This is a genomic window from Shewanella sp. SM71 (assembly GCF_025653905.1).
In the GTDB taxonomy this organism is placed as follows: domain Bacteria; phylum Pseudomonadota; class Gammaproteobacteria; order Enterobacterales; family Shewanellaceae; genus Shewanella; species Shewanella oncorhynchi.
Window position 1 is genome coordinate 1 of sequence record NZ_JAKKRW010000009.1, and the last position, 194,973, is coordinate 194,973.

General features: G+C 45.1%; 164 protein-coding genes and 3 tRNA genes. 99 read left to right on the top strand and 68 right to left on the bottom strand.

What is annotated here, in order from left to right:
* Positions 1 to 499: 499 nt before the first annotated feature.
* A complete protein-coding gene (locus L5L97_RS10475) occupies positions 500 to 892 on the top strand; it encodes a DUF6678 family protein (protein ID WP_263181820.1) in 393 nt (130 codons plus the stop codon).
* 197 nt (positions 893 to 1,089) lie between these two features.
* Here the strand turns inward: L5L97_RS10475 and atcC are convergent, their stop codons facing one another.
* The 6 genes from atcC to ppk1 form a co-directional block, all read right to left on the bottom strand.
* Entirely contained in the window at positions 1,090 to 1,986 is an 897-nt protein-coding gene (gene atcC / locus L5L97_RS10480) for a cold adaptation protein AtcC (RefSeq protein ID WP_263181821.1), read from the bottom strand.
* An 11-nt stretch (positions 1,987 to 1,997) separates the two neighbouring features.
* Positions 1,998 to 2,756 (bottom strand): cold adaptation protein AtcB, encoded by a 759-nt coding sequence (gene atcB / locus L5L97_RS10485; RefSeq protein WP_006086363.1) that lies wholly within the window; start codon positions 2,754 to 2,756, stop codon positions 1,998 to 2,000.
* Entirely contained in the window at positions 2,756 to 3,283 is a 528-nt protein-coding gene (gene atcA / locus L5L97_RS10490) for a cold adaptation protein AtcA (RefSeq protein WP_115015148.1), read from the bottom strand. Before atcA ends, atcB begins: the two co-directional genes overlap by 1 nt.
* Positions 3,284 to 3,306: 23 nt before the next feature.
* A complete protein-coding gene (locus L5L97_RS10495; protein ID WP_006081330.1) occupies positions 3,307 to 3,591 on the bottom strand; it encodes a J domain-containing protein in 285 nt (94 codons plus the stop codon).
* Between the two features lie 402 nt (positions 3,592 to 3,993).
* Positions 3,994 to 5,538: an exopolyphosphatase gene (gene ppx, locus L5L97_RS10500; RefSeq protein ID WP_028760274.1), complete on the bottom strand. Its 1,545-nt coding sequence runs from the start codon at positions 5,536 to 5,538 to the stop codon at positions 3,994 to 3,996.
* A 42-nt stretch (positions 5,539 to 5,580) separates the two neighbouring features.
* Positions 5,581 to 7,752 carry a polyphosphate kinase 1 gene (gene ppk1 / locus L5L97_RS10505; protein WP_028760273.1) on the bottom strand — a complete coding sequence of 724 codons (2,172 nt, stop codon included), beginning with the start codon at positions 7,750 to 7,752 and terminating at the stop codon, positions 5,581 to 5,583.
* 376 nt (positions 7,753 to 8,128) lie between these two features.
* Between ppk1 and yegD the strand changes: the two genes are divergently transcribed.
* The gene (gene yegD / locus L5L97_RS10510; RefSeq protein ID WP_263181822.1) at positions 8,129 to 9,595 is read left to right on the top strand and encodes a molecular chaperone; all 1,467 of its coding nucleotides are present in this window, start codon (positions 8,129 to 8,131) and stop codon (positions 9,593 to 9,595) included.
* A gap of 45 nt (positions 9,596 to 9,640) precedes the next feature.
* Positions 9,641 to 10,129 (top strand): CreA family protein, encoded by a 489-nt coding sequence (locus L5L97_RS10515; protein ID WP_198572713.1) that lies wholly within the window; start codon positions 9,641 to 9,643, stop codon positions 10,127 to 10,129.
* Between the two features lie 138 nt (positions 10,130 to 10,267).
* Here L5L97_RS10515 and L5L97_RS10520 read toward each other — a convergent pair whose 3' ends face one another.
* The 3 genes from L5L97_RS10520 to pdsR all read right to left on the bottom strand — a co-directional run bounded on the left by L5L97_RS10520 (position 10,268) and on the right by pdsR (position 14,642).
* Positions 10,268 to 11,467 (bottom strand): cystathionine beta-lyase, encoded by a 1,200-nt coding sequence (locus L5L97_RS10520; protein WP_263181823.1) that lies wholly within the window; start codon positions 11,465 to 11,467, stop codon positions 10,268 to 10,270.
* Between the two features lie 229 nt (positions 11,468 to 11,696).
* On the bottom strand, positions 11,697 to 13,856 hold the full coding sequence (pdsS, locus tag L5L97_RS10525) for a proteobacterial dedicated sortase system histidine kinase (protein WP_263181824.1): 2,160 nt from the start codon (positions 13,854 to 13,856) through the stop codon (positions 11,697 to 11,699).
* 93 nt (positions 13,857 to 13,949) lie between these two features.
* Positions 13,950 to 14,642: a proteobacterial dedicated sortase system response regulator gene (pdsR, locus tag L5L97_RS10530; RefSeq protein WP_263181825.1), complete on the bottom strand. Its 693-nt coding sequence runs from the start codon at positions 14,640 to 14,642 to the stop codon at positions 13,950 to 13,952.
* A 258-nt stretch (positions 14,643 to 14,900) separates the two neighbouring features.
* Here pdsR and pdsO point away from each other — a divergent pair, with 258 nt between their 5' ends.
* The 3 genes from pdsO (at position 14,901) to L5L97_RS10545 (ending at position 18,843) form a co-directional block, all read left to right on the top strand.
* The gene (gene pdsO, locus L5L97_RS10535) at positions 14,901 to 15,731 is read left to right on the top strand and encodes a sortase-associated OmpA-like protein PdsO (protein ID WP_263181826.1); all 831 of its coding nucleotides are present in this window, start codon (positions 14,901 to 14,903) and stop codon (positions 15,729 to 15,731) included.
* Positions 15,732 to 15,818: 87 nt separating this feature from the next.
* Positions 15,819 to 18,125 carry a marine proteobacterial sortase target protein gene (locus L5L97_RS10540; protein ID WP_263181827.1) on the top strand — a complete coding sequence of 769 codons (2,307 nt, stop codon included), beginning with the start codon at positions 15,819 to 15,821 and terminating at the stop codon, positions 18,123 to 18,125.
* A 10-nt stretch (positions 18,126 to 18,135) separates the two neighbouring features.
* On the top strand, positions 18,136 to 18,843 hold the full coding sequence (locus L5L97_RS10545) for a class GN sortase (RefSeq protein ID WP_263181828.1): 708 nt from the start codon (positions 18,136 to 18,138) through the stop codon (positions 18,841 to 18,843).
* A 105-nt stretch (positions 18,844 to 18,948) separates the two neighbouring features.
* Here the strand turns inward: L5L97_RS10545 and L5L97_RS10550 are convergent, their stop codons facing one another.
* On the bottom strand, positions 18,949 to 19,974 hold the full coding sequence (locus L5L97_RS10550) for a GGDEF domain-containing protein (protein WP_028760265.1): 1,026 nt from the start codon (positions 19,972 to 19,974) through the stop codon (positions 18,949 to 18,951).
* 210 nt (positions 19,975 to 20,184) lie between these two features.
* Between L5L97_RS10550 and L5L97_RS10555 the strand changes: the two genes are divergently transcribed.
* Complete coding sequence (locus tag L5L97_RS10555) at positions 20,185 to 21,807, top strand: M28 family metallopeptidase (protein ID WP_263181829.1); 1,623 nt, start codon at positions 20,185 to 20,187, stop codon at positions 21,805 to 21,807.
* Between the two features lie 139 nt (positions 21,808 to 21,946).
* On the opposite strand, the gene L5L97_RS10560 is transcribed toward L5L97_RS10555, so the two are convergent.
* From L5L97_RS10560 to L5L97_RS10570, 3 genes are all read right to left on the bottom strand, one after another.
* Positions 21,947 to 22,810, bottom strand: coding sequence for a hypothetical protein (locus L5L97_RS10560; protein WP_028760263.1), 864 nt, complete (start codon positions 22,808 to 22,810; stop codon positions 21,947 to 21,949).
* A 379-nt stretch (positions 22,811 to 23,189) separates the two neighbouring features.
* Positions 23,190 to 24,197: a RimK family alpha-L-glutamate ligase gene (locus L5L97_RS10565; RefSeq protein ID WP_263181830.1), complete on the bottom strand. Its 1,008-nt coding sequence runs from the start codon at positions 24,195 to 24,197 to the stop codon at positions 23,190 to 23,192.
* Positions 24,198 to 24,217: 20 nt separating this feature from the next.
* Positions 24,218 to 24,667, bottom strand: a complete 450-nt coding sequence (locus L5L97_RS10570; protein ID WP_028760261.1) for a DUF413 domain-containing protein — start codon at positions 24,665 to 24,667, stop codon at positions 24,218 to 24,220.
* 108 nt (positions 24,668 to 24,775) lie between these two features.
* Here L5L97_RS10570 and hdfR point away from each other — a divergent pair, with 108 nt between their 5' ends.
* Positions 24,776 to 25,645 carry an HTH-type transcriptional regulator HdfR gene (hdfR, locus tag L5L97_RS10575; RefSeq protein ID WP_028760260.1) on the top strand — a complete coding sequence of 290 codons (870 nt, stop codon included), beginning with the start codon at positions 24,776 to 24,778 and terminating at the stop codon, positions 25,643 to 25,645.
* 10 nt (positions 25,646 to 25,655) lie between these two features.
* On the opposite strand, the gene L5L97_RS10580 is transcribed toward hdfR, so the two are convergent.
* A complete protein-coding gene (locus L5L97_RS10580) occupies positions 25,656 to 26,027 on the bottom strand; it encodes a diacylglycerol kinase (RefSeq protein ID WP_028760259.1) in 372 nt (123 codons plus the stop codon).
* Positions 26,028 to 26,307: 280 nt separating this feature from the next.
* Between L5L97_RS10580 and L5L97_RS10585 the strand changes: the two genes are divergently transcribed.
* The gene (locus tag L5L97_RS10585) at positions 26,308 to 27,219 is read left to right on the top strand and encodes a DNA ligase (protein WP_263181831.1); all 912 of its coding nucleotides are present in this window, start codon (positions 26,308 to 26,310) and stop codon (positions 27,217 to 27,219) included.
* A gap of 70 nt (positions 27,220 to 27,289) precedes the next feature.
* Here the strand turns inward: L5L97_RS10585 and L5L97_RS10590 are convergent, their stop codons facing one another.
* Positions 27,290 to 28,360, bottom strand: a complete 1,071-nt coding sequence (locus L5L97_RS10590; RefSeq protein WP_263181832.1) for a type I restriction endonuclease — start codon at positions 28,358 to 28,360, stop codon at positions 27,290 to 27,292.
* A 431-nt stretch (positions 28,361 to 28,791) separates the two neighbouring features.
* Here L5L97_RS10590 and L5L97_RS10595 point away from each other — a divergent pair, with 431 nt between their 5' ends.
* The 7 genes from L5L97_RS10595 (at position 28,792) to L5L97_RS10625 (ending at position 35,961) form a co-directional block, all read left to right on the top strand.
* On the top strand, positions 28,792 to 29,274 hold the full coding sequence (locus L5L97_RS10595; protein WP_263181833.1) for a low molecular weight protein-tyrosine-phosphatase: 483 nt from the start codon (positions 28,792 to 28,794) through the stop codon (positions 29,272 to 29,274).
* Positions 29,275 to 29,343: 69 nt separating this feature from the next.
* The gene (locus L5L97_RS10600) at positions 29,344 to 29,640 is read left to right on the top strand and encodes a hypothetical protein (RefSeq protein ID WP_041420546.1); all 297 of its coding nucleotides are present in this window, start codon (positions 29,344 to 29,346) and stop codon (positions 29,638 to 29,640) included.
* 297 nt (positions 29,641 to 29,937) lie between these two features.
* Entirely contained in the window at positions 29,938 to 30,405 is a 468-nt protein-coding gene (locus tag L5L97_RS10605) for a GNAT family N-acetyltransferase (protein WP_263181834.1), read from the top strand.
* A 992-nt stretch (positions 30,406 to 31,397) separates the two neighbouring features.
* Complete coding sequence (locus tag L5L97_RS10610; protein WP_263181835.1) at positions 31,398 to 32,714, top strand: hypothetical protein; 1,317 nt, start codon at positions 31,398 to 31,400, stop codon at positions 32,712 to 32,714.
* A 19-nt stretch (positions 32,715 to 32,733) separates the two neighbouring features.
* Positions 32,734 to 33,264, top strand: a complete 531-nt coding sequence (locus L5L97_RS10615; protein WP_263181836.1) for a hypothetical protein — start codon at positions 32,734 to 32,736, stop codon at positions 33,262 to 33,264.
* Complete coding sequence (locus L5L97_RS10620) at positions 33,261 to 35,249, top strand: GMC family oxidoreductase (RefSeq protein WP_263181837.1); 1,989 nt, start codon at positions 33,261 to 33,263, stop codon at positions 35,247 to 35,249. Before L5L97_RS10615 ends, L5L97_RS10620 begins: the two co-directional genes overlap by 4 nt.
* Before the next feature lie 334 nt (positions 35,250 to 35,583).
* Positions 35,584 to 35,961 (top strand): SH3 domain-containing protein, encoded by a 378-nt coding sequence (locus L5L97_RS10625; RefSeq protein ID WP_263181838.1) that lies wholly within the window; start codon positions 35,584 to 35,586, stop codon positions 35,959 to 35,961.
* A 303-nt stretch (positions 35,962 to 36,264) separates the two neighbouring features.
* On the opposite strand, the gene ylqF is transcribed toward L5L97_RS10625, so the two are convergent.
* Positions 36,265 to 37,206 carry a ribosome biogenesis GTPase YlqF gene (ylqF, locus tag L5L97_RS10630; RefSeq protein ID WP_011919190.1) on the bottom strand — a complete coding sequence of 314 codons (942 nt, stop codon included), beginning with the start codon at positions 37,204 to 37,206 and terminating at the stop codon, positions 36,265 to 36,267.
* 150 nt (positions 37,207 to 37,356) lie between these two features.
* Positions 37,357 to 38,196, bottom strand: coding sequence for an isopenicillin N synthase family dioxygenase (locus L5L97_RS10635; protein WP_263181839.1), 840 nt, complete (start codon positions 38,194 to 38,196; stop codon positions 37,357 to 37,359).
* Positions 38,197 to 38,521: 325 nt separating this feature from the next.
* Between L5L97_RS10635 and L5L97_RS10640 the strand changes: the two genes are divergently transcribed.
* On the top strand, positions 38,522 to 39,427 hold the full coding sequence (locus L5L97_RS10640) for a bifunctional methionine sulfoxide reductase B/A protein (RefSeq protein WP_263181840.1): 906 nt from the start codon (positions 38,522 to 38,524) through the stop codon (positions 39,425 to 39,427).
* A 148-nt stretch (positions 39,428 to 39,575) separates the two neighbouring features.
* On the opposite strand, the gene hemB is transcribed toward L5L97_RS10640, so the two are convergent.
* Entirely contained in the window at positions 39,576 to 40,559 is a 984-nt protein-coding gene (gene hemB, locus L5L97_RS10645) for a porphobilinogen synthase (RefSeq protein ID WP_028760201.1), read from the bottom strand.
* Positions 40,560 to 40,910: 351 nt separating this feature from the next.
* Here hemB and tsaB point away from each other — a divergent pair, with 351 nt between their 5' ends.
* From tsaB to rnd, 7 genes are all read left to right on the top strand, one after another.
* Positions 40,911 to 41,624 (top strand): tRNA (adenosine(37)-N6)-threonylcarbamoyltransferase complex dimerization subunit type 1 TsaB, encoded by a 714-nt coding sequence (tsaB, locus tag L5L97_RS10650; protein ID WP_263181841.1) that lies wholly within the window; start codon positions 40,911 to 40,913, stop codon positions 41,622 to 41,624.
* Between the two features lie 106 nt (positions 41,625 to 41,730).
* Complete coding sequence (locus tag L5L97_RS10655) at positions 41,731 to 42,045, top strand: hypothetical protein (RefSeq protein WP_263181842.1); 315 nt, start codon at positions 41,731 to 41,733, stop codon at positions 42,043 to 42,045.
* Positions 42,038 to 42,766, top strand: coding sequence for a M50 family metallopeptidase (locus tag L5L97_RS10660; protein ID WP_028760198.1), 729 nt, complete (start codon positions 42,038 to 42,040; stop codon positions 42,764 to 42,766). Before L5L97_RS10655 ends, L5L97_RS10660 begins: the two co-directional genes overlap by 8 nt.
* Positions 42,767 to 42,976: 210 nt before the next feature.
* Positions 42,977 to 43,789: a class I SAM-dependent methyltransferase gene (locus tag L5L97_RS10665; protein WP_263178598.1), complete on the top strand. Its 813-nt coding sequence runs from the start codon at positions 42,977 to 42,979 to the stop codon at positions 43,787 to 43,789.
* Positions 43,790 to 43,810: 21 nt separating this feature from the next.
* Positions 43,811 to 44,674: an alpha/beta fold hydrolase gene (locus tag L5L97_RS10670; RefSeq protein ID WP_212599828.1), complete on the top strand. Its 864-nt coding sequence runs from the start codon at positions 43,811 to 43,813 to the stop codon at positions 44,672 to 44,674.
* Between the two features lie 204 nt (positions 44,675 to 44,878).
* Positions 44,879 to 46,552 carry a long-chain-fatty-acid--CoA ligase FadD gene (gene fadD, locus L5L97_RS10675; RefSeq protein ID WP_263178597.1) on the top strand — a complete coding sequence of 558 codons (1,674 nt, stop codon included), beginning with the start codon at positions 44,879 to 44,881 and terminating at the stop codon, positions 46,550 to 46,552.
* A gap of 70 nt (positions 46,553 to 46,622) precedes the next feature.
* Positions 46,623 to 47,732: a ribonuclease D gene (gene rnd / locus L5L97_RS10680; RefSeq protein WP_263138285.1), complete on the top strand. Its 1,110-nt coding sequence runs from the start codon at positions 46,623 to 46,625 to the stop codon at positions 47,730 to 47,732.
* 92 nt (positions 47,733 to 47,824) lie between these two features.
* Here the strand turns inward: rnd and minE are convergent, their stop codons facing one another.
* Genes minE through minC form a run of 3 tightly spaced genes read right to left on the bottom strand, consistent with a single transcriptional unit; the run spans position 47,825 to position 49,587 of the window.
* Complete coding sequence (gene minE, locus L5L97_RS10685) at positions 47,825 to 48,082, bottom strand: cell division topological specificity factor MinE (RefSeq protein ID WP_028760193.1); 258 nt, start codon at positions 48,080 to 48,082, stop codon at positions 47,825 to 47,827.
* Positions 48,083 to 48,084: 2 nt separating this feature from the next.
* On the bottom strand, positions 48,085 to 48,894 hold the full coding sequence (gene minD, locus L5L97_RS10690) for a septum site-determining protein MinD (RefSeq protein WP_006086391.1): 810 nt from the start codon (positions 48,892 to 48,894) through the stop codon (positions 48,085 to 48,087).
* A gap of 27 nt (positions 48,895 to 48,921) precedes the next feature.
* Positions 48,922 to 49,587, bottom strand: coding sequence for a septum site-determining protein MinC (gene minC, locus L5L97_RS10695; RefSeq protein ID WP_263181843.1), 666 nt, complete (start codon positions 49,585 to 49,587; stop codon positions 48,922 to 48,924).
* A gap of 122 nt (positions 49,588 to 49,709) precedes the next feature.
* Between minC and L5L97_RS10700 the strand changes: the two genes are divergently transcribed.
* Both L5L97_RS10700 and L5L97_RS10705 read left to right on the top strand, forming a co-directional pair.
* Positions 49,710 to 49,988 carry a YcgL domain-containing protein gene (locus tag L5L97_RS10700; RefSeq protein ID WP_028760191.1) on the top strand — a complete coding sequence of 93 codons (279 nt, stop codon included), beginning with the start codon at positions 49,710 to 49,712 and terminating at the stop codon, positions 49,986 to 49,988.
* Between the two features lie 143 nt (positions 49,989 to 50,131).
* Positions 50,132 to 50,572 carry a YcgN family cysteine cluster protein gene (locus tag L5L97_RS10705; protein WP_131525467.1) on the top strand — a complete coding sequence of 147 codons (441 nt, stop codon included), beginning with the start codon at positions 50,132 to 50,134 and terminating at the stop codon, positions 50,570 to 50,572.
* A gap of 174 nt (positions 50,573 to 50,746) precedes the next feature.
* Here L5L97_RS10705 and L5L97_RS10710 read toward each other — a convergent pair whose 3' ends face one another.
* Positions 50,747 to 52,267 (bottom strand): methyl-accepting chemotaxis protein, encoded by a 1,521-nt coding sequence (locus tag L5L97_RS10710; RefSeq protein WP_219252690.1) that lies wholly within the window; start codon positions 52,265 to 52,267, stop codon positions 50,747 to 50,749.
* Positions 52,268 to 52,736: 469 nt separating this feature from the next.
* Here L5L97_RS10710 and pheS point away from each other — a divergent pair, with 469 nt between their 5' ends.
* From pheS to lpxM, 4 genes are all read left to right on the top strand, one after another.
* Complete coding sequence (gene pheS, locus L5L97_RS10715; RefSeq protein WP_006081368.1) at positions 52,737 to 53,720, top strand: phenylalanine--tRNA ligase subunit alpha; 984 nt, start codon at positions 52,737 to 52,739, stop codon at positions 53,718 to 53,720.
* Between the two features lie 15 nt (positions 53,721 to 53,735).
* Complete coding sequence (pheT, locus tag L5L97_RS10720; RefSeq protein ID WP_263178594.1) at positions 53,736 to 56,123, top strand: phenylalanine--tRNA ligase subunit beta; 2,388 nt, start codon at positions 53,736 to 53,738, stop codon at positions 56,121 to 56,123.
* Positions 56,124 to 56,126: 3 nt separating this feature from the next.
* On the top strand, positions 56,127 to 56,423 hold the full coding sequence (gene ihfA, locus L5L97_RS10725; RefSeq protein ID WP_006081370.1) for an integration host factor subunit alpha: 297 nt from the start codon (positions 56,127 to 56,129) through the stop codon (positions 56,421 to 56,423).
* A gap of 104 nt (positions 56,424 to 56,527) precedes the next feature.
* On the top strand, positions 56,528 to 57,466 hold the full coding sequence (gene lpxM / locus L5L97_RS10730; protein ID WP_263181844.1) for a lauroyl-Kdo(2)-lipid IV(A) myristoyltransferase: 939 nt from the start codon (positions 56,528 to 56,530) through the stop codon (positions 57,464 to 57,466).
* Positions 57,467 to 57,619: 153 nt separating this feature from the next.
* On the opposite strand, the gene hypA is transcribed toward lpxM, so the two are convergent.
* From hypA to hyaA, 11 genes are all read right to left on the bottom strand, one after another.
* Entirely contained in the window at positions 57,620 to 57,973 is a 354-nt protein-coding gene (hypA, locus tag L5L97_RS10735; RefSeq protein WP_028760186.1) for a hydrogenase maturation nickel metallochaperone HypA, read from the bottom strand.
* Positions 57,973 to 58,989 carry a hydrogenase expression/formation protein HypE gene (gene hypE / locus L5L97_RS10740; protein ID WP_113939524.1) on the bottom strand — a complete coding sequence of 339 codons (1,017 nt, stop codon included), beginning with the start codon at positions 58,987 to 58,989 and terminating at the stop codon, positions 57,973 to 57,975. The genes hypA and hypE overlap by 1 nt, the downstream gene beginning before the upstream one ends.
* Positions 58,982 to 60,121 (bottom strand): hydrogenase formation protein HypD, encoded by a 1,140-nt coding sequence (gene hypD, locus L5L97_RS10745; protein ID WP_263181845.1) that lies wholly within the window; start codon positions 60,119 to 60,121, stop codon positions 58,982 to 58,984. The genes hypE and hypD overlap by 8 nt, the downstream gene beginning before the upstream one ends.
* A 62-nt stretch (positions 60,122 to 60,183) precedes the next feature.
* On the bottom strand, positions 60,184 to 60,429 hold the full coding sequence (locus tag L5L97_RS10750) for a HypC/HybG/HupF family hydrogenase formation chaperone (protein WP_113939526.1): 246 nt from the start codon (positions 60,427 to 60,429) through the stop codon (positions 60,184 to 60,186).
* Positions 60,429 to 61,226, bottom strand: coding sequence for a hydrogenase nickel incorporation protein HypB (hypB, locus tag L5L97_RS10755; protein ID WP_113939527.1), 798 nt, complete (start codon positions 61,224 to 61,226; stop codon positions 60,429 to 60,431). The genes L5L97_RS10750 and hypB overlap by 1 nt, the downstream gene beginning before the upstream one ends.
* Positions 61,227 to 61,413: 187 nt before the next feature.
* Entirely contained in the window at positions 61,414 to 63,933 is a 2,520-nt protein-coding gene (gene hypF, locus L5L97_RS10760) for a carbamoyltransferase HypF (RefSeq protein WP_411568957.1), read from the bottom strand.
* Entirely contained in the window at positions 63,926 to 65,842 is a 1,917-nt protein-coding gene (locus tag L5L97_RS10765; RefSeq protein WP_263138292.1) for a NiFe hydrogenase, read from the bottom strand. The genes hypF and L5L97_RS10765 overlap by 8 nt, the downstream gene beginning before the upstream one ends.
* Before the next feature lie 3 nt (positions 65,843 to 65,845).
* The gene (locus L5L97_RS10770; protein WP_028760179.1) at positions 65,846 to 66,403 is read right to left on the bottom strand and encodes a HyaD/HybD family hydrogenase maturation endopeptidase; all 558 of its coding nucleotides are present in this window, start codon (positions 66,401 to 66,403) and stop codon (positions 65,846 to 65,848) included.
* A gap of 7 nt (positions 66,404 to 66,410) precedes the next feature.
* Positions 66,411 to 67,085, bottom strand: a complete 675-nt coding sequence (cybH, locus tag L5L97_RS10775; protein ID WP_028760178.1) for a Ni/Fe-hydrogenase, b-type cytochrome subunit — start codon at positions 67,083 to 67,085, stop codon at positions 66,411 to 66,413.
* A 19-nt stretch (positions 67,086 to 67,104) separates the two neighbouring features.
* On the bottom strand, positions 67,105 to 68,808 hold the full coding sequence (gene hyaB / locus L5L97_RS10780) for a nickel-dependent hydrogenase large subunit (RefSeq protein WP_028760177.1): 1,704 nt from the start codon (positions 68,806 to 68,808) through the stop codon (positions 67,105 to 67,107).
* Positions 68,809 to 68,811: 3 nt separating this feature from the next.
* Positions 68,812 to 69,948, bottom strand: a complete 1,137-nt coding sequence (gene hyaA / locus L5L97_RS10785) for a nickel-dependent hydrogenase small subunit (RefSeq protein ID WP_028760176.1) — start codon at positions 69,946 to 69,948, stop codon at positions 68,812 to 68,814.
* 384 nt (positions 69,949 to 70,332) lie between these two features.
* On the opposite strand from hyaA, the gene L5L97_RS10790 reads away from it, so the two are divergent.
* The 10 genes from L5L97_RS10790 to L5L97_RS10835 all read left to right on the top strand — a co-directional run bounded on the left by L5L97_RS10790 (position 70,333) and on the right by L5L97_RS10835 (position 82,539).
* Entirely contained in the window at positions 70,333 to 70,800 is a 468-nt protein-coding gene (locus L5L97_RS10790; protein ID WP_028760175.1) for a TlpA disulfide reductase family protein, read from the top strand.
* A gap of 3 nt (positions 70,801 to 70,803) precedes the next feature.
* Positions 70,804 to 71,022, top strand: coding sequence for a DUF4266 domain-containing protein (locus tag L5L97_RS10795; protein ID WP_028760174.1), 219 nt, complete (start codon positions 70,804 to 70,806; stop codon positions 71,020 to 71,022).
* A 164-nt stretch (positions 71,023 to 71,186) separates the two neighbouring features.
* Positions 71,187 to 72,506 (top strand): DUF3570 domain-containing protein, encoded by a 1,320-nt coding sequence (locus tag L5L97_RS10800; RefSeq protein WP_263138296.1) that lies wholly within the window; start codon positions 71,187 to 71,189, stop codon positions 72,504 to 72,506.
* A 130-nt stretch (positions 72,507 to 72,636) separates the two neighbouring features.
* Positions 72,637 to 73,545, top strand: coding sequence for an FAD:protein FMN transferase (locus tag L5L97_RS10805; RefSeq protein WP_263181847.1), 909 nt, complete (start codon positions 72,637 to 72,639; stop codon positions 73,543 to 73,545).
* Between the two features lie 20 nt (positions 73,546 to 73,565).
* Positions 73,566 to 74,225, top strand: a complete 660-nt coding sequence (locus tag L5L97_RS10810) for a response regulator transcription factor (RefSeq protein ID WP_028760171.1) — start codon at positions 73,566 to 73,568, stop codon at positions 74,223 to 74,225.
* Positions 74,226 to 74,309: 84 nt separating this feature from the next.
* Complete coding sequence (locus L5L97_RS10815; protein WP_173245233.1) at positions 74,310 to 75,707, top strand: ATP-binding protein; 1,398 nt, start codon at positions 74,310 to 74,312, stop codon at positions 75,705 to 75,707.
* A 490-nt stretch (positions 75,708 to 76,197) separates the two neighbouring features.
* Entirely contained in the window at positions 76,198 to 77,826 is a 1,629-nt protein-coding gene (locus L5L97_RS10820) for a glucan biosynthesis protein G (protein ID WP_049821716.1), read from the top strand.
* Positions 77,827 to 77,849: 23 nt separating this feature from the next.
* Entirely contained in the window at positions 77,850 to 80,033 is a 2,184-nt protein-coding gene (gene mdoH, locus L5L97_RS10825) for a glucans biosynthesis glucosyltransferase MdoH (protein ID WP_105252289.1), read from the top strand.
* A gap of 324 nt (positions 80,034 to 80,357) precedes the next feature.
* Positions 80,358 to 81,836 carry a murein L,D-transpeptidase gene (locus L5L97_RS10830; RefSeq protein ID WP_372832795.1) on the top strand — a complete coding sequence of 493 codons (1,479 nt, stop codon included), beginning with the start codon at positions 80,358 to 80,360 and terminating at the stop codon, positions 81,834 to 81,836.
* A gap of 154 nt (positions 81,837 to 81,990) precedes the next feature.
* A complete protein-coding gene (locus tag L5L97_RS10835) occupies positions 81,991 to 82,539 on the top strand; it encodes a DUF882 domain-containing protein (RefSeq protein ID WP_028760165.1) in 549 nt (182 codons plus the stop codon).
* Here L5L97_RS10835 and L5L97_RS10840 read toward each other — a convergent pair.
* Positions 82,490 to 82,921, bottom strand: coding sequence for a hypothetical protein (locus L5L97_RS10840; RefSeq protein ID WP_106650352.1), 432 nt, complete (start codon positions 82,919 to 82,921; stop codon positions 82,490 to 82,492). The genes L5L97_RS10835 and L5L97_RS10840 overlap by 50 nt on opposite strands.
* Before the next feature lie 303 nt (positions 82,922 to 83,224).
* On the opposite strand from L5L97_RS10840, the gene rplY reads away from it, so the two are divergent.
* Positions 83,225 to 83,512, top strand: a complete 288-nt coding sequence (rplY, locus tag L5L97_RS10845; RefSeq protein WP_028760163.1) for a 50S ribosomal protein L25 — start codon at positions 83,225 to 83,227, stop codon at positions 83,510 to 83,512.
* Between the two features lie 203 nt (positions 83,513 to 83,715).
* On the opposite strand, the gene L5L97_RS10850 is transcribed toward rplY, so the two are convergent.
* Both L5L97_RS10850 and L5L97_RS10855 read right to left on the bottom strand, forming a co-directional pair.
* On the bottom strand, positions 83,716 to 87,696 hold the full coding sequence (locus L5L97_RS10850; RefSeq protein WP_263181848.1) for a translocation/assembly module TamB domain-containing protein: 3,981 nt from the start codon (positions 87,694 to 87,696) through the stop codon (positions 83,716 to 83,718).
* Entirely contained in the window at positions 87,693 to 89,543 is a 1,851-nt protein-coding gene (locus L5L97_RS10855; protein ID WP_219252679.1) for an autotransporter assembly complex protein TamA, read from the bottom strand. Before L5L97_RS10855 ends, L5L97_RS10850 begins: the two co-directional genes overlap by 4 nt.
* A 120-nt stretch (positions 89,544 to 89,663) precedes the next feature.
* Here L5L97_RS10855 and L5L97_RS10860 point away from each other — a divergent pair, with 120 nt between their 5' ends.
* The 15 genes from L5L97_RS10860 (at position 89,664) to hrpA (ending at position 110,029) form a co-directional block, all read left to right on the top strand.
* Positions 89,664 to 90,695 carry an isoaspartyl peptidase/L-asparaginase family protein gene (locus L5L97_RS10860; protein WP_263181849.1) on the top strand — a complete coding sequence of 344 codons (1,032 nt, stop codon included), beginning with the start codon at positions 89,664 to 89,666 and terminating at the stop codon, positions 90,693 to 90,695.
* A gap of 387 nt (positions 90,696 to 91,082) precedes the next feature.
* The gene (locus L5L97_RS10865) at positions 91,083 to 92,087 is read left to right on the top strand and encodes an isopenicillin N synthase family dioxygenase (protein WP_113939536.1); all 1,005 of its coding nucleotides are present in this window, start codon (positions 91,083 to 91,085) and stop codon (positions 92,085 to 92,087) included.
* Between the two features lie 18 nt (positions 92,088 to 92,105).
* The gene (locus tag L5L97_RS10870) at positions 92,106 to 93,266 is read left to right on the top strand and encodes a trans-sulfuration enzyme family protein (protein ID WP_263181850.1); all 1,161 of its coding nucleotides are present in this window, start codon (positions 92,106 to 92,108) and stop codon (positions 93,264 to 93,266) included.
* A 287-nt stretch (positions 93,267 to 93,553) separates the two neighbouring features.
* Positions 93,554 to 93,913, top strand: coding sequence for a DUF4118 domain-containing protein (locus L5L97_RS22955; RefSeq protein ID WP_372838595.1), 360 nt, complete (start codon positions 93,554 to 93,556; stop codon positions 93,911 to 93,913).
* Between the two features lie 12 nt (positions 93,914 to 93,925).
* Entirely contained in the window at positions 93,926 to 95,407 is a 1,482-nt protein-coding gene (locus L5L97_RS10875) for a TrkH family potassium uptake protein (RefSeq protein ID WP_049821715.1), read from the top strand.
* A 52-nt stretch (positions 95,408 to 95,459) separates the two neighbouring features.
* The gene (locus tag L5L97_RS10880) at positions 95,460 to 96,458 is read left to right on the top strand and encodes an FAD:protein FMN transferase (protein ID WP_263181851.1); all 999 of its coding nucleotides are present in this window, start codon (positions 95,460 to 95,462) and stop codon (positions 96,456 to 96,458) included.
* 225 nt (positions 96,459 to 96,683) lie between these two features.
* Positions 96,684 to 96,764 (top strand): potassium-transporting ATPase subunit F, encoded by an 81-nt coding sequence (locus L5L97_RS22960; RefSeq protein WP_105252297.1) that lies wholly within the window; start codon positions 96,684 to 96,686, stop codon positions 96,762 to 96,764.
* An 8-nt stretch (positions 96,765 to 96,772) separates the two neighbouring features.
* On the top strand, positions 96,773 to 98,497 hold the full coding sequence (gene kdpA, locus L5L97_RS10885; RefSeq protein ID WP_131525162.1) for a potassium-transporting ATPase subunit KdpA: 1,725 nt from the start codon (positions 96,773 to 96,775) through the stop codon (positions 98,495 to 98,497).
* Between the two features lie 2 nt (positions 98,498 to 98,499).
* The gene (gene kdpB, locus L5L97_RS10890; RefSeq protein ID WP_131525163.1) at positions 98,500 to 100,518 is read left to right on the top strand and encodes a potassium-transporting ATPase subunit KdpB; all 2,019 of its coding nucleotides are present in this window, start codon (positions 98,500 to 98,502) and stop codon (positions 100,516 to 100,518) included.
* Positions 100,519 to 100,527: 9 nt separating this feature from the next.
* Positions 100,528 to 101,127 carry a potassium-transporting ATPase subunit KdpC gene (gene kdpC / locus L5L97_RS10895; RefSeq protein WP_263181852.1) on the top strand — a complete coding sequence of 200 codons (600 nt, stop codon included), beginning with the start codon at positions 100,528 to 100,530 and terminating at the stop codon, positions 101,125 to 101,127.
* Between the two features lie 34 nt (positions 101,128 to 101,161).
* Positions 101,162 to 101,914: a TorF family putative porin gene (locus L5L97_RS10900; RefSeq protein WP_263181853.1), complete on the top strand. Its 753-nt coding sequence runs from the start codon at positions 101,162 to 101,164 to the stop codon at positions 101,912 to 101,914.
* A gap of 2 nt (positions 101,915 to 101,916) precedes the next feature.
* Positions 101,917 to 104,577: a sensor histidine kinase gene (locus tag L5L97_RS10905; RefSeq protein WP_113939544.1), complete on the top strand. Its 2,661-nt coding sequence runs from the start codon at positions 101,917 to 101,919 to the stop codon at positions 104,575 to 104,577.
* Positions 104,578 to 104,626: 49 nt separating this feature from the next.
* Positions 104,627 to 105,310, top strand: coding sequence for a response regulator (locus L5L97_RS10910; protein ID WP_028760150.1), 684 nt, complete (start codon positions 104,627 to 104,629; stop codon positions 105,308 to 105,310).
* A 301-nt stretch (positions 105,311 to 105,611) separates the two neighbouring features.
* Entirely contained in the window at positions 105,612 to 106,028 is a 417-nt protein-coding gene (locus L5L97_RS10915) for a CBS domain-containing protein (RefSeq protein WP_028760149.1), read from the top strand.
* Positions 106,029 to 106,150: 122 nt separating this feature from the next.
* Entirely contained in the window at positions 106,151 to 110,029 is a 3,879-nt protein-coding gene (hrpA, locus tag L5L97_RS10920) for an ATP-dependent RNA helicase HrpA (protein WP_372832869.1), read from the top strand.
* A 71-nt stretch (positions 110,030 to 110,100) separates the two neighbouring features.
* Here the strand turns inward: hrpA and nrdD are convergent, their stop codons facing one another.
* From nrdD to L5L97_RS10965, 9 genes are all read right to left on the bottom strand, one after another.
* Positions 110,101 to 111,894 carry an anaerobic ribonucleoside-triphosphate reductase gene (nrdD, locus tag L5L97_RS10925; protein WP_263181855.1) on the bottom strand — a complete coding sequence of 598 codons (1,794 nt, stop codon included), beginning with the start codon at positions 111,892 to 111,894 and terminating at the stop codon, positions 110,101 to 110,103.
* Entirely contained in the window at positions 111,881 to 112,360 is a 480-nt protein-coding gene (gene nrdG / locus L5L97_RS10930; protein ID WP_263181856.1) for an anaerobic ribonucleoside-triphosphate reductase activating protein, read from the bottom strand. Before nrdG ends, nrdD begins: the two co-directional genes overlap by 14 nt.
* Before the next feature lie 247 nt (positions 112,361 to 112,607).
* The gene (locus tag L5L97_RS10935) at positions 112,608 to 112,994 is read right to left on the bottom strand and encodes a putative zinc-binding protein (protein WP_076500146.1); all 387 of its coding nucleotides are present in this window, start codon (positions 112,992 to 112,994) and stop codon (positions 112,608 to 112,610) included.
* 77 nt (positions 112,995 to 113,071) lie between these two features.
* Positions 113,072 to 115,735, bottom strand: coding sequence for a nitrate/nitrite transporter (locus tag L5L97_RS10940; protein ID WP_263181857.1), 2,664 nt, complete (start codon positions 115,733 to 115,735; stop codon positions 113,072 to 113,074).
* Between the two features lie 59 nt (positions 115,736 to 115,794).
* On the bottom strand, positions 115,795 to 116,559 hold the full coding sequence (locus L5L97_RS10945) for a peptidylprolyl isomerase (protein ID WP_076500142.1): 765 nt from the start codon (positions 116,557 to 116,559) through the stop codon (positions 115,795 to 115,797).
* 73 nt (positions 116,560 to 116,632) lie between these two features.
* The gene (gene narI / locus L5L97_RS10950) at positions 116,633 to 117,322 is read right to left on the bottom strand and encodes a respiratory nitrate reductase subunit gamma (protein ID WP_076500140.1); all 690 of its coding nucleotides are present in this window, start codon (positions 117,320 to 117,322) and stop codon (positions 116,633 to 116,635) included.
* Between the two features lie 11 nt (positions 117,323 to 117,333).
* Positions 117,334 to 118,056 carry a nitrate reductase molybdenum cofactor assembly chaperone gene (gene narJ, locus L5L97_RS10955; RefSeq protein WP_076500138.1) on the bottom strand — a complete coding sequence of 241 codons (723 nt, stop codon included), beginning with the start codon at positions 118,054 to 118,056 and terminating at the stop codon, positions 117,334 to 117,336.
* A 2-nt stretch (positions 118,057 to 118,058) separates the two neighbouring features.
* Entirely contained in the window at positions 118,059 to 119,594 is a 1,536-nt protein-coding gene (gene narH, locus L5L97_RS10960) for a nitrate reductase subunit beta (protein WP_076500136.1), read from the bottom strand.
* A gap of 21 nt (positions 119,595 to 119,615) precedes the next feature.
* Positions 119,616 to 123,329 (bottom strand): nitrate reductase subunit alpha, encoded by a 3,714-nt coding sequence (locus L5L97_RS10965; RefSeq protein ID WP_263181858.1) that lies wholly within the window; start codon positions 123,327 to 123,329, stop codon positions 119,616 to 119,618.
* A gap of 550 nt (positions 123,330 to 123,879) precedes the next feature.
* Here L5L97_RS10965 and L5L97_RS10970 point away from each other — a divergent pair.
* The 6 genes from L5L97_RS10970 (at position 123,880) to L5L97_RS10995 (ending at position 128,494) form a co-directional block, all read left to right on the top strand.
* Positions 123,880 to 124,038: a periplasmic nitrate reductase, NapE protein gene (locus tag L5L97_RS10970; RefSeq protein WP_076500132.1), complete on the top strand. Its 159-nt coding sequence runs from the start codon at positions 123,880 to 123,882 to the stop codon at positions 124,036 to 124,038.
* A 36-nt stretch (positions 124,039 to 124,074) separates the two neighbouring features.
* Positions 124,075 to 124,332, top strand: a complete 258-nt coding sequence (locus tag L5L97_RS10975; RefSeq protein WP_076500130.1) for a chaperone NapD — start codon at positions 124,075 to 124,077, stop codon at positions 124,330 to 124,332.
* A gap of 2 nt (positions 124,333 to 124,334) precedes the next feature.
* A complete protein-coding gene (gene napA / locus L5L97_RS10980; RefSeq protein ID WP_107884049.1) occupies positions 124,335 to 126,824 on the top strand; it encodes a nitrate reductase catalytic subunit NapA in 2,490 nt (829 codons plus the stop codon).
* Between the two features lie 10 nt (positions 126,825 to 126,834).
* Positions 126,835 to 127,320, top strand: coding sequence for a nitrate reductase cytochrome c-type subunit (locus L5L97_RS10985; protein WP_263181859.1), 486 nt, complete (start codon positions 126,835 to 126,837; stop codon positions 127,318 to 127,320).
* A gap of 8 nt (positions 127,321 to 127,328) precedes the next feature.
* On the top strand, positions 127,329 to 127,916 hold the full coding sequence (locus L5L97_RS10990) for a cytochrome c3 family protein (protein WP_028760143.1): 588 nt from the start codon (positions 127,329 to 127,331) through the stop codon (positions 127,914 to 127,916).
* A gap of 206 nt (positions 127,917 to 128,122) precedes the next feature.
* Positions 128,123 to 128,494: a DUF1801 domain-containing protein gene (locus tag L5L97_RS10995; RefSeq protein WP_263181860.1), complete on the top strand. Its 372-nt coding sequence runs from the start codon at positions 128,123 to 128,125 to the stop codon at positions 128,492 to 128,494.
* Positions 128,495 to 128,619: 125 nt separating this feature from the next.
* Here L5L97_RS10995 and asnS read toward each other — a convergent pair whose 3' ends face one another.
* Positions 128,620 to 130,020, bottom strand: coding sequence for an asparagine--tRNA ligase (gene asnS / locus L5L97_RS11000; RefSeq protein ID WP_105252305.1), 1,401 nt, complete (start codon positions 130,018 to 130,020; stop codon positions 128,620 to 128,622).
* A 150-nt stretch (positions 130,021 to 130,170) separates the two neighbouring features.
* Between asnS and L5L97_RS11005 the strand changes: the two genes are divergently transcribed.
* Positions 130,171 to 130,506 (top strand): hypothetical protein, encoded by a 336-nt coding sequence (locus tag L5L97_RS11005; protein ID WP_113939548.1) that lies wholly within the window; start codon positions 130,171 to 130,173, stop codon positions 130,504 to 130,506.
* A 99-nt stretch (positions 130,507 to 130,605) separates the two neighbouring features.
* Here the strand turns inward: L5L97_RS11005 and L5L97_RS11010 are convergent, their stop codons facing one another.
* Positions 130,606 to 131,193: a CoA pyrophosphatase gene (locus L5L97_RS11010; protein ID WP_263181861.1), complete on the bottom strand. Its 588-nt coding sequence runs from the start codon at positions 131,191 to 131,193 to the stop codon at positions 130,606 to 130,608.
* 31 nt (positions 131,194 to 131,224) lie between these two features.
* Positions 131,225 to 132,637 carry an aminodeoxychorismate synthase component I gene (gene pabB / locus L5L97_RS11015; RefSeq protein ID WP_263181862.1) on the bottom strand — a complete coding sequence of 471 codons (1,413 nt, stop codon included), beginning with the start codon at positions 132,635 to 132,637 and terminating at the stop codon, positions 131,225 to 131,227.
* A 119-nt stretch (positions 132,638 to 132,756) separates the two neighbouring features.
* Here pabB and L5L97_RS11020 point away from each other — a divergent pair, with 119 nt between their 5' ends.
* From L5L97_RS11020 to L5L97_RS11035, 4 genes are all read left to right on the top strand, one after another.
* Complete coding sequence (locus L5L97_RS11020) at positions 132,757 to 134,301, top strand: fumarate hydratase (protein WP_168824126.1); 1,545 nt, start codon at positions 132,757 to 132,759, stop codon at positions 134,299 to 134,301.
* 290 nt (positions 134,302 to 134,591) lie between these two features.
* The gene (locus L5L97_RS11025; RefSeq protein WP_263181863.1) at positions 134,592 to 136,643 is read left to right on the top strand and encodes an alpha/beta hydrolase family protein; all 2,052 of its coding nucleotides are present in this window, start codon (positions 134,592 to 134,594) and stop codon (positions 136,641 to 136,643) included.
* A 249-nt stretch (positions 136,644 to 136,892) separates the two neighbouring features.
* Complete coding sequence (locus tag L5L97_RS11030; protein ID WP_131525170.1) at positions 136,893 to 137,351, top strand: GNAT family N-acetyltransferase; 459 nt, start codon at positions 136,893 to 136,895, stop codon at positions 137,349 to 137,351.
* A gap of 146 nt (positions 137,352 to 137,497) precedes the next feature.
* Positions 137,498 to 138,433, top strand: coding sequence for a M14 family metallocarboxypeptidase (locus L5L97_RS11035; protein WP_263181864.1), 936 nt, complete (start codon positions 137,498 to 137,500; stop codon positions 138,431 to 138,433).
* A gap of 221 nt (positions 138,434 to 138,654) precedes the next feature.
* Here L5L97_RS11035 and adhE read toward each other — a convergent pair whose 3' ends face one another.
* On the bottom strand, positions 138,655 to 141,258 hold the full coding sequence (adhE, locus tag L5L97_RS11040; protein WP_263181865.1) for a bifunctional acetaldehyde-CoA/alcohol dehydrogenase: 2,604 nt from the start codon (positions 141,256 to 141,258) through the stop codon (positions 138,655 to 138,657).
* Positions 141,259 to 141,576: 318 nt separating this feature from the next.
* On the opposite strand from adhE, the gene L5L97_RS11045 reads away from it, so the two are divergent.
* From L5L97_RS11045 to L5L97_RS11070, 6 genes are all read left to right on the top strand, one after another.
* Positions 141,577 to 142,209: a YchE family NAAT transporter gene (locus tag L5L97_RS11045; RefSeq protein ID WP_006081420.1), complete on the top strand. Its 633-nt coding sequence runs from the start codon at positions 141,577 to 141,579 to the stop codon at positions 142,207 to 142,209.
* Between the two features lie 278 nt (positions 142,210 to 142,487).
* Positions 142,488 to 144,482, top strand: coding sequence for a methyl-accepting chemotaxis protein (locus tag L5L97_RS11050; protein WP_263181866.1), 1,995 nt, complete (start codon positions 142,488 to 142,490; stop codon positions 144,480 to 144,482).
* A 213-nt stretch (positions 144,483 to 144,695) separates the two neighbouring features.
* Positions 144,696 to 144,783, top strand: a tRNA-Ser gene (locus L5L97_RS11055).
* 131 nt (positions 144,784 to 144,914) lie between these two features.
* The gene (locus L5L97_RS11060) at positions 144,915 to 146,708 is read left to right on the top strand and encodes a DUF6538 domain-containing protein (RefSeq protein ID WP_263181867.1); all 1,794 of its coding nucleotides are present in this window, start codon (positions 144,915 to 144,917) and stop codon (positions 146,706 to 146,708) included.
* A 125-nt stretch (positions 146,709 to 146,833) separates the two neighbouring features.
* The gene (locus L5L97_RS11065) at positions 146,834 to 147,004 is read left to right on the top strand and encodes an acetyltransferase (RefSeq protein ID WP_259482689.1); all 171 of its coding nucleotides are present in this window, start codon (positions 146,834 to 146,836) and stop codon (positions 147,002 to 147,004) included.
* Positions 147,004 to 147,393 carry a type II toxin-antitoxin system death-on-curing family toxin gene (locus L5L97_RS11070; RefSeq protein WP_220777600.1) on the top strand — a complete coding sequence of 130 codons (390 nt, stop codon included), beginning with the start codon at positions 147,004 to 147,006 and terminating at the stop codon, positions 147,391 to 147,393. Before L5L97_RS11065 ends, L5L97_RS11070 begins: the two co-directional genes overlap by 1 nt.
* A gap of 129 nt (positions 147,394 to 147,522) precedes the next feature.
* Here L5L97_RS11070 and L5L97_RS11075 read toward each other — a convergent pair whose 3' ends face one another.
* Together L5L97_RS11075 and L5L97_RS11080 are read right to left on the bottom strand one after the other, a co-directional pair.
* Positions 147,523 to 150,240: a phage/plasmid primase, P4 family gene (locus tag L5L97_RS11075; RefSeq protein WP_263181868.1), complete on the bottom strand. Its 2,718-nt coding sequence runs from the start codon at positions 150,238 to 150,240 to the stop codon at positions 147,523 to 147,525.
* A 141-nt stretch (positions 150,241 to 150,381) separates the two neighbouring features.
* On the bottom strand, positions 150,382 to 150,708 hold the full coding sequence (locus L5L97_RS11080; protein ID WP_150102351.1) for an ArsR family transcriptional regulator: 327 nt from the start codon (positions 150,706 to 150,708) through the stop codon (positions 150,382 to 150,384).
* Between the two features lie 755 nt (positions 150,709 to 151,463).
* Here L5L97_RS11080 and L5L97_RS11085 point away from each other — a divergent pair.
* The 6 genes from L5L97_RS11085 (at position 151,464) to L5L97_RS11110 (ending at position 159,720) form a co-directional block, all read left to right on the top strand.
* Entirely contained in the window at positions 151,464 to 153,452 is a 1,989-nt protein-coding gene (locus tag L5L97_RS11085; protein ID WP_263181869.1) for a class I SAM-dependent DNA methyltransferase, read from the top strand.
* A gap of 136 nt (positions 153,453 to 153,588) precedes the next feature.
* Entirely contained in the window at positions 153,589 to 154,899 is a 1,311-nt protein-coding gene (locus L5L97_RS11090) for a restriction endonuclease subunit S (RefSeq protein ID WP_263181870.1), read from the top strand.
* Entirely contained in the window at positions 154,874 to 155,440 is a 567-nt protein-coding gene (locus tag L5L97_RS11095) for a hypothetical protein (RefSeq protein WP_263181871.1), read from the top strand. The genes L5L97_RS11090 and L5L97_RS11095 overlap by 26 nt, the downstream gene beginning before the upstream one ends.
* Positions 155,441 to 155,477: 37 nt before the next feature.
* Positions 155,478 to 155,927 carry a HepT-like ribonuclease domain-containing protein gene (locus tag L5L97_RS11100; protein WP_263181872.1) on the top strand — a complete coding sequence of 150 codons (450 nt, stop codon included), beginning with the start codon at positions 155,478 to 155,480 and terminating at the stop codon, positions 155,925 to 155,927.
* Positions 155,924 to 159,088 (top strand): type I restriction endonuclease subunit R, encoded by a 3,165-nt coding sequence (locus tag L5L97_RS11105; protein WP_263181873.1) that lies wholly within the window; start codon positions 155,924 to 155,926, stop codon positions 159,086 to 159,088. The genes L5L97_RS11100 and L5L97_RS11105 overlap by 4 nt, the downstream gene beginning before the upstream one ends.
* Positions 159,089 to 159,135: 47 nt before the next feature.
* Positions 159,136 to 159,720 carry a hypothetical protein gene (locus L5L97_RS11110; RefSeq protein WP_263181874.1) on the top strand — a complete coding sequence of 195 codons (585 nt, stop codon included), beginning with the start codon at positions 159,136 to 159,138 and terminating at the stop codon, positions 159,718 to 159,720.
* Positions 159,721 to 159,788: 68 nt separating this feature from the next.
* Here the strand turns inward: L5L97_RS11110 and L5L97_RS11115 are convergent, their stop codons facing one another.
* On the bottom strand, positions 159,789 to 160,199 hold the full coding sequence (locus tag L5L97_RS11115; RefSeq protein ID WP_263181875.1) for a hypothetical protein: 411 nt from the start codon (positions 160,197 to 160,199) through the stop codon (positions 159,789 to 159,791).
* Between the two features lie 161 nt (positions 160,200 to 160,360).
* On the opposite strand from L5L97_RS11115, the gene radC reads away from it, so the two are divergent.
* The 8 genes from radC (at position 160,361) to L5L97_RS11155 (ending at position 165,331) form a co-directional block, all read left to right on the top strand.
* Positions 160,361 to 160,843, top strand: a complete 483-nt coding sequence (gene radC, locus L5L97_RS11120) for a RadC family protein (protein ID WP_198573313.1) — start codon at positions 160,361 to 160,363, stop codon at positions 160,841 to 160,843.
* Complete coding sequence (locus tag L5L97_RS11125) at positions 160,840 to 161,295, top strand: DUF2787 domain-containing protein (RefSeq protein WP_105252319.1); 456 nt, start codon at positions 160,840 to 160,842, stop codon at positions 161,293 to 161,295. The genes radC and L5L97_RS11125 overlap by 4 nt, the downstream gene beginning before the upstream one ends.
* 50 nt (positions 161,296 to 161,345) lie before the next feature.
* Positions 161,346 to 161,534: a hypothetical protein gene (locus L5L97_RS11130; RefSeq protein WP_105252320.1), complete on the top strand. Its 189-nt coding sequence runs from the start codon at positions 161,346 to 161,348 to the stop codon at positions 161,532 to 161,534.
* A 137-nt stretch (positions 161,535 to 161,671) separates the two neighbouring features.
* Positions 161,672 to 162,226 carry a recombinase family protein gene (locus L5L97_RS11135; RefSeq protein WP_105252321.1) on the top strand — a complete coding sequence of 185 codons (555 nt, stop codon included), beginning with the start codon at positions 161,672 to 161,674 and terminating at the stop codon, positions 162,224 to 162,226.
* A gap of 2 nt (positions 162,227 to 162,228) precedes the next feature.
* Complete coding sequence (locus L5L97_RS11140; protein ID WP_263181876.1) at positions 162,229 to 162,792, top strand: hypothetical protein; 564 nt, start codon at positions 162,229 to 162,231, stop codon at positions 162,790 to 162,792.
* Between the two features lie 47 nt (positions 162,793 to 162,839).
* On the top strand, positions 162,840 to 163,280 hold the full coding sequence (locus tag L5L97_RS11145) for a hypothetical protein (RefSeq protein WP_263181877.1): 441 nt from the start codon (positions 162,840 to 162,842) through the stop codon (positions 163,278 to 163,280).
* 164 nt (positions 163,281 to 163,444) lie between these two features.
* Positions 163,445 to 165,136: a KAP family NTPase gene (locus L5L97_RS11150; protein WP_263181878.1), complete on the top strand. Its 1,692-nt coding sequence runs from the start codon at positions 163,445 to 163,447 to the stop codon at positions 165,134 to 165,136.
* A 73-nt stretch (positions 165,137 to 165,209) separates the two neighbouring features.
* Positions 165,210 to 165,331, top strand: a tRNA-OTHER gene (locus L5L97_RS11155).
* Between the two features lie 146 nt (positions 165,332 to 165,477).
* Here the strand turns inward: L5L97_RS11155 and L5L97_RS11160 are convergent.
* The 3 genes from L5L97_RS11160 to L5L97_RS11170 all read right to left on the bottom strand — a co-directional run bounded on the left by L5L97_RS11160 (position 165,478) and on the right by L5L97_RS11170 (position 169,005).
* Positions 165,478 to 166,368 (bottom strand): DMT family transporter, encoded by an 891-nt coding sequence (locus L5L97_RS11160; RefSeq protein ID WP_242068414.1) that lies wholly within the window; start codon positions 166,366 to 166,368, stop codon positions 165,478 to 165,480.
* 671 nt (positions 166,369 to 167,039) lie between these two features.
* Positions 167,040 to 167,540 carry a peptidylprolyl isomerase gene (locus tag L5L97_RS11165; protein WP_105252328.1) on the bottom strand — a complete coding sequence of 167 codons (501 nt, stop codon included), beginning with the start codon at positions 167,538 to 167,540 and terminating at the stop codon, positions 167,040 to 167,042.
* A gap of 61 nt (positions 167,541 to 167,601) precedes the next feature.
* Positions 167,602 to 169,005, bottom strand: a complete 1,404-nt coding sequence (locus L5L97_RS11170) for a DEAD/DEAH box helicase (RefSeq protein WP_263181879.1) — start codon at positions 169,003 to 169,005, stop codon at positions 167,602 to 167,604.
* Between the two features lie 310 nt (positions 169,006 to 169,315).
* Here L5L97_RS11170 and L5L97_RS11175 point away from each other — a divergent pair, with 310 nt between their 5' ends.
* Positions 169,316 to 171,088 (top strand): DUF885 domain-containing protein, encoded by a 1,773-nt coding sequence (locus L5L97_RS11175; protein ID WP_263181880.1) that lies wholly within the window; start codon positions 169,316 to 169,318, stop codon positions 171,086 to 171,088.
* A 251-nt stretch (positions 171,089 to 171,339) separates the two neighbouring features.
* Here L5L97_RS11175 and L5L97_RS11180 read toward each other — a convergent pair whose 3' ends face one another.
* The gene (locus L5L97_RS11180) at positions 171,340 to 171,660 is read right to left on the bottom strand and encodes a hypothetical protein (protein WP_028760093.1); all 321 of its coding nucleotides are present in this window, start codon (positions 171,658 to 171,660) and stop codon (positions 171,340 to 171,342) included.
* A gap of 220 nt (positions 171,661 to 171,880) precedes the next feature.
* Here L5L97_RS11180 and L5L97_RS11185 point away from each other — a divergent pair, with 220 nt between their 5' ends.
* The 3 genes from L5L97_RS11185 to L5L97_RS11195 are packed head-to-tail and all read left to right on the top strand — an operon-like array spanning position 171,881 to position 174,880.
* On the top strand, positions 171,881 to 172,375 hold the full coding sequence (locus tag L5L97_RS11185) for a putative 4-hydroxy-4-methyl-2-oxoglutarate aldolase (protein ID WP_263181881.1): 495 nt from the start codon (positions 171,881 to 171,883) through the stop codon (positions 172,373 to 172,375).
* 58 nt (positions 172,376 to 172,433) lie between these two features.
* On the top strand, positions 172,434 to 174,260 hold the full coding sequence (locus L5L97_RS11190; protein ID WP_263181882.1) for an AsmA family protein: 1,827 nt from the start codon (positions 172,434 to 172,436) through the stop codon (positions 174,258 to 174,260).
* Complete coding sequence (locus L5L97_RS11195) at positions 174,260 to 174,880, top strand: BsuPI-related putative proteinase inhibitor (protein WP_113939588.1); 621 nt, start codon at positions 174,260 to 174,262, stop codon at positions 174,878 to 174,880. Before L5L97_RS11190 ends, L5L97_RS11195 begins: the two co-directional genes overlap by 1 nt.
* A gap of 140 nt (positions 174,881 to 175,020) precedes the next feature.
* On the opposite strand, the gene L5L97_RS11200 is transcribed toward L5L97_RS11195, so the two are convergent.
* Together L5L97_RS11200 and gloB are read right to left on the bottom strand one after the other, a co-directional pair.
* Positions 175,021 to 176,568 carry a LysM peptidoglycan-binding domain-containing protein gene (locus L5L97_RS11200; RefSeq protein WP_263181883.1) on the bottom strand — a complete coding sequence of 516 codons (1,548 nt, stop codon included), beginning with the start codon at positions 176,566 to 176,568 and terminating at the stop codon, positions 175,021 to 175,023.
* 232 nt (positions 176,569 to 176,800) lie between these two features.
* Complete coding sequence (gloB, locus tag L5L97_RS11205) at positions 176,801 to 177,592, bottom strand: hydroxyacylglutathione hydrolase (RefSeq protein WP_263181884.1); 792 nt, start codon at positions 177,590 to 177,592, stop codon at positions 176,801 to 176,803.
* 153 nt (positions 177,593 to 177,745) lie between these two features.
* Between gloB and L5L97_RS11210 the strand changes: the two genes are divergently transcribed.
* On the top strand, positions 177,746 to 178,483 hold the full coding sequence (locus tag L5L97_RS11210) for a class I SAM-dependent methyltransferase (RefSeq protein WP_105252336.1): 738 nt from the start codon (positions 177,746 to 177,748) through the stop codon (positions 178,481 to 178,483).
* 33 nt (positions 178,484 to 178,516) lie between these two features.
* Positions 178,517 to 179,425, top strand: coding sequence for a LysR substrate-binding domain-containing protein (locus tag L5L97_RS11215; protein ID WP_105252337.1), 909 nt, complete (start codon positions 178,517 to 178,519; stop codon positions 179,423 to 179,425).
* A 147-nt stretch (positions 179,426 to 179,572) separates the two neighbouring features.
* On the opposite strand, the gene rnhA is transcribed toward L5L97_RS11215, so the two are convergent.
* Positions 179,573 to 180,043, bottom strand: coding sequence for a ribonuclease HI (gene rnhA / locus L5L97_RS11220; protein ID WP_006081489.1), 471 nt, complete (start codon positions 180,041 to 180,043; stop codon positions 179,573 to 179,575).
* 70 nt (positions 180,044 to 180,113) lie between these two features.
* On the opposite strand from rnhA, the gene dnaQ reads away from it, so the two are divergent.
* The 3 genes from dnaQ to L5L97_RS11235 all read left to right on the top strand — a co-directional run bounded on the left by dnaQ (position 180,114) and on the right by L5L97_RS11235 (position 182,694).
* Positions 180,114 to 180,842, top strand: coding sequence for a DNA polymerase III subunit epsilon (dnaQ, locus tag L5L97_RS11225; RefSeq protein WP_263181885.1), 729 nt, complete (start codon positions 180,114 to 180,116; stop codon positions 180,840 to 180,842).
* 10 nt (positions 180,843 to 180,852) lie between these two features.
* Entirely contained in the window at positions 180,853 to 182,226 is a 1,374-nt protein-coding gene (locus L5L97_RS11230; protein WP_263181886.1) for a TIGR03503 family protein, read from the top strand.
* Between the two features lie 391 nt (positions 182,227 to 182,617).
* Positions 182,618 to 182,694, top strand: a tRNA-Asp gene (locus L5L97_RS11235).
* A gap of 144 nt (positions 182,695 to 182,838) precedes the next feature.
* Here L5L97_RS11235 and L5L97_RS11240 read toward each other — a convergent pair.
* The 7 genes from L5L97_RS11240 to L5L97_RS11270 form a co-directional block, all read right to left on the bottom strand.
* On the bottom strand, positions 182,839 to 183,705 hold the full coding sequence (locus L5L97_RS11240) for an OmpA family protein (RefSeq protein WP_263181887.1): 867 nt from the start codon (positions 183,703 to 183,705) through the stop codon (positions 182,839 to 182,841).
* Positions 183,705 to 184,127 (bottom strand): DUF4398 domain-containing protein, encoded by a 423-nt coding sequence (locus tag L5L97_RS11245; RefSeq protein WP_219254834.1) that lies wholly within the window; start codon positions 184,125 to 184,127, stop codon positions 183,705 to 183,707. Before L5L97_RS11245 ends, L5L97_RS11240 begins: the two co-directional genes overlap by 1 nt.
* 346 nt (positions 184,128 to 184,473) lie before the next feature.
* Positions 184,474 to 184,650, bottom strand: a complete 177-nt coding sequence (locus L5L97_RS11250; RefSeq protein ID WP_263181888.1) for a hypothetical protein — start codon at positions 184,648 to 184,650, stop codon at positions 184,474 to 184,476.
* Between the two features lie 376 nt (positions 184,651 to 185,026).
* Positions 185,027 to 185,794: a Crp/Fnr family transcriptional regulator gene (locus L5L97_RS11255; protein WP_263181889.1), complete on the bottom strand. Its 768-nt coding sequence runs from the start codon at positions 185,792 to 185,794 to the stop codon at positions 185,027 to 185,029.
* Positions 185,795 to 185,916: 122 nt separating this feature from the next.
* Entirely contained in the window at positions 185,917 to 186,615 is a 699-nt protein-coding gene (locus L5L97_RS11260; protein WP_263181890.1) for a Crp/Fnr family transcriptional regulator, read from the bottom strand.
* Between the two features lie 104 nt (positions 186,616 to 186,719).
* A complete protein-coding gene (locus tag L5L97_RS11265) occupies positions 186,720 to 187,061 on the bottom strand; it encodes a BON domain-containing protein (RefSeq protein WP_028760077.1) in 342 nt (113 codons plus the stop codon).
* A 37-nt stretch (positions 187,062 to 187,098) separates the two neighbouring features.
* Positions 187,099 to 187,260: a DUF3309 family protein gene (locus L5L97_RS11270; protein WP_081729035.1), complete on the bottom strand. Its 162-nt coding sequence runs from the start codon at positions 187,258 to 187,260 to the stop codon at positions 187,099 to 187,101.
* Positions 187,261 to 187,545: 285 nt separating this feature from the next.
* On the opposite strand from L5L97_RS11270, the gene L5L97_RS11275 reads away from it, so the two are divergent.
* The gene (locus tag L5L97_RS11275; RefSeq protein WP_028760076.1) at positions 187,546 to 187,965 is read left to right on the top strand and encodes a PRC-barrel domain-containing protein; all 420 of its coding nucleotides are present in this window, start codon (positions 187,546 to 187,548) and stop codon (positions 187,963 to 187,965) included.
* A 508-nt stretch (positions 187,966 to 188,473) separates the two neighbouring features.
* Positions 188,474 to 190,453 (top strand): cation:proton antiporter, encoded by a 1,980-nt coding sequence (locus L5L97_RS11280; protein WP_263181891.1) that lies wholly within the window; start codon positions 188,474 to 188,476, stop codon positions 190,451 to 190,453.
* A gap of 112 nt (positions 190,454 to 190,565) precedes the next feature.
* On the opposite strand, the gene fadE is transcribed toward L5L97_RS11280, so the two are convergent.
* Positions 190,566 to 193,013: an acyl-CoA dehydrogenase FadE gene (fadE, locus tag L5L97_RS11285; RefSeq protein ID WP_263181892.1), complete on the bottom strand. Its 2,448-nt coding sequence runs from the start codon at positions 193,011 to 193,013 to the stop codon at positions 190,566 to 190,568.
* A gap of 244 nt (positions 193,014 to 193,257) precedes the next feature.
* On the opposite strand from fadE, the gene L5L97_RS11290 reads away from it, so the two are divergent.
* Positions 193,258 to 194,037, top strand: a complete 780-nt coding sequence (locus L5L97_RS11290; RefSeq protein WP_113939616.1) for a class II glutamine amidotransferase — start codon at positions 193,258 to 193,260, stop codon at positions 194,035 to 194,037.
* Positions 194,038 to 194,279: 242 nt separating this feature from the next.
* On the opposite strand, the gene L5L97_RS11295 is transcribed toward L5L97_RS11290, so the two are convergent.
* Positions 194,280 to 194,973 (bottom strand): IS5-like element ISSod6 family transposase (locus L5L97_RS11295; RefSeq protein WP_263187167.1); only part of this gene is annotated, 694 nt, incomplete at its 5' end.

Genomic DNA, 194,973 nt, shown 5'->3' on the forward strand with positions numbered 1-194,973 from the left:
ACTTGCTGCGAGTCGACGAGCGAATGCCATGGCAAGCCTGTGCGAGTGGATACCCGTAAACGCTAAACTTCTAACAACTGAAATTACTGCTCCCCAAACATTTCTGTCCAAAAGCGTGCGGCGTATCGCTTTAAATATACAAGTTATGCTAGTGCGCAAAAAGGCGTGCCATGGTGACTCGCGTGACGACTATCCGCCCTACGGAAGGGCATTCTAGGATGGACTGGAACAACATCCATGCTTAACTGCCAGTTCGCCCTCCATGGCTCTCGTTCATAAACTTAGAATCCCTAGGCTTCTATTCACCCTGTCGACGAGCAAATACGATGGCAAGCTTATATGAGTAGGTCAAACCAATAAGCGCTCCACGGTTTAAAATGGATGGCCTAATTTATTGCCCATCATTTTATCTGTCATTTTAATTAGTTTTTATTGGCAATATATATCTATTAAAGCTATATCATTTAGTTTTTCACTTAGTCGCTTGAGACACTAAAAAATGAATTCTGAAGTTTTGAAGTATGTAAACGAGCATCAGCTTTCGTCTGTAATGAATAAAACAAAGTGGTGCGAGCTTGAAAAGGCTTTGAATGAGTCTGAAGACTTTATTCCCTATGTGCGATACAAATTGATTTATGATGAAAACCCTAATGCAGGTTTTACTGCCGTGTGGTGGCACGAGTTACTTGAAATAGCAGAAACCATTGAGTGGTTAGAAGTTGATCCATTCAAAAGAGAATGGCTAGGCAGATTAGTGGCGGATCGAGTGACGGACTTTTCTGATGTTGTAAGCGCACAATTAGCCCAATATTCAATTCCTTATTCGATAGAAAATGGCATGTTTCGAATTTGGGGTTATCTGAGGAGGGATGAATCTCCAGAATTTATCTAACTGAAGAGTTTTATCTCTGTAAGTTACTTATTTTAAAGCTAAAACCACTCAAAACTGAGACGTCAATACTGATTGTTGGGATTGAGCATAGAGACAAAAGACATTAAAAAAGTGCTTTATTTTTCAATAAAGCACTCATTTTAAAGCGACTCAAGCACTCGTTAACCTACTGAGCACAGTACTGATTAAAGGACCGATCAAAGTACTATGTAGAGTGGCCAGCCGAGGAGGCCGACGAGACCTTCTTTATGTTCGAATCTTTCTAAGCGCTCGGGTGAAGCGTCGCTGAGTAAGAGTTCGCGATAGCTTTTCGCAAAGTGCAGGGTACGCAGTAGGGCGGGGACAAAGTTTTTACCGAGATCTTTACTGATGGTTTCAGCGAGTTCTGCGGGTAATTCTGCTAACGCTTTCTGAGTTTCCAATTCAATATGCTCACGGGTAAACCACTCCTCTTTTAAGGTGATTTTGCCGATACGCTTTTTCAAATCTTGTCTGACTTTGGCGCCATCAAACAACAATCGATACAGTACCGCTTCGGCTAATACACTCTCTAGATTGAGAAAATCTAGCGGATCATAGCTCGATTGCGCGTAAAACTGTGCCAATAAGGCCGCAATTGACTGTTGGCGTTGGTGTTCAAGCAGGGCATCTTGATAGGCTTCATAGCCTAACCACTCTTCCGCATCTGGCGGGCTAGACACTTGTTCTAGCAAGAACTTGTCGACATCGCCGTACAGTGACTTGCCGTTGACGAGTTTATGCTTGCTGACAGTGCTGAGCATGCTCCAGCCTTTTTGGAAGCATTTGACTACGCCATCGGCGGTGATCAACAGGCGTATCGCCTGCTGCAGGTTTTGGTTTGATAATTCCATCAAACCAAGGCTGACCACACCAATGACATCGTGCGCTGCTTGTTCGAGCAGGTGCATTTTGTACTTGTTGTAAAACTTATCGGCCAGTTTGAGGCTCATCAAAATGGCTTTGGATTTGATTTGTGACAGCTGTTCACCGCTCAGCGTTTCGTCTGCTTGGCCTTGGATCAATACCTTGCTCAGGTAGGGTCCTTGATCTACATCACGCAGTACCAGTTGCATCAAATAATTCCTTAATCCAAAAAGCTAAACATATCATCGACTTCAGCGTATTCATCCGTCACTTGGTTTTTCTCTTTGGCTTGAATAACCAGCTCGTTGACAAACTTGCTGATGATCATTTCCCAACCTGAGCTTTCGTTTCGTAGCAGACTCTTAATGGCTTTTTCAACATCGGGCGCGAGCTCGTGGATCAAGGCCATTAGGCTGCGTGGGTCGTCTATGCTAAGGCTGTGTGCATCTTCACTGGCGACGCGGCTGTCGTAGCCGATGGTTTCAGTGTCTTCTTCATCATCGTAGAGATCTGTGTAGCCGTCTTCATCTTCATGTTTTTCGCCTAACATCATTTCGATGAAAGGGATCGACAGGTAGAAGAGGCCCGCAGGATCTTCGGCGATACATTCTAAAATCGCAGTTTGCTTTTCTTCGCTATCTTGAATGCGAATTAAATAGGTCAAAAAATCAAAGGTATGCTGAATAAGTTCTTCGGCATTGTTTTTGATTTTTTCTTCCCAGTACAAAGGTTGCTGACAGACGATGTCGCGAATTTGTTCCGGGGTCATGAGTTCAGACATGATCGAAGGGCAAGAGATATCATGGTGACTGTTGATTTGGGTCAGCGTGACGATATCCATGTGTTCGATGACTTCGACTAATTGCTCGTCGCTCATGGTATTTGCAATGATTTCAAAGCGTTTGCTCGCTTGTTTTGGCTCTACGTCCGCCAACTCTTTAATTTCGGCGACGGTAATCTCAATGAGACTAGTGTTCATTAGCGGTCCTCATCATCGTAGTGATCGTAGTAGCCATCTTCCTCTTCGCCTTCATCATCATCGTCGTTATCTGAGGTGCCAACATAATCGTTGTCATCATCTTCATCGTCGTGATGTTTTGCTGCTGGCGTTGCTTTACCTTGAGTTTCAAGTAAATACAGCACGGCGCAGCTTTCAATCAGTAAGGTTTCCGAGTAACCACGCACGGCTAACACTAAAGGTAAATCAGCATTGTTAAAGCCAATCGTGACTTTAAACTCATCCCACTCGGGTTGAGTTGCCGTGTTTATCCAATGTGCCCACTTGAGTTTGGCTTCGGCGGGAAACTTAATTCGACCGTAAAGCGCGACAGGCAGGTACTCAGGCACAGTATCGAGCATCTTAGGATCGGCTTCTAACACCTTTTTGATTTGGCTAGTAAATTGCTCTAGCGCTTTAGGTGTATCGGGATCGTCGTAGGACTCGATATTGTCGTAGGCATTATTTTTTAGCTCATTAATGCGTGAGATATTCAGTTTTTTGACCATTTGGCACTTACTCTAGAAAACGCTCAAGGATAAAATTGATCCCACAGCTCGCGCATGGCACTAGCGGGATCGGTCACTATGACGTTATTGAAATCTTTGATAAACGCATTTCGTCGCTTAGGATCGGACAACACATCATAAGCATTTTTAACGCGTTCAAGTTGTACGGCGGCTTGCTGCTTTTCCTCTTCCGAGGCGCCTAACAACTTGTCGGGATGATATTTGTTTGACAGCCGTCGATAGGCTTTTTTAATGTCGTCTTCTTTGGCACTGGGTTTTATACCAAGCACACTAAAGTGGTTAATCATACTTGTACCTGCAGGCGATGGGGCTGATATCGCGAGATAAAAAGGGTTTGACTCTGATTATCTTTAAATTCGTGGAATTATGATTAGTCAGCCGTGGATGATAGCAGAAATTCCCACTCAGCGGCAAACGCGCGAGCAGGAATTTGTGCTTTAGTGAAGGGTTAAAAATCCTTTAAACTTTAATCTGTTGTGGCGCATAGATTAAGTCTACCGCTATGCTGTTGAAATCCGGTTACCTAGCCAGATTGACAGCTAACTTAACCTTGTTTTAGGCGAGATAATGGCCCTCGATTAAGGGCAATATTTTAGCGCCGAACAGTGCCGAATCCTCGCTAAACGCATTCACACAGAGCTAACCCACACTCGCCTCGGCCACGTTAGGCTGAGCTAACGCCGTAACCGCTAAGTCAGACTAGACACTAAACGCAGGTTCATTCCAAGGGTGAGCATTTGTTTTTGTTCTCGCTGTAAATCTTTCATAAACAAGCTGATTTTCCGCTTATGGCTCGGTAGTACTAGCATGAGTCCATCGGGGATCACTTTAATATGATCTAAGGTCAGCGTCTTAGCGATACGGCCAAGATTGAGCAAGACAGCGAGCCTAAGCAAGCAGAGCAGGCGATTGAGTGTGAGCTTATGGTTGGGATCGAGCTCAGCCAGCATTAATTCGTTAGGCTTTTTTCTGTGATTGGTGATAAGCCGCGCTAAATCCAGCTGTAATGCTTCGCTAAACCCAGGTAAGTCACTGTTACTGATAATGTAACCGCCGTGTTTGTGCAGGGATTTTGAATTAATGTGTAATCCGATCTCATGTAAAGTCGCGCTATAGGCGAGCAAGCGCGCATGGGGCCTTAATTGCCATTCGTCGGCGACCTGTTCAAACAAGGCCATGGCAGTGTCGCGTACCTTAGCGGCGTGGGCCATATCGATATGATAAAGCTGGGCAATACTGTCGACGGTGCGGTGGCGAATATCCTGATATTGACCAATCTTTGCCAGTTCATAGAGTACGCCTTCACGCAGTGCGCCTGGGCTAAACTCAAGTTTTTGAATCGGTAAGCGCCTAAAAAAGCTGATTAAAATGGCAAGTCCGGCGGGCACTAAGGGAATGCGTTTATCATCGACGTTGGCAAATTGGATTTGGCTAATATGGCCACATTTGATCAACTTGATTTTGAGCTGTTTGAGTCGTGGTAGCGTGATGGTTTCATCGCCGTGCTCTTCTTGAATTGCTTCGCAGATGGCTTTCACTGTGCCTGAGCTACCCAAGGTGAGTTCCCAGCCGCCCGCGAAATATTCCTTTGAGAGCGACGCGAACTGCTTATCGGCCGCACTTTGGGCATCGCGAAATGAGGCCGGGGTGATGAGCCCATCAATAAAGAAACGCTCATTAAAACTCACACAACCGCAGCGCAGGCTAGATAACTGAGTTGGGGTATTTTTCTGGCCGATCACCACTTCGGTAGAACCGCCACCGATGTCGATGACTAAATTACTTTTTCCTAGCACTTGGCTTTGGGCAATACCGTTATAAATCAAACGCGCTTCTTCATGGCCCGAAATGACCTCCACCGGATAGGGCATGATGGCGAGCGCAGCCTCGATAAACTGATCGCGGTTTTTGGCAATTCTCAGAGTGTGGGTGGCCACTAATCGCACTTGCGCTTGGTCGAGATTGGAAAATCTTTGGTTAAAATCCCGCAAACAATTGAGGCCACGTTCTATGGCGTCATTGTCGAGAATATTTTGCGCATTGAGCCCAGTGGCGAGCTGAACCTGTTGTTTTTCTTTATGTAAAATCTGCAAACTGCCATCTTGCTCGCGGGCAATGACCAGATGAAAACTGTTCGACCCCATATCGATGGCGACAAAGTGGCGCGATTTAGAGTTTGCGAGTACATTGCTGGGCGTAGCGTGTGACTGTGTGTGCGAATATGTGGTTACCAATCGGATTATCCTTAGGCAATCAAAGCGATATAAAGCCAGTGATTAGCTGGCTTTGGCCCGTAACTCAGGTGTTATGTCAGGCTGAGTTTTCACTTCTCGCTCAGCGTCACCCTCATGGGTGGACATACGTAAGGCATTAAATTCTTGCAGTTGGCGCTTCTCATAATTAATCAGATATTGATAAATGGCAATTTGAGAACGCACTTTTCGTTTGTTACCGCGATTCCGATAAGGATTACTTTGTTCCTTGTTAATGACACGTGCTTTAGTGTTGTCATTGAACTGTAAGGATAAAATATCCATTATCATCTGTTTTAGGCGCAGATCATAAATCGGCACACTCACTTCAACGCGATTATCTATGTTGCGGCTCATCCAGTCGGCGGAGCAGATAAAGAGTTTGTTCTCTCCACCCGCGTGGAACAGCATCACCCGTGAGTGTTCGAGGAATCGGTCGACGATACTATAGACTTCGATGTTGTCGCTGATCCCCGGAATTTGCGGGATAAGCGAACACATGCCGCGAATAAGTAACTTGATTTTGACCCCAGCGGCTGAAGCCTCATAGAGTTTTTGGACCAAGGATTCATCGAGTAAGTTATTTAATTTTAAGGTAATCGCCGCCTTCATATGGCTCTGGGCATTAACGATTTCATTATCAATTAAATGGCTCAGTTTTTGTCTGGCATCGTAGGGCGACACAATTAAATGCTGGAAATTATCGCGGCGATACGGATGTTCAATCAAGTCAAATACTTGCTCTACTTCACGGGCAATTTCTTGATTAGCGGTGAATAGCGACAAGTCGGTGTAGACCCGCGCCGTGCCTTCGTTAAAGTTGCCTGAGCCGACGTGACAATAGAGTTTGATTTCCCCTTGTTCCTCACGGCCAATTAAACACAACTTGGAATGCACTTTTAAGCTGGTGATACCGTGGTGAACTTTGACGCCCGCTTCGGCCAAGATGCGGGTCCATTCGATGTTGGATTGCTCATCGAATCTGGCCCTGAGTTCAATTACGGCGGTGACTTGTTTGCCGTTTTTCACTGCATCGATAAGTGATTGCATCACATGGGATTTTTTCGCCACTCGATATAAATTAATTCGAATAAAGCGCACCGCCGGATCGTAGGCCGCTTGGCGCACCATTTCGGTAAAGTGGGAAAACTTATGGTACGGATAATTGAGCATTATATCGCCCATCCGAATCGCATCGAAACTGTTGGCACTGCGGCCAAAACCTGCACTATTGAGCGCCGGTAGTTTTTCGTTTTCGAGGTAGTCGCGGCTCGGGTTGGGAAAGGCGATAAAGTCTTTAAAGCTGTGGTAACGCCCGCCTGGGATCAAACATTCAGTCGAGCTGATGTTCAGGTTTTCTTTGAGCATCACCAACATGTGTTCAGGCATTTCTTTGTCATACACTAAGCGCACAGGCTCGGCGGTAAGACGTTTTTTCAATCCCTTGGTCATTTTCTCAAGCTGGGTTTGTTCAAGCTCGTCAGTGATATCAAAATCGGCATCGCGGGTTAACTTCATCGAATACACTTCGATAGCATCGTACTCGAAGAAGGGACCAAAGAGTTCATCTACGCAGTGGCGAATAATGTTATCTAATAAAATCAGATATTTTTTCGCTTTACTCTTTTCGGCTGGGAGTTCGATAAACCGCGGCACATTTTTAGTCGGTACTTCGACTAAGGCGTATTGGCGGCGAGCTTTAGTGAACAAACACACACACAAATAGGTGGCATCGTCGTTGATTTGCTTGATCAGATCGCGATTATTATTGACCATAAGCGGCGCGATATGGCGTTTGAAATGATCTCTAAAATGCTTTTTCAGCCAGTCGCTGTGGAACTCGCTTAATTGTTTCTCATTGATTAACAAAATATTACGACGTACAAGTTCGCGCATTAAATCCGTGTATATGCCATCGAACCTTTCTTGCAATGCCATCACTTTCGATTGGATCTTGGCCATTAAATGGCGGCTATTACTGCGACCTTCCTGCAGGGATGACAGCAAAATGGAGCGTCTGACCGCAGCCACACGCACCCTAAAAAACTCATCCATGTTATTGGAAAATATCCCTAAAAAGCGCACTCGCTCCACTAAGGGAACATTGTGATCGCAGGCTTCTTGCAATACCCGCTCATTAAAAGACAACCAAGAGAGTTCTTTATCAATCGAAAGTTTATCGGTATTCGGGGACACTGCACAGCTCCTTTAAGCAAGCGTCATGGCGCAATATACAATAGCATTCATCCGCCGTTGTGCAATCAGATTTACTGCCGACAAGTGAAGGAATTTCAATGATAAATATTGCGTACACGCCAAAATCAGTCTGGGATTTATCTGGGATAAAGATACGAGGGAAATATGTCAACTTGATGACGAGTGTGACAGAAATATGACCTTATGATGATCATCTTGGATTGAGCTTAAACTCAGTTCGCGTCACTGCGATTTAAGCCTTGAGAAACTGTGCAAGCGCGGTTTCCTTGAGAATAAATCCGTCAGTGTTAACTCCTTGGGCATTATCGCAAACTATGTTATCTTGCTCGGCTTTTTTATCGCGGGAGTAAAAGGTATGTTTGTTGGATTTGATTATGGTAGTGCTAACTGCGCCGTAGGGATCATGCTGGATGATGGTGTGCAGTTATTGGCGTTATCAGAGCAATCAGCTTATTTGCCTTCGACCTTATACGCGATGGACAGGGAACTGATCGCCGAGGCGGTTTATCGTGGTCTTCCCACTGAATTGAAAGCCGATTACGCCAAAAAGCGCGCCGCGCAATTGAGTCGTGCCCGTATGGTGCGTCATGAGTTAGATCTCGATGCCGATGTTCAGGCTGTATTTGTTGGCGAGCAGGCGGTAAGCGCGTATTTAGAGATGCCGGAGGAGGGATTCTATGTCCGTTCGCCAAAATCCTTTTTAGGCGCGACAGGACTTAGACCCGAACAAGTGGCCCTGTTTGAAGATATTGTTACCTTGATGATGCAGCACATTAAAGTGCGCGCCGAATCTGTGTTAGTTGAAAAGGACCTTATTAAACAGGGTAGCACTGCGATGATCACCCATGCGATTATTGGTCGTCCGGTGAACTTTCAAGGCATAGGCGGAGAAGAGAGTAACCGTCAGGCCGAAGCCATTTTGACCTTAGCGGCAAAACGCGCGGGTTTCATCGACGTTGATTTTCTGTTCGAGCCGTTAGCGGCGGGGATGGATTATGAAGCGACCTTGACCGACAACAAAACGGTATTGGTCGTCGACGTCGGCGGCGGTACAACGGACTGCTCTGTGGTCAAAATGGGACCCGCCCATAAACAAAAAGCGGATCGCAGTGAAGATTTCCTCGGTCACAGCGGCCAGCGGATCGGCGGTAACGATCTCGATATCGCCCTTGCAATGAATGCCTTTATGCCGCACTTTGGTTTAGGTTCCTTGATGATTAATGGCAAACCTATGCCCAGTAAAACATTTTGGAATGCGGTCGCAGTGAATGATATTAGCGCCCAGCGAGAATTCAGTACCTTAAGTAGCCGTAAATTGATTGATGAATTGGTTAAAGAAGCCGAGCAGCCACAGTTACTTAAGCGATTGTTAAAGGTGCAACAGCAGCAGTTAAGCTATCAACTGGTTCGCCAAGCCGAGCGTGCGAAAATTGCGCTATCAGATACCGATAATACAGATGTTAATCTGGATTTTATCGAAGCGGCGCTGCACGCGGGTGTGAGTCGTGAATTGTTTGAAAATGCCATTGAGCCGTCACTGACGAAAGTGGAAGCCCTGATGCACCAAGCGCTCACGCAAGCTGCAAAAACTTTGGCTGCAACAAATGTCGCGGTAAACCGCTCAGCAACAGAGGATTTATCCGCTGAAGCAGAGTGCAAACCCGATGTGATTTACGTGACGGGGGGTACGGCACGAAGCCCTGCGATTTATGCGAAAATCGCTGGTATTTATCCCGATATTCCGGTCGTGGTCGGCGATCACTTTGGTTCTGTGACAGCAGGATTAACCCGCTGGGCACAAAAGCTATTCGCTACGCATTAATATATAAGCGCTAACATATAGGCACTAATGTAAAAGGATGTATGAATGAAAACTCTGTTGAAGTGTGTGTTTGCGGCCTCTGTAGGTTTATTGCTTGCGGGTTGTGGTGACGATGTGGGTAAGGTGAGCTTAGGGCTTTTTACCACTAAAGATGTGATTATTGATGCTAAAAACGATCCTAAAATACCTGGGGTGACTTGCCATATCAGTCGTATCGAAGCCAATTTAGACTTTGCCGATCCGTCCGATATGGGGATCAGTTGCCGTCAAACTGGGCCAATTACTGCGGCCGATCTGGCGAAGATAGACATGGGAAAACACGGCGAAGTGATTTTCACCGAATCCCTGAGTATTTTATTTAAGTCATTAAAAGTGCGCCGAATTTATGATGCGCAAAATCAGACTCTGTTGTATTTGTCCTATTCGACGAAAGAGACCAATGGTAGCCATAAACATGCGCTCTCAACAGTGCCGCTTTATGGCTCTGCGGCTTGGGTCGATCCTGCATTAAGTATTGGAACGAAAGCGAATTAATCACCGTAGAGTTTATGGTTTAGCGGTTTATTTGCGATAAGCATAATGATATTGCAATAAACATTCGTATTTGTGTCAGTATCGATAAGAGAAGGGGCAGAATATTTATTCCGCCCCTTTTTTATATTCAGCTAGCACTTACTTAGCTTTGGCCGCCAATACTGCGTTAAAGCGTTCAAACCCAGCACTGAGATCGGCGATTAAATCAGCGGGATCTTCTAAACCAATATGTAAACGGATCAAAGGTTTGCTCGCATCCCATTGCGTCGCTGATCGGATTTTTTCAATACCGAAAATGCCGAGGATTAAGCTCTCGTAGCCGCCCCAAGAAAAGCCCATCTTAAAGTGACTCATATTTTCAACCAGTGCGGTGACCGCATCGCCATCGCCCTGTTTTAAGATAAAGGAGAACAAGCCGTTGGAGGCATTAAAGTCGCGTTTAAAGAATTCGTGCCCGGGGCATGTATCGAACGCGGGGTGACGTAGATGATCGACTTCTGGCCGGGTTTTCAACCAGTTGGCCACTTGCAGTGCATTTTTTTCATGTTGCGCCATACGCACGCCTAAGGTACGTAGGCCGCGGGCAGCAAGGTACACATCGTCTGGTGATGTGGTTTGTCCCATCAAATAACTGTGTTCACGTAATTGTGGCCAGTATTTTTCGTTGGCCGTGGCCGTGCCTATCATCACATCCGAGTGACCGACGATATATTTGGTCGCCGCTTGAATTGAGATATCTACACCCATTTCAAAGGGTTTGCTATTGATGGGCGAGGCCCAAGTATTGTCCAGCATAGTGATCAGCCCATGTTCGTGGGCGATGCGGCACAAGGTCGGTACATCTTGCACTTCCATGGTGATGGAGCCCGGAGACTCTAAAAACAGTACCTTAGTATTGGGGCGAATAAGGTCGCGAATGCCTGCGCCAATCAGCGGATCGTAGTAAGTGGTTTCGATACCAAAACCGCCGAGAATATGGGTGCACAGATCCCGCGTTGGCTCATACACGCTATCAACCATTAACAGGTGATCGCCCGTTTTTAAAAATGACAGTAGCGCCGCACTGATCGCCGCAGCGCCAGAAGGATACAGCGCCGTACCGACGCCGCCTTCTAGTTCGGCAATCGCGGCCTGAAAGGCAAAATGGGTTGGGGTGCCACGGCGGCCATAAAACATCTCGCCATTGGTTTTATTTTTCGCGGCGTGGCGCATTTCATCCATGGTTTCGAAGACGATAGTCGAAGCGCGAAAGACGGGCGGATTGATCACGCCTTTGGTCCATTTTTTGTCTCGACCTAAGCTGACGATTTGAGTGGCTTGATGATGTTTATCTGTCATTGGATCATTACCTTGGCATTTAGGTTGAACGAAGAGGTTGAACAATTTAGGAGAATAATTGGCGTTTCTAATCGATTGTTATGGCGGTCATCTTAGCATCTGCCCGCATAAATGACAGGAGGCGCGTGATGAGTTTGGCTCATGTTATTGGCCTCCTGTATTTTAGCTATTGAGATTATGACGCAGGGCTTAAAAGCTGTAACACGCTCAACTTAAAGCCAGTATGTTCTTAATTTAAAGGTAAGGTAACAAGGATATCCACACCATTATGCTCGCTGCGATTGCGGGCGAGGATTTGTCCTTGGTGAAACTCGGCGACCAATCGTGCGATATACAAACCTAATCCAAGATGGGGTTTGTCTTGGACTTGATTTATCCGTACCGACACCATGGAATCAAAAATCTGCTCTGACATATCAACGGGTAATTCTGGTCCTAAGTTACTGATAAGCAATGTCGCTTGCTTACCCACTTGGGTGAGCGTGACTTCGATAGCACTGTCTTTATCACAAAACTCAATGGCGTTGGCGATAAGTTTGTCCATCAACTGGGCGATATATTCCGGCACTCCTTGCATCATCAGTGGTTGCTCGGGCACTTTTACGCTAAAGCCTTGTTCTGGATAGGTCATTTGATAACCTTGCATACAGCCACTGACCACTTGGGAGAGTGGGAACTTAGTGATATCGGCCTGCGTTAAACTCTGCTCTAGGCGTGTTGCCTCGCTCATGTTGTTTAAAATCATACTTAAGCGGCTGACACCTTCTTGGGCGCGGTCGACATATTTTTGCGTGTCTTTATCTAAGGTCTGCAGGTTTAAATGCTCAAGGGATGAACGCACCACAGCCACGGGCGTACGTAACTCATGGGACAGGCGCGACGACATGTTTTCTAGATAGTGAGTGTACTGACCCAGTCGCCCCACAATGCTAGAGAAGCTACGGGACAGATCGCCAATTTCATCCCGAGCTTTCGACGGTTTGAGGTGATTACGCACACGGCCTTGGCTGTCGATGGCATTTTCGGCTTCATCGCGCAATTTACGAATGCGGTTAGAAATACTCGAGGCGAAGAAGAACAGCGCCAAGGTGCCCATACTCATTATGGTCAAAATCACGTTAAAGAGTTTTTCCAGCGCTCGGTTGCGTAGGGTTCGAATTCCGTGGGTGGTTTCTTCGGCGACGACGGCACCCATCACATTGTTATCAATCCAAATGGGGCTCGCGGCGGCGAGTACCACAGCTTTGTTGTCTGGGGTTAACCGCCAAGTCGAACTTTGCTGACCCGCGAGGGCTTTTTGGATATGACTGCCGTCAAGCTCAGTGGAATCTTGTAAGGAATCAATAAAGTCTTTGGGCGGTTTAGTGAGAATTTTATAGTACAGCGGATGCAGATAATCACGCTTGAAGGTATCCCACAGCGCGGTGCTCTTTTCATCTTCTAAGGTGCGGGTCCATACACTGTCATTCGCGCGAATGTCGCCGGATTTTGCCAGTACGCGACCGTGTTTATCGACCACCCAAATACGTGAGCTATAGTGGCTCATGCCTTTGATAATACTTTCAATTTCCGGTGATGGTACCAGCACTGTGCCGAGATTGTCGACCGTATCTAAGGCCGAGGTGCCGACAACTGCAGCCACATCACGGTATTTGCTGTCGTTGACATCGGCAATGGCAAATCCGAGTTTGCTGCCGACCATGTCTAAGGGAATACGCAGCTCGACATTGTAGCCCACATCTGTCGTCGCCCATTGTCCTTGGATGCGCACCTCAGGTGTGACGGGTACAGTTTGCTTAGGATTAGCGGGTAATTCGAAGGCGCTGATCCAGCCGGGTTGAGTCGTGGCAACGATATAGCGTTTGAATTTATTGTCGGGCGCGAGTGTTGCAATCGAGAGATGATCGTTTCTATCGACACTTAGGGCATTTTTACCCCGCAGTACCACTGTTGGATCAATGACTTGAAAAAAAGCATACAGATAACCATCGTATTGTCCGACCATGTGGGTAAAGCTTAAGGTCAGAGGGGCGTTCGGATCGGCACGCATAATTTGGTGCGCCTCACCGTATTGGATAAATCTGTGCTGATATTCCTGCCATTCGTTGAGTTTGCCGTCGAGTAGAATCGCCCCCGCCAGTGGATAGGCGTATAGATCGCGGCTTTTTTCCACTTGCTTTAAAAAACTCGCTTGCCCATCGAACAATTTTGGCCGCTCGTGCAGCGCTGTGGCCAGTGCTTGAGTGGTGCCTTCTAAGGTGCGTTCTTGGCCGTGGCGAAGATACTTTTCCATTTCCCACACATATTGATACCCCAGCCAAGGTAGGCAGAGCAAGAACAGGCTAAGGCCGATGACTTTAGTGCGTAGACCAAAGGGGAAACGTGTCATAAGTTAGGGATCAGCATTAATGGGTTTAAAAGTTCATTTATCCAAGGTTATCTGGTTCAACGCCGCGCGCTTAAAGGTTGGTTAAGCCATAGATCAGGCTAAGCTGTCCCAGCGATAACCCATACCATAGACAGTATCAATACAATCAAACTCTGGCGCGGTAGCGATAAACTTTTTTCGAATGCGTTTCACATGGGAGGTGATCGTGCTGTCATCGACAAAGATTTTAGCCTCTTGCATTAATTCATGGCGACTGCGTACATGGCCTGGATGTTTGGCTAACGCATGCACCATCCAAAATTCGGTCACAGTAAGTTCGATTGGTAACTGGTTCCAATAGACTTGCATGCGGTTGGCATCAATGGTCAGTGGGCCACGTTCGAGCAGGTTTTCCTGCGCCGTTTGGCCGGCCGCAAGTTCAGAGCGTCGAAATAATGCGGCTAAGCGTGCGGTTAAATGCGGAAAACTCACTTCTTTACTCAAGTAATCATCGGCGCCTAAACGCAGACCACACACAGTATCAAAGTCACTGTCACGGGCGGTTAAAAAGATGATCGGCAGCGTGCTCGACATGGCGCGCAATGACTGACATAGCATAAAGCCGCCGTCAATTTCATTACCTAAGCCGATGTCGATAATGGCTAAATCCGGTAAACGGGTATTAAAGGCTAGCATGGCCGATGGTCTGTCGGCGTAGGTTTGCACGCTGTAACCGTGTTGTTGCAGCACGTCCTTGTAATTCTCGCGAATGGCCGCTTCATCTTCCACTATGGCGATACGCTTCATAGAGCCGTATTCCTATTGACTTGGGGGAGTAAGTTTTCGTGACTATACAGGATTTTACCCGAGAAAAAAGGCCACAAATGCAATTGCCATTTTGTTGCCACAATTGATAGTTGTATTGCCATTTTCCATCCCTGCTCATGCCATTCCACTTGTGTTTAATAGTCCCATTCAGTTTTGTACCCGTTTGACCTGATGTGGTGTTGAGTGGATTGCTTCAGGTACGAGTCCAAGCTCAGCTAATAATCAAAAAGGAATGAGATGATGAAAAAGACACTAATTAATCTATTGGTTTTGAGTTTATTAAGCGCACCTATAGCCAGTGTGTCCGCGCGGGTTTCACTGCAAAACCAAGTGATAGGACAAGACCTCACCCTAGAAAATGATGTCTATGCTAGCGGTATAGCGATGGATGACGAATACGCAAGCGAGGACGAACAACCGGAAGCCCTCATTGGCCTCGGTGGTGGAGCCTTAGTGGGGGCGTTAGTCGGTGGTCCAGTGGGGGCTATTATTGGTGCGTTCACTGGCACCTTAATTGGCAAATCAGTCAGCGATACAGACACTCTGCACGTTCAGCAAAGACAGATCCATTTGCAAGAGTCCCAGTTATCCGAGTGGAGTGTAAAACAGCAAGCCGCCGAAAAACGAGCGAGCGAATATACCAAGGCGCAGCAAGAGCTTGATGAGTTGCTGTCAGCGCAACGTCAATTGCTCAGTGAACTTGCTTTGGGGCTTAGCGTACAGTTTCGTACCGGTTCCTCTGAGGTTGAATCGCATTTTTTACCTCAATTAGATGATGTGGCTGAGGTGATGAATTTGTCACCAGAACTCAATCTTGAGCTGAAGGGCTATGCAGACCGCCGTGGTGATGAGAGTTACAACCAAGCCCTTTCTGAGCAGCGTCTACTGGAGGTGCGTGGCTACCTGATTAAGCAAGGCGTCACTGCCGAGCGTATGACCACTCAAGCCTTTGGCGCTTTAGCGCCTTTGCAAGCCGACCAAGACAGAGAATCGGATGTGTTCGACCGCCGCGTGACATTAACACTACAGCCTCATTTGGCCTTGACGGCGAGGCATGCTGCTGACTAGCGGTCAATTTAAGCAGTCCATTTTACGTCGTTCATATTAACGACAACTAACATCAGTTCATATTTGTTAATAGAGGAAGCCTTTGTGATGATCACAGGGAAAAGGGTAAAAGAAGTGAGTGAAGCGGTAGCGGTATTGCTGATCAGTGCCGCCGTGTGTTGGGGTTTGCCCTTTGTGGCATTAGCTTCGCCGAATAGTACCGGCACATTGTCTGCGCCACAGAATATGGCTTCGGCAATGGTCGGGCAAAATAGTGCTGAGTCACACATCATTAATTACGATGATATTACGCAGGGGCTGTTGCTTTATCGCCAGCCGAGCGGTGCTTGGGTGCCATCTTTGCCGCTCGATACACAAGTGTCGATGCAAGTCTCTGGCTTAAGTAATCGCGTGAGCTTGAAACAGGTTTTTCGCAACAACACTGAATTTGTGTTGAATGGGCAATATTTGTTCCCGCTGCCCAATGAGGCTGCGGTGGATTCGTTGCGATTACATATAGGCCAGAGAGTGATCGAAGGGCAAATTCATCCTAAGGCCGATGCCAAGCAGATTTTTGAGCAAGCGAAAGCTGAAGGCAAACGTGCCAGCTTAGTGAGCCAAGAGCGGCCTAATATGTTCACGACCGAAGTCGCAAACCTAGCACCTCAAGAGGAGCTGATTGTAGAAATCAGCTATCAGGAGACCATTAAATATGAAGATGGTTTGTTTAGTTTACGTTTTCCGCTGGTGGTCGCGCCCCGTTATATTCCGGGATTAACATCGGATTCAAGTGCTAGCGACTCACATGATCCTATGGCACTGGTTCGCCAATCAAGCCGAGTGACAAGTTCGCAGGTGTTTGATGCTGACCGGATTGTGGCACCAGTGCGGGACGGCGCCAGTGGATGCGATCCTGTGCTGAAGGCAGACATTCAAGTTTTACTCTCAAAGGGGGTTGATAAAGCGTCCATTGAGAGTCCTTACCATGACATCAAACTCAAGCAAGACAACAGCGGCGCGGTCGATGTATCGCTGGCGCAACGTGTGCCCGCTAATCGGGATTTTGTGCTGCAATGGCGAGTACAGCAGGGCACTAGCCCAATGGCTTGGGTGTTTAATCAGCAAGGTAAAACCCATAAGCTCGATGGCGAAAATCTGTCTCAGGATACACTTGAGACAAGTAAAACCAGCGGCGTAAATGATGATAATTACAGTCTCGTCATGGTGTTGCCTCCTAAGGTTGAAAATAGTACTCAGCCGAGTTTGCCCCGTGAATTAATTTTAGTGATTGATACTTCGGGCTCTATGGCGGGGGATTCTATCGTTCAAGCTAAAAATGCACTGTTATACGCGTTAAAAGGACTGAAGCCGGAGGACAGTTTTAACATTATCGAATTTAACTCCAGTTTGTCTCAGTTCTCAGCAGTGCCATTACCGGCGACCTCGTCGAATTTGTCACGGGCCCGTCAATTTGTGAGCCGTTTACAGGCCGATGGTGGCACTGAAATGGCGTTAGCACTGGACGCTGCCTTGCCAAAATCCTTGGGCAGTGTATCGCTTGATGCAACGCAGCCTTTGCGCCAAGTGATCTTTATGACCGACGGCTCTGTGGGCAATGAACAAGCGTTATTTGATTTGATCCGCTATCAAATTGGCGAGAGTCGCCTATTTACTGTCGGCATAGGTTCGGCGCCTAATTCTCACTTTATGCAAAGGGCGGCTGAACTCGGTCGTGGCACTTTTACCTATATTGGCAAAGTGGATGAAGTCGATGAGAAGATCAGCGCCTTACTGAGCAAAATTCAATATCCGGTGTTAACCGATATTCAAGTGCGTTTTGATGATGGCAGTGTGCCCGATTACTGGCCATCACCGATTGCTGATCTGTACCGCGGTGAGCCAGTGCTCGTGAGTTTAAAGCGCAGCGCCCGTGAGCCACAGGAGTTAGTGATTTCAGGACGCCAAGGGCATCAAAACTGGCAACAGTCGCTCTCGCTGCAGGACAACTCCGCAGGATTGATGACCCATCAAGGTGCAGGTTTAGACTTACTGTGGGCGCGTAAACAGATTGGTGCATTGGAGTTGAGTAAAAATGGCGCGAATGATGACAAGGTCAAACAGCAAGTGACGGCCTTATCAATGAATTATCACTTAGTCAGCGCCTATACCAGCTTAGTGGCGGTGGACTTAACCCCAATTGATTCAACTGCAATGAGCCGTGATGCCGTGGTTCGTCAGCACTTGCCCTTAGGTTGGCAACCTTTTGGAGCCTTGCCGCAAACCGCGACGTCAAGCCGTTTGGATATGTTATTAGGTGCGCTGACCTTGCTACTCGCCTTGATTCTTACTGGATCGATTGTTCGACAAAGACGGGAAGAGAAGGCGGCCTTGGTGGCACTTACCAGTGAACGATGAGTTAAGCGCGATGAGCAAAAGCAGAACACAGCGATTCTTAGTGGTGGGATTATTTTTAATTGGCGCAACATTGTTAGGAAAGGGACTCTATATGCAAGCTAAAGCACACTTTGCCCAGTATTTGATTGAACAGGCGTGGACTAAAACCTTGGCTGATGGCCAATCCCATAAGCCTTGGTCATGGGCGGATACCTATCCCGTGGCAAAGCTGTCTATTCATCGTGAGCAAGTGGCGGCGAACAACAATATTGAAGCAGAGCTTAATGACAGTTTATACGTTCTTGCGGGGGCTTCTGGGCGAAATTTGGCCTTTGGTCCGAGTCTGGTGTTGTCCAGTGCGCCAGCGGGGCAAAAAGGCAATACTGTGATTGCTGGCCACAGGGATACGCATTTTGCGATACTCAATGGCATGGCGGTGGGGCGTCGATTATCGTTACAAACGCTTAAAGGCAATCACATTATTTATGAAGTGGTGGCGACTCAGGTAGTACATGAAACAGAAACTCAATTTATGGCGCCATCCGATGATAATCGCTTAACGTTAATTACGTGTTATCCCTTCGATTCACTTCAAGGTAGTGCTGAACTGCGGTTTGTGGTTCAGGCGATTCCCGTCGAAAATGAGTCGATGGAAACACACGGTACGAATGTATCCGTTTCAATAGGGAGTGGCGTGCAAGGGAATATTGGAACTGTTTCTCGCCGTTTCAAACATTAATCTGAAATCTCATTTAAATCCTTCATGTAGCTTTCAAAAAAATGCTCTTTTGTTAATCATCTTAGCCTGAAGCTGAATTATCGGCTTCAGGCTAAGTTATAACCATCAGTTACTGATAGGCAGCACACGATTTCGTCCTAAGCGTTTGGCTTCATAAAGTAATTTGTCTGCCGCTTCAATCAATTGCATACCCGTTTGTTTTTCTTGCCATTGGGCGACGCCAAAGGAAGCACTGATATTATTAATGCGTTCGTCTTTGCGTCTGTCTTTTAAACTGAGTTTTTCGAGTCCACGGCGCATAGCTTCGGCCAGTTGCCTTGCGATACGTAGCTGACTTTTAGGGACAATAATCGCAAATTCTTCACCGCCAAACCGATACAGTTTCGTGCCATCGCGGCAGGATTCCTGTAGTCGTTTCGCCACGGCGCGTAACACTTGGTCGCCGAGCTGGTGGCCATAGGTGTCGTTAAACACTTTAAAATGGTCGATATCGGCCAAGATCACACAAGTGCCTAAGGGGGCTTGGGCTATCATTCCTGCAAAATCAGTGTCAAAGGCGCGGCGATTAAAGCAGCCCGTCAGTGCATCGTAGAGAACGTCTTTTTCTGTTTGTTCAAGTTTTTTCTTTAGTGCGTCTATTTCGGTTTGAGCCTTCTGCAGCTGACCGGTAAAGAACTCTGTGCTCGAGCGAATATTGTCCGACTCTTTCACTAAGCTGCGGACCAGATCGAGTACTTGTTCGACGCTAAAGCCTTCGTCTTCGATGCGGTTGAGCTTTTCAAAATTACTTTCGATACGCGACTGGAAGTCATTGGCATCTAGATTGGTATCTTTGAGTGATTGGGAAAGCTCAGTCACCATAGCATCCAGATTTTGGCGCATTTCTCTGACATCGAGTTCAACTGGGTCGGCAACATATTGGCGATACAAGATTTCGCTACTAACTGGAGGGCAAGTGTTGTATTGGGCAATAACAGTATCGAGTTGTTGATTTAATTCGGGATTTTGTTCACCAACATAAGTGTACCAAAGCGCATAGTTGACGGGTGTGGTCGGAATTTTATGTTTGAGCATCAGAGGCACTGCTTTTTTGAGGTTCAGTGCAGCAGCTTGTAATAACTCTAGCGACATATTGTTACCTTACTCAATGAAAATACACGGATATTTTAAAATTTTCGCTATTTTTTATTCTGTTGCAGTCAGATTTAGGTCAACGACAAGAATATCGGTCAGATGGAGACATGATTACCGTTTACTCTTGGATGCAGCGACTCCGTTTGCGCTAAGACTTCCATCATAAATTAAAGATGATATGGTAAAGTCTATCCTTAAAACCAAATAATGATAATAACTTGGGAGAAAGTTGTGAAAAATTTAATCATAACCACAAGTCTGTTGGCCACTATCTCATTACCTGTCTTTGCTGAAACGGCATTTGTGAAAAGTCTCGATCTCGTGCAATACCGAACCGATGTGAAAACCTTAGCGAGTGATGCTTTTGGGGGACGCGCGCCCTTGTCTGAAGGTGAGACCTTAACTTTAGACTATTTAGTGACAGCATTTAAAGATATGGGTCTCAAACCCGGATTTGGCGATAGCTATTTACAGGCGGTTCCTTTGGCGCAAATTAGTGCCGATCAAAACATGCAGCTTGATATCGGCGGGCTGAAGTTTGCTAATGGTAGTGAGTTTACTGCGAGAACCCAAAGAATCGCCGACACCGTGAGCCTGAATAAAAGCGATGTGGTATTTGTTGGCTATGGTATCAATGCACCCGAATATGGCTGGAATGATTATCAAGGGTTAGATGTAAAAGGCAAAACGGTCATCGTACTCGTGAATGACCCCGGCTTTGCGACCCAAGATCCAACAATATTTAAAGGCAATGCTATGACCTATTATGGTCGCTGGACTTATAAATATGAGGAAGCGGCGCGTCAAGGCGCTGAGGCCGTGTTTATTGTTCACGAAACAGCGCCTGCCGCCTATGGCTGGGGTGTGGTGCAAAACTCCAACACAGGGACTAAGTTTACTCTGGTCGATGCCAATAATAACCAAGGTCAAGTGGGCGTGATGGGCTGGGTTCAGCACGAAACCGCACAAAAAATCTTTGCCAAAGCGGGATTGGATTTTGATACCTTAAAACAGCAAGCAGCCAAGCCAAACTTTAAGGCTATCCCACTTAAGCTGAGCGCGCAGCTCACGTTAAACAATAAAATTGAACGCGCCGAGTCCCATAACGTCGCGGCTTTACTGCCCGGTAAAACGCGCCCCGAGGAAGTGGTGATGATGCATGCCCATTGGGATCACCTTGGCACTGTGATTGAAGACGGTAAGTCAGAGATTTTAAACGGTGCGGTCGATAATGCCAGCGGTGTGGCGGGGGTTTTAGCGTTAGCGCGTTACTTCAAACAGCAAGCTAGCACGGCGCCACTGGATCGCTCGGTGCTCTTCAGTGCCTTTACTGCAGAAGAAACGGGTCTGATTGGTGCACAGCATTTTGCTCAGCATCCCAGTGTGCCAACCAAAAATATCGTCGCCTTTTTAAATATCGATGGCATGAATGTAAATAAAGGCGTGGATTACATTTTGCGCTATGGGGAAGGGGTATCTGAGTTGGAGCAATACTTAGATAAAGCCGCCAAAGCCCAAGACCGTTCGGTAAAAGCGGATCCAAGACCACAGAATGGATTGATGTTTAGATCAGACCATTTTGCGCTGGCCCAGCAAGGTGTACCAGGATTGTTATTTATGAGTCTTGGGGATACAGATCCTGACTATATTGCGCATAAATATCACCAAGGAGCCGATGATTATGATCCAAATTGGACGTTGGAGGGGGTGAGTCAAGACTTAGACTTGATCGCCAGTATGATAACCACCTTAGCGAATGGTTCAGATTGGCCCCATTGGCTTGAATCATCAGACTTTAAAGCCAAACGTGAGCAGGATGGTCGTAAATAGGGTTAATGGGTTGAATCATGAGGGCGTCCAGTAGGCGCCCTTATTTTTTAGCACTAATTTGGGCTAGGGTTCGGGCAACTGTTTGAGCGAGAAGGGGTGTTTAATACAATATGGGAAGAGATTTTTTATAGCATTAAAATTAAAAGGAATAGCTGATAGAAAGCATAGGACCAATAAAATTGTAATAGATGTTGTAATCGGCGATTTGAGTATCTTTATTCGGCGAATTTTGGGCGATATCAACGTCAACTTTATAGTAGTTATAGGCCACGCTCATTCGCCAGTTTGGGGTGATTTGTGCATTAACCCCCACTTTAATATCAACCAGTTCGCCTTTGACATCATTGAGTTTGATATAGAAATACTGTGCATGGCTGGTGATTTGCCAACCGGGAACAAATTCATACTGACCATATATGCCAATGTCGGGCAGTGGCGCAGTGACATTTTCGTCAACAATGCGCGGAATTGCTTGGCTACCGCAGACATTATTGAGTAATTCCGATGAAGCGCAAACACCAATCACCCCTTCAAAACCTGTCTTGATAAACATAGTATGTAAACCAAGTGATAAACCGACATCATAGTTACTGCCTTGAAATACATCATAGCCATAGCCGAAGCGCAGTACATCAATGTTTAAGGTTGAATTTAGATTACCGCCTGCTTTGATATCGTAAATGGTGTCGTTAATCTCGAGCTGGAAGGGTTTGGTTAAGGCTTGGGTTTCGGCGTTACGATGAAGCTGTTTCCAGTCTAGGTAGATATTGTGCCGTTCGTTAAAGTGATAATTTAACTCGATAAAGGGTAAAAATTCGTTTTCTGCAAGTTGTAGATCGGACTCATAATCTAAGGTGAAATTATTACCCGAAATAGGGTTAGTGACTTCCATATTGGTGTCTGATTGCGAATAAAAGCCGCCCAACTGAATAGTAAAATCATCGGCTTGCACTTGAGTGCTGAGCAGTGACGCTATGATTAGGGGTAATAGGCGTATCGACATGTTAAGGAGTGACTCCTGCATTATTCTTATTATGTTTAGCGATAAGGTCAGAATTTAGTGCCATAAAAAAGCAACATTTGGAGTTTAACAGCAAATTTTTTAATGTGAACAAAATGTTTTAAAAAATGCAAAAAATTGTGATTAAAAACAAAGGTAGGGCTGATTCTCGTGAGGTTGAATGAAATTTGAGCGAGCGATCACATCAATTGTGGATTGAAAGACTCAGGGCAAGTGTTTCCTTCCTGAACGGCTTTAGGATTGTTGTGTTGTTGATGGGGCGAGATACAAATGGATATAGACACAAACATGGTGGAGAATCATCGATATTGAGAATATCTAGCGGTACGATCCCGCTAGATATTGATATGTCCTAGTGCTTCTATTTCGTCTCGATAGAGGACACAGACGATAGAAGTGACGGAGTAGAAGTCTCAGCCTCTACGCTATCAGCTACGATTTTTGGGCTACTTGGTTCATCTTTATTAAACATGCCTAAACGGATACGAATAAAATGCAAAATTTGCGCGGCAATATCCACATTCAAACAGGACTCTAAGCCCTCAAACCCAGGAGATGAGTTAGCCTCACAAATTTTGTAATGGCCGTTATCAAACAATAAATCGATACCTGCAACATCAAGATCGAGAATATTGGCTGTTTGGGTGGCAAGCCATTCAATTTCAGGAGTGATCTGAAATGGACGCGCTGAACCACCGGCACTGACATTGGCTTTGAAGCTGTCTTCTTGACCACGCCTTTCATAGCAACCCGCCACACGACCACCAATAGTGAATACGCGTAGATCGCGCCCATGACTGTTAGCGATAAACTCTTGCAGAATGATGTTAGCGTTTTTATTGGTCGCTTCAATCAACTGCATTAAATCGTCAAATTCACGCGCCTTATGGGATAAAAACACACCACTGCCCTGTGAGCCTGAAAGTGTTTTAATCACCACAGGAAAGCCGAGATGGCGTTCTACAAGGGCGATATCGACTGGGAATTTAACCAACATGGTTTTAGGCGTAGGCAGATTTTTCTCGGCCAACAATTGTTGGGAGAATAACTTGTCTTTAACGATTTCAATGGCTTTAGATGGATTGAGGCAATATACCCCTAATCTTTCTAAGTGACGAATAATGGCTAAAGCAAAGTAGGTCGTGCCTGAGCCCATTCGCGGAATGATAAAATCGGGCAGCTCGACGGCTTGCCCATTCAATAAAATACTCTTGTTATCTTCTCTGGTGACAGTCAGATCAAATTCATCAGGTGCGTAAACTTCCAACTCTATGTTATCGGCTTTTGCTGCCGCCAGTAGACGCTCAATTTCATACCATTCAGGTTTTAGCTGAGTCGCGGTTTCTTTATATAAAATCCAACCACGCATTTAGTAGCAAACCTTAATCTTCATTCTTTATCCTCGGGTTCAGGTTCATCCTGAACATCATCTTCAATATCAAATACAGCCTCAGCCTCTATTTCTATCTCGGGCTTGGTTGCAGGCAAATGCACTGTACCAACCACGGCATAAAAGGGTTTCCCCATGGCGAGCCTGCGATACTTTACCCAGATCTGCTCTAACAAGCTACTGGGGGCGATATTTCCTTTGGCGACTTCCACAAATTGGGCTTCATCAGAGGTGCAAGGCAGCGTTTTCCCTTCCGCTAAATTCTTCATCGCATGACCATGCAATTCAAGGAGTTCAGCTTCTTTATTGGTAAAATCGCCGCTTCGTTTAAAGCCTTTGGGGAAATTAGCGTCGTCGTAGAAACGTTTTTGAGAGACAAAACTGGCAGCAACTGAGCCGTTAAACGTCTCAGAACCCTTGTTAGCGTTAAAAAAAGACTGTTCAGACATGGCAGATACCCTCTAGTTTTTGATATACAAAGATTTGCAACTGGAGTATTGGCTAGTATTATTGATTTATAAATCAAAAAAATTTGCCTATGTTGGTCAAGAATTTTTATGGATACCGATTTACTAAAAACCTTTCTCGAAGTCTCCCGTACTCGCCATTTTGGTAAAGCGGCTGAGAATCTTTATCTCACCCGAAGCGCTGTGAGCTTTAGGGTGAAACAGCTTGAGAGCATTTTGGGTGTCGCCTTATTTGAACGGCAACGTAATAATATTCAGCCCACGCCAGCAGGCGAACGTATGCTTGGTCATGCCGAAGCGGTGTTAACAGCATGGGAGCGGGCTAAGCAAGATGTTTCCCTCAGCCAGTTACAGACAACGCAGCTTGCCATTGGTGCAGGGCCGAATATTTGGGACGCTTATTTGCAAGGTTATTTACAGGGATTGCATGTCGGTTTACCTGGCGTGGCGTTGCGCACCGAAGTGCTACCCGCGAATGCAATGACGCGTCAGCTAATGGACCGCACCTTAGATATTGCGATTTCATTCGATCCGCCAAAGCTTGATCAATTTGAGATAGTACAACTGGGGCAAATTAATTTGTTGTTGGTGTCGAGCTTAAAAGGTCAAACGGTAAAAGCGGTTGTGCCGGGGCAATATGTAAAAGTCGATTGGGGTACGGCGTTCAATATTGTTCACGCGCAGGAATATGCCTCGCTGCCAGTGCCAACGCTGCACACGAGTTCAGCACGTATTGCGTTAGATTTCATCTTGAATAATGGCGGCTGCGCATTTTTACCTGAGCATCTAGTGCAACATGCATTGCGCGGCGGCGAATTGCATCTTGTCAGCGGCGCGAATGCCATTTCACGAAATGTGTATCTTGCGTATTGGGCTGAGAATGACCGCTTAGCCCAGATCAAACAAGCCATCGACTTTTTAAGGGACGATGGCTCAATGATTGCTCATGCGACGGTTTAGAAACTAAGAATTAAAGCACTAGCGGCGTTAATACAACCAGCCAAGTTAATCCACAAAGCGCAAGACTCATAAAGACGGCAGCCGAGGCAATGTCCTTGGCTTGGCCACTTAACGGGTGTATTTCACTGCCGACACGGTCAACCACAGCTTCAATTGCCGAGTTTAATAGCTCAACAATCAACACGATAAACAACGTGAAAATCAGCATAAGGCGTTCAATAGTGCTGATATCAACCCATAAGGCTACGGGTAACATGACTATCGTCAAGATTAATTCCTGTCTGAAGGCGGCTTCGTGGATCCAAGCGGCCTTTAGGCCCTTCATCGAAAATCCCGTCGCTCTGAATATGCGCTTAATACCGTGATTATTGGCTGGTTTCATAGTGTTTCCAATTGACGTTAGCGACAAAGCGCTGAGGTTCTGCTCATTCAAAACAGGGGGGAATAAACCCTACTGTTGTCTTTGTTAACATTTGACTGAGTCATAAATTTGGCCGCAGTATAGCCTGAGATGAAAAGTGCATAAACAATTAACTGAGCAAATTTGATCATCAACATTCGTTGTTAACTTAGGGAGTTAGTGACTTTTGCGGTTATTTTAGTGCAACTTTAGCCGTGCGGCCTAAGCTTGATGAAGGATATATTGCAGCGTGGGCAAGGGAATGACTCATACTAACACGTTACGAAATTTAACATTTAATCAGTTCATCCGTTTTAGTATTTTTAAGCTCAGCTTGCTTTTACTTTGCGGTTTAACTCTTTCGGTTAACGCACAAACCTCACCACCTGCCATACAACTTGCTACCGAGTTTGATGCGACTCGAACTTCACAAGATATTAATGTTCAAAATTTTTTGATTAGTGAGAAACTCGACGGGGTTCGAGGTTACTGGAATGGCAAGGAATTATTTACTCGGCAGGGGAATACCATCGCCACACCCATTTGGTTTACTGCGAATTTTCCGAATTATCCCCTCGATGGTGAATTATGGCTTGGGCGAGGTCAGTTTGAAGCAATGTCCAGTCTTGTTCGACAAACCTCAGCTAAGGATGATGATTGGCGCAAAGTGCGATTTATGGTGTTCGATGTCCCCAAGGCGGGTGGCGACTTTCAGCATCGCTATCAATTTGCGCTGACTGAACTGAGTGGCAAATCGAATTATCTTGAAGTCATAGTGCAGTTCCAAGTAGAAAGCCTTGAAGCCCTGTATCAAAAACTCGATGCCTTAGTTGCAAAAGGCGCCGAAGGCTTGATGCTGCATCGCAGTTCTGCGACTTATATTAGTGGCCGCAATCCTCATCTGATGAAGTTAAAACCTTATTATGATGCTGAAGCTACTGTTATCGCTTATATCCCTGGTAAAGGTCAATTTGCAGGGCAGATGGGCGCATTAAAAGTGCAAACCCCAGACGGCCGAATTTTTAGTATTGGCACAGGTTTTAGTCTCGCAGAGCGCCAACATCCCCCCGCTGTGGGCACTATTATCACCTATAAATACCTTGGGCTTACCGTTAACGGTTTACCGCGGTTTGCCAGTTTTTTACGGGTAAGAACCGATGTTGAAACTGAGTAGCCGTTCCTAGTAAATCAAATTGCGCATAAGTCTTTACGCTGAGTAATGCGCAATTGATATTTTGATAGTATTATTCGTAATAGGCGACTGTCGATAATAGTTGTTCACTGAAATTAAAAATATCATCTACAGAGTTAATAGGATGACGAGTTTCATTTTTATTTTCATCCACTAATCCTAGATACTTTTTTTTAGCATTGAAGTGTAAGCGGCATAAGGGTTTTCGGTTATTATCATCCAATAGTATGCCAAAGTAACTTTGGGTATCCCTTGCGATGATTCGATTAACTTCTATTTTTTGCCTCAATATAGCTTTTATCACATTGAAACCGTCAATTTCTTCTTCAGTAGTAACTACTTTAATTTTTTCATCATTGGATGGGATTGGGGTATCGATTAAATTTTTGTTTTCATCAGTTGGTTTATCATTGCCAATAGCGGATTTTAAACGTTCATTAATGCTGTCGTTGAGAAATTGTCTTAGTGCTTTATGAGTAATTTCAGCAAATTGATGTTTTACTTTAGGTGTAAGAACCCCATCATAAGCCCTTGAGGCAAAAAAGCGAATAAACTCTTCTTCAGGTTCTTTAAATTGCTCACTAATAATACGTTTTATCTGACTCAAGTATTTTAGTTCTCCTGCCGCGCTGACTATTGAGTTAACGTCGAACGAGTTTTTAGTCAGCTTTTTAACTTCAGGAATTAAGTGTTCATCAATATTTTCAAGATCTAAGATTAGAAATGGTTTTTCATCCATTTTGTTAGGAGCATCAAGATCGGTATAAAATTGATATTCAGTACCGTTTGTAAGAATAGCTAAGCGTGCATTTGTGACAGAAAAATAACGAAATAGTTGTGACGCATGCTTTATGGACAGCTTTTCATTGTACTTTTTGCATTCAATAAGGATTTGCACTTCACCTTCCTTAATTAATGCGTAGTCAACTTTCTCACCTTTTTTACCTATAGTATCTGCCGTAAATTCTGGGACAACTTCGCTAGGATTAAAAACATCATATCCTAGAACTGTATGCAAAAATGGCATGACTAAGGCATTCTTAGTCGCTTCCTCAGTTTGAAGGCTATTAGCAATTTGAGGGATACGTTTTGATAGAACATCGATTCGTTCAATAAAATCCATTTTACTTTTCCTCTTCTTGTACTTTGTGGTGTATTTTTTATTTGAGCGAGTATGCGGTGAACAGTCAGTTTTATTTTAAACCGTACTCTGACATATAAACCTAGTCGATAAAAAATCCTTAGCAAGGAGGCTAATTTGTTTCTGTGCTGTTTATCGTATATTTTACGGGTTAGGTTAAATTTTGAGCGTGCTTGGTATGTATATGGCTCAAGGGGAATATTTTAGCTGAGGTGACCCCCTTAACTTTCGGATCGTAGCGCGCATTTTATTTTTGATAATGGTTTGGCGTAAGAATATTTTGTATTTCTAGGTTTAACATGTTGTATTTATAGGTAAATAATTAATGTTTTAAGCTGCTTATCATATTAAGTTTACATCTAGGTTTAAGCACATTAGATAACTTATTGATAATACTAAGCTATGAGGTATTCATGTTAAAAGATCAAAGTGTACGGCGAATATTGATGGTTTGTATGGGTAATATTTGTCGCTCACCGACGGCAGAGGCGGTTTGTCGTTTTAAGATTGCTGAGCGCAGGCTTAATATTGAGGTGGATTCGGCGGGTACTATTGGTTATCACCAAGGGGATAAGCCCGATAGCCGCGCTATTGAGGCTGGTAAAAAGCGGGGTTTTAGTTTCGAGGGCATGCGGGCGCGGCAGGTAGTGAATGCTGATTTTGAGCATTTTGATTTAATTCTAGCTGCGGATAATGCCAATTTGGCGGATCTGCTTAGCCGTTGTCCGGTTGAGTATCAACACAAGTTACAGTTAATGTTGTCCTATGCTGATACGCAAATAACGGAAGTACCAGATCCTTACTATGGCGGCGCACAGGGTTTTGAACTAGTGCTCGATCTCCTCGAGCAGAGTATGGAAGCTTTATTAGATCAATTGACCGAAAAGTTCCGTTGAGATGCGTATTTCCATTTACGGTTTGGGTTTTATGATAAGTTCGGGTAAATCCCCTTATGCGAGATGACGATGAAAGTAATGGATTCTGAAAACCGAGTATGGTTCCTTTTGGAGCATGAAGGTCGCTTGTACTTGAATGCAAATTGCAACATGAGTGCATTTGGCTATAGCTATATGATCCAGCTCAATGGTCAGGAACTGCAAAATTATGAAGGTGGTGGCCGCGAGTATCTAAATAATCTTGCTCACGATATTCACTATTCTGTTCCAATCGCAAAAGACACATCGTCAATTTACAGAGGTCGTGAAGTCTCAAAACAGCTAGCTGGTTTAGCAACAGAAGCGATTAAAGCGTGGCGTGCTTAAAATCGGTTAACTCTAAAATGCCCCAAAGCTTGTTTCAAAGTTTAAAATGCAAGTGGGCGAATAAAGTTGTGGCTATAAAAAAGCTAATGTGATGAGGTTACTTTCAACCTAGAAGTCATGCCCGTCCGAACTTTCAATAAAGCTACAGCAAAGTAAACATCATCATAAAGTCATTAATAGATATCAGTATAGTTTGACTACAAACATCAATGGTTGTGGGCTGCTTGCCTTGTCAGGTTTAGTTGGTAAGATGTTGTTCATAAAGAAAATCAAATCGTTGTACATTTAAGGACATATATGGAAATTTCATTACTTGCCGATAATCCCTCTGCGATAGACACGGTAGCTAGATGGTATTTCAATGAATGGTGCCAAGACAATGGTAGTTATACCGAGGAGGAAGTCGTTGAAAAAGTATCTGCATCAATAAATCGAGATACTGCGCCTATTCTGATCGTCGGAAAAGTAAGTGGTGTTCTTGCTGGTTCAGCAGAGCTAAAAATTCGAGAAATGGACATATACCCAGAATTTGAGTTTTGGCTTGGTGGTGTTTACGTCACTCCGCAGGCCAGAGGGCAGGGTGTCGCCTCAAAACTTGTGAAAGAGATAATATCGCTAGCACATAAAATAGGCGTGAAAAAATTATATCTTCAAACAGAAGATTTAACCGGAGGTTTGTACCTACATCATGGATTTAAGCCTATAGAACAGGTGAATTATAAAGGCATAAATGTATTGGTTATGGGCACAAACATCGGTGAATAACAAGTGTGTGAAGGTACATTGTGGCTCAATTGTGGGAAGCAAGTGGAACGATATGATCATATTTCACAGGGCTACCTAAGTAGGTCAAAGCATCCCCAAATGGCATCATTTTTAATCTTAGAGTTTTCGTCAGTACAAGAAAATAGATTTCCTGTTTCAACAGTAAGAACAAGTTGTGTTCTGTTTCAGTCAAAGTGTTTATAAAGTCATTAGCAAGGCCATATAATCAGATGCTGAGTGACTCTTTACAGAATCTAATGATGAAAATGAGTCGAAATCTTCCAAACTTTGACAGTTATTGTTGAATCAATGGCTACCAAATAAGAATTAGGCCACGCGTAGTTGCGACCGATTTTACGATCGCTTAGTTAGTTCCTGTCCACGCTTGGTCCTCGCAGACTTCAGATCAATGTTGAACTCTTGATATCACATTATGCTTTTTACCGCTGTTATCGTCGTGTCGTGCGGCGGGCTTTTTTGCAAAAAAAATAAACCTCCTGCCTCACGCTTGACAATAAGTGAAACGTAAACAATCTTTTAACATGGAATATTTTCAGAAGGTTACTTTTCTTTCTGCAGCATAGAATTGTTTTCATTACGGGAACACAGGAGTGTTTAACCCTTCCACTGAGATAACTAGGTTTCATTTGAGGTGATCCTCAATGGATTATCTAGGCTCAAGGTATCGTGATAAAACGCAATCATGAAAAGGAATTTCAATGAAAGACGTTAATATTTATCCGTATCAATCATTCTGTTCAGACCTGCTCAGTGAGCCAGAGACTACGATCAAAACAGCAAACTTCAATTTTAATATCGAAACCCATTTATTGGGATTTGGTTGAGGTCAAGTTTTGTTCGCTATTTGTATTGTGACATCACGCCTGCAGTGGCGAGTGTTGTGAAAGCCCTGATTTTAAGTCGTTAAAGAAAGTGGAGTTGTAAACGTTTTAAGCATTGAATAAGTCCCAATAACAAGGAGAGTTAATTTCATGTCTATCAAATCTTTTAGCTACAGTACGCTTTTTTTGTGTATGAGTGCTGCTGTACATGCAGAAGCACCAGTAGAGACAAAAACAGCTATAACGCTACCCACGTTAAGCCCTGTTATGCCACTGGAAATCACAGCAAACCCCCCGTTCTCACTCGAAAGCCTGCAACATGATTTTGATGATTTTTCTTGGCAATCGTTTATTGCACTTAACTGGCCAGCAAATGCCGATGGCACACCTAATACCACGTCCACCATTGGGCAAAAAACTAACCAGCCAGTCGTGTGGCTGCATTGGAAGGAAAGCCGGGAGATTTTTTTACCCGATGGCGTAAAACCACCTGGGTGGGATCAGTCCAATAATGTGCCGGATGTTTGCAAAAGTATTGATCCCAAGTCCATTCCTGAAGGGACTATTTATTTAACGCAAGTAGGGAAGACCCCGAATGTGTTGGATGAAAGTGGTGAGCCTTTTACAACGGGTCCATTGATTGATCAAAACGGGCTTTATACCCGTTATGAAATATTAACCAATGAAACCATGTTCAATTTTATTTTGGACAATAACCTCTACAGTAAAAAAGGCCAGAAACAGTTTAATGCCGATGTCGATTTTACCGCGAGCGACAGTAAAACCGGGCAGGTAGGTTCTATCATGCTTAAGGCCTCATGGATAAAAATGGGCGGCAAGTTTGATGCGACGAATTACTATACGACTTATGCGCTAGTTTATAACAATCCCGAAGAGCAACACGGGGTCAAGCCAGCTTGTGCGCTTGAGCAAGTCGGTCTAGTGGGGTTTCACATTGCTCACAAAACCACGGGTGAACCACAATGGATTTGGTCTACCTTTGAGCATGTCGCTAACGCGCCAACCCAAGGTGAGTCAGCATCATTGTCGGCATATAATTTTTACGATGCTAAATGTACTGACTGCAAAGTGAATGAACCCCCAGCACGCCCGTGGGATCCGGCAAACCCGCACACTAAACCAACTCAAGTTGAACGCGTTATTCCTATCACTGCCGATGCTAAAGCCTTAAATGCCAGTTATCACGCTGCACTCGACGCTGTCGTGCCGGGATCGGTATGGAAGAACTACGAATTGATCAGCACGCAATGGCCTACCGATGCCAAAAATCCCACCGATCCAACGGGCGTGCCTGCTCCCTCATTTTTAGCGAACACCACGCTCGAAACTTATATCCAAGGTTCGGTAAAGCAAACATCAAGCAGCTGTATGGCTTGTCACAATAATGCGGCAACCACTAACGGTAATTTTGCAGATTTCACTTACTTGCTGCAACGCGCGCAATAATTTACGAAAGGAACTCATCATGACTGATATTACAGGCGCGACTGCCGACACTATGAATAACTTTATTGGTTTGAGCGCGGTATTCACCGGCTTTGCGACCAGTATTATTGCCCCGACGTTGGATCCCGTGGATATTAAATCCGAATACTTAGCCGTGTTTACGCAAAAAATAACCGAAGAATCGAAGGACCCAACTTTAGTTACAACTATTCTGCAAAAATTTGCGGCGTTAAAAGCGCAGCAATTATCAGATCAACAAATTGGCATGCAAATGCTGGCGCCAGATAACGGGGCTAATTTTGTGTTGGCCTGTCGTAAATTAATTTTTATGTGGTACTCAGGTGCATGGCCAACCATTATTCCCGCGACGGATACAGAGCCGGAAACCACGGTTAGCGATATGATTTCGGCTAAAAGTTATACCACAGGTTTAGTCTGGCAAGTTATGCAGGCGCATCCGATGGGGGATTCAAATTATCGCTATGGCTATTGGGCGAAACCACCCGCTGCACTGTCGGCATATACGGGTCATCAAGGAGGTGCTGTATGAGCACTCAAACCAATTACGATGTCATTATAGTGGGATCAGGTATTGCCGGCTCTATCATGGCTTATCAACTGGGGATGGCGGGGAAAAAAGTATTAATCCTCGAAGCAGGGCAGGAAGTGCCGGTTGACCGCAGTGGTTACATGGAAACCTTTTTTAAAGCCAATGCTAAAACACCTGAGTCACCTTATCCTCCAACCACGCAAAATCCAGCGGCATCGACGGCGGATAATCCACTCGGATTGCCTGATCCCGCGAAGGAGAATGTGCCGCGTTATACCGTGTTGCAAATTGGCGCATGGCGCAATCCAAAGCAATGTTATTTCGATTACACGCCGCAGCCTGAACATTTGAAACCTGACAGCCCTGAAGCAAAGTTTGCTTTTGCTAGTTCCTATGAGCGTATTGGCGGCGGCACAACTTGGCATTGGCTAGGAACCAGTTTGCATTTATTGCCCAATGATTTTGAGTTGCAAACCCAGTATAAGCAGGGCGTGGATTGGCCCGGTGGAAAACAATTTTACCAAGCGCTGGTTCCTTACTATGAACAGGCGACCAATGAGATTGGCGTCGCCGGTGACAAAGAGGCGATGGATCAGCTCTATCGCGGATTTAATGTTTCACCGGATGGCGTTTATGGCGCGAATTACGATTATCCCATGCCTGGCATTGTTTCATCTTTAGTCGATCTACAATATGAACAAGCTGTGAGCGATATGGTGTACGACAATATTCAATTGTCAGTCACGCCAACCCCTCAGGGGCGCAATTCATTACCGGGTGAACGCCGTCAATGTGCGGGGAATACAAATTGTATTCCTATTTGCCCTATCCAAGCCAAATACGATGCCACTGTGACGCTCGGGCGAGCATTGCAAACCGGCAATGTAGATGTGTTTTATCGTCACGTTGCGACAAATGTTCAAGTGGATGAAAATACAAAGGATGTTGTTGGTATTGATTATGTGACCTATCAAACTCACGGGGGGATAGCGACGGGCGGCGGTACCGTTACGGGTAAAAAATATGTGATTGCAGCTCACGCGATTGAGACGCCTAAATTATTGCTCATGTCTAAACGTAATAAAGCCTGTCCGAACGGCGTCGCCAACCATAGCGATCAAGTGGGGCGTAATTTGATGGATCACATTATGTATTTGGCCTGGGGTCTGGCGAAAGATCCTGTCTATGGTTTTCGGGGGCCTTTATCTACTGCGGGTATAGAAAGTTTACGTGATGGCGCCTTTCGTAAAGACCGTGCCGCCTATCGTATTGAAATCGGCAATGAAGGTTGGCAGTGGGCAGCAAATGATCCATTCACGACCTTAGCTGATTTTGTATTTGGGCAAAATAATTCGCAATTAAATGGGGATTCTGTCAATCAGCAGGGGATTCCATTACGGTTTGATCCCGCCATGTCTGCGAATAGCGCCTTATTTGGTGCCTCACTGGTGAATACCTTGAATGGTATTTACACACGGCAAATTCGTATGGGCTATTTAATTGAACAATTACCTGATCCGGAAAACCGTGTCGAGTTGTCGGAGACGCTGAAAGATAACTTAGGTTTGCCGCGCCCCAAATTAACCTATCGTGTACGCGAGGATTATGTGCGCAATGCGTTCGTGTCGGCTAAAGATATTTCGACCAAACTCTTTGACGCCCTTGATGCTCGGGAATATACCAAGGCTCCGCCTGCGCCGGTATTTTATGGTGATAAGAGTCAAGTAACGTCGAATAATTTTGAATATCAGGGCCATAATTTTACGTTTTACGGTGCTGGACACATTGTGGGGACGTATCGAATGGGGGACTGCAGAGATAGGTCGGTGGTGAATCCTCGTCAGCAATCTTGGGACCATAGCAATCTGTTTTTAGTCGGTAGCGGAGTGTTTCCAACAGTTGCAACGGGTAATCCAACCCTCACTTTGGCAGCGTTGGCATTCCAGGCTGCAGATCATGTTTTGGAAGACCTTAAAATAAGTTAAAAAAGTTGTAATTATTCATTAGCTTGCTGTTAATTTCCATTGAAAACCGCGTGCAAATTGGCGCGGTTTTTGGCTAACTGAATATACCTTCATATTACGCTAACTGGTATTTTCCTACTCATAATGCAGTTTATTGTCATCGTATTTAAAATCAAAATATTACAGTTTTTTTATGCTGATAATTAGTTTGAAAACTGTGCATGCGTGTGTTGTCGGATAGTATGTCTGATAGAAAACTGATAAGTTTCACTCAAACCGAGCGTTAATTGGGCGTGCTTTAATAAGCGAACAAAGTTAATTTTTACGAATATTTATCAAAAGGTTAGCTGAATACATGACTACTAAGAAATATATCGTTGTCAATCCACATGAAAGTGAGTTTCCTAACCCCATTACGTTCAAAAAAGGTGATCCTCTTATCGTTGGAGAAAAATATGCAGGTCCTGAAGGCTGGGATCTCTGGTTCCTTTGCACTACGCCAGGGCAAGATGCTGGTTGGGTTCCTGGTCAAGTGATTCAGCGCCTAAAAAATGCCAACGGGCTGGCGCTTGAGGACTATACGGCAAGAGAACTTAATGTGCATGAAGGGGAACAACTCATTGGCACACGAATGTTGAATGGCTGGGTATGGTGTATAAAAACTGTCAGCGAAGAATCAGGGTGGGTACCATTAGAAAACTTGAAAGAAGTGGTAGATCTATCCCGCGACTAAAGCACCTTTGCCGTGCAGTCAAACCCAAGATGGTTCCTTGGTGTATTGTGCTAAGAGGATGATGAATGGCGGATATTAAGAGCTTATATCAGGCACGCAGAAGTCATTGGCGTAAAGTGTTTTTTAACGCGAAAGTTTCGTTTCTGATAATAAAAAAACCAGTATATTCAATATACTGGCTTTAACTTTAAACATTGATGAATGAGCGCCATAAGCTGGAATATAAAAGTCATTAGCGTCTTGTCTTTAATGTCTTTAACAAACTCTGCGCCTTAATATTCCAAATGCAGAGTGTCGGGCTGACTAGTCGTTATGACGTTTGCCTGAACGTTTAAGTCTCTCTGCTGCCAGTTTGGCTTCTTTCTCGGCTTCTTTTTCGGCCATGATACGGGCGACTTCAATCTTTTCAAGCTCTGCCATCGCAGGCGTTTCTAGCGAGAGTAAGCCTATTTTCCCCGAGCGATATTCATGCAGTAATAACTCTGATGCCTTGTGCATATCGATGCGACCACCGGGACGCAGCGCACCACGTTTGCGGCCGATTTCCTCGAGAAGTGCAACATCATCCTTTGGTAATTCACTTAAGTTATAGCGCTCACAAATCTCTTTTGGATAAGCGGTTAAGAAATACTTGGCGGCGAACAGGGCCACATCTTCATATTCCATCGCCGTATCTTTAATCGCGCCAGTGACGGCAAGGCGATAGCTGCTCGCTTCGTTATCCACTTTGGGCCATAAAATACCTGGGGTATCCGACAGCACGATACCGTTACGTAAATTGATCCGTTGCTGGGTTTTGGTTACCGCAGGTTCGTTACCGGTTTTGGCGATAACACGGCCAGCTAAGGTATTGATGATGGTAGATTTCCCAACGTTGGGTATTCCCATGATCATAGTGCGAATGTCTTTTTCGGTTTTATCACGACTTGGCACTAGTTTACGGCAGAGATCAGGGATTTTTTTCACCATTGCCGCTTGCAGTGTCGTGATCGCCGTGGCTTTGACGCCTTGCTCACGCTCTAAGTATTCAATCCATTGTGCGGTGATCTCTGGATCGGCCAGATCAGATTTATTGAGCAGTTTGATACAAGGTTTGTCGCCTCGAAGCTGAGCCACCATGGGGTTTTCGCTACTGTAGGGAATACGCGCGTCCAGCACTTCGATAACAAGATCGACCTGAGGCATTGCCTCTTCAATCTCCTTGCGTGCCTTGTGCATATGCCCCGGATACCACTGAATTGCCATGATAACGCCTTGTCCTAAATAACTTAAAGAACGGCTATTCTACCTTGAAGGTGGCGAATGTCATAAAAAAAGCGCCCTAAGGCGCTTTAATCGCTTAATCCTTGACTGTCTCTTGCGATTGTCACTGAGATTAATAGGCTGAATTAAGGTTTAGATCACCCCAAGTTCGCGCAATCTTTCCATCAGATAACTGTCGGCGGTATAGCGATCCGATAGCACTACAGTAGGGTTTGGATGTAAAAATAACGGCAAAGAGATCCGTGACTTGGTTTTATCCGTACCTTCAGGATTGATGACGCGGTGTGACGTCGATGGGAAATAGCCGCCAGAGGCTTCCTGTAACATGTCACCGATATTGATGATAATGTTGCCAAAATCGCTTGGGACATCTAACCAAGTGCCATCTTTGGCTTTCACTTGCAATCCAGGCTCATTGGCTGCAGGTAACACTGTGATCAGGTTGATATCTTCATGTGCCGCGGCGCGAATGGCGCCCATTTCTTCACTGCCCGTCATCGGCGGGTAATGCAGAATGCGCAGCAAGGTTTTTTGGCTGTTGGCGATCATTTCTGGCAATGGCATCGAAAACTTGGCTTTTACGTCTTCTGGTGAGTATGTTTCGATCCACTCTAATAGTTCTGCAGCCAGTGCGTTGGCTTTATCGTAATAGGCGAGAATATTGGCACGCAGTGAATCGGGAATACGGCCCCAAGGGTACACGTGGTAGTACTCTTTAATGTCTTTGACTGTGTTGCCTTTGGCGGTTTCAGAAATCGATGCAGGGAAGAAACCGTCGTGGGTTTCTTTTTTAAACATATAGTCGTTTTTGGCTTCTGAATTAAAAAAGGCTTGCCACTCGGTGTAGATGTCTTCAACTAAGCGCTTATCAATCGGATGATTAGATAAAACACCAAAGCCAGTTTCCCGAAGTGATTCAACGAATTGCTGGGCACTGTCTTCAGCGCGGTAATCAATGGTTTCTAATTTCATTTTGGTTTCTACTTGTTATATTTAGTTGTAATTTGACCCGCTGCAAGTGTAGCCGTGCGCTGATGTGGGTGCAAATACTCAGCGACTGTGATCTGGATCAACTGCCGTATTTTCCGTCATTTATGCAGTCGCTTATATGAGCACTTAATATGAGCACTTATATTAGTACTTACTTGAGTGGTAAGATTTTAGTCACCAGCCGCATTTTGAAGCCGAGTGCAAGAAATCTTGCTTGGAGTGGGTCTTATGTTGGCTTCCTTATAAATCAGCTTCTTAATCAAAGAATATCGAAATACACAACGACGTGAGTCGAAAGGGCATTAATATGAATAAACTGACCGATTTTGAACGCTATGTTATCGAAGAGAAAGGCACTGAACGCCCCTTTAGTGGTGAGTATTATGAACACGATGCTAAGGGTTTGTATTTATGCAAAAAATGCCATGCCCCCTTGTATCGCTCTGAGCATAAATTTAATGCCCATTGTGGCTGGCCAGCCTTCGATGATGAAATTGCCGGCGCTGTAACCCGCCACATAGACGCCGACGGCCGCAGAACTGAAATTGTTTGTAGCCAGTGCGGCGGTCACTTGGGGCATGTCTTTGAAGGTGAAATGTTAACACCTAACAATATCCGTCACTGTGTTAACTCAGTTTCTATGGTTTTCAAAGGGATGGATGATGCTGTTGAACCAGCACCGAATCACTTTGCGACTTTTGGTGCAGGGTGTTTTTGGTGCGTCGAAGCGATTTTTAAAAGCCTAAAGGGCGTGGTGAATGTCACTTCAGGTTATGTCGGCGGCGAAGCCCATGATGCCGATTATAAATCTGTTTGCTCGGGCCAAACCGGCCATGCTGAGGTTGTGCATATCGAGTTCAACCCAGAGGAAATTGATTTTACGACGCTATTACAGGTCTTTTTTGAGAGCCATGATCCGACCACGCTTAATCGCCAAGGTAATGATAAGGGGCCACAATATCGCTCCGTGGTGTTTACCCATAATGCTGAGCAGATAGAGCAAACTACCGCTATGCTTGCTCAGTTAGCAGTAGCCAAGGTTTTTGATGCGCCGATAGTGACCCAAGTTTCAGCGTTTGATACTTTTTATCCCGCTGAAAATTATCACAACGACTACTTCGCTTTACACGGTGAGCAGCCCTATTGTCAGATGGTCGTGCGTCCTAAAGTGGAAAAAGTGAAAGCCTTGTTTGCAAGATTGCAGAAGGCTTAAGTGAATAGGGTGTTAAATACAAAGACGCCACCGATAAAGGTGGCGTTTTTTATGGGGTTTCTAAAGTGCAAAACCTAGTTGTTCTCTTAACAAGCCGCTTAGCTATCGGTTTAACGATTAGCGTAACTTTTGATTAGCTACCGACGCACTATCGGCTTTCAGTTAACCATTGGGCGTATTGTTTGGTGTAATAGCTGACAATCAAATCTGCACCCGCCCGCTTTAAGCCGATAAACGTTTCAGTCACCACAGCACGCTCATCCAACGCGCCCGCAAGGGCGGCAAATTTAATGCCCGCATATTCACCGCCGACTTGATAGGCGGCGAGTGGCAAGTGGGTTTCTTGTCTTAAACGGCTGAGCACATCTAAGTAGGGGGTGCCGGGTTTAACCATCAGGATATCGGCGCCTTCGGCTTCATCTAATGAGGCTTCTAACAGGGCTTGACGACCATTAGCATAATCCAGTTGATATCCCTTGCGATTTCCACTGAGTTCACAATCGACCGCGGCTCTAAAAGGACCGTAGAAGGAAGAGGCGAATTTTGCCGAGTGGGCCAGAATCGCCACATGTTCAAAACCTGCGGCATCGAGCCCTTGGCGAATGGCTTTCACTTGACCGTCCATCATGGCCGATGGTGCTAACATATCAGCGCCCGCTTTGGCGGCTGTTATCGATTGCTTAACTAAATTTTCGACTGTGAGATCGTTGCAGACTTCATTATTGTGCACCACGCCGCAATGGCCGTGATCTGTGTATTCACAAAAACAAATGTCGGGGATCACCATCATCTCAGGCACGGTAGCTTTAATGGTGCGCACCATACGGGCGAGTAAACCATTGTCGTCCCATGTATCGCTGCCCTTATCATCTTTAGTGTGGGAAATCCCAAAGGGCATCACATAGCGGATCCCGAGGGCGTAAAGCTCGCGAACTTCATCCGCCAGTGCGCTCTCAGGTAAGCGGCTGATGCCTGGTAGCGTGGAGATGGGCACGGCATGGGTGATATGCTCTTCAATGAACAGGGGATGGATAAGATCGCTCAGCGAAATATGGGTTTCGCGCAGCAGATCGCGCATTGCTTCTGAATTACGTAAGCGTCTTAAGCGACGCAATGGAGGCGTGTTTAACATGAAATGTCCTTATCTAAGGCGGGTTAAAGCAATCGTACAATACTAAGGGAATGGCAAGGGATAAATTCGCCCCTTACTTTTCTGCTCTGACAATCAAAGTTGAAAAAGTTTCCCCAAGCGAGCGATATTCATTAATGAGTTTATTGATCATTGACTTAGATCACATAAATTCATCTCGTCCAGATTTGCGACTGAATATCATGCGAGCGCTATTTTAGCTGAGTTGCTTGCTTAGCCCTTTGTTTTCGGGCATTTGATGTTATTATTTGCGCCAGTTTTCTCATGGCATATTCGCGCAATACAGATTATGTAAATTTGATGCGAAATCTTGCCCGCTAATCCGGTTTTGAAATGACAATAACACATGAACACTCTGCTTGTATTCTTGCCTTAGACACTTGTACCGAATCCTGCTCAGCTGCGCTGCAATATCAAGGTCAGATTTATGCTGAACTTGCCGATGCGCCGCGTGAACACAGTCAACGTCTGCTGCCTATGGTCGATTCAGTGCTCAAGCAAGCGGGCATTCGCTTAGATAAAGTGACTGCGATTGCTTACGGACGAGGCCCTGGCAGTTTTACGGGGATCCGTATCTGCACTAGCATGACGCAAGGTCTGGCACTGGGATTAGATTTGCCTGTGATTGGTATTTCAACCTTAGCGGCAATGGCACAAATGGCGATTAGCCAGCATCAAGCCGAGCAAGTTTTGTGCGCCATTGATGCGCGCATGGGCGAAGTGTATTGGGGCCAGTTTGTGGCCGTTGATGGTATTGCAACGCTTGTCGGTAAAGAAGTGGTCAGTTCACCTGCGGACGTACAACTTCAGCTCGATACTCAAGCGCCAATTGTGGGCTGCGGCACAGGTTTTGATGCTTATCCCGATTTGCTGGCACTCGGCAAGGGGATTTTAGCTCTCGAGGCTGTGAAATATCCCGATGCAAAGGCTATGCTGATATTGGCTGAAGCAGGCATAAAAGCTGGACTGATAACCTCGGTCGATGAGCTTGAACCTGTGTACTTACGTGATACAGTGACATGGAAAAAGTTACCCGGCCGTGAATAAGCTGTTCTTTGCCTGAGTATCTGCGATAGAATCTCAGGCGACTGATACTAAGCATTCTTTACGATGAATGGCTTAACGATGGATAGTGCAAACTTAAGGCTTCTTGATGCAAGTTAATGTGAATCAAATGAGTTTGACGAATGCTGTAGCGAGTAATAGACCCGCTATCGCTCAGGGGCTGACTGCGCCTGAATCGTCACGCCCAGTGATTGAGCAAGACGCTGTCGAAGCCCTTAGTTTAGAAATTCAGCCTAAAAGTAAAAACGCAGCGGGAAATTTACAGTCAAGGCTTGGTGCACACCTCGAGTATGAGCAAGATACTCGCGGCCATCAGGGAGCGATTGCCCAATATTTACAAACCCAACATGCCGCCAAACGCGATGAAATTCAGCAAATGGTGGGTGTGGACTTGTATGCTTGAGCATCAAAAAACGTCTTCCCGTTCAACCTCGCGATTTTCCTCTTCTAAACTGACAGGCTTAGCCACAAGTGGTGTGCCAAGCCGTGGTTTGTTTATTATCGAGCTAGTTTTAGCTTTATTGATAACTAGAATTCCCTATTTGAGCGTGCCGTTTAAATGGCTTGAAAGCTATTTTCATGAACTGTCCCATGGCATTGCAACGATTTTAAGCTCGGGCGTGGTCAGCCATATTCAGTTGTTTCCGAATGGAGCAGGATTTTGTTTTAGCCAAGGCGGCTCGCCGATGTTTATTGGCTTTGCTGGGTATTTTGGTGCAGCCTGTTGGGGATATTTAATCTATTTATTAGCGACTTGGCCAAAGGGGATCCGCGTGAGTTTTGCCTTGCTAGGTGCCTTAGTGGTGCTAAGCGGCTTGCTTTGGGGCAGGGATATTCTCACGTTAGCGATTTTAGCTGTGCTGACTATTATTTTGTTGTTACCGCTTAAACTCAGTCAAAACAAAATGTTGACTCAGTTTTTGCGTATTATTGGCTTGATGATCATGCTTAATGCGCTTGCGAGTCCGACAGTGTTGCTCGGGCTTGATGGTCAAGGTGATGCAGTGATGTTGGCTGAGCGTTCTTGGATCCCCGCGTGGATTTGGGTGGGATTATGGTTATTAACCAGTGCCTGCGCTTTGTATTTTGCGTGGCGCCGCGTAGATAATGCCGCAAGTCGTTAGTTCTCAAGCTTGTTTAATGCCTCAGTCGTCTAGTGTTTTCCCCATCGTTTTTCTGCTTTGAACTTTGTTGATTTAGGTAAAGGTGATTTTGCTCATCACTTTGAGCTATAAACACTTATGTCGCTTAAAGCTTAGTTTTCCTACTTCTATTCCTTGGATTTTTGGCCATTGGCTGCTAGGTTAAGCCTTCGGTATCCATGGAGAATTACAATGAAAAAAGTCACCTTAGTTGCCAGTCTGCTGCTTGCTGGTTTATGTTCGAGTGTTACCTATGCCGATGAAAGCTTAGATAAAGTCTTAAAAAGCGATTTTCGTCAGGCTAAAAATGCCAGCCGTGACGTTTATCGTCATCCCGCTGAAACCTTAACTTTTTTTGGCATTACCCCAAAACAGACTGTGATTGAACTCTGGCCGGGTAATGGCTGGTACAGTGAAATATTAGGGCCTTATCTTGCTAAAGAGGGCCAATATATCGCAGCCAGTTTCGAAACGGCTCCTGCGACAGATACTCCCGGAAATCGTTATCGCGCGAACGCGGGTACTAAGTATGCTGCGTGGATGACGGCCAATAAAGACGTCATGGGCAATGCTAAGATTGTTACCTTCGATCCTCCACATAAGATGGATTTAGGTGCTGACGGTAGTGCTGATCTGGTATTAACCTTCCGAAATCTACATAACTGGGCATCGACAGAACAGTTGGAAAACGTGTTTGCCGCGTCTTCTAAAGTGTTGAAGGACGGCGGTATCTTTGGCGTGGTAGAGCATAGAGCCAACGAAGGAATGAACTTCAGCACTGGCTATATGGATCAAGCAGCTATGGTTGCTTTAGCCAAAAAAGCCGGTTTTACCTTAGTTGAAAGTGCAGAAATCAATGCGAACCCCAAAGATACGAAAGATTACGCCAAAGGTGTTTGGACGCTACCGCCCTCTTTTGCCTTGGGTGATACCGATAAAGAAAAATACCAAGCGATCGGTGAAAGTGACCGTATGACACTTAAATTTGTCAAAAAATCATCTTAATTACCTGACATCAGAGGCATTATGTGGCAATCTTTCGCCCCCAAAAATCAAATCGAATTTGTATTACCTCATATTAAGGTCGCGGGCCGATTATGGGGGGCGAAGGATAAACCTTTATTACTTGCCTTACATGGTTGGTTAGATAACGCCAACAGTTTTGAACCCTTAGCAGCGCATTTACTTGATTATCAAGTGCTTGCCATTGATTGGCCAGGACACGGCTTTTCTGCACATAGGCCGGGACACTATCCGCTGCATTGGATTGATTATTTGTATGATTTAGACGCGTTGTTAACGGCATTACCGCAAAAGCCAGCGGCAATGATTGGGCATTCGCTTGGCGGTATAATCGCCTCAGCTTACACGGCGACATTTCCCGAAAAGGTTAACAAGCTGGTATTGATTGAAGCGTTAAGCCCCTTGTCTGAGTTGCCAACGCAAGCTAAGGCGCGATTGAAAAAAAGCTTCTATCAGCATGAGAAGTATTTAACTCAGAAGCATGGGCAGGCAAAGATTTACGACAGTATAGATACTGCGGTGCGGGCGAGGGCACATTTAACAGGACTTGCCGAACCTTGGTGTCGTTTGTTGCTCGATCGTAATATGCAGCCCGAAGGTGATGGCATAGGTTGGCGTAGTGATCCTCGATTAAGATTAGATTCACCCCAACGATTAACCTTCGCCCAAGTTGATGCCTTGATGCAGGACATCAATGTCGAAACCTTATTAATTTGTGGCAAACAGGGATTTAGCCAGTTGCAGAGCGCGATACCTAAGGCCAGAACGTGGTTCAAGCATTTGTCTGAGCACATAATTGAGGGCGATCATCATGTGCATATGGACAATGCCGAAGGCGTTGCACGTTTGATCCGCAAATTCGTTTAATAGGTTGCTTATATGGGTATAAAAAAGACGCTAGGTTTTTTGTTTTTTTTATGTGATGATGATCAAAATTAAAACGCTCGTATGATTTATGACGAGTAAATCAATAACTATAAAATGTAAGCCGGTATTTTAACTCGGTATTTATCGAGTCTTGACGCTTGTATGGATATTGTTTCCGCAGTTGTGGGGATTTAGGAGAGAGTAGTGGATCAGCCTTGGATTAATCATTTGCCAGAAGATGTGCCTGCTGAAATTAATGTGGAACAATACTCATCGCTTGTCGACATGTTCGAGACAGCGGTGTCTAAGTATGAAGATCAACCTGCATTTATCAACATGGGTGCCACGCTAACCTACCGTAAATTGGAAGAACGCAGCCGAGCATTCGCTGCGTATTTACAAAATGAATTAAAGCTTGAAAAGGGCGACCGTGTCGCTTTGATGATGCCAAACCTGTTGCAGTATCCCATTGCATTGTTTGGTGTTTTGCGTGCAGGTATGGTGGTTGTTAACGTTAACCCACTTTATACACCGCGCGAGCTTAAACATCAGTTGATTGACTCTGGCGCCAAAGCCATTGTGGTGGTGTCAAACTTCGCCCGCACTTTAGAAGAAGTGGTCGAGCAAACTCCTGTTGAAAGCGTGATTATCACCAGTTTAGGTGATCAATTAAGTGCACCAAAACGTACCTTAGTGAACTTTGTGGTGAAGTACATCAAGAAGTTAGTGCCAAAATACAATTTACCCCATGCCTTATCAATGCGCGATACCTTATCAACGGGTCGTCGCATGCAATACATCAAACCAGAAGTCACTAACGATGATTTAGCGTTTTTACAATACACAGGAGGCACCACTGGGGTCTCTAAAGGCGCTATGTTGACCCATGGCAATATTGTCGCAAACGTGTTGCAGGCCGATGGTGCATATTCTCCCGCTTTAAACGATGGCAGTGAGTTTGTCGTAACGGCCTTGCCGCTGTATCACATCTTCGCCTTGACCGTGAATTGCCTGCTGTTTTTGCACAAAGGTAGTCAGAATTTACTCATCACCAATCCTCGCGATATCCCAGGATTTGTGGCTGAGTTGAAAAAGTATCCTTTTACCGCATTAACTGGGGTGAATACCTTATTTAACGCTTTAGTGAACAGTGATGATTTTTCCCAGTTGGATTTCTCACGCTTAAAACTCTCTATCGGTGGCGGCATGGCGGTACAAAAAGCCGTGGCGGATAAATGGCAAACCATTACTAAAACCCGTTTACTTGAAGGTTATGGTCTGACGGAAGCCTCACCCTTATTAACCTGTTGTCCATATAACTTAGACGGTTATAACGGTTCAATTGGTTTTCCTGCCCCTTCGACACTGATCCAAATCCGTAATGATGACGGCAAGGTATTAGCCCAAGGCGAAACCGGCGAGCTTTTTGGTAAAGGTCCTCAGGTGATGAAAGGCTATTGGCAACGTCCTGAAGAAACCGCCAAAGTGATCGACACTGACGGCTGGTTAGCCACGGGCGATATTGGTTACATGGATGAGAAAGGTTTCTTCTATATTGTCGACCGTAAGAAAGACATGATCTTAGTATCAGGCTTTAACGTATTCCCTAACGAAGTCGAAGAAGTGGTTGCACTTCATCCAAAAGTGATTGAAGTGGCTGCCGTTGGTGTGCCAAACGACGCCAGTGGTGAGTTAGTGAAGGTATTTGTGGTGGCAAAAGATAAATCTTTAACCGCTGAAGACATCATTAAGCACTGCCGTATTCATTTAACGGGATATAAAGTGCCGAAGCTGGTAGAATTTAGGGACGAGTTACCTAAAACCAACGTGGGTAAAATCTTGCGACGAGAGCTTAGAGACGAAGCTAAGCGCGCGTAAGATTGAAGCCGGCATTTGCCGGCTTTTGTTTTTATGGACTGTGATTGACCCACAGGATCTGGAGAAGAATTTGTCAGCGTTTCAATATGTGAGTGATGAAGCAAGCCTTAATGCCCTCGTTGCCCAATATAAACAGAGTAAGATACTCGTGTTAGATACCGAGTTTGTTCGTACTCGTACTTATTATGCCAAGTTAGGTTTGATCCAAGCCTATGATGGTAAAACCTTAGCTTTGATTGATCCGGTCGCTTTACCTGATTTAACCCAATTTTGGGCGCTGTTATCGGACCCGAATATCGTTAAGCTAGTGCATTCCTGCAGTGAAGACTTAGAAGTTTTTGCCCACTATGGCAAATGTCAGCCTACGCCTTTGTTTGATAGCCAAATTGCCGCCTCTTTGTGTGGTATGGGCCACGGTGTGGGTTATGCCAAGTTAGTTGAAACTTGCCTTGGTGAAGTAATCGATAAAGGTGAATCGCGTACCGATTGGATCCGTCGTCCTTTAACGGAAGCCCAGTTAAGCTACGCCGCCAATGACGTCCTGTATTTGTATCAGCTCTATCCTCAACTGGAAGCGAAACTCAGCGCCCAAGGGCGTTTAGCTTGGTTATACGAGGAAGGGGAAAGGATGACTCAGGGCAGGCTTGCCGATCCTGATCTTGATACAGCCTATTTGAAAGTGAAAAATGCTTTTCAACTCACTGAAATTCAATTGGCTTACCTTAAAGTGCTCGCCAAATGGCGCCTTGAAAAAGCCTTAGTCCGTGATTTAGCCTTAGGTTTTGTGATCAAAGATCATGGTCTTATTGCATTAGCGAAGAAGCAACCTAAAACTTCGGCTGACTTGTTTAAGCTCAATGACTTGACCGAACAGGAAAAACGCATCCACGGCAAAGATTTATTACGTGTGCTACAAACTGCGGATTTAGTTAATTTACCCGAGTTAGTGGATGTATTGGCATTAAAATCAGGCTACAAATCGGCCTTTAAAGCGATTAAAAGCTGTTTGGTCGAATTATGCGAAAAGCATGATGTGCCGCAGGAAATGCTCGGTTCTAAACGTCATATCCATGAGTTTTTGCAATGGCGTTGGGATAAGCAACAAGGGGATTTACCAGCAGTGTTATGCGGTTGGCGAGGGGAATTGGCAACTGAGGCTTTAGCAAAGCTTGAGGTCTAGTGCTTAATATTTCGTACTTGAATCCATTGCTGAAAAACATCCACATCAAAATGTCATCTTCAATTGAAGATGACATTTTTTGTGTCATCGACTTATCTGTCAGGCAAAGTGACGTTAAGCTCGAGTACCGACAGGTTGGCGTCGTTTTGATCTAACTGCACAGAAACTTGATCATCAGAAATCGGCACATATTTGCGAATAACGGCAATGATCTCTTGTTTCATCTGTGGGAAATAATCGGGAGTGTCCCTTTGTCCACGTTGATGAGCCACGATGATCTGTAGGCGCTCTTTTGCCATTACCGCAGTGCTAGGCTTTTTCTTGCTTTTGAAATAGTCGAGTAAAGACATAATTAGCTACCAAATATCCGTTGTAAGAAACCTTTCTTTTCTTCCGTAATAAAGCGTACTGGTACATCTTCACCCAGTAAGCGTGCGACTGTATCACTGTAGGCTAAACCTGCATCACTTTCTTGGTCGATAATCACTGGTACGCCTGAGTTAGAGGCTTTCAGTACAGATTGTGACTCAGGAATAACGCCGAGTAACTCAATGGCCAGAATTTCTTGAACATCATCAACACTCAACATTTCGCCCGATTTTACACGGCTCGGTGAATAGCGAGTCAGCAGTAAGTATTCTTTGATTGGCTCAAGGTTTAGCTCGGCGCGGCGTGATTTGCTCTGCAGCATACCTAAAATACGGTCTGAGTCGCGTACTGAACTGACTTCTGGGTTAGTGGTCACAATGGCGATATCGGCAAAATACAGTGCCATCATAGCGCCTTGCTCAATCCCCGCAGGTGAATCACACAGAATAAACTCAAAGTCTTTGGCTAAATCGTCTAGAACACGGCCAACGCCTTCTTTGGTCAGCGCATCTTTATCACGGGTCTGTGAAGCGGGTAAAACGAATAACTTGTCGCAGCGTTTATCTTTGATCAGCGCTTGATTTAAATTGGCTTCACCATTGATCACATTAACGAAGTCATAAACAACACGACGCTCGCAACCCATGATCAAGTCTAAGTTTCGTAAACCTATATCGAAATCAATAACGACTGTCTTGTGTCCTTGCATGGCAAGACCGGTCGCAATTGCAGCACTCGATGTGGTTTTACCTACGCCGCCTTTACCTGAAGTGACAACAATAATTTGTGCCATGTTTCTCTCTATCCTTTGTTCTGCCATTTAGAGGGGCAATGATTCAACCATAAGCGACTCACCGTTTAGGCGAATGCAGCCGCTTTTATCTGAGCTATGTTGTTGTAGATTTTCAGCGAGCCAATATTGCCCTGCTATTGAAACGAGTTCGGCCTCCAGAGAGTGGGCAATAATAACGGCGCTGGAATCGCCCGCGGCGCCTGCCATGGCTTTCCCTCGTAATGCGCCATAGATATGAATGCTACCATCTGCGATGACTTCTGCGCCATTGCCTACCGCACCAAATATGATTAAATCACCATTTTTTGCGTAGACTTGTTGGCCTGAACGAATATTTTGCTTCACTATCTTAGTTTGGCGCGGGGCTGGCGGCGGGGTACTACTCTGTTTTCCCGCTTTGACTATGGCAAGGCCTAAGTCTTTTGCTTGTTTACTGAGTACGGTTGTCGCGCCCGTTATGCCAACAATCACTAATTGACGTGAGATCAGCAGATCCTTTAACGCACTTAAATTCAAGCTGTCGTGCTGAATGGCACTCAGATTGACGACTAAAGGAGCACCCAGAAAAAACTGAGGAGCCTGTGCCAATTTATGGTCTAATTCAGTCATGACAGCTTGTAAATCGCTGCTATTAATATGAAGCACTGAAAGAGTAAAAGAAGCGCCTTTTAACTCTAAGCTAGGTTTTGACATCCCGGCACTATTCTCCAGAAATCATCAGTCGGTTCGCTGATTTTACAATTAAATTACTAGGCGACCATGTTATAGTGTGCCCCATTGACTGGCAAGTTTGAACTATTGGATATTTGATTCTTATGCTATGTGCCGTTTATAAAAGTAGCCGAAAGGCTGATACTTATTTATTTGTGAAGAAAAGAGATTGTTTTGACGATGTTCCAGTGCCTTTGATGGAAATGTTTGGCGTGCCAAAGTTGGTGATGGTGTTTCCTATCGCTAAACGCGACGCGTTAGGAATGGCAGATATACATAAAGTCAGAGCAGCAATGGCAGAAAATGGCTTTTATTTACAAATTCCACCACCTCAGGTGAATTTATTGGCTGAGCATAAGCTGAGCCTTGGGATCAAAGATTAACCAGGTAGCATCAAGACGCTGCTAATGAGCTCAGGCGCGTCAAACCACACTCGTTAATCTCAGTGGCATTGCGTATCTGACGACAAATTAGTGTAAAATAGCCCGCATTGAGCGGGTTTTTTATTAAGAAGATATAGTTAATCATGGCATTTTGGCAGAGTAAAACATTAGCGCAGATGAGCACAACCGAGTGGGAATCCCTGTGTGACGGTTGTGGTAAATGTTGTTTAAACAAGTTGATAGATGATGAAACCGAAGACTTGTATTACACCAATGCAGCTTGCCTTTTGCTCGATCATCAAACGGCAGGCTGTCAGCATTACAGTGACCGTTTCACCCATGTCCCCCAATGTACAGTGATCACGATTGATAATATCCATGAGTTAACTTGGTTGCCCGACAGTTGTGCCTATCGCCGCCTAGCGGCAGGGCGTGAGCTACCGAGCTGGCATCCGCTGCTCACAGGCTCCAAAGAAGCGATGCATTTAGCGGGTATGTCGATCCAAGGCAAGGTGGTGGATGAAAGACGCGTGAAGGATATTGAAGATCATATCGTGCTATGGCCACTTAAAGACGTGGATTAACAGACGTGAATTCATTTTGCCGTAGCGTTATCGATTGAAAATTAACTTATTAATTGAAACGACACTTGTTGATTGGAAAGTGACCGTCAGAATGAAAACAACAAGGGAGCGATTATCGCTCCCTTGTGCATTTTGGGTGTTAAGTGAATATAAATTCCATCAAATAATGCTCGACTAGATTTTTAATCCCACCATCAACTGATCAAGTTGACCAGCTGTTGCTTGCAGCTCATCACAACCTGAAACCGACTGGTTGGCCGATTGCTCCACATCGTGGGACTGGTTACGAATTTCCATTAAGTTAGTTGCAATCTCGTTGGCCACTGCCGATTGCTCTTCGGCCGAGGTTGCAATTAGCACACTCATTTCAAACACTTTGTTGCTGTGGTGGGCGATAAACTCTAAGTCTTTACCCGTTTGCAGTACGTGTTGTTTACCTTCATTAGCTTGATTCACAGTACGTGACATCACTTGTGTCAGATTGCGAGTACCCGATTGAAGTGATTCGATCATGGTTTTGATTTCAACCGTTGCGGCCTGAGTTCTCCCCGCTAAAGTACGTACTTCATCGGCCACCACGGCAAAGCCACGACCTTGTTCACCGGCGCGCGCCGCTTCAATCGCTGCGTTGAGGGCGAGTAGGTTGGTTTGCTGGGAAATCGCATTAATAGTTGACACCACTTCATCAATTTTACTGGCGTTGTCATTGAGTACACCCACCGCATTTGAGGCCGCGGAGATTTCATCCGATAACACATCGATGGCCTTAACTGTGGTTTCAATATCTTTCCCGCCCGCGCTAACCTGTTGATTGGCTTCTTGGGTTTCGGCTGAGGATTGTTCGGCATTGCGGGCAACTTCTTTCACTGCGGCGGTCATTTCTTCCATTGCCGTCGCTAAGGAGTCCAGATGTTGTCTCTGGTTTACCGCCAAGGATTGACCTTGCTGCGCAGTGCTACGAAACGATGATACAACTTCGCGTATTTTAGCGGTCGATTCTGCGATTTGCTTGACTAAGGTATGTTGACGTTCTACTAAGGTATCTATGCTGATGGCTAAGATACTGAACTCGTCTTTTACTTCGAAGAAGTTTAAACGCCCCGTTAAATCACCCGATGCGGCCCGTTTTAATGCCATCACTGTCGTATAAAGTGCGCCGCCTACGAAGGTTGAAATGTAATAGCTGAACAAAAATAGCACAAACAAGAGTGCCGCCATTAGGCCATAAACCAGCAGGTTATCGTTGGCGAGCAAGGCATCAATTTCTTTGCTGTCTAGGGGAATAATCGTGATCAGGTTTTGATCGTTAACGCGACTCACAGCTCTAGGTTGCTTACCGCTATCATCGATACCACCGCCACTGCGAGCGATGGATTGCGCTTTACTGTCGGCTTCATTTACCGAAACAATGCTGACATTACCTTCAATTTCGCGACTAAGTTGATTAAGGATAGTTTGGCGTTCTGGCTCTGGTAGTTTGTTATATAAGCTGCCAGTGACTTGGTTGATTTGTTGTGAAGCATTTTGCAGACTATTGAGTTGTCCTTGAATTAAGGTTTGCTGGGATTGGTTATCTAGGAAAAGCGCCAGTCCAACAATCATCAACATAGGAACGATAGAGAGAATAGCGAATTTAGTTTTTAAGGTCATATGGATAAGGTATTGATCTATCCAGCGAAATTTTACTTCTTTCATGAGTGCCTCGATAAAATGGGCCATAAACCGAATTTATATCGGTCAGTTTGCCATAGACTTTATAGTTTTCTGTTTTGTAATGATTTGTATGGTTAATGTAGTCTAATTGCAGTCGTTATAGTGTTGTTTGCTGCAATTTTGGCAAGGTACAGGTGTGAGCTTACAGTTTAGTTACAAATGCTGCTAGTGGCTGAAAGCGGAAGTTGTTTACGTCAGAATTGAGGTTTGGGTTTCCCCTTGAGCAAAACTCAGGCTCTGAACTGGGGTAACACATGAATTTGCATGATAAAAACCCCCAATAAGCCCTAGTAATATGCCGCTCGCTCGCGTAAAATTTCTATCCTTTTATTTCGTTATAGCTAGCAAAGCGTCTGGCATTAACGCCCGATAACCTGAGCACCCAAATAGCCTGAAAGTTTGGCGCCCATAGCACTTGTTTATCAAGCGCGACTATGCAGTGGAAGAGAAAATGCAGCAGTTAACTGAGATCGTAGAACAAGCCTTAGTCATTATTGACCAGGCCAGTGATCTAAAAGCACTGGATGATATCCGTGTCGATTACCTTGGTAAGAAGGGTAAGATCACCGACATGATGAAAATGATGGGTAGCTTAAGCCCTGAAGAAAAGCCAGCCTTTGGCCAAGCGGTCAATGATGCTAAACAGGCTATTCAACAAAAATTAACTGAGCGCATCGATGGTCTGAAGAGTTCGGAATTGGAAGCCAAATTAATCGCTGAAAAGATTGATGTGACTTTGCCAGGCCGCACCCAAGAGATCGGTGGCTTACATCCTGTGACTCGAACCATTGAGCGTATCGAAACCTTTTTCGGGGAATTAGGGTTCTCGGTAAAGCAGGGGCCTGAAATTGAAGATGATTTCCACAATTTCGATGCACTGAATATCTCTGAGCACCACCCAGCGCGTGCTGATCATGATACCTTTTATTTCAATCCTAAACTGATGCTGCGTACCCAAACTTCGGGCGTGCAAATCCGTACTATGGAAACTGAAAAGCCACCATTACGGATTATTTCTCCGGGCCGTGTGTATCGTAACGACTACGACCAAACTCACACACCTATGTTCCACCAAGTGGAAGGGTTGTTGGTTGATGAGCATGTGAACTTTGCCGAATTGAAAGGCATTTTGCATGACTTCCTGCGTAACTTCTTCGAAGAAGATCTGCAAGTGCGTTTCCGTCCATCTTACTTCCCATTCACTGAACCTTCAGCGGAAGTGGACGTGATGGGCAAAAATGGTAAATGGCTAGAAGTGCTTGGCTGCGGTATGGTACATCCGAATGTGCTGCGCAGCGTTGGCATAGATCCAGAAAAATACTCTGGTTTTGCTTTTGGTATGGGTGTCGAGCGCTTAACTATGTTGCGTTACGGCGTAAACGATTTACGTGCGTTTTTTGAAAACGACCTACGTTTCCTGAAGCAATTTAAATAACGGAGCTGTAATAGCATGAAATTTAGCGAATCTTGGCTTCGTGAATGGGTAAACCCTTCAGTCAGCCGTGAAGCATTATCCCACCAGATCACTATGGCCGGTCTCGAAGTCGATGACGTTGAAGCCGTAGCTGCCGATTTTAGCGGTGTCGTGATTGGTGAAGTGGTTGAGTGTGGTCAGCATCCCGATGCCGATAAACTGCGCGTGACCAAAATCAACGTTGGTGGTAGCGAACTTATCGATATCGTCTGCGGTGCACCAAACTGCCGTCAGGGTCTTAAAGTGGCCGTGGCTATGGTTGGCGCCGTATTACCTGGCGATTTCAAAATCAAGAAAGCCAAGCTGCGTGGCATGCCATCAGAAGGTATGTTGTGTTCATACAGCGAGCTTGGCATCAACGTCGAAAGTGATGGCATCATCGAATTGCCATTGGACGCGCCGCTTGGCACTGATATCCGTGATTATCTGCAACTTAATGATGCCGTTATCGATGTGGATTTAACGGCTAACCGTGCCGATTGCTTAGGTATGGCAGGTCTTGCCCGTGAAGTGGGCGTGTTAAACCGCCAAACAGTGGTTGAGCCACAGTGGCAAGCCGTCACGCCAACGACAGATGCACAGGTCACGATTAACGTTAACGCGCCTGCAGCGTGTCCACGTTACTTAGGCCGTGTGGTTAAAAACGTTAATGTGAAAGCGCCTACGCCATTATGGATGCAGGAAAAACTGCGCCGTAGCGGTATTCGCTCTATCGATCCTATCGTAGACATCACTAACTTTGTGTTGATTGAATTCGGTCAACCTATGCACGCTTTCGATCTGGCCAAATTAACAGGCGATATCCAAGTGCGTTTAGGCACTGGCGAAGAGAAAATCACTCTGCTTGATGGCAGCGAAGTCACAATTCCATGCGATACCTTAGTGATCGCCGATGATGTGCGTCCATTAGCCCTTGCAGGCGTGTTTGGCGGCGAATATTCAGGCGTGAGCGACACGACCCAAGACATACTGCTTGAATGTGCGTTCTTCGCGCCGCTTGCCATTATGGGTAAGTCACGTCGTTTAGGTTTGCACACAGACTCATCACACCGCTTTGAGCGTGGCGTTGACCCTGAGATGCAGCACAAGGTTATCGACCGTGCTACGCGTTTAGTACTGGATATCTGTGGCGGTGAAGCTGGCCCTGTAGTTGAGGCTAAATCAGAGGCTGATTTACCCAAACCTGCACAAATCGTTTTACGTCGTAGCAAGTTAGATCGAATTTTAGGTCACCATGTACCTGATAGCGATGTCGTTGAAATCCTACAACGTTTAGGTTTTAGCGTCGTTGTTGGCCAAGATAGTTGGCAGGTCACTACCGCGACTTATCGTTTTGATATGGCGATTGAAGAAGATTTGATCGAAGAAGTGGCCCGTATTTACGGTTATAACAATATCCCGAATACGGCGCCTGTTGCTGCGCTGCGTATGTCAGATCATAAAGAATCTGACTTAAGCCTAAAACGCGTGCGTGCCTTATTGGTCGCTCGTGGTTTCCAAGAAGCGGTAACCTACAGCTTTGTCGATCCAAAACTGCAAAATCTGGTTCATCCTGGTTTAGACGCTATGGTGTTACCAAACCCAATTTCCAGTGAAATGTCGGCTATGCGCCTGTCAATGTTCACTGGTTTATTGGCCGCCGTTGGCTACAACCAAAGTCGTCAACAGAGTCGCGTGAGACTTTTTGAAACTGGCCTGCGCTTTGTTCCTGATATCAATGCAGAATCCGGTGTAAGACAGCAAGCAATGCTCGCTTGTGTCATTACTGGGCTCCAAAATGATGAACATTGGGCTATGGAATCGAAAACTGTTGATTTTTTCGACCTTAAAGGTGATTTAGAAGCAATTATCGGCTTGACAGTTTCCGCATCAGAATTTAGCTTTAGAGGAGCGACGCATTCTGCTCTCCATCCGGGGCAATGTGCTGAAATATTGAGAAATGATCGAGTGATCGGTCATATAGGTGCAATCCATCCTAGTTTGGAGAAGCCTTTTGGACTCAATGGTAAAACCATCGTTTTTGAGTTGGAATTGGATGCTTTATTGCATACCAGTTTGCCGCTAGCCCAAGCTGTATCTAAGTTTCCAGCTAATCGTCGTGACATCGCAGTCGTAGTAGATGAGAGTGTATCTGCAGGTGATGTAATGAAATTGATAAGAAAAGTTGGCGAAAATCAGTTGGTTGGCATAAACTTGTTCGATGTATACTTAGGTAAAGGTGTTGAACCTGGCAAGAAGAGCCTGGCGATAGCACTTACATTACAAGACACTACTCGTACGCTTGAGGAAAAAGAGATTGCTGAGACCGTTGGTTCAGTCGTTTCTGCCCTTAAGTCCGAGTTCAACGCATCGTTGAGGGATTAAAGTATGGCACTTACCAAAGCCGAAATGGCAGAACATCTTTTTGAAACACTCGGAATGAACAAACGTGTCGCCAAAGAGATGGTTGAGTCGTTCTTTGAAGAGATTCGGGGCGCACTTGAAAGTGGTGAGCAGGTCAAGTTATCTGGCTTTGGCAACTTTGACCTTAGGGACAAGAATCAAAGACCGGGAAGGAACCCAAAAACAGGCGAAGATATCCCAATTTCTGCTCGTCGTGTCGTGACTTTCCGTCCCGGCCAAAAGCTGAAAACTCGTGTAGAAGCAGCAAACACGGGTAAGTAATTTCGTTTGTTTGATGGGAAAGCCACTCCTTAGAGAGTGGCTTTCCTGTTTATTTTTTCGTGCAATATCTCCATTGTTTTTATCCACTGTCTGAGGTGAATTCTTTGTCAAGACAGCCCAAACATTTTGACCGTCGTTTTAAACTCGCCTTATTACACCCTAGATACTGGGCCACTTGGTTAGTGATTGGTCTATTAGTGATTTTCGGACTCATGCCCGCATGGCTGCGTGATCCTATTGCAAGATTATTGGCAAAAATAGTGATGCCAATTGCCAAAAAGCCCATTAGCGTTGCCAGAGCCAACTTAAGGGCGTGCTTTCCAGAACAATCCACCGCCGAGATTGAAGTGTTAATCCGTGAGAACGTGCAAAACTTCGTTTTGGTGTTGTTAGCACAGGGCGAATTGCTGGTGCGCTCAAAAGCGCATTTGCGTCGTCGAGTGAATTTAATCGGCTTTGAGCATGTGACTAAAGCGCAGGCTGCTGGGCAACCGATCATTTTTATCATGCCCCATGTGTGGCCAATCGATTATGCTGGTTTACGCCTTAACCTTGAGTTGCCTATGGTGACTATGGCCAAAGCCCATAAAAACGGGTTATTCAATTGGTTTAGTAATCGTGTACGCAGCAGTTGTGGTGGCCATGTGTATATGCGCGAGGCGGGCATTCGGGCGTTATTGGCTGAGCTTAAGCGCGGTAACAGTTTCTTTTATCTTCCCGATGAAGACTTAGGTCCTGAACAAAGCGTGTTTGCGCCTTTTTTAGGCACAGTGAAGGCAACGCTACCTGTTGTTGGGCGTTTAGCGCAGGCGGGTAATGCCCAAGTGCTGCCAGTAAAGATTGGCTACAACCAAGCGACACGCCAATTTGATCTCACTGTGATGACGGCCGTTGCGTCCGAAGACATGGTCGGCAAAGAAAACGAAGCGTTGGCACTGAACAAAGTGGTCGAGCAAGTTATCTTAGCTTACCCAGAGCAGTATATGTGGTTCCTGCGGTTGCTCAAGACGCGCCCAGAGGGTGAAGTTTCTATCTACAACTGATGTAGCGTGACTGAAATAGTGTGGTTTAAAATGGCTTTGAGCGCTGATTGCTCGAAGCCATTTTTGTGTTGAAGAGCGTTCTTTATTGAGCATTCTTTATTTATAGAGCGTTTTATCAATAGCGCTGTCGTTAGCCATGCGTATCGTGGATGATTAATCCTCGTTCTGTTCCATCTCAAGTTGCATCAGTAACATATCTTCGCCATCGAGTACGCGAGTACGAAAGCTTTGACACGCAGGGCAGACGACCGTGCGCTCACTCAGTACGGATTCAGTCTGGCAGTCTTGGCAAAGTATCACTAGCGGCTGAATTTGCATATTGAGTAGGGCTTCTTTGCAAATCCCATCGAGCTTAAAGGTATCGAAGGCCGTTTGTAGCAGGCTAGGTTCAACCCCGCTCATGACGCCTAGTTTGATATCCACTCGGGTGATTTTATCGGCATGATTGGCCAGCGCGTGCTGTTCGCATTGCTCAATCAGGGCACTCACAATCGAATATTCGTGCATCAGCAAATCCTTGGCAGCAGTTCACCTTGGGGAAGATCGAGATAACGCTTAGTATTCCAAGGCGTTCTTAGTACGACTTTCCCCACTAAATCTTCACTCACAGTGCCGATTATCGCTGCATGCTCACAGCGCCCAAAGCGTTGCATGATCTCGAGCGCACCTAAGGCGATGTCGTTGGGAACGGCGAGAATGAAAGTGCCTTCGTTGGCAAGATCCATGGCTTCGAAACCATAGAGCTCGCACAGACCTTTGACTTCATCGCTAACGGGAATACTGGCTTCATTCACTGTGATGCCAACATTGGAGGCAATGGCCCATTCGTTAAGTACAGCCGATAAGCCACCGCGAGTCGCATCGCGCATCGCATGAATGGGAATATTGGCGGCGATCAATTGCTCGACTATCGGCCAGAGCGTCGCGCAGTCACTTTGCAATGCTGATTCGAGCGTGAGTCCTTCACGTGCCATTAAAATCGCTGCACCGTGGCAACCAATATCACGGGAGACAATAATGGCATCGCCCACGGTGACATTCGCCGCGGAAATATTGGGACGCAAGATGCGACCAATGCCTGAGGTATTAATAAATAAACCATCGGCGCACCCCTTGGGTACGACTTTAGTGTCGCCGCAGACTATCCGTGCACCACTGTGTTTTAATTCTTTCGCCATACTGCGGACAATCGTCGTTAAATCCTTGATAGAAAAGCCTTCTTCGATGATCACACTACAACTCAAATACTGAGGTTCTGCGCCCATCATAGCGAGATCGTTGACTGTGCCTGCGATGGCAAGCTTGCCGATATCACCACCGGCAAAAAATAAAGGGGATACGGTGAAAGAGTCTGTGGTAAAGGCGTTGGCACCGTGCAAATCGAGTTTGGCAGCGTCTTCTTCGCTGCGAAGGATTGGGTTATCAAACTCGGCAAAAAACAGATCACGGATCAGTTTATTCATTTCTTTGCCGCCACCGCCGTGGCTGAGTTGAATGGATTTATCTTTAAGCGTATCAGCCATGATGTGGCTCCTTGATATCGATACCTTGATAGCGGTAATAGGCATTGCAGGCACCTTCGGAGCTGACCATGCAACTGCCTAAGGGCGTTTCGGGATTGCAGCCGCGGCCAAAAACTTTACAGTCCTTTGGTTTAGCAAGCCCACGAAGTATATCGCCGCACTGGCAGGCTTTATGATCGTCAATTTCCTTCACAGGTAGGCGGTCTTTAAAGCGCAGTTCGGCGTCTCTGTGGGCATATTCGGGTTTAAGCTGCAGCGCTGAATTGGGGATTGGGCCTAGGCCACGCCAGCGAAATTGCGGTCTGACATTGAAGAATTGATTTACTTTGGCCTGCGCCGTGAGGTTGCCGTCCTCCGATACTGCGCGGCTGTATTGGATATCGAGCTCAGCTTTACCTGCGGCTTTTTGGCGCACAATCCGTAAAATCGACTCCATCACATCGACGGGCTCAAATCCTGCGACAACCACGGGCGTGCCATAGTTTTCGACTGTGCTGCGATAGATTTTTGCGCCGCTGATCACGCTCACATGGGCGGGGCCGATAAAGGCGTTCACTCTGGCTTTTGGGTCGTGCATTACGGCATCAATTGCGGGTGGCACTAATACATGATTGATATGAAACAGTAGATTTTCGAGTTTTTCTTGTTCGGCCAGTTGTAACAAAATTGCTGTCATTGGAGTTGACGTTTCAAAGCCAATGGCGAAGAACACTACGGTTTTATCGGGATTGTCGCGGGCAATTTTGAGCGTATCTAAGGGATCGTAAATTGGGCGAATATCGCAGCCCTTGGCCCTAAAACTGGCTAAAGAGCCTTGAGAACCGGGCACGCGGATCATATCGCCCAGCGTCACAAGAATAACATTTTCTTGGGAGGCAAGCGCCGCGGCTTGGTCGATGCGCTCTTTAGGCATAATGCACACTGGACAACCTGGACCGTGGATAAACTCAATATTATCAGGCAGTAAATCCAGTAAGCCGTATTTCATAATAGTGTGAGTATGACCGCCACAGACTTCCATGATATTGATTGGTTGCTTAACTAATTTAGCGGTTAACTGAATATCCCGCGCTAAATTGGCAATCGTTTGGGGATCGCGAAAGCCTTGATAGAGGTGTTTTAGTTCAAGCATGCTCTTTCCTCGGTGCACTCGATAGGGGTGCGCCTTGCGACTTAATCCTGCACTACTGATGGTCAGTGTATGGCTTCGTTTTCGAGTTTAGTGACGATTTCTTTGTATAGTTCAATGCTTTGCTGCGCATCTTCCTTATCAATTTTGTTCATCACAAAACCAATATGGATCAACACATAGTCACCAATCTCCAGTGGTTCATTCATTAAATGACTGCTGACATCGCGGCGCACGCCTAAGGTATCGACGGTGACACTCTGGCGCTCAATATCGACCGCCACCACTTGGGAAGGTATGGACAAGCACATTATTGTGCACCTCGAATATTGTCTTTAAGCCAAGCGGCTACAGCCTGCATGGAGTCGCCATCTTTAATTGAGACTTCAATAATTTGAGTTGCTGGATTGAGTTTTTTAAGCTGCGCTCTGGCTTCGTCCATCTTGAAATCAAAATAGGGCAGTAGATCGCACTTTGTGATAAAAACTACATCGGCGCGGCGGAACATCACAGGATATTTCTCAATCTTATCATCGCCTTCTGGCACTGATAGCAGCACGATATTTTTGTGAGTGCCCACATCATAACTGGCTGGGCAGACGAGATTACCGACGTTTTCGACAAAGCAAATATCGAGTCCTTCAAGCGGCAGATGATGTAGGGCACCGTGCACCATAAAGGCGTCGAGGTGACAGGCGCTGCCCGTTTGAATTTGATAGGCCTTAATGCCTTTAGCGATTAAGCGGTCGGCATCGCGGGAGGTTTCTAAGTCGCCCTCGATCACCGCATAGTTGAGCTTAGTGTATTCTTTGAGATTTTCTAATAGGGTGGTTTTGCCACTGCCCGGGCTACTCATGATGTTGAAGGCAGTAATGTTATGTGCCTCAAAGTGGGCGCGGTTATGTCCAGCTTCGACATCATTTTTATCTAAAATTTTGTGGATGACTGACAAGGTTTTTTTATCGTTTAACTGAGGATTTGTGTGTAACTCTTGATGGCTATGCTCATGAGTATGTGAATGGTCATGATTATGCTCATGGCTATGGGCATGCGCGCCTAGATGATCATGGTCGTGGCGGGTAAGGGAGCAGCCGCAGTCTTTACACATTTTACCTCTCCTTGTATCGGCAGAGTACGAGGACTTTGCCTGACAAATAATGATTGATGTACGAATCGTTAATTTGGTTACGCTAATGTTGAGTGTGATACAAATTGCGCTACGGATCTTTGATGTTCGTCAGGTTTATGGGGATAAAAATGGCGAGCGAACATCAGGGGTTATCAAATAAGTCAGGTTATTGACTCTGATGAATGCCATACCAAAGTTGGCCTAGGGCGATGCCGCCATCATTGATGGGTATCTGTTTACTGGATAACACTTTATTTCCTTGGGCGCTGAGCTTGCTCAGGCAGTATTCCAATAGATATTTATTTTGAAATACGCCACCGCAGAGCACGGTTGGGAGGTGTTGATACTGGGCAGCATAATCACAGATAGCATCACCTAAGGTGTGTAAAAAGGCGCGGGCGATGGCATAGCATCTATTGTCTGTTAGCGGTTGTGCTGTAATCAATTCAACAATTTGCTTGAACATCTCACTGCTTCGCCACTGGTCGATGTCAAGAGGTAAGTTAAGCGAAATGACTTCAAGGGCTAATGCATCGGCGCGATTGGCCGCGGCTTCTATTGCCATGCCCGCTTGGCCTTCAAACAGTGTTGTTTCGATTAAGCCTAAGGCGCAGGCGAGGGCATCGAACAGTCGCCCGACAGAGGAGGTTTTTATCGCGCTGCCGTTCTGCCAGATCTTATGTAAGTTAGTCAGAGTGTTTGGGCGCATGTTGTTTAATATAGGTAATTGCAATGCGAGCACAGCATCGAGGCTCATTTGCTCGAACAATAATGCCAGTAACAACCTCACGGGTTGCTTAATGGCTTGCTCGCTGCCTAGCAGGGCTATAGGCTCAAAGTGCACCAGTCGCTGCGCTTTATCGAGCGTAGTTAATAGCACTTCACCGCCCCATAAACTGCCATCGTCGCCAAGCCCAGTACCGTCAAAACTAAAGCCCAATACGGGATCTCGATATTGGTTAACTGCCATTACGCTGAGCACATGGGCATGGTGGTGTTGCACCGATAAACATTGATTTTGACGGGTATCGCTGAGTTTTACACTCGAGTTTGAGTGCATTTCAGCCCAGCGTGAAGGGGCATAATCTGGGTGTTTATCGCAAATAATAAGATTTGGCGTAAAGTGATACAACCGAGCAAAAGTGGCTAAGGTGCGCTCAAAATACTGCTCGGCGCTGACACTGAACAGGTCGCCAATATGGGGACTTAAAAACACATTATTGCCAAAGCCTAAGGCAATGGCATTTTTTTGTTGTGCGCCCACGGCCAAAATTGATTGGGTCAGCGGTATCTCTAAGGGGAAACTTAACGGTGCATAGCCGCGGGCGAGGCGCAATACTTGCACCTCTGCGGAGGAATCCAGTTGCGGCTGGATCACTTGCACCACACTGTCATCACAGCCATTAACTATCGGCCGATTATGATCGACTATCGCATCCACCACATGGCTTAAGTGACTAATAAGCTCATCACAATCAGTGATGATAGGTTCACCGGAAACATTGGCGCTGGTTGCAACTAATGGCCCTTTGAAGAGACCTAATAGCAAATGATGTAGCGGTGTATAGGGTAAAAATACCCCGAGTTTATTCAGATTGGGGGCGACAGCTAAGCTGAGATCATGTTCGGCTCGGCTGCTCATCAGCACTATGGGCCTTTCCTGCGAACTCAGTACTCGCCACTCGGCATCCGTCCCTGTGACATAGTGCTGCGCCATGGTGATATCCGCCATCATCACCGCTAGCGGCTTGGCTTGGCGCTGTTTTCGCAGCCGGAGTGCGTTGACGGCATTGTCACTTCGGGCATCACAGATTAAGTGAAATCCACCCAATCCTTTAATTGCCAGAATCTGCCCTTGGCGTAATCTGTCAGCCGCAGCTGTCAGTACCGCAAGGTCCGTACTCAATTCAGGTGCGCTGATATTTGAGGCACTGGGAAGGATGTATTCCCCTTGCGGTGTTTTTAAACTGAGTCTGGGGCCACAGGCGGGGCAACTCACGGGCTGGGCATGGTAGCGGCGTTCGAGTGGGTTTTGATATTCTTTGGCGCACTCGGGACACATGTCAAAATCGGCCATGGCGGTGTTGTGTCTATCATAGGGTAAAGCATTGATAATCGTGTATCGAGGGCCACAGTTAGTGCAGTTGGTAAAGGCATAGCCAAAGTGGCGAACATCAGGATTATGCATGTCGTTCAAGCAATCTTGGCAGGTACTTTTATCTGCCGATACCGCCACCAGTGCACCTATCGGTGAACTTGGGTCATCGTCCTCATGGCTGTCGCTTTTTATAATCTCAAACGTGGTTTCGCTTAATAAAATCGGCAGTGGTATTTGGCTGATATTGTCGATACGGGCGAGTGGCGGTGGAGTGGTATTGAGTACAGTGATAAAGCGAGTGAGGTTTTCATCATTACCTTGCAGCTCAATGGTCACGCCCTTGGCATTGTTGAGCACAGTGCCCGTCAGTTGAAACTCAAGGGCATAACGATAGACAAAGGGGCGAAATCCCACCCCTTGTACTATGCCAGTGACGTGCAACTGACAGCGTTTTAACGTGGCTCCCTTGTGGACAAGGTATTCCAATGCCAGCCTTCGTTTTATCTGCAGGTCACTGTGCTTTTTGTGACGACTATTGTGCCTATGTGGCTTCATACGTTGTGACTTAACTTTTGGCCTCCTAATCATGGGCATTCAGTTGGCGCTGCTTAACGTAAAGTGCCCCAACGGCTAAGTTATCGCCGTCTAAATCTAGGCTGCGATTGATCACCAATGGAAAGTTTTTGCCTAAGCGTAAGCTGATGCGTTTGCACAGGGTTTCATTGATTAATTCATTGCCCGCTAAGGCTATATTGTGCACGCCGATATTTAAATCGATATGCTCGATCCAGTTAGATAAATAGTCCGCCAGCGAGTCTTGCATTGCAAAGGCGAGCTGACTCGGATCGTCATTACCCGCAATACGAAAACTTAAGACAGTGCCTAAGGTTTTACACCAATTTAGGCTGCGGTGGGCTTCACCTTTGGTCAGCGGATAATCGATACGCGGTGCATTGGCACCGTGGTAGCGCATGGCAGCGGCCATGAGTGCATCGCTGAGCCTTGCTTGGCTTTGAGTATCTTCTTGTGTATTAAGGCCAATTAATATGGCAGCAATCGCCCACAGGCTTTGTAAGTTGTCCCGTCTGCCGTGAAGCTTTAGGCTTAAAAGTTTTAGGTAATCTTCGGGGAACAGGCTCTTAAATTTTTGCGCTACGGCTTTTTGCGGACTGCTGTCCAGTTGATGGAAGATTTCGTAACCGTTATCGGGCAGCTCGGGCAAGGCAAAGAAAAGTTCAGTGTCGCCCTTATTATCGCAGGTGACAATTTGACTGGCGTGGGTATGGCTTAAGTAAATGACCGCAGCATTTTTTGCCTGTTTATGACTGGTAAACTTACCGTTGAGCAGCGCACTGAATAGCGCTGCGTCTGCAAGGGTGTGATTTTCTGTGTTGACTGTATTTTGATTATTATCGCTTAGCATACTGGTGCAATGAATATCACTGTCTTCACTTGACGGTACTTGAGTCAATACTGACACACTCAGTTCGCCTTGGTGCGATCGTGAACGTTTCGCCGCTTGCCATTGGGCTTGATAGCCGTGAAAACTGACTTTTTCCCTTAAGGGTTCTGGAGCGATAAAGTGCTTGGTTTGAACCTGTGTTGAGCTTAAATCGTGACTGGCGATTTGTGCCCAAGCACCATCGACCCACGCTAGCTTCGGCCTATTATGCGGCCCTTTAATGTAAACCCAATCGACCCCTTTTTGTCGTAATACTTCCCCGAGCACTAAGATTACTCGGCTGTAGGCAAAGCAAATGTCGTACAGTGGCGCACTGAGTTTGTCGTGTTCTTGCGTGGGTCTCGCGCAGATAAGTGGCTTTTCAATACTCGAAAGCGCGAGCACCTGCGCATCGTTCAGACAAAAATGGGCGTTCAGCGTATTGGGATTACAAATTAACAGTTGTGGCCGCTCGCTTAAGGGCTGCTCAAACGGTGTCAGGCTGATTTGCAGATTATCGGCGGCCGCTAATGTCAGTGGGCCTTGTGTCAGCAGTCCCTGTGCCATGGCTTTAATATCTGACAAGGTTAACGCTTTTTGTGCGGACGTTAATTGTGTTTCGCCCTTGCAGCAAGGGCAAATTAAATCGAGTGTGCCAAACTTAGCCGACTGATTATCGCCAATCAACGGATAACAATGCTGGCAAAAAGGCACTATGGCAGGGCTTGATCCAGACTGTGGAAAGGGCAGTAAGGTTTTACTGCCTTGGGGCTCGTCGATGACTTTAATGCTAGAGTCAATCAACCAAGCGGAAATCAAAAAGTCCGCGGCAATGGCATCGGCCAATTGTTCTAGTTGGTTTTGCTCGCCCTGAGCTTCAATAAAATAGCTTTGAGGGCCAAAGTCATGTTGGCCAGCACTATATTGACCTGAGCTATGTTGACCATCACAGCCTATGCTGATATTTAGTTCATCATAATTTAGGTATTGATTACATAAATGCGCGTACAGAGGCACCTGACGTGAGCAGGTAAAATCAAATCTGATGTTTTTCATCTTCTATATACTTTCACCAGTAGTAACGCCACGTTTATAAGAGTCAGGGATCAGCGAGTCAATACTATGCTCGGCAACACGCGTCGCAGTGAACCCAAGGGAGGCTAAGTGGGATAACAAGCTTGATTCCATTAAAGGTACCGCGGCGGCGACTTTAGGGGTCAAGCCTAGCACCATAGGTTCGAGCACGGTTGGGGTGACGCCCAGCACGAAGGTCTTAGGTCTGTCGCCAACCATTTCCATCATATTGAGGGTTTGCAGCATTTCGACTTCATGGGCGCTGCCTTGCCAGTCGATTTCCTTTGGCGCTTTATCAAAATCGAAGAAGTAGACTTCGCCCGCTTCTACGCCATTGGCGTTAACAGTATCGACCACGATTAAATAATCGTATTGGCAAATAATAGGGATAAGTCCCTGAGCCAAGGTGCCGCCATCGAGCAGCTTTAGCTGGTGGGACTCGTGGGTAAACTGATAATTATCAGCTATATAATTGACAAAATGTACGCCGATGCCTTCATCGGCGTACAGGACATTGCCAATACCGAGTAGCAATATCTTCATTGGACTCCTAGTGGTGTGAGTCTGGCTTTGGGTAGTCATAGCCAGAGACAATCGAGTCAACTGAGTTATGTTTGAAGCGTATCCCTGACCAAACCGCCATATAGACGTGGATAACCACAAAGATAACAAATGCCCAAGTGAGGTAGTGATGCCAAATCCTAACTTGTGCTAGCCCACCCATTTGTGCCGTGATCCAAGCGGCGCTGCCCCAAAGCATGCCACCTAAACCTTGGTGATACACATTGGCATACAACACCAGACCTGTTATACATATCACAAGAGCGACCAGTGAGATTGCTACATAAGTCACAAATTGCAGCGGTCCATAGACACCGGCTTTATGTAAGTGCCCCATCCATAAGTAAGATTTCAGCTGAGTGATCCAGCTTTTTACGCTCATGACATCGCGAAATGAGCGCCGCTCAATGTCGCTTCGGCTGAAAAAATACAGGTAGAAGCGCACTAAAGTGATTGCGGTTAGTACAAAACCGCAAATCAGATGAGCGAAGCGGATCCAGCCTTGTACGAGTACGTCCGTACTTTCAGGCGCCACAAGAAACGGCCAAGCAATATAGAATCCGGTGATCACTAGCACCAGAATTGATAGTGCCCTGAGCCAGTGGAAAATCCGTATTGCCGGACTAAAAATCAGTGTCCGAATGCGGGTTGCAGAATGGTTCATTTTGCGTTCCCTCCCTCGATTATTGACCATTGGGACTGACACGGAACTCGCTCAATGCTTGGCCTTTGAAATCCATTACGTGTACAGAACACGCCATGCAAGGGTCAAATGAGTGAATAATACGTATCACCTCAAGGGGCTTAGTAGGATCTTCCAGTTTCAAGCCAATTAAAGAGGCTTCATAGGGACCCATTTTACCGTTGGCATCCACTGGACCTGCGTTCCAGGTAGTTGGTACGACGGCTTGATAGTTCTCAATCACTCCATTTTTAATGCGGATCCAGTGGCTTAACATGCCGCGTGGCGCCTCGATCATAGCGTGACCTACATACTCTTTATTTGGATCAATATTGGGTTTTACATAGGTAGATTCATCGGACTGGATATTCGTCAGCAGCGCATCAAAGGTTTTTAACCCTTCTTGGGCGACGATGACTGTCTGCAACATACGGGCTGCAGTGCGACCTAAAGTGGTAAATAGAGCCGCTACGGGTAGACCTGTGCGAGCGAGCAGGCCATTGACCGAATCCACGACCACCTTGTTACCGCGGGCATAACTCACCAATAGGCAGGCGAGTGGACCCACTTCGACAGGCTCACCTTGATAGCGGGGAGATTTCACCCATGAGTATTTGCCATCACCATCCAGTGTTGGCAATTTGCCGTAGACAGTGTCGCGTTCAACAAAACCCGTGTAATTAGGAATCGTTGTACCGTCATAGGGATGTTGCGGTGCATCGGCGCTATACCAAGCGTGGCTGACGTCTTCGGCAATCAGATCTGGATTCACATCACTGACGCCAGCAAGGTCGCCATTCATGATCACGCCTTGATTAAACATGTATTCGCCATTGGCTAACACAAAGTCATCGGTCGCCATGAAGTTTTTCACGTTTACGCCGCCCAACACGCTAGGCTCAGTACCAAAGGCTTCGGCTGCCATCACGATATCTGCTTGATAGGCACGCAGAATAAAGTCAGTTACTGTCGCATGTTTTTGCTTCCATTCCTGTAGGCGAGCAGGGCTGAGCATGTCGCGCACCGAAGTTACACCACCGACAACAACGGATTGTGGATGTGGTGATTTACCACCAAATATGGCTAGCATTTCTGCCGCAACACGTTGTACTTCAAGCGCTTTAAGGTAGTGAGATAGCGCGATAAGGTTTTGCTCTGGGGTAAATTTATAGGTGCCGTTGCCCCAATAAGCGTTGGCAAATGGACCTAATTTTCCCGTTTCGACAAAGCCTTTAACTCTTTCTTGTACCGCTTTTAAATCACCTTCACCCGCCGCTATGGGATGGTCTGTGTATTTCAGGGCAACTTGTGCCGCTTTAGCAGGATCGGCGCTCAGTGCAGAAACCACATCAACCCAATCTAAGCCGTGTAGATGGTAAAAATGGACAATATGGTCGTGCATGTATAAAGAGGTTTGCATTAATGAACGTAAGTATCTTGCGTTCAATGGAATTTGAATTCCTAACGCATTTTCAACCGCTTCAGTACCGCAGCGGTAGTGGGAATAGGTACATACGCCACAGATACGTTGCACAATAAGGCCAACATCCATAGGCGTGCGGCCTTTGAGAATGACTTCAATACCGCGCCAAAGTGTGGAGGATGACCAAGCCTTGTTGATGACGTTATTTTCATCAACTTCGACTTCGATACGTAAGTGACCCTCGATACGTGTGATAGGGTCGATAACAACGCGCTTGCTCATGGGTTATTCCTCCAGCGGTTTGGCAAAAATACTGGCAACGGCATGGGCTCCAATGCCCACCACAGTCGCGCCTAAAATCACCGCACCAATAGTATCTGCGGTCGCATCCAATCCATGGAGGAGTTGACGGCCAAGGGGTTTTTCAAAGTCAGCCATATCGTCCCAGAAGTTAGGTTCTGAGCAACCCATACAACCGTGTCCAGCGAGTACTGGCCAGCTAGTGTGATGGTTAAAGCGCTCGGTTGGGCAGTTGTTGTAGGTGTAAGGACCTTTACAACCGACTTTATAAAGGCAGTAGCCTTCTTTCGCACCGTGATCGCCAAATTCTTCAACGAATTCACCAGCATCGAAGCGGCCGCGGCGTTCACAGTTATCGTGTACCCGTGCGCCGTAAGCCCATTTAGGTCTATTAAACATATCCAGCGCAGGTAATTTTCCGAACATGATGAAGTACATCAAAGTGCCGACTATGTTCTTTTCACTCGGTGGGCAACCGCCTAAGTTAATCACGGGTTTACTGACCACTTCATGCACGCCTTTAGCCCCCGTTGGGTTTGGATAAGCGGCTTGCACCCCACCAAACGCCGCACAAGTGCCGACAGAGATAATCGCGGCGGCGCCTTCAGCAGCATGCTTGATGATTTCTAACCCTGTGTGGCCTTTACAACCCACAGTTAAGAAACTGCCGTTATTTGCAGTCGGAATCGCCCCTTCAACGGCCAGTAAATAGCGGCCCTTGTAAGTTTCGAGTGCATGTTCGAGGTTCTCTTCAGCTTGCCAACCCGCTGCAGCCATTAAGGTTTCGTGATATTCCAAGGAAATATGATCGAAAATCAGTGAGTCTAGATTGGGGGTATCGGTACGAATTAAAGATTCGGAGCAGCCAGTACATTCGGCCATATGTAACCAGATTAAGGGTACACGATCGGCTAATTCGGCAGCTTCGGCCACTAAGTTACTAAAGGGGAGTGGTAATGCGAGCATGCTCGTCACCATGGCACTCCACTTCATAAAATCACGGCGACTAATGCCGTGCTGTTGCATTTTCTCAATCAGCGATTGTTGTTGACGGGGAGCGAATTGGCGTAACGCATCTAAGCGCGCCTTTCCCTGTTCATATAGGGCTGCATGTGTGTCCATGGGTCAACCTTTTTTGTTATTTAAATGTAAATTGGTAAGGGTTTACATAATTGACAGTGTCAGTTTAGGCCGTTGGAGTGTAAAGATTATTGATGTATATCAAGAATTTTTAAGAGATGTGACCGAACTGATTTTGACATTTAATTAACATGACACAGATCTAATTTCACTTTTCCTAATGGGACAAAATGTCTCACATTTGCCATTTTGGATGAAATCGGTCACTTAATCAGCACTCATGTGATTAAGGTGATGCTGGTAACTATGGTTCATTCGCGTGGTGAGTCTGGGCGAGTAGGTTAATTAAACTTATATAAGCTTGTTTAAGAAAACCTTAAGATTCAGTTAATAGATTCGAACGTAATCGTTAATGCGGAATATGCTATGAAGAAAATATTATTGTTACTCAGTTTATTGGCCGCAGGCGTACAAGCCGCGCCATCGCTGGACTATCAAGTGTTTAACGCGCAAAACCAAGCCGTTTCCCTGAGTGAGTTTAAAGGCAAAGTCGTCTATGTCGATTTTTGGGCATCCTGGTGTGGCCCTTGCCGTAAATCGTTTCCTTGGATGAATGAAATACAAAAAAAGTATCAAGATCAGGGATTAGCTGTCGTGGCAATCAACCTAGATACAGATAACGAGTTAGCCCAGGAATTCTTAAAACAAGTCCCTGCCAATTTTTCAGTGCGTTTTAACCCCGAAGGTGATGTCGCTCGCAGTTTCGATTTGCTGGGCATGCCGAGCAGTTTTATGTTCAATCGTCAAGGTCAGTTAGTACAGCATCATGTTGGCTTTTATGCCGATAAAACCGCTGAATACGAGCAAGAGCTCGTCAATTTACTGAAGGAGTAATTTATGCTTAAACCCGCATTAGTCGCAGTAACGCTCATCATAGGTTTGAGTGGATGTTCAAGTTTAGGAGTGCAGCCGTGGGAGAAAGGCCAGTTGGCCCGCAGCGATATGGCGCTCGACAGTGAGAAGCTCGACCTTGCACTCGATGATCATATTTATTTTAGTAAAGAAGGCAGTAGCGGCGGTCGTGCATTTGCCGGTGGTGGATGTGGCTGTAACTAAACTCTCCGTTGGTGTTATTTGCCCTTAGATGTAACGAATAAATGTAACGCACAGATGTAATGAACAGACGTACTAAAACAAATGTGACGAGCAGATGTTCTAAAATCTGGGGCGAAATCCCGCGGTATTGAATAGATGGAAATGACCTACAGGTGTTGTCAGCTATGACCCAAAAAAAGAACCAAATAAATACAAGACAATCGAAGCAGATAGCGGGTGCTCTCGCATTAGCCAGTTGTGGACTGTTTGCTACAAGTGGCCATGCGACTGAATTATCTAAAAAAGCTGACGACTGGAAGATCGATGCTGCGTTAATGTATTACGGTGAGCAAGATAGAGTACAAGCCATCGAAGCTATAGGCACAGCGCAAAAAGCCTTTGGCGATGACAGTGTGCTGGATCTCAAACTCGTGGTTGACAGCCTAACGGGTCCTTCAGCATCGGGCGCTGTGGCCCAAAGTACCAGCCAAACGTTTACTCGACCATCTGGTAATGGTCAATATCATGTTTCAGCGGGGGAAACGCCGTTAGATGACACCTTTCACGATACTCGTGTACAAGCCAATGTCGGTTGGAGTGAAGTGCTGACACCTGATTGGAAACTCAATGTTGGCGCATATGGCTCGAAAGAGTTTGATTATATGTCAATGGGCATCAATGCCGGAATTGAGCGAGGGTTTAATAAAGACAACACCACTTTATTTTTAGGTACGGCTTATAGTTTCGATGTGGTTGACCCCGTTGGCGGTCGTCCGGTGGATTTATCTTCGATGGTCATTCGCGATAACTTCACCAGTGAGGAAGCTTATCGAAGCGCATTCGATGCGACTCGTCAAGGTGGCAGTGATAATAAGCAGACCGCGGATGTGATGTTAGGTATCACCCAAGTGCTTAGTCAGCGCTGGTTGTTGCAGGCCAATTACGGCTTGTCGAGTGTGAATGGCTATTTAACTGATCCCTACAAGGTGCTCAGTGTGGTGGATAACAACGGCATTACTCAGGATTTATTGTATGAGAGCCGCCCCGATTCGCGCTTGAAGCACAGTTTTTACGTGATGACCAAAGGCGCATTAGATGCGGGTGTGGTGGATTTTTCCTATCGTTATAATACCGATGACTGGGACCTCACATCACATACCTTAGAAACCCATTATCGGTATTACTTTACCGGCAACTTCTATGGACAATTACATCTGCGCTATTACCAACAAACTGCGGCTAACTTCTATCAACCTTTCTTGATGGCTGATACGCCACTGCCAGAGTTTGCCAGTGCCGATTATCGTATCGGTGATATGTCGGCTTATACGATTGGGGTTAAATTTGGCCATAGATTATCGGGCGGTCATGAAATGTCGTATCGCTTAGAGTATTACCAACAGGATCCGAAAAATAACGGCGCTACGATTCCTGGAGATCTGCAAAATTTCGATCTATTTCCGACTCAGAAGGCAATTACAGCACAGTTTAGTTATTCTTTTTAATACGAAATAATGCTACTGGCTCAGATAGCAAGGCGTTAAACTGTATGGGTAGCTTAGCTACCCATACTCAATTTACCCCTGAACTTATTCAATCGCAATCCCAGTGGGATGCCATGTGAAGAGGTGATTTATGATGTCGACATCGTCCCTAAAGACCGCACCTTATTCGTTGCAGCGCAGTGATTGGGGTTATGTGGGTGAATTTAGGGCCATGGCGAGTCCCTGTGAAATACTCATTGGGTGCGATCAATTTGATATTGCAGACGATATGTTGGATATGGCTGTCACTGAGGCGCTGCGTATCGAACATAAGTACAGTCGCTTTATCGCGCAGAATTGTCTGTGGCAATTAAACCATGCCAATGGTCATAAGCAGCTTATCGATGAAGAAACCTGGCAGTTATTGGCTTTTGCTAAACAATGTTTTCAGCTCAGTGATGGACTCTTTGATATTTCTGCTGGGCCGTTAATGGAACTGTGGCGCTTTGATCCCAAAGCCCAATTGCCCGAACATGGCCGCATACTTGCCGCGAAAGCCTTAGTGGGATTTGAGCGCATCGAGTTTGATTCGCGCCATATTGAGATGCCAACAGGAATGAAATTGGATTTTGGTGGTATCGCAAAAGAATATGCGGTCGACAGAGTCGCCTATGAGTTAGCCGAATGTTATCCAGACATTCCAGTGTTAGTGAATTTTGGCGGTGATATCGCTTGTCCCGTGTCCAAAGTGACGCCATGGCAAGTGGGAATTGAAGATCCACGACACCTTGACCACGCTGCGAGTGTACTGGCGATTAGTCAGGGTGCATTAGCGACCAGTGGCGATACGCGGCGCTTTTTTGAAGTCGATGGAAAGCGTTACGGCCATATTGTTGACCCACGCACTGGCTATCCCGTTATCCATGCGCCGCGCTCTGTGACTGTGTTAGGGCCAAACTGCGTGACTGCAGGTATGCTCGCCACTATGGCTATGCTGCAGGGGCGAGACGCGGAAGATTTTTTACAGCAACAAGGTGTTAAGTTCAGTATTTTCCGTTAGGGCTCAGTTAAGGACATTGAATGCGTATTATGTTGGTTGAAGACAATGAGTTATTAGCCCAAGGGATTTGCTTGAGTTTGGCAAAGCTGGGCATGCAAGTTGATCACCTTAATAGTTATCAGCAAGCCTTGCTGGGGGTTAAAAATGAAAGCTTCAGTGCCATAGTGCTCGATCTGGGATTGCCTGACGGTAATGGTAAAGAGTTGCTTAAAGCTTGGCGCCAGCAGGGAGTGTCAATTCCCACAATAGTTCTGACCGCGAATACGGATTTTGACACTAAGCTCGAATGTTTAGACATGGGCGCCGATGATTATCTCGGTAAACCTTTTGATGTGCGTGAATTAGCCGCGCGCATTCGTGCTATCGTCAGGCGTCAGTATGGGCTCGATCACAACAGTTTGATTATTGGTGCTTTGTGTATCGATTTAAATACCCGTGAAGTGACCTTTCGCGATCAAAATGTGCTGCTTTCACGGCGTGAATTTCAATTACTGCTCGAACTCGCTCAGTCGGCAGGGCGTGTATTGACCCGCAGCCAGTTAGAACAGTTAACCTATGGCTGGGATGAGGTCGGCAGTAATTCAATAGAAGTGCATATCCACCATCTGCGCAAAAAACTTGCCAATGAATTAATCAAAACCGTGCGTGGAATTGGCTATACCTTGATTGAAATAAATTAATTTGAAGAGTTAAGTGACAAGCTCCACGTTTGTGGGTACTGATAATGCAGTGATGACTTGAAGCATAGTCGTTAGGAAAAAGAAGTGATTCGATTAAAGGGGCTAGATGTGTATTCACTGCGTTTGGTACTGACATTATTAATTTTGTCAGGTATTTCAGTATCCGTCGCTGTATCTAGCTGGTTGAGTACTCGGGATTCTAAGCATCAAATCGAAGAACTCTTCGATGCGCAAATGCTCCAAACCGCTAAAATGTTGGAGTTGTTCTATCATACTGAGCCCAATGCAACAGCTCAGGATCTCGTCATACCCCAAGTGCTCCACGTTCCCGATAGCCAAATCAGTTCCTTTGCCGAAAAGGCCGATGCGCTGAAACTGGCCTATGAGCATAAATTGGCGTTTCAAATCTGGAGTGAGGCGGGTGAAGCCTTAGTTTTATCGGATAATATTGGTCATCAACCTATCAGTCGATTCGTACAGGGTTATCATAAGAAAGTGTTCGAAGGAGAACTCTGGCATGTGTTCAGTTTTTTTTCGGTTAAAAATCATGTTTGGATTGTCACTGCTCAACAGGATGAAGTACGCCAAGAGCTCGTATCGCAAATCATGCATAACGCCGTGATCGTGCCTTTAATGGTAGTGCCTTTAACATTAATTATTGTTAGCTTCTTGTTTTATCTCTTGTTTCGGCCATTAAAAACCTTTGAAAGAGAATTAATTGGACGTGCGCCCAACGATTTGACCCCGTTGACTATGTCATTGCCTAAAGAATTAGTCCCTGTTCGGCGCGCATTGAACTTATATATCAATAGTATCGCGCGATTTATCGCCCGTGAGCGTCGTTTTAGCGCCGATGCGGCCCATGAGCTTAAAACGCCATTATCTGTGATTAAATTACATCAACATGGCTTAGAGAGTCTGATTGATGATGATCCGCAGCAGAAATTCCATTTAGCTGCGATAGATGCTGGCGTAGTGCACATGAGTCATACCGTTGAACAATTACTCGTATTAGCAAGGGTGGACTCGATTAATGAGCTTAATGTGTCATCCCACGCCATTTTGCCTATGGTCGAAGATGCGCTTAATCAATTAATGCCACAAATCACAGATTATGAATGGAATATCGATATCGCATCCAATCTAACGGTGACCTGTGATCGTTTTTATTTGCTACTTGTACTGAAGAATATTATCGAAAATGCCTGTAAATACAGTCCACAGGAATCGGAAATTTCAGTGTCGGCCCATGCTTTGGATGATGAAATCTGTATTTGTGTCGCGGATCGAGGCCAAGGCATGACAGAGCCGCAGATTGCCAATGCGACAGAACGTTTTTATCGTGTGAATGAAAATGAAGGCATAGGCGCGGGATTAGGTTTGTCTATCTGCTATCACATCATAGAATTGCACCAAGGTCGTTTAGTGATTGCGCCTAGGGATCAAGGTGGATTATCTGTGACACTTTTTTTGCCAAAATAGTTCAGGCAATGAAATGTTAAAATAGATCCGCAGTTTAAGTGACATCAGCTCAGTTGTTTTGATACATTTAAGCGGGTAAAATTTTGAATTTTCCTGCTGTCTTAGTGTTAATCCTTAGGCTTACCAACGGATTGATTCGCTTATTGTGATATTTCATCTAAGATCATCAACACTTAGTTGAGGCGTAAAAAGGCTCATTTTACTTTCAATAATGTAGCATTTGGATCACTTAATTTGTTTTTGTAACTTTGAAAACAGAAATAAGCATGATAATGTTATTTTAATATTCATTTTTGGTATAAGCTTATTCTCAAATAGTATTGTGTAGAAGGGGTTAACTGCATCTTTATTTATGAGTTTTTTTCTCCTTCTGATATCTTTCGCGATATGTAAGCAACTGTTTTTTTTCATCCCTAAATCAGAGTGAAAAAAATTCACTGTATACATAAAAAACATTGATTTCTTAGTTTATTTTTTAGGTTACCTATCTATGGTTAGCTTGTTGCGTTGCCCATCGTCCAAACCTTATTCGTCACTCATATGTTCACTGACGCTAGGCGCTGTAGTCGCCTTGTCTGGTGTCGCGTACGCTGAAGAGACAAAACCCGCCGAGGCAGTTCCTGTGGTTACTCCACCGAAAGTGATTTCTCAGCCCAGTACAAAAAATCAAATCAGATTCACTAAGACAGGCGCTTTTGATAGCGAAACTGTCGTGAAGATTGCAAAACGTTTGGCAGCGAAACCTTATGTGACCCTCAAAGATCCTTTGCCAGCTGGCCTTGCTAAACTGTCATACGATGAATATAGAGATATTCGTTTTAACCCGACTGCGTCTATTTGGCGTGATCAGGGCGTGCCATTTCAAATGCAAATGTTCCACCGTGGTTTCTATTTTCAAGATCTGATCGAGATTGCGATTGTAGAAGGTCAGAATGCAACGCATTTAGCCTATGAGCCTAAATATTTCACCGCGGGTGAAGTGATTACTCAAGCGCTGCCGAATGACGACATTGGTTACTCAGGATTCCGTATTCATAACCAACTGAATACGAACGGTGTATTTGACGAGCTTATGGTATTCCAAGGTGCGAGTTATTTCCGCGCTTTAGGTAAAGGTAACGCCTATGGCTTATCTTCCCGTGGTTTGGCGTTAAAAACGGCTGACGCTGAAGGGGAAGAATTCCCGATATTTCGCGCCTTCTGGGTTGAGCGTCCACACAATGACAGCAACTTGATTGTTGTGCATGCCTTGTTAGATAGCCCAAGCGTAGCAGGTGCCTATACTTTCTCTGTCCGTCCCGGTGATAACACCTTGATTGATGTAGAAGCGACACTGTTTCCTCGTGTTGAGCTGAGCAAAGTCGGTTTAGCACCAAGTACTAGCATGTTCTTACATTCACTCAATGGTCGTCACGACACCGATGATTTTAGACCTGAAGTACATGATTCTGATGGTTTATTGATGTTAAATGGTCGTGGTGAGCATTTATGGCGCCCATTAGCTAATCCACGTCAGTTACAAGTCAGTGCGTTTTCTGACAACTCGCCTCAGGGATTTGGTCTGATCCAACGTGAGCGTGACTATGCGTCATATCAAGATCTAGAAGCCCATTACGAACGTCGCCCAAGCCTATGGATTGAGCCTGTGGGTAATTGGGGGCAAGGTTCAGTGGTGTTGACTGAAATTCCGACAGAGTCTGAAATTCATGACAACATTGTTAGTTATTGGAAACCACGTCAGCCTATTCCTGCTGGCGGTGAATTTCATTTTGCCTATCGCATGAGTTGGGGTGAAGAACCTGCTGCGAAAGTCGGTGCCGTACATATTTCTCGCTCTGCCAGTGGTCGTGCCGATATTGCTAAGGCGACTCCAAGACGTTTATTTGTGGTCGACTATCAAGTTGAAGGTCCGATGACAGATGAAATGCCAGTCGCTAAAGTTGAAGCTTCTGGTGGTGTGGTCACGAATGTGGTGATTGCCCGTAATGCCGCTAAAAATGGCTATCGCTTAGCTTTTGAATTAGAGCCAGAAGATAAAGATCTTATCGAACTGCGCGCTGAACTTAAGTTCCCAACTCCTCGTCAGGTTGAAACCTGGCTCTATCGCTGGACGCTGTAAGGTTCATGACGGAGCAACATGATATGACTGTATCCGATAACTCGGTACTCGAGACGGAAGTCCTCGTGGGTGGTAGTGCTATGCCAAATGAACGGCCTGGCGCTATGGAACCCCAAAATTTAAGTAAGATGCCAGAGGGATTCCCTCGCCGTAGCACTGTGGCTGATGGGGTACGCTCGCGTACCTACCGTCGTGTGTTTGTGGTGGGTGGGGCTTTATTATTATCTTTGTTTGCTATCTATGAAATGGGGGCGGTATTTAGCATTGGCGGAATTACTCCTCTGGAATATTTAGTGCTAGTGCTGTTTGCGGTTAACTTCTGCTGGATTGCTTTGGCGTTTTGTAGCGGTATTGCAGGTTTTTTAATTTTACTGCGAAAACCGCGGGCAAAAGATTTGCAAGTGACTGAACTGCATACGCGAACCGCGATTTTGATGCCGACCTATAACGAATCTCCTGATAGGGTATTCTCGGCGGTTTCAGTGATGGCTGAAACCTTGTCGCAAACGGGTCACGGTCATGCTTTTGATTGGTTTATCTTAAGTGATACTACGGATCCCGATATTGCTTTACTCGAAGAGCAGGCGTTTCTGGTGTTGCGTCAAGAAACCCATAAGCATTCGCGGGTGTATTACCGTCGCCGTCGTAAAAACGTCGCCCGTAAAGCGGGTAACGTAGCCGATTTTTGCCGTCGTTGGGGGTCGCGTTATGATCACTTGTTAGTGCTTGATGCCGACAGTTTGATGGAGTCTTCAACCATCACTGGCTTAGCTCAGCGCATGCAGGCCGATCCTGATGCGGGTTTGATCCAAACGATTCCGTCGTTGATCAATGGCACCACTTTAATGGCCCGTTTACAGCAATTTGCGGCGCGTATTTATGGTCCCGTAATTGGTACCGGTTTAGGCTGGTGGGTACAAAAAGAAGGTAACTTCTGGGGCCACAACGCCATTATCCGCACCGAAGCCTTTATGACCGCGGCGGGATTACCCAACCTTAAGGGTAAGCCACCTTTTGGTGGTCATATCATGAGCCATGACTTTGTTGAAGCTGCGCTGATCCGCCGTGCGGGCTGGAGTGTGGTCATTGCCTATGACTTACCGGGTTCATACGAAGAATGTCCACCGTCGATTATCGACTTAGCCGTGCGTGATCGTCGCTGGTGCCAAGGTAACTTGCAGCATTCGCGTATTTTGCCAACTAAAGGTTTGCACTGGGTAAGCCGTTTACATTTACTGACGGGTATCATGGCTTATTTGTCATCTCCTTTCTGGTTGATGTTGATTTTGACTGGTTTGATGTTAGCCCTGCAGGCACACTTTATTCGACCTGAATATTTCACCGATCAATTTTCACTGTTCCCGACTTGGCCCATCATGGACTCGGATAGGGCATTAAGATTGTTCTACATTACTATGGGGGTTTTGTTTGGCCCTAAAGTATTCGGTGTCTTGTTGCTGCTTAAAGACGGTGAGTTTGCTCGCAGTGTTGGTGGTCGAATTAAAGCGATATTCAGTGTGATCTTTGAGGTTATACTTTCAGCGCTGATTGCACCTATCATGATGTTTATCCATTGTGGTGCTGTGATGTCAATTCTGATGGGGCGTGACAGTGGTTGGTCGCCGCAACGTCGTGATGACGGCAGTATGCCTTGGATGACGTTAATCTATCGTCACCGCTGGCATATGCTGGCAGGTGTGATGTTAGGTTATGCGGCTATTTTGGATTCTTTGACTTTGTTAGCTTGGATGAGTCCGGCGTTGATCGGTCTGTGGATTGCTGTGCCTATTTCGGCATGGACAGGTTCAGTTAAAATTGGCGAAGTGTTCAAGCGTGCTGGTATTCTTGCAACACCAGAAGAACGTAACCCTGCGCAAATTTGTCTGCAAGCGCAAGAAGCGCGCGCCGCTTACCAAAGACACATTGCTGAGCCTTGGACGTTAGCACAGGTACTTAAAGACCCTGCGTTGATGGAATTGCATTTAGCAATGGTGGATAAACAGCCTTTGCGTGCTGCGGGTACACCAATTGAAGCGATGGAAGCCATAGTGCATGTGAAGGTGCATGAAGCTCGTTGTCAACAGAGCGCATTAGCTTTACTCAATCGTCAAGAAATGGCAATGGTGTTGGCAAATCCGTTGATGTTACGTAGCCTACAGAAATTACCAGAGCAATTTGTCGAAGAAGATCTGGTGTCTTTTTGCTAACGAACACTTGATCAGCATATTTATGTGAGTTTGTTTAATATCAATGCCACTGACGACCTCAGTGGCATTTTTCTTTTCATTATCTGGAGTTAACCCCTAGTAATTAATTGATCTCCATGGAATAGTCATATCATAGTGTTGTTGATTGATATAACCGCTGGCTCTCAGGTGACCTTAAAAATAGCTAAGGGAGTATTTATGATATTGAAAAAGATCATTCGCTATTTGCCCCCATCCATGCGTGTAACGCTAAACGTGAGAGAACTCAAATTGATAGAGCAGGAGTTCAACATCGCGAACTTGAAAGCATTGCAGATTAACCCTATGCCGACGAGGCGCAATCTAGAACAACTATTACTCAGCCTTTTTTTCTGTATTCCAATAATTTTAGTGCCAAAGGTAGGTGCAGCTGATGGCGCTCAATCCGTAACATCAAATTCGAGTATTGCTGCGCAGCCAAATCTTGAGGGTAAAGCTGAAGATCTTACTGCTGTGCTGCCGCTTGCGGCCTTAGTGCCACAGGTGTTGCTATTGGATCTCGCAGGCGTTAATCCAGTATTTGGCCAGCATTATCGTGACTTAACACTTTCTCCTAATACCTTATCTACTGCTGATTTAGTACGAATCCAAGCTGATGTTACCGGTTACTGGCATTATGTGATGACATCCGCAGAATGTAACAACGCTGGATCCCCAGAGACGGTTTCATCCGTTATTCCAGTGGATCCCCAATATCAAAGGGTGCTTAAGCAAATCGCCCATTTAGTGCAATTGGACACAATTGAACCATGGGAAACTTTAGTGCTAGATGAAAAGCTAACCTTAGGAATGAGTCATCAGATCGTTGATACCATAGCAAAGCGTGTGTGGATATTGGGAGACTTAGCCACTGAGCTTAGAGTGAATCAAGTTTATACCGAAGAACTTATGATTGGCATTAAGCGCTTTCAGCAAAAGCATGGGCTAAAACAGGACGGGGTGATAGGTAAGCAGACCTTATTTTGGGTGAACCAATCGCCAAGGGCGAGGGCGGTACTATTAGCTAAAAACACTATTCGACAAAGAGTGTTTGAACGTAAATTAGAGCCGAGTTATTTGCTGATTAATGTGCCCGCTTTTGAGATGACGTTGGTCGATAATGGTACGCCAGTGTTAAGTTCCAAGGTTATTGTGGGTAAATCTTCTCGGCAAACACCGATTTTGGACAGTCAGATTTCTAGCGTGGTGCTTAACCCTAGTTGGCGAGTGCCTAGCAGCATTTTACGGCGGGACATTCTGCCGCAAATTCAGCGAAATGGTCATTATCTTAATGAACGTCAATTTGATGTGTACGATTATAACGGTCAACGGGTGCAACGCATGCCAGAGGAATGGCAGGCCTTAGCCAGCGCTTCGTTTCCCTATCAGCTTGTACAACGCCCTGGGGCGAAGAATGCATTAGGTAAATATAAGTTTCACTTTGATAACAGTTTCAGTGTCTATTTACATGGAACTTCTGAGCCAAGTCTCTTTAAAAAGGACGATAGGGCACTATCATCTGGCTGTATTCGTATTGAAAAAGCCACTGAATTAGCCCAGTGGTTTAAAGAGCATTTAGTAAAAGACAAACGTTTATGGGACAAGTTAGCCCCTGGTATTACTGAACCCCAGTGGTTTTCACTTTCCGAAAAGTTGCCCGTGCATCTGGTTTACTGGACTGCATGGTTAGACGATAGTGGGCAGGAGCAATACCGTCGCGATATTTATCATTTGGAACCTGAGCTGACGAATGCTGTGCCTGCCACGGTTTTGGAACAACATTAACGTTTTTGTGCTGTAAAGCTGAGCAAGATAAGCATCTGAACTCGCTTGGCATTTTGAAATCCTACTCAGAATGGGGTTGGCAAAACTTGATCTTAGGGCTTATTCAGTATAATTTGCCTTACTAGTGACCAAAAAGCATACAAAAGGTGATCATGTGACTTTAATATGTCCTGCCCGTAGGCAGTTATTGTTAGGCCTTAGTGGTGTGGCATTATGTTCCTTTATTCCCTCAAAAGCAGTTGCCAGCCGTTCAACCAAAGGGATCCGCGAGTTAAGTTTGTTTAATCGTCATACTGGCGAGCGCGATGATGGTAGTTACTGGGTAGATGGTCATTATCAGAGCAAGGTGTTAGACAATTTTAATCATTTGCTGCGGGATCATCGTCAGAATGTGGCAGCACCTATGGATAAGCGCTTATTTGATTTACTCCACTCGCTCAAAACAACCTTGAATACCAACGATGAAATCCATGTAATTTCTGGTTACCGTTCACCAAAAACCAATGCCATGCTCGTGAGCCACAGTGGCGGAGTTGCTAAGAAGAGTTATCACATGCGCGGCATGGCGATGGACATAGCGATCCCTAGCGTTAAACTAAAAACCCTCAGAGAAGCGGCTTTATCCCTGAAACTCGGTGGTGTGGGTTATTATCCTAATTCTGGCTTTGTGCACGTCGATTGTGGTCCGGTAAGGCACTGGTAGCAATGATCTGTTGTTGGATCTGCTGATAAAAATCTTGTTCCAAGGCTTGCGATTCGATCAAGTAATGTCTGAGCAGCGGGATAAATTGTTGATTGAGTTTGTTCATTTCTCTATGTTGTTGCCAATCACAGATCAATAGGCTGAGACGTTGTGAAAATTGATATTGTCTTTGCCTCTGCGACTCAATATCGACAGACTCAATAATTTGCATAAGTAAGATCAAGCTGCGGTTTTTTTGTTGGGTGCAGGCAAGCAATTCTAAGAATTTTAATTCGAGGGTATTTTGCTGATAAGGAACGGTTTCGATAAGAGAGACGAGTTCACGGGCCAGTTGGCATGAAAGTCTATTTTCTTGTTGTAACTGGTATAGCGCATGACGCATTTTTTGACACAGCAGTTATCGAAATTTGCCCGAGCTTAACAGGCTTCTCAATTTCCCAGTGTGATCTATATCTCGTGTTTTTTGTTTGAGATCAAAGCCTTTTCTCTGCCGTAACAGCCAAGATACAAGTTCCTCAATTTGATAAATAGCGGTCTGTTTTGCTAACGCTGACGCCGATAAATAGAGGGCTTGCGGTATTCTTGTGCGCCTTGGGTATCTATGTTAGTATTCGCGCGCTTTATATGAGCCGTCATTGGTCGAAAATGCCGGCAACTTTTTACTCTAAATTTAAGTGAGAAACACATGTCTTACACTATCCAAGCACAAACCCGCACTGAAATAGGGAAAGGTTCGAGCCGCCGCCTACGCCATGCTGGTAAAGTACCTGCTGTTATTTATGGCCAAGGCAAAGAGCCAGTTTCTATTGTTTTTGATCACAAAGATATCATTAACATTCAAGCTAATGCTGACTTCTACACTTCTACTCTGACTATCGTTGTTGATGGTAAAGAAGTGGGTGTTCGTGCACAAGCTATGCAACGCCACGTGTTCAAGCCAATCATTGAACATGTTGACTTCGTTTACGCTTAATTGTCGTAACTGAAGCAAAAAGCGCCTAAGGGCGCTTTTTTTGTGGCTGATTTTTAGTTGTTTGTATTTATAGGTAGACACTTAGGCTTTACCCAAACAACCTCAACATACTGTAACTCGTATTTTGAGGTTGTTTGGCTAGAGTAATTGGATGCTAATTTTGTAGTATCAATATTTTGGTATTCATATTGGTATTCATATGGTTACTTGATATTGAAGTTGTAATAGATATCAAGTGATTGGCCTAAAGTGCCTGACACGGTTTCTAGATAGAGTTGTGAGAGCAAGTAATACCTGACGGTCATTTCGTAACCGGGGTTAAATACACCTACTCCGTATTTCACCATTAAGTTATCGCCGATAAAGCCACTGATCGCCACACGCCCTTCATCATTAGTGTCGAGTTGCACGTTAGAGAAACCAAATTCTTCAATGAGTCCTGTCGCAGTATTCCCTAGGTTGTTAATTGCGCCACCGCCCACCTGTGAGCCTAAACCGAGTGCCGCGCCCATCATCAGCGAGTTATTTTGCTCATTGTTGGCGCTGTTAAAGCCACTGCCTTTGATAATGTAAGACAAGATTTCGGCCTGCTCTTTGGCGGGATTGGAGAATAAGGTCACCACTGGGCGTGATGGCGTGCCTGTGACGCGTACACCTGCCACTAAGTCTTCAGTCTTAATTTCCCGTATCGCTTCAATATTCAGGTTTGGTAATGACGTTGGCCCCACAAATTGCACTTCACCAGTACGGATTTTTAGGGTTTGGCCCATAAACTTGTAGCTACCTTGATTGACTTTGATATTACCGAAGAGCAAAGGAGGACGGAAAGCTTGCTGCTGTAGCTTTAAGGTCCCTTGGAGTTTACCTTTGAGACCCATACCATCAATTCTGAGTTCGTTCCCCACACTGATATTCAGATCTGCAACGATGGCGTAGGGGCTAGTTTTAGGCTGAGTGGCGGCAATGGAATCGTCAAATACCACGTCTTCGGAGGCTGCGACACCGCCTTCCGCTAATGGCACAATTTTAATGTTGCCAGAAGGCACCGCTATTTTTCCTTTTACTGCTAGTTGCTTACTGTTGAAGGTTAAGTTGATCTCGGGGGAGACATCGAGAATAGCCAGTGGTGGTTGGATCACGGCGAGCTTATCGCCTTCGAGGGCTAACTCGCCACTAAATTGACCTTGGGGCCATTGCAGTTGACCATTCACTCTGCCTAAACCATTGCCCATCATCCAGCGTCCCTTAAGCTGCGCTTGTTGACCCGCAAATGACATCGACATGTTAATTTTGTCGATTAATGTTGGGTTTGCTGTTAGGGCTAAGGCGCCCTCAGTTAAGGCCATGCTCCCCGATACTTCGGGCGCATCTAGACTACCCGCAAAGTTAAGTTGACTCGTCAGTAAACCTTGCACTGTATTTAATTGAGGGAAAAACTCCCCAAGTGGCTGCAAGTTGATTTGCTTGATATTGGCATAACCTGACAGGGTGCGATCGGGTGTGACATTGACGTTAATCTCACTCTGCCAACTGGCCACGCCTTCTGATTCAAAATCTAAAACCGTCGCCAGCCGTTTTGCATCTAAGGTCGCTTTTAATGATAGGTTTTGGTAATTAATGGTGACTTCACGATTTTTATCCCGTTTTAGCATAATGCTGCCGGGAGCAAAATCAAAGTTCACATCGGCAGTAGGCTTACGGCCAGCAGCCCATGCAACATTGGCTAATAGCGATGCAGGGCCATTCCAACGCATATTTGTTGGTAATATTGGGATAAGTAATTGCCCTGGATTACCTGAGTAGCTCACCTGTGCGCTGCCTTTTTTACCTATTGGTGTATTACTGTTTAGGCAGATACGGCTATTGGGATTCATGAGGCAAAAGGGCGTAATGCTGCCTTGATTCTTGATTTGGTCCCAAGCCAGATTAATGGTGTTATCGAGCTGCCATAGGCCTACGGGCGTGTTGAGATTTAAACGATCAACATCGAGCTGTAGTCGTGACTTCTTCACATCGTATTGGCTGCTCATCGTTGCATCGAGCCCAAGATCGCCCGTGGCGTTGAGAGTGAGTTTTTGAGCGTTAATGGTACCTTTCGCCCCGAGTGTCACTGTATCTAAATTTTGTTCTGCAATCTGCAAGGTTTTTGATTTTAGCGAGATAGCAAACTCATGTTGATCTAGCGGCTTGTAATAGGCCTTTAAATTAGATTCCTGCAGTTTAATGTTTTGATAGTAAAGTTCTGCCAGCTGCGCTGTAAGCTCGACCTGGGGGTGTTTCTCGTCACCAGTGACATTGATCTGCGCTTGTAGTTGGCCGCTGGCCTTAGGTAACCATAGGCCAAAGTCGGGCACTTGTAATTCACCTTGGAGATCCCAATTGGCATTGGCTTCGCCTTTGAGTGCCAGAGTTGAACCTAGTACTTTGGCGTTCAGCCCTTTAGCACTGACATACAGGGAGTCATTCACACTGATATCCCCTGTAATGTCGAAGGGATAACCTTGCAAAGTGCCAGTGAGCTCAGTATCGCTCAGGGATACTTGCCAACGGGGGTCTGCAAATGAGCCTTTAGTGCGTAATTTTCCTGAAATCAAACTGTCCGGTAAACCCGTTGTACTTTGCGCTGTATCCGTTTGTGGCAGCTGTATTTCTTGTAATTTGACGTCATTGATCCAGAGATTGGCGTTCCAGCTAATGGCTTTTTGATAATCGAGTTCGCCCGTGAGCTTGACCTTACCAATCGCGCCCATTACATCAAGATTATTGATGGTTAACTTAGCATCTTGATGTTGGATGTCAGTGTCTATGTCGAGCACTTTGTGAAAGGGTGTGATCAGTTGGCCAGTAAGACTCGCCTCTTGCCGATTAAGGTCGCCTTGGCTATCGAGTGTGGCATTGCTTACCGAGTATTCAGGGTTCTTCAGTGGCCACTGAAGCCGTGTCTGTTCAAGTTTCACCTTGTAGGGCAGGTTAGGGTCTTGCAGTGTTATTTGGCCATCTAGCGTAAAGTCGGCATCGCCCTTGGCGACGGCATTCACCTGAAGTTGCCCTAAACTTTGGCTCAGCTTTAACGTTAATACTTGATGAGTGAGATCTGGCAATTCGACTAGTTGGTTAAGGGTGAGATTTGCCTCTAAATCGAGTGGATAATCTTTATCAAGTGTTAGGCTGCCAGTGATATCGACGCTGCCATCGGTGTGGCTGATGGCAAGATGGTCTAAGGTCAATTGGTATTCACGGAAACTGCCTTGTAGTTCTGCATGGCTAAAAACATCTTTACGATCGCCGATTTGCAGTGTGGTGTTGTCTAGCGTTAGGGCATTGACTGTCACAGGGAAAGGCATAAATACTTGTGGCAATTGCGCTAAAGCCCATTCAGCCTCTTTTGGTAGCGACGGACTGGCCGATGGTGTCTGTGTTGTTACCGCGGCAGTGCTGGGATCTGCTGCATTCGTTACCGCTGCCGTGCTGGCTTGCGTTGCTACATCGGTTGATGCAGGGATCAGTATGAATAATCCTTCGCTGGATAGCTGTTTAACCGACAAACCTTCGGTAAACCATTGTGCTTCTGCGTTAAGACGATTAGCGGTAAATTGCATATCATCCACTTGGATATTAACGCCATTGAGTTCAGCAGAATCTAAAACAATATCAAAGGGTAATAGGAGCTCACTGGGTTCTTCATCAAGTGGCGCGACTGGCGCTTCGTTTGAGTCTGCAGAAAGCGCTAGGGTATCAATAGTGACATCGACTTTGGCCGCAGATAAGCTATTCACGCATAAGCGTTTTTGTAGCAAACAGGCGGGTTGCCACAGTAAATGCAGATCCTCAAGTTGCACGTTCATTCCGGCCATAGACCAAGCCGCGTGAGATAGGGCTAAGTCTTTGTTAATGGAACCAGAGGTATAAGTCAGTTCAAGATCGGGTACAAATTGATCGGCTAAACCCACGGTAATGCGCGAGCCAAATTCAGTGCCGAGTAATAGGGCGATTAACACTAAAAGCCCTAATGGCACATAGATAATAATCCGAGTCCAGAGTTTGAACTGCCGCCACAGTCTTTGAATGAATGACACCGATGGGGTGACAGAGGTCACTACGGTTTCAGTGGCTTCGGCTTCAGTGATGGGATTATCAACGATATCTTGTTCGTTTGGCTTATTATGCTCTGGGGGCTGGCTCATAGATCTGTCCCCATGGTTAGGTGAATTCGCCATGATCTTTCAATGGTCTCAGTTTCTTTCAATCCGACCCCTAAATCTAATTTGATTGGACCAATCGGGGAGATCCAATGGATACCGCCACCGACAGAGACGACAGGTTCAAATTGATTATTATCGAAGGCGTTACCCGCATCGATAAATGTGCCGACCCGCCAAGTGGGGGTCACATAATATTGATATTCCAAACTACCAACCATTAAATAGCGGCCACCGATAACTTCGCGATTGGTTTTTCCATCGTCAGCAACATAGTCTAAATAGGGGCCGAGTTCTTGATAACCATAACCGCGCACACTCTGATCGCCACCGGCAAAATAGCGTAGTGATGGTGGGATAGAGGCAAGATCATTCTCGTTAGCTAAGTTGGCAGCTAAATCAATACGAGCAACGATTCTGTGGTTATCGAAGAAGGTATCAATCCATTTAAATTTAGCTTGCAAGCGGGCTAGGCGGGTTTCTGATCCTAAATAGGGATCGGCATAGTCTAGGCTATAAATTTGTCTAAATCCGGATTTAGGATCCAGTGAGTTATCTCCCCGGCTAGTCCGAGAAAAGTTAATTCCTGCCAGATAAAACGACGGCATATAATCGACGTCAGACTGAGTATATTCTTCGCGTATAGCCTCCAACGAATAACTCATTAGCCATTGATTTTCTAGTCTTTGCTGACGTAATAGTCCCAGAAGGTACTTAGTCGACTCGAGCTGGCCTGTGTTACTAAAATCACGATTCTCGGCATCATATACTTGAGTCACACCGTATTTGTCCCGCAGCAAACCGAGGCGGATCTTTAATTGATCGTCTAAGGGATGTGTGAGCGGAATCGTATAAGTGGTTAATAACTTTGGTCTATCGGGCGACCATTCGAGACTGGTTTCTTGGGAATGCCCATATTTATTGATTTGTGGTGTACGCCAAGTCACGCGCACCCTCGGATCAAAGGCTTGATCTGTTTTGCCAATATCACCACCAAAACCGAGTTCAATTGCGTGACTTGCCTTAGGCGTTAATTCGACTCGCATTGGAATATGGTTATCTTCGACGTTATCGATTTGCGGGATCACTTTGATATTGGCGAAATAACCAGTATCTAATAACTGACGATTCAAGGCGCTTACACGGCGAGTTGAGTATGAAGCACCTTCTTTAAAGGGGATAAGATCCTCTAATATATCGGGTTCTAAGCTATGGCCATCGAAACTGACTTGGCCAAATCGGTAACGTTTGCCTGAATCAAAATGCAAACTTACCTGTGCGGTATTAATATCGCGGTTAACTTTAATTTGTGATTCAGTAAATTCGCCATCGAAGTAACCTCGTGCCAAGGCTAAGGTGACGAGTTGCGATTTTACGTCGCTGTAAACACCGTGATTTAACACATCGCCGGGTTTAATGTTGACCTTTGCGAGCCATTGATCGAAGGCTCGGTCATCAAGCATTTCACCACTAAAATTAATATCGACCCACTGAACAATGGTTGGCTCGCCGGGGCTGATTTCAAGTTTTAATTCCCACGGTCCCTTGTCATGCTCAATCAGCTTTTCTTCTACTTCACTGTGATAGTAACCCATGGATTCTAAGGCGGTGCTGATATTGTCATCGACATTAAACAAAAAGGCACGGCGCTGCACCTCAGATTCAGGTAAAGCGCCTAAGTGAGCAACTATGTTGCTTCGAAGCGCTTCATTCACGCCTGTAACAGATAATTTGATAAAATCATCTGCTGCTGCGACTGATGTGACTGAAATCAGACTCAGAAACAAGCAAAGACGAATGTAATGTGAGGTGATTTGCAAAAATGGCTGCACTTTATAGTCCCTGTGATTTGGCATCATTGTCGCCAGAATAAAACCAACAGGCAAGGAGATGATTGAAATTACACGATGAAATGGTTACAAAGGACGCTACTTTTTAAGGGGATGTAAAGAATGAAAACAAAATTAGCCACCTTTAGTTTAATTATTTCGGGCCTACTTTTTATGTCACATAACACCTTTGCCAATGATAAACCGTTCGCCATTGCGATCCACGGCGGCGCGGGGACGATTTCTAAAGCTAATCTCACCCCTGAACAACGCCAAGCCTACAAAGATAAGTTAAAGGAAGCGGTCGATAAAGGCTCAAAAGTCTTAGAGGAGGGCGGTGACAGCTTAGTGGCAGTACAAACCGCAATTAATATCCTTGAAAATAGTGCTCTGTTTAATGCTGGTATAGGCGCGGTTTATACCTATGACGGCGGACATGAATTAGATGCCTCTATTATGGATGGCAAAACGATGAATGCCGGCGCTGTTGCTGGAGTGCGTCATATTGCCAATCCAATTGACTTAGCCTTGGCCGTGATGAATAAATCTGAGCACGTGATGCTCTCGGGGGCAGGAGCAGAAGAATTTGCACTGACTCAAGGCTTTACTTTAGTGCCAAATCATCATTTTGATACTGACGAGCGGTATCAGCAATTACTCGATGCACGGCAAAAACTGCAAACTGCGGCTAAATCTGAACAAGTTGCTAATGTTGAGATGAAGGACCTCGATTACAAATTTGGTACCGTTGGTGCTGTCGCCTTAGATAAAAAGGGTAATTTAGCTGCAGGTACATCGACCGGTGGTATGACGGCAAAACGCTTTGGTCGTATCGGTGACTCTCCTGTCATCGGTGCTGGCACTTATGCTGAAAACGGTGTTTGTGCCGTATCGGCAACGGGTCATGGTGAATTCTTTATCCGTTACCTCGTCGCGGGGGATATTTGTGCCAAGGTGAAATATCAGCAAAAATCTATCATTCAGGCAGCAGATGAAGTTATTAATCAACGTCTTATCACTGCTGGCGGTTCGGGTGGTGTGATTGCAGTCGATCAGCGTGGCAATATTGCTACGCCATTTAATACCGAAGGTATGTACCGCGCCACCCGTAGTAATGGTGAGCCAGCCCAAGTGCTAATTTGGCATGATCAATAATGTTATTTGTAGAAGCATCTAGGTTTATAACTGACATGACTTAGAAACGTTAAAACTTCGAAACCTTAAAAAGCGAGTGCCGCAAAAGTGGACTCGCTTTTATTTTTATATCTTAATTTTACTAATATCTTGAAAAGTAACCAGATAAATATCATTAAGCAGTATGGCTTATGATGTTTATCTGAGTGGTGCGGTTTGAGTTGGCCTAATAATTAGCGCTGTTTTACCCTTTGAAATTCAAATCTAGCAGTATAGAAGCCTAGATGTCTATATATCTAAATGATCTATTATTACTGTTTAATATATCAAATAGTTATTAATTCATTATCCATCGACCCATAAAGGCATAGAATCCGGCTCAGACAATGCATTAAATGGGAGTCATTGATGGAACAATTACCGATATTGAATTTAAGTGATTGGCATGCCGGTGGACAACGTCGTAACGCTTTTATTACTAAGCTTGCCGATGCTGCCAGAAGAATAGGGTTTTTCTATCTTACAGGCCACGGCATTGAGCTTGCTAGACAGCAGCAAGTACTTCAGTTAGCGGCAGATTTCTTTGCGCTGCCCGTCGTAGATAAACTTGCGGTGAAAATGGCTAATACACCGCATTTTCGCGGTTATACCCGTTTGCAAGGTGAATTGACCTTAGGGAAACCGGACTTGCGGGAACAGTTTGATATCATGCAAGAAGAAGTGGCTAACCCTCAGCAGTCTGATGTGCCTATATGGTGGCAGCTACAGGGGCCTAATCAATGGCCGTCACAATTACCACAGATGAAATCGACTTTATTGGCATGGCAACAGGATTTAGCCGATACCAGTGTCACACTATTGAGGGCTTTAGCTGTTGCGCTAGAGCAGCCAGAAAGCGCCTTTGATGCCACGATCGAAGCGGGTCCTTATCAGCATATGAAGCTTATTCGCTATCCCAGCGCGGATGGACAGACTTCAGGCCAAGGCGTAGGGGCACACAAAGATCCTGGCTATTTGACCTTAGTGCTGCAAGATAAGCAATCCGGTTTAGAGGTTCAGACTGACAACGGTTGGTTAAGCATACCGCCATTAGAAGACGCCTTTGTGGTGAATATAGGTGAATTACTTGAGTTGGCTTCTAATGGGTATTTAAAGGCAACCAACCATAGGGTTACTAGCCCGCCTGCTGGGGTCGAGCGCTACTCGTGTGCCTTTTTTATGGCGGCGCAGTTGAATGCGACAGTTCCTTTGTTACCTTTGCCAAAGCATCTGGCGAACCAAGCTCAAGGACCGGCAAGCGATCCATTAAATCCTCTTTTCCACCAAGTGGGCCAGAACGTATTAAAAGGGCGTTTGCGCTCTCATCCCGACGTTGCTCAAGCACATTACGCCTCATTCGCTCATGCCATTTAATGGTTATTAGGATCTATTATGCAATTTAAAACTAAATTACTTCACACCCATTATGCCGCTGATAACTCGACGGGCGCGCTTACAACTCCTATCTATCAAAGTAGCACCTTCGCCTACGGTAGTGCTGAGGATGGTCGGGCCCGTTTTGCTGGTGAGCAGCCGGGTTTTATCTACAGTCGCATGGCAAATCCGACAGTGCAGGCGCTTGAATATCAATTAGCACAACTGGAAGGGGCTGATGAAGCACTCGTTGTTGCGAGTGGGATGGCGGCAATCAGCAGTATTTTCTATGCCTTAGCGAGTCAAGGTGATGAAATCGCATTTATCGACCCCGTATACGGTGGCACTGCGGCATTTTTAATCCAAACGTTAACCCGCGCGGGTATTACAGTGCGCCGTTATCAAGACGATGATCATTTATTGGCAGAGATTACCGCCGAAACAAAAATTATTTTATTTGAGCCCATCACCAATCCGACCTTAAAAGTCAGTGACTACCGTAAGGTTAAGCTTGCCGCCGAAAAAGTGGGCGCTATAACCATTTGTGATAATACGTTTTTAACCCCGTATTTATTCAAACCGCTGGAACATGGCATTGATATCGTGATGCACAGTGCCACTAAGTATTTAAGTGGCCATGGCGATTTGATCGCAGGTGTTGTCGCTGGACCTAAGGCATTAGTGCAACCTATTCGCACTATAGCGCTTAAACATATCGGCGCCGCGATTGGGCCACAGGAAGCCTATTTATTACAGCGAGGCTTACGTACCTTAGCACTTAGAATGGATGCTCATCTTGCGGGCGCGGCTAAGGTCGCCGCTTTTCTTGCAACCCATCCGAGCGTTGCAAAAGTTTATTACCCAGGGCTAGCAGATGATCAAGGTCATCAAGTTCTGAGTGAAACCATCAACGCCTTTGGCGGTATGGTGAGTATTGAGCTCAAAGGGGGTTTTAATCGAGCGGCGCAGTTTTTAGATCATTTGAACTTGTTTACTCAAGCGGTCAGTTTAGGCGACTTAGAGAGTCTTGCCTGCCACCCCGCTAGTACCACCCATGCTGCTATGGATGCCGCGAGTCGGCTAGCTTCAGGGGTGAATGACAACCTGATTAGATTGAGCATTGGCGTCGAAGATCCTCAAGATTTGATTGCCGATCTTGAGCAAGCCTTAGCCATTTAAGCATATTGATACTAACCATCCCCAGCTAAATTGATTGGGGATTTCAAACGTATAATGTTATTAATTTTGTCTATCTAAAGTTAATTTCCGTATTTTTTTACGTTTTTTTTACGCGTCAGAATTGTTTTCGTCTGTTAAAGTGAAAATCTGTATGACATAACGACTTACATTTTGATGGACAAACTAAGTGTTTTTAAATTCTCTGTTAGGTTGAGCTTTATTTCTGAGTGCCTACTCGCTATTTGCTTGTATTTACCCTCTTGGAGGGTGTCATCTAAAGCATTATTATTGTACTCCAACTCGTTGTCGTTATGATTACACTTCAATGTTGTTTTCAATATGCGTATATGGCTGCATTTTTTGAAGCTATTCGTGTTCATTTTTTATTTAACGCTCCTTATTATTCCCTCCCAATGATAGATGTGGCTGTTTTTATCAATCTAATCACTTTTATTGTCATAGCCATTGTCGCGACGATAAGTCAACTTGCAATCCACCTTAGACGACAACAAAAAGTATTAGGGGACGATCTATTTCCTAATCTAACTCTGTTATCGATTGCACATGATTTTAGAACAGGACATGAGCGCTCGTATTTTATGATACCTAATAAATTATTCATTAAGTCTTTCACGATAAATATCTAAAGGTGAGTTGGAATGATTGCAGTCAGTGGAATACAGAAATCTAGCTCTCGATTTCATACCATAATTCATCTATGTAGCTTTTTGATTGTCATATATAGCTTCACCATGTTGATGCCTATCGCTGTTGCATTATTTTATAAAGATGGATATATCACTCCATTTTTAATCACATTCCTACTTTCCCTTTTTATTGGTGTGGTCGGTTGGAAGATGACAAGTGAGGAAAATAAAAATCTGCAAAAACGTGATGGCTTCATGGTCGCTTGTTTATTTTGGCTGATATTTTCCTTAATGAGTGCATTACCTTTTCTTCTTGATAGACGATTGGACTTGAGTTTAACCGATGCCATGTTTGAAGGTGTGTCTGGCATTACGACGACTGGAGCCTCGATTTTTTCAGATATTGATGAACTACCCAAATCGATTTTATTTTATCGAGCACAGCTTAATTTCCTTGGTGGGTTAGGGATAATTGTTTTGGCCGTTGCAATTATGCCATTTCTTGGTATCGGTGGCGCAAAATTATATCAATCTGAGATGCCAGGTCCCATGAAAGAGGAAAAGATGACGCCTCGCCTTGCGGATACGGCTCGAAATTTATGGGGGCTTTATAGCGTACTTGCCTTAGGTTGTGCAGTTGCTTATAAACTTGCAGGAATGAATTGGTTTAATGCCATATGTCATAGCCTATCTACCGTTTCATTGGGTGGATTTTCCACACATAGCGACAGCTTAGGATATTACAACAGTGCTGCAATTGAGCTTGTGGGCGGTGTGTTTTCAATACTGGCAGCAATCAATTTCGCCTTATACTACATAGTGTTAGTTCGGCGAAGCTTCAAGCCTATTTGGTATAATGCGGAGGTTCGATTTTTTATTCTCATATTATCTATCGTTGTTGGGATCGCTTGTTTAGAGCTGAATCGTACTCAAACTTTTGATATTAAAGATTCATTGGTACATGGATTTTTTCAAACAGTTTCAGTTATGACGGACAATGGATTAGGCTCTGCAGGTTATCCTAATTGGCCCAGTCATATTGTGCTTTTATTATTAGGTGCGAGCTTTTTTGGTGGATGCTTTGGTTCTACTTGTGGCGGTATTAAAGCTGTCAGATTTTTACTTTTGTACCGTCAAGGGATCCGAGAAATTCATCAATTGGTTCATCCTAATGCCATTTTAACGACAAAGATCAGTGGCCAAGTTGTTTCAGACAGAGTCATTCGTTCAGTATGGGGATTATTTTTCCTGTACATATTTTTTACTTGCGTTTTTGTATGGGGATTGGTCGCCATTGGACATGATTTTGCCACCGCCTTTGGAACCGTCGCCGCGTGCATTAATAATATGGGGATTGGTTATGGTGACACTGCATCTGGATTTGGCACGTTAAAAGATGCGGCTAAATGGCTGATGTGTGTCGCTATGCTTTTTGGGCGATTAGAAATATTTCCTGTACTCATTATTTTCTCACGGGCATTCTGGCGATTTTAATTTTAAGTGTATTTTATGGTTGATTTGTCGAATTGACTGGGAGGGTCATTAAATGAAATGGTTATTAACATGTATATTACTCATTATGTTAGTAGGGTGTCAGAAATCGCCAGTTTATACCAAGTTAGAAGGCCTTGTGCAGGGGACGAGTTGGCATGTGACATTTTGGAGTAAAGACAAGATAAATAGTACAGAGATAAATCGCGAGATTGAGCGGCAATTGGCAGAAATAGATCTTCATATGTCTACTTATCGTTCAGATTCGGTGATTTCTCGTTTTAACAGTATGCACTCCGCTATAGCGGTCGGGGATGATATTTTAGGACTAATAGAAATAGCCAAGGAGGTCACGTCAAAAACGGAGGATTGTTATGATTTGACCATTAAACCATTATTCGATTTGTGGGGATTTACCCATAATCAATTAACTATTCCTACAGAAAGTGCACTTCAACAGACATTAACCTATGTTGGCTTACATCATTTAAGTATTGATAATCAAATGTTAACTAAAGATTTGCCAGAGGTACATCTTGATTTATCTTCGATTGGACAGGGATATAGCGTAGGCAAAGTTGCAGATGTGCTAAAGCGATACAATATCGATAATTATTTGGTAGAGATTGGCGGTGAAATGGTCGTACACGGCAGTAAGCTCGACGGTTCTGCTTGGAAAATCGCGATTGAAAAACCGCTGCCCGAACAGCGAATAATGCAAAAGGTTCTGCTTATTGATTTACCTCAAGCGATCATGACATCGGGTACATATCGTCATTATTTTGATCATTTAGGGCAGCGCTATTCACATATTATTGATGCGCGAACCGGTAAACCCGTAACCCATAACACAGTATCTGTAACTGTATTGGCAACGGATCCGGCTAGAGCAGATGCTTGGTCTACAGCGCTATTATGTTTAGGAAGTCAAGAAGGATTAGTCGTCGCTAATCAGAATGATATAAAAGCATTATTTATTGATGACAATAAAGGTGTACTTAAAGAAATTAAGACTGATAGCTATAATAAAATGAAAAATATAGAGCTTAATTAATCTACAATATCATCGCTAGGTCATGTGTTAATGCCAGTTAGTATTTCTAGCTGGCATTTTTATTTTACTTTTATAGCTAATGCCATGGTTTATTGTGGCCTTATTTACTACTGATTATGATGACTTTTACGTATTCTTTACGGGATTAGTCATTTGAACTCTAGAGACTTTACGCGGTTAATTCATATATTTGTCCTGTTACTCACTTTCTTAAGGACAAATTATATGGACTGGATATTTCTAATACTTTCCATAGCACTTTTCATCTACTTAGCAGTGGCAATGTTTGCCCCTAATAAGTTTTAGGAGTCGTTATGTTTGAAATTACCCTTATTTTTACTACTGCGCTTGGGCTCGCATGGCTGTTGGGATCCTATATGACAGGAGTTTTCTCTGGTCAGTCCCATTTTTCAGATCGTTTATTTAATCCCATTGAAAAGTGGATTTATCGGGCTATAGGCGTAAATGCCCATTCGGGGATGACATGGAAATCCTATGGTGCGGCGTTTCTTATCAGCAACTTGGTACTTGGCATTTTGGCGTTTCTTATCCTTAAATTCCAACATGTGTTACCACTTAACCCCGATGGTATAGGGCCATTATCTTGGGATCTGGCTTTGCACACTGCGGTGTCATTCCTCACCAATACCAATCAACAGCACTATTCCGGGCAGGCTCAGCTCAGTTATTTATCCCAAGGATTTGTCATTGTTACGCTGCAATTTGTCACTCCAGCCATGGCGCTGGCGGTTTGTGTGGCGATTTTGCGGGGAATGTTAGGTGGGTTGAATAATGACAGCGCCAAAGAGGGTGAGGCTCGAAATCTGGGTAACTATTATGTTGACTTAGTGCGCGGTGTGCTCAGACTTATGCTGCCATTAGCGGCTATTGTGGCGCTGTTACTGACTTGGCAAGGCGTACCGAGTAGTTTTGACGGTGCGCAAAAAGTAAACACCTTAGATTCTGCATCACCTATCACTGAGCAGGTCGTTCCGATCGGCCCCGTTGCTTCTATGGTGGCCATCAAGCAGTTAGGCACTAATGGCGGGGGCTGGTATGGCCCCAACAGTAGTAACCCTCTTGAAAACCCAACGCCAGTCAGTAATGCAATCGAGACCATTGCCTTAGTGCTGATCCCTATGGCCGTCGTCTTTATGGCTGGCGGAATGCTAAGACGCAAAAAATTTACCCTGATGGCTTTAGTTGCTATGGGTCTATTGAGCGTCAGTTTTCTGGGGGCGACTGTGTACAGCGAGTTGCAACCCAACGCCGCCTTTGCGGGATTAAGCGCCCAAGGGCCTAATATGGAGGGTAAAGAAGTTCGCTTTGGACCTGAGCTTTCGGCGCTATGGGCTTCTTTTACCACACAAACCTCTAACGGTTCGGTCAATGCCATGCACGATTCATTCAATCCAATAGGGGGATTGATGACGCGATCAGGCATGTTACTTAATGCGATATGGGGCGGTATTGGCTGCGGTTTTGTTAACTTTATCGTTTATGTGTGGATTGCTGTTTTCTTATCGGGATTGATGATTGGCCGTACGCCAGAGATATTTGGTCGTAAGCTCGAAACCCGTGAAATCACCCTTTTGGGAAGTCTATTAGTTTTACCTACCTTGTGCGTCTTAGGTTTGACGGCGATCACTGTGGCGATCCCGAGTATTACGGGCAACAGTAACCCCGGCTTTCATGGGATTTCGCAAGTCTTTTACGAATATACCTCCGCTTTTGCTAATAACGGTTCGGGTTTTGAAGGTTTAGGTGATAACACGCCTTGGTGGAATATCAGTTGCGTTATCGCCTTACTGCTTGGTCGATATCTGCCGCTGTTTTTACCGCTGGCGATTGCGGGGATGATGTCGAGTAAAAGAGTGAGCCCTGACAGTAACGCGAGCTTGAAGCTCGAGAGTCCCACCTTTTGTTTCACCCTTATTGCTGTGATTTTAATCATTAACTTCTTGTCTTTCTTACCTGCGGCGGTATTAGGGCCTATTGGCGAAGCTTTAGAACTTGCCACTATGAGTCTGGAGAAATAGTCATGCATAAACCTGCTCAAATATTAGATAGCGCCGGCGTGAAGCAAGCTGCCTTCGGTGCTGTAAAGAAAATGTCCTTAGTGAGTATGGCTGGTAACCCTGTGATGTTCGTGGTGATGGTCGGCGCTTTACTCGCCGCTTTGATCACAGGACAAAAGTTCTTCAATGGCGAGACTGTTGGTTTTGAGTTAGCCACGACCCTTATTCTTTTGCTTACCGTGTGGTTTTCTAACTTTGCGGAATCCGTGGCAGAGGCAAGGGGTCGCGGACAAGCGGCTAGCTTAAAGTCGGCGAAAGAGGCCTTGCAGGCTCGGCGCATACGCCACGGTGAGTTGGAATCAGTATCCGCAACTTTGCTTGTCAAAGGCGATAAGGTGAAGGTTTTACAGGGGGATTATATTCCTGCCGATGGTGAAATCATTGAAGGGATAGCCACTATCAATGAATCGGCGATTACCGGTGAATCTGCGGCTGTGCTGCGTGAAGCAGGCACAGATCATTCCGGTGTGATTGGCGGCACTAAGGTACTTACGGGTGAAATTACCGTGCTGGTTGCCAACGATCCTGGGAATAGCTTTTTAGATCGCATGATAGGGCTGGTCGAAGGGGCGAAGCGTCAGAAAACACCGAACGAAACGGCGTTGACTGTGCTACTTGCATCATTGACTGCGGTTTTCCTCATCGTGGTGGTGACTTTGCCACCCATGGCGGGTTTCGTCGGTGCAAGCCTTGATTACACTATGTTAATTGCGCTGTTAGTGTGTTTGATACCAACGACGATTGGTGGCTTGTTACCTGCCATTGGTATTGCAGGCATGAACCGCGCCTTAGCCGCCAATGTGGTCGCTAAATCGGGTAAAGCCGTGGAAGTTGCGGGGGATATCGATACGTTACTGCTGGATAAAACTGGCACTATCACTTTCGGTGATCGTCAAGCGACCGCATTTTTACCCGTGAAAGGCATTGCAGCTGAGATGTTGCGTGATGCTGCGGTGCTGTCTTCCCTCGATGACCCCACCCCTGAAGGGAAATCTGTACTCAAATTGGCCATAGATTTGGGCGCGGTGTTACCCGTCAAACCTACGGATGCGACTTTTATTCCTTTTACGCCGGAGACTCGGGTTTCTGGGGTCATTTTAACCGATGGTATTCAAGGCATTAAGGGCGCTGGTGATGCGATGCAGTTTTGGGCGCAGCAGCATCAAATTCACTGGCCTGAATCTGTTAACGCGCTTATCCGCAAAGTGGCTTTGCAGGGGGGGACTCCTTTAGTCGTCGCCAGTGGCACGCACATTTTAGGGGTTATAGCCTTAAGTGACGTGATTAAGCCAGGCGTTGCGGAACGGTTTGCCCGTTTAAGAGCGCTCGGTGTGCGGACCATCATGGTGACAGGGGATAATCCGCTAACGGCTGGCGTGATTGCCGCCGAAGCTGGGGTCGATGATTTTGTCGCTGAAGCTAAACCTGAGGATAAACTTGCCCTTATTCGCGCAGAGCAGGCCAAAGGTCGATTAGTGGCTATGGTGGGGGATGGCACTAACGATGCGCCGGCATTAGCGCAGGCCGATGTAGGTCTTGCAATGAACTCGGGTACCCAAGCCGCTAAAGAAGCTGGCAATATGGTGGATTTGGATTCTGATCCCACTAAATTACTGGCTATCGTTGAAGTCGGAAAACAATTGCTGATCACCCGCGGCGCCTTGACTACATTTTCCCTCTCTAATGATGTGGCTAAATATTTTGCCATTATTCCAGCGGTATTTGCGGGGGCTTTGCCTGCGATTGGTGCACTGGATCTGATGCAGCTTCACAGCCCAACCTCAGCCGTACTCGCAGCGCTCGTATTTAACGCTCTTATCATTCCGGCCTTAATTCCATTGGCATTAAAAGGCATCAAGCTCAGACCTATAAGTGCCGAAAAATTACTGCGAAATAACATGCTGATTTATGGCTTAGGTGGGGTGATTTTACCCTTTGTCGGCATTAAAGCACTCGACTCAATCATTGCACTTATGCTCTAGGAGACAGTAATGAATTCAATCGTATATACCACTAAAACCCAGCATGCCGTTATGGGATTGAGAGCCAGTCTTGCCCTGTTATTTGTGTGTGGTGTTGTCTATACCGGCACTGTGACTCAGCTCGGTGGCGCTTTATTTCCCGTACAAGCTAAGGGCAGTGTGATCCACAGGGATAATGTTGCTATGGGTTCTGAGTTCATCGCTCAGCCCTTTGTTAATCCAGCCTATTTTTTTAGTCGGCCGAGCGCTGTCGGTTACGATCCTATGGCGACAGGTGGTAGTAACCTTGCGCCGAGTAACCCGGCGTTACGTGAACGTGTGATGGCAACAAGCCAAGAAATCCAAGCCCGAGAATCCGTTAAGGCCGCTGATATTCCTGTGGATTTACTCGCCACATCGGGCGCGGGACTGGATCCTCATATTTCACCCGCTGCAGCCAAACTGCAAGTTGCGCGCGTGGCTCAGGCTCGACAGTTAGCCGAACCACAAGTGTTGACCTTAGTGGCGCAATTTATCGAACCACCGCAGTGGGGCATTTTTGGGCAAGCACGCGTCAATGTGCTCAAGCTCAACCTCGCTCTCGACCAGATTGCTAAACACGCTCAATAAAACAATATTCTACTGAATTTAAGGATAAATTTTTATGTTACATATTAATTGTTCACGCCTCTGTGCGGGTGTGATGATGGCGTTATCTTCACTCTCTATGGGCGCGCTTGCCAGCACTGAGACTCATGGGGGCAATGCCTCTTGGCAGAGTCAAGGGAGTGTGATGCTCATCAGTGATTATGCGTTTCGTGGTATTTCTCAAACTGATGAAGGACCTGCAGTTCAAGCAGGGTATACCTTAAGTCATGATTCTGGCTGGTATGGCTCGCTTTGGGGCAGTAACATCGAATTTGGGGATGGAAGTTTAGAACTCGACTTGTCCGCTGGCTGGGCCAAGGATTGGGATAATGGCTTAACAACGGACCTAGGCGTGATACGTTACCAATACTCGCAGGACGATACCGACCTGAGTTATAACGAAATTTATGCTGTGGTAAGCTACGCCGATGCTAAGCTAGGACTGGTTTATTCTCCTGATTATTTTGGCGAGAATGTGGACGATTTTCAGTATGTTTACGCCAGTTATGAGCCGCAACTGTTCTCTAACGTAAGCCTAGTACTGCATCTTGGGAGCAATTTTTTTGCTTCTCAGCAAGATATGGCACTGTTTTTAGGTTCTATGGCCGCAAGCAATAGCCACTATTTAGATTGGCGAGTTGGGCTGAACCTCAATATGACTGAGCAGGATGTGTTGAGTGTCGGTTATGTCGATACGGATTTATCGCAGAGTCAGTGCCAGTCCCTGTGTGATGCGCGCTGGATAGTGAGTCTTTCAAGGAGTTTCTAATCGTGGTACCAATCAGTCAAACACAGCAAGCCAATGCGCTCTTAAGTCAGATACAGCAAAATGATAAAGGTAAACTGACGGTTTTTCTTGGGGCGGCACCTGGCGTGGGCAAGACCTATGCAATGCTCAGTGCTGCAAGGGAAATGGCCCAGCAAGGTGTCGATTTGCTGGTTGGACTGGTGGAAACCCATGGGCGTGCCGATACCGAGGCTATGGTAGCGGGTTTTGAGGTATTGGCACGTAAACCCATTGATTATCATCATAATCGTTTAACGGAATTCGATTTGGATGCGGCGCTGCTTCGTCGGCCTAAGCTTATCTTAGTCGATGAGTTGGCCCACACGAATGTCCCCGGTAGTCGCCATAAACGGCGCTATCAAGACGTCGCAGAATTATTGGCTGCGGGCATTGATGTCTATACCACAGTCAATATCCAACATTTGGTCAGTTTGAATGATCTGGTGTTGCAAATTACTCAAGTACGGGTACGGGAAACCGTCCCCGATCGCTTCCTTGATGAAGCCCATGAAATTATATTTGTCGATTTACCGCCATCAACACTCATCGAACGCTTACAGCAAGGCAAAGTTTATCTGCCAGAGTATGCTCGTTCGGCTTTAGATGCTTTTTTTTCGGTCTCGAATTTGACTGCACTGCGCGAATTGGCAATGAAAAAAGTCATAGAGCGAGTCGATGCAAAACTGATTTGTGAACTCGATGCCAAAGCACAGGGAACAGATTTTGTTCTCAAAGACAGATTGTTGGTTTTAGTGAGTAACAGCAGTGATCATCAGTATTTGATCCGCATAGGTCGGCAGATTGCTGAGCGGCGGCAAATTCCTTGGTTAGTGCTTTGGGTCGATACTGGCAAAGCGCTGGGCCTTTATCAGCGGAAAAGGCTAAATGAGGCCTTTGCCTTAGCGAAGGAACTTGGCGCGCAGACCGAAGTATTACGCGACACTAGCAGTTATCAGGCCATTTTACCTTACATAGCCTTGCATCGAATTAACACAGTATTAGTCGGCGCGGGTGTGAAACGCACCTATCCTTGGTGGCGTAAAAGGCTGTATCAACGCTTGATTGAGTCTGGTTTACCTGTTGAGGTGAGTGTCTATCACGCACCCGAAAACCAAATGCAAGTACGAGATCCCATTACGCCTAAAGCCAGTTTTGGTGATCTTCGAGGCCATATTCTTGGGCTGATTGGCGTGGTGGTTATTTTTCCGCTGGTGGCATTTTTAGATACTTGGCTCAGTAATGGCAATCTGGTGTTGTTATATGTTTTCTTGATTGTCAGCATTGGTTTAACCTATGGCGCTAGGCCTGCCATGGCAACTGCGGTGTGGTCTTTTTTCAGCTTTAATTTCTTTCTTACTGATCCCAAATTTACTATGAATGTAAATAGTCAGGATGATATTGCCACTTTAATTTTTTTGATGTGTATAGGGCTTATCAGTGGCCCTGCGGCATCTCGGATCAGAAATCAGTTTATTTTACTGCGCGAGTCAAATCGTTATGCTGAAACCTTAAAAGATGTTGCCCAAGAATTATCGGTCGCCGATGATGAAAAAGCCCTTTGGCAAACGATAGGGCGCAAGATTGCTGGTTCAGTGAATGCCGATTGTTATATTGTTTTGCAGCGTAAAGATGGTCAGCGATCCTATTTACCGCTGCTGAATACGCCATTTAACGACCTTGATTTAGCCGCAATCGATTGGACCTTGCGCCATGGGCAAGCGGCGGGGCGTTTGAGCGATACCTTGAGCGCATCGGGTGTGAGTGTGTTCCCCATTGAACTAGAAGGTACGACGATTGGCGCGGCGATTTTAGATTGGCAACCTACGGTCAACGAACTCAGTCCGTTTGATAGAGAGCTTATTCTGGCCATGTTACAGCAAGGCGCTAATACATGGCGGCGTATTCAGTTAGTGTCAGATCTTGAATCGGCACGGGTGAAAACAGAAATTGAGCAGTTACGTTCCGCATTATTATCGTCAGTGTCTCACGATCTAAAATCACCACTCTCAGCCATGATGGGGGCGGCGGAGAGCTTAAAATTATTGAATAAACAATTGCTAGAGGCTGACCGCAACGAGCTACTTGATACTATTTTGCAAGAAAGCCGTCGCTTGGACAGCTATATCCAAAATCTACTCGATATGACACGCCTGGGTCATGGCACTTTGAGCATAGAGCGTGATTGGGTTTCGGCAGATGACATTATTGGCAGCGTACTTGGCAGGCTTAAACGCTATTTCCCTAATGCAATCGTTGAATATCACAGAGAAAAAGAACCCCCACTCCTCTTTGTGCATGCGGCGCTGATCGAACAAGGATTATTTAACATTCTAGAGAATGCCGTTCGATTTTCACCACCAGAAGAGCCTATTTGTATTGAATTAACCATTTCCAATCACCGTTGCTGTATTGCAATTGAAGACAGGGGGCCGGGGATTCCCGCCAGCCATAGGGATCAAATTTTCGATATGTTTTATGTGGTTGCCGATGGAGATCAGAAAAAACAGAATACAGGTATGGGGCTGGCTATTTGTAAAGGCATGATAGCTGCACACGGCGGTAGTGTTCGCGTTACCGATTGCCTACAGGGGCAAGGCACTCGTTTTGAAGTTGAATTGCCGTTAGACTATCCCGTTCCTGGCTAATCATTTTCAGCCAAAATATCCTTAATAAACCACAGAATGGACTAGAGACGTGGCAATAAAAATCGTGGTTATCGATGATGAGACCCAAATACGCCGCATGCTGCGGATTGCACTCACCAGTGAGGGCTATGACGTTACCGAAGCTGAAAATGGTCAGCAAGGACTCGCGGCTGTCGCACGCCAGCAACCTGAATTAGTTATTTTGGATTTAGGCTTGCCGGATATGGAAGGCCATCAAGTGCTACAGGAGTTACGGGGATGGTCCGATGTTGCTGTGATTGTATTGTCGGTTCGCAATCAAGATAAAGAAAAAGTCGCAGCATTAGATGCAGGCGCGCAGGATTATGTGACCAAACCCTTTAGTGTGGAAGAGTTACTGGCAAGGGTGCGAGCGATTTTAAGGGACCATATCAAACCTGAAAAATTACCCATATTAGATGACGGCAAGTTGCAGATTGATTTAAGTCGCAGGCTGGTTAAAGTTGATCATCAAATTGTCGAACTCACACCCAAGGAATACGCAGTATTGTCTAAATTGGCGTCGTCACCTAACTGCGTTGTCACTCAGACTCAGTTGCTCAAAGAGATTTGGGGGCCCGCTCATACAGAAGACACACATTATCTACGAATTGTGGTCAGTCACTTAAGGCAAAAATTAGGCGATTCCCCGAGTGAACCTCAGTATGTGCGGACTGAGCCCGGTGTAGGCTATCGCTTTTATATCGACTTATAGCTTGTATCAATAGCGAATTAAAACGCGTTGGAATGACAAGTAAAATGATCACCGAAGACGGATGGCATTACCTGCCATCATTGAAGCTCAATCGGATACTTGCCTGATTTCAGTTTCTAGCATTCGCTTCAGTTAACTCTAAGTCGCTATTTCTGGCTGCCTTTGTTGACGCTATTTTTGTCCTGTTAGCTCTTGTTGACATTGGGTTTATGCACTAGATAAGCCCAATCGATATAAATCGCACATTCTTGCCGATATTTTGACTAGACTACAAACGTAGGGTTAATTCGAGGGAAAGACTATGGACTTAATTAAAATCCGCGACCATATGGATCGTCAGCCCGTGTTGCTGCGCGCTAATATGTCGCTCGCAACTGCGGTCGAAAAGTTGTTAGATAATAATAAAATGGGCGCAGCAGTGGTTGATGATACGGGCGATTTGGTGGGCTTTTTATCCCAGCAGGATTGTTTGGCTGTGATGATTAAAAGTAGCTATCACTGTGATATGACCTCAGTGGTGAAGGATTGCATGCGCACTGAAGTGCTGTTCGTTGGGCCAGATGACAGTATTTTGCAGCTCGCCGAACAAATGCTAGGGCCTAAACCTAAAGTGTATCCAGTGGTTGAACATGGCAAAGTAATTGGCACGATTAATCGCACCAATGTGCTCAAAGCCATGAATATCTATATGCAACAATGTTATCTGTCACCGGTTTAATCTAAGTCGAGCCAGTGCGAAACTGACACGCCATATACTGAGTGCAGAGTAAATTAGCAATACCATTACGCCACTTTCCTTGCTAGGATCGCCGTTTTTGATGCTAGCAATGGAATTTGGATTTGAACTCAGACAAACATCCGCTATCGAACGCCTTTCTTAATCTTTGTTATCAGAGCGACGCGTCGCGGATCCGTCGTCGTTTATTTAAGCTCAATAAAGAAGCCGACTCAGATAAAAAGACCCAAGTCTTAGCTCAGCTGAGCGAGCAAGCGCAGGCGGCGTTTGAGAAGGTTGAGCAGCGTCGTAACGCTCGGCCTAAAATCCACTATCCTGAAAACCTGCCCGTTTCCTTGATGCGCGATGATATTGCACGCGCGATTGCGGGCAATCAAGTGGTGATCATCGCCGGTGAAACGGGTTCGGGTAAAACGACCCAGTTACCTAAAATCTGTTTGGAATTAGGCCTAGGTTGCCGTGGCATGATAGGCCACACCCAGCCACGACGTTTAGCAGCCCGCAGTGTGGCGAGCCGAGTCGCCGAAGAATTACAAAGTCCGCTCGGTGAAGTGGTTGGCTTTAAAGTGCGTTTTGCCGATGCGCTTAAGAGTGACTCTTATATCAAGTTGATGACCGACGGTATTTTACTGGCGGAATTAACCTCCGATCGTAATCTTGATCAATACGATACCATCATCATAGATGAGGCCCACGAGCGCAGCCTCAACATCGATTTTATTCTGGGCTACCTCAAACAAATTCTCAAAAGACGCCCCGATCTCAAAGTTATTATCACGTCGGCGACCATAGACGTTGAGCGTTTTTCTAAGCATTTCAACAATGCACCTATTATCGAAGTGTCGGGCCGTACCTTTCCGGTCGAAACCCGTTACCGACCTTTAGTGCAAGATAGCGATGCCGATTTAGATCAAATCGAAGGCATTTTTGCCGCCGTCGATGAACTGGTGGCCGAAGGGCTGGGCGATATTCTGATCTTTATGAACGGTGAACGGGAAATTCGCGATACGGCCGAGCAATTGAGTCGGCGTAATTACCGCGATACCGAAATTTTGCCGCTGTACGCGCGTTTATCCTATGGCGAGCAGTCCAAAGTTTTCAGTAGTCACAGAGGTCGGCGGATTGTATTAGCGACGAACGTGGCGGAAACTTCGTTGACTGTGCCGGGCATTCGTTACGTTATTGACCCTGGTACGGCGCGTATCAGCCGTTATAGCTATCGCACTAAGGTGCAACGTTTACCGATTGAACCTATCTCGCAGGCGAGTGCCAATCAGCGCCAAGGCCGTTGTGGCCGTGTAGGGCCGGGTATTTGTATCCGTTTGTACGATGAGGCGGATTTTAATAATCGTCCGGCGTTTACCGATCCTGAAATCTTGCGCACTAACTTGGCTTCGGTCATTTTGCAGATGCTGGCCATCGGTTTGGGTGATATCGCCGGTTTCCCCTTTATCGAGCCACCCGATCCACGCCATATCCGCGATGGTTTCCTGTTGCTCGAAGAATTACAAGCGGTTGAGAGCAAACACGGCAAGCTAGTGCTGACACCACTTGGGCGCAACTTGGCGCAAATTCCTGTGGATCCGCGTTTGGCGCGTATGGTGGTCGAGAGTCAGCAGTTAGGTTGTTTGAACGAAGTGTTAGTGATTGCCGCGGGCTTATCGATTCAAGATCCCCGCGAACGTCCGATGGAGAAGAAGCAAGCCAGTGATGAAGCCCATCGCCGTTTTGCCGATCCCAGTTCCGATTTCGTCAGTTGGATAAACCTGTGGCAGCACTTAAAAGATCAACAAAAAGAGTTATCTGCTAGTCAGTTCCGTAAAAAGTGCCGCGATGAATATTTGGCCTATTTGCGCGTTCGCGAGTGGCAGGATTTATACGCCCAGCTTAAACAAGCCGTGCACGATTTAAAGTGGCGCTTAAACGATACGCCAGCTAATTATGACAGCTTGCACCGCGCGCTCTTATCGGGCTTATTGAGTCATGTTGGTTTTAAAGATAACAATAACGAGTACTTAGGTGCCCGTAATCGTAAATTCTTTGTGTTTCCCGGTTCGCCACTGGCCAAAAAAGGCCCTAAGTGGATCATGGCGGCTGAGCTTACCGAAACATCGCGCCTATTCGCTCGCTGCTGCGCCAAAATCGAACCCGAATGGCTAGAGCCCTTAGCGGCGCATTTGATCAAGAAAAGCTATGTGGAGCCCCATTTTGAGGCAAAACCTGGTAGCGTTATCGCCCTTGAAAACCAAGTGCTCTATGGCTTGACGGTGGTGCATCGCCGTAAAGTGCAATATGGCCCCATCGATCCCGTTGAAGCGCGGGAGATTTTTATCCGCAGTGCTTTGGCAGAAGGGCAGTTGCAAACTCAAGAAGCATTTTTTGTGGCTAACCAAAAGTTGCTTGAAGACATTGAGTCCCTTGAGCACAAATCCCGTCGCCGCGATATTTTGGTGGACGAGCAAGTGTTGGTGGACTTTTACGAGCCGCGGATCCCGGAAGGGATTTACAACGCCCAGCTGTTTTTTGGCTGGTGGAAGAAGGTAAAGCGCGAGCAACCGGATTTACTCGATTTCAGCAAAGCACTGTTAATGCAGCGCAATGCCGACCATATTTCGACCTTGGATTTCCCCGATACGTGGCACAAGGGCAATTTGCGCCTGCAGCTGAGTTATCATTTTGAGCCTGCCGCCAGTGATGACGGCGTGTCTGTACACATTCCGGTGGCGCTGCTTAATCAAATTGATGACAGTGATTTTGATTGGCTAGTGGCAGGGCTGCGGGAAGAAAAGTGCATCGCATTGATCAAATCGTTGCCTAAAAGTTTACGGCGTAACTTTGTGCCAGCGCCTGATTACGCCCGAGCTTGTGTGCAGGCCATGGTACCTTTTAGTGCCAGTTTACTGGATACCATGTGCAAACAATTACTGCGTATGAGCGGCACGCGTATATCGCCAGAAGATTTTGATGCAACGCAAATGCCCGCGCATTTACAGATGAATTTTAAAATTGAAGACGATCATCATAATTTAGTAGCGCAGGGCCGCATGCTCGATAACTTAAAAGCCGAATTGCAGGGTGTTGTTGCTAAGGCGATACGTCAGGTGGCGGATAAGGGAATTGAAAAAGAAGCCTTAACTGAATGGTCTTTTGGTGATTTGCCGCAGCAATACCAGCAGCAAAAAGGCAATTATCAAGTACGAGCGTTTCCGGCACTGATCGATAAAAAAGACAGCGTCGCGATCAAATTATTTGATGATGAGTTCGAGGCGCAAGATGCCCATCGCCAAGGTCTGCGACGTTTGCTGTTGCTCAACATTCCTTCGCCGGTAAAACATTTACAGCAAGCCTTGCCGAATAAGGCCAAATTGGCGATGTATTTCAATCCTTTTGGTCAAGTGCAAATTTTGATTGATGATATTATTGCCGCCGCCGTGCAGCAGTTGTTAGACCAAAAAGCGTTAGATGTACGTAATCAAGCTCAATTTGAGCTAGCAAAGGATTGGGTTCGCCAAGAATTAAACCCGACTGCTGAGCAAATAGCTCTTAAGGTTGAACAGATTTTAACCTTGTACCAGAGTATTAAAAAACGTCTTAAAGGCAAAATAAGTTTAGATATCGCCTTTGCTATGAGTGATATCCAAAATCAATTAGACAAATTAGTGTTTAAAGGTTTTGTAGAAGCCTGTGGTTGGCAGCGTCTAGCGGATGTGGCGCGTTATTTAAAAGCGATTGAAACCCGTGTTGAAAAACTGCCTATTGACCCGACTCGCGACCGTTTGCACATGCAAAGTATTAATAAAGTGCAAGCAGCCTTAACGGCGCAGCTAGCAAAAGTACCGCGCGCTATGCCAACACCGCCCGCATTAATTGAAGCTCGCTGGATGATTGAAGAATATCGCGTATCTTGTTTTGCTCAAGTGTTAGGTACCGCATACCCTATTTCTGAAAAGCGTATATTAAATCAACTTACCGAACAGTCATAAATACGCCTAGATTAATATTGAGCAATAGCCAGTTATTTACAGCGCTGGCTATTGACTCAAATAAGGCTTTATCAGGCATGTGTTGATGCGGGCGACTGGTGATAATAACGTAAATCGTGTTCGGTTCGACGTCCTTGACTAAAGGCTGAGACGCGCTTTAAATAACCAATTACACGGGTGCCGTAATCAATGTTTTTTGAACCGCATTGGTGACAATATTGCTGAGTTTGTTTATCAATATGTTGGCATTCATTGCAGATAGTAATTTTCACATTGACACAAAAATAATTACACCCTGTACGTGCAGCGACATTATATAAATTAAGATAATTTTTCACTGATAACTTTTCATCTAAATTTAAATGTAATGCTGAGCCCCCATCTAAGTAGCGGGTCATTTTTTCACCGTGCATAATAAATTTATCAAGATAATTAATGTTAGTGTCTTCTACCGGATAAAAGTAACTGTTATAGCAATTTCGATTAACAAAGTAGCCTGCCTTTCTATCCCAAGCTGCATTCTTTATACCTAAGTTTTCTGCTGGAACAAACTCAGTATTAAATTTGTAGCCAAATTTTTGAGTAGCTTCTCGGTTAACCTTATAAATAATCTGTAATTGTTGGTCGACAAAGGTTTGGTAATCATTATTAGTGTCAGCTATTAAGCCTAAAGATTCAGCAGCTTCTACCATGCCATTAATACCAATCGTCATAAATTGTTTATCCAGAGAGATAAACCCCGCGGTATAGACTGGCAGCATGCCATTGGCTAATTGTTCTTCCATTAGCTTACGATAGGCAATCTGATATTGATGAACCTTTTCAACCTCGATTTTAAGATCGCGTTTATCTTGGATTAATCGATTCATATTAATAGTGATAACATTAATTGAACCCGTGGCGACGCCGCCAGCACCTAAGCTGTAGGAGAAGGTGTGATCGCTTATTTCATTCCGTAAACGACAGCATGAGGCTAAAGAGTCAGCATTTTTGGATTGATAAATAAAAAATGCACCGCCTTCGCTCATATTTTTGGCACAAACATGGGCAAACTCCGTATCTTTAACTTTATCATCAACGGTTAACATCGCCGCGGTGATCACTGGAAAGGTTAAAATGGCTTTATTCCGTTCTTGATTAAACCAATCTAAGAAAAAAACTTGTAACTGTTTTAAAGAGTGCCAATCTGGCGGGGTAAAGTCAGGAAATACAAATTGCCCAAACATGGCTTCAAAATAATATTGATCATAAAGAGAGATATTCCAAAATACACTTTGGTATCCTCTTGCTGCTGCAGGTTGATTTAACGCATACACAACGTGTTGCAGGTGGTTCTCTATTGCGTGTTTATGCTCGGTGAGATAATCATCTCCAAAATCTTTACGGGCAAAATAATCGAAATACATTAAAAATTCGACAGTCGCAATTGCGCCAGCAAATTGCGCGCTGATAGCAAATACTAAATTAACAAAGCTGCCACAAAAAGACTCTAAGTGTTTTGGCGCTTGTGATTCGCCGCCTAATTGAGTTAATCCGCTGAGTAAAAATGGGTACATTGAAATAGAAGCACAATAGGGTTTTAAACTGGTTTCATCATGAACGTAAATTTCATGTTCTGTTATTTGTCTCTCGTATTCTTTCGCTAAATCTACACCATATAATTCAGTTATTTTTTGTTTTACTAATTCACGATTAATATCAATAAAATAATCTTTCATTAACTCGGTTTCTAAGGTGGCAATGTTCTTATGAGTCACATTTGCATTCGCATCTAAATGCGAAGCATCAGCGGCATTATTGGATTGTTGATATTGCTTAATAAAAGCTAATTTTTTTTGTAATTGCTGTGGGTTAAGAGATGGCATGGTGATGTTCCCTAAATTTAAAGTTGAGTAGGTTTCCCGTTGCGAGTTCAATAAAGCGTTGATTAGTTTTTTCCTTTTCTAATCCTCCTTGATTTGGTCGCCAAGCCCCCGTTTTGAGGTAATCCAACTGTGCAATTAGATGCTGTGATACCTTGGTTTTTCCAGTGTAGAGACAGGTTTTAAGACCGTGTTTTTTTGCCAGTGATAACTTGTCGAGTAATGCAGCGGGGTTCCATTCGCCACCAAAAAATAAAACACAACTCACCAGTCCCTGATAACGTGTTAAATAATGTTGAAAATTATCATTATTTAACTGAATACCCGTTTCTGGATCCCAAGTATCTTGGCTATGACATCCTTGGCAACGTAGTGGGCAACCTGTGATGGTAAATGCTAACGACACCTCATCAGGAACCTCTTGAAAACAGATCTGTGGTGCAAAGCTATTAAATGTAATAACCACCATATGTTGTGTCCATTTTATTTTAATCAACTATATATTGTGTTTTATAATATCGGGATAGGCAAATAATAGTTTGATCAAGATCAAACTATTGAGGATTAATGCGATGAGGTTAATCTTGGGGGAGTGAAGCAGATAACACGGGTGAATGGCTGTAAATAAGTGCTTGTTTAAGCTGTATTAAACTTAGCTTATTTACAGTAGGTTCCAGATTTTAAATAAAACAGCAGCAGTGTAAATAATGGTTAGACTAATTAAGTTTACATTGAGGAATATGAATAATTTTTTGATGGATATGTTGTAACAAACGGTAACTATCAGCCAGATCGCAATCAATTTGCTGTTGTTTTTTATAGCCCAATTGGGTGAGCTCTATGTGCCAGGTGGGTACAATTTGCTGTAGCGCTAAGCTATTTTTAACGCAATTGAGCTTACAACCATCAAGTGCCAATATGGGGCGTCCAGATTTAGCCAGTCTGACAATCGATTTTATATTCCCTCCAACGCCCGCGATACATGACATTTGCATCACGCCTGAACGATCAAGGGTCAGTGCCACATCATTAGCTAATTGTGCGACATTTGAGCAGCCGGAGCAGGCATAAACCAAGGGTTTATTCGTCGATAATTTTGTCATGTTGGCACCTTTGTAAAAAAGTGAATGTCGATGATAGGCACCCTAAATCGGCATGCCTACCATTGTTTAGCTAACAGTTAGCAAGGGATCTCTGCGTTACGTCTAGCGTAGAACCACCAAGTGATAACCACACAACTGGCGTAAAACAGGATAAACCCATAGAGCGCGGTATCTACCGCTCCAGTTAAGCTCATTGCGGTGCCATAGGATTTGGGAATAAAAAATCCGCCATAGGCAGCAATGGCAGAAATAAAGCCTAAAACTGCTGCGGACTCTCGGTTTCCTTCGATTTCGGCTTGTTTTTCCATGCCTTTACCTAATGCTTTTTGCCTAAGGGTTAAAAACATCACTGGCACCATACGGAACGTTGAACCATTACCAATGCCTGTGGTGATAAAGAGCAAAACAAACATACCGAAGAAGCCGCCAAAATTACCCGCAGCACCGTCATGCGGTAAGAAATACAGCACACCGACAACGCCTAACGCCATGAAGAAAAAATTCCATAGCGTCACTTGGGCGCCGCCAAATTTATCGGCTAATTTACCGCCGATAGGCCTGGCTAATGCACCTGCAAGTGGACCGATAAAGGCAAACTTAACGGGATCGACATCTGGGAATAACATACCCGATAACAATGGGAAACCTGCAGCAAAACCAATAAAGCTGCCAAAAGTTCCTAAATAAAGCCAGCACATTAGCCAAGTATGATGACGTTTAAAGACGACGGCTTGCTCCTTAAATGAAGATTTAGCATCCGTAATATCATTCATGCCAAACCACGCCGCAATGGAGCCAATAATGATAAATGGCACCCAGATAAACGCCGCGTTTTGCAACCACACCGAATGTGTTTCACTGTTTTGCAATACGAGGGTGAGAGGCTCTCCTTCTAAACCGCCAAACACACTGGCAGATATCACTAAAGGGGCAATTAATTGCATGCCCGATACGCCTAAGTTACCCAGCCCAGCATTAAGCCCTAGTGCAGTACCTTTTTCAGCTCTAGGATAGAAAAAGCTGATGTTTGCCATACTCGATGAGAAGTTAGCGCCACCTAAACCACAGAGTAAGGCTAAAATCAGCATGATGAGATAGGGGGTTTCGATATTTTGCAGTGCAAAACCCATCCATAAACAAGGGATTAAAAGTGATGCGGTTGATAAGGCTGTCCAACGGCGACCACCGAAGATGGGGATCATAAAGCCATAGAAAATTCGCAGTGTAGCACCCGATAATGCGGGTAGCGCCGCCAACCAAAACAATTCATTTGGGCTGTAGTTAAAGCCTAATGTCGGCATTTTAACCACCATAATGCTCCAAATAGACCATACGGCAAACGCAAGGAAGAGGTTGGGTATTGAGATCCATAAATTGCGCGTGGCAATTTTTTTACCTTTAGTGTCCCAAAAATGTTTATTTTCAGGTTGCCAATCGTTAAGTACAAAGGCGTCGGGTGTGGTCATTTCGGGTAAGTTTTTTACCGTTTGACCACTGGCCCATTCCATTCTCTCGGCTCGGCGAATTGAATAATGCATCCACATTAATGAGATAGAACTAATAACAAACAACAGCATAAAACAGCTTTGCCAGATGCCAATAACGTCATTGAGCATCCCAAATGTGACGGGTAATAAGAAGCCGCCAATACCGCCGACCATACTCACAAGGCCGCCCACTACGCCGACATTATTCGGGAAATAAGTCGGTATATGCTTAAATACCGCCGCTTTACCTAAAGACATGAAAAAACCTAAGGTAAAAATAAGCAGCACAAAAACGGGCAAGGATAGGTGGAAGTTAAATTCAAAAACGTGTTCAACCCCTTTTACACTGTAGTGGGTTGGGGGATAACTGAGTAAAAAGGTACAAATGGTACTGATGCCTAACGTCCAATACATGATGCGACGGGCGCCGTATTTGTCGGACCAAAAGCCGCCTAAAATACGAAATAAAGAACCTGGGATAATATAAAACGAGGTAAGAATACCGGCGGTGACTAATGACACACCATAAACATCAATAAGGTAGTGGGGTAGCCATAGGGCGAGTGCCACAAAGGCGCCAAACACGAAAAAATAATATAATGCGAAGCGCCAAATACGAATGTCGCTGAGTAAGCTTAGTTGTTCACTGAATTTGGGCGGTTTGAAATTAGTTAATCGGCGGGGTTCTGTTTTGGCAAAGACCAAATATGTGGTTGCCGAAATCGCAATGATTAAAGCATAAATTTGAGCGGTTTCTTGCCAACTGAAGTACTTTAATAAAAAGGGTGCGCCAAAGGTTGTTAGCGCAGCACCCACGTTGCCCGCACCAAAAATACCGAGTGCAGTACCTTGTTTTTGTGTTTCAAACCAAGATGCGACATAGGTCGCACCGACAATAAAGCCACCGCCAGCTAAACCCAGCCCAATACCTGCAACTAATAGCATATCGTAACTATCAGCAAGACTGAGCAGATAGGTCGCAATGGCAGCAATGTACATTAACGTACTAAATACAAGGCGCCCACCCCAGCGCTCCGTAAACATACCTAGGGCAATGCGGCTCAACGAGCCGCTTAAAATGGGCAGCGCCATTAATAACGCCATTTGCGTATCGGTTAAGGCTAAATCCGCTTTTATTTTTATCCCTAAAATTGAAAATATCGTCCAAACGGCGAAACAGAGCGTAAAAGCAGCGGTGGTAAGCCACAATGCGCGGTATTGTCCACTCTTAATGTGTAGCGGTAGACTACTCATTTGAAAACTCCGACAAATTAGCAAAATGTAACGTTAAAAAACATTAGCTTTTTAATGGGTTACTGCAGTAATGGCTCATTATTGGTGTCAAAATCAAAACCTTCTATATGGGCTTCGTCTATTAACACTTGGATATATTGAGCAATGGATTTTTGACGCACTTTTTCATTAAGGTATAAGCTAATCCTGTCGCTAACCGCTTCAAATGGGAGAGGGTTACCGGCAATTTTGTGTTTGATATCGACAATATGAAATCCATAACGACTTTCTATCGGGTAGGGTTGCAAGCCTATTTCGGCGGTTAATAGCTGTCGTTCAAATTCCGGCACGGTTTGCCCACGGCTGAGCTGACCTAAATTTCCCCCTACGGATTTTGAAGGGCAGGCAGAAAACTCCTGTGCTAAAGCGGCAAAATTGGCTTTTTGATGCAATTGTTCAATCAGTTGCTCGGCGATGATTTTACCCTCTGCTCTGGCTTTTAAATCATCGGGCGCAGCGGCAATCAGGATATGGTTAGCCTCAACCAATGGCGAGGTTGTAAATCGATGTGGGTTTTGTTCAAAATACTGTAAACACTCTTCGGGAGTCGCTTGAGGAATAGGTACTTCAGATTCAATGAGTTGCTCTAAATAATCCTCTTTATTACAGATCTCATCATTAGGGCGAGATAGCGATAATGCTTTTGCACGTTGAAGTAGCAATTCGCCAATGATTAAACTCTGGGCGGCTTCTAACATCGCTTTACGTTGGGTTGGGGCCGGGAAATACTGCATTTCACTGAGAACTTGCTCTTCGGTAATGCTGGCTTGGTTGACTGTGATCATAATATGGCTCTCTATAAAATAAATGCGGGCGAGCAAAGATCCCCTGATAGGCCAATATCAAGGGGATTTAGCACTAACGGCTGACTTTACGACGTACTATTTGTGGTGCGCGTGTCAGATACTGCAGTGGTGCACTGAGCATGTGAACCAAGCGGCTGAATGGGAATACTACAAACAGCGTCATACCTAGAATGACGTGCAATTTGAAGACGATATTTACATCGCTAATGGCTTCAACGGCTGCAACACTATTAAAGGTCATAATGTTTTGTGCCCAAGCCATTAACTTAAGCATTTCAGCGCCATCTAAGTGTCCACCTGATACCGGAATAGAAATAAGTCCGAGGATCAGTTGTCCATAGAGCATTAAGAGGATGATGATATCCATCTTTTTGCTAGTGGCACGAACGCGAGGGTTTGTTAGGCGACGACGGATCAAAATGGTTAATCCCGCAAAGCAAATTACCCCAAATAATCCACCCGCACCCATAGCAAGTAACTGTTTAAACTCGGCAGTCACGCCCAGCGCGTGCCAAACGGCTAATGGTGTGAGTAATCCCACAAAATGACCGAAGAAAATCCCGATCACCCCAACGTGAAACAATACGCTACCAATATGCAGTTGGCGTTTTTCCAGCATTTGGCTGGAGCTCGCTTTCCACGTGTATTGTTCACGGTCATAGCGGATCCAGCTGCCGATAAACATCACCGCCATAGCGATATAGGGGTAGATGCCAAAGGCAAATATTGAGAAATGGCTCATCAATGCTCTCCTTACAACCGTTGGCTATTGCTTTTAGGCTGCAATAGTTCGGTATTGAGTGGAATGTGTTGGTCCCGACGCTGCGTTTCACTGGGTTTATTGCTGCTATTACAGCCCGTTTGCGCGTTGTCCATAAAGCTCACCATTTCTTCTTCCCACACTTTATCGAGCTCTTTGGGGGTGTTGTCGGGTTGTTCGTCAACGATTTGTTCACGTAAATCCTTAAGATCGACATCAACCTTGCTTAAGCTCAATAGTGCATGGAGTAAGTTGGCATAATTTGATTGGTGCTTTTCAAGTCTGCATGCCAGTAGCGCTAAAATCGGCGCCACTTCTTCTAATCCATAACGGCCGTTTTCGCTGCCTTGGGTTGACATAAACTCAAGATATAGCGGGATATAATCTGGCAACTCTTTAGCACTAATATCTAGACCTGCTTGGTGATATTGATCTAAAAGGTTGACCATGGCTTGCCCGCGGTCACGTGATTCACCGTGAACGTGTTCAAATAACAGTAAGGACAAAGAACGTCCTCGCTCGAATAAGCCGTCATATTCGGCTTGCCAGTCCATGGTATCCATCGCAAAACGCTCGGCGATAAACTGCAGTACAAGGGCTTGATGCGCGGCATCAAGTTCAGATCCCGTGACAATGGCCTCTAACTCTGCCCGCGCGTCGAGTAGTTCAGCGTGCGGGTAATCGAGTAGTATTGAAATAACACTCAGTACTTTCATGTTTACTTCTCCAATGTGACAGGAATGACTTGGCGTACACCGGTCGCTTTGCTGCCAAATAAGTTGACGCCGTTGTTACCATCGCCACAGCCATTTCCAAAACTAAAGCCGCAACTGCTTTTCATGTCGTAGGCATTTTCTGCGTAGGCTTTATGGCTCGTTGGCACTACGAATCTGTCTTCGTAGTTAGCAATGGCCATGTAGCGATACATTTCTTCGACTTCGACTGCGGTGAGGCCAACTTGCTTTAGCACCTCTAAGTCTTCAACTTTGTCGACCTGTTGTGAGCGTTTATAGGCACGCATCGCGATCATGCGCTCAAGTGCACGCTCAACTGGTTTTTCATCGCCAGCAGTTAACAGGTTTGCAAGGTAACGTAGCGGTATACGCAATGATTTCAGATCGGGGATTTCACCGTTCATGCCGACATGACCTGCTTCTACTGCCGTTTGGATTGGCGATAGTGGCGGCACATACCACACCATAGGTAAGGTGCGATATTCAGGGTGTAAAGGCAGCGCGACTTTCCAGTCGATTGCCATTTTGTATACCGGTGAGCGCTGGGCCGCAGTGATCCAGTTATCACTGATGCCTTCTTTACGCGCCGCTTCAATTACCGCCGGATCGTTAGGGTCGAGGAAAACATCGAGCTGTGCTTGATATAGATCTTTTTCATTTGGAGTATTTGCCGCAATTTCAATTTGATCGGCGTCGTACAGCAATACGCCCAGATAGCGGATACGGCCTACGCAGGTTTCAGAGCAAACCGTAGGTTGACCCGCTTCAATGCGAGGGAAACAGAAAGTACATTTTTCTGATTTACCTGATTTCCAGTTGAAGTAGATTTTTTTGTAAGGGCAGGCAGAAACACACATGCGCCAGCCGCGACATTTATCTTGGTCAATCAGTACGATACCGTCTTCTTCACGCTTGTAAATCGAGCCTGAAGGGCAAGAGGCAACACATGCTGGGTTTAAGCAGTGCTCACACAGGCGAGGTAAATACATCATGAAGGTTTTTTCAAATTGACCATAAATGTCTTTTTGAATCACATTATCGAAGTTGATGTCTTTTTTACGCTTTTCGAACTCAGTCCCGAGAATTTCTTCCCAGTTTGGACCCCATTCAATTTTCTCCATACGCTGACCTGTGATCAGCGAGCGGGGTCTAGCAACCGGTTGATGTTGGCTATCAGGCGCTGTGTGTAAATACTCGTAGTCAAAATCAAAGGGTTCGTAGTAATCGTCAATTTCAGGTAAATCAGGGTTAGCAAAAATTTTTGCCAGCAATCTGATTTTGCCACCGATTTTGAGTTCTAACTTACCGGCGTCAGTGCGTTTCCAGCCGCCGTTCCATTTCTTTTGGTTTTCCCATTCTTTTGGAAAGCCAATACCGGGTTTAGTTTCTACGTTATTGAACCACGCGTATTCGACGCCTTCGCGTGAGGTCCAAACGTTTTTACACGTGATGGAGCAAGTGTGGCAACCGATGCATTTATCTAAATTTAGCACCATGCCGATTTGGGCTCTAACTTTCATATTGTATTCCTCGCTCCACGCTTATTTAGTATCTAACCAGTCGACGTTGTGCATTTTGCGTACAACAACAAATTCGTCGCGGTTACAACCGACAGTACCGTAATAGTTAAAACCATAGGATTGTTGCGCATAGGCACCAATCATATGAGTGGGTTTCATCACTGCGCGGGTGACTGAGTTATGGATCCCGCCACGGGTGCCGGTCATTTCTGACCCTGGTATATTTACGATACGTTCTTGGGCGTGGTACATCATGCTCATGCCTTCTGGCACACGTTGTGACACCACAGCGCGGCACGCTATTGCACCGTTGACGTTGAAGACTTCAATCCAATCGTTATCTTCAATACCCGCGGTTTTAGCATCGGTCTCACTCATCCACACGATAGGGCCACCGCGTGATAGTGTGAGCATCAACAGGTTGTCGGAGTAAGTACTATGAATGCCCCACTTTTGGTGTGGGGTGATCCAGTTCAGAACAATTTCTTTATTGCCGTTAGGCTTTTTGTTCAATACTGGGGCAACGGTTTTTAAGTTAATGGGCGGTTTATAGGCACAGAGCTGCTCGCCAAAGTCACGCATCCACTGGTGATCTTGGTAAAACTGTTGACGGCCAGTAATGGTGCGCCACGGTATCTGCTCATGTACGTTGGTATAGCCCGCGTTATAGGACACATGCTCATCTTCTAAACCAGACCAAGTCGGTGAAGAGATAATTTTGCGCGGCTGGGCAACAATATCGCGCCAACGAATTTTTTCATCCTCTTTGGGTTTGGCTAAGTGGGTGTGATCTATGCCAGTCATCTCGCCCAATGCTTCCCATGCTTTAACGGCAACTTGACCATTGGTTTCAGGGGCGAGGGTGAGGATCATTTCGCAGGCATCAATGGCAGTATCTAGCTTTGCCATGCCTTTGTTGATGCCTTCTGTGGTATGGGTATAGTTGAGTTGAGTTAATAACTTAACTTCATCTTTAGTGTCCCAACTAATGCCTTTACCACCATTGCCGATTTTTTCAAGTAGGGGGCCTACCGAAGTAAAACGAGCATAGGTATTAGGGTAGTCGCGCTCAACCATAGTTAAATGCGGCATGGTTTTACCCGGAATAGCTTCACATTCGCCTTTCCACCATGCTTTAACATCATAGGGTTGAGCTAATTCAGCTGGGGTATCGTGGTGCATTGGAATGGTCACCAGATCTTGTTCTACCCCTAAGTGCCCCACACACACGCGGGAAAACTCTTTGGCGATGCCTTTAAAGATTTCCCAGTCAGAGCGCGCTTCCCATACGGGATCGATTGCGGCTGATAAAGGATGAATAAACGGATGCATATCCGAGGTATTCATATCATCTTTTTCATACCAAGTTGCAGTAGGTAAAACAATATCTGAATATAAACAAGTGGTTGACATACGGAAATCTAAGGTGACCCATAAGTCGACTTTGCCTTCGGCGCCTTCATCTTTCCATTCGACGTCTTCGGGTTTATTGCCGCCAAAATCACCGAGATCTTTACCTAATAGCCCATGCTTAGTGCCGAGGAAGTGGCGCAACATGTATTCGTGGCCTTTGCCGGATGAACCCAGCAGATTAGAGCGCCAAATGAACATATTACGTGGGAAGTTTTTCGGATCGTCTGGCTGCTCACAGGCAAATTTTAGGTCGCCGCTTTTCAGTTGTGATACCACGTAGTCTTCAACGTTTTGTCCAGCCGCTTTAGCACTGGCGGACAAATGCAGTGGGTTAGTGCTTAATTGTGGTGCAGAGGGTAACCAGCCCATACGTTCAGCACGACTATTGAAATCGATAATGCTGCCAGTCCAGTTTTCTTTTGGCGCGAGCGGCGAAATAATTTCAGACATGTTCAATTTTTCATAACGCCACTGACTAGAGTGGTTGTAGAAGAATGAAGTGCCGTTCATGTGACGTGGTGGGCGCTGCCAGTCAAGTGCAAACGCCAGTGGTGTCCAACCCGTTTGTGGACGAAGTTTTTCTTGTCCTACATAGTGAGCCCAGCCACCGCCAGATTGACCGATACAACCACACATCATTAACATGTTAATGAGGCCGCGGTAGTTCATGTCCATGTGATACCAGTGGTTTAGTGCAGCGCCCACAATTACCATAGAGCGACCATTGGTTTTATCAGCATTACGCGCAAACTCAGTGGCAACACGGATAACATCGGCACGTTTTACACCGGTGATCACTTCTTGCCAAGCTGGCGTGTAGGGGATGTTATCGTCAAACGAGCTAGCACGATTGCTGTCGTTAACGCCGTTATCCACCCCATAATGCGCCAGCATTAAGTCAAATACGCTCGCTACTTTTGCCTGTTTACCGTCGGCAAGCGTAATGGTTTTAACTGGCACATTACGCAACTGAATATCACTGTGATCTGTGTGTTGAAAGTATTCATATTCGTGCGGCGCGCCGCCAAAGTAAGGGAAAGCGACTTCGGTCAGTTCAGTGTGATCTTTAAGAGATAGTAAAAGATCAATATCGCCTTTACTGTCTTTAGATTCTAAGTTCCATTTGCCTTTTTCACCCCAACGATAACCGATAGAGCCGTTAGGGCTAGTGAGGTTACCATCATGGTTAAATGCAATCGTTTTCCAATCTGGATTATTCTCTTCACCCAAATTATCAACTAAATCAGCCGCACGTAAAAAACGTCCACTGGTAAGGTGGCCATTAACTTCTTCAAGCATGACCAACATCGGCATGTCGGTGTAGCGTTTAGCGTAGTTAATGAAATACGCACTTGGGGTATTGACGTAAAACTCTTTTAAAATCACATGACCAAAAGCCATTGCCAAGGCGGCATCAGTGCCTTGACGTGGCGCTAACCAAGTATCACCAAACTTAGAAGCTTCAGAGTAATCGGAGGTAATAACGCAGGTTTTGGTGCCCTTGTAACGGACCTCACTTAAAAAGTGCGCATCGGGAGTACGGGTTTGCGGTACGTTTGAGCCCCAAACAATGATGTAATTTGAGTTATACCAATCTGCAGATTCTGGAACGTCAGTCTGCTCACCCCAAACCTGTGGTGAGGCGGGGGGCAAATCACAATACCAATCGTAGAAACTTAGGCAGTTAGCACCAATTAATGATAAATAACGCGCGCCAGCGGCATAGGACACCATCGACATTGCCGGAATAGGGGAGAAACCGGATACGCGATCTGGGCCGTACTCTTTAGTGGTATACACGTTAGATGCAGCAATGATTTCATTGACTTCATCCCAACTCGCACGGATGAAACCTCCTAATCCCCGTCGTTCTTTGTAGCTTTTGGCTTTAACCGGATCGCTCACAATCGACGCCCATGCATCGACAGGATCAGCATGTTGTTGCTTAGCTTCGCGCCATAGTTTCATTAATTGTTGACGAACTTTAGGATATTTCAGGCGATTTGCGCTGTAGATATACCATGAATAACTCGCGCCTCGTGGGCAGCCTCTGGGTTCATGGTTAGGTAAGTCGGGTCGAGTACGAGGGTAATCGGTTTGTTGGGTTTCCCACGTAACTAAGCCATTTTTAACATAAATTTTCCAACTGCAAGAGCCTGTACAGTTTACCCCGTGGGTAGAACGAACAATTTTATCGTGTTGCCAGCGTTGACGATAACCCTGTTCCCAACTTCTATCTTTATCGGTTGTCACGCCATGCCCATCGGCAAAGGGTTCTTGGTGGGTTTTAAAAAACCGCAATTTATCGAGTAAGTGACTCATCTTATTAATTAACTCCTAGTACGACATTGCTAACAACCTCGAATGTTGTGCGACACAGCATTGTGGGTTGTTGAGTGGTAGTTATATTGACTGCTGTTTTATGCTTAGAAGATGAAAGATGTTAATAAGTCTGGAGTGTGCAACGGTTTATAACGTTGATCGCGATCAATAAAGTGCTTTATATGTGATAAATATCTATTTATGAGTATATTGGTTGTTGTGTTGGTTAACGTTTTTGCAACGCAGCTTTTAGAGACAGAAGTGACGCTGTTTAAAACCGAAATTCCTTGTCTTCTTAAACAGTTATTTTGACGAGCATGGCGGGAGTAAACTTTTTGTTAAGTGCTTTGTAGATCGGGATCACGCTTATTGTTAATTACCTAATTAGAGGCACATAAAAAAAACCTAGACTTACCTATCATGGTGTTAGGTTAATAAAATTTCGCCAATAATTTAAAAAATGGCAAAGAATTTGATTGTATTTAAGTGTTATCAAATCGTTAAGTAAGATAAGGTAGTTAATACGATAGACGTACTTTAGGGAGCGTATATGACAACTCAAACAGATGAAAGTAAGAGCTTAGAACTCAAGATTTTCCTATTTTTAACCGTATTGTTAGCACCTATTCTGTCGGTGCTTCTGGTTAGCGGTTTAGGTTTTGCAATTTGGTTTAGCCAGATTTTAACTGGTCCACCAGGTGCGGGTTAACATAATAAAAATCATGAAATAAGAGTGAAGTGTCGGATGAGTAAAGAGATTCATATTACAAGTTTAGTCGTACAAGTTTTGCCACAAAAAATGGCAGAGGTTAGGCAGCAGATTATGACCATTGAGAATGCTGAGCTTTCCGTAAATAACGAAGTGAAATTAGTGGTAGTGCTTGAAGGGGATACTCAACGAGCCATTATGGAAAGTATCGAAACCATCAATGCCATTCCTGGTGTCTTATCCGCCACTATGGTTTACCACCAGAGTGAAGAGCTTAAAGAGGGTGAAGAATGAACATGAATAGACGTGACTTTATTAAAGCCAATGCAGTCATCGCCGCTGCAGGAGCGGCAGGTTTAGCTCTGCCAGCTGGCGCAAGCAATTTAATTACCAGTTCAGAACAAACAAAATTAGAGTGGAACAAAGCGCCGTGCCGTTTTTGCGGCACGGGTTGTTCTGTGATCGTTGCTACCCGCGAGGGTAAAGTGGTTGCCACCCATGGTGATGCCAATAGTGAAGTTAACCGCGGCCTTAACTGCATCAAGGGTTATTTCTTATCCAAGATTATGTATGGTAGCGATCGTTTAACTACGCCCATGCTACGTATGACGGATGGCAAATTTGACAAGCACGGTGAGTTTTCACCGATAAGCTGGGATAGCGCCTTTGATATCATGGCGCAAAAATGGAAAGCAACCATTAAAGCTAAAGGCCCAACAGCGATTGGTATGTTTGGTTCTGGTCAATGGACCGTATGGGAAGGTTATGCCGCCGTTAAGCTGATGAAAGCCGGCTTTGGTTCAAACAACATCGATCCTAATGCGCGCCATTGCATGGCTTCGGCCGTGGTAGGTTTTATGCGTACCTTCGGCATTGACGAACCTATGGGTTGTTATGACGACATTGAAGCTGCTGATGCCTTTGTACTTTGGGGCTCAAACATGGCGGAAATGCACCCGATTTTATGGAGCCGTGTCACCGACCGTCGCCTCAGTGCCCCCCATGTTAAAGTATCAGTATTATCGACCTTCCAGCATCGTTCTTTCGATTTGGCCGACTTACCAATAGTATTTACACCGCAAACTGACTTAGCCATTTTAAACTTTATTGCTAACTATATTATTCAAAACGATAAAGTGAATTGGGATTTTGTTAAAAAGCATGTGAACTTCCACATGGGAACCCACGACATTGGTTATGGTTTGCGCCCAACGCACCCACTTGAGAAAAAAGCCAAAAACGTTAAAACGGCTGCTGATTCAACGCCAATCGATTTCGATACGTTTAAAGCCTTTGTTGCCGATTACAATGTAGAAAAAGTCAGTAAATTATCAGGTGTATCAGAAGAGAAACTGATTGAATTGGCCAAGTTATATGCCGATCCTAATACTAAAGTGACTTCTTTTTGGACGATGGGATTTAACCAGCACACTCGTGGTGTATGGTGTAACAACCTGATTTATAACATTCACTTGTTAGTCGGTAAAATTTCAACTCCAGGTAACAGCCCATTCTCGTTAACAGGTCAGCCATCTGCTTGCGGTACGGCCCGTGAAGTGGGAACCTTCTCACATCGTTTACCTGCCGATTTAGTGGTCACTAATCCTGAGCACAGAAAACATGCTGAAAATATTTGGAAAATTCCTAGCGGCATTATTCCACCTAAGCCTGGCTACCACGCAGTTGAACAAAACCGTCGCCTTAAAGATGGTGATTTAAACTGCTATTGGGTCCAAGTTAACAACAATATGCAAGCGGGTGCGAACATTAACGAAGAGATGTTACCTGGCTATCGTAACCCAGATAACTTTATCGTGGTGTCCGATGCTTACCCAACAGTGACAACTCAAGCCGCTGACTTAATTCTTCCTACCGCGATGTGGGTCGAAAAAGAAGGCGCTTATGGTAATGCTGAACGCCGTACGCAATTCTGGCATCAAATGGTGCAAGCACCTGGTGAATCACACTCAGATTTATGGCAGCTGATGGAATTTGCTAAACGCTTCACTACCGATGAAGTATGGCCACAGGATGTATTAGCGGCAAACCCAGAGTTTAAGGGTAAAACGTTATACGAAGTGCTATATCAAAATGGCAATGTCGATAAGTTCCCACTTGCAGATGCAGATCCTAAGTACCTAAACAACGAAGCAAAACATTTTGGCTTCTACGTACAAAAGGGCTTATTCGAAGAATATGCAACCTTTGGCCGTGGTCATGGTCACGATTTAGCGCCCTTTGATGCCTACCACGAAGCACACGGTTTACGTTGGCCGGTAGTGGATGGTAAAGAAACCAAATGGCGTTTCCGTGAAGGTAGCGACCCGTATGTGAAACCAGGAAAAGACTTTGAGTTTTACGGTCACCCTGATGGTCGTGCCATTATTTTTGCACTGCCTTACGAACCCGCTGCTGAGTCACCAGATGAAGAATACGATATATGGCTATCAACAGGTCGCGTACTTGAACACTGGCATTCAGGTTCAATGACTCAACGTGTACCTGAGCTGTATCGTGCCTTCCCTGATGCTGTGTGTTTTATGCACCCAGAAGATGCTAAAAAACGAGGTTTACGCCGTGGTGATGAAGTGCGAGTTGTGTCGCGTCGCGGCGAAATCAAAACGCGCGTTGAAACCCGTGGTCGTAACAAGCCACCTGTAGGCTTAGTGTTTGTGCCTTGGTTTGATGCTAGCCAGCTCATTAATAAAGTCACGTTAGATGCGACAGATCCTTTGTCAAAACAAACTGACTATAAAAAATGTGCGGTGAAGATCGTCAAAGCATAAGGAGTACAACATGAAAACATTCAAATTAATGTCATTGATTGGCTTACTTGCTCTCAGTTCATTCGTGATGACGAATGCCGTGGCGACGAGTATCCCTGAAGACAAAATCGACACGTTACGTTTAGCGCCCATTGATATTGAGCCAACACCCCCGGTGATGCAAAATGTGCGTAATACAGATATAAAAGAAGTACGTAACTATCCTATGCAGCCACCCGTGATCCCACATAAAATTGATGGTTATCAATTGGATCTGAAAGTGAATAAATGCATGGCATGTCACGCTAGAAGCCGTACTGGGGAGTCGCAAGCTCCGATGGTGAGTGTGACGCACTATATGGATAGGGATAACAACTTCCTTGCCGAATTATCGCCGCGCCGCTATTTCTGTACTCAGTGCCATGTGCCGCAATTAGATGCCAAACTACTGGTCGAAAACGACTTTGTAGATATGGATCATCTCATTAAAGCCAACACTGAGCAGAAAAAACACTAGGAGTTAGCATGTTAGATAAACTGAAAAAAATCTGGCAGGTACTCAACCGTCCGAGTGTGCACTATAGTCTGGGCTTTTTGACCTTAGGTGGTTTTGTGGCTGGCGTGATTTTCTGGGGCGGGTTTAACACTGCCCTAGAAGTGACCAACCAAGAAGCTTTCTGTATTGGTTGCCATGAGATGGAAAATAACGTCTATCAAGAGTTACAGACGACGATTCATTTCACTAACCGCAGTGGCGTGCGGGCGACGTGTCCCGATTGCCACGTACCGCATAACTGGACCGATAAAATTGCCCGTAAGATGCAGGCATCTAAAGAAGTGTGGGGTAAGGTTTTTGGGACGATTAATACCCGTGAGAAGTTTGAAGATAAGCGCCGTGAACTGGCAGAACATGAGTGGGCAAGGTTAAAGGCCAATGATTCGCTCGAGTGTCGTAACTGCCATAACTTCACTTATATGGACTTTACTCGCCAATCACCCAGAGCGGCGCAGATGCACTCAACATCACTGGCAAGCGGCGAAAAGACCTGTATCGACTGCCACAAGGGGATTGCTCATCATCTCCCTGACATGGCCGGTGTGAAGGGGTTTTAATCTAGGGCGCAGTTTTTATCCGTGTGACTTAGCCTTGCTAAGTTGGACAACTCCAGCAAAAGGCCAAGCGTACTCCACGCTTGGCCTTTTTATTTGCACGTCACTATTCTATTTCTTGGGGATGCTTCAATAGGGTGTTATTCAGTCCGATTAGCGCGCTACAATCTGACTGAGATAGTCTTGCTTGTATGAGAGGTAAAGAGATCATGATGGAAGATCAACCGCAACTTGAAAAACTGTTAGAAGATATTTTATGTACCAGCCCGAGTCTGTTTGAAATAGTGCAGGGGGTGAGGCAGGAGGTCAAAACTGCCGCTACCACATCGTCGCGGGCCATTACTGAAGCCGTTAAGTACGGCGGTATACTCTTTAGCACCAAAGCCAGTTTTGGTGGTGTGTTTGCCTATAAACAGCATGTTTCATTGGAGTTTAGCTTAGGCGCGAATCTTAGCGATCCACACAAGGTTCTCGAAGGCAGTGGCAAATTTCGTCGCCATATTAAGTTGGTGTCAATCGATGATATTGCTGCCAAGCGAGTCGCGGAATATATTGCGCAGGCGTTGAGTCTGGCGGATTAATGGTTGTTTAGCCGCATGATGTGACTAAAACGGACGAACAAAAAAGGAGCTGAATATTCAGCTCCTTTCGTTTTGCTAAGGTTTAATAGAGATGTCTTAGCTATGCAGTCCCAAGTTAAGGGAGATTAGAAGTTCGCAGTGCGCGGTGCACGTGGGAAAGGGATAACATCACGAATGTTGTTCACGCCCGTCACGTAAGACACTAAACGCTCAAACCCTAGACCAAAACCTGCATGTGGCACTGTGCCATAACGGCGCATATCACGGTACCACCAGTAATCTTCTTGGTTCAGATCCATTTCTGCTAGACGCATATCTAGCACGTCTAAACGCTCTTCACGTTGAGAGCCACCGATGATCTCACCGATACCTGGGGCTAACACGTCCATCGCGGCAACAGTTTTACCGTCATCGTTTAAGCGCATGTAGAAGGCTTTGATATCTTTTGGATAGTTCTTCACTACCACAGGGGCTTTGAAGTGTTCTTCGGCTAAGTAACGCTCATGCTCAGAAGATAAATCGATACCCCAAGACACAGGGAACTCGAAGGTTCTGCCACAGTTTTGCAGAATTTCAACCGCATCCGTGTAATCCACTTGAGCAAAATCGCTTGAAACGAAAGATTGCAGACGGTCGATCACAGTCTTATCAACGTGTTGGGCGAAGAAAGTTAAATCGTCCATACGCTCAGTCAAGACTGCATTGAACGCGTATTTCAACATAGCTTCGGCAAGGCCTGCGATGTCGTTTAAGTTAGCGAAGGCGACTTCAGGCTCAACCATCCAGAATTCCGCTAAGTGGCGGCTAGTGTTTGAGTTTTCAGCACGGAAAGTCGGGCCAAAGGTATACACTTTTGATAGTGCACAGGCGTAGGTTTCAGCATTCAACTGACCTGATACGGTCAGGAAAGCTTCTTTACCGAAGAAATCTTTATCGTAATCGACTTTACCCGCTTCAGTACGCGGCAGGTTTTCCATATCTAAGGTCGATACGCGGAACATCTCACCGGCGCCTTCACAATCTGATGCTGTGATAAGTGGGGTCGATACCCAAATAAAGCCTTCTTCGTGGTAGAAGCGGTGAATCGCTTGGGATAGACAGTTACGCACGCGGGCAACAGCACCAATAATGTTAGTGCGTGGGCGTAAGTGGGCTAATTCGCGTAAATGTTCAATTGAATGACGCTTAGCGGCCATTGGGTAAGTGTCTGGATCATCAACCCAGCCAGCGACTTCAAGTTCAGTCACTTGCAGCTCAAATGCTTGGCCTGCACCAGGAGATTCCACCACGTCGCCAGTCATTACAACAGAGCAACCCGCAGTCAGCTTTAACACTTCGTTGTCGTAATTATCTAAGCTATTGGGCACGACACCTTGGATAGGATTAAAGCAAGAGCCGTCGTAAACAGCTAAAAAAGAGATGCCGGCTTTAGAGTCACGACGGGTTCTGACCCAGCCACGCACTGTGACTTTAGAACCGACGGCGTGCTCACCTTTAAATACAGATGCGACAGATGCAATGCTCATTGTTGCTTAATTCTCCAACGAAACGTTTTATATGAAAATTTTGGAGGTTTATATTACCTTGCTGGTGGCTTTTCTCAAGCTGAAAAAGGTATCCTGAGATTAATAATATCGATATTGAGCGATATAGTGAGTTAAACGGCGGGAGGCGGTATGAGCAAGACTAGAATATTTCAAATTATCCTTGCGACCTTATCCATTTTAGGCTGGGCAATAGCCGTCTATGCGCTATTAGTGTTTAGTGATGCAAGGCCAGACCGTGAAGTTGGGGCCTATTTAACCCGTGGCGCGACATTTAGAGTCCATTGGGATCCACATGAAACCCAATTATTGCAGTATTTGATTTGGGTTTGTGGCGGTATTAGTTTGGTCAGTTTAGCGTTTAACTATTATGTCGCCCATCACAGTCGTATGGGTTATTGGTTTAATATTCCCATGTTGCTGCTAACGTCGATTGTCGCCGGTTTGTATATCCATTTGGTGGTTTAAGCTAGCCATTGTTTGGCTAATTTAACAGTTTGGCTAATTTAACAGTTTGGCTAATTTAACAGTTTGGCTTTTTTAACGGTTTAGCAATGGCAAATGAAGTCAGAGGATATCGGCAGGAATGCTTAACTGGCGGCACAGATGGTCGATAATCGCGGCAGTCGCACCCCAGATAAACCGTTGTTGATAGGGAATAAAATGCACGCTGTAATAGCGCCCTTGGCGTAAAAAGCGTTTTTGGTGGCGATTATTCGGTTCAATAAAAAAGCTTAATGGCACGGTAAAGCAATCGGCGACCTCACCGGGATCGAGTTTTAAATCAAATGCCTGCTTGATAATGCCTATCACAGGAGTGATTTCAAACCCTGTGAAGGTATTGTGGGCTGGAAACGTGCCCATCACCTCGACATTATGCCTTGAGAGTCCAATTTCTTCTTCTGCTTCCCTTAACGCGGCCGCAATTGCATCGACATCGTAGGGCTCAATTTTACCTCCGGGGAAACTGATCTGTCCTGGATGGGCGCGAAGGTGCATCGGTCTTTGGGTTAAAATTAGATTTAGTTCACCGTTGATATCCTGCAGCGGGAGCAACACCGCAGCTTTGCGCAGTCCAAGGTGTGGAAAGGCCGCCGGATCTTGCAGCGCTAAAGGGTGCAGATTAAATCTGAGTCTAAATTCCGCTTGATCCATCGACGTTCTCGTGACTGTTTAGTATGAAAGCTTACGGCTTTTGCGGCTCTGCGCCAAGCAAAGGTAAAATACGGCTGATCTTATCAAAGGTTTCTTGGTACTCGGCATCCACTTCTGAATCCGCCACTATGCCTCCGCCCGCCCAGCAATAGAGTTTGCCCTGTTCGGCCACAATAGTGCGAATGGTGATGCTGGTGTCCATTTGACCGTCTTGGCTGATATAACCCATAGATCCACAATAAAGGCTGCGCCGTGAAGGTTCGAGCTCTTCGATAATTTCCATGGCACGAATTTTAGGTGCGCCGGTAATTGAGCCGCCGGGAAACGCCGCGCGCAGCAAATCACTCGCCGTGAATCGGCTATCAAGCTTGGCAGTCACCGTACTGACTAAGTGATGCACCGCAGGAAAACTTTCAATCTCAAATAGATGCGGTACACGTACTGAGCCTGCTGCCGCCACTTTGCCGATATCATTGCGCAGTAAATCGACAATCATGACATTTTCGGCACGATCCTTTGGTGAGTTTGCCAGTGTATTGGCGGTTTTCACATCCAATGCGGGATCGGTATGACGCGGCAGCGTGCCTTTGATAGGTTTGGTTTGAATATCGTCACCGCGAAGCTGAATAAAGCGCTCGGGTGAAATCGATAAAATCGTGTTTTGCGGCAGACGCATAAAGGCCGAGAAGGGCGCTTTATTGGCATTGCGCAGTTGGCTATAGGCCGACCACTCATCGCCTTGATAATGGGCTTCGAATCTTTGGGTTAAATTTATTTGATAGCAATCACCGCTGTGTAAATAGGCTTGAACTGCTGCAAATTTTGCCGTGTATTGGGCTTTGTCTATCTGTGCTGTCCATGGGCTAGTAAGCACAAATGTGGCAGAATTTGGCTTTTTGGTGATTTTATCTTGAATTCTATTCAACTCAATGTCGAGTGCTGCTTCACCTAAATAATGCAGTAAATGCCAACACTGTGCTTGGTAATCAAAAACTAACGCCCAGTCGTAAAAGCCGATGTTCATCTCTGGCAGTTGAATATCTTGCTTGGCCGTTATCGGCAGGGATTCAATTCTGCGGCCTAAATCGTAGCTAAAACTGCCCATTACGCCACCACTAAAGGGCAAATCACAATCAAAAGATTTTGAATACCAATGGGTTAATAAAGTGTTGAGTAACTCGAAGGGATCACGGTTTGGGTCTATTGCCTCGGGTAAGCTCAAGTCCGTATCGATGAGCTTTATATCGCTACGTTCACCCTGAGTCACTAACGTTGCGATAGGATTGGCGCAAATAATGTCGAATCTGGCGTCTTGATGCGGCGCGTTCGCCGAATCTAACAGAATAGCCCAAGTGTCATTTGCAAAGTGTTCGAACAGTGCTGCGGTACTTAATGTCCAGTCAAGTTGGCGTGATGCAAGCTGTTTTGACGCCCTAATTGCCATCGATTAACCCTATTCAAAATGTGATGTAGCCCAAAAAGATGTGAAAGAGTATCATATTGGCCCAGAAAGAATTAAACAAAAACAAGTTAGGCCGCAAAGGCTGCTGGAGCGCTCCTACTATGTCATCTCACCATAAAATGTCTGAAACTTCTGTGATTAAACAAGCCGACTTTATTGAAAGTGTGGCGGATGCTTTGCAATACATTTCTTATTACCACCCGAAGGATTTTGTTGATGCCATGAGCCAAGCTTATGAGCGTGAACAAAGTGCGGCGGCGAAGGATGCAATTGCCCAGATCTTAATTAACTCGCGTATGTCGGCCGAAGGTAAACGTCCTCTGTGTCAAGACACTGGGATTGTGACCACTTTCGTGAAAGTGGGTATGGGTGTCCAATGGGACAAAACCGATATGACGATCCAGGAAATGGTCGACGAAGGTGTTCGTCGTGCCTATACCAATCCTGATAACCCACTGCGCGCATCAATAGTGTCAGATCCTGCTGGCAGCCGTAAAAATACCAAAGATAACACGCCATCTGTGGTGCATATCGACATGGTGCCAGGCAACCATATCGAAGTGGCGATTGCAGCCAAAGGCGGCGGCAGTGAAAACAAAGCTAAGATGGTGATGTTAAACCCATCTGATGATATCGCCGCTTGGGTAGAAAAAACGCTACCGACCATGGGTGCGGGCTGGTGTCCACCGGGTATGCTGGGTATAGGCATTGGCGGCACGGCAGAAAAAGCGGCCGTATTAGCCAAAGAAGCGCTGATGGAAAGCGTGGATATCCATGAGTTGCTCGCCCGTGGCGCGCAAACGACCGAAGAAAAGCTGCGTTTAGACATTTTTGAGCGCGCGAACAACTTAGGCATAGGTGCCCAAGGTCTTGGCGGTTTAACCACAGTGTTAGACGTTAAAATCAAATCGGCGCCCACCCATGCGGCGTCAAAGCCAGTGGTGATGATCCCGAACTGCGCGGCGACTCGCCACGTACATTTCCATTTAGATGGCTCAGGTCCTGCGGAATTAACGCCGCCATCATTGGCCGATTGGCCAGAAATCACCCGTGAAGTGGGTGATGATGTGCGCCGCGTTAACTTAGATACTGTGACTCAAGCGGATATCGAGCAGTGGCAGAGCGGTGAAACCATTCTGCTGAGCGGTAAAATGCTCACAGGTCGCGATGCTGCCCATAAGCGCATTCAAAGCCTGATTGAAAGCGGTGAAGGTCTGCCAGAAGGCGTGGACTTTACGGGTAAATTTATTTACTACGTTGGCCCCGTTGATCCAGTCGGTGCTGAAGTTGTCGGTCCTGCGGGCCCAACCACAGCAACCCGTATGGATAAATTCACTGACTTAATGTTAGAGAAAACTGGTCTTATGGGCATGATAGGTAAAGCTGAGCGCGGCCCTGCGACAGTTGAATCAATCAAAAAACACAAAGCGGTATATCTGATGGCCGTTGGCGGCGCTGCGTATTTAGTGTCTAAAGCGATTAAACATTCTCGCGTCGTGGCCTTTGCTGATTTGGGCATGGAAGCGATTTACGAGTTTGATGTGCAAGATATGCCAGTGACTGTGGCTGTGGATTCGCATGGTGTGAACGCCCATGAAACTGGCCCAGCAATTTGGAAAGTGAATATCGCCAACGCGAAAGCGTAAAGGTGAGGATGCAGCGGATTGAACTTGATGGCTTTTTAAGCAAAACAGCTTAAGTTTGAGTTCTGATATCTGTTCTTGAGGTAAAACGTTGCGCCACTGACATTTTGTCACAAAAAAATACGCTCAGGTTCGCCATTTGGCTTGCCTGAGCGTTTTTGTTTCGATAGTGTGGCAAGCTTATCTTCGAAAGATACGATCTCAGATCGTTTTTTAACATTCGTGTTTGCAGCAATGATGATTATCGAATATTTGCAAGCCTCGAACCTGTTCAACAAAAGACGGACATAACAATGAAAATAGCTCCTCTCCTATTGGCGCTCGGCGCTGCGGGACTGGCGTTATCAGCCCAAGCGGCCGATCCAACGCCTTTTACTGTGCAACAACTCATTAAACTCAATAAGATGCACTCTGCGACTGTGTCCCATGATGGCACTAAATTAGTTTATGGTCTTAAAACGGTAAACGATAAGGGAGAGGCCAGCTCGGATCTGTATCTATTAGATTTGATAGACACGAAGGCGAAACCACTACAATTGACCTCTGCCACGGGCACTGAGCACGATGTGAGCTTCGCCAATGACGACAAGTCGATTTATTTCCTTGCTAGTCGCAGTGGTTCAAGCCAGTTATTTCAACTGCCATTAACGGGCGGTGAAGCGGTACAAGTTTCTGATTTACCTTTGGATATTGATGGCTACAAATTATCAAACGACGGTAAACAAGTTGTACTTAGCATGCGGGTATTCCCCGAGTGTAAGGACTTAGCCTGCTCAAAGGATAAATTTACCGCCGAAGCTGAGCGTAAATCGACTGGCCGTGAATACAAGCAGTTAATGGTTCGCCATTGGGATACGTGGGAAGACCACGCCCGTAACCATTTATTTGTGGGTGCGGTAAACGGTGAGAAACTCACTAAAGTAGTGGATGTGACTCAAGGGTTAAACACTGAAACGCCGCCAAAACCTTTCTCGGGTATGGAAGAAGTGACCTTCACCCCAGACGGTAAGTTTGTGGTTTATAGCGCGAAAGCCCCTAGCAAAGATCAAGCTTGGACCACTAACTATGATTTGTGGCAAGTGCCAGTGACAGGCGGCACCGCAACCAACTTAACCAAAGACAATCTTGCATGGGATGCGCAGCCAACATTTTCGAGCGATGGTCGTTACATGGCCTATTTAGCAATGAAAAAACCGGGTTTTGAAGCAGATCGCTACGGCATTATGCTGCGCGATACTAGCACAGGCCAAACCAAAGAAGTGGCGCCATTATGGGATCGCAGCCCAAGCTCACTGATGTTTGCTCCTGACAATCGTACCTTGTATGTGACGGCACAAGACCTAGGTCAAGTCTCAATTTTCCAAGTGAATACCCAATTTGGCGATGTGCGTTCTGTCTACAGTGATGGCACGAACAGTTTAATTGCGGTCACTAACGAACAACTGATTTTCGATAGCAAAACCTTAGTTGAACCGGGCGATCTCTATAGCATTACGACTGAAGGTGAAGGGCTTAAACGTCTGACCGAAGTGAATAAAGACAAATTGGCCGAGATCAAGTTTGGTAAGTTTGAACAGTTCAGCTTTAAAGGTTGGAATAACGAAGACGTTTACGGTTACTGGATCAAACCGGCGAACTTCCAAGAAGGGAAAAAATACCCAATTGCCTATCTCGTTCACGGTGGGCCGCAAGGTTCATTTGGTAATGCCTTCAGTGGTCGTTGGAATGCCCAATTATGGGCGGGTGCGGGTTATGGCGTCGTCATGGTGGATTTCCACGGCTCTACCGGTTACGGCCAAGCCTTTACGGATTCAATCAGCCAAGATTGGGGGGGTAAGCCATTAGAAGATCTGCAAAAAGGCCTAGCGGCGGTGAGCCAGCAACAAAAATGGCTCGATCCGCAAAACACCTGTGCGCTCGGCGGTTCTTACGGCGGCTACATGATGAACTGGATCCAAGGTAACTGGAACGACGGTTTCAAGTGCTTAGTTAACCACGCGGGTCTGTTCGATATGCGTTCAATGTATTACGTGACCGAAGAAGTGTGGTTCGCAGAGCATGAGTTTGGCGGCACTTATTCAGATAACAAAGCGTTATATGAGAAGTTTAACCCAGTGAATTATGTTGAAAACTGGAAAACACCCATGCTGGTTATCCACGGTGAGAAGGACTTCCGCGTCCCTTATGGTCAAGGTTTAGCGGCATTCAGTTTTATGCAGCGCAAAGGGATCCCATCTGAGTTATTGATTTTCCCTGATGAAAACCATTGGATCTTAAAACCTGAAAACTTAGAGCAATGGTATGCTAATGTCTTCGGTTGGATGGATCGCTGGACTAAGCAATAACGACCAGTGCGTTTATGGGCTTTGCACCGACGAAAGCCCATAGAAGCAAGGCTCGCCCTGATAGGATTATTATCGGCGAGTCATTTAATGCTTAACTGACAATCAAAGTATTTTTAGTCTGTATTTAAACTAAGCGTCTTCTGACCAAGTGTATTTGGATTGAGTGCCTTTTGATTCAGTATCTTAAAAAGCCAGACTTTGTTCTGGCTTTTTATTGTGTCATGAAATGTTTTTAATCAAGGAGTTAAGATGAACATTCGAGCCGCAACCTTAACTGATATCCCTGAAATAAGCGTATTACTCACTCAATTAACCCAAGAATTTATCGCCCCAACTTGCACAGCAGAGGGCGCTGCAATCTTAGTTAATGCCATGTCGATAGAAGCGATTGGTAGCTACTTTGCTATGGGTTATCAGTACCATGTTGCCATAACGGACTCGGGCCAACTCGCAGGTGTAGTGGGGATGAAGGCGAATAGTCACTTATACCATCTCTTTGTCGCCTCCCATGCGCAGGGGCAAGGCGTGGCGCGAATGTTGTGGGAACATGCCAAAGCTCAATGTTTAGCCCAAGGCAATTCGGGCATATTTACCGTGAACTCGGCGCTGAATGCGCAGGCTGTGTACTTAGGCTTTGGCTTTGTGCCCCTTGGACCCGAGCGAGAACGCGGCGGAATCCGCGATATTCCCATGCAGCTAGTGCTTTAGGTTGACTGTACTCATTTATCATCCGAACACGAGCATTATCATTCGGCTGAATAGTAATTCAACGAAAGAGCTTGAACGAAAGCACTAGGGTGCAAAGAACTTGAATAAAAAGAACTTTACCGAATAGAACTAAAAATAGAGGAATTATGGCAAATTTAACATTTTATCCCATCGGCAACGCTGGCGAAAAATGGGGCGAGGCTGAAAAAGCTGCATGGCTGGCGAGCACCCAAATCAAGCGTTCGTATCAGGACGATGTCGTGACGCCACTCAAGGCGATGGAAGCAAAGCTCTCTACGCTTGGGCTTGGCATTGTGCAATATGGCGCCTTGTCGATTAACGCCGAGCGTTACCCATTATTTGCGGTAAAAAGCCAACAGTTTGATCCACAAAAGCCAACCGTGCTCGTGACTGGTGGCGTGCACGGTTACGAAACCAGCGGTGTTCATGGTGCCCTGGCATTTTTAGCGGATAAGGCGGCTCATTATGTTGATCGCGTCAATCTTGTGATCGCCGTGTGCGTGAGTCCTTGGGGTTACGAAACCATCAATCGTTGGAACCCTAAGGCTATCGATCCTAATCGTTCATTTTATGCCAACAGTCCAGCGGAAGAATCGGCGGCCTTGATGGCCTTAGTCGCATCCGTAGAGCAAGATTTTGATGTGCATGTGGACTTACATGAAACCACGGATTCCGATGAATTAGAATTTCGTCCAGCGCTTTGCGCCCGTGATGGAAAAGAGTACGTCAAAGGTACTATTCCAGATGGTTTTTATGCTGTGGGTGATACAGAACACTCAATGGATGCCTTTCAGAAAGCCATTATTGACGGTGTGAGTAAAGTGACGCACATTGCTCCTGCCGATGAGAAAGGCGAGATCATTGGCTCGACTGTGGTGCAGCACGGGGTGATTAACTATCCGCTTAAGTCATTAGGGCTTTGCAGCAGTGTCACTGGCTGTATCTATAACACAACGACAGAAGTGTACCCAGATAGCCCAACGGCCACGCCAGCTGAATGTAATCTGGCGCAAGTTGCGGCCATCACCAGCGCCATCGATTATGTACTGGCACAGCGTTAGTCACAGTTTGTTGTGATGTTCAGCTTAGTGATCGTAAGTGAGTGATGCCCAGTTGAGTTAGCTGCTAGTGAAGTCATTTTGCGTGCGATCGATTAACGCATCGACTCTTTAATTAGGTCATTCACGGAACATCACGCAATAAAAAGCCCTCATTCGAGGGCTTCTTCATTTATGTCGCGCGGCTTTTATTAAGCACGAGCCTAGCATTGGCAGGCGATAACCTAGTTGTTGTCGCTATAGTCACGGCCATAATAGCTATCGAGGAACAGTTGTTTCAGCTCGTTAATCAATGGGTAACGTGGGTTGGCACCGGTACATTGATCATCGAACGCATCTTCGGCTAATTCATCTAACTTGGCGAGGAAGTCGGCTTCGTTGACACCGGCTTCTTGGATAGAAGCAGGAATGCCAATCGTCTTCTTGAGGTGTGTGATTTTCTCAAGCAATTTTTCGACTTTTTCTTCATCCGTCTTTCCGCCTAGTTTCAAGTGATCTGCGATGGAAGCATAACGGCACAGGGCTTTTGGCCTGTCGTATTGGCTAAAGGCCGCTTGCTTAGTGGGCAGATCCGTTGCGTTAAAGCGTATTACGTTGTTGATCAGCAGCGCATTGGCTAGGCCATGGGCGAGATGGAACTCGGCGCCCAGTTTGTGTGCCATTGAGTGGCAAATCCCAAGGAAAGCGTTAGCAAAGGCGATACCCGCAATAGTGGCGCCATTGTGGACCTTTTCACGGGCGACAGGTGATTGTGAACCCAAGTTGTAGGCATCGGGTAAATATTTGCACAGTAAGTCGAGGGCTTGTAGCGCTTGGCCATCGCTGTACTCATTCGCCATCACGCTGACATAGGCTTCTAATGCATGGGTCACCGCATCTATGCCACCAAAAGCGGTGAGGGATTTAGGCATGTCCATCACAAGATTTGGATCAACAATCGCCATATTGGGCGTGAGTTGATAGTCGGCAATCGGGTATTTTTTACCGGTAATTTCGTCTGTCACTACCGCAAAAGGTGTGACTTCTGAGCCAGTGCCTGAAGTCGTCGGAATTGCCACCATCATGGCTTTGGTGCCCATTTTGGGGAATTTGTAGATACGTTTACGAATGTCCATAAAGCGCAATGCTAGATCGGCAAAATCCACATCTGGATGCTCGTACATTACCCAAATAATCTTAGCCGCATCCATTGGTGAGCCGCCGCCGAGCGCAATTATCACATCGGGTTTAAAGCTTTGAGCGACCTTAGCGCCTTGACGGACTATGGCTAATGTGGGGTCGGCTTCAACATCGTAAAAAATTTCGGTTTCAAGGCCCTGGGCTTTTAAAATCCGCATGGTTTCATCGCAATAACCGTGATTGAACAAAAATCTGTCTGTGATGATTAAGGCGCGTTTTTTATCGCTCAGTTCTTCGAGCGCGATGGGCAAACTACCGCGGCGGAAATAGATAGATGCAGGAAGCTTATGCCACAACATGTTTTCGGCCCTCTTAGCGACGGTTTTTTTATTAATTAGATGACTCGGGCCAACGTTTTCTGAAATCGAGTTGCCGCCCCAAGAACCACAGCCTAAAGTGAGCGAAGGTGCCAGTTTGAAGTTGTACAGATCGCCAATACCGCCTTGTGAAGCTGGGGTGTTGATCAAAATACGTGCTGTTTTCATTCTAAAACCAAAGGCATGAACACGTTCTGTTTGGGTATCTTGGTCGGTATAAAGCCCTGATGTGTGGCCAATGCCGCCGAGTGCGACTAAGGCTTCGGCTTTATCCATGGCATCGTTAAAGTCGGTGGCGCGGTACATGCCAAGTAATGGCGATAATTTTTCATGGGCGAAGGCTTCGCTGTCGCAAATGTCGGTGACTTCACCAATCAACACTTTTGTCCAGTGTGGCACTTCAAAGCCCGCCATTTTCGCGATACTGGCAGCACTTTGGCCAACGATATCGGCATTTAAACCGCCATTTTTCAAAATGATGTGTTGCATCGCCGCGGTTTCATCCTTCGACAGCATATAGCCACCGTGGGTTGCGAAACGCTCTTTAACCTGCTCATAAATACTGTCGACCACAATTACTGCTTGCTCTGACGCACAAACCACACCGTTATCGAAGGTTTTTGACATGAGAATCGAACTGACTGCGCGTTTGATGTCGGCGGTTTCATCGATAACAATAGGCGTGTTACCCGCACCTACGCCAATAGCAGGTTTACCGGAAGAGTAGGCGGCTTTCACCATGCCTGGGCCTCCCGTTGCGAGGATTAAATTCACCTTAGGGTGAGTCATTAATTGATTTGATAGTGCAACGCTGGGTTCATCAATCCAACCAATAATGTCTTTGGGCGCGCCCGCGGCTATGGCAGCATCAAGCACTAATTTTGCTGCGGTTGTGGTTGAAACTTTGGCCCTAGGATGGGGCGAGAAGATAATTGCGTTACGGGTTTTAAGGCTGATTAAGGCCTTAAATATCGCGGTCGATGTGGGGTTCGTGGTGGGGACTATGCCACAGATGATGCCTACGGGTTCAGCAATGGTAATAGTACCGAAGGTGACATCTTCAGATAAAATCCCGCAGGTTTTTTCATCTTTGTATTTGTTATAAATGTACTCAGAGGCAAAGTGGTTTTTAATTACTTTGTCTTCAACGACACCCATGCGGGTTTCTGCGGCGGCCATTTTGGCCAGCGAGATACGCGCATCGGCAGCGGCAAGGGCGGCTGCACGGAAAATTTTATCGACTTGCGCTTGGCTGAATGTCGCATACTCGGCTTGTGCTTTGGCCACTCGCTCGACCATGAGATCCAGTTCTTGTGCATTGGTCACTGTCATGATTAATACTCCTAAAAAGATTTAGTGAATCAAGGCATTCACTAAATCCTCTTTATGGTAGAAAATTACACCTAAAGCCGCGTTGAAAGTGTGATATCAACGACAATATCGTGCTTTTATGTAATAAAACTACACTTAGGGTAACTTGTTTGTTTAAAATTGCGCTGAAAATGCATCGGCTTCGATAACTAAATATTATTCGAAGTTGTGATTTAACCTCAAAAATCTCATTTTTCAGTCAATAGCGCTTGAGATACTATACTTGCCCTCAAGCTTATTTTGATGAAGACGGCGTGACACGCACATAAGGATAGTCCCTTGGAGTTAACTCTTTACGTTAAATTTTTTCTTGGCCTCGTTGCCATCATTAATCCGGTTGGCTTGTTGCCTGTGTTTGTGAGCTTAACCAGCCATCAAACGGAGGCTGAGCGGAATCACACGGGTAAAGTAGCGAACTTTGCGGTTGTGGTGATCCTCTTAGTCACGATTGTGGCGGGGCAGCACATTCTGAATATGTTCAGCATTTCGTTATCTGCCTTTAGAATTGCTGGTGGCAGCCTGATTGCCATTATTGCGATGTCAATGTTGCAAGGTAAGTTAGGTGAAGTGAAGCGTAACCAAGAGGAAGACCGCGAATCCTCGGCGATGGAATCTGTGGCGGTTGTGCCTTTGGCTTTGCCACTGATGGCGGGACCTGGCGCTATCAGTTCGGTGATTGTCTTTGCCGCTGAGCATAATTCATTGTCGAACATTATTGCGATGTTCATTACTGTGATAGTGTTTGGTTTAGTGAGTTTTGGCCTGTTTAGAATGGCATCTATCATTTATAAGATCCTCGGCAAAACGGGTATTAACGTGATTACCCGTCTCATGGGACTTTTGATGTTATCTATTGGTATCGAAGTCATTGCGGCTGGTGTGAAGGGATTATTCCCACAGCTTTTCAGTTAGAGTCATTTTCAGTCACAGATTAAGTGTTCCTTTCTCTAGAAAAACGCATTGGAATTTTCAATGCGTTTTTTATTTCTATCTGCTCCTTGTTTGACGTTTCTCAAGTTTGCTCTGCGATTAGCAAAATCTAAGCTATTGATGGAATATGGGGGAAATCCTCGTTTATCAGGATATTAGCTTGTGCAATTTCAATAAACCTTAGTCGTCCTACGGTTGATATTATGCTATACCTAGTGTTCGGTATTTGGATCTAAAACTAAGTTTAAAAGGATATTTCTATGAAATGGCAATGGATTGGTAATCTCAGTCTAAAACAAAAATTATTAATGGTTGTCTTGCCTCCGCTATTAGCCTGTTTTTTATGTGGCACGCTTTACCTCATTGAAAAATATGAATATAGAAAAGATTTAACCTTAGTAGTGCAATTAAGCGAGCTAGCCGTCACCAACAGTAATTTAGTGCATGAGTTACAAAAAGAGCGCGGCATGAGTGCTGGATTTATTGGCTCAACAGGAAAAGCGTTTGCGGGTAAAATACCTGGTCAAAGACAATTAACGGATACGCAGCTCGGCCTCTATCAGCGTTTTATCACTGAGAATCATCTGCCGGAGATATTTGCCCCAAAACTTAGAGAGTTAAACGCTCAACTTGGGCGTTTGAATGCAATCCGCTCGCAGGTGGATAGTTTAAGTATCAGTGTCGCCGATGAAGTAGCCTATTACACTGAGTTAAATAAGTCATTACTGACGATAGTCGATGAAACCGCTAAAACGGGTGCTAATCAAGAAATCGCCATTAAAGCGACGGCTTTTAGTGCTTTTTTGCAATTAAAGGAAAGGGCGGGGATTGAAAGGGCGGTACTCAGCTCAACCTTTGGCCAAGCAGGATTTAAGCCTAAGGTTTATGCCAAATTTATCACTTTGGTTTCGGAGCAAAATACCTATCAAGAGCGTTTTTTAGCGCTAGCAAATTCTGATTTATTATCCTCGTTTAACCGTTTACAGAGTTCAGCTGCAATGCATGACGTTGAGCTGTTACGTCAAATCGCATTCGAGCAAGATAATCAAAAAATCCTGCAACAAAGTCCTGAAGAGTGGTTCAGTAAATCGACCGCGCGGATTGAGCTATTACGTGAGTTTGAACAGCAAGTCTCGGCAGATTTACTTAATACCACCCATGAAAGATTAACATTAGCGAATGAGAAAATGTTCTTAGTGCTCGCGACCTTAATCTCAGTATTGGCGATAGTCTTGATATTGAGTCTATCTGTTATCCGTTATTTGCATGACAGTGTGCATCACTTATATTCGACCATCACGCAAGCCCGTAAACATTACGACTTAAGTGTGCGTCTGACTCACTCTAGCTCCGATGAATTCGGTGAACTCGCCATCGCCTTTAACGATATGATGAGTGATTTTGAAAAGGTGATCCTACATGTACGTTCCAGTGGTGCTAAATTGCAACAAGCCGTGGAGCAAATGGATCTCTGTACCCATGCCATGGAGCAAGATGTGATGGCGGGCCACAGTGAAGCAGAACAAGTGGCCTCCGCTATGACAGAAATGAGTGCAACAGTGGCCGAGATTGCTAGCAATGCAGTGCAGGCATCCGAAGCGTCTTCCGCCGCCAATATAGAGGCTAAAGAAGGCAACCTCGAAGTCGGCCGAACCAGCAAAGCGATCAAAGCGTTAGCCGACGATATTAGTGGAGCTTCTAAAGCCATTAACGATTTAGACCGTGAGATTCACGGCATAGTGGTAGTGCTTGAAGTGATCAGCAGTATTGCTGAGCAAACTAATTTACTCGCGCTTAATGCCGCCATTGAAGCTGCCCGCGCAGGGGAAATGGGTCGCGGTTTTGCTGTAGTTGCAGACGAAGTCCGAAGTTTAGCGCAGCGCTCACAAACCTCGACCTCTGACATTAAAAATATGACAGATAGATTGAAGGCGGGAGCGAGCATTGCAGTAAAAGCCATGGACAGAGGATTAGCTCAGGCGAATAGCAGTGTCCATGAAGCTGAACAGGCAGGTATCGAATTGAAACGTATTGTGGAGCAAGTAGACATTATTGACCGCATGAACGAGCAAATTGCTACAGCAACCCATGAGCAATCGGCGGTATCAGAAGACGTAAATCGTAATGCACTGAAGATCAGTGAGATTTACCTTAATACTCAAAGGATCTCCGATGAGCTTAGGGAGCTGACCAAAGCCCTGACGTTTGACGCGAATTCAATGTCAAAAGAAGTGCACAAATTTACCGTCAATTAACGGTATAAAACGGTGAAAAGATTCAAGAAATCACGGCGGTTTGTTTAGCAATTGTGCAACCGCCTGAAACTGAGTCTTTTTTACTTGACCCCCTTTAGGCTTTTGCGTACAGTACCGCTCCGTTAACGATGAAAGCCTCTCGGCAAGGCTATACGAAATCGTTAGTGATTCTTAAACGTGAAAGATTAACCACGCTAACATAAATCGACATATGGTGAGGTGTCCGAGTGGCCGAAGGAGCACGCCTGGAAAGTGTGTATACGGTAACGTATCGAGGGTTCGACTCCCTCTCTCACCGCCAAATTCTAAGAACCCGATCACATGGTCGGGTTTTTTCATTTCTATCAAAAACTTATTGAATTATAGTTGCTTAATCCAATGGCTAACCAACCTTTGGCACCTTAAGGTGGTACAAAAGGGTGGTACAAAACGATGGCATTTATGATCCAACCTCGCAGAGATCCGAAGTCTGGAATGTGGAAAATCCGCAAGGGTATTCCTGCACATTTACGGCCTTTCTTAGACGGCAAAACAGAGCTTAAAAGAAGTCTTGAAACTAAGGACGCAGCAGAAGCAAAATCTCGGGCATCAGTCATTGTTGCAGAGTTTGAAGCTATCACGGCTAATGCCCAGTTGCGTTACGATAATCAAGAACGAGAGCAGCAAGTTAACCCTGCCCAGTTAGATGCTATCGTGAGTCATTGGTTCGTTAATGAACGTCAACGACTAAGCCAGCCGGATATCCTCGCTCGATATACCCTAGAGACATCCGATGGCCTTGAAGCGATGGCAGAGTGGTTTAGCGAGCCGTTAGAGGCGTTAAACGTCGCTGAAGGTACTCTCCACCAGCAATCAGCAGAACAACGCTTCATGAGTCACATGAACGATTTCGTTGATGAAGCCCTCACTCTGTCTCAGTGCCAACTCTTTTCCCATGCTGCTAAGCTGTATCTCTCCGTCAAATTAGCTGAAGCTATTATTAGGCTGTGTAATTCTGCATTTGACCTAGAAGTATATACACGACGGGAGCGAAATAGAGGCTTCGAGCCACTGTTCATGCCACGAAGTGACTCTATGAATGTGCAGGGCTTTGCTGAGAACAGTCGTGCTGCACTAGCTGAATCAGGGCTAGAAGTCGTTCCTGATGATGTGGCTACCCGAGGGGATCTCTCAACATCATCTACCGTTTCTCATTTGGTTGAATGGGTTAATACTCAAAAAAGTCTCATCTTAGGTGAGACTGCCTTTAAGTCATGGCAAGCAGACCGCAATCGACCATGCAACAGACTCATCGAGTTTTTCGGCACTAAGCCAATAGGTCAAATCCAAAAGATTGATATGCGTAACTTCTTCAATTGGATCATTCAATGTCCCAGTAAGCCAACACATGATGTCAGAGATCTCTCCTTTAAGAAGCAAATTGAGATAGCAAATAAGCAAGGGTTGGCTCGGGTTAGCATCAATACCGCTGATAAGGAACTTAAGCTTATCTCAGGCTATTTCCAGCAAGCGGTGAAATTGGATATCTTGCCGAAAAACCCGTGTCACCAAGTCTCTCCGGGTAAAGAAGCTGTCAGGACAGTGAGAGATCCGGGCTATTCAAACACTGAGCTATCACAGATTTTTTCCTTGCCACTTTTTCTAGCTCGAACAGATGCTCAGAAAGCAAGGTATGGTGAGGCACCTTACTGGTTACCCGTTATCCTAGCCTATACAGGTGCAAGGGCTGAAGAGATTGCTCAACTCTATGTGAAAGACATTAAACAGGATAAGGACGACTCACAGCTATGGTTTTTCCATATCCAAGAGGTGAGGGACGACCAATCTGTTAAGACGGGTGAATCAAGGAAAGTGCCAGTATGTCGATCTCTCATCGAGTTGGGACTGCTCGATTACCTTCAGTCTTTGCCCGTTGATGGCCGCTTGTTTCCAGTGCTCAAAGCAAACAATAAGGCTAAGTATCATTTGGCGGTTGCAAGGCACCTCAAAGAGGCGTTTATGACGCTCAATATCGAAAATTTTGATACACTCAAACCACTACATGCGTTCCGCCATCGTTTCATCACAGAGGCAAGGAAGGTGATGCGTGAGGATATTCAAAATGCGATAACAGGGCACTCTAATGCGGGGAATACGGGGCGAAACTATGGAATCTACTCAGAACTGCATCAAGAGATAGATAAGATGCCAGTGATAGCGATTCCCAAGTGGTGTTCTGAATCATAACAAGGCAGTAGCTTAATCGCTGGGGCTTAGTGCTAGTGTATACTAGCCTTCGTTCGTTACTATATTTTTCCTTGCAGTATCAAGTTATACTGTTTGCAAGTCGAAGCTCATGAAGGTATGAGATTATGAATCGAAAATTAGAAGTTTACGGTGTTCAAGCGGTTACAAGACCGAAGATTAAAGCGACCAAGCAACTTGATTTATCTGGTGATATTGGGCGTCAAATCGTGAAGTCTGAAACGAAACTAGCATTAAGAACCCATCCTAAAACTTTCCAAAAGCTGGCTGATATGTAATGGATATCATCTGTTTTCCTTTTGAACGAGTTGTCGAAATTAATGCGTTAATTCTATCGACAGAACCCGGCATGAAAGGTGCGGTTGATATTCCTAAACTTCAGGGAGCGTTAAGCCGTATCGATAATGCGATTGTCTACCAAGGCTTAGATGATGTGTTCGAGATTGCTGCCAAATATACTGCTTGCATTGCGGTATCTCACGCTTGTCCTGATGCAAATAAGCGAACAGGCTTAGCAGTCGCACTCGAATACTTGTCTCTCAACGACTATGAAATTACAGAGGATAACGAGCTGCTAGCAAATGCTGTGCGTGACTTAGTGCTTCAAGAGATTACTGAGACAGACTTTGCAGACATCCTTTACGCTCAGTACCTTAATGGCTTGTAAGTCGTTTGATGAGGTCATTCTGTCTTCTGGCTACTGTGCGATTTATCTGCCTATAAATATTGAGTCCTAATGAAATGATGGTAAAAGAGAGGCTCTAGGGCCTCTCTTCAATTGGTTATGGATTAACCTTTAGATAGTATACTGATCCGGCGAAATACCGCTAGCTGTGCTCCACAACGGTTTTGAAGCTTGCCGTGGCTCAGGAGCGAGTTCGATAATGTCATCAAATATTGGCTTTAAGATAATTCCTTTAATCATGGCTTTACTGTTGTGTCGGCCTTTCTCAAAGCCTTTCTCCACCAGCCGTTTGGTCATGATATTACGGGTCATCTTCCAGTCGCCATCACGCTCAGCCCACTTTCTAAAGGCATCATATAGCATATCTGTATAGGTAAAATCCCCCTTACAGGTACATTCCTCAAGGAATATCGCGAGTAAGTCTGACTCGTGACGATACTCTGCGATTTCTGACTTTATCGAATTGGGAATCGAGGCTTTAATGCCATCCTTTAGCCACATTTGAACGCCTTCTAGAGCCCAATTGAGGATACCTGAGAGTTCAGCATATAGCTTATCCATTAATCGTGGGTCCATCTGTTCCTGACTGAAACTCGCATTGAATGGAAGCATGATCATTCTTCGCCACATGCCGAGGCTCGTATCACGAATCACGGGCTTGTGGTTACCTATCATGATGAGTTTAAACTTCGGACGGTATTCTAGTTCTACCTTGGCATAGAGTTGACGAGTGACAATCACATCATCACCAGTCATAGATTTCACTAGGTTTTCATTCATCCTAGAGCCTTCAGGTAATTCATTAGCCACAACTACACGACTACCAGCAAGCTTAACTAAGGATGGGTTAGGGCCTGTATTACCGTTATTGGTTTGCAGCAAAACACTACTATCGATCTGATGATAATAACTTCCCATTAATCGCTGTATCACGTTCATAAAGGTGCTCTTACCATTACAGCCATGACCGTGGAGGAAGAACAGTACCTGTTCGTCTGTTCGCCCGGTTAGCATGTAACCGACTATGCGTTGTAAAAACTTAGCGTATTCTTTGTCGCCACAGGTGATTTCATCAATGAACTGTAACCAACGAGGGCAACCTGCTGAGCTATCGAAATGAACATCCCCACAGCGGCTGATGTACATTTCTTTCTGTGCAGGTAATAGTTTTCCGTTAGCTAAGTCTAATACGCCATTGTTTACTCCAAGCAGCATAGGATTAGCATCGAAGCGGTTCGAAGATATCTGATTGCCTGACTTGAAGATTTCTAGCATATCCATCATTTTTTTACGATTAAGCGTCATTCGGCCAAATTTTTGTAATTGCTCTGCTTCGGCTAACTTAGTCTTATTTTTGGTTTGTATTGCTTCTTCTAGCAAACTACAACCTTGATTGATAAGACGTTCTCCAACACAGCGGGTATATTCAAGCTCCTTTCCGCTTGATGGAGCCCAATGTTTGCCATTAAAGTTAACTATGTTGTTAAGTTCTGGTACATACTTCATGCTGTCGTTGGTGATCGCTTTTAATCGGTCAGCATTACCCACATCATTCAGTGTGTCTTCGTTGAAGTTAGTCCAGATCGCGGGGATAGTTTCATCTGGCACAGGCACAGGGTCTGTCGAGGTGTTGTCGTGGTTTACAGCAGGTTCACAGATCACTTCAACAGACTGCTGGCTTACACCGTATTGATTAACCAGCTCCTCGAGTGATAAGGCATCTTCACGCCTTAAATAGTCGTCAATGTCCTTGCCTTGACCTTCAGGCAGACCCACTTGAGTGAGTGAGGATAACCCTAATTCTGCCAACTTCTCGCGATACTTATCACCCGCCGCATCACTATCAAAGAAGGTGATCACATCACGTTCTTGCAAGTTCTGCTTTACCCATGCCAGCTGTTCTTGACCCAGTTGCCCATTGGTTGCCAGAACAGGTCCCTCCCAGTTGTGATTTAGTAAGGCTAACAAGTCGTGTTCACCTTCAACGATAGCGACTGCCCCTGCGGTATTAATTAAATGTTGTCCATAAAACTGAATGTCATTTAACCAAAATTGCTTAGGCATTTGATATTGTTTCTCTTTCTTGGGATCTTTAAACGTGAAGCGGCAAAGATGTCCATCTTCATCATAATGAGGAAAGATATAGACATCCCTTGGGAAAAAGTCCGAAGGATTGGATTGACCTTCTTTAACCAATCCTGATGCGTACATCTCATTACGACTGAAGCCTTGAGCTTCTAAGGCACACCAAAGTTGACCTTGGGAATATCCTATGTCGCTATCAAACAGTACTTCTTGACTGAGTTTTCGCTTTTCCATAAGAGCAGCAAGAGGTTTACTTTTATCAGCAATCATAGGTTCAAAGTAGTATTCACATGCTGCATTCATAAGCTCTTGCCGACGAAGGAATTGCTCTTTGGTCAGTTCTAGCTTCTCTGGCTTAACTTTCTTAGCTTTGGGTTGAGCATTGATGGTTATCCCTTCAATCTCGCCAGCAAGTAACTTGTTGGCCGCATCATAGGGATTGTTTGCAAGGTCATAACAGGTCAGAAAACTATAAATATCACCGTGTTCCTCACATGAGTAGCAGTGATAGTTTTGGTCCGCTGGATCGCCATGATAAATTTTGAAACAGCCTGCATGCCCACAGAAGGGACAAACATCATCCTCTAACTGGCAATAGTCGCTTGATGTTGGCTTAATCTCACTGTCGACGAGCTTAGCGATCAGCTCTGGCAAGTCATAAAGTGCTTTAACGCCCTCTAAGCCGATTTCATTCAATGTTTCATGGTTAAATCTGTTATTTCTTACCAATACTTGAGATGTCATGTGACATATCCTCTAAAACAGAGGCCAACAGACTAAAATATATATGTAAATAGTTTGTCTGTAGTTTGGCCTTCGAGCTGGTTTTAGCTCTTCCCCTGTTTAAGTCGTCCTTAAACCTAAACAGGGGCATTCTTTCCTCTATTAATCGAACATACGACGATAAAGGTTTGTTGCCTGCATCCCTGTGGCATTAGTTGTTTGAGAGCATTCCAGAAGTCCCGAAGCCACCAGCCGACCGATATGGCGTTTAGCCGTTCTTAATGAATAACCGCAACGCTTCATTAAGGTATTAGCTAGACTCTCCCTACCACCCAACAGCACGCCATTACTCACAGGCATCCGGCTTATCTCGTAGAGTGTTCGGCCTAATTGATCTTGGAATAGCTCAAAAGGTAGCTTGAACACGCTAGAGCTAACTGCGTTGCTTGCTGTTGCTATAGGGCTGTGGTTTAGGTCATGGTTTATCATCTCAATCTCCGGTGGGGTCATTCATGTCATGCCTCTCACATAATGTTTTAATCGATTGGAGTTAGAGTTGAACGCAGTAAATTGATGAGATTTCAACCAAATCGGTTAAAGAGGCGAATTGTTGCCTAAAAGGTTTTGGTATGACATTTTTTCATTAATGCAGCTTTAGTTATGAATAAATGGAATAGCACTAATTTATAAGGTTTTTATTGCTGGTTTACTTAGTGGAAATTACAAAAGAAGATAAAAGATGGCATCAACTGTCTTAGGCTGGTGATGCTAGAGTTCACGATAGTAACTCGGATGAAGTGAACTCTAGTGTGCTGGCGGAGTGTTCAGTATGAAGGTTCCCACATCTAGAGGCAGATAGTCACTTGTTCACTCGTCTTCACTCTCACTCCCAATAAGCCTAAACCGCTTTACACCAACCTCAGCCGAAAATTCAGCAGACTGACTAAAGTATTTCTATTAACTTTTTCTATAGATATTTTTAGAAAATTAATTAAAAATCAGCAAGTAAAAACAATAAAACTGTCAAATAGGGCAATGATACTTGCATTTGATGGAGAGTGAGTTGGCAGAAATCAGCAGCAAAATCGGCAGGGAGAAAATAGCAGTCGTCGAGTGGATAATTAGCCGCAAACTGTGAAATAACAACTGTTCACTCAAGGGGATGATTGGTAGACTCTCGGCACTTTTGTTATTGTTTTTATAGAGCTGCTCACGGAATAAGCAAAGCAGCCAACAGGGCCATCATGGAACATATCAGTATCAGTTCTCTTGCCAGTTTTATCTGGTCAGTTGCCGACCTTCTACGCGGCGATTTCAAACAGTCTCAATATGGTCGCATCATTCTGCCGTTTACTGTGTTACGTCGCCTCGAATGCGTATTAGAAGCCACCAAAGACAATGTACTGGCTCAAGCTGAGGCCACTAAAGCCTTGCCCGAAAATGCCCGTGAGAAACTGCTGCTGAATGCTGCTGGGCAAAACTTCTATAACGCATCACCGCTTAACCTCAATCGCCTCGGTGAGAACAATACGGGGGATAACCTTGACGCCTATGTGCGAGCCTTCTCTACAGATGCAAGGGAAATCTTCGAACACTTCAATTTTGTCAACACTATCTACGGCCTTGACGATGCCAACATCCTCTACCAAGTAGTGAAAAAGTTCCGTGAGGTTGACCTGTCGCCCGAAGCCGTAGACAACTACCATATGGGCTTAGTGTTTGAAGAGCTTATCCGCCGCTTTGCCGAGAGTTCTAACGAGACCGCAGGGGAACACTTTACCCCAAGAGATATCGTGCGTTTGACCACTTCCTTAGTGTTTAGCGGTGACGATGCGGCCCTGACTAAGCCCGGCGTAGTGCGTTCAATCTACGACCCCACCGCGGGGACGGGTGGCTTCTTATCCTCGGGGATGGAATACCTCAAAGAAATCAATGAGAATGCCCGTTTAGCTACCTATGGCCAAGAGTTAAATCCTGAGTCATACGCTATCTGTAAAGCCGATATGCTGATCAAAGGGCAGGACATCAGTAACATTAAGCTGGGTAATACCCTGTCGGATGACCAACTCGAATTCGAGCGTTTCGATTACTGCCTGTCTAACCCTCCGTTTGGGGTGGACTGGAAGAAGGTCGAAAAACGCATTAACGATGAGCATAAGCTCAAAGGCTTTAATGGCCGTTTTGGGGCTGGCTTGCCTCGCGTGTCTGATGGTTCCTTGCTGTTCTTGATGCACCTTATCAGTAAGATGAAGCCCGTAACCGATAAATCCGAAGGCAGCCGCATTGGGATTATCCTCAACGGCTCTCCGTTATTTACCGGAGGGGCGGGCAGCGGTGAGAGTGAGATCCGCCGTTATATTTTGGAGCGAGATTTACTCGATGCCCTTATCGCACTGCCAACGGATATGTTCTATAACACCGGCATTGCGACCTATATTTGGGTGCTGTCAAACCATAAGCCAGCAGAACGCAAAGGCAAGGTATTGCTGATCAACGCCAGCGATATGCATTCCAGCATGCGTAAATCCCTTGGCAGTAAGCGTAAGTTCCTCGACGATGATGCTATTAGTACTATTGTGGAGCTCTACAGCCGTTATGAGCAAAGCCCCATTGCCAAGATTTTCAATACTACCGATTTTGGCTATCGCCGTATTACCGTTGAGCGGCCATTAAAGTTAGCCCTCTATCCCCATGATGCAGAGCGGCTCAATAGTCTTCAGCAGCAAAATGCATGGGCAAAATTGGATGCTGAGCTACAGCAAGGTATTTTGTCCGCTTTAGCGGCTATGCCACAGGATAAATACTTATCCCGCGATGGCTTCAAAAAGGCATTTAGCAAGGCATTTGCTGCTGTGTCCAGCAGCAAGTTACCTGCTACCGTGCTAAAGCTGATTTTCAGCAATCTAGGCGAACAGGATGATACCGCTGAAATATGTCAGACCAAGGGGGAGCCTGAGCCTGCCACAGAGCTAAGGGATAACGAAAACGTACCGCTCAATGAGGATATTGACGTTTACTTTTCGCGGGAAGTATTACCCCATGTGCCCGATGCGTGGATTGATACCAGCAAAACCGACCCCCTCGACGGTAAGGTCGGGCTGGTGGGCTATGAGATCCCCTTTAACCGCCATTTTTATCAGTACCAGCCACCACGCTCATTAGAGGAAATCGATGCCGATCTGGATGCCGTAGCGAAGGATATTATGCAGCTATTGGCGGAGGTGCATTCCTGATGGCTATCCTGACGGTCTTTTTTACCGATAACCGCGTTGTGGCTGTGCTCGATCAGTCACATAGGCTAACTATGCTCCTTCGCTGTGCCCAGGCACGCCTTGTTCTGGGCAAAAAATCCTTATCAGGAGGTTTGTCATGAGTGAACAAGCAGAGTTGAACAGCAAGTATGTCGCATATTCTGAGTACAAGGATTCGGGAATAATTTGGTCGGGCTTTACACCATCGCATTGGGAACAAATTCGTTTCAAGCATGTGTTTGTTGAAAAGCAAAAAAAATCAAACATTGAGTTACCCGCTGGTTCAATCAGTTTTGGGCAAGTTGTATACAAAGATGAAGATAAGCTTGCTGCAGATACAAAGGCATCCTATCAAGAAGTTAAGGTCGGTGAATTCTTGGTCAACCCTCTTAACTTGAACTTTGACTTAAAAAGCTTGCGGACTGCGTTATCAGATATTGATGTCGTGGTAAGTACCGGTTACATCGTGTTGCAATGTTACAGCCAGCTTGATGCCAAGTTCGCCCGTTGGCTATTACATGAATTTGATGTCGCTCATATGAAGTCACTGGGGGCAGGGGTAAGGCAGACTATTGGATTTAATGATATTGGCAATAGCTACTTTTGTAAGCCTCCTCTTGAAGAACAGCGCACTATCGCGGCCTTTCTCGACTACGAAACCGCCAGAATTGACCAGTTGATAGCAAAGCAACAGCGGCTGATTGAACTGCTTAAAGAGAAACGCCAAGCAGTGATCTCCCACGCCGTCACTAAAGGCCTCAACCCAAACGCCTCCATGAAAGACTCTGGCGTCGAGTGGCTCGGCCAAGTGCCAGAGCATTGGGTTATGAAGAAATTTAGTTATTGTGCATCAATTAGAAATGGGCAAGTTAACCCAACTACATCTCCTTATAATCAATATGCATTGATAGCACCAAACCATATCGAAAGCGGAACAGGTAAGTTGCTAGGGCTTGAAACTGCGGAAGAACAAGGTGCTGATAGTGGCAAATATTTATGTAAAAAGGGTGAAGTGATTTACAGCAAGATCCGACCAGCACTTGCAAAAGTGTGCATATCTCCAATAGATAATGTTATTTGTAGTGCTGATATGTACCCGATTAACGCGAAAAATGGACTTGAAAATCAATTTTTGTATTACTTCTTACTCTCTGAACCATTCACCCGTTTTGCAGTTAATCAAGCAGACCGTGTAGCTATGCCTAAGATCAACAGGGAATCTTTAGCTGATTGTAGAATTCCAGTTCCTCCATTAGATGAGCAACAAGCAATAGTCATGCATGTGAGTAAACAATCTGAAAAACTCGAGGTTTTAATCGTTAAGGCATTACTAACTATTTCATTAATGCAAGAACGCCGTACTGCACTAATTTCCGCCGCTGTGACCGGAAAGATCGACCTACGTGGCTGGTCACAACCCAATGCCTGAGTCAACCAAGTTGTTAAGTCATGATGTTGATGATTGGAGTACAGTCCAAGAAGTTAACACTGTGATGGATCAATACTTAAATGCCTTGGTTCAGCTAGAGGAACTACAGCAGACATCAGCTAATTTACTTCCAACATGGTCAATGAATATTGGGAAAATTGGGGAGTATTTTGCTTATGTTTACTTGCGGCATATCAATCCCGATGCTGAAATCATTTATGGTAAAGCGAATGAAAAATCCTGGGATATTGCAGTTAAAACAGATCACAAAATTAGCCGTTATCAAGTGAAGACATCTAGGGTTGGTAAATCTCCAGCCAAGATTAAGAATTTAGAGAAAGGGTTTGATTTTCTACTGGTTATATTATTAGGTAAGGATTACTTTCCTGAAGATGTCTTTATACTCTCAAATGATTTTGACTTTAGGTATTCATCCTCCTTTACAGTTCCATGTAGAGGCAGGAAGGGCTCACCGATTTTTCAAACCCACTCACACAATATTCTCAGCGATTTATTAGATAGTATCGCCGACCGTTTTTGATGAGCGATTATGCCTACATGAAGGGAAGCTAATGTTGATGGCCGATAACACTTATATATTGTCCCTACGATCCAACCTAAACCGCTATCAATCTGAGCTGGTGGATCTGAGGTTATTACTGAGTCAGCGTGTGTTATCGGCTCTGGAATATCGAGCGGCTGAGCGACTTGTGCAACTAGTGCTAGTGAGTTGTATTAGTGTGGCCAAGCATTGGGCTAAGGCGATTACGGGGGATTGCCCGCAAGATGCTTATCAAGCATTTGAGTGCTTAAACGAGAAGAAAAGTAGGGGTAATGTCTTACCAATGCCTAGCCTAGACTATTGGGGGAAGTTGATTGAGCTTAGGGACGACCTAATCCATCAATCACAAGATCTTGACCCTAAGATAATCCCCAATATGATTGCTCGAAACGAGACCGAAGTCCTCTTTAACTTTATCCATCAAGGTATTAATTGGTTAGCACAACAGGAGAAACAAACCCTATGAGCATGGATGCGAAAGCCCGTGAAAAAGCCTTTCAAGACTATATCATTCAAGCATTGCTAAAGCAGGGGTGGTTACTGGGGGATTCTGCCCATTACGACCGTGAACGTGCTCTCTACCCTGAAGATGTATTCGCTTATGTGCAGCAAAGCCAACCTGAAGCATGGGACAAATACGCTAAGGTTTACCCGCAAGAAACCGAAAAACATCTACTCAATGCGGTGGTTAGGCATTTAGACCATGCCGATAAAGGCACGCTTTGGCTGCTACGCAATCACCTTGAAGACCGTGGTGCAAGACTACGTTTAGCCACCTTTAAGCCAGATCATGGCCTGAATCCTGAGTTACTGAGCCGTTATCACGCTAATCGTCTACGGGTGGTGCCTGAGCTGGTGTACAGCCCTAATGGTTATGATGGCCGTTTAGACCTCACCTTATTTGTTAATGGCTTACCCGTTGCGACCTTAGAGCTCAAGTCGTGCTTTAAGCAAAGCCTTGAGAATGCCAAGCAGCAGTACCGTAAAGATCGCCAAGTCAAAACTGGTAACAAGGATGAGCCGCTACTGAAGTTTCGCCGTGGTGCGTTAGTGCATTTTGCAGTGAATCAGTTTGAAGTTGCGATGACGACCAAGCTGGCTGGCGAAAACACTTACTTTTTGCCCTTTAACAAGGGGACCAAAGCGGGTGGTGCGGGCAACGAACAGTCCGAAAATGGCCATGGGTTTGCCACTGAATATTTATGGGATGAAATATTTTCACCGGATAACTGGTTGCGAATTTTAGGGCGTTATATTCACCTCGAAGTGAAGCGGGAAGAAGATGCCTTAGGCCGAGTCACTAAAAAAGAAACCATGATATTTCCCCGCTATCACCAGTGGCATGTAGTGCAAAAGCTATTGTCACAGGTTGAGCAAGAAGGGACTGGCCAAAAGTACCTTATTCAGCATTCAGCAGGTTCGGGTAAGTCTAACTCGATTGCGTGGCTAACCCACCAGCTCGCCTCGTTATACGACCATGATGGCAATAAAATCTTTAAGTCGGTGATCGTGATTACTGACCGTACCGTGCTTGATAGCCAGCTACAAGAAACTATCTCGCAATTTGAGCATGCTGAAGGGGTGATTAGCCGGATTAACCGCGATGAAGGTGATGGCAGTAAATCGGCACAGTTAGCCGCTTCGCTGACAAGTGGTACACCGATTATTGTGGTGACAATTCAAACCTTCCCCTATGTGCTAAAGGCGATTCAGGAAGCCACCAGCTTAAAGGATTGTACCTTTGCGGTGATTGCCGATGAGGCCCATTCGAGCCAAAGCGGCAGCACGGCAAGACAACTGCGTGAAGTGTTGATGGCCGAGCAGCTTGAGGACAATGAAGAACTCAGTGCTGAAGATGTGATGAACATGACGCTAGCCGCCCGTGGAGGCAGCAAAAACATCAGCTACTTTGCCTTTACAGCGACCCCAAAGGGTAAGACGTTAGAGTTATTTGGGCGACCAGAAAACCCAATGATGCCGCTTAGTGACGACAACAAACCTAAGCCTTTTGATGTGTATAGTATGCGGCAGGCGATTGAGGAGAACTATATCCTCGATGTGCTGCGTAACTACACCAGTTACAGCTTGGCTTATCGAATGGCGATGGCAGGCGGTAACGCCGAGCAGGAAGTCGATAGCAAAAAAGCCAAGAAAACCCTTAACCGTTGGATGAGGCTGCATCCACATAACATAGGCCAAAAGGTGCAAGTGATAGTTGAGCACTTTAAGGCAAATGTGGCTCATTTACTCAATCATCAAGCCAAAGTGATGGTGGTAACTAGCAGTCGCCTTGAAGCCGTCAAGTATAAGCTTGCATTTGATAAATACGTTAAGGAACAAGGCTATCACCAGATAAAGGCAATGGTGGCCTTTTCGGGTGAAGTGATTGACCCTGATACTGCTCTTGGACATACCGAACGGAGCATGAATCCAGATCTTAATGGTCAAGATATGCGTAAAGCATTCGATACTGATGGCTACCAACTGATGCTGGTGGCGAATAAATTTCAAACGGGTTTCGACCAGCCAAAACTTTGTGCCATGTACGTGGACAAAAAGTTAACCGGTGTGGATTGTATTCAGACACTCTCGCGGCTTAACCGGACTTATCCGGGCAAGGACCGTACCTTCATACTCGACTTTGTGAATGATCCGCAGGAAGTATTGGAAGATTTCCAAAAGTATTACAAAACGGCAGAGCTTGAGACTGCGTCAGATCCTAACTTAGTGTATGACCTGAAGCACAAGTTGGTGAATGAAAGCATATTCCTTTGGAGTGAAGTCGAAGCCTTTGCAGGCTGTTACTTCGACCCTAAACGGGGCACCGATTATATGCTGCATTATCTTGCTCCGGCGAGAGACCGTTTCCGTAAACGCTATATGCTGGCCACCGATGCCTTAAGAATCGCTAAGCAGCAACTCAAGCAGATAAAGCAGGCTGGAACAGACGTTGATAAAGCGAATGCCGAGAAACGTGTTGCCGAAGCGGAAGAGGCTAGAAATCAGTTGGTGATGTTCAAGAAGGACCTTAACAGCTATATCCGCTTCTACGAGTTTGCCTCGCAGATAACTCAGTTTGATGCTATCGACTTAGAGCAGCTCAGTACCTTTGCCAAACATTTACTGCCATTGCTGCGAGAAGAAGCGTTGGAAGATGATGAGATTGACCTTGATGGATTGGTCCTTAGCCATTACCAATTGAAGGAGAAACGGACTCAAGATCTGGAGCTTAGAGAAGGCAGAGGTGAAGGGCTTGATGGGATTACAGGGCTGGGTAGTGCGACGCCTAAGAAAGACAAAAAGGACTTTCTCTCTGAAATTCTTGCCAAGATGAATGACCTGTTTGGCGAAGGCATTACCGATGGCGACAAGTTAGATTGGCTTCATGGTATGGCGAGTAAAATTGCTGAAGATAAGGTCGTGATGGACCAGATCCACAATAATGACCGTAAATCCATTATGCAGGGTGACTTTCCTAAAGCGGCAGATCAAGCTGTGATTGAACGCATGGACATTCAGCATGGGATGTCGATGGATTATCTTGCTCGCCCCGAAGCGGCTAAAGCTATCCAAAATATTCTGTTGGATATCTTGCTCAAGGGGCTAGGGCGAGAAGTGAGAAGTTAGTGATTGTTCCTAATAAAAGTGCTTTATAGAAGACTGGGAGCTATATCGTGGAAAAACTGAAGTGTGCAATTTGTAACGAAGTAATCGTCAAGAAGAACTTGTGGAAGCACTTAGTAAATGTTCATCGTTGGTCTGTGGTTGTACCGCTTACAACTACTTTGAACACTCAAAGTCCATCACTATCTTCTACAGTAATAGTGCCAAATTCAGTAAAATCGCAGAAAAAAACTCCTAGCCAAACACCACCTGATGATAACTTGATTGCTTGGGCGAAAAAACAACCAGTGCAAAGTCAGCATCATAAGTTATACGCAGAGTTATTAAAGAAACCGTTATCATATTTGCATGATGAGCAAGCTAGGCTCACTACGATAATAAAGACCAAGAAAACAGAATCCGAAAAAGAATTACAGCTGAAAAGGTTAGTTCTCATTACTCGTGCTTTAGAACATCTGCAAAGACAGTCCCAGAAAAAACAGAAAGCAAAATTAAGGGCAAAAGCCCTCGCTGATCTAAATCGTCAACTGGGTGTCAAAGCCTATAATTCAAGTTCAGATTTAATGGATCAGTATAGAGGCGGGAATAGATTGGTTTGTTCTGGTGGCTTACCAAGTCTTGGTAAAAAGAAGTGATTCAGAATGCGGTTTTAGAGACTCACCTTCAACCTTTGTGGGTGAGTCTGTCTAAGGTTCGTATCACATTATCTGTCTGGATAATCACCATACCAATAGTTAACGCTAAGCCATTCCCCAAAAGCCTGAAAATGGACTAGTTGCCTGACTATCCAGTGCATATATGGTAGATGTTCTCTAGGATGAGTCGCGTATAGATTACCATCCCTTGTGATTGAGATAGTCTCAGGGGTAAAACCTTTCTCAATGAGAAATGCTTTAATAGCATCTTGATCTCTAAAGCTCCCTGCACCCATTGCCACCTCTCCTTGAAGGTGCATCATCTTCTGATCTGTACCTCGTTTATCTGGGACAATCTCAACTGTAAAGAAGGGACTGTGGTTTTTGATGGCTTCGTTAATTTGATGATCTCTTGTTTCTGGCGTAAATCTGCCTTCAACAAGCAAAAGGGGGTAGGTTAAGACTAATTCGTCGTGCATGATTTTTTCTCCGATTGAAGTTTCAATGGGGCAGTATTTGTCACCCCCCATATTTCTATTTTAATCGGTGGGTGATGGTGCCAACTGACTTATACCGTCATTTTTTACCATGAACTAAGGCATAAGAAACCTGATGTAAATCAACTATACAGGAAACATATATGCTTATTTCAACATTAACCCACCGTAATCAACTCGACTCTTCAGACTCAGTTATCAGGGAAGCCATTGCTATCTTGGAGAGTCGCTACACCCTGCAAGCTAATCCGCAGGCATTCACCTCTCCACAACTGGTAAAAGACTATCTTCGACTGAAAATGGCTGGATACGAGCGGGAGGTATTTGCAGTATTGCTACTGGATAGCCAGCACCGTTTGATTAGTTGTGAAGAACTCTTTTTCGGCACGATAGATGCCGCCTCAGTATATCCTCGTGAGGTGGTAAAAATAGTTCTGCATAGAAACGCCGCTGCCGTGATATTCGCCCACAACCATCCCTCAGGCATGCCTGAACCCTCAGAGGCCGATAAACGTATTACAGAGCGTTTAAAGACAGCCTTGGCAACTATTGATGTATCAGCGTTAGACCATTTTGTTGTTGGTCATCAAGATGTCGTTTCGTTTGCTGAAAGGGGATGGTTATGAATACGCCAACGGCAACTGAACAGCCTATTCAGATTGACCTTCAGTCAGGAAGGAAATTACTACCTATCACGCTTAGTTTGGCCCAGATCCTCAAACGATTGCTGGTGGATGCTAACAAACCAATCAATAGTAAAGCCGTTACGATTAACTTCCGTGATCCAAGCTATTCTGCTGAGTCTGGTGGCTTTCATCCGGTCGAAATCCGTTTGGAATATTCATCAACTACCAGCATGTGGCAATTCTGCTATATCACTGACTTTGCCTATCAGGGACGTTACTACCCAGAATTAGAGAAGGACATCGATTTCAACTTTGCAGAGGCTTCAGGGTATCAGGCTTATGTTGGTCATCATCCGTTAAGCCACTTCAGCGGCCTATACCGGCTATGGGAAGCCAACTTCAGAAGCTATCTGGTAGATGATCTCTACCAAATAACCATCAACTGGGATTAACCCGCAAACACCATTAAGACAGCCAGCGTTTCACTACATGGGTTCATGTGGTGGGCATTCGGCTGCCTGAACGACAATCAGGAAGGAGAAACATCATTAACGAGTTACTAAAAAAGGTCGCTAAAGCTGCACTGCTGACCATAGTGCCGATCCTCATCCAAGCCTTCGCTGAGCGTTACCTTTCAGATGAAGAACCTTGGGCAAATATTGATGTTGATGAAGATCAAGAATCTGAATAACACATTGTTTTCATAACCAATAAACCAAGGCCATGTGACACGGTCGTAAACACATCAATAACCGTGTCACATGGGTTGTTTTGGACCTTTTGAAGGGCTTGGTCAGTATACCTTGCCCTATTGAACAGGAGTCGTTCATGGCAGAAATCGGATATGCCCGTGTATCGACCACGGGACAAAGTCTCGATGCCCAACTGAAGGCATTAGCAAACTGCGACAAAGTGTTTCAAGAAAAGGTAAGTGGTGCAAAGGATGACCGTCCGCATCTGCAACTCATGCTGGAGTTTGTGAGGGAAGGTGACATCGTTATCGTCACCAAGCTGGATAGACTCGCAAGAAACACTCGTCACTTGCTTGAAATAGCTGAGTTTTTGGAACGCAAAAAGGTTTCACTGCAAATTCAAAACCTCGGGATTAATACAGCAACCCCTACAGGCAAACTTATGCTGACTATGGTTGGAGCCATCGCAACCTTTGAAAGAGAGTTGATGTTGGAAAGACAGGCTGAAGGAATAGCTCTCGCAAAACTGCGAGGGAAATATAAAGGACGTAAACCCACGGCAATCACTAAGGCCAAAGAAGCCGCCCCAATGCTTGCAGAGGGCATATCTAAACCGGAAGTCGCAAAGAGGCTAAATATCAGCTTATCAAGCGTCCAACGGATAGCAAAGAAATTATCTGGTAAGGATTAATTATGAGTCAAAAAACAAAGGAAAAACTGAAAGTTTACTTTGCTCTACTTGCAACCGCTTCTGTGGTAACTACTTTGATCGCTTTGGTATTAATCATTTCATTCAGCACAACTGATGGGCCTTTTCGTTCTTATCCTATAACAAAACTTATCGTATGCTCTTGGAATTACATTCTAGAAGCAGGTTTGATGCTAATAGCTATTTTTGCTCCTATCGGTATGTGGCACATTTCAGTTAGACAGAAGTGGCCAGAGAATGAAAGCAACAATCAGGTTGAGCTAAGAAACAAAATCCTTAAGTTACAGACAAGTATGAAAGCGTATTCAGCCATTGGCATATATGGAATTATCAGCCTGATATCGATTTTCCATATGAGTCTATTAAATATAGGAGATTTGCTTGAAGTCTTATTCAGCGAAGCTATGGGGTGGGAAATACTTGCTGCCGTCATTATAGGGAAATGGGGTTACTTTCAAAGCAAACAGAAACTGGAATTACTTCAAAGCAGTTCATCTAAAGCTTCAGAAAGCTCGTATTCATCAGACAACATAGAAATTGAAAAATAAGAGTAAAGCCATCAGAAATTACTGGTGGCTTTTTTTTTGGAGGAAATATGCGTAAACCAAGAGATGTCGTTATCTTCATGCTCCTTATTGGGACAGCATTTTCATTTCCTGTAAGAGCAGGAATCGAAGACATGGCAAGCAATCTACAAACACTCTATATGTGGGAAAAAATTGCTTCTGTATGTAAAACCAAGGCACCAACGGAACTCAAGCAAGAATGGGCTTTAATTGAAATGACTGTCTATGTTGAGACTACATTATGGGAGAGTAATATCAGTGCAGTATTACGCTCAGTTGGTCGAACCGAACCACAGATTAGTCCCGTTTTTGACTCTCTAAAGTCAAACGGTGAGGTACTGGCAAGAGGATTTGTTGGAAGCATGCTTTGTAATGCAACGGATAAAGATCGAGCGGTTAGGGTAATGGTATCAGACCCCGCATTTAAAGACGCGAGTGAGCAGGTTCTGGAAGCTTCGAAATCTCGCTAATTACAATAGTAGTTGATTGTATTTAATGAGCACCCGAAGTCGGAACATCAAAATGATCTATTTCGCTATAAAGTAAAAATCTACTCAACAAGTGCATTGTAATTCAATATAGTTAGCGACAATGATCTTCCCTAGCTTAAAGTAGCATTTTTGAGGTGGTTCGTATGTCTATAGAGAAAACAAAAGGGCAACTTCATCAGTTACTTCTACAAGGTGAGGACTCTGTGATTGCTTTGTCTGGAAAATGGGGGACAGGAAAAACTCACCTTTGGAATAAAGTTAAAGAAGAATCAACCGATGATAATTTAAAAAATGCTCTATATGTTTCTCTCTTCGGACAATCTAGCATTGACCAAGTTAAACGAAAGCTGATTGAAAATTCAATACCATTGAGTAAGGAAAGAGGTAAGTGGATTGATGCTTTTCAGAACTTAATAGATGTAAGTGTTAAAACTGCATCTCAGTACTATAAAATGTTGGCAGCAGTCAAAGACGTAAATTTGTTGTTGATGGCTCCACTTATGCTTAAAAATAAAGTAATCGTTATTGATGACATAGAACGTAAGCATGAAAAACTTGGAATAGACGAGGTCCTAGGATTTATTGATGAGTATTCAAATCAGCATGGTTCACGCTTTGTTCTAATACTTAATGATGACCAATTGTCGGAAAAATATGAGCAAAAAACACTCTGGGCGACTTTTAGAGAGAAAGTCATAGACCAAGAGATTAAGCTATCAACTTCTCCAGACGAAGCATTTTGCATAGCACTTGATTTGGTTCCTTCTAAATATTCTGAAGCAATTAAGCAAGCCTCAGTAAAATGCTCTTTAACAAATATCCGGATAATCACAAAAATAATAAAATTAATCAACAAGATACTGATGTGTAGGGATATTGCTGTTCCAATACAGAATCGGGTTGTTCCGTCCATTGTATTGTTTTCTGCCATACATTTTCGCGGTCTGGTTGATGGTCCAGATTTCAAGTTTGCTTTAAACATAGGAAACCCAGATTGGTACATGTTCAGTAAAGAGGAAAATACGGATCCATCACCTGAAGAAATTCGTGAGAATAACTGGCGAACACTGATGAGTAGGTTAGATATATATGGTTGTGATAAGTTCGAGCAATTCTTGGTTGATTTTTTGGAATCTGGATTACTTAACACGGAGCTAGTTGAATCTGTTATCGAGGGGTATATTGCTGAAAATGAAGCTATGGAAGCAAACGCAGCTGTTCATAGCTTCATCTATCAATTGATTTGGAATCATCGATTGACAGAGCCAATGTTACTCGAACAGGCAAAGACTTTTCTGAATGTCTGTCATTTGGTGAATAGTTTTACGGTCACTAAACTTCACTTAACTATTAAACAACAATTAACTGAAGGAAGCCAAATTGCAGAAGAAATCATTGATGAATGGATAAACCATAATCAAACAGATGATGGTTCAGATAACCCTTTTAGCAATGACATACATCCTAAGATTCAGATGATCTTTGATGCCAGAAAAGATGATAATCATACTAAAAGGTCGGTCGTAGATGTTGTTTTATATATTTATGCACATGATGGATGGGGACCATCGCATCAAAGTATTTTAGCAAAAGCAACTGCGGATGACTTTGAGAGTGCTATCCGAAATACAGATGACTTTAAAGATTTCATGTATCAGATGACTAAATTAGTAGTTAATCGAGGAGATTATGAACAATACTTTGGCTCAGCTGTAGATCACTTTATTGAAGCTTGCAGAACTATCATCAATGATCCAAATTCTACACGCCTAGCCACTGTGATCAAGGGGATATTTGAGAGTCGTAATATAGAAGTTGAACCGCAACAAAATTGAATCCTGTACGATAAGAATATCTATACTGACAATAGTATTGCGAAGGAGTCGACTTGCCAGTCATGCTCCTTTAGTATTTCAAGTGGTACAAAAAGCTGGTACAATCTGAAAAATCAAGGTGCATAACACTATGATTTTATAGGGTTTATTAGAATGGATTGTGAATCGAGGGTTCGACTCCCTCTCTCACCGCCAAATTAAAGCAAAGGGAATCAGTATCTTACTGATTCCCTTTGTTGCTTTTTGGCAAAAACTGGGCAAAATCGCCGTTTTGTTCTCCTTCTGTGTCCTTGGTAAAACCAAGCATTTCTGACACTCGATTAGCTATTTTTTGCGAGTCCTTAGGTTTTTGCCGCATTAGGTATGTTATTCGTCGTCATTCTTTTACGCGCTTGAACTAAGGTATAGCCGCCACTTAATACTATGAGTAGGCTTCCCAGAATAGTCAGCAAATCTGGGGATTCTCCAAATATAAATATTCCTAAAGCTAAGGCAAAGAGTAAACGTGTATAACGAAAGGGGCTTACTACCGATACATCTCCAGTGCGCATAGCGATTGTCAGCGCATTATAAGCCATTACACCAAAGACGATTGCTCCAATTATCTGTATTGCTGCGGTAGCACTAAACTGTATTGCTTCATTTTGGTAAATCAGTATCGCTAAGCCTGTAGGAATCAACACAAAAAAACCATACACTCCAAGCTGCATATTAGATAACACGGGAGAAGCTGCGCGTGTTGCTAAATCGCGTCCTGCAAAACCTAAGGTAGCGATAACGGCGAATAAAGATGTGGCCTCAAAACCATCAAGTCCTGGACGAATGATCATCAGCACACCCATAAAACCAATCAATACTGCAAGCCATCTCTTATGACCCACTTGTTCACCGAACAACAATGCCGCGCCAAGCATGGCGATTAAAGGTGTGGCTTGCAAAATAGCGGATGCACTTGAGAGTGGCGTTAACGTGATGGCTAAAGCAAAACAGAATCGGCCGACGATTTCACATAGTGCACGTACTAATATGGGGGTAGACAAGACTGCAGGATGAAGCACAGTTTCACCCTTTCGCCAGGTTAACAGTATAAAAATCAACATTCCACCTAGGCCAAATAGCGCTAAAATGAGGCCGATAGAGGTGGTTTCTGCTGCGGATTTGATCAGCATGTCTTCAATAGAAAATGCTGCCATCGCAGCAACCATAAACAGACTACCTTTTCTATTATTCAAAATAAATTCCCTAAATGCTTAGACGCTATCTCTAGTCAAAAGTTTTGTCATGAGAGTTCTGGTTTCATCAACAAAGGCACAGAAGTTACGATATAGCTTATTAGAATCCAATAGAAACATCATTTTCTGATCACTATAGCAAGCTTTCTCTGCTTATCTTAATAGGATTCGCTGCTTAAGGTAGTAATGATTCTGGCTTAAAAATAAATAGGGATAATAAGCATTAGCAAGAAATGATAATAGATACAGATATGGTTTTTTTATCTATATCAGATGGCAAGTTAAGCCTCTTTTTACCATAAGGATTATGGTTGGTGTATTGTTTTAATATTATCAACTTGTGCGGCTAGTATAAGATATTGATGTCAGGTATGTGCTGCTGTTTTTCAGCTTTTATGATGAATAACATTGTTTGAAAGAGGTCTATATTGTGAGGTTAATTTTATATGTAGTAGTCTTAAGTCAATAATGGCAACGCTTAAATAATCCATCAGTTGATTTTATACTAAGTGATTTTGTATTGGGGATTTAGTGTTTTTAGGTTTATATAAAATGAATTTGCGTTGAATAGTACGGGAAAGTTAACTAAATAACTTTGGGGAAATGATTAATCGCTCAACTAAAACTGCGCGATTAATCATATTAACGAAAAAATATTGTTGTTTTAAAAATTAACTTTGGATATTAATCGTTACTTTCTCGATGACGATAGGTTCACGGGGCACGTCTTCGTGGCCAGCGACCGTGGTGGTTTTGACTTTCTCAATCTGCTGGATAATGTCCATTCCCGCCGTAACCTTACCAAATACCGCGTAGCCCCAACCGTTATTGGTGGTGGCGGTATGGTCTAAAAAGTCATTATTGGCTGTGTTGATGAAGAATTGCGCGGTGGCCGAGTGAGGCGCATCGGTGCGAGCCATAGCGATTGTGCCTATGGTGTTACTTAGGCCTTTGTTGGCTTCGTTAACGATAGGCTCGTGGGTCGGTTTTTCCTTCATTTTTGCGGTAAACCCGCCGCCTTGGATCATAAAGCCTTTGATTACTCGGTGAAAAATAGTGTGTTCAAAGAAGCCTTCTTCACAATAGCGAACAAAGTTTTTTGAACTGACAGGCGCATGTTCAAAATCGAGTTCTATAGTGATGTCGCCTAGATTTGTGCTAAATGTAATCATGCTAATATCTTCTATCTTAATGAGTTTTTATATCTAATAAGTCACGACTTGTACTGAGTCATTACTTAGTTTTAGGGCCGCTATTCCACGGATTAAAGGGCGCGCTGCGACCCGTTGTCTCGTTACCATTGTCAGTCTGAATAGATTGCGGCCGTGTTACATTGGCTTTAACCTCTGGCTTTGATTTTGCGCTGCGATGCTTTTTCGCATGGGCGGTTTCAAAGGAGCCTTCCTTCGCGGGGCGCGAGGATCTGGCCTCAGGTGCCCGAGTTTTAAAGGTTTTTGGCGTAGTATTTTTGGGCACAAAATCGAGAATAGACACAGGCACTTCTTTGTTCGGCACAAAGCCTTCAATTTCTTTACGCACTATGAGGTGACCTAGACGGCGCTCGATAGCACATAGATTCCTAAAATCATCTTTAGAAACAAAGGAGATGGCTTCGCCGCAGGCGCCAGCACGACCGGTTCGGCCAATACGGTGAATATAATCATCGGCTTCATCGGGCAAATCATAATTGACCACACGGGTGAGGGCGTCGATATCGATACCGCGGGAAGCAACGCCAGTCGCGACTAAAAAGCGTAGTTTGCCAGATTTGAAATCCACTAATAATTGCTCGCGTACCGCTTGGCTGCGACCGCTGTGAATGGCTTCGGCGGCAATGCCACGTTTTTCGAGTTGGCTAACCAGTTTGGCGGCGCCTTGTTTCGTCTGGATAAAGATCAGTGCCTGTTCCCACGCTTGCTCAGTGATGAGTTTGCTTAACAGGGCCGACTTTTTATCTTTATCGACAGTGATCAACCATTGGTCGATTTGTGGTGCGTTTGCGCTGTCGCGGGCAATTTCAATTTCGACAGGGTTTTCAACCGCTGTTTTCGCTAAAAAGCGCACTTGCTTAGATAAGGTTGCCGAAAACAACAGATTTTGGCGTTCTGTTGGCAGACGTTCGATAATCTTATTGATGTCTTCGATAAATCCCATATCGAGCATTCTATCGGCTTCATCTAGGACTAATACCGAGATTTCATCGAAATGAATCGCTCTTTGGGTGTACATATCGAGCAATCTACCGGGTGTTGCCACCAGAATATCGACGCCTTCAATAAGACGTTGTTTCTGCGGTGCGGAATCCACGCCACCATACATGGCCATAGACGTCAGCGGCAGGTATTTTGCGTACTTGGCAATATTGTCTTCTACCTGAACGGCCAATTCGCGGGTTGGCGTTAAGATTAATGCACGAACGCGTTTAGCACGGATTTTCGGCATCTCGGCGAACATTTGCAGTATTGGCAACACAAAACTGGCGGTTTTACCTGTACCTGTTTGCGCGCCAGCAAGCAGGTTTTTGCCTTTCAAGATCACCGGAATGGCTTTTTCTTGGATCGGAGTAGGTTGTGAATAGCCGAGCTCAGTGATGGCTCTTAAAATCGGATCGCTTAATCCAAGTTTGGAAAATGGCATTGAATGTCTCAGGTAAAGGGTCAGGTCAATAATGTATAAGCAAACTGTTACGCTAAAGCATGAACAGTAGAGCAGGGCGATATTATAGCAGGAGGTGAAACAGAATAGGTGATTATCATTATTTGTGTGTGTTTGGTAAAGAGGGGCTTATACGTCGAATAGGCGAATGATAGGCGGCAAAATATTGAGAACTTACAATTTTGTAACCGCGCATGTATTCATGGCTAACATAGCTGCAATTATTGGGACAATATGATTAACTGAGGTAATTTTTGTATGCCTGATAAATCTCAACAAAGGACCCATAATAATGAAAAAAAACGCTATTTCCCTTGCGATAGTGCTATCGCTGGCCAGCCTTGCTGGTTGTCAATCCCATACCAGTCAAACTAAGCCTGTGGTTGCGGCTGAAGTTAAAGCCCCGTCATTTGAGCAATTTTCAGCATCCTTTATTGATTCATTGTGGGAATTGTCACCGACTTGGGCCTTATACAGTGGCAAGCATGTTAACGATGGTTACCTTGAAATCCCCGATGCAGCAGGTCGAGCAAAAACCTTAGCGTTTGTGAAAGCTCAACAAGCGCAATTGACTCAGTTCGAGCAAAAGTCGCTAACGCCGAATGAACTGATTGATTACCATCTGATCGACAATTTACTCGGTAGCATGGCATGGGAAATTGACAGTTTTAAATCTTGGCAGTGGGATCCTTCAAGTTACAACGTATCGGGTGGTTTTGCCCAAATCATCAATGAAAATTTCGCTCCATTAGATGACAGATTACGTTCGGTATTAGCGCGTTTAGAAAATGTGCCAGCTTATTATGCTGCCGCGCAGGCGAACATTAGCAAACCAACATTGGTGCACACTGAGTTAGCAGTGCTGCAGAATCAAGGTGCATTTTCGGTTTTTTCCGATGACCTATTAAAACAGGTCGTTGACTCTGGTCTGACTGATGCGGAAAAAGCGTTATTTAAAACGCGTTTCGATGCGGCCACTGCGGCGATTAACGGCCATATCGCTTGGTTAGACAAATTAGTGGTTCAACTTAAAAAAGATGGAGCACGTAGTTTTAGAATTGGCGAGGCGTTATATGAGCAAAAATTTGCCTTTGATATCCAAGCGGGGATGACGGCGAAACAGCTATATCAAAAAGCCGTAGCCGATAAAGATCGTGTTCAAGGAGAAATGGCCAAAATTACCGATAAGTTATGGCCTAAATATTTTACTACGCCAAAGCCTGCTGACAGTAAGCTCGCCATTCGCCAATTAATCGATAAATTATCGACTCAGCATGTTCAGCGCGATGAATTCGTGAATGAAGTGCGTAAGCAAATTCCAGAGCTGATTGAATTTGTGAATAAGAAAAACCTAGTCACATTAGATCCTAAAAAGCCACTCGTTGTCCGTGAAACGCCCGAATATATGCGTGGTTATGCCGGTGCGTCAATTAGTGCGCCTGGACCCTATGAGAAGTCAGGCAATACTTATTATAACGTGACGCCGCTCGATGGCATGAGTGATGAGTCCGCCGAGAGTTACTTGCGTGAATATAATCACTGGATCCTGCAAATCCTCAATATTCATGAAGCCATCCCAGGGCACTACACTCAACTCGTTTATTCTAATCAATCTCCGAGTTTAGTGAAAAGTTTATTTGGCAATGGCGCTATGGTTGAAGGTTGGGCGGTTTATACCGAGCGTATGATGTTAGAAGAAGGCTATGACAACTTTGAGCCTGAAATGTGGTTGATGTACTACAAGTGGAATTTACGTGTTATCTGTAACACTATTTTGGATTATAGCATTCATGTGAAAGGCATGACTGAAGAGCAAGCTATTGCCCTGATGATAAATGAAGCCTTCCAACAGCAGGCAGAAGCCGAAGGCAAGTGGCGCCGTGCGACTCTTAGTCAAGTGCAACTGACGAGTTACTATTCAGGTTATCGAGAAATCTATGATTTCCGTGAAGAATACAAAAAATCGCAAGGTAAAGATTTTGACCTTAAAACCTTCCACGAAACATTCTTGAGTTATGGTAGTGCACCAGTGAAATATATACGCCAATTAATGCAGAGCAAATAAGTTCGCATATTGATATAAATCAGCAGAGCTCAGGCTCTGCTTTTTTATGCTAAATCGCTAGACAGGTATAGTGTGAGCTTAACATAAGTTGGCATTGTTACTTATGAAATGAAATCGTTAATACTGTGCGAATAATGGGAAAAATAAAATTCTGCCATATAACCGAAAAAGTATATATTTCGTTATATGGCATATGCAGATGTTAATCAAACAATTTAACTGCGTGGTGATAGAGGACAATGGCGATAAACTTACTTCTTAGATTTAGATGATGCCATCAGCGCTAATACTTCATCGTAAGAAATGTTAAATTCTCTCGACAAGTTAATGATTTTTGTTTTGTAGGTTTGAATATTCTCTTGCTGAGCTAATTGATGTTTCTTTTCTTCAACTAACTCATTAACGGTTTCTTGTAATATCAATAATCGACGCAAACTATAGTCGAGAGATTTAATATATTTACCCATTTGTTGCTTGTTACGTGCTTGCTCAAGATCCGTTGAGACTTTCTTATCATATCCATACTCATCAAGAGCTGCGATTGCGCTCTGTAAATCAAGATCAGTTGTCATTTGGTTTTCGCTTTATAACAAAGAGGTGTGGGAACAAATGTATGAAACTTTAAAGAGTGTCATAGGACGTTAACTATCGCAGATTATAATGCTTATGCCAATATACACCAAGCCTTTGCACGTTAAAATGAAATAAAAAATTCCGCTGATTTTTGCTTTGACCTTGTCGGGGTCTACAATAATGAGTAGTCTAAAGTTATAGACTATCATGGAGATTCAAATGCTTGATCTACTACCAGATTTATTCGACCACTATCCGTCTAAATTACAGTTACTTCCCCTTGCATTTAAACCCTTTGGTGGTAAACGGCTCTTCTGGGGCGAGATAGTCACAGTAAAGTGCTTTGAGGATAATTCAAAGGTAAAAGAGATACTTGCACAGGATGGGCATGGAAAAGTGCTCGTTGTCGATGGGGGCGGTTCTCTGCGCCGCGCATTGTTAGGGGATCTCATAGCGCAGAGCGCCTTAGATAATGGTTGGCAAGGGATAGTGATTAATGGTTGTGTTCGCGATGTGGCGAGATTAAAAACTTTCAGCTTAGGTGTCTTTGCCTTAGGGGCTATGCCGATAAAAACCGAAAAGTTAGGTCAAGGCCAAATTAATGTAGCTGTCGATATGGGGGGCGTGACGGTTAAGCCCGGTATGATGCTCTATGCTGATGAAAATGGTATTGCAGTAAGTGATGAAATGTTGAACTTTGCATTTTTAAATTAACATTTCTAAATGCATTAGTTGCTATAAATTCAAGTTGTTTTTTGATAAGGATATTTATATGAAATTCATTAAGTGGCTCTTAGCCTTAATGGTGACGCTCATTCTTTTAGTTACCGTTTATCTCACCGTCTTTTTCGACCCTAATGATTTTAAACCTGAAATAGTCGATGCCGTAAAAAAACAAACGGGTCGTGAATTAGTCATTACTGACGATTTATCTTGGACATTTTTCCCTGTCATAGGTATTAATTTAGGGGGGGTGTCTTTATCTAACCCTGAAGGTTTTACGCCTAAGGCTATGTTAGAAGTCAAAAAAGCCGTTGCTGAAGTGGCGCTCATGCCGTTGTTTAGTCAGAAAATTGAAATTGCAGAATTGAGTCTCGATGGCGCAACGATCAATTTAGTCACCCGTAAAAATGGCACTAGCAGTTTCGATGGGGTGAGTGGCGATAATAGCCCAAAAACAGCGTCTCCAGCTGCCGCCGAATCTTCATCGAATGCCAAACTTAACGACATTAATATTGGTGGCATTTCTATCACCAATACCCAAATTAATATGATTGACGAAGCTAATAAGCAGACTCAAGTCTTTACCTTAAGTAGCTTCACCCTAGGTGAGTTCTCTTTAGATAAATTTGCGCCTATCGCCTTTGAATTCAGTGCAACTATGCCGGATATGACGGTAAGTAGCGAAGCTAAAGGTGAACTAAAACTCAGTCGAGACTTTAAACAACTCGTTATCAATGGGCTGAAAATTGACACTGTGGTGGAAGGTGAGAGTATTCCGAACAAGAAACTCGAAACATCTGTCAGCTTAGCAACTCAAATCGCCCTTGATAAACAGCAATTGTCCGTCGATATTGCGCAGCTCACAGCAGCGAGCATTACCGCTGCGGGTAAAGTGGGTGTTAATTATGGTACGAAAATCCCACAAATTAATGCTGATTTTCAAGTTGGCGATATTGATTTAGATACACTGTTACCTAAAACAGAGGCCGCGGCCACCGCTGAACAAGCGCCAGCAGCAAACTCTCAGGCAGTTGAGCCTGATCTCTCAGCCCTTAAGCAGCTTGATGTAAAACTCAAGTTGACTGTTAAGTCTATTAAGGTCGCGAATCTGTCGACTCAAAATTGGTTAATGGATGTGGGCATTAAAAATGGCGTGTTAGATCTGACGAAATTGAATGCGGATTTATATCAAGGTCAGTTGCTGGTGAGCGTTCAGGTTGATGCTCGTCAAGCAGTGGCGAGTTATCAATTTGATAAAAAAGTGACGGGCGTACAAATTCGTCCTTTGCTCAAAGATGCAGCGGATGTGGATTTATTGGCCGGTACAGCCAACTTTGATGTGAAGGGGAAAGGTAAGAGTTTGATCCCTGAGCAGTTAAAGAAAAACCTGTTAGCGAATGGTCATTTTGATATTAATGACGGTGCTCTGTACGGGGTAAATATTCCACAGATGATCCGCAGCGCACAAGCTAAGTTAAAGGGCGACTTATCGCCAGAAACGAAGGCGGAGCGCAAAACTGACTTCTCGAGTCTGACGGGCAGTTTCTCGTTGGATAATGGCGTTGCCACGAATCCAGATCTTGCCTTGTCTTCGCCTTTACTGCGTTTGGATGGTAAAGGCACTGCGAATTTATTGACTGAAGCCTTGGACTACAGACTAACCGCTAGCCTAGTGAATTCATTGAAGGGTCAGGGCGGTAGCGACAAAGATGCGCTGGCTGGAGTTGACATTCCGTTGGCGATTACAGGCACTTTCCAAAAACCTGAATATGCTTTGGATACTAAAGCCTTACTGAATAATCAGCTAAAGGAAGAAACCGACAAAGCTAAGGAAAAATTAAAAGACTCCTTATTGAAAAAACTAGGCGGTTTTTAATGGTTGCTTCAACGCGTTACGCATTACTTGTTTGCGCGAGTGCTTTTGTCGGCGGGCAACTTGTTGGGTGCTCGGCGCCCGAAGCCGCTGACACGAGTCAGTCAACCAAGGGTGAGACTACAACAGCTGCGGCCGTTCAGCCTGAGATTATTCGCGCTGCCGATCTGGCGCTCGATGTTTCTGGGCTTAAAAGCACTCCGACATTAAAGGCTGAACCTGTGATGGCAGAAAAGGCACAAGGCTTGCTTCGCGGCGAATTAACTCTAGAACCTTTTATCGATTTTAAGCAGTCGGTTAAGGCGACATTGACTGTGACAAATCCACAAACCTATGCTGTCGGCCTACGTTATAACTCTGGGATGACGGCGGATTTGTGGTTGGTAACGCAAGAGGGCAAACGTCTGTGGGCTTGGTCGGATGATATGATGTTTACCCAAGCATTACGTGATAGCCAATTGGCGGCAGGGAAAGTGATCACGACTTCATTTAGTATTCCGCCCAAAGCATTTGCAGGAATACCTGCAGATGGTGCTCGCTTAGAAGCGCATTTTGCCGCTAAAGCATTAGAGTCTGATGCCGTTGTTATGGCGCCCGTTGTCTTATTACTGACGATGGAATAACGCCGCCTCTCATAATAGAGAAAGCCCGTAATAGAAAAAGGCAGCAATCCGATAGGGTTGCTGCCTTTTTGTTATCTATGGCTCAATTTTGCTTAGGATTTATAGCACTAATCCGTTCGAACTATGTGCCAGTGTAGTCCTTACGCACTCAACTTAGTTTCATCAACCACTAATTTGATCACTTGGCCTGGTTGTAAATACTGTGATTGCGCTAGGCTATTCCACTCGAGTAGCTCGGCAACAGTTACGTTAAATTTATTGGCGATACGGGCAAGTGAATCACCGGATTTTACCTTGTAACTGACAGTACGAATTTGTGCGGTTTGCTCAAGCTCCTTTGGTGCTAAGATCACTAACTTCTGACCGTTTTGTAGCTTGCTATTCTTAGCCAATTTGTTCCAAGTGCTGAGTTGTTTCACCGTCACTTTATGGGCTTGGGCTATTTCAGAGAGTGTGTCTCCTGACTTAACCTGATAAGCAATTTTTGTTGATTCAACTGCAGCATGTGATTTTTTCGGCAATTGCTGCTTAGTTGACAGGGCATAAAGTTGCTTGTCTTGCGCATCGACAGGAATAATCAAATGCTTGCCTGCGACGATCGTGTTGCTTTTCATGCCGTTGGCGGCGCGAATAGCGGCAACGGTCGTATGGTGCTGCGTAGCAATCTTGCCAATACTATCGCCAGATTTGATCGTGTAACGTAACCAGCTGATCCTATCTTCGGTTTCTGTTTCAGCGAGCGCTTTTTTAAATTCTTCCGATTTATCAATTGGTAGCACTAAGGTGTGCGGACCAAGTGGCGATGTAGCCCAGCGGTTATAACCTGGGTTGAGTTTTTGTAACTCAAGCGTGGTCATATTAGCAAAACCTGCCGCCATGGCTAAATCAATTTGGCTATCAATATCAACCACTTCAATAGTGGGATTGTTGTCGATTGGCGCTAAAGATATGCCATATTCATCAGCGTGTTTAATGACTTCTGCCAGTGCGAGCAGTTGCGGCACATAGCGTTCTGTCTCTCTGGGCAAATCCAATGACCAAAAATCCGTTTTTAAGCCTTTTTTCTCATTACGTTTGATTGCATTGAGCACCCGTGATTCACCCGAGTTATAGGCAGCAATAGCATAAAGCCAATTGTTATTGGTTTTATCGTAGAGGTATTCCAGCATATCGAGCGCCGCAGTCGTTGATGCGGGGACATCACGGCGACCGTCATACCACCAGTTCATTTCTAAACCGAAATGACTGGCCATAGGTGTTGTAAATTGCCACAGACCCGATGCCGCGCCAGTCGATGATGCGGATGGATCAAAGGCGCTTTCAATTATTGGTAACAAAGCTATCTCAATAGGAAGATGACGCTTTTCAAGTTCTTCTACAATCATGTACATATAAGGTGCAGCACGTTCCGAGATGATCGCCAGATGCTGTGGATTTTTGATGTACCAATCACGGTATTGATTCACCAATTTTTGATCTGGAACCGGTAACTGCATGCCCTGACGAATTCGCTCCCATACATCGGTAATTTGCGCCGATGGAGCCTCGGTTGCGAGGTAATATTCTGGGACTGTATTTTCGGTTGTGACGGCTTCAACTTCTGCTTGGTTAACGCCATGGTTGTCTAATGTTTGACAGCCTGTGAGTAGGGCAAATCCCCCTACAACAACATAAAGTGATACTCTCATTGAAAACGGTAGTCCTCTGTTAGTGCATCGCTTTTCTTTATAGTAACAGTATGTTTTATATGAAGATAAAGACGACGCAGCGCGCAAAGTTTTCACGCAAAACGAGCCATTCTATGGGATCTTTTCGATCTTGTCCCTTAATTATCGTACATAATGTAAGGCCATTTTTGACTTACATCATCAAAAATGAGAAAAACTGTTTGAATTTCAATCTATAATATTGCTTTTGTGATCAAAAATTATCTTTCCACTGTCTGAGTAAGGTAAAACTGCTGAGTTCGTCTAAATTTGCGTGATTTAGACTGCTAAAATGCTGTTTTATGTTATCGACAATTTCAGTGTCGCTAGGGCGTAGAAAGGGATTGATGGCGCGTTCTAAGGAGATGGTGGAGGGAACTGTCGCTTTGTCTTGGCGACGTAACTGCATCGCACGTTCGTTATAGTCTTGGAGCTCGCGATTGTTGGGATTGACCGCGAGGGCAAATTTGAGGTTTGAAAGTGTGTACTCATGGGCACAATAAACCCGAGTGTCGGCGGGAAGCTGGGCAAGTTGCTGTAGTGAGTTGAGCATTTGCGCTGGCGTGCCTTCAAATAAGCGTCCGCAGCCGCCGCTAAACAGGGTGTCACCGCAAAATAAGGCATCTTCAACAATGTAGGCTATATGTCCTGCAGTGTGGCCTGGTACATCTAAGACTTGCAGCTCAGAGCTGAGATACTCCAGTGTGAATCTGGGCTTGGCTTTTGCGTGCAGTGGATGTGTGATGCCTTCGATCTTCTCATTATCTGGGCCATAAACCGTGAGTCTATTATGACTATAGGCTCGAAGCGCTGGTACGCCACCCGTATGGTCATTGTGGTGGTGGGTCAGTAAAATGCCCGCTAGCGTGAGTTGATTGGCTTGTAGGTAATCAATGACCACACTTGCATCGCCGGGATCGACAACATAAACCTGAGTATGGGGCTGTTGTTGTAACACCCAGATATAATTGTCATTAAAGGCTTTGATCGCTGTTATAGTGAGCATAGAACTGCCTATGTCTGTATTTCAATTTGAAGATGAAGGTATTATCCATGAGTGAACGGCCCTTGGCGACCTTTGCCGCTTTTGCCCTGTGGCAGAATGTGGTCATCTTTGACCCCATTGGATACTTGTCTACCCAACTAACGGAGGAACTCTGTGTCGCATTTTAGTACTGAGCTCAAGCCCGAACAATGGAGTGACCTACCCAATGGTGAGGCACTACAGCAAGCCGTCGCTAAACAGCTTGAAGATTGGTGGCCAAGAGTCTTTGGTTATCATTTATTAAAGTTAGGGCCTTTGAGTGCCGAATTGTCGAGCATGGCATCGCCAGTCGCCCATCATTTTTCACTCTCGCCATCTAAAGGCGCCTCTATTGAAGGCGATTTTTGCCATCTACCCCTGCAGAATGCGGCGATAGATGCGGTGGTGATGAGTCTATTGCTCGAATTTGAACCCGATCCTTACCGTATTCTTCGCGAAACCGATAGGGTACTCATCGCCGGAGGCTATCTTTTTATCGTCGGTTTTAATCCCTTGAGTCCAGTATTTTTGGGTAAGTTATGGCCTAAATATCAGGATTGTCTTCCTTGGAATGGCCGTTTTTTTATGCCTTCGAGGGTGCGAGATTGGTTAGGTTTATTAGGTTATCAAGTGGTGGGGGATGAGCGTTTGGTCTATCACCCATTAATGGGCGAGTTTACCCAAGGTAGATTTTTTCAACAGAGTTTAGCGTCATGGCTTCCTAGCGCGGGCAGTTTGTATTTGATTGTGGCACGTAAACTCGAGTCGCCACTCACACCTATTCGCGATAAACGTAAGGTGCGGCAGACAAATTGGACCACGGCACCGACTGCGGGTCGTTCGGGGCATTTATCAGAGCATTCGGAAAACTGATAAGCCATTTCCATTTTTAGTACAGGTTTTTATATGCGGATCACCTTAAGACAACTGGCAGTATTTGAGGCCGTGGCACGTAGCGGCCAAGTCGCGAAGGCGGCTGAACAAGTGAATTTATCACCACCGGCGACATCTATGGCCTTGGCTGAATTAGAAAAGCAGCTAAATGCCCGCCTATTTGAACGTATTGGCAATCGATTACAGCTTAACTCGCAGGGTAATTTACTGCTGCCATTGGCAACGGATCTATTACACCGTGTTGAACAAATTGAGCAGGCATTTACTTATCATGGTGGTGATCTGGTTGGGCGTTTAAGCATCAGTGCCAGTTCGACAATTGGCAATTATCTGATGGCGAAAGCCGCAGTGGCATTTTGTCAGCAACATACTCAAACCCATGTGGATGTGGCGATTACTAATACTCAAGATGTGATCCAAGCGGTTGCTCAGTTCCGCTCTGAAATGGGTTTTATTGAAGGCCATTGCACTGACAATCGTTTGAGTGTCGAGGCATGGCATAAGGATAGGCTGCTGGTGTTTTGTCATCCGGCGCATCCTCTGGCGGGGAAAGTGGTTAAACCTGCGGCGGTTAAAGGCCTGTCTTGGGTGCTACGTGAGGAAGGATCGGGCACTCGCGAATATTTTGTAAATGCCGCCAATGAGTTGGATATGCAGCCAGAGGCTAAATTCTGCTTTACTACGCCGGATGCGATTAAATTGGCTGTGAAACAAGGTGCTGGGCTTGGGGTGTTATCTGAGCTGGCGCTGGAGAAAGAAATCAGTCGTAAAGAATTGGCGTTAGTCACGATTGAGGGACTCGTACTCGAGCGGCAGTTTTATCGCATCACCCATAAGAGCCGTCAGGCGACATCACTAGGTCAAGCTTTTGTGCTGTTTTGTGAGAATTTTTTCAATATTGCAGGTGTGGAACTGAAATAAACCGTTTGATAGCAATGGCTCATAAATAGTGAGCTGACAGTGAGATGAGTAGTGAAATAAATCATCACGCCCAAGTGCTTAACTTAGGCGTGATGGCATCGAACTTACTTTTTCGCACTTAGCGAGTTTACACTGAGTGGCACAGGGTTAAGGCTGGTAGCCTAAATCGGGTTGGGTTGGTTTAGATTCTGCTGCGGTGCGAGCTAACACATCGCAACGTTCGTTTTCGGCGTGTCCTGCGTGACCTTTAACCCATTGCCAGTCGATAGTGTGCATCTGTGAGGCTTTATCTAATCGTTTCCATAGGTCAACGTTTTTGACTGGGGTACGGTTTGATGTCATCCAACCTTTTTTCTTCCAGCCATGGATCCATGTCATTATGCCTTGGCGCATATATTGGCTGTCGCTGGTGAGCACGACTTGGCAAGGCTCTTTCAAGCTTTCTAACGCTATGATTGGGGCTAACAATTCCATGCGATTATTGGTCGTGAGCGCAAAACCGTCGGACATCTCCTTTGTATGACCTTTATAATTCATTACAATGCCATAGCCGCCAGGACCGGGATTGCCTAAGCAAGAGCCGTCGGTGAAGATGTGGATCAGTTTTAGTTCAGTCATCAAATTGTTACCATAGCCGGGAATTTCGGCCGAGTATAACTAAAAATTGTCATAAGAAGCGCATAAAAACATGAATATTATCTCTAATGCTAGCCGTCAGGTTATTTTAGATACCGAAACCACAGGTATGAACCAAGGCAGCGGCGCCATCTATTTAGGCCATAGGATCATCGAGATAGGTTGTGTGGAAGTGGTGAACCGTCGTTTGACGGGACGTTATTACCACCAATATATCAATCCAGGTCAAGCAATCGATCCCGAAGCCATCGCCGTTCACGGTATTACCGATGAACGCGTTTCCAAAGAGCCGCGTTTTCATCAAGTTGCTCAAGAGTTTATCAACTTTATCGACGGTGCTGAAATCGTCGCCCATAACGCGAGCTTCGACGTGAACTTCATGGATCATGAGTTTTCACTGCTGCAGCCGCGTGGTCCGAAAACCGCTGATATTTGTCAGATCCTCGATACCTTAGAGATTGCTAAGTTTTTACATCCCGGTCAGAAAAACAATCTCGACGCGCTCTGTAAGCGTTACGGCGTCGATACCTCTCGCCGCGAGTACCACGGCGCATTACTCGATGCCGAGATCCTCGCTGATGTTTATCTGATCATGACTGGCGGACAGACAAAGTTTAATTTGTCTAACGAAGAAGCGGGGCAGGAAGCGGGGGGGATTCAACGTTTTGATCCGCAATCACTTAATCTTAAAGTGATTGGCGCATCGGCCGATGAACTGACAATGCATGAACAACGCCTTGATTTAGTCGCAAAATCAGGTAAATGCCTCTGGAGAGGATAGAAGAATTACTATGCCGATGTCGCGCCATAAACCCATTTTAGCTTTTTGCCTGCTTGCCACTACGCTGTTATTTAGTGTGGCGAGTGTATTTGCCGCTGACCTAGATCCCGCCAAAAAAGTCGTCAAGCCACCTAAGGCTGCACCGATTGTAGGATTGGAGACGGCTTCCGAGCTTAAAAACCGTTTTCGTATTGATCATATGGTCGATAACATGATCTTATTAGTGGAGCGTGAATATGGCTCTGCGCCCGTGGTCATAGTGTTACCCGATGGCAGTAAATGGTACGCCAATCGTCATCCAGAAACCGTTAAGTGGGTTGATGGTATAACGGGCGATATTATTTACATTGAGTCACCACAACCCGGACCTTGGCAGTTGGTGGGCAAGGTCGTCTCTGGTTCAACCCTTAAGAAGCTCTCTAAACTCGAAATCGAAGTTCAGCCTTTACCACAGCCAATCTTCCAAGGTGAACAAGTTAAAATTGTCGCGCAGTTAATGGGTGACGAGCAGCGTGTGCGTATGCCTGGGTTAGATTATTTAGTCGAATGGACGGCACATTTTGTGAGTAAACATAAGGCGGGCGATGAAAACTTTGCCGCGGGTGACATTATTGTTGGTTCCTATAAAGACAATGGTGAAGATTACGATGAAAAACCCGACGATGGTGTATTTACCAGCAATATCAATATAAAGCAGCCTTGGGGTGAGTATGAGTTTGTCGTGCAGGCACGTAATAATGTGTTTGAACGGCAGGTTTCATTCCCGTTTAAATTGTCACCTCGGCCAATTAATCTAGAAGTCATTACCCCTGACGATCCGCTAACAGGGCAATGGAAAGTCATGTTACACGTGGATAAGACAGTGTTGCAGCTGGCTGAGACGCATTTTTCCTTTGAGTTAGTCGGCCCTGCTGGCTTGCAACTGCCTTTGGTTGTTAATGGTCTCACTGAGCCTGACTCTGAATTAGATTTACCTACAGTGACAGAGTTTGGTAGTTATCGAATTAAAGGTTTTGTGGCGACGACGACTGTCACTGGTCGTGAAATCGTGCTGGATTTACCTGAGCTTTTCTTTAACTTAATTCAACCACCAGAACCACCACCAAGTGCTGAAGAGTTGGCTGCTGTTGCTGCACAAAAAGCGGCAGAGGAAGAAGAGCTTGCGAAGAAAGATGCAATGTTCTGGATCATTACAGTCAACGCTATCTTATTAGTCTTAGGCGTGGTGGGATTAATTGTGTGGCGTAAGCGCCAAAGTTTGGCGCAGGCCTTAGCTGCCGCGGAGTTACGTTTATTAAATGAAGCATCTGCAAATTCACCCGCAGCGCCTTCATTAGATGAAATCGATCTTACAATGCCAGATGAAACAGATAAAGACCGTTAGCCAAGCGTTGCTTAATGTGTTTGATTTATGACTTTGAACTGGAACGTTGCAGCGATATTTGGGATATAAATCAAGGTCTGCAATTGATTTGGCTTTTTTTTAATCAAATGATAAATCGAAGTAAAAAAACGGTTGACGCCTGCAGGGCTCAACCGTATTATTCTTCGCATCTTAAGCAGAGCCTTGATAAGTGTGTCGAATTATCGTTCTGTTTTAACATCAGCGGCCTGTCACGTTGGAGTTAGCGGGTTAGATACCTGTCAAATACTTGTATATGGAAAAATTTGGAGCGGTAGTTCAGTTGGTTAGACTATCGTTTTAACATCAGCGGCCTGTCACGCTGGGGTTAGTGGGTTAGATACCTGTCAAATATTTGGATATGGAAGAATTTGGAGCGGTAGTTCAGTTGGTTAGAATACCGGCCTGTCACGCCGGGGGTCGCGGGTTCGAGTCCCGTCCGCTCCGCCAAATTGCAAAAGCCCCATCGAAAGATGGGGCTTTTTGCTTTTTACTGATCTCCTTAATTTCTGCGCTGTTCATCTTATTAGCGATGAGACTCGATTCAAATGTCAGCAAGGATCACGCTGAAATCTTAATATGATTAAGTGATAGCTACTGTGGAGCCTGTGCGGTGTCGGTGAGGATGACTTCAACCCGACGGTTTTGCTGGCGGCCACTGGCGGACTCATTATTGGCAACAGGTGAGCTTTCACCTTTACCTAGGCTGCTGAGCCGATTGGATTGGACCCCTTTTCCCTGTAAAAAATGGCTAACACTATCAGCTCTTTGCTGCGATAAACCCAGATTGTATTGTTCACTGCCTACGCTATCTGTATACCCTTCAATCATGGCACCACGCGCGGGATACTTGTTCAGAAAGTTCGCTAGGTTGGTTAGATGTTGACTGGTCGATGACTTAAGATCCGCTTTGGCAGTGTCAAATAAAACATCACCTAAGGTTACGACCCAACCACGTTCTGACTGACGGGCATTCAGCAATGTGAGCTGGGCTTGCAGTTCGGTCGTTTCCTGACGCGCATCTGCAGCATCAGCACGGGCTAGGCGCGCATCTTGATGGGCTTGATTGGCCTCTGTGGTGCGAGCATCCAATCTGGCGTCATCGCGTTTTTTAGCGAGGACTTTGTGTTGATCCTCGGCAAAGCGGCTCTGCGCTTGAGCTAAGGCAATATTGACTTTCTTATCAGCAACAAACACGAGGTGCTGTGATTGTTGCTCATCTTTTACCGGTTGTTCAGCAGCGCGAACGGCTTCTTCAGCTTGTTTAATGGCAGCAGGGGCTAAAATTGCCAGTTCATTATTCGCTTGCAGTTTATTAAGTTCTGTACGGATATCACCGATGCCTTCAGCTATTTTAGGCGTACTGCTACAAGCTGCTACTGTGCTTAGGATTAGGCTATATGCCAGTAGATGGCGGCTAAAACGTAAAGGCAGACCCGACGAAGCGATAGTTTTTTTCATTACTGAATTCCTCCTGAACGGCGTAACATTTCTTGCTGCAGAATGCTGATATTGTTTTTCATTTCATTATTGACGCTATTGGCTTGTGCCAGCTCAGCGCGAGCTTGGGCCAATTCGGCCTCAAGGCTCGCCTCTATGGCGTAACGATCGGCGCTGACAGTGTCCATATTGAGTAATGCGCTGCTTGCAGATTGAAGTTTAAGTCTGGCCTGTGCCAGTTCATTTGAGGCATATTGGCCGACTCTTGCTTGCTCTGCGCGGGCAATGGTGTGTTCAGCCCGTTCCATTTCTGCGGTCTTAGTCAATGGCGTTGAACTGCAGCCCACGAGCGCTGTTGCAATACAACCTGCCAATAAGAAGTGCTTGGCTCGCTGTAGACTGATTGGATATTGCTGTGGTTGTTGATTTTTATTGATGTTCATTTGAAATTCCTTTCTCGGAAACAGTGTCCAGAGTGTGGTCTTTAGGTTTGTTATTCCACCATGCACAGTTAAATATGCTGGTGAATAGCCTCATTTTTGAGCCAGTTGGTATGAGTGAGTAATTTGACGCCACGGAAATTCATGATCTACTCCTCTGAGTTAAAGAGGGCCGACACAGTAAGGGTTGCATCGGCTTGAGCTAAACGCAGTGTGTTACTGCATGGTTTAGTTTTTGCACTTAATCAATGAAACTTTTCCCTGTTTGTTCGTCACGTCCTAGTCTAACGAGTGATGATTTGGCTCTTTTTCAGTCCAGTTATCTTCCTTGTCGTTTGATTTAAGTTCTTCAACCTCGCTTATTTTTTGTGCTTTTACTGGTATCCACGTCTTGTTTAGCTTTATCCGCAACTGTGGCTTTGATCATCTGACGGTTGCGGGCTACGACGGGAGGATTGGCTTTGTTGGTGTTGGAATTCTGTGCATCGTTATCGACGGATTTATGTTGTTCTTTGAATTTTTTCATATAAACCTCAAGTAACCCGGTGTAGTGCAAGAGTGCATGAACCGTACATTCAGCATGACCTGCTAAATATTGAACGTCTGTGCGTTAGCGCGCATGGGATTAGTGATGGCAATATTGGCCGCTCGGCACGTTTTTTGTTTGCTGGGCGGGCCGATATAATCAATAATAATGCATTGATTACAAAGGTAATGTGTTGGATATTAGGCTGCATCAGTTTGCGCCATGTTGGCGTGTAGGGTTGATGACTGCCTGTTTTGTTTATGCTCTGCAGTACCAGTGTGGGTTTAGTACTGAAGTGGCATATGGGATAACGATAGAATGGCTGTTGTACGAGTGGTCTAGCCATCCGTTATGTGTATTTTTATCCACAGTACGTTTATGTTTGCTGCGCTTGTTGAGGTGGCATCAGCCGTTCTGATTCCTGCTTAACGACTGCGTAACATTCACAACAGGTTTGTTCTAGTAACGCGCGATCGACCACTTCAATATTCCCACGACTGTAATTGATTACCCCCATGCGTTGCAGTTTTCCTGCCGCATCGGTGACACCTTCACGGCGTACGCCGAGCATATTGGCAATCAATTCTTGTGTCATTAACACGCGATCATCGGGCAGTCTATCTATCGAAAGCAGTAACCAACGACACAGTTGCTGTTCAATACTATGGTGTCGATTGCAAACCGCGGTCTGGGCCATTTGGGTCAGTAGCACCTGACTGTAACGTAGTAACAGATGGAGCAGGGCGCCATGACGGTTAAATTCGTCTTTAAGCCGCTGACCAAACAAGCGATAGGCAACGCCAGCACTTTGCACCACAGCGCGACTCGTGGTGCTTTCTCCTCCCATAAACAGTGCAACGCCGACCATACCATCATTGCCAACGACAGCAATTTCAGCGGATGCCCCATTTTCCATCACATATAGTAGCGAAATAATCGAGTCCAGCGGGAAATACACATAACGCTGCTTTGAGCCTGCTTCACAGACCACTTGTCCGAGTTCTAATGGAACCAGCTCCAGATGCGGGAAAATACGTTGTTTGACTTCCTCTGGCAATTCACATAACAACCGATTGGATTCTGGCGGTAAGTGAGTTTCCGGTGGCGGGCGCTCTGATACAGATTTCAGTTTTAGTGTGTCCATTATGATAGCGTGTCCTTGTTTGGTGATGTCGCTAACTCAGATTACAGCGAGAAACACCTATGCTATGTACGGTAGCGAACATAATGGCAGGTTTTTTGAATCGTTGAGCGGACAATATGCACTTAAGTGCGCATTGAGTGATAGCAACTGCAGCAACGGGCAAGTAGAACTTGTCGATCAAGAATATGTAATCGCCCACGATTATATGAAATGCTACCTCGGGTCTGTAAATTGCCTGCGGCCTCGGTAATACTGCTTCGCCTAACACCCAGCATGTCGGCTAAAAATTGATGAGTTAGATATAACTCATCAGTCTGAATTCGGTCGTGACTCATTAGCAACCAACGTGCTAGCCGAGACTCAATGGAGTGAAAATGGGCACAGACTGCATTTTGTGATAATTGGCATAACAAGGTGTATAGATAAGTCTCTACTATTTGCTTCAGATTGGTATTTTGAGCGAGTAAGCCTTCAAAGGTTTCAATGGGGAGCCGCCAAGCTTGACCAGAACCTTGGATGATCGCCTCGGAAGGCACTTGCCGAGTGCCCAGCAAAGTCGTCGCTCCAAGCATACCTTCGTAACCAATCAAACCCATTTCCAATGCCGGATGTTTGGGGAGTTTAGCAATCAAAGAAATAAAAGCCGTTAAGGGAAAATAGACATATTGATATGACTCGCCAGGCTTGCACAGTAAGTCGGCAAAGTTAAGTTGGACTAATTCAGCTTGCGATAATAAATCTGCTTGTTCCACCACTGGCAGATGACGGATTAATCTGTTCTGAATTTGTGGGGCTAATGTGTCTTGGTGTTGAGTGGGCATAGCGGTTCAACCTGTGGTGGCATTGACTTGGCACCAGAAAATCTGCTGCAAAAAGAAGGGCCGCAGCATCAGAACGGGGCTGCGGAATGATGGAGATTAAATGACTAGTTTTTTAGTTGCGGTGAAGGTGCGCCAGATTTCAGTTGCATATCGTTTTTGACTGAAATAACGCCGGGGACTTTGCTTGTTAGTTTTACCGCAGTATTGATATCTTCTCGCGATTTAACAAACCCGCTGAGCTGGACCACGCCTTTAAAGGTTTCAACATTAATCTCGGCCACACTTAAGTTTTTATCACCTAAAATGGCAGCTTTCACTTTGGTGGTGACCACACTGTCATCTAAATACTCGCCAGTACCTTCTTTGTTGTATGCAGAACTGCAACTGGCCACGGCGACTAAGCCTAGAGCCAGCAGGAAGATACTTAACATTTTAATTGTTCTCATCAGATTATCCTTTTTGATAAAGAGTAAAAATGGGGGATTAGCTAACGCGTCCCGTTAACAGCAATATGATCAGTACCAGTAGCACTATGCCTATAAGGCCACCTGGACGATAACCCCAGTTTCGGCTATGGGGCCAAGTGGGGAGCATGCCGAGAAATAACAAAATTAAAATAATCAATAAAATAGTCGCAATTGACATGGCTAATCTTCCTGATGCCGGGGCAATTTTGCACTGGGTAACATGAGTCTGTGCCGTAGCAAATGGGATGTCGGTACGGTGGCGCACTTACAGGGATCTGACGAGTCGATGTGTTTATATTCGCATTAACTGATAAGCGGTATGCCGAACAGAGCGAGTGATTGAAGAGATGCATACTCTAACTTATGTCCAATGACGGACATGTTCAATTCGAAACCAACGTTTGGTATTTCACTTATTCCGTTGTCCAGTTTCATGGGCTGCGCTAATAAAGAGGTCAACAAAATGAATTATCATGATCGCGATGTTTACGGCATTTACAACAATCCACAGTTCGCTTCTCCATCATTGGCACAAGGACCCGGCCCATATCTGATGGGCGCTGAAACACTGATCGGCAATAATGTTGTTAATAATTCTGGTGAAACCTTAGGGGATATCAAAGAAATTATGCTTGAAGTGGAAACGGGCCACGTCGGGTATGCGGTACTGTCGTTCAGTACTTATTTTGGTTTTGGAGAAAAGCTGTTTGCGGTGCCTTGGAAGATGCTGACACTTAATCATGAGCAAAAATGTTTTGTCATGGACATATCATTAGAGCGACTCAAAACGGCGCCGGGGTTTGACAAAGGCCATTGGCCCAATATGAAAGATGTTGAATGGGAAAACGAACTGCACGATTACTACGGTAGCCGTAGGGATTAATGGTGTTAAGCAGGGGATTTATCCCCTGCGTTATTATTTGGATTCGGTAAATATGTATAAGTGTGGTTGTGTCTATCAAGTGAGTAGGCCCACACGCATTTTAGTTGTTAGACATTAGCTCATCGTTATAGTTGACACCTAATAACGATAAAAGTTTGAGCTAGCGTATTATCGAAAGTCACCAGCGTGTATTGCTGATCAATGTCTTCGCTTCATCAAATGATTAAAGCCTTGTCGAAAGATAAGGCTTTTTTGTTTTTCTATTTTAAGTTTAAATCCCTATTTAAGGTAAATCTGATGTTTTCGGATTTGTACTACAGCTTATTTTACTTGATGTCGCTAGATTGCTCCGTTTTCTTGATTTTTTCTCCATAGGTGATGAGGGAAGAGTCATATTTAACAGTGGATATATCGAATAGATAATTTCAGCTTACTGTTCATGCTGTTGTCATCTGCGTCATTAAAGCTAAGCTCATTAGTATTTAGCTCAGTTATCTAAAGGATTTATATGGTTGAACACATTACTGGCATGCTAGCGCTAATTGGAGTGCTATCGTTATTTTGTCAATGGCTTGGCTGGAAACTGCGGTTACCAGCGATTTTACCCTTGTTGCTATGTGGGCTCACTTTAGGCCCTGGGCTTGGATTCCTCAATCCTGATGCGATTTTTGGTGATTTGCTTTTTCCGATAATTTCCCTCGGGGTCGCCGTGATTTTATTTGAAGGGGCTTTGACTCTTAACTTCAAAGAAATCAAAGATCATGGTCGTATGGTGACGCATCTTGTGACTATCGGTACCGTGATTACTTGGGCCTGTATCAGTACGGCCACCTTTTATTTACTGGATTTTAGTTGGGAAATTGCATTGCTCTTTGGGGCGCTAGTGGTAGTGACTGGGCCTACGGTTATCGTGCCAATGCTCAGAAGTGTGCGTCCTAAATCCCAGCTAGCGAGTATATTGCGTTGGGAAGGCATAGTGATTGACCCAATAGGCGCGCTGCTCGCAGTGTTAGTCTTTGAATACATAACCGTTGCCAGCGATCAAACGACACATGTGCTTTATGCCTTAGGCTCTATGTTGTTCCTCGGATTAGGACTTGGCGCAGTGGCGGGTTATCTAACGGGACAAATCTTAAGACACAACCTATTGCCACACTATCTGCGTAATACCGCCGTTTTGACCTTAATGCTGGGTATCTTTGTCGGCTCGAACCTATTACAAGAAGAATCGGGCTTATTGACTGTGACGGTTATGGGCATTTGGCTTGCGAATATGCGTGGTGTGGATATTGCTGAAATCCTTGAATTTAAAGAAACATTAACTGTACTGTTGATTTCTGCACTGTTTATTTTACTGGCGGCGCGATTAGATTCTAACGCCATGCTCGGCTTAGGTTGGGGTGGACTGGGTGTTTTAGCGGTGACCATGTTATTGGCACGACCGCTGAGTATTTGGGTTTCTGGTATCGGCACATCTCTGTCGAAAGCGGATAAGTGGTTTTTATGCTGGATTGCCCCTCGAGGTATTGTGGCCGCGGCGGTATCTTCGTTATTTGCAATCAAGTTAGAAGCCAACAATGTGCAGGGCGCAGATGCAATTGTGCCCTTAGTGTTCTTAATTATTATCGGCACTGTGGTGGTCCAAAGTTTAACAGCGGGACGTTGGGCACGATTTCTTGGAGTTAAAGCCGATTCTGCCCAAGGTTTATTGATCTTTGGTGCCTCAAAATTTTCCAGAGAGTTAGCGAAAATTTTAAAAGCCAAAGATGTCAAAGTGCTACTGGCTGATAATAACTGGGACAACATTAGGCTCGCGCGTATGGATAATATCCCAGTGTATTTTGGTAATCCCGTATCGGAACATGCTGAAACCTATATGGATTTAACTGGAATTGGCCGCGTGTTGATTATTTCACCTTACCGACAGTTAAACCCGTTAGTGAGCTTTCATTTCCAAGACTTTTTTGGTGCTAAAAAAGTTTTTGGTCTTAATAATACCGAAGTAGGCAGTGCGCGCCACCAGCTCTCTGAAAGTTATAAGCAACGTTTATGTTTGTTTGGTGATGCAGTGTCTTATGCCAAGATAGCCAGCCTAATGGCGAAAGGCGCTCAACTGAAAGTAACGAATTTAACCGAAAACTTCAGCTTTGAACATTTTCGTAAGCGTTACGGTGAGACGGCAATATCACTGGTTTACCTGACGAAAGAAGGTAAGGTCGTCGTTGTTTCGGGTAATGATACCGTATTTCCTAATGGCATTGAGCTTATCAGTTTATTGCCAATTGAAGCCTTAGAAGAAGCCAAAGTGCAGCAAGCAATTGCAGAGCGGGAAGCCCAAGAAAAAGCGGCAGAATCTGCTTTAGCAAAGGCAAAAGCGGAAGAGGAGGCCGAGCGATTAAAGCTTGAAAAGGCTCAAGCTGAGGTGGCTACTGAAGATAATACCGCTGATCCACTACAAGCTGTAGATGAGACCTTAGTAAAGAATTAACCTAGGCTGCTCATTTAAAGCTGCTTAATGACTTGAGTCGTGGATTGGTTATAGGCATTAAAAAAGGAGGCTTATTAGCCTCCTTTTTGTGGTTTAAATCTTACTGAGTGGATTACGCAGCACGTTCCTGTGAAGTGGTTGAAACCACTTCTGGACGCAGTTCTGCTGGGTCAAAGTCATCAACGTTGATTGATTTCATCCGACCAATTTCGGCTCTTTCCAGTAATTGCACTTCGGCATCGCTTAACACACCTAAGGCTTTACCTTCTGCGGCAACTTTATCTAACCACATAAATGGTAGACGTTTACCGCTCGCTTTACAGACTTTGTCGTGCAGCAGTTCAGACGCGATGATGTCGAGTAGTGTTTGTTCTTGGATACCCACAGCATTGTGCTCAGAGTTAGTCCAGAACTGGCCTTTACCTAAACGGTTACGGCTTTCACACGGTGTTTGCATGATCTTAGCAACTTTATGATCTAACACATCGCTTGGGCGTTTCAGTGGACGACCGAATGGGAACATCACCACACGTAATGCGCCGCCAAGGCCCATAGGGAAGTTATCCAGTAAATCGTCTAAAGAAGCTTGCAGCTTGTACAGCGCATCTTCAACTGCCCATTGTACTAATGGCAAGTCGTCGGTTTGACGGCCTTCATCTTCATAGCGTTTCAGCGTGGCTGATGCCAGATACAGTTGGCTCAGTAAGTCACCTAAACGGGCAGAGATACGTTCTTTACGTTTAAGGTTACCACCCAAGGTTGCCATGGCTAAGTCAGAGAGCAAGGCAAGGTTGGCACTGAAACGGTTCATCTGTTGATAATAACGTTTGGTTTTATCTGAATAAGGCGCGTTAGAGAAACGGCTTGATGTCAGACCTAACCAGAAGCTACGGATGAAGTTACTGGTCGCGAAACCAATGTGACCAAAGATAGCCGCATCGAAGTTAGCTAAACCTTGACCCGATTCAGTATCAAACGCAGACTCCATTTCTGCGAGTACATACGGATGGCAACGAATTGCGCCTTGGCCGTAGATGATCATAGAACGGGTAAGGATGTTTGCACCTTCAACAGTAATTGCGATAGGCGCAGCTTGGTAGCCACGGCCTAAATAGTTATTGGGGCCAAGACACACACCTTTACCACCGTGAATATCCATGGCATCGATAACGCATTTCTGCATTCTGTCTGTCAGGTGATATTTCACAATCGCAGAGATAACCGACGGTTTTTCACCTAAGTCGATACCTGTAGTGGTCAAAGTTGTCACAGCATCCATCAGATAGGCGTTACCGCCGATGCGTGCCATTGGCTCTTCGATACCTTCAAGCTTGCCGATAGGTAATTTGAACTGGCGACGAATGCGAGCATAAGCCCCTGTTGCCAGCGCAGCGGTTTTCACGCCACCCGCTGAGTTTGATGGCAGCGTGATACCACGACCCACTGATAAACATTCCACCAGCATGCGCCAGCCTTGACCCGCCATTTTCGGGCCGCCAATGATGAAGCTTAATGGCACGAATACTTCGTTGCCGCGAGTCGGACCGTTTTGGAACATGCAGTTGAGCGGGAAGTGACGACGACCCGTTTCTACTCCTTCCACATCGGTAGGGATCAAAGCACAAGTAATGCCGAGTTCTTCTTTATCGCCAAGGAGATGCTCTGGATCGCGCAGTTTAAAGGCTAAGCCTAATACTGTCGCGACAGGCGCTAAAGTGATGTAACGCTTGTTCCAGGTCAGCTTCATCCCCAGAACTTCTTCACCTTCCCATTGGCCTTTACACACGATACCAAAGTCAGGAATCGAGCCTGCATCGCTACCAGCTTCTGGGCTGGTCAGTGCAAAACAGGGGACTTCTAAGCCTTTGGCTAAACGCGGTAAATAATGGTTTTGTTGCTCTGGCGTGCCGTAATGTTGCAGCAGCTCTCCGGGGCCTAAAGAGTTAGGTACGCCAACAGTTGAAGCCAATTCACTGCTTAACCCCGCCAGTTTTTGTAACACGCGAGATTGGGCATAAGCTGAATATTCTAAACCGCCGTATTTTTTCTTAATGATCATGGCGAAGAAACCGTGATCTTTCAGATATTGCCATACGTCAGCAGGCAGATCGGCAAGTTGATGTGACACTTGGTGTTGATTCACCATGCGGCACACTTCTTCAACAGGGCCATCGAGGAAGGCCTGTTCGTCTGCACTTAAACGCGCAACTGGGTAGTTATGGAGTTTTTTCCAGTTCGGGTTACCCGCAAACAGATCGGCTTCCCACCAAGTGGTGCCGGCTTCAATCGCTTCTTTCTCTGTTGAAGACATTTCCGGCATGATGCCGCGATATACCTTCATCAGTGGACGACTGATCACATTTTGTCTAAATGCACTGATATTTAACGGCAGCGCGATCACGAGGAAAACGATCCAAGAGATAGGGCCGACAACATCGAGTGTCCATCCTGCTGTCATCACAACAGCGGCTGTAATAGTGGCAGTGAGCAAAGATACCCGAAGGTAAGCTAGGGCTCCTAGCACTAAGATCATGGCGATGATCCAAAGTAGGGTAGTCACTGTAATTCTCCTTAAATATGACCGAGTGCCAACCACAGGTCATAGAGTGTTTTATTGATTGCGATCACAATTATAGTTTGTGGTCAGACCTGTGTCGCATAAAAGTTAAACCTAAGAGAATTTTAATACAAGTATTTTTCAAACAATTGTTTAAATTATTTGTCAGCTTTGATCATTCCACAAATGTCATCAACTAGTTACAATGCCAATAAGTAGTTTTTTTGATTGATGATAGGCGAGAAATATGTGCGAGTTACTGGCGATGAGCGCCAATGTGCCGACCGATATTGTGTTTAGTTTTACGGGATTAGCACAACGTGGTGGTGTAACCGGTCCCCACGTGGACGGCTGGGGTATTACTTTTTACGAGGGGAAAGGTAGCCGTACTTTTAAAGATGCTTGCCCGAGTAGCGAATCGCATATTGCAAAATTGATCAAATCCTACCCGATTAAAAGTGAAGTGGTGATAAGCCATATTCGCCAAGCGAATCGCGGCTGCGTGTCTTTGGAGAACACCCATCCTTTTACCCGCGAATTATGGGGACGTTATTGGACCTATGCCCACAATGGGCAATTGACGGACTATCTGCCCAAGTTTCATGTCTCGCGCTATCAACCCGTAGGCGATACCGATAGCGAACTTGCTTTCTGCTGGATTTTGGAACAAGTCGCCCAGAAGTTTGGCGGTACTAAACCTGAAGATATGTTGGCTGTGTTCCATTACGTCGCAACGTTGGCCGAGCAAATCCGTGCCTTAGGTGTGTTCAACATGATATTGAGCGATGGCGAGCATTTAATGAGCTATTGCAGTAATAACTTATGTTACATCACTCGCCGCGCGCCGTTTGGTAAAGCGAAACTTATCGATACCGATGTGGTGATTGATTTTGATAAGGAAACTACCGCCCATGATGTGGTGACTGTGATTGCGACTCGCCCATTGACCGAGAATGAACAGTGGCGCGTTATGCAGCCGGGTAACTGGAAGCTGTTTAGATTGGGTGAGCTGTTAATCGATCTCTGATGCTATGCCGTTGAGCTAAATAATGAGGGCAAGCGGATTTACGGTTGATTTTGTTTTGTTCAGGTCACTTTATTAAAAAGTTAGAGTGAGTATCTAACATATTTTCTAGCAATCAATGATGAGTGATGAACCATTAGCGATGAACATTAACCGAAACCGAACTTAGAGGTAGGCCCTAAGTTCAGTTAGATATAGTTCAGTTAGATATTAGGGTCTGTTGATCTTTGCTGTACAAATGTTGTTCAGCAATACATCGGCAGCCACATTAACATAARCGCCAGTGACACCATACTGGCGTAATTTCTTGCTAGCTTGTCATATCTTGTTGATATTGCTCGATAGTGCTTAATTCTTCCAAAAGCATTCTCCACTAAATGTCGATACCGATATAAGCACCAATCGACTCTTTCTTGAGGTGTATTCTTATAGCGGCGCCTTGGAATAACAGATTTCCCGCCTTTATTKGCGATAAGTTCACGAAAAGCATCGCTGTCATAACCTTTATCTGCAATGACGGTATCAACCTGCTTCAGGTGCTCAATTAAGCTGGGGGCGTGTGTAATATCGTGTTTTTGGCCTTCTGATAATTCGAAATAAATCGGTAATCCTCCGCTGTCGACGGCTAAGTGAATTTTGGTTGAATTACCGCCTCGACTTTTACCAATACTCTCATTACTTAGCGTCGCTGCACCTGCACTGTGCTGGTGAGCCCGCACTATCGAGCCATCAATAAAGACCCATTCTATATCAGCAAGGTTGGCTAAGGCCTTGAATAAATGTGCTAGAACGCCTTTCTTAGACCATAAATGAAACCGTCTAAAGACCGTGCTCCAATGACCGAACTCTTTAGGTAAATCTCGCCAAGGGATACCTGTTCTAAGGCGGTAAAGAATACCTTCGAATGTTTGTCTATGTTCAGGTTTGTCATAAACACGG

Bases quoted from the DNA above. Each gene is read 5' to 3' on its own strand.
- L5L97_RS10475 (WP_263181820.1), top strand. From the start codon at position 500: ATGAATTCTGAAGTTTTGAAGTATGTAAACGAGCATCAGCTTTCGTCT.
- atcC (WP_263181821.1), bottom strand. From the start codon at position 1,986: ATGCAACTGGTACTGCGTGATGTAGATCAAGGACCCTACCTGAGCAAG.
- atcB (WP_006086363.1), bottom strand. From the start codon at position 2,756: ATGAACACTAGTCTCATTGAGATTACCGTCGCCGAAATTAAAGAGTTG.
- atcA (WP_115015148.1), bottom strand. From the start codon at position 3,283: ATGGTCAAAAAACTGAATATCTCACGCATTAATGAGCTAAAAAATAAT.
- L5L97_RS10495 (WP_006081330.1), bottom strand. From the start codon at position 3,591: ATGATTAACCACTTTAGTGTGCTTGGTATAAAACCCAGTGCCAAAGAA.
- yegD (WP_263181822.1), top strand. From the start codon at position 8,129: ATGTTTGTTGGATTTGATTATGGTAGTGCTAACTGCGCCGTAGGGATC.
- L5L97_RS10515 (WP_198572713.1), top strand. From the start codon at position 9,641: ATGAAAACTCTGTTGAAGTGTGTGTTTGCGGCCTCTGTAGGTTTATTG.
- L5L97_RS10520 (WP_263181823.1), bottom strand. From the start codon at position 11,467: ATGACAGATAAACATCATCAAGCCACTCAAATCGTCAGCTTAGGTCGA.
- pdsS (WP_263181824.1), bottom strand. From the start codon at position 13,856: ATGACACGTTTCCCCTTTGGTCTACGCACTAAAGTCATCGGCCTTAGC.
- pdsR (WP_263181825.1), bottom strand. From the start codon at position 14,642: ATGAAGCGTATCGCCATAGTGGAAGATGAAGCGGCCATTCGCGAGAAT.
- pdsO (WP_263181826.1), top strand. From the start codon at position 14,901: ATGATGAAAAAGACACTAATTAATCTATTGGTTTTGAGTTTATTAAGC.
- L5L97_RS10540 (WP_263181827.1), top strand. From the start codon at position 15,819: ATGATCACAGGGAAAAGGGTAAAAGAAGTGAGTGAAGCGGTAGCGGTA.
- L5L97_RS10545 (WP_263181828.1), top strand. From the start codon at position 18,136: ATGAGCAAAAGCAGAACACAGCGATTCTTAGTGGTGGGATTATTTTTA.
- L5L97_RS10550 (WP_028760265.1), bottom strand. From the start codon at position 19,974: ATGTCGCTAGAGTTATTACAAGCTGCTGCACTGAACCTCAAAAAAGCA.
- L5L97_RS10555 (WP_263181829.1), top strand. From the start codon at position 20,185: ATGATAATAACTTGGGAGAAAGTTGTGAAAAATTTAATCATAACCACA.
- L5L97_RS10560 (WP_028760263.1), bottom strand. From the start codon at position 22,810: ATGTCGATACGCCTATTACCCCTAATCATAGCGTCACTGCTCAGCACT.
- L5L97_RS10565 (WP_263181830.1), bottom strand. From the start codon at position 24,197: ATGCGTGGTTGGATTTTATATAAAGAAACCGCGACTCAGCTAAAACCT.
- L5L97_RS10570 (WP_028760261.1), bottom strand. From the start codon at position 24,667: ATGTCTGAACAGTCTTTTTTTAACGCTAACAAGGGTTCTGAGACGTTT.
- hdfR (WP_028760260.1), top strand. From the start codon at position 24,776: ATGGATACCGATTTACTAAAAACCTTTCTCGAAGTCTCCCGTACTCGC.
- L5L97_RS10580 (WP_028760259.1), bottom strand. From the start codon at position 26,027: ATGAAACCAGCCAATAATCACGGTATTAAGCGCATATTCAGAGCGACG.
- L5L97_RS10585 (WP_263181831.1), top strand. From the start codon at position 26,308: ATGACTCATACTAACACGTTACGAAATTTAACATTTAATCAGTTCATC.
- L5L97_RS10590 (WP_263181832.1), bottom strand. From the start codon at position 28,360: ATGGATTTTATTGAACGAATCGATGTTCTATCAAAACGTATCCCTCAA.
- L5L97_RS10595 (WP_263181833.1), top strand. From the start codon at position 28,792: ATGTTAAAAGATCAAAGTGTACGGCGAATATTGATGGTTTGTATGGGT.
- L5L97_RS10600 (WP_041420546.1), top strand. From the start codon at position 29,344: ATGAAAGTAATGGATTCTGAAAACCGAGTATGGTTCCTTTTGGAGCAT.
- L5L97_RS10605 (WP_263181834.1), top strand. From the start codon at position 29,938: ATGGAAATTTCATTACTTGCCGATAATCCCTCTGCGATAGACACGGTA.
- L5L97_RS10610 (WP_263181835.1), top strand. From the start codon at position 31,398: ATGTCTATCAAATCTTTTAGCTACAGTACGCTTTTTTTGTGTATGAGT.
- L5L97_RS10615 (WP_263181836.1), top strand. From the start codon at position 32,734: ATGACTGATATTACAGGCGCGACTGCCGACACTATGAATAACTTTATT.
- L5L97_RS10620 (WP_263181837.1), top strand. From the start codon at position 33,261: ATGAGCACTCAAACCAATTACGATGTCATTATAGTGGGATCAGGTATT.
- L5L97_RS10625 (WP_263181838.1), top strand. From the start codon at position 35,584: ATGACTACTAAGAAATATATCGTTGTCAATCCACATGAAAGTGAGTTT.
- ylqF (WP_011919190.1), bottom strand. From the start codon at position 37,206: ATGGCAATTCAGTGGTATCCGGGGCATATGCACAAGGCACGCAAGGAG.
- L5L97_RS10635 (WP_263181839.1), bottom strand. From the start codon at position 38,196: ATGAAATTAGAAACCATTGATTACCGCGCTGAAGACAGTGCCCAGCAA.
- L5L97_RS10640 (WP_263181840.1), top strand. From the start codon at position 38,522: ATGAATAAACTGACCGATTTTGAACGCTATGTTATCGAAGAGAAAGGC.
- hemB (WP_028760201.1), bottom strand. From the start codon at position 40,559: ATGTTAAACACGCCTCCATTGCGTCGCTTAAGACGCTTACGTAATTCA.
- tsaB (WP_263181841.1), top strand. From the start codon at position 40,911: ATGACAATAACACATGAACACTCTGCTTGTATTCTTGCCTTAGACACT.
- L5L97_RS10655 (WP_263181842.1), top strand. From the start codon at position 41,731: ATGCAAGTTAATGTGAATCAAATGAGTTTGACGAATGCTGTAGCGAGT.
- L5L97_RS10660 (WP_028760198.1), top strand. From the start codon at position 42,038: ATGCTTGAGCATCAAAAAACGTCTTCCCGTTCAACCTCGCGATTTTCC.
- L5L97_RS10665 (WP_263178598.1), top strand. From the start codon at position 42,977: ATGAAAAAAGTCACCTTAGTTGCCAGTCTGCTGCTTGCTGGTTTATGT.
- L5L97_RS10670 (WP_212599828.1), top strand. From the start codon at position 43,811: ATGTGGCAATCTTTCGCCCCCAAAAATCAAATCGAATTTGTATTACCT.
- minE (WP_028760193.1), bottom strand. From the start codon at position 48,082: ATGTCTTTACTCGACTATTTCAAAAGCAAGAAAAAGCCTAGCACTGCG.
- minD (WP_006086391.1), bottom strand. From the start codon at position 48,894: ATGGCACAAATTATTGTTGTCACTTCAGGTAAAGGCGGCGTAGGTAAA.
- minC (WP_263181843.1), bottom strand. From the start codon at position 49,587: ATGTCAAAACCTAGCTTAGAGTTAAAAGGCGCTTCTTTTACTCTTTCA.
- L5L97_RS10700 (WP_028760191.1), top strand. From the start codon at position 49,710: ATGCTATGTGCCGTTTATAAAAGTAGCCGAAAGGCTGATACTTATTTA.
- L5L97_RS10705 (WP_131525467.1), top strand. From the start codon at position 50,132: ATGGCATTTTGGCAGAGTAAAACATTAGCGCAGATGAGCACAACCGAG.
- L5L97_RS10710 (WP_219252690.1), bottom strand. From the start codon at position 52,267: ATGAAAGAAGTAAAATTTCGCTGGATAGATCAATACCTTATCCATATG.
- pheS (WP_006081368.1), top strand. From the start codon at position 52,737: ATGCAGCAGTTAACTGAGATCGTAGAACAAGCCTTAGTCATTATTGAC.
- pheT (WP_263178594.1), top strand. From the start codon at position 53,736: ATGAAATTTAGCGAATCTTGGCTTCGTGAATGGGTAAACCCTTCAGTC.
- ihfA (WP_006081370.1), top strand. From the start codon at position 56,127: ATGGCACTTACCAAAGCCGAAATGGCAGAACATCTTTTTGAAACACTC.
- hypA (WP_028760186.1), bottom strand. From the start codon at position 57,973: ATGCACGAATATTCGATTGTGAGTGCCCTGATTGAGCAATGCGAACAG.
- hypE (WP_113939524.1), bottom strand. From the start codon at position 58,989: ATGGCTGATACGCTTAAAGATAAATCCATTCAACTCAGCCACGGCGGT.
- hypD (WP_263181845.1), bottom strand. From the start codon at position 60,121: ATGCTTGAACTAAAACACCTCTATCAAGGCTTTCGCGATCCCCAAACG.
- L5L97_RS10750 (WP_113939526.1), bottom strand. From the start codon at position 60,429: ATGTGCTTGTCCATACCTTCCCAAGTGGTGGCGGTCGATATTGAGCGC.
- hypB (WP_113939527.1), bottom strand. From the start codon at position 61,226: ATGTGTAAAGACTGCGGCTGCTCCCTTACCCGCCACGACCATGATCAT.
- hypF (WP_411568957.1), bottom strand. From the start codon at position 63,933: ATGATTAGGAGGCCAAAAGTTAAGTCACAACGTATGAAGCCACATAGG.
- L5L97_RS10765 (WP_263138292.1), bottom strand. From the start codon at position 65,842: ATGAAAAACATCAGATTTGATTTTACCTGCTCACGTCAGGTGCCTCTG.
- L5L97_RS10770 (WP_028760179.1), bottom strand. From the start codon at position 66,403: ATGAAGATATTGCTACTCGGTATTGGCAATGTCCTGTACGCCGATGAA.
- cybH (WP_028760178.1), bottom strand. From the start codon at position 67,085: ATGAACCATTCTGCAACCCGCATTCGGACACTGATTTTTAGTCCGGCA.
- hyaB (WP_028760177.1), bottom strand. From the start codon at position 68,808: ATGAGCAAGCGCGTTGTTATCGACCCTATCACACGTATCGAGGGTCAC.
- hyaA (WP_028760176.1), bottom strand. From the start codon at position 69,948: ATGGACACACATGCAGCCCTATATGAACAGGGAAAGGCGCGCTTAGAT.
- L5L97_RS10790 (WP_028760175.1), top strand. From the start codon at position 70,333: ATGAAGAAAATATTATTGTTACTCAGTTTATTGGCCGCAGGCGTACAA.
- L5L97_RS10795 (WP_028760174.1), top strand. From the start codon at position 70,804: ATGCTTAAACCCGCATTAGTCGCAGTAACGCTCATCATAGGTTTGAGT.
- L5L97_RS10800 (WP_263138296.1), top strand. From the start codon at position 71,187: ATGACCCAAAAAAAGAACCAAATAAATACAAGACAATCGAAGCAGATA.
- L5L97_RS10805 (WP_263181847.1), top strand. From the start codon at position 72,637: ATGATGTCGACATCGTCCCTAAAGACCGCACCTTATTCGTTGCAGCGC.
- L5L97_RS10810 (WP_028760171.1), top strand. From the start codon at position 73,566: ATGCGTATTATGTTGGTTGAAGACAATGAGTTATTAGCCCAAGGGATT.
- L5L97_RS10820 (WP_049821716.1), top strand. From the start codon at position 76,198: ATGGTTAGCTTGTTGCGTTGCCCATCGTCCAAACCTTATTCGTCACTC.
- mdoH (WP_105252289.1), top strand. From the start codon at position 77,850: ATGACTGTATCCGATAACTCGGTACTCGAGACGGAAGTCCTCGTGGGT.
- L5L97_RS10830 (WP_372832795.1), top strand. From the start codon at position 80,358: ATGCCGACGAGGCGCAATCTAGAACAACTATTACTCAGCCTTTTTTTC.
- L5L97_RS10840 (WP_106650352.1), bottom strand. From the start codon at position 82,921: ATGCGTCATGCGCTATACCAGTTACAACAAGAAAATAGACTTTCATGC.
- rplY (WP_028760163.1), top strand. From the start codon at position 83,225: ATGTCTTACACTATCCAAGCACAAACCCGCACTGAAATAGGGAAAGGT.
- L5L97_RS10850 (WP_263181848.1), bottom strand. From the start codon at position 87,696: ATGAGCCAGCCCCCAGAGCATAATAAGCCAAACGAACAAGATATCGTT.
- L5L97_RS10860 (WP_263181849.1), top strand. From the start codon at position 89,664: ATGAAAACAAAATTAGCCACCTTTAGTTTAATTATTTCGGGCCTACTT.
- L5L97_RS10865 (WP_113939536.1), top strand. From the start codon at position 91,083: ATGGAACAATTACCGATATTGAATTTAAGTGATTGGCATGCCGGTGGA.
- L5L97_RS10870 (WP_263181850.1), top strand. From the start codon at position 92,106: ATGCAATTTAAAACTAAATTACTTCACACCCATTATGCCGCTGATAAC.
- L5L97_RS10875 (WP_049821715.1), top strand. From the start codon at position 93,926: ATGATTGCAGTCAGTGGAATACAGAAATCTAGCTCTCGATTTCATACC.
- L5L97_RS10880 (WP_263181851.1), top strand. From the start codon at position 95,460: ATGAAATGGTTATTAACATGTATATTACTCATTATGTTAGTAGGGTGT.
- L5L97_RS22960 (WP_105252297.1), top strand. From the start codon at position 96,684: ATGGACTGGATATTTCTAATACTTTCCATAGCACTTTTCATCTACTTA.
- kdpA (WP_131525162.1), top strand. From the start codon at position 96,773: ATGTTTGAAATTACCCTTATTTTTACTACTGCGCTTGGGCTCGCATGG.
- kdpB (WP_131525163.1), top strand. From the start codon at position 98,500: ATGCATAAACCTGCTCAAATATTAGATAGCGCCGGCGTGAAGCAAGCT.
- kdpC (WP_263181852.1), top strand. From the start codon at position 100,528: ATGAATTCAATCGTATATACCACTAAAACCCAGCATGCCGTTATGGGA.
- L5L97_RS10900 (WP_263181853.1), top strand. From the start codon at position 101,162: ATGTTACATATTAATTGTTCACGCCTCTGTGCGGGTGTGATGATGGCG.
- L5L97_RS10915 (WP_028760149.1), top strand. From the start codon at position 105,612: ATGGACTTAATTAAAATCCGCGACCATATGGATCGTCAGCCCGTGTTG.
- nrdD (WP_263181855.1), bottom strand. From the start codon at position 111,894: ATGCCATCTCTTAACCCACAGCAATTACAAAAAAAATTAGCTTTTATT.
- nrdG (WP_263181856.1), bottom strand. From the start codon at position 112,360: ATGGTGGTTATTACATTTAATAGCTTTGCACCACAGATCTGTTTTCAA.
- L5L97_RS10935 (WP_076500146.1), bottom strand. From the start codon at position 112,994: ATGACAAAATTATCGACGAATAAACCCTTGGTTTATGCCTGCTCCGGC.
- L5L97_RS10940 (WP_263181857.1), bottom strand. From the start codon at position 115,735: ATGAGTAGTCTACCGCTACACATTAAGAGTGGACAATACCGCGCATTG.
- L5L97_RS10945 (WP_076500142.1), bottom strand. From the start codon at position 116,559: ATGATCACAGTCAACCAAGCCAGCATTACCGAAGAGCAAGTTCTCAGT.
- narI (WP_076500140.1), bottom strand. From the start codon at position 117,322: ATGAGCCATTTCTCAATATTTGCCTTTGGCATCTACCCCTATATCGCT.
- narJ (WP_076500138.1), bottom strand. From the start codon at position 118,056: ATGAAAGTACTGAGTGTTATTTCAATACTACTCGATTACCCGCACGCT.
- narH (WP_076500136.1), bottom strand. From the start codon at position 119,594: ATGAAAGTTAGAGCCCAAATCGGCATGGTGCTAAATTTAGATAAATGC.
- L5L97_RS10965 (WP_263181858.1), bottom strand. From the start codon at position 123,329: ATGAGTCACTTACTCGATAAATTGCGGTTTTTTAAAACCCACCAAGAA.
- L5L97_RS10970 (WP_076500132.1), top strand. From the start codon at position 123,880: ATGACAACTCAAACAGATGAAAGTAAGAGCTTAGAACTCAAGATTTTC.
- L5L97_RS10975 (WP_076500130.1), top strand. From the start codon at position 124,075: ATGAGTAAAGAGATTCATATTACAAGTTTAGTCGTACAAGTTTTGCCA.
- napA (WP_107884049.1), top strand. From the start codon at position 124,335: ATGAATAGACGTGACTTTATTAAAGCCAATGCAGTCATCGCCGCTGCA.
- L5L97_RS10985 (WP_263181859.1), top strand. From the start codon at position 126,835: ATGAAAACATTCAAATTAATGTCATTGATTGGCTTACTTGCTCTCAGT.
- L5L97_RS10990 (WP_028760143.1), top strand. From the start codon at position 127,329: ATGTTAGATAAACTGAAAAAAATCTGGCAGGTACTCAACCGTCCGAGT.
- L5L97_RS10995 (WP_263181860.1), top strand. From the start codon at position 128,123: ATGATGGAAGATCAACCGCAACTTGAAAAACTGTTAGAAGATATTTTA.
- asnS (WP_105252305.1), bottom strand. From the start codon at position 130,020: ATGAGCATTGCATCTGTCGCATCTGTATTTAAAGGTGAGCACGCCGTC.
- L5L97_RS11005 (WP_113939548.1), top strand. From the start codon at position 130,171: ATGAGCAAGACTAGAATATTTCAAATTATCCTTGCGACCTTATCCATT.
- L5L97_RS11010 (WP_263181861.1), bottom strand. From the start codon at position 131,193: ATGGATCAAGCGGAATTTAGACTCAGATTTAATCTGCACCCTTTAGCG.
- pabB (WP_263181862.1), bottom strand. From the start codon at position 132,637: ATGGCAATTAGGGCGTCAAAACAGCTTGCATCACGCCAACTTGACTGG.
- L5L97_RS11020 (WP_168824126.1), top strand. From the start codon at position 132,757: ATGTCATCTCACCATAAAATGTCTGAAACTTCTGTGATTAAACAAGCC.
- L5L97_RS11025 (WP_263181863.1), top strand. From the start codon at position 134,592: ATGAAAATAGCTCCTCTCCTATTGGCGCTCGGCGCTGCGGGACTGGCG.
- L5L97_RS11030 (WP_131525170.1), top strand. From the start codon at position 136,893: ATGAACATTCGAGCCGCAACCTTAACTGATATCCCTGAAATAAGCGTA.
- L5L97_RS11035 (WP_263181864.1), top strand. From the start codon at position 137,498: ATGGCAAATTTAACATTTTATCCCATCGGCAACGCTGGCGAAAAATGG.
- adhE (WP_263181865.1), bottom strand. From the start codon at position 141,258: ATGACAGTGACCAATGCACAAGAACTGGATCTCATGGTCGAGCGAGTG.
- L5L97_RS11050 (WP_263181866.1), top strand. From the start codon at position 142,488: ATGAAATGGCAATGGATTGGTAATCTCAGTCTAAAACAAAAATTATTA.
- L5L97_RS11060 (WP_263181867.1), top strand. From the start codon at position 144,915: ATGGCATTTATGATCCAACCTCGCAGAGATCCGAAGTCTGGAATGTGG.
- L5L97_RS11065 (WP_259482689.1), top strand. From the start codon at position 146,834: ATGAATCGAAAATTAGAAGTTTACGGTGTTCAAGCGGTTACAAGACCG.
- L5L97_RS11070 (WP_220777600.1), top strand. From the start codon at position 147,004: ATGGATATCATCTGTTTTCCTTTTGAACGAGTTGTCGAAATTAATGCG.
- L5L97_RS11075 (WP_263181868.1), bottom strand. From the start codon at position 150,240: ATGACATCTCAAGTATTGGTAAGAAATAACAGATTTAACCATGAAACA.
- L5L97_RS11080 (WP_150102351.1), bottom strand. From the start codon at position 150,708: ATGATAAACCATGACCTAAACCACAGCCCTATAGCAACAGCAAGCAAC.
- L5L97_RS11085 (WP_263181869.1), top strand. From the start codon at position 151,464: ATGGAACATATCAGTATCAGTTCTCTTGCCAGTTTTATCTGGTCAGTT.
- L5L97_RS11090 (WP_263181870.1), top strand. From the start codon at position 153,589: ATGAGTGAACAAGCAGAGTTGAACAGCAAGTATGTCGCATATTCTGAG.
- L5L97_RS11100 (WP_263181872.1), top strand. From the start codon at position 155,478: ATGGCCGATAACACTTATATATTGTCCCTACGATCCAACCTAAACCGC.
- L5L97_RS11105 (WP_263181873.1), top strand. From the start codon at position 155,924: ATGAGCATGGATGCGAAAGCCCGTGAAAAAGCCTTTCAAGACTATATC.
- L5L97_RS11115 (WP_263181875.1), bottom strand. From the start codon at position 160,199: ATGCACGACGAATTAGTCTTAACCTACCCCCTTTTGCTTGTTGAAGGC.
- radC (WP_198573313.1), top strand. From the start codon at position 160,361: ATGCTTATTTCAACATTAACCCACCGTAATCAACTCGACTCTTCAGAC.
- L5L97_RS11125 (WP_105252319.1), top strand. From the start codon at position 160,840: ATGAATACGCCAACGGCAACTGAACAGCCTATTCAGATTGACCTTCAG.
- L5L97_RS11135 (WP_105252321.1), top strand. From the start codon at position 161,672: ATGGCAGAAATCGGATATGCCCGTGTATCGACCACGGGACAAAGTCTC.
- L5L97_RS11140 (WP_263181876.1), top strand. From the start codon at position 162,229: ATGAGTCAAAAAACAAAGGAAAAACTGAAAGTTTACTTTGCTCTACTT.
- L5L97_RS11145 (WP_263181877.1), top strand. From the start codon at position 162,840: ATGCGTAAACCAAGAGATGTCGTTATCTTCATGCTCCTTATTGGGACA.
- L5L97_RS11150 (WP_263181878.1), top strand. From the start codon at position 163,445: ATGTCTATAGAGAAAACAAAAGGGCAACTTCATCAGTTACTTCTACAA.
- L5L97_RS11165 (WP_105252328.1), bottom strand. From the start codon at position 167,540: ATGATTACATTTAGCACAAATCTAGGCGACATCACTATAGAACTCGAT.
- L5L97_RS11170 (WP_263181879.1), bottom strand. From the start codon at position 169,005: ATGCCATTTTCCAAACTTGGATTAAGCGATCCGATTTTAAGAGCCATC.
- L5L97_RS11175 (WP_263181880.1), top strand. From the start codon at position 169,316: ATGAAAAAAAACGCTATTTCCCTTGCGATAGTGCTATCGCTGGCCAGC.
- L5L97_RS11180 (WP_028760093.1), bottom strand. From the start codon at position 171,660: ATGACAACTGATCTTGATTTACAGAGCGCAATCGCAGCTCTTGATGAG.
- L5L97_RS11185 (WP_263181881.1), top strand. From the start codon at position 171,881: ATGCTTGATCTACTACCAGATTTATTCGACCACTATCCGTCTAAATTA.
- L5L97_RS11190 (WP_263181882.1), top strand. From the start codon at position 172,434: ATGAAATTCATTAAGTGGCTCTTAGCCTTAATGGTGACGCTCATTCTT.
- L5L97_RS11195 (WP_113939588.1), top strand. From the start codon at position 174,260: ATGGTTGCTTCAACGCGTTACGCATTACTTGTTTGCGCGAGTGCTTTT.
- L5L97_RS11200 (WP_263181883.1), bottom strand. From the start codon at position 176,568: ATGAGAGTATCACTTTATGTTGTTGTAGGGGGATTTGCCCTACTCACA.
- gloB (WP_263181884.1), bottom strand. From the start codon at position 177,592: ATGCTCACTATAACAGCGATCAAAGCCTTTAATGACAATTATATCTGG.
- L5L97_RS11215 (WP_105252337.1), top strand. From the start codon at position 178,517: ATGCGGATCACCTTAAGACAACTGGCAGTATTTGAGGCCGTGGCACGT.
- rnhA (WP_006081489.1), bottom strand. From the start codon at position 180,043: ATGACTGAACTAAAACTGATCCACATCTTCACCGACGGCTCTTGCTTA.
- dnaQ (WP_263181885.1), top strand. From the start codon at position 180,114: ATGAATATTATCTCTAATGCTAGCCGTCAGGTTATTTTAGATACCGAA.
- L5L97_RS11230 (WP_263181886.1), top strand. From the start codon at position 180,853: ATGCCGATGTCGCGCCATAAACCCATTTTAGCTTTTTGCCTGCTTGCC.
- L5L97_RS11240 (WP_263181887.1), bottom strand. From the start codon at position 183,705: ATGAAAAAAACTATCGCTTCGTCGGGTCTGCCTTTACGTTTTAGCCGC.
- L5L97_RS11245 (WP_219254834.1), bottom strand. From the start codon at position 184,127: ATGAACATCAATAAAAATCAACAACCACAGCAATATCCAATCAGTCTA.
- L5L97_RS11250 (WP_263181888.1), bottom strand. From the start codon at position 184,650: ATGAAAAAATTCAAAGAACAACATAAATCCGTCGATAACGATGCACAG.
- L5L97_RS11255 (WP_263181889.1), bottom strand. From the start codon at position 185,794: ATGGACACACTAAAACTGAAATCTGTATCAGAGCGCCCGCCACCGGAA.
- L5L97_RS11260 (WP_263181890.1), bottom strand. From the start codon at position 186,615: ATGCCCACTCAACACCAAGACACATTAGCCCCACAAATTCAGAACAGA.
- L5L97_RS11265 (WP_028760077.1), bottom strand. From the start codon at position 187,061: ATGAGAACAATTAAAATGTTAAGTATCTTCCTGCTGGCTCTAGGCTTA.
- L5L97_RS11270 (WP_081729035.1), bottom strand. From the start codon at position 187,260: ATGTCAATTGCGACTATTTTATTGATTATTTTAATTTTGTTATTTCTC.
- L5L97_RS11275 (WP_028760076.1), top strand. From the start codon at position 187,546: ATGAATTATCATGATCGCGATGTTTACGGCATTTACAACAATCCACAG.
- L5L97_RS11280 (WP_263181891.1), top strand. From the start codon at position 188,474: ATGGTTGAACACATTACTGGCATGCTAGCGCTAATTGGAGTGCTATCG.
- L5L97_RS11290 (WP_113939616.1), top strand. From the start codon at position 193,258: ATGTGCGAGTTACTGGCGATGAGCGCCAATGTGCCGACCGATATTGTG.